General features: G+C 69.5%; 207 protein-coding genes, 4 tRNA genes and 1 pseudogene (1 of these 212 only partly in view). 114 read left to right on the top strand and 98 right to left on the bottom strand.

What is annotated here, in order from left to right; all coding sequences use genetic code 11:
- Positions 1-801: 801 nt before the first annotated feature.
- Both ACFQ6X_RS01990 and ACFQ6X_RS01985 read left to right on the top strand, forming a co-directional pair.
- Positions 802-1,575 carry a helix-hairpin-helix domain-containing protein gene (locus ACFQ6X_RS01990; RefSeq protein ID WP_383174419.1) on the top strand — a complete coding sequence of 258 codons (774 nt, stop codon included), beginning with the start codon at positions 802-804 and terminating at the stop codon, positions 1,573-1,575.
- Positions 1,572-4,121 (top strand): ComEC/Rec2 family competence protein, encoded by a 2,550-nt coding sequence (locus ACFQ6X_RS01985; RefSeq protein ID WP_383174416.1) that lies wholly within the window; start codon positions 1,572-1,574, stop codon positions 4,119-4,121. The genes ACFQ6X_RS01990 and ACFQ6X_RS01985 overlap by 4 nt, the downstream gene beginning before the upstream one ends.
- Positions 4,122-4,153: 32 nt before the next feature.
- On the opposite strand, the gene ACFQ6X_RS01980 is transcribed toward ACFQ6X_RS01985, so the two are convergent.
- On the bottom strand, positions 4,154-4,609 hold the full coding sequence (locus ACFQ6X_RS01980) for a pyridoxamine 5'-phosphate oxidase family protein (RefSeq protein WP_383174413.1): 456 nt from the start codon (positions 4,607-4,609) through the stop codon (positions 4,154-4,156).
- A gap of 100 nt (positions 4,610-4,709) precedes the next feature.
- Here ACFQ6X_RS01980 and ACFQ6X_RS01975 point away from each other — a divergent pair, with 100 nt between their 5' ends.
- Both ACFQ6X_RS01975 and ACFQ6X_RS01970 read left to right on the top strand, forming a co-directional pair.
- Complete coding sequence (locus ACFQ6X_RS01975; RefSeq protein ID WP_383174410.1) at positions 4,710-5,543, top strand: arylamine N-acetyltransferase; 834 nt, start codon at positions 4,710-4,712, stop codon at positions 5,541-5,543.
- Positions 5,544-5,740: 197 nt separating this feature from the next.
- Positions 5,741-6,625: a YceI family protein gene (locus ACFQ6X_RS01970; RefSeq protein ID WP_383174407.1), complete on the top strand. Its 885-nt coding sequence runs from the start codon at positions 5,741-5,743 to the stop codon at positions 6,623-6,625.
- Between the two features lie 88 nt (positions 6,626-6,713).
- On the opposite strand, the gene ACFQ6X_RS01965 is transcribed toward ACFQ6X_RS01970, so the two are convergent.
- Positions 6,714-6,959, bottom strand: a complete 246-nt coding sequence (locus ACFQ6X_RS01965; protein WP_383174404.1) for a hypothetical protein — start codon at positions 6,957-6,959, stop codon at positions 6,714-6,716.
- A 73-nt stretch (positions 6,960-7,032) separates the two neighbouring features.
- Here ACFQ6X_RS01965 and holA point away from each other — a divergent pair, with 73 nt between their 5' ends.
- Positions 7,033-8,019 carry a DNA polymerase III subunit delta gene (holA, locus tag ACFQ6X_RS01960; protein ID WP_383174401.1) on the top strand — a complete coding sequence of 329 codons (987 nt, stop codon included), beginning with the start codon at positions 7,033-7,035 and terminating at the stop codon, positions 8,017-8,019.
- A gap of 218 nt (positions 8,020-8,237) precedes the next feature.
- On the opposite strand, the gene rpsT is transcribed toward holA, so the two are convergent.
- The gene (gene rpsT / locus ACFQ6X_RS01955; protein ID WP_014156344.1) at positions 8,238-8,504 is read right to left on the bottom strand and encodes a 30S ribosomal protein S20; all 267 of its coding nucleotides are present in this window, start codon (positions 8,502-8,504) and stop codon (positions 8,238-8,240) included.
- Between the two features lie 215 nt (positions 8,505-8,719).
- Between rpsT and lepA the strand changes: the two genes are divergently transcribed.
- The 4 genes from lepA (at position 8,720) to hemW (ending at position 16,114) form a co-directional block, all read left to right on the top strand.
- Positions 8,720-10,594: a translation elongation factor 4 gene (gene lepA, locus ACFQ6X_RS01950; RefSeq protein WP_383174398.1), complete on the top strand. Its 1,875-nt coding sequence runs from the start codon at positions 8,720-8,722 to the stop codon at positions 10,592-10,594.
- Between the two features lie 283 nt (positions 10,595-10,877).
- Positions 10,878-12,767, top strand: coding sequence for an AMP-dependent synthetase/ligase (locus ACFQ6X_RS01945; protein WP_383174395.1), 1,890 nt, complete (start codon positions 10,878-10,880; stop codon positions 12,765-12,767).
- Between the two features lie 176 nt (positions 12,768-12,943).
- The gene (locus tag ACFQ6X_RS01940) at positions 12,944-14,833 is read left to right on the top strand and encodes a SpoIIE family protein phosphatase (protein ID WP_383174392.1); all 1,890 of its coding nucleotides are present in this window, start codon (positions 12,944-12,946) and stop codon (positions 14,831-14,833) included.
- A gap of 39 nt (positions 14,834-14,872) precedes the next feature.
- Positions 14,873-16,114, top strand: a complete 1,242-nt coding sequence (gene hemW, locus ACFQ6X_RS01935; RefSeq protein WP_329211197.1) for a radical SAM family heme chaperone HemW — start codon at positions 14,873-14,875, stop codon at positions 16,112-16,114.
- 15 nt (positions 16,115-16,129) lie between these two features.
- Here the strand turns inward: hemW and ACFQ6X_RS01930 are convergent, their stop codons facing one another.
- The 3 genes from ACFQ6X_RS01930 to ACFQ6X_RS01920 all read right to left on the bottom strand — a co-directional run bounded on the left by ACFQ6X_RS01930 (position 16,130) and on the right by ACFQ6X_RS01920 (position 20,756).
- Positions 16,130-19,042 (bottom strand): hypothetical protein, encoded by a 2,913-nt coding sequence (locus tag ACFQ6X_RS01930; protein ID WP_383174389.1) that lies wholly within the window; start codon positions 19,040-19,042, stop codon positions 16,130-16,132.
- A gap of 147 nt (positions 19,043-19,189) precedes the next feature.
- On the bottom strand, positions 19,190-20,008 hold the full coding sequence (locus tag ACFQ6X_RS01925; RefSeq protein WP_383174386.1) for a DUF3097 domain-containing protein: 819 nt from the start codon (positions 20,006-20,008) through the stop codon (positions 19,190-19,192).
- A gap of 25 nt (positions 20,009-20,033) precedes the next feature.
- Positions 20,034-20,756 carry an MBL fold metallo-hydrolase gene (locus tag ACFQ6X_RS01920; RefSeq protein ID WP_383174383.1) on the bottom strand — a complete coding sequence of 241 codons (723 nt, stop codon included), beginning with the start codon at positions 20,754-20,756 and terminating at the stop codon, positions 20,034-20,036.
- A 165-nt stretch (positions 20,757-20,921) separates the two neighbouring features.
- On the opposite strand from ACFQ6X_RS01920, the gene hrcA reads away from it, so the two are divergent.
- The 7 genes from hrcA to ACFQ6X_RS01885 all read left to right on the top strand — a co-directional run bounded on the left by hrcA (position 20,922) and on the right by ACFQ6X_RS01885 (position 27,446).
- Complete coding sequence (gene hrcA / locus ACFQ6X_RS01915; protein WP_351173319.1) at positions 20,922-21,938, top strand: heat-inducible transcriptional repressor HrcA; 1,017 nt, start codon at positions 20,922-20,924, stop codon at positions 21,936-21,938.
- Positions 21,939-23,075, top strand: a complete 1,137-nt coding sequence (dnaJ, locus tag ACFQ6X_RS01910) for a molecular chaperone DnaJ (protein WP_329211207.1) — start codon at positions 21,939-21,941, stop codon at positions 23,073-23,075.
- A gap of 131 nt (positions 23,076-23,206) precedes the next feature.
- The gene (locus ACFQ6X_RS01905; RefSeq protein ID WP_383174379.1) at positions 23,207-24,280 is read left to right on the top strand and encodes a nitronate monooxygenase; all 1,074 of its coding nucleotides are present in this window, start codon (positions 23,207-23,209) and stop codon (positions 24,278-24,280) included.
- Entirely contained in the window at positions 24,277-25,023 is a 747-nt protein-coding gene (locus ACFQ6X_RS01900) for a 16S rRNA (uracil(1498)-N(3))-methyltransferase (RefSeq protein WP_383174376.1), read from the top strand. Before ACFQ6X_RS01905 ends, ACFQ6X_RS01900 begins: the two co-directional genes overlap by 4 nt.
- A gap of 81 nt (positions 25,024-25,104) precedes the next feature.
- Entirely contained in the window at positions 25,105-25,464 is a 360-nt protein-coding gene (locus ACFQ6X_RS01895) for a histidine triad nucleotide-binding protein (RefSeq protein ID WP_383174373.1), read from the top strand.
- A gap of 70 nt (positions 25,465-25,534) precedes the next feature.
- Positions 25,535-26,443: a ribonuclease Z gene (locus tag ACFQ6X_RS01890; RefSeq protein ID WP_383174370.1), complete on the top strand. Its 909-nt coding sequence runs from the start codon at positions 25,535-25,537 to the stop codon at positions 26,441-26,443.
- A gap of 10 nt (positions 26,444-26,453) precedes the next feature.
- The gene (locus ACFQ6X_RS01885; protein WP_383174368.1) at positions 26,454-27,446 is read left to right on the top strand and encodes an adenosine deaminase; all 993 of its coding nucleotides are present in this window, start codon (positions 26,454-26,456) and stop codon (positions 27,444-27,446) included.
- Here ACFQ6X_RS01885 and ACFQ6X_RS01880 read toward each other — a convergent pair.
- Positions 27,410-28,768, bottom strand: coding sequence for an MFS transporter (locus ACFQ6X_RS01880; RefSeq protein WP_383174365.1), 1,359 nt, complete (start codon positions 28,766-28,768; stop codon positions 27,410-27,412). The genes ACFQ6X_RS01885 and ACFQ6X_RS01880 overlap by 37 nt on opposite strands.
- A gap of 357 nt (positions 28,769-29,125) precedes the next feature.
- Here ACFQ6X_RS01880 and ACFQ6X_RS01875 point away from each other — a divergent pair, with 357 nt between their 5' ends.
- The 5 genes from ACFQ6X_RS01875 (at position 29,126) to ACFQ6X_RS01855 (ending at position 33,516) form a co-directional block, all read left to right on the top strand.
- Complete coding sequence (locus ACFQ6X_RS01875; RefSeq protein WP_383174362.1) at positions 29,126-30,226, top strand: carbohydrate kinase family protein; 1,101 nt, start codon at positions 29,126-29,128, stop codon at positions 30,224-30,226.
- Positions 30,227-30,353: 127 nt separating this feature from the next.
- Complete coding sequence (locus tag ACFQ6X_RS01870) at positions 30,354-31,376, top strand: PhoH family protein (protein ID WP_356414735.1); 1,023 nt, start codon at positions 30,354-30,356, stop codon at positions 31,374-31,376.
- Positions 31,377-31,388: 12 nt separating this feature from the next.
- On the top strand, positions 31,389-31,886 hold the full coding sequence (gene ybeY, locus ACFQ6X_RS01865) for an rRNA maturation RNase YbeY (RefSeq protein ID WP_383174358.1): 498 nt from the start codon (positions 31,389-31,391) through the stop codon (positions 31,884-31,886).
- The gene (locus ACFQ6X_RS01860; RefSeq protein ID WP_383174355.1) at positions 31,883-33,166 is read left to right on the top strand and encodes a hemolysin family protein; all 1,284 of its coding nucleotides are present in this window, start codon (positions 31,883-31,885) and stop codon (positions 33,164-33,166) included. The genes ybeY and ACFQ6X_RS01860 overlap by 4 nt, the downstream gene beginning before the upstream one ends.
- The gene (locus tag ACFQ6X_RS01855) at positions 33,163-33,516 is read left to right on the top strand and encodes an MmcQ/YjbR family DNA-binding protein (RefSeq protein ID WP_383174352.1); all 354 of its coding nucleotides are present in this window, start codon (positions 33,163-33,165) and stop codon (positions 33,514-33,516) included. Before ACFQ6X_RS01860 ends, ACFQ6X_RS01855 begins: the two co-directional genes overlap by 4 nt.
- Before the next feature lie 8 nt (positions 33,517-33,524).
- Here ACFQ6X_RS01855 and ACFQ6X_RS01850 read toward each other — a convergent pair whose 3' ends face one another.
- Positions 33,525-34,940 (bottom strand): MFS transporter, encoded by a 1,416-nt coding sequence (locus tag ACFQ6X_RS01850; protein ID WP_383174350.1) that lies wholly within the window; start codon positions 34,938-34,940, stop codon positions 33,525-33,527.
- Between the two features lie 107 nt (positions 34,941-35,047).
- Between ACFQ6X_RS01850 and ACFQ6X_RS01845 the strand changes: the two genes are divergently transcribed.
- The 3 genes from ACFQ6X_RS01845 to era are packed head-to-tail and all read left to right on the top strand — an operon-like array spanning position 35,048 to position 37,385.
- Positions 35,048-35,956: a helix-turn-helix transcriptional regulator gene (locus ACFQ6X_RS01845; RefSeq protein WP_383174347.1), complete on the top strand. Its 909-nt coding sequence runs from the start codon at positions 35,048-35,050 to the stop codon at positions 35,954-35,956.
- A 49-nt stretch (positions 35,957-36,005) separates the two neighbouring features.
- The gene (locus tag ACFQ6X_RS01840; RefSeq protein ID WP_383174344.1) at positions 36,006-36,359 is read left to right on the top strand and encodes a cytidine deaminase; all 354 of its coding nucleotides are present in this window, start codon (positions 36,006-36,008) and stop codon (positions 36,357-36,359) included.
- 51 nt (positions 36,360-36,410) lie between these two features.
- A complete protein-coding gene (gene era / locus ACFQ6X_RS01835; protein WP_383174341.1) occupies positions 36,411-37,385 on the top strand; it encodes a GTPase Era in 975 nt (324 codons plus the stop codon).
- A 46-nt stretch (positions 37,386-37,431) separates the two neighbouring features.
- Here the strand turns inward: era and ACFQ6X_RS01830 are convergent, their stop codons facing one another.
- Both ACFQ6X_RS01830 and ACFQ6X_RS01825 read right to left on the bottom strand, forming a co-directional pair.
- On the bottom strand, positions 37,432-37,698 hold the full coding sequence (locus tag ACFQ6X_RS01830; RefSeq protein ID WP_383174338.1) for a protealysin inhibitor emfourin: 267 nt from the start codon (positions 37,696-37,698) through the stop codon (positions 37,432-37,434).
- Positions 37,699-37,762: 64 nt separating this feature from the next.
- Positions 37,763-38,839, bottom strand: coding sequence for a M4 family metallopeptidase (locus ACFQ6X_RS01825; RefSeq protein WP_383174336.1), 1,077 nt, complete (start codon positions 38,837-38,839; stop codon positions 37,763-37,765).
- A gap of 292 nt (positions 38,840-39,131) precedes the next feature.
- Here ACFQ6X_RS01825 and leuA point away from each other — a divergent pair, with 292 nt between their 5' ends.
- The 8 genes from leuA to ACFQ6X_RS01785 all read left to right on the top strand — a co-directional run bounded on the left by leuA (position 39,132) and on the right by ACFQ6X_RS01785 (position 48,331).
- Positions 39,132-40,943 carry a 2-isopropylmalate synthase gene (gene leuA / locus ACFQ6X_RS01820; protein WP_383174333.1) on the top strand — a complete coding sequence of 604 codons (1,812 nt, stop codon included), beginning with the start codon at positions 39,132-39,134 and terminating at the stop codon, positions 40,941-40,943.
- Between the two features lie 201 nt (positions 40,944-41,144).
- On the top strand, positions 41,145-41,849 hold the full coding sequence (locus ACFQ6X_RS01815; protein ID WP_383174330.1) for a TerB family tellurite resistance protein: 705 nt from the start codon (positions 41,145-41,147) through the stop codon (positions 41,847-41,849).
- A 170-nt stretch (positions 41,850-42,019) separates the two neighbouring features.
- Positions 42,020-44,110 carry an MMPL family transporter gene (locus tag ACFQ6X_RS01810; protein ID WP_383174607.1) on the top strand — a complete coding sequence of 697 codons (2,091 nt, stop codon included), beginning with the start codon at positions 42,020-42,022 and terminating at the stop codon, positions 44,108-44,110.
- 95 nt (positions 44,111-44,205) lie between these two features.
- On the top strand, positions 44,206-45,441 hold the full coding sequence (locus tag ACFQ6X_RS01805) for a sensor histidine kinase (protein WP_383174604.1): 1,236 nt from the start codon (positions 44,206-44,208) through the stop codon (positions 45,439-45,441).
- On the top strand, positions 45,438-46,112 hold the full coding sequence (locus ACFQ6X_RS01800) for a response regulator (protein WP_383174327.1): 675 nt from the start codon (positions 45,438-45,440) through the stop codon (positions 46,110-46,112). Before ACFQ6X_RS01805 ends, ACFQ6X_RS01800 begins: the two co-directional genes overlap by 4 nt.
- A 43-nt stretch (positions 46,113-46,155) precedes the next feature.
- Positions 46,156-46,902, top strand: coding sequence for a DNA repair protein RecO (gene recO, locus ACFQ6X_RS01795; RefSeq protein ID WP_329211245.1), 747 nt, complete (start codon positions 46,156-46,158; stop codon positions 46,900-46,902).
- Between the two features lie 21 nt (positions 46,903-46,923).
- On the top strand, positions 46,924-47,754 hold the full coding sequence (locus ACFQ6X_RS01790) for an isoprenyl transferase (RefSeq protein WP_383174324.1): 831 nt from the start codon (positions 46,924-46,926) through the stop codon (positions 47,752-47,754).
- 208 nt (positions 47,755-47,962) lie between these two features.
- Entirely contained in the window at positions 47,963-48,331 is a 369-nt protein-coding gene (locus ACFQ6X_RS01785) for a hypothetical protein (RefSeq protein ID WP_383174321.1), read from the top strand.
- Between the two features lie 39 nt (positions 48,332-48,370).
- Here ACFQ6X_RS01785 and ACFQ6X_RS01780 read toward each other — a convergent pair whose 3' ends face one another.
- The 4 genes from ACFQ6X_RS01780 to ACFQ6X_RS01765 all read right to left on the bottom strand — a co-directional run bounded on the left by ACFQ6X_RS01780 (position 48,371) and on the right by ACFQ6X_RS01765 (position 51,561).
- Entirely contained in the window at positions 48,371-48,805 is a 435-nt protein-coding gene (locus tag ACFQ6X_RS01780) for a Fur family transcriptional regulator (protein WP_383174318.1), read from the bottom strand.
- 73 nt (positions 48,806-48,878) lie between these two features.
- Positions 48,879-49,772: a metal ABC transporter permease gene (locus ACFQ6X_RS01775; protein WP_383174315.1), complete on the bottom strand. Its 894-nt coding sequence runs from the start codon at positions 49,770-49,772 to the stop codon at positions 48,879-48,881.
- 2 nt (positions 49,773-49,774) lie between these two features.
- Positions 49,775-50,551, bottom strand: coding sequence for a metal ABC transporter ATP-binding protein (locus tag ACFQ6X_RS01770; RefSeq protein ID WP_383174313.1), 777 nt, complete (start codon positions 50,549-50,551; stop codon positions 49,775-49,777).
- A gap of 38 nt (positions 50,552-50,589) precedes the next feature.
- Entirely contained in the window at positions 50,590-51,561 is a 972-nt protein-coding gene (locus ACFQ6X_RS01765) for a metal ABC transporter substrate-binding protein (RefSeq protein ID WP_383174309.1), read from the bottom strand.
- A 165-nt stretch (positions 51,562-51,726) separates the two neighbouring features.
- Between ACFQ6X_RS01765 and ACFQ6X_RS01760 the strand changes: the two genes are divergently transcribed.
- The 3 genes from ACFQ6X_RS01760 (at position 51,727) to ACFQ6X_RS01750 (ending at position 53,820) form a co-directional block, all read left to right on the top strand.
- The gene (locus ACFQ6X_RS01760) at positions 51,727-53,109 is read left to right on the top strand and encodes a glycine--tRNA ligase (RefSeq protein ID WP_351175296.1); all 1,383 of its coding nucleotides are present in this window, start codon (positions 51,727-51,729) and stop codon (positions 53,107-53,109) included.
- 92 nt (positions 53,110-53,201) lie between these two features.
- The gene (locus ACFQ6X_RS01755; RefSeq protein ID WP_329211258.1) at positions 53,202-53,405 is read left to right on the top strand and encodes a hypothetical protein; all 204 of its coding nucleotides are present in this window, start codon (positions 53,202-53,204) and stop codon (positions 53,403-53,405) included.
- Between the two features lie 193 nt (positions 53,406-53,598).
- Positions 53,599-53,820 (top strand): DUF6243 family protein, encoded by a 222-nt coding sequence (locus ACFQ6X_RS01750; RefSeq protein ID WP_383174305.1) that lies wholly within the window; start codon positions 53,599-53,601, stop codon positions 53,818-53,820.
- A gap of 57 nt (positions 53,821-53,877) precedes the next feature.
- Here the strand turns inward: ACFQ6X_RS01750 and ACFQ6X_RS01745 are convergent, their stop codons facing one another.
- Complete coding sequence (locus tag ACFQ6X_RS01745) at positions 53,878-55,350, bottom strand: MFS transporter (RefSeq protein WP_383174302.1); 1,473 nt, start codon at positions 55,348-55,350, stop codon at positions 53,878-53,880.
- A 101-nt stretch (positions 55,351-55,451) separates the two neighbouring features.
- Between ACFQ6X_RS01745 and ACFQ6X_RS01740 the strand changes: the two genes are divergently transcribed.
- The 5 genes from ACFQ6X_RS01740 to ACFQ6X_RS01720 all read left to right on the top strand — a co-directional run bounded on the left by ACFQ6X_RS01740 (position 55,452) and on the right by ACFQ6X_RS01720 (position 62,926).
- A complete protein-coding gene (locus ACFQ6X_RS01740) occupies positions 55,452-56,312 on the top strand; it encodes a helix-turn-helix transcriptional regulator (protein WP_383174299.1) in 861 nt (286 codons plus the stop codon).
- A 46-nt stretch (positions 56,313-56,358) separates the two neighbouring features.
- Complete coding sequence (dusB, locus tag ACFQ6X_RS01735; RefSeq protein WP_383174296.1) at positions 56,359-57,507, top strand: tRNA dihydrouridine synthase DusB; 1,149 nt, start codon at positions 56,359-56,361, stop codon at positions 57,505-57,507.
- Positions 57,508-58,076: 569 nt separating this feature from the next.
- Positions 58,077-60,788: a pyruvate, phosphate dikinase gene (gene ppdK / locus ACFQ6X_RS01730; protein ID WP_383174293.1), complete on the top strand. Its 2,712-nt coding sequence runs from the start codon at positions 58,077-58,079 to the stop codon at positions 60,786-60,788.
- Positions 60,789-61,287: 499 nt separating this feature from the next.
- Positions 61,288-62,304 (top strand): ArsR/SmtB family transcription factor, encoded by a 1,017-nt coding sequence (locus ACFQ6X_RS01725; RefSeq protein WP_383174290.1) that lies wholly within the window; start codon positions 61,288-61,290, stop codon positions 62,302-62,304.
- 199 nt (positions 62,305-62,503) lie between these two features.
- Positions 62,504-62,926, top strand: coding sequence for a VOC family protein (locus ACFQ6X_RS01720; RefSeq protein WP_383174288.1), 423 nt, complete (start codon positions 62,504-62,506; stop codon positions 62,924-62,926).
- Between the two features lie 57 nt (positions 62,927-62,983).
- Here ACFQ6X_RS01720 and ACFQ6X_RS01715 read toward each other — a convergent pair whose 3' ends face one another.
- The 4 genes from ACFQ6X_RS01715 to ACFQ6X_RS01700 all read right to left on the bottom strand — a co-directional run bounded on the left by ACFQ6X_RS01715 (position 62,984) and on the right by ACFQ6X_RS01700 (position 68,458).
- Positions 62,984-64,150 (bottom strand): alkaline phosphatase PhoX, encoded by a 1,167-nt coding sequence (locus tag ACFQ6X_RS01715; RefSeq protein ID WP_383174285.1) that lies wholly within the window; start codon positions 64,148-64,150, stop codon positions 62,984-62,986.
- Between the two features lie 116 nt (positions 64,151-64,266).
- The gene (gene nirD, locus ACFQ6X_RS01710; protein WP_383174282.1) at positions 64,267-64,626 is read right to left on the bottom strand and encodes a nitrite reductase small subunit NirD; all 360 of its coding nucleotides are present in this window, start codon (positions 64,624-64,626) and stop codon (positions 64,267-64,269) included.
- Positions 64,626-67,211, bottom strand: coding sequence for a nitrite reductase large subunit NirB (gene nirB, locus ACFQ6X_RS01705; protein WP_383174279.1), 2,586 nt, complete (start codon positions 67,209-67,211; stop codon positions 64,626-64,628). Before nirB ends, nirD begins: the two co-directional genes overlap by 1 nt.
- On the bottom strand, positions 67,211-68,458 hold the full coding sequence (locus ACFQ6X_RS01700) for an NAD(P)/FAD-dependent oxidoreductase (protein WP_383174276.1): 1,248 nt from the start codon (positions 68,456-68,458) through the stop codon (positions 67,211-67,213). Before ACFQ6X_RS01700 ends, nirB begins: the two co-directional genes overlap by 1 nt.
- Before the next feature lie 147 nt (positions 68,459-68,605).
- Here ACFQ6X_RS01700 and ACFQ6X_RS01695 point away from each other — a divergent pair, with 147 nt between their 5' ends.
- Entirely contained in the window at positions 68,606-69,397 is a 792-nt protein-coding gene (locus tag ACFQ6X_RS01695) for a sulfite exporter TauE/SafE family protein (protein ID WP_383174273.1), read from the top strand.
- A gap of 34 nt (positions 69,398-69,431) precedes the next feature.
- Here the strand turns inward: ACFQ6X_RS01695 and ACFQ6X_RS01690 are convergent, their stop codons facing one another.
- From ACFQ6X_RS01690 to ACFQ6X_RS01675, 4 genes are all read right to left on the bottom strand, one after another.
- Positions 69,432-70,064: a class F sortase gene (locus ACFQ6X_RS01690; protein WP_383174270.1), complete on the bottom strand. Its 633-nt coding sequence runs from the start codon at positions 70,062-70,064 to the stop codon at positions 69,432-69,434.
- 24 nt (positions 70,065-70,088) lie between these two features.
- Positions 70,089-70,676 carry a hypothetical protein gene (locus ACFQ6X_RS01685; RefSeq protein ID WP_383174268.1) on the bottom strand — a complete coding sequence of 196 codons (588 nt, stop codon included), beginning with the start codon at positions 70,674-70,676 and terminating at the stop codon, positions 70,089-70,091.
- A gap of 334 nt (positions 70,677-71,010) precedes the next feature.
- Complete coding sequence (locus ACFQ6X_RS01680) at positions 71,011-71,472, bottom strand: DUF5990 family protein (RefSeq protein WP_383174265.1); 462 nt, start codon at positions 71,470-71,472, stop codon at positions 71,011-71,013.
- Between the two features lie 54 nt (positions 71,473-71,526).
- Positions 71,527-72,321, bottom strand: coding sequence for an aminotransferase class IV family protein (locus ACFQ6X_RS01675; RefSeq protein ID WP_383174263.1), 795 nt, complete (start codon positions 72,319-72,321; stop codon positions 71,527-71,529).
- Positions 72,322-72,391: 70 nt separating this feature from the next.
- Between ACFQ6X_RS01675 and ACFQ6X_RS01670 the strand changes: the two genes are divergently transcribed.
- The 3 genes from ACFQ6X_RS01670 to ACFQ6X_RS01660 are packed head-to-tail and all read left to right on the top strand — an operon-like array spanning position 72,392 to position 73,826.
- On the top strand, positions 72,392-72,982 hold the full coding sequence (locus ACFQ6X_RS01670) for an NADPH-dependent FMN reductase (RefSeq protein ID WP_383174260.1): 591 nt from the start codon (positions 72,392-72,394) through the stop codon (positions 72,980-72,982).
- A gap of 59 nt (positions 72,983-73,041) precedes the next feature.
- Positions 73,042-73,380, top strand: coding sequence for a divalent-cation tolerance protein CutA (gene cutA / locus ACFQ6X_RS01665; RefSeq protein ID WP_383174257.1), 339 nt, complete (start codon positions 73,042-73,044; stop codon positions 73,378-73,380).
- Entirely contained in the window at positions 73,377-73,826 is a 450-nt protein-coding gene (locus tag ACFQ6X_RS01660; RefSeq protein WP_383174254.1) for a gamma-glutamylcyclotransferase family protein, read from the top strand. Before cutA ends, ACFQ6X_RS01660 begins: the two co-directional genes overlap by 4 nt.
- Here ACFQ6X_RS01660 and ACFQ6X_RS01655 read toward each other — a convergent pair.
- Together ACFQ6X_RS01655 and ACFQ6X_RS01650 are read right to left on the bottom strand one after the other, a co-directional pair.
- Positions 73,789-75,867, bottom strand: coding sequence for a molybdopterin oxidoreductase family protein (locus ACFQ6X_RS01655; protein ID WP_383174251.1), 2,079 nt, complete (start codon positions 75,865-75,867; stop codon positions 73,789-73,791). The two genes, ACFQ6X_RS01660 and ACFQ6X_RS01655, sit on opposite strands and share 38 nt — an antisense overlap.
- A gap of 67 nt (positions 75,868-75,934) precedes the next feature.
- Positions 75,935-76,675, bottom strand: coding sequence for a vancomycin high temperature exclusion protein (locus ACFQ6X_RS01650; protein WP_383174248.1), 741 nt, complete (start codon positions 76,673-76,675; stop codon positions 75,935-75,937).
- A 189-nt stretch (positions 76,676-76,864) separates the two neighbouring features.
- On the opposite strand from ACFQ6X_RS01650, the gene ACFQ6X_RS01645 reads away from it, so the two are divergent.
- From ACFQ6X_RS01645 to ACFQ6X_RS01625, 5 genes are all read left to right on the top strand, one after another.
- Complete coding sequence (locus ACFQ6X_RS01645) at positions 76,865-77,782, top strand: sirohydrochlorin chelatase (protein ID WP_383174245.1); 918 nt, start codon at positions 76,865-76,867, stop codon at positions 77,780-77,782.
- A gap of 36 nt (positions 77,783-77,818) precedes the next feature.
- The gene (locus ACFQ6X_RS01640) at positions 77,819-79,159 is read left to right on the top strand and encodes a deoxyguanosinetriphosphate triphosphohydrolase (protein ID WP_383174242.1); all 1,341 of its coding nucleotides are present in this window, start codon (positions 77,819-77,821) and stop codon (positions 79,157-79,159) included.
- Positions 79,160-79,264: 105 nt separating this feature from the next.
- Positions 79,265-80,524: an NAD(P)/FAD-dependent oxidoreductase gene (locus ACFQ6X_RS01635; RefSeq protein WP_383174239.1), complete on the top strand. Its 1,260-nt coding sequence runs from the start codon at positions 79,265-79,267 to the stop codon at positions 80,522-80,524.
- A gap of 92 nt (positions 80,525-80,616) precedes the next feature.
- Positions 80,617-82,530: a DNA primase gene (gene dnaG / locus ACFQ6X_RS01630; RefSeq protein ID WP_383174236.1), complete on the top strand. Its 1,914-nt coding sequence runs from the start codon at positions 80,617-80,619 to the stop codon at positions 82,528-82,530.
- A 199-nt stretch (positions 82,531-82,729) separates the two neighbouring features.
- A complete protein-coding gene (locus ACFQ6X_RS01625; RefSeq protein WP_383174233.1) occupies positions 82,730-83,818 on the top strand; it encodes an RNA polymerase sigma factor in 1,089 nt (362 codons plus the stop codon).
- Between the two features lie 77 nt (positions 83,819-83,895).
- Here ACFQ6X_RS01625 and ACFQ6X_RS01620 read toward each other — a convergent pair whose 3' ends face one another.
- The 4 genes from ACFQ6X_RS01620 to ACFQ6X_RS01605 form a co-directional block, all read right to left on the bottom strand.
- Positions 83,896-85,821, bottom strand: coding sequence for an ABC transporter ATP-binding protein (locus ACFQ6X_RS01620; protein ID WP_383174230.1), 1,926 nt, complete (start codon positions 85,819-85,821; stop codon positions 83,896-83,898).
- A complete protein-coding gene (locus tag ACFQ6X_RS01615) occupies positions 85,821-87,554 on the bottom strand; it encodes an ABC transporter ATP-binding protein (protein ID WP_383174227.1) in 1,734 nt (577 codons plus the stop codon). Before ACFQ6X_RS01615 ends, ACFQ6X_RS01620 begins: the two co-directional genes overlap by 1 nt.
- A 116-nt stretch (positions 87,555-87,670) precedes the next feature.
- Positions 87,671-89,116, bottom strand: coding sequence for an FGGY family carbohydrate kinase (locus ACFQ6X_RS01610; RefSeq protein WP_383174224.1), 1,446 nt, complete (start codon positions 89,114-89,116; stop codon positions 87,671-87,673).
- A 70-nt stretch (positions 89,117-89,186) separates the two neighbouring features.
- The gene (locus tag ACFQ6X_RS01605; protein WP_329211308.1) at positions 89,187-89,498 is read right to left on the bottom strand and encodes a YtxH domain-containing protein; all 312 of its coding nucleotides are present in this window, start codon (positions 89,496-89,498) and stop codon (positions 89,187-89,189) included.
- A gap of 181 nt (positions 89,499-89,679) precedes the next feature.
- Between ACFQ6X_RS01605 and ACFQ6X_RS01600 the strand changes: the two genes are divergently transcribed.
- The 4 genes from ACFQ6X_RS01600 to ACFQ6X_RS01585 all read left to right on the top strand — a co-directional run bounded on the left by ACFQ6X_RS01600 (position 89,680) and on the right by ACFQ6X_RS01585 (position 91,456).
- A tRNA-Asn gene (locus tag ACFQ6X_RS01600) sits at positions 89,680-89,752 on the top strand.
- A gap of 5 nt (positions 89,753-89,757) precedes the next feature.
- Positions 89,758-89,830: transfer RNA gene (locus ACFQ6X_RS01595), tRNA-Asn, on the top strand.
- A gap of 212 nt (positions 89,831-90,042) precedes the next feature.
- Positions 90,043-90,119, top strand: a tRNA-Ile gene (locus ACFQ6X_RS01590).
- A gap of 101 nt (positions 90,120-90,220) precedes the next feature.
- A complete protein-coding gene (locus tag ACFQ6X_RS01585) occupies positions 90,221-91,456 on the top strand; it encodes a tyrosine-type recombinase/integrase (RefSeq protein ID WP_383174221.1) in 1,236 nt (411 codons plus the stop codon).
- Positions 91,457-91,511: 55 nt separating this feature from the next.
- Here the strand turns inward: ACFQ6X_RS01585 and ACFQ6X_RS01580 are convergent, their stop codons facing one another.
- Positions 91,512-92,330: a hypothetical protein gene (locus tag ACFQ6X_RS01580; protein WP_383174218.1), complete on the bottom strand. Its 819-nt coding sequence runs from the start codon at positions 92,328-92,330 to the stop codon at positions 91,512-91,514.
- Between the two features lie 957 nt (positions 92,331-93,287).
- On the opposite strand from ACFQ6X_RS01580, the pseudogene ACFQ6X_RS01575 reads away from it, so the two are divergent.
- Positions 93,288-93,894: pseudogene (locus ACFQ6X_RS01575) on the top strand (IS5 family transposase); the annotation flags it as partial.
- Here the strand turns inward: ACFQ6X_RS01575 and ACFQ6X_RS01570 are convergent.
- Positions 93,810-94,091 carry a helix-turn-helix domain-containing protein gene (locus ACFQ6X_RS01570; RefSeq protein ID WP_383174215.1) on the bottom strand — a complete coding sequence of 94 codons (282 nt, stop codon included), beginning with the start codon at positions 94,089-94,091 and terminating at the stop codon, positions 93,810-93,812. The pseudogene ACFQ6X_RS01575 and the gene ACFQ6X_RS01570 overlap by 85 nt on opposite strands.
- Positions 94,092-94,165: 74 nt before the next feature.
- Here ACFQ6X_RS01570 and ACFQ6X_RS01565 point away from each other — a divergent pair, with 74 nt between their 5' ends.
- The 10 genes from ACFQ6X_RS01565 to ACFQ6X_RS01520 all read left to right on the top strand — a co-directional run bounded on the left by ACFQ6X_RS01565 (position 94,166) and on the right by ACFQ6X_RS01520 (position 105,724).
- On the top strand, positions 94,166-95,020 hold the full coding sequence (locus ACFQ6X_RS01565; protein ID WP_383174212.1) for a hypothetical protein: 855 nt from the start codon (positions 94,166-94,168) through the stop codon (positions 95,018-95,020).
- 108 nt (positions 95,021-95,128) lie between these two features.
- Complete coding sequence (locus tag ACFQ6X_RS01560) at positions 95,129-95,572, top strand: hypothetical protein (RefSeq protein ID WP_383174209.1); 444 nt, start codon at positions 95,129-95,131, stop codon at positions 95,570-95,572.
- A complete protein-coding gene (locus tag ACFQ6X_RS01555) occupies positions 95,569-95,763 on the top strand; it encodes a hypothetical protein (RefSeq protein WP_383174206.1) in 195 nt (64 codons plus the stop codon). Before ACFQ6X_RS01560 ends, ACFQ6X_RS01555 begins: the two co-directional genes overlap by 4 nt.
- 477 nt (positions 95,764-96,240) lie before the next feature.
- Positions 96,241-96,777 carry a hypothetical protein gene (locus ACFQ6X_RS01550; protein WP_383174203.1) on the top strand — a complete coding sequence of 179 codons (537 nt, stop codon included), beginning with the start codon at positions 96,241-96,243 and terminating at the stop codon, positions 96,775-96,777.
- Between the two features lie 153 nt (positions 96,778-96,930).
- Entirely contained in the window at positions 96,931-98,718 is a 1,788-nt protein-coding gene (locus ACFQ6X_RS01545) for an ATP-binding protein (RefSeq protein ID WP_383174200.1), read from the top strand.
- A 683-nt stretch (positions 98,719-99,401) separates the two neighbouring features.
- Entirely contained in the window at positions 99,402-100,862 is a 1,461-nt protein-coding gene (locus ACFQ6X_RS01540; protein ID WP_383174197.1) for a histone-like nucleoid-structuring protein Lsr2, read from the top strand.
- Between the two features lie 5 nt (positions 100,863-100,867).
- Entirely contained in the window at positions 100,868-103,006 is a 2,139-nt protein-coding gene (locus ACFQ6X_RS01535) for a DNA phosphorothioation system restriction enzyme (protein WP_383174194.1), read from the top strand.
- A 35-nt stretch (positions 103,007-103,041) separates the two neighbouring features.
- Positions 103,042-103,206 carry a hypothetical protein gene (locus ACFQ6X_RS01530; RefSeq protein WP_352261066.1) on the top strand — a complete coding sequence of 55 codons (165 nt, stop codon included), beginning with the start codon at positions 103,042-103,044 and terminating at the stop codon, positions 103,204-103,206.
- Complete coding sequence (locus ACFQ6X_RS01525) at positions 103,203-105,257, top strand: AAA family ATPase (RefSeq protein ID WP_383174190.1); 2,055 nt, start codon at positions 103,203-103,205, stop codon at positions 105,255-105,257. The genes ACFQ6X_RS01530 and ACFQ6X_RS01525 overlap by 4 nt, the downstream gene beginning before the upstream one ends.
- The gene (locus ACFQ6X_RS01520; protein ID WP_352261064.1) at positions 105,257-105,724 is read left to right on the top strand and encodes a DNA phosphorothioation-associated protein 4; all 468 of its coding nucleotides are present in this window, start codon (positions 105,257-105,259) and stop codon (positions 105,722-105,724) included. The genes ACFQ6X_RS01525 and ACFQ6X_RS01520 overlap by 1 nt, the downstream gene beginning before the upstream one ends.
- Positions 105,725-105,799: 75 nt before the next feature.
- Here ACFQ6X_RS01520 and dndE read toward each other — a convergent pair whose 3' ends face one another.
- From dndE to dndB, 4 genes are read right to left on the bottom strand one after another with little or no spacing between them, the layout of a single operon-like run.
- Entirely contained in the window at positions 105,800-106,180 is a 381-nt protein-coding gene (gene dndE / locus ACFQ6X_RS01515; RefSeq protein WP_383174187.1) for a DNA sulfur modification protein DndE, read from the bottom strand.
- Complete coding sequence (dndD, locus tag ACFQ6X_RS01510) at positions 106,170-108,197, bottom strand: DNA sulfur modification protein DndD (protein ID WP_383174184.1); 2,028 nt, start codon at positions 108,195-108,197, stop codon at positions 106,170-106,172. Before dndD ends, dndE begins: the two co-directional genes overlap by 11 nt.
- Complete coding sequence (gene dndC, locus ACFQ6X_RS01505; protein ID WP_383174181.1) at positions 108,184-109,782, bottom strand: DNA phosphorothioation system sulfurtransferase DndC; 1,599 nt, start codon at positions 109,780-109,782, stop codon at positions 108,184-108,186. The genes dndD and dndC overlap by 14 nt, the downstream gene beginning before the upstream one ends.
- Positions 109,779-110,918, bottom strand: a complete 1,140-nt coding sequence (dndB, locus tag ACFQ6X_RS01500; RefSeq protein ID WP_252884062.1) for a DNA sulfur modification protein DndB — start codon at positions 110,916-110,918, stop codon at positions 109,779-109,781. The genes dndC and dndB overlap by 4 nt, the downstream gene beginning before the upstream one ends.
- 238 nt (positions 110,919-111,156) lie before the next feature.
- Here dndB and dndA point away from each other — a divergent pair, with 238 nt between their 5' ends.
- Complete coding sequence (dndA, locus tag ACFQ6X_RS01495) at positions 111,157-112,335, top strand: cysteine desulfurase DndA (RefSeq protein ID WP_383174177.1); 1,179 nt, start codon at positions 111,157-111,159, stop codon at positions 112,333-112,335.
- Between the two features lie 25 nt (positions 112,336-112,360).
- Here dndA and ACFQ6X_RS01490 read toward each other — a convergent pair whose 3' ends face one another.
- Entirely contained in the window at positions 112,361-113,797 is a 1,437-nt protein-coding gene (locus ACFQ6X_RS01490; protein ID WP_383174174.1) for a DNA phosphorothioation-associated putative methyltransferase, read from the bottom strand.
- A gap of 220 nt (positions 113,798-114,017) precedes the next feature.
- On the opposite strand from ACFQ6X_RS01490, the gene ACFQ6X_RS01485 reads away from it, so the two are divergent.
- Genes ACFQ6X_RS01485 through ACFQ6X_RS01475 form a run of 3 tightly spaced genes read left to right on the top strand, consistent with a single transcriptional unit; the run spans position 114,018 to position 115,941 of the window.
- Positions 114,018-114,377: a hypothetical protein gene (locus tag ACFQ6X_RS01485; protein WP_383174172.1), complete on the top strand. Its 360-nt coding sequence runs from the start codon at positions 114,018-114,020 to the stop codon at positions 114,375-114,377.
- A 56-nt stretch (positions 114,378-114,433) separates the two neighbouring features.
- Positions 114,434-115,600: a hypothetical protein gene (locus tag ACFQ6X_RS01480; protein WP_383174169.1), complete on the top strand. Its 1,167-nt coding sequence runs from the start codon at positions 114,434-114,436 to the stop codon at positions 115,598-115,600.
- A complete protein-coding gene (locus ACFQ6X_RS01475; protein WP_382606014.1) occupies positions 115,597-115,941 on the top strand; it encodes a hypothetical protein in 345 nt (114 codons plus the stop codon). The genes ACFQ6X_RS01480 and ACFQ6X_RS01475 overlap by 4 nt, the downstream gene beginning before the upstream one ends.
- A 43-nt stretch (positions 115,942-115,984) precedes the next feature.
- Here the strand turns inward: ACFQ6X_RS01475 and ACFQ6X_RS01470 are convergent, their stop codons facing one another.
- Positions 115,985-116,584 carry a hypothetical protein gene (locus tag ACFQ6X_RS01470; protein WP_383174166.1) on the bottom strand — a complete coding sequence of 200 codons (600 nt, stop codon included), beginning with the start codon at positions 116,582-116,584 and terminating at the stop codon, positions 115,985-115,987.
- A gap of 334 nt (positions 116,585-116,918) precedes the next feature.
- Between ACFQ6X_RS01470 and ACFQ6X_RS01465 the strand changes: the two genes are divergently transcribed.
- Entirely contained in the window at positions 116,919-117,236 is a 318-nt protein-coding gene (locus ACFQ6X_RS01465) for a hypothetical protein (protein ID WP_383174163.1), read from the top strand.
- Positions 117,237-117,247: 11 nt separating this feature from the next.
- A complete protein-coding gene (locus ACFQ6X_RS01460) occupies positions 117,248-117,466 on the top strand; it encodes a hypothetical protein (RefSeq protein WP_383174160.1) in 219 nt (72 codons plus the stop codon).
- Between the two features lie 766 nt (positions 117,467-118,232).
- Here ACFQ6X_RS01460 and ACFQ6X_RS01455 read toward each other — a convergent pair.
- On the bottom strand, positions 118,233-118,976 hold the full coding sequence (locus ACFQ6X_RS01455; protein ID WP_383174157.1) for a TetR/AcrR family transcriptional regulator: 744 nt from the start codon (positions 118,974-118,976) through the stop codon (positions 118,233-118,235).
- Positions 118,977-119,104: 128 nt separating this feature from the next.
- On the opposite strand from ACFQ6X_RS01455, the gene ACFQ6X_RS01450 reads away from it, so the two are divergent.
- Positions 119,105-120,328, top strand: coding sequence for a saccharopine dehydrogenase family protein (locus tag ACFQ6X_RS01450; protein WP_383174154.1), 1,224 nt, complete (start codon positions 119,105-119,107; stop codon positions 120,326-120,328).
- A gap of 67 nt (positions 120,329-120,395) precedes the next feature.
- On the opposite strand, the gene ACFQ6X_RS01445 is transcribed toward ACFQ6X_RS01450, so the two are convergent.
- A complete protein-coding gene (locus ACFQ6X_RS01445; RefSeq protein WP_383174151.1) occupies positions 120,396-120,764 on the bottom strand; it encodes a cupin domain-containing protein in 369 nt (122 codons plus the stop codon).
- A 163-nt stretch (positions 120,765-120,927) separates the two neighbouring features.
- Between ACFQ6X_RS01445 and ACFQ6X_RS01440 the strand changes: the two genes are divergently transcribed.
- Complete coding sequence (locus ACFQ6X_RS01440; protein ID WP_383174148.1) at positions 120,928-122,196, top strand: MFS transporter; 1,269 nt, start codon at positions 120,928-120,930, stop codon at positions 122,194-122,196.
- 133 nt (positions 122,197-122,329) lie between these two features.
- Here the strand turns inward: ACFQ6X_RS01440 and ACFQ6X_RS01435 are convergent, their stop codons facing one another.
- The 3 genes from ACFQ6X_RS01435 to ACFQ6X_RS01425 form a co-directional block, all read right to left on the bottom strand.
- A complete protein-coding gene (locus tag ACFQ6X_RS01435; RefSeq protein WP_383174145.1) occupies positions 122,330-122,779 on the bottom strand; it encodes a DUF2690 domain-containing protein in 450 nt (149 codons plus the stop codon).
- A gap of 397 nt (positions 122,780-123,176) precedes the next feature.
- Positions 123,177-124,547: a carboxyl transferase domain-containing protein gene (locus ACFQ6X_RS01430; RefSeq protein ID WP_383174600.1), complete on the bottom strand. Its 1,371-nt coding sequence runs from the start codon at positions 124,545-124,547 to the stop codon at positions 123,177-123,179.
- Positions 124,548-124,566: 19 nt separating this feature from the next.
- The gene (locus ACFQ6X_RS01425) at positions 124,567-126,024 is read right to left on the bottom strand and encodes an acyl-CoA synthetase (protein ID WP_383174142.1); all 1,458 of its coding nucleotides are present in this window, start codon (positions 126,022-126,024) and stop codon (positions 124,567-124,569) included.
- Between the two features lie 328 nt (positions 126,025-126,352).
- Here ACFQ6X_RS01425 and ACFQ6X_RS01420 point away from each other — a divergent pair, with 328 nt between their 5' ends.
- Both ACFQ6X_RS01420 and ACFQ6X_RS01415 read left to right on the top strand, forming a co-directional pair.
- Complete coding sequence (locus ACFQ6X_RS01420; protein ID WP_383174139.1) at positions 126,353-128,803, top strand: PQQ-dependent sugar dehydrogenase; 2,451 nt, start codon at positions 126,353-126,355, stop codon at positions 128,801-128,803.
- Positions 128,800-130,980, top strand: a complete 2,181-nt coding sequence (locus tag ACFQ6X_RS01415; RefSeq protein WP_383174136.1) for a ThuA domain-containing protein — start codon at positions 128,800-128,802, stop codon at positions 130,978-130,980. Before ACFQ6X_RS01420 ends, ACFQ6X_RS01415 begins: the two co-directional genes overlap by 4 nt.
- 55 nt (positions 130,981-131,035) lie before the next feature.
- On the opposite strand, the gene ACFQ6X_RS01410 is transcribed toward ACFQ6X_RS01415, so the two are convergent.
- Positions 131,036-132,247 carry a nitrate/nitrite transporter gene (locus ACFQ6X_RS01410; protein WP_383174133.1) on the bottom strand — a complete coding sequence of 404 codons (1,212 nt, stop codon included), beginning with the start codon at positions 132,245-132,247 and terminating at the stop codon, positions 131,036-131,038.
- A 160-nt stretch (positions 132,248-132,407) separates the two neighbouring features.
- On the opposite strand from ACFQ6X_RS01410, the gene ACFQ6X_RS01405 reads away from it, so the two are divergent.
- Positions 132,408-132,839, top strand: coding sequence for an Lrp/AsnC family transcriptional regulator (locus ACFQ6X_RS01405; RefSeq protein ID WP_329211339.1), 432 nt, complete (start codon positions 132,408-132,410; stop codon positions 132,837-132,839).
- Here ACFQ6X_RS01405 and ACFQ6X_RS01400 read toward each other — a convergent pair.
- The 3 genes from ACFQ6X_RS01400 to ACFQ6X_RS01390 form a co-directional block, all read right to left on the bottom strand.
- Positions 132,817-134,322 (bottom strand): GAF domain-containing protein, encoded by a 1,506-nt coding sequence (locus ACFQ6X_RS01400; protein WP_383174130.1) that lies wholly within the window; start codon positions 134,320-134,322, stop codon positions 132,817-132,819. The two genes, ACFQ6X_RS01405 and ACFQ6X_RS01400, sit on opposite strands and share 23 nt — an antisense overlap.
- 18 nt (positions 134,323-134,340) lie before the next feature.
- Positions 134,341-135,378, bottom strand: coding sequence for a rod shape-determining protein (locus tag ACFQ6X_RS01395; protein WP_383174127.1), 1,038 nt, complete (start codon positions 135,376-135,378; stop codon positions 134,341-134,343).
- Between the two features lie 133 nt (positions 135,379-135,511).
- Positions 135,512-136,084 (bottom strand): hypothetical protein, encoded by a 573-nt coding sequence (locus tag ACFQ6X_RS01390; protein ID WP_351168245.1) that lies wholly within the window; start codon positions 136,082-136,084, stop codon positions 135,512-135,514.
- A gap of 123 nt (positions 136,085-136,207) precedes the next feature.
- On the opposite strand from ACFQ6X_RS01390, the gene ACFQ6X_RS01385 reads away from it, so the two are divergent.
- Entirely contained in the window at positions 136,208-136,912 is a 705-nt protein-coding gene (locus tag ACFQ6X_RS01385) for a hypothetical protein (protein WP_383174123.1), read from the top strand.
- A gap of 30 nt (positions 136,913-136,942) precedes the next feature.
- Here the strand turns inward: ACFQ6X_RS01385 and ACFQ6X_RS01380 are convergent, their stop codons facing one another.
- Complete coding sequence (locus ACFQ6X_RS01380) at positions 136,943-137,410, bottom strand: MarR family winged helix-turn-helix transcriptional regulator (protein ID WP_383174120.1); 468 nt, start codon at positions 137,408-137,410, stop codon at positions 136,943-136,945.
- A gap of 114 nt (positions 137,411-137,524) precedes the next feature.
- Between ACFQ6X_RS01380 and ACFQ6X_RS01375 the strand changes: the two genes are divergently transcribed.
- The 3 genes from ACFQ6X_RS01375 (at position 137,525) to ACFQ6X_RS01365 (ending at position 140,748) form a co-directional block, all read left to right on the top strand.
- Complete coding sequence (locus ACFQ6X_RS01375) at positions 137,525-138,553, top strand: NADP-dependent oxidoreductase (RefSeq protein ID WP_383174117.1); 1,029 nt, start codon at positions 137,525-137,527, stop codon at positions 138,551-138,553.
- 66 nt (positions 138,554-138,619) lie between these two features.
- Complete coding sequence (locus ACFQ6X_RS01370; RefSeq protein WP_383174114.1) at positions 138,620-139,048, top strand: organic hydroperoxide resistance protein; 429 nt, start codon at positions 138,620-138,622, stop codon at positions 139,046-139,048.
- 182 nt (positions 139,049-139,230) lie between these two features.
- A complete protein-coding gene (locus ACFQ6X_RS01365) occupies positions 139,231-140,748 on the top strand; it encodes an alpha-N-arabinofuranosidase (RefSeq protein WP_383174111.1) in 1,518 nt (505 codons plus the stop codon).
- Positions 140,749-140,796: 48 nt separating this feature from the next.
- Here ACFQ6X_RS01365 and ACFQ6X_RS01360 read toward each other — a convergent pair whose 3' ends face one another.
- From ACFQ6X_RS01360 to ACFQ6X_RS01330, 7 genes are all read right to left on the bottom strand, one after another.
- Positions 140,797-141,954, bottom strand: a complete 1,158-nt coding sequence (locus ACFQ6X_RS01360) for an aldose epimerase family protein (RefSeq protein WP_383174108.1) — start codon at positions 141,952-141,954, stop codon at positions 140,797-140,799.
- Positions 141,955-141,982: 28 nt separating this feature from the next.
- Positions 141,983-143,227: a multiple monosaccharide ABC transporter permease gene (mmsB, locus tag ACFQ6X_RS01355; protein WP_383174105.1), complete on the bottom strand. Its 1,245-nt coding sequence runs from the start codon at positions 143,225-143,227 to the stop codon at positions 141,983-141,985.
- Positions 143,224-144,774: a multiple monosaccharide ABC transporter ATP-binding protein gene (mmsA, locus tag ACFQ6X_RS01350; RefSeq protein ID WP_383174102.1), complete on the bottom strand. Its 1,551-nt coding sequence runs from the start codon at positions 144,772-144,774 to the stop codon at positions 143,224-143,226. The genes mmsB and mmsA overlap by 4 nt, the downstream gene beginning before the upstream one ends.
- Positions 144,775-144,805: 31 nt before the next feature.
- Positions 144,806-145,915: a multiple monosaccharide ABC transporter substrate-binding protein gene (gene chvE / locus ACFQ6X_RS01345; protein WP_383174099.1), complete on the bottom strand. Its 1,110-nt coding sequence runs from the start codon at positions 145,913-145,915 to the stop codon at positions 144,806-144,808.
- Between the two features lie 138 nt (positions 145,916-146,053).
- Complete coding sequence (locus ACFQ6X_RS01340; RefSeq protein WP_383174096.1) at positions 146,054-147,037, bottom strand: hypothetical protein; 984 nt, start codon at positions 147,035-147,037, stop codon at positions 146,054-146,056.
- A 93-nt stretch (positions 147,038-147,130) separates the two neighbouring features.
- The gene (locus ACFQ6X_RS01335) at positions 147,131-148,150 is read right to left on the bottom strand and encodes a zinc-binding dehydrogenase (protein WP_383174093.1); all 1,020 of its coding nucleotides are present in this window, start codon (positions 148,148-148,150) and stop codon (positions 147,131-147,133) included.
- The gene (locus ACFQ6X_RS01330; protein WP_383174090.1) at positions 148,147-149,301 is read right to left on the bottom strand and encodes a mandelate racemase/muconate lactonizing enzyme family protein; all 1,155 of its coding nucleotides are present in this window, start codon (positions 149,299-149,301) and stop codon (positions 148,147-148,149) included. Before ACFQ6X_RS01330 ends, ACFQ6X_RS01335 begins: the two co-directional genes overlap by 4 nt.
- Before the next feature lie 111 nt (positions 149,302-149,412).
- Between ACFQ6X_RS01330 and ACFQ6X_RS01325 the strand changes: the two genes are divergently transcribed.
- A complete protein-coding gene (locus ACFQ6X_RS01325) occupies positions 149,413-150,195 on the top strand; it encodes an EI24 domain-containing protein (RefSeq protein WP_383174087.1) in 783 nt (260 codons plus the stop codon).
- A gap of 12 nt (positions 150,196-150,207) precedes the next feature.
- On the top strand, positions 150,208-150,816 hold the full coding sequence (locus tag ACFQ6X_RS01320) for a LysE family translocator (RefSeq protein ID WP_383174084.1): 609 nt from the start codon (positions 150,208-150,210) through the stop codon (positions 150,814-150,816).
- Between the two features lie 81 nt (positions 150,817-150,897).
- Here the strand turns inward: ACFQ6X_RS01320 and ACFQ6X_RS01315 are convergent, their stop codons facing one another.
- Positions 150,898-151,890, bottom strand: a complete 993-nt coding sequence (locus ACFQ6X_RS01315) for an aldose epimerase family protein (protein ID WP_383174080.1) — start codon at positions 151,888-151,890, stop codon at positions 150,898-150,900.
- Between the two features lie 11 nt (positions 151,891-151,901).
- A complete protein-coding gene (locus ACFQ6X_RS01310) occupies positions 151,902-152,816 on the bottom strand; it encodes an SGNH/GDSL hydrolase family protein (protein ID WP_383174077.1) in 915 nt (304 codons plus the stop codon).
- Between the two features lie 363 nt (positions 152,817-153,179).
- Between ACFQ6X_RS01310 and ACFQ6X_RS01305 the strand changes: the two genes are divergently transcribed.
- On the top strand, positions 153,180-153,674 hold the full coding sequence (locus ACFQ6X_RS01305) for a DUF3145 domain-containing protein (protein ID WP_383174074.1): 495 nt from the start codon (positions 153,180-153,182) through the stop codon (positions 153,672-153,674).
- A gap of 150 nt (positions 153,675-153,824) precedes the next feature.
- Here the strand turns inward: ACFQ6X_RS01305 and fabF are convergent, their stop codons facing one another.
- The 5 genes from fabF to ACFQ6X_RS01280 all read right to left on the bottom strand — a co-directional run bounded on the left by fabF (position 153,825) and on the right by ACFQ6X_RS01280 (position 158,697).
- Positions 153,825-155,087, bottom strand: coding sequence for a beta-ketoacyl-ACP synthase II (gene fabF, locus ACFQ6X_RS01300; RefSeq protein ID WP_383174071.1), 1,263 nt, complete (start codon positions 155,085-155,087; stop codon positions 153,825-153,827).
- Positions 155,088-155,166: 79 nt separating this feature from the next.
- The gene (locus tag ACFQ6X_RS01295) at positions 155,167-155,415 is read right to left on the bottom strand and encodes an acyl carrier protein (protein WP_014045780.1); all 249 of its coding nucleotides are present in this window, start codon (positions 155,413-155,415) and stop codon (positions 155,167-155,169) included.
- Positions 155,416-155,478: 63 nt separating this feature from the next.
- Positions 155,479-156,480: a ketoacyl-ACP synthase III gene (locus ACFQ6X_RS01290; protein ID WP_383174067.1), complete on the bottom strand. Its 1,002-nt coding sequence runs from the start codon at positions 156,478-156,480 to the stop codon at positions 155,479-155,481.
- A 13-nt stretch (positions 156,481-156,493) separates the two neighbouring features.
- The gene (locus ACFQ6X_RS01285; protein ID WP_383174597.1) at positions 156,494-157,408 is read right to left on the bottom strand and encodes an ACP S-malonyltransferase; all 915 of its coding nucleotides are present in this window, start codon (positions 157,406-157,408) and stop codon (positions 156,494-156,496) included.
- An 89-nt stretch (positions 157,409-157,497) separates the two neighbouring features.
- On the bottom strand, positions 157,498-158,697 hold the full coding sequence (locus ACFQ6X_RS01280; RefSeq protein ID WP_351168282.1) for a helix-turn-helix domain-containing protein: 1,200 nt from the start codon (positions 158,695-158,697) through the stop codon (positions 157,498-157,500).
- An 81-nt stretch (positions 158,698-158,778) separates the two neighbouring features.
- On the opposite strand from ACFQ6X_RS01280, the gene ACFQ6X_RS01275 reads away from it, so the two are divergent.
- Positions 158,779-159,447, top strand: coding sequence for a pirin family protein (locus ACFQ6X_RS01275; protein WP_383174594.1), 669 nt, complete (start codon positions 158,779-158,781; stop codon positions 159,445-159,447).
- Positions 159,448-159,460: 13 nt separating this feature from the next.
- On the opposite strand, the gene ACFQ6X_RS01270 is transcribed toward ACFQ6X_RS01275, so the two are convergent.
- The 8 genes from ACFQ6X_RS01270 to ACFQ6X_RS01235 all read right to left on the bottom strand — a co-directional run bounded on the left by ACFQ6X_RS01270 (position 159,461) and on the right by ACFQ6X_RS01235 (position 166,369).
- Complete coding sequence (locus ACFQ6X_RS01270; RefSeq protein ID WP_383174063.1) at positions 159,461-160,117, bottom strand: response regulator; 657 nt, start codon at positions 160,115-160,117, stop codon at positions 159,461-159,463.
- 1 nt (position 160,118) lies between these two features.
- The gene (locus tag ACFQ6X_RS01265; RefSeq protein ID WP_383174060.1) at positions 160,119-161,303 is read right to left on the bottom strand and encodes a sensor histidine kinase; all 1,185 of its coding nucleotides are present in this window, start codon (positions 161,301-161,303) and stop codon (positions 160,119-160,121) included.
- Between the two features lie 4 nt (positions 161,304-161,307).
- On the bottom strand, positions 161,308-163,500 hold the full coding sequence (locus tag ACFQ6X_RS01260; protein ID WP_383174057.1) for an MMPL family transporter: 2,193 nt from the start codon (positions 163,498-163,500) through the stop codon (positions 161,308-161,310).
- Positions 163,501-163,611: 111 nt separating this feature from the next.
- The gene (locus ACFQ6X_RS01255; protein ID WP_383174054.1) at positions 163,612-164,016 is read right to left on the bottom strand and encodes a hypothetical protein; all 405 of its coding nucleotides are present in this window, start codon (positions 164,014-164,016) and stop codon (positions 163,612-163,614) included.
- 92 nt (positions 164,017-164,108) lie between these two features.
- Positions 164,109-164,405, bottom strand: a complete 297-nt coding sequence (locus ACFQ6X_RS01250; RefSeq protein WP_383174051.1) for a hypothetical protein — start codon at positions 164,403-164,405, stop codon at positions 164,109-164,111.
- 103 nt (positions 164,406-164,508) lie between these two features.
- On the bottom strand, positions 164,509-165,204 hold the full coding sequence (locus ACFQ6X_RS01245) for a 1,4-alpha-glucan branching protein (RefSeq protein ID WP_383174048.1): 696 nt from the start codon (positions 165,202-165,204) through the stop codon (positions 164,509-164,511).
- Between the two features lie 31 nt (positions 165,205-165,235).
- The gene (locus ACFQ6X_RS01240; protein WP_383174045.1) at positions 165,236-165,436 is read right to left on the bottom strand and encodes a DUF2191 domain-containing protein; all 201 of its coding nucleotides are present in this window, start codon (positions 165,434-165,436) and stop codon (positions 165,236-165,238) included.
- Between the two features lie 111 nt (positions 165,437-165,547).
- Positions 165,548-166,369, bottom strand: a complete 822-nt coding sequence (locus tag ACFQ6X_RS01235) for a serine hydrolase domain-containing protein (RefSeq protein ID WP_383174042.1) — start codon at positions 166,367-166,369, stop codon at positions 165,548-165,550.
- A 108-nt stretch (positions 166,370-166,477) separates the two neighbouring features.
- On the opposite strand from ACFQ6X_RS01235, the gene ACFQ6X_RS01230 reads away from it, so the two are divergent.
- Positions 166,478-166,933: a MerR family transcriptional regulator gene (locus ACFQ6X_RS01230; RefSeq protein ID WP_383174039.1), complete on the top strand. Its 456-nt coding sequence runs from the start codon at positions 166,478-166,480 to the stop codon at positions 166,931-166,933.
- A gap of 4 nt (positions 166,934-166,937) precedes the next feature.
- Positions 166,938-167,957, top strand: coding sequence for an aldo/keto reductase (locus ACFQ6X_RS01225; RefSeq protein ID WP_383174036.1), 1,020 nt, complete (start codon positions 166,938-166,940; stop codon positions 167,955-167,957).
- 46 nt (positions 167,958-168,003) lie between these two features.
- Here the strand turns inward: ACFQ6X_RS01225 and ACFQ6X_RS01220 are convergent, their stop codons facing one another.
- The 5 genes from ACFQ6X_RS01220 to ACFQ6X_RS01200 form a co-directional block, all read right to left on the bottom strand.
- A complete protein-coding gene (locus tag ACFQ6X_RS01220) occupies positions 168,004-168,693 on the bottom strand; it encodes a response regulator (RefSeq protein WP_383174033.1) in 690 nt (229 codons plus the stop codon).
- Positions 168,690-170,078, bottom strand: a complete 1,389-nt coding sequence (locus ACFQ6X_RS01215; protein ID WP_383174030.1) for a sensor histidine kinase — start codon at positions 170,076-170,078, stop codon at positions 168,690-168,692. The genes ACFQ6X_RS01220 and ACFQ6X_RS01215 overlap by 4 nt, the downstream gene beginning before the upstream one ends.
- A 117-nt stretch (positions 170,079-170,195) precedes the next feature.
- Complete coding sequence (locus ACFQ6X_RS01210; RefSeq protein WP_383174027.1) at positions 170,196-171,134, bottom strand: DUF4429 domain-containing protein; 939 nt, start codon at positions 171,132-171,134, stop codon at positions 170,196-170,198.
- Positions 171,135-171,220: 86 nt separating this feature from the next.
- Positions 171,221-172,432: an alpha/beta hydrolase gene (locus ACFQ6X_RS01205; RefSeq protein ID WP_383174024.1), complete on the bottom strand. Its 1,212-nt coding sequence runs from the start codon at positions 172,430-172,432 to the stop codon at positions 171,221-171,223.
- 224 nt (positions 172,433-172,656) lie between these two features.
- Positions 172,657-173,325, bottom strand: coding sequence for a TetR/AcrR family transcriptional regulator (locus tag ACFQ6X_RS01200; RefSeq protein WP_383174021.1), 669 nt, complete (start codon positions 173,323-173,325; stop codon positions 172,657-172,659).
- 114 nt (positions 173,326-173,439) lie between these two features.
- Here ACFQ6X_RS01200 and ACFQ6X_RS01195 point away from each other — a divergent pair, with 114 nt between their 5' ends.
- Together ACFQ6X_RS01195 and ACFQ6X_RS01190 are read left to right on the top strand one after the other, a co-directional pair.
- Positions 173,440-175,050 (top strand): MFS transporter, encoded by a 1,611-nt coding sequence (locus ACFQ6X_RS01195; protein WP_383174018.1) that lies wholly within the window; start codon positions 173,440-173,442, stop codon positions 175,048-175,050.
- A gap of 196 nt (positions 175,051-175,246) precedes the next feature.
- Entirely contained in the window at positions 175,247-175,672 is a 426-nt protein-coding gene (locus tag ACFQ6X_RS01190; protein WP_383174015.1) for a peptidase inhibitor family I36 protein, read from the top strand.
- Between the two features lie 58 nt (positions 175,673-175,730).
- Here ACFQ6X_RS01190 and aceE read toward each other — a convergent pair whose 3' ends face one another.
- Positions 175,731-178,472, bottom strand: coding sequence for a pyruvate dehydrogenase (acetyl-transferring), homodimeric type (aceE, locus tag ACFQ6X_RS01185; protein ID WP_383174012.1), 2,742 nt, complete (start codon positions 178,470-178,472; stop codon positions 175,731-175,733).
- 482 nt (positions 178,473-178,954) lie between these two features.
- Between aceE and ACFQ6X_RS01180 the strand changes: the two genes are divergently transcribed.
- The 6 genes from ACFQ6X_RS01180 (at position 178,955) to ACFQ6X_RS01155 (ending at position 183,541) form a co-directional block, all read left to right on the top strand.
- The gene (locus tag ACFQ6X_RS01180; RefSeq protein WP_329211418.1) at positions 178,955-179,395 is read left to right on the top strand and encodes a DUF3052 domain-containing protein; all 441 of its coding nucleotides are present in this window, start codon (positions 178,955-178,957) and stop codon (positions 179,393-179,395) included.
- A gap of 163 nt (positions 179,396-179,558) precedes the next feature.
- Positions 179,559-180,017, top strand: a complete 459-nt coding sequence (locus ACFQ6X_RS01175) for a peroxiredoxin (protein WP_383174008.1) — start codon at positions 179,559-179,561, stop codon at positions 180,015-180,017.
- Between the two features lie 139 nt (positions 180,018-180,156).
- Positions 180,157-180,732 carry a TerD family protein gene (locus ACFQ6X_RS01170; protein WP_351168324.1) on the top strand — a complete coding sequence of 192 codons (576 nt, stop codon included), beginning with the start codon at positions 180,157-180,159 and terminating at the stop codon, positions 180,730-180,732.
- A 130-nt stretch (positions 180,733-180,862) separates the two neighbouring features.
- The gene (locus tag ACFQ6X_RS01165; RefSeq protein WP_329211423.1) at positions 180,863-181,438 is read left to right on the top strand and encodes a TerD family protein; all 576 of its coding nucleotides are present in this window, start codon (positions 180,863-180,865) and stop codon (positions 181,436-181,438) included.
- Positions 181,439-181,507: 69 nt separating this feature from the next.
- Positions 181,508-182,656, top strand: coding sequence for a DUF475 domain-containing protein (locus tag ACFQ6X_RS01160; RefSeq protein ID WP_383174004.1), 1,149 nt, complete (start codon positions 181,508-181,510; stop codon positions 182,654-182,656).
- A 150-nt stretch (positions 182,657-182,806) separates the two neighbouring features.
- A complete protein-coding gene (locus ACFQ6X_RS01155; RefSeq protein ID WP_383174001.1) occupies positions 182,807-183,541 on the top strand; it encodes a Tellurium resistance in 735 nt (244 codons plus the stop codon).
- 33 nt (positions 183,542-183,574) lie between these two features.
- On the opposite strand, the gene ACFQ6X_RS01150 is transcribed toward ACFQ6X_RS01155, so the two are convergent.
- The gene (locus ACFQ6X_RS01150) at positions 183,575-184,435 is read right to left on the bottom strand and encodes a TerD family protein (RefSeq protein ID WP_383173998.1); all 861 of its coding nucleotides are present in this window, start codon (positions 184,433-184,435) and stop codon (positions 183,575-183,577) included.
- 219 nt (positions 184,436-184,654) lie between these two features.
- Here ACFQ6X_RS01150 and ACFQ6X_RS01145 point away from each other — a divergent pair, with 219 nt between their 5' ends.
- The 3 genes from ACFQ6X_RS01145 to ACFQ6X_RS01135 are packed head-to-tail and all read left to right on the top strand — an operon-like array spanning position 184,655 to position 189,135.
- Complete coding sequence (locus ACFQ6X_RS01145) at positions 184,655-185,815, top strand: HpcH/HpaI aldolase/citrate lyase family protein (protein WP_383173995.1); 1,161 nt, start codon at positions 184,655-184,657, stop codon at positions 185,813-185,815.
- Positions 185,816-185,821: 6 nt separating this feature from the next.
- Positions 185,822-188,311 (top strand): phosphoribosyltransferase, encoded by a 2,490-nt coding sequence (locus ACFQ6X_RS01140; protein ID WP_383173992.1) that lies wholly within the window; start codon positions 185,822-185,824, stop codon positions 188,309-188,311.
- Positions 188,312-188,328: 17 nt separating this feature from the next.
- Positions 188,329-189,135, top strand: a complete 807-nt coding sequence (locus ACFQ6X_RS01135; protein ID WP_383174591.1) for an HAD family hydrolase — start codon at positions 188,329-188,331, stop codon at positions 189,133-189,135.
- A gap of 180 nt (positions 189,136-189,315) precedes the next feature.
- On the opposite strand, the gene ACFQ6X_RS01130 is transcribed toward ACFQ6X_RS01135, so the two are convergent.
- The 4 genes from ACFQ6X_RS01130 to ACFQ6X_RS01115 form a co-directional block, all read right to left on the bottom strand.
- Positions 189,316-189,540 carry a zinc ribbon domain-containing protein gene (locus tag ACFQ6X_RS01130; RefSeq protein WP_329211433.1) on the bottom strand — a complete coding sequence of 75 codons (225 nt, stop codon included), beginning with the start codon at positions 189,538-189,540 and terminating at the stop codon, positions 189,316-189,318.
- Positions 189,541-189,549: 9 nt separating this feature from the next.
- Positions 189,550-190,119 carry a DUF4383 domain-containing protein gene (locus tag ACFQ6X_RS01125; protein ID WP_383173989.1) on the bottom strand — a complete coding sequence of 190 codons (570 nt, stop codon included), beginning with the start codon at positions 190,117-190,119 and terminating at the stop codon, positions 189,550-189,552.
- A gap of 320 nt (positions 190,120-190,439) precedes the next feature.
- Positions 190,440-191,807 (bottom strand): hypothetical protein, encoded by a 1,368-nt coding sequence (locus ACFQ6X_RS01120; RefSeq protein ID WP_383173986.1) that lies wholly within the window; start codon positions 191,805-191,807, stop codon positions 190,440-190,442.
- A 73-nt stretch (positions 191,808-191,880) separates the two neighbouring features.
- Positions 191,881-192,684 carry a DUF4097 family beta strand repeat-containing protein gene (locus ACFQ6X_RS01115; RefSeq protein ID WP_383173983.1) on the bottom strand — a complete coding sequence of 268 codons (804 nt, stop codon included), beginning with the start codon at positions 192,682-192,684 and terminating at the stop codon, positions 191,881-191,883.
- Positions 192,685-192,881: 197 nt separating this feature from the next.
- Between ACFQ6X_RS01115 and ACFQ6X_RS01110 the strand changes: the two genes are divergently transcribed.
- Positions 192,882-192,956: transfer RNA gene (locus tag ACFQ6X_RS01110), tRNA-Val, on the top strand.
- 265 nt (positions 192,957-193,221) lie between these two features.
- Here ACFQ6X_RS01110 and ACFQ6X_RS01105 read toward each other — a convergent pair.
- From ACFQ6X_RS01105 to ACFQ6X_RS01090, 4 genes are all read right to left on the bottom strand, one after another.
- Complete coding sequence (locus tag ACFQ6X_RS01105; RefSeq protein WP_383173980.1) at positions 193,222-194,193, bottom strand: antibiotic biosynthesis monooxygenase; 972 nt, start codon at positions 194,191-194,193, stop codon at positions 193,222-193,224.
- Positions 194,190-196,916 (bottom strand): molybdopterin-dependent oxidoreductase, encoded by a 2,727-nt coding sequence (locus ACFQ6X_RS01100; protein WP_383173977.1) that lies wholly within the window; start codon positions 196,914-196,916, stop codon positions 194,190-194,192. Before ACFQ6X_RS01100 ends, ACFQ6X_RS01105 begins: the two co-directional genes overlap by 4 nt.
- Positions 196,913-197,740 (bottom strand): FAD binding domain-containing protein, encoded by an 828-nt coding sequence (locus ACFQ6X_RS01095; RefSeq protein ID WP_383173975.1) that lies wholly within the window; start codon positions 197,738-197,740, stop codon positions 196,913-196,915. The genes ACFQ6X_RS01100 and ACFQ6X_RS01095 overlap by 4 nt, the downstream gene beginning before the upstream one ends.
- A 312-nt stretch (positions 197,741-198,052) precedes the next feature.
- The gene (locus ACFQ6X_RS01090) at positions 198,053-198,319 is read right to left on the bottom strand and encodes a DUF6959 family protein (RefSeq protein WP_383173972.1); all 267 of its coding nucleotides are present in this window, start codon (positions 198,317-198,319) and stop codon (positions 198,053-198,055) included.
- A gap of 455 nt (positions 198,320-198,774) precedes the next feature.
- Between ACFQ6X_RS01090 and ACFQ6X_RS01085 the strand changes: the two genes are divergently transcribed.
- On the top strand, positions 198,775-199,272 hold the full coding sequence (locus tag ACFQ6X_RS01085) for a DUF4265 domain-containing protein (protein WP_383173969.1): 498 nt from the start codon (positions 198,775-198,777) through the stop codon (positions 199,270-199,272).
- A gap of 253 nt (positions 199,273-199,525) precedes the next feature.
- Positions 199,526-199,738 carry a hypothetical protein gene (locus tag ACFQ6X_RS01080; protein ID WP_383173967.1) on the top strand — a complete coding sequence of 71 codons (213 nt, stop codon included), beginning with the start codon at positions 199,526-199,528 and terminating at the stop codon, positions 199,736-199,738.
- 51 nt (positions 199,739-199,789) lie between these two features.
- Here the strand turns inward: ACFQ6X_RS01080 and ACFQ6X_RS01075 are convergent, their stop codons facing one another.
- A complete protein-coding gene (locus ACFQ6X_RS01075; protein WP_383173964.1) occupies positions 199,790-200,086 on the bottom strand; it encodes a GYD domain-containing protein in 297 nt (98 codons plus the stop codon).
- Positions 200,087-201,570: 1,484 nt separating this feature from the next.
- Between ACFQ6X_RS01075 and ACFQ6X_RS01070 the strand changes: the two genes are divergently transcribed.
- Both ACFQ6X_RS01070 and ACFQ6X_RS01065 read left to right on the top strand, forming a co-directional pair.
- Positions 201,571-203,160: an ABC transporter substrate-binding protein gene (locus ACFQ6X_RS01070; RefSeq protein WP_383173961.1), complete on the top strand. Its 1,590-nt coding sequence runs from the start codon at positions 201,571-201,573 to the stop codon at positions 203,158-203,160.
- 355 nt (positions 203,161-203,515) lie between these two features.
- A complete protein-coding gene (locus ACFQ6X_RS01065) occupies positions 203,516-203,962 on the top strand; it encodes an SRPBCC family protein (RefSeq protein ID WP_383173958.1) in 447 nt (148 codons plus the stop codon).
- Positions 203,963-204,445: 483 nt separating this feature from the next.
- On the opposite strand, the gene ACFQ6X_RS01060 is transcribed toward ACFQ6X_RS01065, so the two are convergent.
- Complete coding sequence (locus ACFQ6X_RS01060) at positions 204,446-204,871, bottom strand: hypothetical protein (protein ID WP_383173955.1); 426 nt, start codon at positions 204,869-204,871, stop codon at positions 204,446-204,448.
- A 344-nt stretch (positions 204,872-205,215) separates the two neighbouring features.
- On the opposite strand from ACFQ6X_RS01060, the gene ACFQ6X_RS01055 reads away from it, so the two are divergent.
- The gene (locus ACFQ6X_RS01055; RefSeq protein ID WP_383173952.1) at positions 205,216-206,631 is read left to right on the top strand and encodes a S8 family serine peptidase; all 1,416 of its coding nucleotides are present in this window, start codon (positions 205,216-205,218) and stop codon (positions 206,629-206,631) included.
- Between the two features lie 65 nt (positions 206,632-206,696).
- Entirely contained in the window at positions 206,697-207,257 is a 561-nt protein-coding gene (locus ACFQ6X_RS01050) for a DinB family protein (RefSeq protein ID WP_383173949.1), read from the top strand.
- A 114-nt stretch (positions 207,258-207,371) separates the two neighbouring features.
- Here ACFQ6X_RS01050 and ACFQ6X_RS01045 read toward each other — a convergent pair whose 3' ends face one another.
- Both ACFQ6X_RS01045 and ACFQ6X_RS01040 read right to left on the bottom strand, forming a co-directional pair.
- A complete protein-coding gene (locus ACFQ6X_RS01045) occupies positions 207,372-208,064 on the bottom strand; it encodes a hypothetical protein (RefSeq protein WP_383173946.1) in 693 nt (230 codons plus the stop codon).
- Between the two features lie 4 nt (positions 208,065-208,068).
- On the bottom strand, positions 208,069-208,581 hold the full coding sequence (locus tag ACFQ6X_RS01040; protein WP_383173943.1) for a DinB family protein: 513 nt from the start codon (positions 208,579-208,581) through the stop codon (positions 208,069-208,071).
- 118 nt (positions 208,582-208,699) lie between these two features.
- On the opposite strand from ACFQ6X_RS01040, the gene ACFQ6X_RS01035 reads away from it, so the two are divergent.
- The 5 genes from ACFQ6X_RS01035 (at position 208,700) to ACFQ6X_RS01015 (ending at position 211,514) form a co-directional block, all read left to right on the top strand.
- A complete protein-coding gene (locus ACFQ6X_RS01035; RefSeq protein ID WP_351173285.1) occupies positions 208,700-208,915 on the top strand; it encodes a hypothetical protein in 216 nt (71 codons plus the stop codon).
- A gap of 5 nt (positions 208,916-208,920) precedes the next feature.
- Positions 208,921-209,265: a hypothetical protein gene (locus ACFQ6X_RS01030; RefSeq protein WP_383173940.1), complete on the top strand. Its 345-nt coding sequence runs from the start codon at positions 208,921-208,923 to the stop codon at positions 209,263-209,265.
- Positions 209,266-209,421: 156 nt separating this feature from the next.
- A complete protein-coding gene (locus ACFQ6X_RS01025) occupies positions 209,422-209,850 on the top strand; it encodes a hypothetical protein (protein WP_383173937.1) in 429 nt (142 codons plus the stop codon).
- A gap of 1 nt (position 209,851) precedes the next feature.
- Positions 209,852-211,237 (top strand): DUF1254 domain-containing protein, encoded by a 1,386-nt coding sequence (locus ACFQ6X_RS01020; protein ID WP_383173935.1) that lies wholly within the window; start codon positions 209,852-209,854, stop codon positions 211,235-211,237.
- Between the two features lie 52 nt (positions 211,238-211,289).
- The gene (locus ACFQ6X_RS01015) at positions 211,290-211,514 is read left to right on the top strand and encodes a DUF2277 domain-containing protein (protein WP_383173932.1); all 225 of its coding nucleotides are present in this window, start codon (positions 211,290-211,292) and stop codon (positions 211,512-211,514) included.
- A gap of 61 nt (positions 211,515-211,575) precedes the next feature.
- Here ACFQ6X_RS01015 and ACFQ6X_RS01010 read toward each other — a convergent pair whose 3' ends face one another.
- The 4 genes from ACFQ6X_RS01010 to ACFQ6X_RS00995 form a co-directional block, all read right to left on the bottom strand.
- Positions 211,576-212,232 (bottom strand): DedA family protein, encoded by a 657-nt coding sequence (locus ACFQ6X_RS01010; RefSeq protein ID WP_383173929.1) that lies wholly within the window; start codon positions 212,230-212,232, stop codon positions 211,576-211,578.
- 213 nt (positions 212,233-212,445) lie between these two features.
- Positions 212,446-212,904: a DoxX family protein gene (locus ACFQ6X_RS01005; RefSeq protein WP_383173926.1), complete on the bottom strand. Its 459-nt coding sequence runs from the start codon at positions 212,902-212,904 to the stop codon at positions 212,446-212,448.
- 120 nt (positions 212,905-213,024) lie between these two features.
- Positions 213,025-214,701: an alkaline phosphatase D family protein gene (locus ACFQ6X_RS01000; RefSeq protein WP_383173923.1), complete on the bottom strand. Its 1,677-nt coding sequence runs from the start codon at positions 214,699-214,701 to the stop codon at positions 213,025-213,027.
- A 167-nt stretch (positions 214,702-214,868) separates the two neighbouring features.
- Positions 214,869-215,513 carry an HNH endonuclease family protein gene (locus ACFQ6X_RS00995; RefSeq protein ID WP_383173920.1) on the bottom strand — a complete coding sequence of 215 codons (645 nt, stop codon included), beginning with the start codon at positions 215,511-215,513 and terminating at the stop codon, positions 214,869-214,871.
- Positions 215,514-215,792: 279 nt separating this feature from the next.
- Here ACFQ6X_RS00995 and ACFQ6X_RS00990 point away from each other — a divergent pair, with 279 nt between their 5' ends.
- Positions 215,793-216,527, top strand: coding sequence for an ABC transporter permease (locus tag ACFQ6X_RS00990; protein ID WP_383173917.1), 735 nt, complete (start codon positions 215,793-215,795; stop codon positions 216,525-216,527).
- Positions 216,528-216,582: 55 nt separating this feature from the next.
- On the opposite strand, the gene ACFQ6X_RS00985 is transcribed toward ACFQ6X_RS00990, so the two are convergent.
- Both ACFQ6X_RS00985 and ACFQ6X_RS00980 read right to left on the bottom strand, forming a co-directional pair.
- The gene (locus ACFQ6X_RS00985; protein ID WP_383173914.1) at positions 216,583-217,245 is read right to left on the bottom strand and encodes an HAD-IA family hydrolase; all 663 of its coding nucleotides are present in this window, start codon (positions 217,243-217,245) and stop codon (positions 216,583-216,585) included.
- Between the two features lie 229 nt (positions 217,246-217,474).
- Positions 217,475-218,524 carry a peptidoglycan-binding protein gene (locus ACFQ6X_RS00980; RefSeq protein ID WP_383173911.1) on the bottom strand — a complete coding sequence of 350 codons (1,050 nt, stop codon included), beginning with the start codon at positions 218,522-218,524 and terminating at the stop codon, positions 217,475-217,477.
- A 139-nt stretch (positions 218,525-218,663) separates the two neighbouring features.
- Between ACFQ6X_RS00980 and ACFQ6X_RS00975 the strand changes: the two genes are divergently transcribed.
- Positions 218,664-220,706, top strand: a complete 2,043-nt coding sequence (locus ACFQ6X_RS00975; protein ID WP_383173908.1) for a DHA2 family efflux MFS transporter permease subunit — start codon at positions 218,664-218,666, stop codon at positions 220,704-220,706.
- Positions 220,707-220,748: 42 nt separating this feature from the next.
- On the opposite strand, the gene ACFQ6X_RS00970 is transcribed toward ACFQ6X_RS00975, so the two are convergent.
- Complete coding sequence (locus ACFQ6X_RS00970; RefSeq protein WP_383173905.1) at positions 220,749-221,225, bottom strand: GNAT family N-acetyltransferase; 477 nt, start codon at positions 221,223-221,225, stop codon at positions 220,749-220,751.
- A 61-nt stretch (positions 221,226-221,286) separates the two neighbouring features.
- Between ACFQ6X_RS00970 and ACFQ6X_RS00965 the strand changes: the two genes are divergently transcribed.
- The 3 genes from ACFQ6X_RS00965 to ACFQ6X_RS00955 all read left to right on the top strand — a co-directional run bounded on the left by ACFQ6X_RS00965 (position 221,287) and on the right by ACFQ6X_RS00955 (position 225,523).
- Positions 221,287-222,393: a serpin family protein gene (locus tag ACFQ6X_RS00965; protein ID WP_383174588.1), complete on the top strand. Its 1,107-nt coding sequence runs from the start codon at positions 221,287-221,289 to the stop codon at positions 222,391-222,393.
- A 218-nt stretch (positions 222,394-222,611) separates the two neighbouring features.
- On the top strand, positions 222,612-224,639 hold the full coding sequence (locus ACFQ6X_RS00960; protein WP_383174585.1) for a bifunctional glycosyltransferase 87/phosphatase PAP2 family protein: 2,028 nt from the start codon (positions 222,612-222,614) through the stop codon (positions 224,637-224,639).
- Between the two features lie 104 nt (positions 224,640-224,743).
- Complete coding sequence (locus tag ACFQ6X_RS00955) at positions 224,744-225,523, top strand: hypothetical protein (protein WP_383173902.1); 780 nt, start codon at positions 224,744-224,746, stop codon at positions 225,521-225,523.
- A 38-nt stretch (positions 225,524-225,561) separates the two neighbouring features.
- On the opposite strand, the gene ACFQ6X_RS00950 is transcribed toward ACFQ6X_RS00955, so the two are convergent.
- A complete protein-coding gene (locus tag ACFQ6X_RS00950; RefSeq protein ID WP_383173899.1) occupies positions 225,562-226,542 on the bottom strand; it encodes an Lrp/AsnC family transcriptional regulator in 981 nt (326 codons plus the stop codon).
- 215 nt (positions 226,543-226,757) lie between these two features.
- Here ACFQ6X_RS00950 and ACFQ6X_RS00945 point away from each other — a divergent pair, with 215 nt between their 5' ends.
- The gene (locus tag ACFQ6X_RS00945; protein WP_383173896.1) at positions 226,758-227,291 is read left to right on the top strand and encodes a hypothetical protein; all 534 of its coding nucleotides are present in this window, start codon (positions 226,758-226,760) and stop codon (positions 227,289-227,291) included.
- Between the two features lie 132 nt (positions 227,292-227,423).
- On the opposite strand, the gene ACFQ6X_RS00940 is transcribed toward ACFQ6X_RS00945, so the two are convergent.
- Positions 227,424-228,392 carry an AEC family transporter gene (locus ACFQ6X_RS00940; RefSeq protein ID WP_383173893.1) on the bottom strand — a complete coding sequence of 323 codons (969 nt, stop codon included), beginning with the start codon at positions 228,390-228,392 and terminating at the stop codon, positions 227,424-227,426.
- 69 nt (positions 228,393-228,461) lie between these two features.
- A protein-coding gene (locus ACFQ6X_RS00935) for an MFS transporter (protein ID WP_383173890.1) crosses the window boundary here: on the bottom strand, positions 228,462-228,647 show its 3' end. It continues 1,176 nt past the right edge of the window; only the last 186 of its 1,362 coding nucleotides appear in the window; its start codon lies off the right edge, out of view — the gene reads right to left on this strand; its stop codon occupies positions 228,462-228,464.

The raw sequence follows: 228,647 nt of genomic DNA, 5'->3' as shown, positions 1-228,647 counted from the left end.
GAATATCCACAACCGGTGGGTTATCCACCGGAATTGAGGCCTCCGGACGGAATTCGCGGGAAGTGTCTAGCGTCGTGACACATGGCCCTCCGATCACTTCACGCAGCCAGCCGCGCAACCATCCGACCGACCAGCCGCGCCGCACACCGCGCCGCACACCGCGCCACGCGCGGGCCAGGACTTGGGGACGGGCACGTGCCCGGACCGGCTCCCGGACCAGCTCCCGGACCAGCTCCCGGACCAGCTCTGGGCCTTGCCGAAGATGCCCGGCACGGTCCGGGCGGTGCCGGCCCCCGTTCGGGCACTGGTCCCGGCGTCAGGCCCGGGGGAGGGGCGGGCACCGGACCCGGTGCCCGCCGTGGTCATCGGCGCAGGGCTGGGCGCGGACACGACGCTGAGGTCGCCAGGGCTTCACGTCGCCGCGCGGACGCGCTGATGGGGGCGTACGGAGGGGTCGGCGGCCGGCACGCGAGGGGAAGGGCCGCCCCCGCCGGGATTCCTGCCCCTTCTGAGGTCGTTGCTCCCGCTGGGCTCGTCGCCCCTGCTGGGGGCGTCGCTCCCGCCGCCTCCGGGACGACGATCCCCGTGACGGTCGCAGTCGGTGCTCCGGTGGTGTCCCCTTCACCCGCCGCATCCGCTCAGGCGCCCGCGCCTGCGCCCGCTCGCGTTCCCGGCCCCGCCTCCGCTCGTGTGCGGGGCGCCAGGACGGTTCCCTCCTGGGCGTCGGCCTCCATGCCGATGGCAAGCACTGTTGCCGCCCGGGCGACGACGGAGCCGGAGCAGGTTCGTGACGCACCGCCCGTGAGCGGAGGCACAACAGCGCTGTCGCGGCGGTGGCAGGCCGTCGGGCCCGCCCTGCGGGAGCGGTTACCGCTGTGGGTGCAGCTCCGGTGCGGTCTGGAACCAAAAGCGCTCGCAGCGCTCGCTGTTGTCCTGGCAGGGGCCGCGGCCCTCGCCGCCACGCACTTCTGGTCGGTGCGTCCCCAGCCCGTACACGCCCCCGAGCAGGTGAAGGAGGCCGCAGCGGCGCACGCGGCCGCGCCGGGATCCTTCGACTCCCAAGGCCCCGGTCTGATGCCCGGGCCGTCCGCCGTGCCGCCCCCGGCAGCCGCGGTGGGCGGGCAGATCGTCGTCGACGTCAGCGGCAAGGTGCGACGGCCTGGAATCCAGCGTCTGCCCGCGGGTTCACGGGTTGCCGACGCACTGCGCGCAGCGGGAGGCGTGCGCGAGGGCACGGATGTCACCGCGCTCAACCGGGCGCGGGTGCTGACGGACGGCGAGCAGGTCGTGGTGGGTGTGCCCTCGGTCCAGCCCGCCGCGGGCGGATCGGCGGGTGGAACGGCCGGTGGCGGAGGCGAGAGGGCAGGGCAGGCGGGACCGCCGGCGCCGGTCAGCCTGACGACCGCCACTGTCGAGCAGTTGGAGACACTTCCCGGCGTCGGACCGGTCCTCGCCCAGCACATCGTCGACTACCGCACCGAGCACGGGGGTTACCGGTCCGTCGACGAACTCCGCGAGGTGAACGGGATCGGTGACCGCCGATTCGCGGATCTCCGGCCGCTGGTCAGGCCATGACCGGCGCCGACGTCCATGCGGTCGCGGGTGGCCGACTGGGTGCCGCCGATCCGCGGCAGGAAGGTCCCATCGATCTCCGGCTCGTTCCGCCCGCCCTGGCGGCATGGGCGGCGGCCGCGGTCGCCCTCGTGGTGCCGGGGCGATGGACGGCCGTCGGGGCCGCCCTCTGCACCTGCATCGCCCTGGGGCTTCTGGTGGTGCCTCGGCTGTCTGCCCGGGCAGGACGCGCCGGGACCGGTGGGGGCGCCGGTGGTGACCCGCCCGCGGGGGAAGCAGCCGGGGCGTGGCGGCCCGGGTCCAGAGCGACAGCCGCTGCCGCGGCGCTGCTCTGTGCCGCCGCCGGGGCTGCTTCGGCGGGGCTCCACGCTGCGGATGTGCGGAGCGGCCCCGTCCCCGGCCTGGCGCGGGACCACACGCGGGTCGAGGTGGAGGTGACGGTCACGTCGGACCCGCGGCAGACCCGGCCGCGGGTCCGGGGCGACCACAGCACCCCCGTATCCCTGCTCCTCGACGCCGAGGTCGATCGGCTGAGGGCTCCCGGAGGTGCCGTCACCCGGCTCCGTACCCCCGTCCTCGTCATGGTCGCGCCCGGTGAAGCGGCAGCACAGTGGCGGCGGCTGCTGCCGTCGACCAGGCTCCGTCTGAGCGGACGGCTCGCACCACCGCGCCACGAAGGGGAGCGCCTTGCCGCGGTGCTGGGCACGGACGCCGACGAGGCGCCGCGGATCATCGGCCGGCCGACGCTCCTCCAACGCACGGCGGGAGAGCTGCGCGCCGGGCTGCGGGAGGCGACGGACGGGCTCCAACCCGATGCGCGGGCGCTCCTGCCCGGGCTGGTCGTCGGCGATACCTCCCGGGTCCCGCCCGAGCTGCACGAAGCCTTCAAGGCCACCGACCTCACCCACCTGCTCGCCGTCTCGGGCGCCAACCTGTCGATCCTGCTCTTCCTGCTCATCGGCCCACCCGGCACCGCCCTGCGCAGCGAACGCGGCGGTCTGGCACCCAGGCTGGGGATCTCCCTGCGGATGACGGCACTGGTCGGCGGTGGGATCGCACTCGCCTTCGTCCTCGTCTGCCGCCCCGAGCCGAGTGTTCTGCGTGCGGCGGCCTGCGGGTTGATCACACTGCTCGCCATCGGCACGGGCCGTCGCAGATCACTCCTTCCCGCGCTGGCGGCCGCTGTCCTGCTGTTGGTGCTCTACAACCCGTGGCTGGCCCGCAGTTACGGGTTCCTGCTGTCCGCGCTGGCCACCGGAGCTCTTCTGACGCTTGCGCCGCGTTGGAGCAGCGCCCTGCAACGGCATCGGGTTCCGCCGCGGCTCGCCGAGGCGCTGGCTGCCGCAGGCGCAGCTCAAGCGGTGTGTGCACCCGTGGTCGTGGTCCTCGCCTCACGGGTCAGCCTGGTGGCGATCCCCTGCAATCTGCTGGCCGAGTTCGCGGTGGCGCCCGCGACCGTCCTGGGCTTCGCCGCGCTGGCGGTCGCCCCCGTGGCCATGCCCGTGGCCGAACTGCTCGCCGGAGCCGCCGGCTGGCCGGTCGGGTGGATCGCGTCGGTGGCCCGCTACGGAGCAGGCCTCTCGGGAGCGGAGGTTGACTGGCCGGGAGGCTTGCCGGGGGCGGCACTCCTGGCAGGGCTCACCGTCGTCGTCGTGCTGTCCGCACGCCGCCTCGCCCGACATCCCTGGGTCTGTTCGGCCGCAGGCCTCCTTCTGGTCCTGGCCGTACTGAGACCCGTGCCGCTCACCCGGATCATGACCGGATGGCCGCCTCCGGGCTGGGCGTTCGCGATGTGCGACGTGGGGCAGGGAGACGCCATGGTCCTTGCCGCGGGCGAGGGCACGGGGGTGGTCGTCGACACCGGTCCCGATCCCCGCCTCGTCGACCGGTGCCTGCGCGACCTCGGCATCACCCGCGTGCCGCTCCTCGTGCTCACCCACTTCCACGCCGACCATGTGCGGGGCCTGCCGGGTGCGCTGCGCGGAAGGCGGGTCGGAGCGATCCAGACGACGAGCCTCGGCGAACCGGCGGACCAGGCCTCGTTCGTGAGGAGAACGGCGGCTGCGGCACACGTTCCCTTGGTGCCGGCCATTCCCGGAGAGCGCCGACGGCTCGGCCCGCTCGACTGGCGGGTTCTCTGGCCGGCAGCCGACTCGCGAGGTACGGCGCCCGCCTTCGTCACCGAGGAGCCGAACGACTCCAGCGTGACCCTCTTCGTACGGTCCGGCGGGCTGACCCTCCTGCTCCTGGGCGACCTCGAACCCCCAGCCCAGCAGGGGGTGTTGCGCAGCTACCCGGCGCTGCCCCGGGTGGACGTGCTCAAGGTGGCGCACCACGGCTCCGCGTACCAGGATCCCGCCCTCCTGCGCAGCGCTCGTCCGAGGCTCGCCCTCATCTCCTGCGGAGCCGACAATCCGTACGGGCACCCGGCGGCCCGTACGGTCGAGGCGCTCGGGGCAGCGGGAGCGAAGGTTCTGCGTACGGACACCGACGGTGCGATCGCGGTGACGGGCGCCGGGGCGGAACTGCGCGCGGCAGGTCGCTCATGAGCGCGCGGGCCGGGCGGTGTCGCGCCGACCTGTCAGATCAGCCAGTTCCCCTCGGTCATCAGCTCACGCCCGGCCAGCTCGTTCACTTCTCGCCACGCCTTGACGGTGTCCGGGGTGATGCGCAGGTACACCCATGCAGGTCGCCCTCGCGGGTCCCAGTGGAGCTTCGCGGTGAACGCGTCCCCGGACTCGGCGGGGAGCTCCGCCCCCTCCACGACCTCGGCCGTCCCCTCGATGAGCACCACGTCACGGGTGTGGCCCAGGGTGACCCTGGCCTGTCCGGACGGCGTCACGTTGACCGCTGTCGGATTGGTGCGCCGGGTGGCCAGCAGCAGCGTCCCCCGGTCCCACACGAACGACAGCGGCACCAGGCAGGGCACACCGTCCGCCGAGGCCGTGGCAACCCAGGCGTCGTCGTCCTTCTCCAGGTGCTCGAGCACGTCCTGTTTGCGCTGTTCCGGGCCGCGTGCCGGCTCTCGCTTCGTCATGGTCCACACGCTAGCCATCAGTTGTGTCCACTACCTCCGTCGGCGGTCCTAGGACTCGTGGCTGATGGCGCAGTACCGCGAACCGGGACAGACTTCCCACATGAACGAGGAATCCACGGAGCTCCGGGAGACCGCCGACGTCTCCAACCGCACATGGACCGATGCCTATCTGGAGCGCATCGGCGCCGCCCGCCCCGCTCGCTGCGACGCGGCGGCCCTGCGCGATCTGCAGCTCCACCACCTGATGACGGTGCCCTTCGAGAACCTCGCGATCCACGGCGGCGAGGACATCGTCCTGGAGGACGACCGGCTCATCGAGAAGATCGTGACGGACCGGCGAGGCGGTTTCTGCTACGAGTTGAACGGCGCGTTCGCCGCGCTGCTGAGTGCGCTCGGCTTCCGTGTCACGCTGCTCCAGGCGCGGATCTTCGGCGACGGCGGACGGCTCGGCATTCCGTACGACCACATGGCGTTGCGCGTGGAGACCGACGACGACACGGGCCCCTGGCTGGCCGACGTCGGGTTCGGCGACCACGCCGTGCAGCCGCTGTTGCTGGAGGACCGCACCGAACAGGACGACCCCATCGGCGTGTTCCGGTTCAGACCCGCTCCGCACGGGGACCTCGACCTGCTGCGCGGCGGCTCTCGGCAGTTCCGTCTCGATCTCCGCCCACGGGCGCTGGCGGACTTCCGGGCGGGGTGCTGGTACCACCGGACCTCGCCGGACTCCTACTTCACCGGTTCCCTCGTCTGCTCCCGGCGCACCGGCAACGGGCGCGTGACACTCAGCGGCCGCACCCTGATCACGACCGTCGGGGGTGAGCGGCACGAGACGGAGCTGGACACCGACGCGGAGGTGCTGGCCGCCTACCGGGACCACTTCGGGCTGCGCGTCACGGCCGTGCCCGAAGTGCGCCGGTTCCCGAATGCGTGACATGCGTGGCACACACAAACGGAGCGACCAATTCGGACCTTCGGTAACACCTCACCACAACCCCTTCCGAGCTCCTGCGTTTGCCTCGAACATCGCATCAGTGATCGAATGTTCCTTCGTCGGCGGGCCGCTGCTCCGACAACGACGTCCAGCTGTCAGGGGTCCGAGGTGAGAACCGCCCTGGGGAGTACGCGCGCATGTTCGGCCGTTGGCTAGGCAAGAAGACGAAGTCCGGCAGCACTTTCACCAGCGCTGTCGCCGGACTCACAGTCCCGCGCACCGCCGGTCTGCTCAGCTGCCGGGTGCTCGACCCCGTCAACGAACCCGTGCGCCACGCCGAGTTCGTCGTCACCGACACCACGGGCCGCAAGGCCGTCGGCGGGGAGACGGACCCCTTCGGAAGTCTTGTCGCCACCGTTCCCGCGGGTGACTACCGACTCGCTGTCACGGCCGAGGGGTTCACCCCGTTCCACGGCCCGGTCACGGTCGCGGAGAACGGGCACGCGGGCCTCGGCGACGTGACCCTCCAGGTGTCCGTGCCTCCGCAGCTTCCCGATCCGGGCGACTGGGACATCGAACCGACGCACTCCCAGATCGGTTTCACGGCACGTCATATCGGCATGGCCCGCATCCACGGCAGGTTCAACACCTTCGCCGGCGCCGTCCGGATCGCCGACCGCATGGAGGACTCCGCCATGCACGTCGTCATCGACGCCTCGTCCATCGACACGAACGTCCAGATGCGCGACGACCACCTGCGCTCCGGTGACTTCCTCGACGTCGGGCGCTACCCGACCCTCGAGTTCTACAGCGAGCGCTTCGTCCACCGCGGTGGCAGCCGCTGGGGCGTCAGCGGCGCGCTCACCCTGCACGGTGTGAGCCGCACCGTCACCCTGGACACCCAGTACCTCGGACTGGGCAACGGTCTCGAGGGTGAGACCCGCGCCGCCTGCCGGGCCACCACCGAACTGCACCGCGAGGACTTCACCCTCACCTGGCAGACGATGCTGGCCCGGGGCATCGCGGCGGTCGGCTCGAGCATCGAGATCGACATGGACATCCAGATCGTCCCCAAGAGCTGATCAGCCCTCGAGGCGCCCCCGGGAGCTGATCTGCCGCGGGTGCCGATCCACCCCCGGCAGCCCGCCCGCCCCGGGAGCCGGCACGCCGCTACGGCGCTTCCAGCCACCCCTCGTACTCCGCGGCGAACGCGTCCAGCGCCGCGGAGTCCAGCCGTCCGTCCGGATCCTCCACGACCACCAGCCACTGGGCGTCCTCGGCGTCGTCCTCGCCGGCCAGGGCGTCGCGTACGAGCTGGGGCTCCTCGGTGACGCCGAACCGGTCGGCGAGTTCCCCGGCCGCGTCCTCGGCCGCGTCCCGGTCGGGCAGCACCAGCACATGTCTCACATCGCTCACCCGGTCATTCTCCGGTACGCCCGGGCAGGCAGCCCCGCCGCCCTGTCACAGGGCCGTGGGATGCTGGACCGCGATGGCCACCAGAAGTAGTTCCACCGACAATCCGCTCGCCCCCGTGACGCTCGCCGTGGGCCAGGAGGACCTGCTCCTGGACCGTGCCGTGCAGCACGTGGTGGCGGCGGCCCGCGCCTCCGACGCCGACACGGACGTCCGCGACCTCTCCTCCGACCAGCTGCAGCCCGGCACGCTCGCCGAACTGACCAGCCCGTCACTCTTCGCTGAGCGCAAGGTCGTGATCGTCCGCAACGCGCACGATCTCTCCGCGGACACGGTCAAGGACGTCAAGGCGTACCTGGCCGCGCCCGCCGAGGAGATCACCCTCGTCCTCCTCCACGCCGGTGGCGCCAAGGGCAAGGGGCTGCTGGACGCGGTACGGAAGGCCGGGGCGCGCGAGGTCGCCTGTCCCAGGACGACCAAGCCTGCCGAGCGGCTCTCCTTCGTACGGTCGGAATTCCGTGCCCTGGGGCGCTCCGCGACCCCCGAGGCGTGCCAGGCACTGGTGGACTCCATCGGGAGCGACCTGCGGGAGCTGGCCGCGGCCGTCTCGCAGCTGACCGCGGACGTCGAGGGCACCATCGACGAGGCGATCGTCGCCCGCTACTACACGGGCCGGGCGGAGGCCTCCTCCTTCACCGTCGCCGACCGGGCGGTCGAGGGGAGGGCGGCGGAGGCGCTGGAGGCGCTGCGCTGGTCGCTCTCCACCGGGGTCGCCCCCGTCCTGATCACCAGCGCGCTCGCACAGGGCGTACGGGCGATCGGCAAGCTGTCGTCGGCCCGGGGCGGAAGGCCCGCGGACCTCGCCCGCGAGCTCGGTATGCCGCCGTGGAAGATCGACCGGGTGCGCCAGCAGATGCGTGGATGGACACCGGACGGAGTGGCGGCGGCCCTGATCGCGGTCGCAGCGGCCGATGCCGGGGTCAAGGGCGGCGGGGACGACCCTGCGTACGCACTGGAGAAGGCCGTGGTGGCTGTCGCCCGAGCGGCCCGCTCCGGGCGCTAGGGGAGCCAGGCCGGCCGACGTGCTCTCGACCACGGCACGAAGCGCACACACCGAAGGCCCCGGTCGCCGTCCTGGGGAGGACGGTGGCCGGGGCCTTCGGTTCACGCTTTGGTGTGCCGCACCCGCGTGGCGAACGCAGGTTCGGTGTGCGGCACGGAGTGCCGGTCAGGAGCGGGAGAGAGGGCCCGCGGAGTCCGTTCCGGCGATCACATCAGTGCTCAGCCCTGGAGGGCGGCAACCTTGAGCGCCAGCGCCGACTTCTTGTTGGCGGCGGCGTTCTTGTGGATGACACCCTTCGAGACAGCCTTGTCGAGCTGGCGGGAGGCGTCACGGACGGCCACAGTGGCCTTCTCGACGTCACCGGCAGCGGCAGCCTCACGGGCCTTGCGGATCGAGGTCTTGAGCGACGACTTGACGGCCTTGTTGCGCAGGCGCGCCTTCTCGTTCGTCTTGTTCCGCTTGATCTGGGACTTGATGTTCGCCACGAAAGAGCCTTTTCAGGTTCGTTGGATCTTCTATGTGCGCCACGCCGCTTCTGAGGGCCACGAGGCACAGCTGCCCACGGTACCAGTCGCCCACGGACCGGCCCAAACCGGTCCCAGCCCCGCAGGCGTGGGACGATGGAAGCTGCGTATAGATCCGTCCGACCCGACATCGACCCGAGACACGGCGTTCGGCGTCTCAAGAATCAGGACCCTGCGTGCCCGCGACTCCTACCAACGTGCCCGAGCCGAGCCGTACCGACCCGGCACTGATCCGCAACTTCTGCATCATCGCGCACATCGACCACGGCAAGTCGACGCTTGCCGACCGGATGCTCCAGCTGACGGGCGTGGTCGACGTGCGGCAGATGCGCGCTCAGTACCTCGACCGGATGGATATCGAGCGCGAGCGCGGCATCACGATCAAGTCCCAGGCGGTACGTCTGCCGTGGGCACCGACCACGGGCGGGGACACGGGCACCACCCATGTCCTCAACATGATCGACACCCCGGGGCACGTGGACTTCACCTACGAGGTCTCCCGCTCGCTCGCCGCCTGCGAGGGCACGGTTCTCCTGGTGGACGCGGCGCAGGGCATCGAGGCCCAGACGCTCGCCAACCTCTACCTCGCGATGGAGAACGACCTCACCATCGTGCCGGTGCTCAACAAGATCGACCTGCCGGCCGCGCAGCCGGAGAAGTTCTCCGAGGAGCTGGCCAACCTCATCGGCTGCCAGCCCGAGGACGTACTGAAGGTGTCCGCGAAGACCGGTGTCGGTGTGGACGCCCTGCTCGACCGGGTGGTCAGGGACGTCCCTGCCCCCGTCGGCCAGGCGGACGAGGCGGCCCGCGCGATGATCTTCGACTCGGTCTACGACCCCTACCGGGGTGTCGTCACCTATGTCCGTGTCATCGACGGTCAGCTCAACAAGCGCGAGCGCATCCGGATGATGTCCACGGGCGCCACGCACGAGCTGCTGGAGATCGGTGTCTCGTCCCCGGAGATGACCCCCGCCGACGGCATCGGTGTGGGCGAAGTGGGCTACATCATCACCGGGGTGAAGGACGTCCGGCAGTCCAAGGTCGGTGACACGATCACCTCCCTGCACAACGGGGCGACCGTGGCGCTGGGCGGCTACAAGGACCCCAAGCCGATGGTGTTCTCGGGTCTGTACCCGCTCGACGGTTCCGACTACCCGGACCTGCGCGAGGCCCTCGACAAGCTCCAGCTCAACGACGCCGCCCTGGTGTACGAGCCGGAGACCTCCGCCGCACTCGGCTTCGGCTTCCGTGTCGGCTTCCTCGGCCTGCTCCACCTCGACGTGGTCCGCGAGCGGCTCGAGCGCGAGTTCGGTCTGGAGCTCATCGCCACCGCCCCCAACGTGGTCTACCGCGTCGAGATGGAGGACGGCACCGAGCACACCGTCACCAACCCGAGCGAATTCCCCGAGGGCAAGATCGACAAGGTGCACGAGCCGGTCGTCCGGGCCACGGTCCTGGCGCCCAGCGAGTTCATCGGCGCGATCATGGAGCTGTGCCAGCAGCGCCGCGGCACCCTCCTCGGCATGGACTACCTCTCCGAGGACCGGGTCGAGATCCGCTACACCCTGCCGCTCGCCGAGATCGTCTTCGACTTCTTCGACCAGCTGAAGTCGAAGACCCGGGGCTATGCCTCCCTCGACTACGAGCCCACCGGCGAGCAGTCCGCCCAGCTCGTCAAGGTCGACATCCTGCTGCACGGCGACAAGGTGGACGCGTTCTCCGCGGTCACGCACAAGGACAAGGCGTACGCGTACGGCGTGCGGCTCGTCGCCAAGCTGCAGAAGCTCATTCCCCGGCAGAACTTCGAGGTGCCGATCCAGGCGGCCATCGGTTCCCGGGTCATCGCCCGTGAGACCGTCCGCGCCATCCGCAAGGACGTTCTCGCCAAGTGCTACGGCGGTGACATCTCCCGTAAGCGGAAGCTGCTGGAGAAGCAGAAGGAAGGCAAGAAGCGGATGAAGATGGTCGGCAATGTGGAGGTGCCGCAGGACGCGTTCATCTCCGTCCTGTCGACCGACGAGTCGGCCGGCGAGGGCAAGGCCAAGAAGTAGCGCCGCCCTCCGCTCCTGTTTTCTACCCGGGAGTAGACCGACGGGCCCCCGTGTCGCAGACGCCTGCGGCACGGGGGCCCGTTCGTTATGAAGCGGCGGCCTGTTGCCTCTTACGCCATGGACCCGCGCGCTCTACTCTGATCACCACCCGTTAGTTACTCACCAGTTAAACAAGCTGGTCGAGCGGGAACGAGAAGCAGGAACAGCAGGCAGCCGCCCCCCAGCACCCAGCACCATTACCCCAGCAGCCGGTCGTAGCAATGCCGCAGGCCCGGAGGACGTCGTGAGCGACACACAGACCTTGATCGATAACCGACCGCCCTCCGTGGCGACTCTCTTCATCGACCGCGTGGCGGCCACCCCGGACGGTGAGGCGTACCGCTACCCGGTGCCGTCGGCCTCCGGCCAGGGACCGGACGACTGGAAGTCGCTGACCTGGGCGCAGGCCGCGACCAGGGTCCACGCCATCGCAGCCGGTCTGATCTCCCTGGGTGTCCGCCCGGAGGAGCGCGTCGCACTCGCCTCCGCCACCCGTGTCGAGTGGATCCTCGCCGACCTCGGCGTGATGTGTGCCGGCGCCGCGACCACGACGATCTATCCGTCCACGAACACCGAGGAGTCCGCCTTCATCCTGGCCGACTCCGAGAGCCGTGTGCTGATCGCCGAGGACGCCGCCCAGCTGGCGAAGGCCCGGGAGAGCCGGGACGCGCTGCCCCACCTGGCCCATGTGGTCGTCGTCGACCCGGCCGGCGCGGAGCCCGTGGAGGGCGACCCCGAGGGCTGGATCCTCACGCTGGCCGAGCTCGAGGCCCGGGGCGCCGAGTACCTGGCGAAGAACCCGGACGCGGTCACGGACCGGGTCTCCGCGATCACCGCCGACCAGCTCGCGACCCTGATCTACACCTCGGGCACCACCGGCCGCCCCAAGGGCGTACGGCTGCCGCACGACAACTGGTCGTACATGGCCAAGGCCACCGTGGCGACCGGCCTGATCAACGCCGACGACGTCCAGTACCTCTGGCTGCCGCTCGCCCACGTCTTCGGCAAGGTCCTCACCTCCGGCCAGATCGAGGTCGGCCACGTCACGGCCGTCGACGGCCGCGTCGACAAGATCATCGAGAACCTTCCGGTCGTCCAGCCGACCTACATGGCAGCCGTCCCCCGGATCTTCGAGAAGGTCTACAACGGGGTCGCGGCCAAGGCACGGGCGGGCGGCGGCGCCAAGTACAAGATCTTCCAGTGGGCGGCCGGCGTGGGCCGCGAGTACGCGAAGGTGTCGCAGGACAACTTCCGCCGTACCGGCAAGGCCTCGGTACCGTTCGCGCTCGGCGCCAAGCACAAGGTCGCCGACACCCTCGTCTTCGCGAAGATCCGTGAGGCCTTCGGCGGCCGGCTCCGCGCCTGCGTCTCCGGCTCCGCCGCGCTCGCCCCGGACATCGGCTTCTTCTTCGCCGGCGCCGGGATCCATATCCTGGAGGGCTACGGCCTCACCGAGTCCAGCGCCGCCTCCTTCGTCAACCCGGGCGAGGCCTACCGCACCGGCACCGTCGGCAAGCCGCTCCCCGGCACCGAGGTCCGGATCGCCGACGACGGCGAGATCCTGCTGCGCGGCCCCGGCCTGATGGAGGGCTACCACCAGCTGCCCGAGAAGACCGCCGAGGTGCTGGAGTCCGACGGCTGGTTCCACACCGGCGACATCGGCGAGCTGTCCGAGGACGGCTACCTGCGGATCACCGACCGCAAGAAGGACCTGATCAAGACGTCCGGCGGCAAGTACATCGCCCCGGCCGAGGTCGAGGGACAGTTCAAGGCGGTGTGCCCGTTCGTCTCCAACATCCTGGTGCACGGCGCGGACCGTAACTTCTGCACCGCCCTCATCGCGCTCGACGAGCCGACCATCCTCGGCTGGGCGGAGGAGAACGGACTCGGCGGCAAGCCGTACGCCGACGTGGTGGCCTCCCCGCAGGCCGTGGAGCTCGTCGAGGGCTATGTGAAGAGGCTCAACGAGGGTCTGCAGCGCTGGCAGACCATCAAGCAGTTCCGGCTGCTGCCCCGTGACCTCGACATCGAGCACGGCGAGCTGACCCCCAGCCTCAAGCTGAAGCGGCCGGTCGTCGAGCGCGAGTACAAGCACCTCATCGACGACATGTACGCGGGCTCCCGCGAGGCGTAACAGCCGGGGAGCGGATCAGGGCGGGGCCGGTGGGTGACGGCTCCCCCGTCCCGCTGTCCAGCCTGTTTCTGTTCCGCACAGCCCACTTCGGTCACTCGGTGCTTATGGACACGGTCGGTCTGTCACTCTGTCGTACACGTCAGCGGTGTATCGCGAGAACTGTCAGGAGCCGCACCGTGGGGCCCATTCCCTTGCAGCGGGACATAGTCCACCGTCCCGGTACCGTCGTCGCCGGTCAGGGCGGCGACCCCCGCATGGTTGCCCGTACCAGCCTGCCCGGAATCCCGCTGGCCCCCTCGGCGGCCCGCAGGTTCGTCCGTGCCGCGCTCGCCGACTGGACGTCGCTCGGGCTGCCGGCCGCCGGGGGATTCAGCGACCGGGTCACCGACGACGCCGTGACCGTGGCCAACGAGCTCGTCACCAACGCGGTCGTGCACGCCGGTACGGCGGTCGAGCTGCTCTTCAGGCTGGAGGACGCCGTCGGGGCCGAGCCGGCCGGCCTGGTGCTGGAGATCACCGACCACCATCCCGCCCGCTCGGTGCGCGACGGCGAGACCGAGCGGCCCGATCCGTCCGAGTACGGGAGGGGACTGCAGCTGGTCGCCACCCTCGCCGAGTCCTGGGGCATCACCTACCGCACCGGCATCAAGACCGTCTGGGCGCGGCTGACCGCCGACGACTGGGAGGCGCTGCCCGAGCCCTCGTCGTCCGAGGGCGCCGCCCGCCGCCGGCAGCTGCGCGCCGGAGAGATCCTCGCCCCCGCGTCCCGGCGGGCCGAACGCGACGACGCGAGCTGGGCCGGACGCGGTGCGCTCTCCTTCCTCGCCGAGGCCTCCGACCTGCTCGCGGGCCAGCTCGACGAGGACCTCGTGGCGTCGACGGCGGGGCAGCTCATGGTGCCCAGGCTCGCCGACTGGTGCGCGATCTGGCTGGAGAGCGAGGGCGGCGGCCACACGGCCGTCCCACGGCTCGCCGGGGTCTGGCACAGCGACGAGGGCGGGACCGAGCTCCTGCGCCCGTTGCTGGAGAAGGAGCCCCTGCGGTTATCCGGCAGCGTCGGCACCGGCCCCGTACCCATCCCGTGGCCCGGCGACCCGGCGGGGGAGGGCGGGGCCGCGCTCGCCCACCGCATCACCGCGGGCGGCCGCACGCTCGGCGCCGTACTCGTGGGCCGGAAGGGCGTCGCGCAGGTACCCGACGAGGTCGCCGCGCTCATCGCTGACTTCGTACGCCGCGTCGGCCTCGCCGTGGGCGCCGCCCGCGCCTACACCCGGCAGGCCACCATCAGCCGCATCCTGCAGCGCGGCCTGCTGCCCAGCAAGGTCGCGGAGATACCCGGTGTCACCAGCGCGCTGGTCTACGAGCCCAGTGACGACGGCGTCGTCGGCGGCGACTTCTACGACCTCTTCCCCTGCCCCGGCGGCCGCTGGTGCTTCGTACTCGGGGACGTGCAGGGCAGCGGCCCCGAGGCCGCCGTCGTCACGGGTCTCGCCCGGCCCTGGCTGCGGCTGCTGTCCAGGGAGGGCTTCCGCGTCGGCGAGGTCCTCGACCGGCTCAACCGGCTCCTCCTCGACGACGCCATGGAGGCGGCCGAGGCGGCCGCCCTGATGGTCGCGGCGGCGGGCGGGCAGCAGATCCAGGACGGCACCCAGTCCCGCTTCCTCTCCCTGCTGTACGGCGACATCGTGCCCCTCCCGGACGGCGGCGTGCGCTGCACCGTGGCCAGCGCCGGCCATCCCCTCCCGCTGCTGCTCCGCCCGGACGGATCCGTCACCACGGCGGCCGAGTCGCAGGTCCTGCTCGGGGTCGTCGAGGATGTGGCGTACGAGAGCCAGAGCTTCGACCTGGAACCGGGTGACAGCCTCCTCTGCGTCACCGACGGGGTGACCGAGAGGCGTTCCGGGCGGCTGATGTTCGACGACGGCGACGGGCTCGCCCACGCCCTGGCCGACTGCGCCGGACTGTCGGCCGACGGGATCGCCGACCGGATAAAGCACGCCGTCCACGCCTTCGCCGAGCGTCCGCCCGACGACGACCTGGCCCTGCTCGTCCTCCAGGTCGGCTGAGAAGGAGCGTGGACGGGGAAGGTCCGGCGGCGAGCGACAATGGACGGTATGCCTTCCGTACTGCCCGATGGTGAGCCCGTGCCCGACGACGGAGCCCTGCCCCGTCATGCCCTGGAAGGCGCCGCCGACCGGCCGCTCGGCTTCTACCTGCATGTGCCCTACTGCGCCACCCGCTGCGGCTACTGCGACTTCAACACCTACACCGCGACCGAGCTGCGCGGCTCCGGAGGGGCACTGGCCTCCCGGGACAACTACGCGGCGCACCTGATCGAGGAGGTGCGCCAGGCCCGCAAGGTGCTCGGCGACGACCCCCGCCCGGTCCGTACGGTCTTCGTCGGCGGTGGTACGCCCACCCTGCTGCCCGCCGCGGACCTCGTCCGGATGCTGGGGGCGATCCGTGAGGAGTTCGGGCTCGCGGACGACGCCGAGATCACCACGGAGGCCAATCCGGAGTCCGTCGATCCGGCGTATCTGACGGCGCTCCGGGAAGGCGGCTTCAACCGCGTCTCCTTCGGGATGCAGAGCGCCCGGCAGCACGTCCTGAAGATCCTGGACCGCACCCACACGCCCGGCAGGCCCGAGGCCTGTGTCGCCGAGGCGCGCGAGGCCGGCTTCGAGCACGTGAACCTCGACCTCATCTACGGCACCCCGGGGGAGTCCGACGACGACTGGCGGGCGTCCCTCGACGCGGCGATCGGCGCGGGCCCCGACCATGTGTCGGCCTATGCGCTGATCGTCGAGGAGGGCACCCAGCTGGCCCGCCGGATCAAGCGCGGCGAGATCCCGATGACCGACGACGACGCCCACGCCGACCGCTACCTGATCGCCGACGAGGCGATGGCCGCGGCGGGCTTCTCCTGGTACGAGGTGTCGAACTGGTCCAGGACGCCCGAGGGCCGCTGCCTGCACAACGAGCTGTACTGGCGCGGCGCCGACTGGTGGGGCGCCGGACCCGGAGCGCACAGCCATGTGGGCGGGGTGCGCTGGTGGAACGTCAAGCATCCCGGGGCGTACGCGCAGGCCCTGGCCGAGGGCCGCTCGCCCGGTGCCGGGCGCGAGGTCCTGGCCGACGAGGACCGGCGGGTCGAGCGCATCCTGCTCGAGCTGAGGCTCGTCGAGGGATGCCCGCTGTCCCTGCTGGCGCCCGCCGGGCTCGCCGCGGCCGGCCGGGCCGTCACGGACGGGCTGCTGGAGCCCGCCCCGTACCGGGAGGGCCGGGCGGTCCTCACGCTGCGGGGGCGCCTGCTGGCGGACGCCGTGGTGCGGGACCTGGTGGACTGAGCCCCGCGCCCCCGGTCACCTCACCCGGCAGTCCTTGCGGGTGAGGACCACCGGGTCACCGGCTGCCCGGCCGCACACGATGCGGATCTCGGCATCCGGCCCCGGACGCGTGACCTTCACGATGTTCAGGCCGTGCACCTTCTGGGCGGCGTACGGAATCGTCCCGCGGAAGGTGACGGTCCCGGTCGGCATGTCGTGGAGGGCGACCGAGTAGAGCGTCGCCCACGTCTCCGCCGCGCTCCGCGGACTGTCGCTGCGGGCCGCGGCGGCGTAGAGGGCCGCTGTCGCCTGGTAGGAGATGACGGTCTGGCCGCTGGCGTACAGCTTGTCCTCGTACGGCGGGCGTCCCTTCGGCAGCGGTCCCAGCCGCTTCCCCTCGGGGAGCAGCGATTCGAGGGACCTGCGGGAGTCCTCGTAGAACGTCCGGCCGCCGCCCCGGCTCATGGGTGCCAGCGAGCCGTAGTAGAGCGTCACCTTCTCCGCGAGCTTCGTCGCGTCGTCGAAGCGCGCCTTGGTCAGGTCGTCCCCGGTGAAGACCGTGATGGCCTTCTCCGAGCAGCCGCTGGTCTGCCCGAGGCCGGACATCAGGGTGTTGACGTCCTCGACCCGGCCGGCGAAGTACAGGGCGTCGGGGACCCGGTCCCCGCCGCAGATGCGCTGCAGGGGGCCGTCGAGGTTCGCGGAGCCGCCGTCCTTGGAGAGGGAGTACTGGGTGCCGTCGTCGTCGCTGTCCGCCGGGAGCGTGAAGCCGGACGCCTCCAGCATCTCCTTGCCCACCCTGCGCTGCTCGGTCGTGTAGCGGTCCTTGTCCTCGTTGCCCACCCTTCGGGACAGGACGACGGCCTGCGGATCCCGCAGCTTGTCCGCCAGCTGGCCGGCGAGCAGGCCGAGCGCGTCCGCCTGCTCCTCGTCGGTCGCGGCGAGGCCGAAGTAGTTCGGGTACTCGCGGGCCAGATCACTGTCGGAGTTGGTGGTGTTCACCACAGGCAGGCCGGCGCGCTGCAGCAGCCCGGTGGCCGCCGCGCTCTCGGTGGTGTTGCGGCCCAGGCCGACCACGCCGACGACGGAACGGTCCCGCCGGGCGACCTCGACGATCTTCCGGGCGGCGGTCGTCTGCCGCAGCATGTCCTGGCCGCCGTTGGCCGTCAGGACCCGGAGCTTGACGGAACGGTCGGCCGTTTCGTTGACGAACCGCTGGTGGAGAAAGACCCCGGTCAGCTCCTCCAGGCCCTTGCGGGTGTCCTCCTTGTTCCTGTCCGTGCCGGTGAGAGGGCCCGCGTAGACGATGGTGACGTGCGGCTCGCCGGGCTTTATGTCGGCGTTCTGGTCCCGTATCGCCCGCTCGATCCGCTCGAAGGTGACGCCCTCGCCCACACCGCTCAGCTCCAGGCCGTTGCCCTCGGCGAAGAGCACCTCGGGAGCTGTCGCCACCCCGATGCACTCCTTGGCGCCCTCGGGACCCGGCAGTCTGACCGCGTCCGTGTTGCGGCCGACGAGCGGGCCGTAGCAGTACGTCTCCTTCCAGTGCTCGCTCCACAGGAAGGCCCCCAGCAGCGCGCCGACCAGGACGAGGGCGACGGTCGTCCGCGACATCACCCACCACGCCCAGGTCCGGCGCACGCGCTCGGTGACCAGCTGGGCGTGGGCGTGCTCGTGGGTCAGCTGGCCGGTGGACAGGGGCAGCCGCAGCACCCAGGCCAGTGTCACGGCCGCCGCGGGAGCCTGGCCCACGCTCAGGTCGTCGACCCAGCTCTCGTACCGTGCGCGGGCCCCCGACCTGGCGGCGCCGCTGTTCGCGGCGGGCTCGTGGGGCAGCGGCGGGGTGTGCCGCATGATCTGCGCGGCCGGCAGGGAGGCCAGGAGCAGCAGAGGGTCCACCTCGCTGCGCCGGGAGCGGACGTTGTTGATCGCGTTGATCAGCAGGACGCCGCCGTTGTCATGGGTGGCCGTCGGAAGGAACACCACCGGCGGGACGGTGCGCTTGCCTCGCCGCCAGTCCGGGGCGTGTGGCCGGTAGCTGTCGAGCAGGTCCTCCAGCAGTGCCTGGACCCGCAGCTCCAGATGGAACTGGCGCGCGTGCTCGACACCCGCCCCCGCGTCGGCCACCCGCTCGGCGACAGCGGCGGCCCTGGCCCGGATCACCCGCCACGATCGGCTCGGCGAGAACCACGACCAGCCGTCGGACGGATACGCGGTGCTGGACGCGGCCAGCGAGGAGGTGGTCGCCAGCCACCGGCTGGCCCGGCGCAGCCACAGCAGCGGTGGCGCCGCCGTGGTCACCAGCCGCACGACCGCCAGGCCGAGCAGGGCGGCGGCGGCGACCAGGGCGGTCAGCAGCCAGCCGATCTCGCCGAGCAGCACACTCAGTACGGCGATGAAGACGGCGCCGAGGAAGGTCTCCGGGCGGATCGACGCGCGCAGCGAGTCCCACCAGTTGTTCCGCCCCGACCGGCTCGCCCGCCAGCGCAGGCTGCCCAGCTGCTCCAGGATCCGTTCGTCGCGGTCACTGCGGGCGGGGACCCGTTCGGGCTGCCGTTCGAGGACCGTCGCGGTGGCCTGCTCGATGGCGTCCAGGAGACGGGAGCGGGGAAAGGCGAAGGGCTTGTACTGCGAGGTGCCCCGGGTCTCCCAGGGCCGCTCGGTCAGCGCGTGCACCATGGACAGCGCCGCCTCGTACGGGGTGGCGCCGTGGCCGTCCAGCAGCTTCACGGGGACGCGGCGCAGCTGGTTCGCCCGGTGGACCTGCCGGACGATCTGTTCGACCCTGCTGTCGATGTCGGGTCCCGCACCGGCGTCCTCGGCCTGCGCGACCACGAGGGGCATCACCGGGCGGTTGACCCGGTACTGGTCGATCAGCTGCTGCATCAGGTGGAAGACAGCGGAGGCCGCCTCGTTCTCCGCACTGTCCCGCCACACTTCGCGCGCCATCCGCCCCCGGCCTTCCCCTTTTGCCTGCTGGGCCCGGCCGGCATCACCGAACCGGCGGGCCCCTCACCTCTCAATAACCGATGGTGCGTGTGTGGCGCAGGCATTCATGGGGATCGGTACCGGATCCTCTTCAACGGCCCCGGGACATCAGGCAGGAAGGGTGACGAAGTCGATCAATTCCTCGACACGGCCCAGAAGTTGTGGTTCCAGGTCCTTGTAGGAGCGCACCTTGGAAAGAATGTGCTGCCAGGCGGCGCCCGTGTTCTCCGGCCACCCCAGCGAACGGCAGACGCCCGTCTTCCAGTCCTGGCCCCGCGGCACGACCGGCCACCCCGGGATCCCCACGGACGACGGCTTCACCGCCTCCCAGACATCGATGTACGGGTGCCCCACGACCAGCACGTTCCCGTCGGTGACCTCCGCGGCGATACGGGACTCCTTGGAGCCCGGCACCAGATGGTCGACCAGGACGCCGAGCCGGGCATCGGGGCCCGGGGCGAACCCGCGCACGATCGCGGGGAGGTCGTCGATGCCCTCCAGGTACTCCACGACCACGCCCTCGATGCGCAGGTCGTCCCCCCAGACCCGCTCGACCAGCTCGGCATCGTGCCGGCCCTCCACATAGATCCGGCCGGCCCGCGCCACCCGCGCCCGCGCCCCGGGGACCGCTACCGAGCCGGACGCCGTACGGGCCTGCCCGGCCGGCCCCGGGGCCGCCGGGCGTACGAGGGTGACGACCCGGCCCTCCAGCAGGAAGCCGCGCGGCCCCATCGGGAACACCCGGTGCTTGCCGAAGCGGTCCTCCAGAGTGACCGTCGGCCCCTGGGACGTCTTCTCGCACCGGATCACCGCACCGCAGAAACCGGTGGCCACCTCCTCCACGACCAGATCGGGCTCGGCGGGGACCTCGGGGACGGGAGCGGACCGCTTCCACGGCGGGGTCAGGTCCGGCTGGTAGCTGCGCATGGCACGACGATAGATCGCCGGCCCCTCAGGACACGCCGAACCGGGCGGCCAGACGATCGCGCTGCGCCCGTACGAACGCGGCGTCCACGACGGCCCCGTGCCCCGGTACGTACAGCGCCTCCTCGCCGCCCAGGGACAGCAGCCGGTCCAGCGCGGCAGGCCAGCGGGCCGGGACCGCGTCGGGGCCGGCCTGCGGTTCGCCGGACTCCTCGACCAGGTCGCCGCAGAGCACCACCACGGGAGATCCGGGCACCAGCACCGCGAGGTCGTGGCCGCTGTGGCCGGGCCCCACGTTGGCCAGCAGCACCTGGAGGCCGCCGCCCAGGTCGAGCGTCCGCTCACCGCTCACCTCGTGCCGGGGGGCCACCAGGACGTCCGTCGCCACGGTGGCGTCGTGCTCGGGCACCCCGTGACGCACCGCGTCCGCGCGAAGCTCCTCCGCGCAGCGCCCCAGCAAGTCCCTCGTGCCGACCGCCCCGTAGACCTCCGCCCCGGCGAAGGCCGCGGTGCCGAGCACATGGTCGAAGTGGGGGTGGCTCAGTGCGATATGCGTCACCCTCCGGCCGAGCACCCCCTCCGCCCGGGTCCGCAGCTCGGCGCCCTCCCGGAGCGTCGAGCCGGTGTCGTAGAGCAGCGCGCCCTCGGTCCCGGCCACCAGCGCGGCCGTCGCGTCCCAGACGGGAAGGCGGCGGCGCCCCGCAACGTTGCCCAACCGCTCCCAGCCGTACTCTTCCCAAGAGGCGTCCATGCAACGACGCTATCGGCAACGACCTGCACAGTCCCGCGGCGGCGTGGCCGGTCGCCCTTGCCCTCCGCCCACCCTGCCCCCGTACACTGACCGGGGGGATTGCTGGCACTCGAAAGCACAGAGTGCCAGGCAGACACCGAAGAACCACAGCTGGAGGTGTGCGCGATGCTCAGCGAACGCAGACTCGAAGTGCTGCGCGCCATCGTCCAGGACTATGTCGGCACCGAGGAGCCCGTCGGCTCCAAGGCGCTCACGGAGCGGCACAAGCTCGGGGTCTCCCCGGCAACCGTCCGCAACGACATGGCGGTGCTGGAGGACGAGGGCTTCATCGCCCAGCCGCACACGAGTGCGGGGCGTATCCCGACGGACAAGGGATACCGGCTCTTCGTCGACAAGCTCGCGGGCGTCAAGCCCCTGTCGTCGCCGGAGCGCCGGGCCATTCAGAACTTCCTCGCCGGCGCGGTCGACCTCGACGACGTCGTGGGCCGTACGGTGCGGCTGCTCGCGCAGCTGACCCGGCAGGTCGCCGTCGTGCAGTACCCCTCGCTGACCCGCTCGACGGTGCGGCACGTCGAACTGCTGTCGCTCGCCCCCGCCCGGCTGATGCTCGTACTGATCACGGACACCGGCCGGGTCGAACAGCGTATGATCGACTGTCCTGCTCCGTTCGGTGAGACCTCTCTCGCCGATCTGCGGGCCCGGCTCAACAGCCGGGTCGTCGGACGCCGCTTCGCGGACGTCCCGCAACTGGTGCAGGACCTGCCGGAGTCCTTCGAGAACGAGGACAGGGGGACCGTCTCGACGGTGCTCTCCGTTCTTCTCGAGACTCTGGTCGAAGAGACGGAGGAGCGGCTGATGATCGGCGGCACCTCCAACCTCACCCGCTTCGGGCACGACTTCCCCGTAATGATCCGGCCGGTGCTGGAGGCATTGGAGGAACAGGTCGTGCTGCTGAAGCTGCTCGGTGAGGCCAAGGACTCGGGCATGACCGTACGTATCGGGCACGAGAACGCCCACGAGGGCCTCAACTCCACGTCCGTCGTCGCGGTCGGCTACGGTTCGGGCGACGAGGCAGTCGCCAAACTCGGCGTGGTCGGACCGACCCGCATGGACTACCCCGGAACGATGGGAGCGGTACGCGCAGTGGCACGTTACGTCGGACAGATCCTGGCGGAGTCGTAAGTGGCCACGGACTACTACGCCGTACTCGGCGTGCGCCGCGACGCATCTCAGGACGAGATCAAGAAGGCATTCCGCAGGCTCGCCCGCGAGCTGCACCCGGATGTCAACCCGGATCCGAAGACCCAGGAGCGGTTCAAGGAGATCAACGCCGCTTACGAGGTGCTGTCGGACCCGCAGAAGAAGCAGGTCTACGACCTCGGCGGCGACCCGCTGTCCGCCTCCGGAGGCGGTGGCGCGGGCGGATTCGGACAGGGCGGCTTCGGCAACTTCTCCGACATCATGGACGCGTTCTTCGGCACGGCGTCGCAGCGCGGACCCCGTTCGCGCACCCGGCGCGGCCAGGACGCGATGATCCGGCTGGAGATCGACCTCTCCGAGGCGGCCTTCGGCACGACCAAGGACATCCAGGTCGACACGGCGGTCGTCTGTACGACCTGCAGTGGTGAGGGCGCAGCACCCGGCACCTCCGCCCAGACCTGTGACATGTGCCGCGGCCGTGGCGAGGTCTCCCAGGTCACCCGGTCCTTCCTCGGCCAGGTCATGACCTCGCGGCCCTGCCCCCAGTGCCAGGGCTTCGGCACGGTCGTGCCGACGCCGTGCCCCGAGTGCGCCGGTGACGGCCGCATCCGCTCGCGGCGCACCCTCACCGTGAAGATCCCGGCAGGTGTCGACAACGGCACTCGGATCCAGCTCGCGGGCGAGGGAGAGGTCGGCCCCGGCGGCGGTCCGGCCGGCGATCTGTACGTCGAGATCCACGAGCTGTCGCACGCGGTGTTCCAGCGGCGCGGCGACGACCTGCACTGCACGGTCACCATCCCGATGACGGCCGCGGCGCTCGGCACCCAGGTGCCGCTGGAGACACTGGACGGCCTGGAGGAGATCGACATCAGGCCGGGCACCCAGTCCGGCCAGTCGGTTCCGCTGCACGGGCGCGGCATCACGCATCTGCGCGGTGGCGGGCGCGGCGACCTGATCGTGCACGTCGAGGTCATGACCCCGACGAAGATGGACCCCGAGCAGGAGCGCCTCCTGCGGGAGCTGTCGAAGCTGCGCGGCGAGGAGCGGCCCACCGGCCAGTTCCAGCCAGGGCAGCAGGGGCTGTTCTCCCGGCTGAAGGACGCCTTCAACGGCCGCTGAGCCGGATTCCGAGCGTCACCCGCACCGCCCGCCGGTTCTCCGGCGGGCGGTGCGGCGTTCGGCGGCAGCCCGTACGCCCGGCTGGAAAAGGCTGATTCGGCACGCCGCACGGGACGTGGCACGATGCCGTCATGTCCTTGGCGCTGACCGATCTCTGCCGGTATCCGATCGTGCAGGCCCCGATGGCGGGCGGCGTCTCCTGTCCGCAGCTCGTCGGGGCCGTCGCCGAGGCCGGGGGGCTCGGCTTCCTCGCCGCCGGCTACAAGACGGCGGACGGGATGTACAACGAGATCAAACAGCTGCGGGGGCTGACCGGACAGCCGTTCGGCGTCAACCTCTTCATGCCGCAGGCGGCACTCGCCGACCCGAGCGCCGTCGAGGTGTACCGCCACCAGCTCGCGGGTGAGGCCGCCTGGTACGGGACTCCGCTCGGCGACCCGGACTCCAGCGGCGACGACGGCTACGAGGCCAAGGTCGCGATACTGCTGGAGGATCCGGTACCCGTCGTCTCCTTCACGTTCGGCTGCCCCGCCCGCGAAACCCTCGACGCGTTCGCCGGCGCAGGCACGTTCACCGTCGTGACGGTCACCTCCCCGCAGGAGGCGCGGAACGCGCAGTGGGCGGGTGCCGACGCCGTCTGCGTGCAGGGCGTCGAGGCGGGCGGCCACCAGTCCACGCACCATGACGACGCGCAGGCGGGTCTCACCGGCACCGGACTGCTCTCCCTGGTCGCCCAGGTCCGCGAGACCGTACAGCTGCCGATCGTCGCGGCCGGCGGGCTGATGCGCGGCTCCCAGATCGCGGCGGTGCTCGCCGCCGGCGCCGACGCGGCGCAGCTCGGCACGGCGTTCCTGGCCTGCCCCGAGTCGGGGGCGCACCTGCTGCACAAACAGGCCCTGACCAACCCGCTGTTCGTCACGACGGCTCTCACCCGGGCGTTCTCCGGCCGCCCCGCACGGGGGCTGGCCAACCGTTTCGTCCGGGAGCACGGCCCCTACGCCCCCGCCGCCTACCCGCAGGTGCACCACCTGACCAGCGGGCTGCGCAAGGCCGCCGCCAAGGCAGGCGACGCCCAGGGCATGGCCCTGTGGGCGGGCCAGGGCCACCGGATGGCACGCGAGCTGCCTGCCGGTGAACTCGTGGAACTGCTCGCCACCGAGACGGACGCCGCATGGGCGGCAGTGAGTGGGAGGGGTGCACAGTGACGGCACCGGTCTTCGTTGTCGAACACATGCCCAGCGGGCCGGAGTTCGTCCTGGAAGGGTCCGAGGGACGGCACGCCGTGTCCGTGAAGCGGTTGCACGCCGGGGAGGACGTCGTCCTGACCGACGGGCGCGGCCGCTGGGCGGAAGGCGTCGTGCGGGCGGCCGAGGGCAAGGACCGGCTCGTCGTCACGGACCTCGCCACGGTGCACGAGGAGCCCGCACCCGCGCCCCGCATCACCGTCGTCCAGGCACTCCCCAAGGGCGACCGCGGTGAGGTCGCCGTCGAGACGATGACGGAGACGGGAGTCGACGCGATCGTGCCGTGGCAGGCCTCGCGCTGCATCACGCAGTGGAAGGGCGAGCGCGGCCTCAAGTCCCTGGCCAAGTGGCGCAACACGGCCAGGGAGGCGGGGAAGCAGTCCCGTCGGGTGCTGTTCCCCGAGGTCGCCGAGGTGATGACGACCAAGCAGGTCGCCGCGCTGCTGGCCGGCGCGGACTTCGCGGGGGTCCTGCACGAGGACCGGGAGAGCGGCAGCGAGCCGCTCGCCACCGCGCAACTCCCCGCCGGCGGCTCGATCGTGCTCGTCGTGGGGCCGGAGGGCGGAGTCTCCCCCGAGGAGCTCGCCGCCTTCGCCGCCGCGGGAGCGCCGCCGTACCGGCTCGGGCCCAGCGTGCTGCGTACCTCGACCGCCGGGACGGCCGCTGCCGCCCTGCTGATGGGACGCACCGGGCGCTGGAGCTGAGCTCCGGCCGTCCGACAGGTCCGGACGGATAGCATGCCGGTGTACCGATCACGATCACCAAGCGACCGAGGAGGCCGGGCCATGGCGGGAGAGCCGCAGACCGACTGCCTGTTCTGCAAGATCGTTACGGGGGACATCCCGGCGACCATCATCCGTGAGAGCGACACGACCGTCGCCTTCCGTGACATAAACCCCCAGGCCCCCACGCACGTTCTGGTCATCCCCAAGGCGCACTACCCGGACGCCGCCGCGCTCGCCGCGGCCGAGCCGGGGATCGCCGCGGACGTGCTGCGCGAGGCCGGGCTGGTCGCCGCCGACGAGAAGATCGCCGAGACCGGCTACCGCATCGTGCTCAACACAGGTGCCGGTGCGGGACAGACCGTCTTCCACGCGCACGCCCACGTCCTGGGCGGACGCGGGATGCAGTGGCCCCCCGGCTAGGGTCCTTCGCGCGTGCAGGGCCCCGCGTGCCCGGCATGATCCGAACGAGAGGCCCTAGGAGCCGCACACCGTGTCCGTACGAGAGCTCGTGGTCCTCGGCACCGCAAGCCAGGTCCCGACGCGTCACCGCAACCACAACGGCTACCTGCTGCGCTGGGACGGCGAGGGCATCCTCTTCGATCCGGGCGAGGGCACCCAGCGCCAGATGCTGCGGGCCGGCGTCGCCGCGCACGACATCAACCGGATCTGCGTGACGCACTTCCACGGCGACCACTCGCTGGGCCTGGCCGGGGTGATCCAGCGGATCAACCTGGACCAGGTCCCGCACCCCGTCACTGCCCACTTCCCGGCGAGCGGACAGCACTTCTTCGACCGGCTGCGGTACGCGACCGCCTACCGCCAGTCCGTCGAACTCACCGAGGTACCGGTCGCCGCCGACGGGGTCCTCGCGACCACGGACGCGTACACGCTGGACAGCCACCGGCTCTCGCACCCGGTCGAGTCCTACGGCTACCGCCTGACCGAACCCGACGGGCGGCGCATGCTGCCCGGGAAGCTCGCCGAGCACGGCATCGGCGGGCCGGACGTCGGACGGATCCAGCGCGACGGCGTCCTGCGCGGCATCCCGCTCGACGAGGTCTCCGAGCAGCGGCGCGGCCAGCGGTTCGCGTTCATCATGGACACGCGGCTCTGCGACGGCGTGCACGCCCTCGCCGAGGGCTGCGACATGCTGGTCATCGAGTCGACCTTCCTCGACGAGGACAGCCGCCTCGCCGCCGACCACGGCCACCTCACCGCCGGACAGGCCGGCCGGGCTGCGCAGGAAGCAGGCGTACGGCACCTCGTGCTGACCCACTTCTCGCAGCGCTACAACGACTCCGAGGCCTTCGAGCACCAGGCCAGGGCAGCCGGCTTCGAAGGTGAACTGACCATCGCCCAGGACCTGATCAGGGTCCCCGTACCCACCCGCCACCAGTAACGAGAACACTGTGCACCTCCCCAAAGCCGAACTCCACCTCCACATCGAAGGGACCCTCGAACCCGAGCTGGCCTTCGCGCTCGCCGCACGCAACGGGGTGGACCTGCCCTTCGCGGACACCGAAGAGCTGCGCACCGCCTACCTCTTCGAGGACCTGCAGAGCTTCCTCGACCTCTACTACGCGCTCATGGCGGTGCTGCGCACCGAGGACGACTTCGCCGAACTGGCCGACGCCTACCTCGCCCGCGCCGCCGCCCAGGGTGTCCGCCACGCGGAGATCTTCTTCGACCCGCAGGCCCACACCGACCGCGGTGTCCCGATCGGCACCGTCATCGAAGGGCTCGGCAGGGCGCTGGAGCGCAGCGAGGAGACGCACGGCATCTCCACCCAGCTGATCATGTGCTTCCTGCGCGACCTGTCCGCGGAATCGGCGCTGGAGACCCTGGAGGCCGCCAAGCCGTACCTCCACCGCATCAGCGCCGTCGGACTCGACTCCGCGGAGGCCGGCCACCCGCCCGCGAAGTTCCGCGAGGTGTACGCGGCGGCCACGGCCCTCGGCCTGCGCAAGGTCGCCCACGCCGGCGAGGAAGGCCCGCCGGAGTACATCCGCGAGGCCCTGGACGTCCTGGGCGTCGAGCGCATCGACCACGGGCTGCGCTGCATGGAGGACCCGGAGCTGGTGGACCGGCTGGTCTCCGAGCGGATCCCGCTCACGCTCTGCCCGCTGTCCAACGTCAGGCTGCGCGCCGTCGACACCCTGGAGGACCACCCGCTGCCGGCCATGATGGCCGCCGGGCTGCTCTGCACGGTGAACTCCGACGACCCCGCCTACTTCGGCGGATACGTCGGAGACACCTTCCGCGCCGTCCACGAGGCGCTCGGCCTGGACCGCGAGCAGCTGCGCACGCTGGCCCGCAACTCCTTCGAGGCGGCCTTCCTCGACCACGACGAGGAGCGCAGGGCGCGCTACCTCTGCGAGGTCGAGGCGTACGCGTTCGACTGACCGGACCCGCCCGCGGGGCCGGCCGTCCGGAACGCGCTCCTGACCAGCCGCCTCCGGCGCAGGGCGGGAACGCTGATCTCCGTGACGGCCTGCTCCGGCGCGCCCAGCTTGGGCACCGCGCCGGACAGGCTGCCGGTCGTCGCGGCGAGGAGCGCGGCCGGGGCGCCGCCCCTGCGCCGTACCGAACCCGGTACCAGCGGGCGCCCGCCGGTGTGCAGCGCGACAGCGGTGACGGGGGCCGCGACCAGCAGCGTGGCCGCCCCCAGGATCAGGCCCATCACCGCGTAGCCGGCCTCCTCGGAGAGCACACTGCCGAGGACGGGCCCGCAGGCCACACCGACGGACGACGCCGAGCCCGCGAGGACCGCCCAGCGGCCGCGCACGTCGAGCGAGGCGGCCAGACCGATCAGATACGACAGGACCACCGGGTAGAAGGTGTTCCACATGATCTCGCCGGTGGCGAAGGACCCGAGGTCCTGGGCCGACGAGCTGAGCACGATGCTCGCAGCGATGATCATCGTCCCGAGGCCGATCGGCACGGCGCGGCCGAGCCGGGCCCCCAGCATCCCGGCGCCCATGACACCGAGCAGTCCGGCTCCCAGCGCGGCGGCGAACACCGCGCCGACGGTCACCTCGGAGAGCCCGACCTGGACGACACCGATCCGGCTGCTCACGCCCCACAGCGCGTTCTGCGCCATGGACCAGACGAGCATTCCGCCCGCGAGCACGAGACCCGAGCGCCGGTGCGGCAGCCGTCCGGAGGCCTGGGCGCCGCCGCCCGCGGGCACGGAGCCGCCCAGCCTGGAGGTGGCGGGCCAGACGAGGAGCGCGACCAGGGCGATCGAGGCGAAGGGGAGCCGGTGCCCGCCGCCGAGGTGAGGGATCGTCAGGTAGAGCGCACCGGCCGTCGCCGAGACACTGAGCAGCCCCAGGGACGAGGTCCGGTGCGGATCGCGCTGGGCGGCGATGCCGGACGCGGCGACCGCGGTCGCCGCGCCCGATCCGAAGCCGCCGACGACGACGCCCGCGACCACGAGCGGCACGGAGCCCGTCAGTGCCGCGCAGCCGTAGCCCAGCACGGCCAGCACGAGCCCGATGCGCGCCGGTCTCCGTGCCCCGTATCTGTCGACGCGACCCGCCAGGGTGAAACCGGCGGAGGCCGAGCTCAGCAGGAGGGCGCTGCCGACCAGTCCGGCCTGGGCGGAGCTCAGCCCCAGATAGGCGCTGAGGCGGCCGACGATGGTGGGGAGCAGATAGGCGGCGAGGTAACCGGCGGTGAACACGGCGACCAGGGGCCACGCGGCGCGAGGGCGCGAGGACATGGGCGTTCCTGAAGACATGCCAGAGGAGGCAGAAGAAGGCAGGGGAGGGCAATGCGAGGAGTGGCGCAGGGGAGGGCAAAGCGATAAAAAGCGGGAGATGCGACACTCGTCGTCAACTGTCGTGAACGGTGCTCGCGGGCCAATTTGTATCAAGCGCGCACAGCGGACGGAAAGTCGTCACGATGTGATCTGGGTCACTTTCGGGTTTATTCACTTCTTGACCGGGTAGCAGCGCATGTTTATGCAGGTCAGGGTCGGTATGTGCAAGACGGCGCGGACTCCCGGACTGCGGGAGCGGATCGGGCAAACTGGCCGGATCTCGCACTGTTCAGATCTGCCACGGCCGGGGAGCGCACGGTGAGCACAGGTAATCCAGGCATCGACCCGCTGCTCGGGCTGCGCGCCCCGCAGGACCCGCCCTGCGACGTCTTCCTGACGGGCACGGTCTTCCTGGACATCATCTTCACCGGCCTGGACAGCGCACCGGTGCGCGGTACCGAGTCCTGGGCCAGGGGGATGGGCTCCAGCCCCGGCGGTGTCGCCAACATGGCCACCGCGCTCGCCAGGCTCGGGCTGCGCACCTCACTGGCCGCCGCGTTCGGCGACGACCACTACGGGGAGTACTGCTGGGACGCCCTCGAACAGGGCGAACACATCGACCTGTCGATGTCGCGCACGGTTCCCGGCTGGCACTCACCGGTCACCGTCTCCATGGCGTACGAGGGCGAGCGCACGATGGTCTCCCACGGCCACGAGGCGCCGGCCCCCGACACCCCCGTACCCGGCCGGACGTTCCCGCACTGCCCGCCGCGCGCCCGCGCGGCCATCGCCTCGCTCACCCCCGGCCGCAGCGAGCCGTGGGTGGCCGGGGCGGCCCGTAACGGCGCTCTGGTCTTCGCCGACGTCGGCTGGGACGAGACGGGCCGCTGGGACCTGGACGCCCTCCCCGACCTGCGGCACTGCCTGGCCTTCCTGCCCAACGCCGAGGAGGCCATGCGCTACACCCGCACCGACTGCCCGCGGGCGGCCGCACACGCCCTGACCGAGCGGGTACCCCTCGCCGTGGTCACCCTGGGCGCGGAAGGGGCGTACGCGGTGGACCGGGAGAGCGGCACCGCCGCGGAGGTGCCCGCCATCGAGGTGGAGGCCCTGGACCCCACCGGGGCGGGCGATGTGTTCGTCGCCGGGTTCGTCACCGGCACCCTGGCCGGCTGGCCCCTCGCCGACCGCCTCGCCTTCGCCGGACTGACCGCCGCCCTCTCGGTGCAGGAGTTCGGCGGATCGCTGTCCGCGCCCGGCTGGGCGGAGATCGCCGCATGGTGGCAGCAGGTGCGCGCCTGCGCCGACCAGGACCCGGCGGCCCTGGAGCGGTACGCGTTCCTCCAGGAGCTGCTGCCCGCCGCCAGCCGGGCGTGGCCGCTGCGCCGTGCCGTCCCGACCATCGGCTTCCGGCAGTGAAGGGCTGATGATCGCGCGGTAAAACCTCTCGGTGTTGTCAGTACGGAGTCGTACGCTGGTACTCCAGAGGCCGTCGAGCAGCGACTGCCCTGCAACGGGAGGTATGTGCAGGCCCGAGGGCCGGCCCATGACTCAGTCACCTACACAGCCGCAGGCGCGTGCCCAGATCAGGATTCCGGCCGCACACCCCATGGTGATGCTCCTGGGATCGGGTGACTCGCTGCTGCGCGTGATCGAAACGGCGTTCCCGGCTGCCGACATCCATGTCCGGGGCAATGAGATAAGCGCGACTGGAAGCGCGGCGGACGTCGCTCTGATCCAGCGCCTGTTCGACGAGATGGTGCTGGTGCTCCGCACCGGGCTGCCGATGACGGAGGACGCTGTGGAACGCTCGATCGCCATGCTCAGGGCGAGCGGGAACGGCAACGGGGACGGTGTGGAGACCCCCGCCGAGGTGCTCACCCAGAACATCCTCTCCAGCCGTGGCCGCACGATCCGCCCCAAGACGCTCAACCAGAAGCGGTACGTCGACGCCATCGACAAGCACACCATCGTCTTCGGTATCGGCCCGGCAGGCACCGGCAAGACCTATCTCGCGATGGCCAAGGCGGTCCAGGCCCTGCAGTCCAAGCAGGTCAGCCGGATCATCCTGACCAGGCCGGCCGTCGAGGCGGGCGAGCGGCTCGGCTTCCTGCCGGGCACGCTGTTCGACAAGATCGACCCGTATCTGCGCCCGCTGTACGACGCACTGCACGACATGCTCGACCCCGACTCGATCCCGCGGCTGATGGCGGCGGGCACGATCGAGGTGGCGCCTCTGGCGTACATGCGCGGCCGTACGCTCAACGACGCGTTCATCATCCTCGACGAGGCGCAGAACACCAGCGCCGAGCAGATGAAGATGTTCCTGACCCGGCTGGGCTTCGACTCGAAGATCGTCGTCACGGGTGACGTCACCCAGGTCGACCTCCCGACCGGGACGAAGAGCGGTCTGCGCCAGGTGCAGGAGATCCTGGAGGGTGTCCCGGACGTGCACTTCTCCCGGCTCACGTCGCAGGATGTCGTCCGGCACAAGCTGGTCGGCCGTATCGTCGACGCGTACGAGAAGTACGACAACGCAGAGGGCCGAGACGGCCGCAACGGGAAGTAGTCGCACCGCACCATGTCGATCGACGTCAACAACGAGTCCGGAACCGAGGTCGACGAGCAGGCGATCCTCGACATCGCCCGCTACGCGCTCGCCCGGATGCGGATCCACCCGCTGTCCGAACTCTCGGTGATCGTGGTCGACACCGCGGCCATGGAGCAGCTCCACATCCAGTGGATGGACCTCCCGGGACCGACGGATGTCATGTCCTTCCCGATGGACGAGCTCCGTCCGCCGGCCAAGGACGACGAGGAGCCCCCGCAGGGGCTCCTCGGTGACATCGTGCTCTGCCCCGAGGTCGCGAAGAAGCAGGGCGAAGAGGCGGACACCGGGCACTCCATGGACGAGGAACTGCAGCTCCTCACCGTCCACGGAGTGCTGCACCTCCTCGGATACGACCACGAGGAGCAGAACGAGAAGGCCGAGATGTTCGGCCTGCAGGCGGCGATCGTCGACGGCTGGCGCGGTGAGCGCGGGCTGACCGGGCCGTCGCCCGCCCCCACCGTCTCGTGAGCGTCCCCCTCGTCACGGGCGTCGTCCTGCTGCTCGTCGTCGGCTGGCTGGCGGCCTGTGCCGAGGCCGGGATAGCCCGGACGTCGAGCTTCCGGGCAGCGGGCGCCGTCCGGGCCGGCCGGCGCGGCAGCGACAAGCTGTCGCAGGTCGCCGCCGACCCCACCCGCTATCTCAACGTGGCGCTGCTCGTGCGGGTCGCCTGCGAGATGTCGGCCGGGGTGCTCGTCACGTACGCCTGCCTGAGCGAGTTCCCGGAGACCTGGGAGGCGCTGGCCGTCGCCATGGGCGTGATGGTCCTCGTCAGTTACGTCGCCATCGGGGTCTCGCCGCGCACCATCGGCCGCCAGCACCCGCTGAACACGGCCACGGCAGCGGCGTACGTCCTGCTGCCGCTGGCCAGGATCATGGGCCCGATCCCGCAGCTGCTGATCCTCATCGGCAACGCGCTGACCCCGGGCAAGGGCTTCCGCAAGGGCCCCTTCGCCAGCGAGGCCGAGCTGCGCGCGATGGTCGACCTCGCCGAGCAGGAGTCGCTCATCGAGGACGAGGAACGCCGCATGGTGCACTCGGTCTTCGAGCTCGGCGACACCCTCGTGCGCGAGGTGATGGTGCCCCGCACCGACCTGGTCTGCATAGAGCGCTACAAGACGGTCCGCCAGGCGCTGACCCTCGCCCTGCGCTCCGGCTTCTCGCGGATCCCGGTCACCGGGGAGAACGAGGACGACATCGTCGGCGTCGTCTACCTCAAGGACCTGGTCCGCAAGACGCACATCAACAGGGACGCGGAGTCCGACCTGGTCTCCACGGCGATGCGCCCCGCAGCGTTCGTACCCGACACGAAGAACGCCGGTGACCTGCTGCGCGAGATGCAGCAGGACCGCAGCCACGTCGCGGTCGTCATCGACGAGTACGGCGGCACGGCGGGCATCGTCACCATCGAGGACATCCTCGAGGAGATCGTCGGCGAGATCACCGACGAGTACGACCGCGAACTCCCGCCGGTCCAGGAGCTGGAGAACGGCTGCTACCGGGTGACCGCGCGCCTCGACATCGGCGACCTCGGGGACCTCTTCGGCCTCGACGAATACGACGACGAGGATGTGGAGACGGTCGGCGGCCTGCTGGCGAAGGCGCTCGGGCGGGTCCCGATCGCCGGAGCCTCCTCGGCGGTCGACCTCCCCGACGGCCGCAGGCTCCGGCTCACCGCGGAGTCCCCGGCGGGCCGCCGGAACAAGATCGTCACCGTGCTGGTGGAACCGGAGGGAACGGAATCGGGATGACTCCCCAGGAGTTGCGGGCGTTCTGCCTGGAGTTCAACGCGAGTGCCGAGGAATTTCCCTTCGGCCCCGAGACCTCGGTCTTCAAGGTCCTCGGGAAGATGTTCGCCCTCAGCGCGCTGGACGCCCGGCCGCTGACGGTCAACCTCAAGTGCGACCCGGACGACGCGGTACGCCTCCGGGAGGACCACGCCGCGATCGTGCCCGGCTGGCACATGAACAAGCGGCACTGGAACACGGTGACGGTCTCCGGGCTCCCGGGCCGGATGGTCCGGGAGCTCATCGAGGACAGTTACGACCTGGTGGTGGCCGGCCTCCCCAAGGCGGAACGCCTCAGGCTGGACCGGCCGTAGGGCGGCGCTCAGCCCGCCCGCCGCAGACCGGCGCCCGCCGCCAGGCCCGCCGCCACCAGGATCACCGCTGCGGCCGCCACCACCAGCCGCACGCCGCCGAACAGCGTGCCCTGCGTCGTGGCGAGCACGCCCAGCAGCGGGATGCCCACCGTGATCCCCACCTGCTGGGTCGTGGTGACCAGACCGGTCGCCAGGCCCTGCTCCTCGTCGGGGACACCGGACGTCACCGTCACCCCGTACGAGATGATCGCGCCCAGGTGGAACATGCTGGCCAGCGAGACGGCCACCGTCGCGAGCAGGACACCCGAGTCCTCGCCCAGAGCGAGCAGCGCCCCGATGAACAGGCCCTGACCGAGGAGCGAGACGACCAGGGTCGGGCGGGCGCCGAAGCGGCCGATGACCCGCGACGCGTACATCCCCGCCGCCACCGAGGCGATGCCCTGCACGCCGAAGACCAGCCCCGTCCCGAAGGCGGAGAGCCCCAGCACCTCCTGGAGGTACAGGGTCAGGACGAAGACGACGGTGCTCATCATCGAGAAGGTCGCCAGACCCCCCAGGTTGCCGAACGCCACCGTGCGGCGGCGCAGCATCGGAAGAGAGACCAGCGGGGCCGCCGAACGGGACTCGACGATCCCGAAGGCCGCCAGGAGCGCCACCCCCACGACGAGCGTGACGAGGACGTCCGCGTCGCCGAAGCCGCGCTGGGCCGCCGTCGACAGCGAGTAGATCAGCGCGAGCAGACCGCCGGTGACGGTCACGGCACCCGGCACGTCCAGCTTCGGCCGGTCCGGTGTACGCGATTCGGCGAGCACCTTCGGCGCCAGCACGAGCACGGTCACCGAGGCGAGGGCCAGGAGACCCATGGTGGAGCGCCAGCCGAGCGTGTCGGTGAGCACACCGCCCGCCACCATGCCGACGGTGAAGCCCAGCGAGAGCAGCGTGCCGCTGATGCCCAGGGCCCGGTCCCGCAGCGGCCCCTCCGGGAACGTCGTGGTCAGCAGCGACATCCCGGTCGGCACGATCACGGCCGCGCCGAGTCCCTGCAGCGCACGTCCCGCGAGGAACGACGCGGGGTCCCAGGCCAGCGTCGCCAGGAGTGAGGACGCCCCGAACAGGGCGAGGCCGGTGAGGAACAGCCTGCGCCTGCCGTAGAGGTCGGCGATCCGGCCGAAGAGCAGCAGGAAGCCGCCGGACGGCAGGGCGAACGCGGTGACGGCCCACTGGAGCCCCGACGTGCTGAGCCCCAGATCCTTGCCGAGGACGGGCAGTGCCACATTCAGTACGGAGAAGTCGAGCGCCACCATGAACTGGGCGGCGCACAGCACGAAGAGCACAAGACGGGCCCGGCCCGAGAGCCGGGCCGGTGCGGGGTTCACGGGGTCAGCGGTGCCGACGGGTGCGGTGGTTGGGGTTTCGATCGCCATGTGCGACAGCCTGGAGCCGAAGGAATATCCGTGGGGAGCGGGAACTTATCCTGTTGGCCGCACCACCAGGCAGGCGCACGCACGGACACGGACACCAGGGGGAGTACGTGGCCTCACCGGCCCAGAACAGCACCACGGCCCGCAGCATCGCCGGCGACAAGGCGCACCGCCTCGCCGAACTGCGGGAGTTCCTGATGAGCCGAAGGGCCAGGGTCACCCCGGCCGAGGCCGGACTGCCGGACGGCGGGGCACGCAGACGTACCCCCGGGCTGCGCCGCGAGGAGGTCGCCGTCCTCGCGGGCGTCGGCGTCTCCTGGTACCAGTGGCTGGAGCAGGGCCGCGACATCACCGTGTCGCCCCAGGTCCTGGACTCCGTGGCCCGGGTGCTGCGGCTCAACAGCGCGGAACGCCGCCATCTCTACGTCCTGGCCGGCCTCAACCCGCCCGCGCCCGAGGTCGATCCGGCCGACCGCGACATGTGCGCCGGCCTCACCCGGCTCATCGACGCCTGGATGCCCTTCCCGGCCCACATCATGGACCGGTACTGGAACACCGTGCTCTACAACGACGCGGCTTCGGCGGTGCTCGGCATGCGTCCCGGCATCGTGCAGAACTGCATGATCGCCTTCTTCACCGACCCGGTGTACCGGGCCAGGTCGACACAGTGGGAGCTGATCGCGTCCCAGGTCGTCGCGCAGTTCCGGGCCGCCTGCTCGGACCACCCCGAGGACGACGGGTTCCGGGCCGTCGTCGCCGAGGCGAGGAGGCTCAGCACCGAGTTCGCCGCGCTCTGGGACCAGCGCGACGTCGCCCCCGGCGGCCAGGTCCGCAAGGAACTGCAGCACCCGCTCGTCGGCACACTCAGCGTGGAGTCCACCCAGCTGCGGGTCCCGGCCCGCCCGGACCTGGTGATCGTGCTGCACACCCCGCTGCCCGACACGGGTACGGAGGCCAAGCTCCAGTGGCTGGACTCGCCCGAGGGGCGCCGCGGCTCGATGTACCCCGTGCCCGGGTGACCGGACCCCGTTGCGGGGCGGGTGCCCTCCCGCTTCGTATGCTCAGCACATGACCGACAGCACCGACCTCGGACCCGAGGACCGCAAGATCGTCACGCTGGCCCGCAGCGTCCGCGCCCGCAACGGAGTGCCGGAGGGCGCCGCCGTACGGGACGAGACGGGACGTACGTACGCCGCGGGCACCGTCGCCCTGGACTCGCTGAAGCTCAGTGCGCTGCAGACCGCCGTCGCGATGGCGGTGGCCGGCGGTGCCACATCCCTGGAGGCCGCCGCGGTCGTCTCCCAGGCCGAGGCCCCCTCGGCCGAGGACCGGGCCGCCGTCCGTGACCTGGGCGGACCCGACACGCCCGTGCTGCTCGCCGGGCCGGACGGGACGCTGCGGACCACGGTCACCGCGGGCTGAACAGGGGCGGATGCGCCCTGCTGTGCAACACCGCCGCCGGGATCGGGGAGAATGGGCGCCATGAGCGCTCGACCGAACACAGAAGCTGCTGCGCAGCAGGCTGAGAACAACGCCCCCCACCGGGCCGGCTTCGCCTGCTTCGTGGGCCGCCCCAACGCGGGCAAGTCCACCCTCACGAACGCTCTGGTCGGTCAGAAGGTGGCGATCACTTCCAACCGCCCCCAGACCACCCGGCACACGGTGCGAGGCATCGTGCACCGTGCCGACGCGCAGCTGATCCTGGTGGACACGCCGGGTCTCCACAAGCCGCGCACACTGCTCGGGGAGCGGCTCAACGACGTCGTGCGGACGACCTGGGCCGAGGTCGACGTCATCGGCTTCTGCCTGCCCGCCGACCAGAAGCTCGGCCCCGGCGACAAGTACATCATCAAGGAACTCGCCGGGATCAGGAAGACCCCGAAGATCGCGATCATCACCAAGACCGACCTGGTCGAGTCCAAGGCGCTCGCCGAGCAGCTGCTGGCCGTCTCCCGCGCGGGCGAGGAGTACGGCTTCGAGTGGGCGGAGATCATCCCGGTCTCCGCGGTCAAGGACCAGCAGGTCGGCCTGCTGGCCGACCTGATCGCCCCGCTGCTCCCCGAGAGCCCCCCGCTCTACCCGGAGGGCGACCTCACCGACGAGCCCGAGATGGTCATGGTCGCGGAGCTGATCCGGGAGGCCGCGCTCGAAGGCGTACGGGACGAACTTCCGCACTCCATCGCGGTCGTCGTCGAGGAGATGCTGCCCCGCGAGGACCGCCCCGCGGACAAGCCGCTGCTCGACATCCACGCGAACGTCTACATCGAGCGCCCCAGCCAGAAGGGCATCATCATCGGCCCCAAGGGCCAGCGGCTGAAGGACGTCGGCACGAAGTCGCGCAAGCACATCGAGGCGCTGCTGGGCACGCCGGTCTACCTGGACCTGCATGTGAAGGTCGCCAAGGACTGGCAGCGGGACCCCAAGCAGCTGCGCAAGCTGGGTTTCTGAGCGGCACCGGCACCACGCCGACCGGGCGCCCTCCGGGCCGCCCGGCCTACGCGCCCTCCTGGAGGATCCGCGCGATCAGCGTGCGCTGCGCCTCGGTCAGGCGGGGGTCCGCGCAGTGGACGGTCCGGTCGCCGACCGTGATCCGGTAGCGGAAGCCGTCCGGCACGCCCGCGGGCGGATCGTCCCGGCCCGCGGCGAGCGCCGCCCGGGCGAGGGCCTCCCACTCCGCGGCGTCGGGCCGCCCCGAGGTGTCGACCTCGCCCCGGCGTGCGATGCCGGCGAACCCGCCGGTCCGGCTCACCTGAATCCGCATTGCGCACCGGCTCCTGTCTGATCCGCCCGGACGGCCCCGCTCGTACCTGCCGGTTCCTACCCGCTCATCTGGTCGGAACGCCGACCTCCGACCACGCCTTGAGCACCGCCTCCGCCTCGTCGCCCTCCCCGAAGCGGCTCCGCGCCGCTGCGACCGTCAGCCGGGCGAAGTCCGCGAACTCCGCGTCCTGGGCCAGAGCGCCCCCGGTCAGGACGTCGAACCAGATCTGGCCGGCCCGCTCCCACGCGTTGCCGCCGAGCGCCGTGGCCAGCAGGTAGAACGCGCGGTTGGGGATGCCGGAGTTGAGATGCACCCCGCCGTTGTCCTCGTCCGTCTCGATGTAGTCGTCCATCGACGCGGGCTGCGGGTCCTTGCCGAGGACATCGTCGTCGTACGCCGTGCCCGGAGCCTTCATCGAGCGCAGCGCGACCCCGCTGACACGGGGCGCGAGCAGTCCCGCGCCGATCAGCCAGTCACCCTGTTCCGCGCTCTGGCCGAGCGAGTACTGCTTGACCAGGGAGCCGAAGACGTCGGACACCGATTCGTTGAGCGCGCCCGACTGGCCCTGGTACGCCAGGTTGGCCGTGTACTGGGTCAGCCCGTGCGCCAGCTCGTGGGCGATCACGTCGATGGCGACGGTGAAGTCGAGGAAGATCTCGCCGTCCCCGTCGCCGAAGACCATCTGCTCGCCGTCGAAGAACGCGTTGTTGTACTTCTCGTCGTAGTGCACGGAGCCGATCAGCGGCAGCCCCTTGCCGTCGATCGAGCTGCGGCCGTACGCCGTGAGCAGCAGCTCGAAGGTGGCGCCGAGTCCCGCGTACGCACGGTTGACGCTGGCGTCCTGAGTGGCCTCGTCGCCCTCGTCACGGACTTTGTGGCCCGGCAGGTCCGTGCCGTGGCGGCAGTCGTACAGGGTCCGGTGGGGCTTGGAGGGGACCGGGTCCGAGGTGCTGGGGACCTCCGGTGTGTAGGCCAGCGCGGTCATCCGGCGACGGTCGCGCCGGGCCGCGTCCGCCCGCAGGGTGCGGCGTGCGGGGCCGGCCAGGCGCGGGTCGTCGGCCTGGGACAGCTTGTCGAGGAGATGGGGCGGCACGATGGTGCAGAAGACGGGGTGGAACCCGTTGTTCGGTCGAGGCTGCATGCAAATGACTGTGGCACTCCGTGACCGGACTGTCACTGGTTGCGATGGTGATTGACGAAATAGAGTGATGAGTCACCGTTTTGCCCTCACGGTGATCCGATCCCGCATACTGATACGGACCCACGTATCAGGCGCCTCTCGGTTAGTCTTGCCGCATCATGCGTTTCGGGCTGCTCCTTCTTAGCTGCCGCGGCGAGGGCCTGTAGTCGTAGGCCGGCTCCCTCCCCGCGGAGTTCGCTGTTGCAGCGACACAGTCGGCCGCCCCTGCTGGACCTCCGAGGAGCCCTACGCCATGACTGCCGTAAATCCCGCTGCGAACGCTGCTGAATCCGTGAACGCCGACGACGCAGCCGCCCCCGTCAACGGGCCCACTCCGGTCACCAACGCGACGCAGCTCCAGAAGCCGTCCGGGATGCCGGTCCACAAGTACCGCGGGTACGAGGCGGTGGACATCTCCGACCGCACGTGGCCGGACAACCGGGTCACCCGGGCGCCCCGCTGGCTGTCCACCGATCTGCGCGACGGCAACCAGGCACTGATCGACCCGATGTCCCCGGCCCGCAAGCGCGAGATGTTCGACCTGCTCGTACGCATGGGCTACAAGGAGATCGAGGTCGGCTTCCCGTCCTCCGGCGAGACCGACTTCGCGTTCGTGCGCTCCATCATCGAAGAGGGCGCGATCCCCGAGGACGTGACGATCTCCGTCCTGACGCAGGCCCGCGAGGAACTGATCGAGCGGACCGTCGAGTCGCTGGTCGGCGCCCGCCGCGCCACCGTCCACCTGTACAACGCCACCGCACCCACCTTCCGCCGTGTGGTCTTCCGCGGCTCGAAGGAGGAGGTCAAGCAGATCGCGGTGGACGGCACCCGGCTGGTCATGGAGTACGCGGACAAGATCCTGGGCGACGAGACGATCTTCGGCTACCAGTACAGCCCGGAGATCTTCACCGACACCGAGCTGGACTTCGCCCTGGAGGTCTGCGAGGCCGTCTGCGACGTCTGGCAGCCGGAGGAGGGCCGCGAGATCATTCTGAACCTGCCCGCCACCGTGGAGCGTTCGACGCCGTCCACGCACGCGGACCGGTTCGAGTGGATGTCCCGCAACCTGAGCCGCCGCGAGTACGTCTGCCTGTCGGTCCACCCGCACAACGACCGCGGCACCGCAGTCGCCGCCGCCGAACTGGCGATCATGGCGGGCGCCGACCGCATCGAGGGCTGCCTGTTCGGCCAGGGCGAGCGCACCGGGAACGTCGACCTGGTCACGCTGGGCATGAACCTGTTCTCCCAGGGTGTCGACCCGCAGATCGACTTCTCGCAGATCGACGAGATCCGCCGCACGTCCGAGTACTGCAACCAGATGGAGGTCCACCCGCGCCACCCCTACGCGGGCGACCTGGTCTACACCGCCTTCTCCGGCTCCCACCAGGACGCCATCAAGAAGGGCTTCGACGCCATGGAGGCCGACGCCGCCTCCCAGGGGAAGACCGTCGACGACATCGAGTGGGCGGTGCCGTACCTGCCGATCGACCCGAAGGACGTCGGCCGCTCGTACGAGGCCGTCATCCGGGTCAACTCGCAGTCCGGCAAGGGCGGAATCGCCTACGTCCTGAAGAACGACCACAAGCTGGACCTGCCGCGCCGGATGCAGATCGAGTTCTCCCGGATCATTCAGGCCAAGACCGACGCCGAGGGCGGCGAGGTCACGCCGAACCAGATCTGGTCGACGTTCCAGGACGAGTACCTGCCCAACCCGGAGAACGCCTGGGGACGCGTACAGATCCGCTCCGGCCAGACGACGACCGACACGGACGGCAAGGACACGCTCACCGTCCAGGCGACCGTCGACGGCTCGGACACCGTGCTGACCGGTACCGGCAACGGTCCGATCTCCGCGTTCTTCGAAGCGCTGCAGGCCATCGGCATCGACGCGCGTCTGCTGGACTACACCGAGCACACGATGAGCGAGGGCGCGAGCGCCCAGGCCGCCTCCTACATCGAGTGCGCGATCGACGGCAAGGTGCTGTGGGGCATCGGCATCGACGCCAACACCACGCGCGCCTCGCTCAAGGCGGTCGTCTCCGCGGTCAACCGCGCGACGCGCTGACGGCTCCGCCGACCCTTCGGAGATACGTCCGAGAAGTCGCGGAACCACCCGGTTCAGGAGCCCCGTCCACCCGCCGAGGGTGGGCGGGGTTCGGCCATCTCCGGGTGTTGTGACATCCGGGATACTGACGCCACATCACGCATGTGGCTAACATCACGTCCAACGCGGCAATGTTGCCGGAGCGTTACGGAGGTGTGCGACGTGCGGTCAGCCAAAGGACAACGCGCCATAAGACTGCGTATCTGCGGCATCCGCACCGTATGGGACACCACGGGCGACGGCGAGTTCTTCTGCCCCGGATGCGGAGGCGACCGCAACTACCGGCGTCTCACCGGACGCAACCGCTTCACCGTGCTCGGCCTGCCGCTGCTGCGGCGCGGCGGCACCGGCCCCGTGATCGAATGCGCGGCCTGCCGGGCCCACTTCCCGACCGACACCCTCGAGCACCCCACCACCACCCGGTTCTCCGCCATGCTCCGGGAAGCCGTGCACACCGTCACCCTCGCCGTGCTCGCCGCGGGCGGAACCACCTCCCGTACGGTCCTGGAGGCCGCGGCGGCCACCGTCCGCGACGCCGGACTCGACGACTGCACCCAGGAACAGCTCTTCACCATCGTCGAGGTGCTCGCGGCGGACACCGGGCACGGCGATGGCACCGACCCCGCGGCCGAGGCCTGCGGCGCCGCCCTGGCCATCGAACTGCACGAGGTGCTGAAGCCGCTCGCCCCGCACCTGGCCGTGGCCGGACGCGAGACGGTCCTGCTGCAGGGCGCCAGGATCGCGCTCGCCGACGGCCCGTACAGCCCTGCCGAACGCGAGGTGCTGACGACGGTGGGCGGCGCGCTCCAGCTCTGCCCCGGCGACACCGCCGAACTGCTCGCGGCAGCCGCCCGCACGCCGTCGTAGGCCCCGGAGCCGCCGTACTCCCCAGGGAGTAACGGACGCCGTGGGCCACCCCCGGCAGTAGCGGTGATGTCCCTCCCGCGTGCGACGAATCGGCCTTCCCCGGACGGGAGTCTGGACTGGACCGACACCGTCCAGGAGGGGAGGGCCCCGTCATGAGGGCCGAAACGGAAATGAGCGACGGGCGACCGCAGCCCGGGCCCAGGTCACGGCTGCGCCAGGCGGTGCCCTGGGTGATCGTCGCCTTCTGGGTCGCGCTGATGGCCGTCGTGGGGCCGTTCGCGGGCAGTCTCGGCGACGTACAGCGCGACCGTGCCGTCGACTATCTGCCGGCGGGCGCCGACTCCACCCAGGTCGCGAAGATCCAGGACACGCTGCCCGGCGGCGAGTCCACCGACCTCGTCCTCGTCTACCACCGGGACGGCGGACTGACCGCGGCCGACCGGGCCACGGCCGGCGAACAGACCGCCGCGGTCGCACGCGACCACACACTCGTCTCCACCCCTCGGGGCATTGTGTCCGAGGACGGCACGACCCTGATGTTCCCGGTCTCCTCGACCGAGCCGGGCCAGGACGAGGAAGCCAGGGCCGCGTTCGTCGACGAGGTGCGAGGGACCGCCGAGGGAAGCGGTGGGCTGAGCGTCGAGGTCGGCGGCCCCGGGGCGCTGATGACCGACGCCCAGGAGGTCTACGGGTCCCTGGACGGTCCGCTGCTCTACACGACCGTCGCCGTGGTCGCGATCCTGCTGATCCTGATCTACCGCAGCCCGTTCCTGTGGCTGGTGCCCCTGATCGTCGCCGGGCTCGCCGACTTCCTGTCGATGGCGGTGGTGTACGGGCTCAACCAGGGCTTCGACATCACCGTCAGCGGTCAGAGCTCGGGCGTGATGACGATCCTGGTCTTCGGCGCGGGCACCGACTACGCCCTGCTCCTCGTGGCCCGCTACCGCGAGGAACTGGGCCGCCGGGCACTGCCCCGCGACGCCATGGCCGCCGCCCTGCGCGGCTGCGGGCCCGCTGTCGTCGCCTCCTCGGGCACCGTCGCGGCCGGGCTCCTGTGCCTGCTCGCCGCCGACCTCAACAGCAGCCGGGGCATGGGCCCCATCGCGGCCGTCGGTGTGCTGTGCGCCCTCTTCGCCATGATGACCCTGCTGCCGGCGCTCCTCGTGCTCATGGGCCGCCGCGTCTTCTGGCCGCTCGTTCCCGCGTACGGCAGCACGCCCAGGCAGCGCCGGTCGCTCTTCGCCGCCATGGGCAGCTCCGCCGGACGCAGGCCGGTCGCCGTGCTCGTCTCCGGAGGGGTACTGCTCGGCGCACTCGCGCTCGGCGTGTTCAGCATGCCGGGCGACCTCAAACAGGAGGACTCCTTCACCACCAAGCCCGAGTCGATCACCGCGATGGAGACCCTCTCCAGCGCCTACCCCGAGCGCTCCACCCAGCCGATCACCGTGATCACCCCCACCGGCCGGGCGGACGACACGCTGGCCGCGGCCCGTACGACCGACGGCGTCGCCGCCGCCGAGCGCGGCCGCAGCGGCGGCGGCTGGACCGAGCTGTCCGTCACCGCCCAGGACCCGCCCGAGTCGGCAGGGGAGCAGGCCACCATCGAGGCCCTGCGCAGCGTTCTGGAGGGCAGTCACGTGGGCGGGCCCAGCGCCCAGCAGATGGACCTGGAGAAGACCAGCGCCCGCGACCTGAAGCTCGTCGTGCCGCTCGTCATCCTCTCCGTCCTGCTGATCCTGGTCGTGCTGCTGCGGAGCCTCGTCGCCCCGCTGCTGCTCGTCGCCGCCGTCGTCGCGGTCTGGGGGGCCTCGCTCGGTATCGCGGGACTCGTCTTCGAGCCGCTCCTCGGCCTCGAGGGCACCGACCCCGGACTCCCCCTGCTGTCCTTCGTCTTCCTGGTGGCGCTCGGCGTCGACTACGGGATCTTCCTCCTGCACCGGATGAGGGAGGAATGCCTCTCCGGAGCCGAACAGACGGCCGCCGCGCTCACCGCCCTGCGCACCACAGGCGGGGTCATCGCCTCGGCGGGGCTGGTGCTCGCCGCCACCTTCGGCGTGCTCACGAGCATGCCGATGACGGCCCTGGTCGAGATGGGCTTCGTCATCGCCGTCGGTGTGCTCCTGGACACCTTCCTGGTCCGCACCTACCTGGTGACCTCGGCGAGTGTGGCTCTGGGGCACCGGGTGTGGTGGCCGGGAGCACTCGGCCGCAGGCCGGCCGCGGACCGCCCCCGCACACCGGAACTCACAGCGACCCGCTGACGGGAACCGCGCAACTGACCGAGGATGGCAGCGTGTCCGCAACCCGAACCACGCGCCGCGGCGAGCGCGTCCTGGCCGTCGTCAACCGCGACCCCATGGACGCGCCGCACAAGCTGCGCACCGACGCCCTCATCGCGGGGGGCGCCGGTGCGCTGTCCGTCGTGCTCGGGCTCGTCACCGACGACGGAAGGGCCCCCGACGCGGTCGGCTGGGCCCTGCTCCTGGCCAGTGCCGTGCCGCTGGTGTGGCGACGCAGCAACCCCGTCGTCGTCCTGCTCGCGATGATCCCGGTCCTCATGGCGTACCACGGGATGGACAACGCCCACACGGCACCGATGCCGCAGACCTTCATCGTGCTCTACACCGTGGCGGTGACCGGCCGTCCCCTGCGCACCCTGATCACCGGCGGCGTCGTGCTCGGCGCGATGGTGTCCGTCGTGTCGGCCATCGACGCCCACCAGGGGCTCGAACTGCTGCGGATCTCCGGCTGGATCATCGCCGTGCTGTTCTTCGGCGTGGACGTGCGGTTCTACCGCCGGTACGTCGCCTCCGTGGTGGAGCGCGCCGAACGGGCCGAGCGCACCAGGGAGGAGGAGGCCAGGCGCAGAGTCACCGAGGAGCGGCTGCGGATCGCACGCGACCTGCACGACCTCCTGGCCCACAGCATCACCGTCATCGGGGTGCAGACCTCCGTGGCCTCACACATCCTGACCGTCGACCCGGAGCGCCTGGACCGCGAAGCCGTCGCGCGGGCCCTCGACGACATCGCCGGGACCTGCAGGGAGGCCCGCGCGGAGCTGCGCACCACCCTCCAGGTCCTGCGCGCGGACTCCCACGAGAACGACGGGCCGCTTCCCGGCCTGGTCGCCCTGCCCGGTCTCGTACGGGCCGCCGAGGCGGCGGGAGCGACGGTGGAGCTCTCCGTACGGGACCCGGCGGAGGGGATCGCCCCGGCGACCGGTGCCGCCACGTACCGGATCGTGCAGGAGTCGCTGACGAACGCCGTGCGGCACGCGGGGCCGGGGGTACGGATCCGGGTCGCCGTGGGACCGGATCCCGGCAGTGGCGCCCTGCGGGTCACGGTCACCGACGACGGCGCGGGGCGGGAAAGCTCCGGGACGGGCGGCTCCGGGCCCGGATTCGGCATCGTGGGGATGCGGGAACGGGCACGCAGTTCGGGCGGCACACTGGCCGTGGGACCCCTTCCCGGGGGCGGCTTCGAAGTCGCGGCGGTGCTGCCGCTGCCCGGGCCCCGGGACGGCTCGCCGTCCGGACCGCACGACGCGGAGCGTGCGGCCGTCACCACCGACACAGGGGAGACCGCGCGATGATCCGGGTCCTGCTCGCCGACGACCAGACCCTCGTCAGGGCCGCCTTCGCGATGCTCGTCGGGTCCGACCCGGACATGACCGTCGTCGCCGAGGCCGGCACCGGCCTGGAGGCGGTCGAGAAGGCCCGCTCGGCACGGGCCGACCTCGTCGTCATGGACATCCGCATGCCCGAGCTCGACGGCATCGAGGCCACCCGCCGCATCGCCGCCGACGAGGACCTCGCCGGGGTCAAGGTGCTCGTGCTGACGACGTACGACACCGACGACCACGTCGTGGAGGCACTGCGAGCGGGCGCGTCCGGCTTCCTGGTCAAGGACACCCGGCCCGCCGAGCTCCTCGCCGCCATCAGGACGGTGGCCGCGGGCGAGGCGCTGCTCTCCCCGGGCCCGACCGCGCGGCTCATCGCCCGGGTGCTCAGCGCTCCCCGGCCGCCGGTCACCGCGGCGACCGGCGGCCCGGACCGTCTCTCGGACCGCGAGCGGCAGGTTCTCGGCCTCGTCGCGCGCGGACTGAACAACACGGAGATCGCCGAGACCCTGGGGCTCAGCCCGCTCACCGCCAAGACGCATGTGAGCAGGATCATGGGCAGGCTGGGCGCCCGGGACCGGGCACAACTCGTGATCATCGCCTACGAGTCGGGCCTCGTCGTACCCGCGGGCCACCAGGAATGAGGACCGCCGACGGACCGCCGTCCCGGTGGGCGACAATGGGCGCATGAGCTTGTTCCGGGACGACGGCGTCGTGCTGCGTACGCAGAAGCTGGGCGAGGCCGACCGGATCATCACGATCCTGACCCGCGGCCACGGGCGGGTGCGTGCCGTCGCGCGCGGGGTGCGGCGCACCAAGTCCAAGTTCGGGGCGCGGCTCGAACCCTTCTCCCACGTGGACGTGCAGTTCTTCGCACGCGGCAGCGAACTGATCGGCCGCGGTCTTCCCCTGTGCACCCAGAGCGAGACGATCGCCCCGTACGGCGGCGGCATCGTCTCCGACTACGGCCGCTACACCGCGGGCACCGCGATGCTGGAGACCGCCGAGCGCTTCACCGACCACGAGGGCGAGCCCGCGGTCCAGCAGTACCTGCTGCTGGTGGGCGGGCTGCGCACCCTCTCGCGGGCCGAGCACGCGCCGAACCTCATCCTCGACGCGTTCCTGCTGCGTTCCCTCGCCGTCAACGGCTACGCACCCAGCTTCGACGACTGCGCCAAGTGCGGAATGCCCGGTCCGAACCGGTTCTTCTCCGTCGCGGCGGGCGGCGTCATATGCGGCGACTGCCGGGTACCCGGCAGCGTCGTACCCTCAGCGGAGGCCCTCGAGCTGCTGAGCGCACTGCTCACCGGCGACTGGGAGACGGCGGACGCGTCCGAGGCGCGTCATGTCAGGGAGGGCAGCGGGCTGGTGTCCGCCTACCTGCACTGGCATCTGGAGCGCGGGCTGCGCTCGCTGCGGTACGTAGAGAAGTGACACAGGGAGACGAGAGAGCTCATGGCAGTACGCGGGATTCTCGGTGGCCGTAGCCGGCGCGAGTACAAGACCCCCGAGCCGCACCCCTCCGGCGCCACCCCGCCGAAGATCCCCGGCGACCTGGTCCCCAAGCACGTCGCGGTCGTGATGGACGGCAACGGCCGCTGGGCCAAGGAGCGGGGCCTCCCGCGCACCGAGGGCCACAAGGTCGGCGAGGGCGTCGTCATGGACGTCCTCAAGGGCTGCATCGAGATGGGCGTCAAGAACCTCTCGCTGTACGCCTTCTCCACCGAGAACTGGAAGCGCTCGCCGGACGAGGTGAAGTTCCTGATGAACTTCAACCGCGACGTCATCCGCCGCCGGCGCGACGAGATGGACGAGCTCGGCATCCGGATCCGCTGGGTCGGCCGCATGCCGAAGCTGTGGAAGTCCGTCGTCCAGGAGCTCCAGGTCGCCCAGGAGCAGACGAAGGACAACGACAGGATGACGCTGTACTTCTGCGTCAACTACGGCGGCCGGGCCGAGATCGCCGACGCCGCGCAGCGCATCGCGCAGGACGTCGCGGCAGGGAAGCTCGACCCGTCGAAGGTCAACGAGAAGACGTTCGCGAAGTACATCTACTACCCGGACATGCCGGACGTCGACCTCTTCGTGCGCCCCAGCGGCGAGCAGCGCACGTCCAACTACCTGATCTGGCAGAGCGCGTACGCCGAGATGGTCTTCCAGGACGTCCTGTGGCCGGACTTCGACCGCCGTGACCTGTGGCGCGCCTGCCTGGAGTTCGCCCGGCGCGACCGCCGTTTCGGCGGGGCCGAGGAAGAGGCGGCGACCGGACAGGGCCCGGCCGTCTGACCGGTCTGTACGATCATGGCCCGTCGAGCAGGGGGAGGGGCCGTGCCGCAGGAACCGGACGTCGTGGAGCGGGGGGCGGTCGAGCTGAGATTCCGGCTGACCGCCCGGGACTGCACGAGCGCGCTGCGCGCCCGCGGCAGGGTCAGCGCGGAGGGCCAGACGTCACCGGCTGCTCGGATGGCTGCTGCTGGCGCTGGCGGCCCTGCTGGTGGCACTGGAGGCGGGCCTCGGCGTCGACTTCCCGCTGCCGATGTACGCGCTGGCGGGCATCACCGGCCCGCTGATGTTCCTGGCTCCATGGCTGACGGCCCGTCAGGTGTGGGGTTATGTCAAGCGGCAGGGCGAGTCCCGCGTCCGGGTGGACGAGGACGGCCTGACCGTGACCATGGACCACTCCAGCGGCTCCGTCGGCTGGGCCGCGCAGCCGCGGTACCTGGAGACCGACGAGCTCTTCGTCCTGCTCAGTGACGACCGCAACGCCACCGCGGTGACCCTGATCGCCAAACGCGGGGCCGACGGCCCGGCAGCGGTCGACCGGCTGCGCGGGATACTCGACCGCCACCTGACGAGGGTCTGAGTCCTCCGGGAGCCCCGGTAGACCTCCGGGGCGGACGGCCTACTCGGCGGGTGACGCGCACTCCGCGCAGGTGCCGAAGATCTCCACCGTGTGGGCCACGTTCACATAGCCGTGTTGCGAGGCGATCGTCTCGGCCCACTGCTCCACGGCAGGTCCCTCGACCTCGACGGCCTTGCCGCAGATCCGGCACACCAGATGGTGGTGGTGGTCCCCCGTCGAACAGCGCCGGTAGACGGCCTCGCCGTCCGTCGTCCGCAGGACGTCGACCTCGCCCGCGTCGGCGAGGGACTGCAGGGTGCGGTAGACCGTCGTCAGCCCGACCGAGTCGCCCCGGTGCTTGAGCACATCGTGCAGGTCCTGGGCGCTGCGGAACTCGTCCACCTCGTCCAGCGCCGCGGCGACCGCCGCCCGCTGCTTGGTGGACCGGCCGCGTACCGGGGCCGCGTTCGTGCCACTGATCGGCGCCGTGGCCACAGGTGCCTCCTCATGTCGCCCGTACGTATGTCGGGCCATTGTGCCAGCCCGTACCGGCGGCACGGTCGACACATCAGACATGGACGTCGTCCGTGGCCGTGCGGGCCTTCGGTACCTCCAGGGTGCACTCGGACCCGTCCGCTCCGCGTTCACGGGCGCGTCTGCGGGCCAGCGGTGCGGCGAGCGCGGTGAGCGCGATGAACACGGCGATGGCCAGCAGCACGATCGTCGCGCCGGGCGGCACGTCCTGGTAGTACGAGGTCACCGTGCCGGTCAGGGTCACGGCCGTACCGATGACGACGGCCAGGACGAACGTCACCTTGAAGGACTTCGAGATCTGCTGCGCCGCCGCGACCGGGACCACCATCAGCGCGCTGACCAGCAGCAGACCGACGACCCGCATCGCCACGGTGACCGTCACCGCCGCCGTCACGGCGACCAGCAGGTTGAGCGCCCGCACCGGAAGACCGGTGACCCGGGCGAACTCCTCGTCCTGGCTGACCGCGAACAGCTGCCGCCGCAGCCCCACCGTCACCAGCACCACGAAGGCGGCCAGCACGACGATCGCGCGGACGTCCTCCTCGGAGACCGTCGACAGGGAGCCGAAGAGGAACGAGGTGAGGTTGGCGTTGGAGCCGGTGTCGGACAGGTTGATCAGCATCACCCCGCCCGCCATGCCGCCGTAGAACAGCATGGCCAGGGCGATGTCGCCGCGGGTGCGTCCGTACCAGCGGATCAGCTCCATGACGACCGAGCCCGCGACGGCGACGAGCGTGGCCATCCAGATGGGGCTGGCGGAGAGCAGGAAGCCGAGACCGACACCGGTCATCGCGATGTGCCCGATGCCGTCGCCCATCAGGGCCTGGCGGCGCTGGACCAGGAAGATGCCGATGGCGGGGGCGGTGATCCCGACCAGGACGGCCGCGATCAGGGCCCGCTGCATGAAGGGGGGTGTGAGGAATTCCATGATCAGGTCAGCAGTCCCGTCCGGACGGGCTCGGAGGCCGCGTGGGGGTGTACGTGGTCGTGGCCGGGCAGCGCGTGCTGGCCCAGGGCCTCGGGGGGCGGTCCGTCGTGCGTCACGCAGCCGTCGCGCAGCACGATCGCCCGGTCGATCAGCGGCTCCAGCGCGCCGAGCTCGTGCAGGACGAGCAGCACCGTCGTACCGGCGGCGACCTGCTCGCGCAGCGTCGCGGCGAGGATCTCCTGGCTGGCCAGATCGACGCCTGCCATCGGTTCGTCCATGATCAGCAGTTCCGGCTCGGCGGCCAGCGCGCGGGCGATCAGGACCCGCTGGTGCTGCCCGCCGGAGAGGGCGTTCACGGAGTCCTTGGCCCGGTCGGCGAGTCCGACGAGCTCGATGGCACGGTCGACGGCCGCCCGGTCCGCCTTGCCCGGCAGCCTCAGCTTCGTACGCGACAGGCGCCCGGAGGAGACGACCTCGCGGACCGTGGCGGGGACGCCGCCGGCCGCCGTGGTGCGCTGCGGTACGTAGCCGACGCGGGACCACGCGCGGAAGCGGCGCAGCGGGGTGCCGAACAGTTCGACGGTGCCGCCGGTGAGCGGGACCTGGCCGATGACGGAGCGCACGGCCGTGGACTTGCCCGATCCGTTGGCGCCGAGCAGCGCGGCGACCTCACCGCGCTGAACGGTGAGATCGACGCCGCGCAGCACGGGGCGCGCACCGAGCGTCGCCGTGGCTCCGCGCATGCTGATCACGGGTTCGGGCTTGCTGGGCTCGGGCATGAGCGCCTCCGATGCGACTGGTACGGGCGGGGTGGGGGTCACTTCGCGCCGAGAGCCTTCTGCAGCGCGGCCAGGTTGGACTTCATGACCTCGAGGTAGTCAGCGCCCTTGGAGGAGTCGGTGATTCCCTCCAGCGGGTCCAGGACGTCGGTCTTCAGTCCGAGGTCCTTCGCCAGCGTCTTGGCGGTCTTGTCGCTGGCGAGCGTCTCGAAGAACACGGTGGTGGCCTTGTTCTTCGACGCGACGGAGTGGATCTCGTTGATCCGGGCGGGGCTGGGCTCGGCCTCGGGGTCGATGCCGGCGATGCCCTCCTGGGTGAGGCCGTAGCGCTCGGCGAGGTATCCGAAGGCGGAGTGGGTGGTGATGAAGGTCTTGGTCGCCGTGTTCTTCAGCCCGGTTTCGTAGGCCGTGTTCAGCGCGTTCAACTCGGTGACCAGGGCGTCCGTGTTCTTGCGGTAGTCCGCGGCGTGGCCGGGGTCCGCCTTCTCCAGGGACGTGCCGACACCCTTGGCGACCTCCGCGTACTTCACCGGGTCCAGCCAGATGTGCGGGTCGGCGCCCGCCTCCTCGCCCTCGTGAGCGTGCTCCTCGCCCTCCTCGTCGCCGTGGTCGTGACCCTCGACCTCGGCGCCGTGGTTCTCGAGCGTGGTGAGCTCCGCCGCGTCCACGGTGTTCTCGACGCCGGCCTGGCCGACCGCGTCGTCGACGGCCGGCTGGACGCCCTTGAGGAACAGGATGTAGTCGGCGTCGCTCAGTCCGCCGATCTGGCGCGGGGTGAGGTCCAGGTCGTGCGGCTCGACGCCCGGCTTCGTCAGCTGGGTGACCGAGACGTGCGTTCCACCGATCCTCTCGGCCAGGAACTGCATCGGGTAGAAGGACGCCACCACGTTCAGCTTGTCGCCGCTCGCATGGTCGGCCGCGTCGGAGGAGGAGCATGCGGAGAGCGCGGTGAGGCCGAGGGCGACTGCTCCGGCGACGGCGGTCGTGGGTATGAGGCGGCGTACGTTCATGACAGTCATTTTCAACAAAAGTGGAAACGATTGTCAACAAGGCCGATGAGATGCCCGGATCACAGTCCGGATCCCGTTAACCCCCTGCCGATTTGATCCAAGGGGTGCGCCCGCCGGTAATCTGAAGCATTCGCCATCCCTCGCCGTCGCAATGAAGAGAGCACCGTGGCCGCCGACAAGATCGACACCATCGTCAGCCTGAGCAAGCGCCGTGGCTTCGTCTACCCCTGCAGTGAGATCTACGGGGGCCAGAAGGCCGCCTGGGACTACGGGCCGCTGGGCGTCGAGCTGAAGGAGAACCTCAAGCGCCAGTGGTGGCGCTACATGGTCACTTCGCGCGAGGACGTGGTCGGCATTGACTCCTCGGTCATCCTGGCCCCCGAGGTCTGGGTCGCCTCCGGCCATGTCGCCACCTTCTCCGACCCGCTCACCGAGTGCACCTCCTGTCACAAGCGCTACCGCGCCGACCACCTGGAGGAGGCGTACGAGGAGAAGCACGGCAAGCCGCCCGTCAACGGCCTGGCCGACCTCAACTGCCCCAACTGCGGCAACAAGGGCACGTTCACCGAGCCCAAGCAGTTCTCGGGCCTCCTCTCCACGCACCTCGGCCCGACCCAGGACTCCGGCTCCGTCGCCTACCTGCGTCCCGAGACCGCCCAGGGCATCTTCACCAACTTCGGTCAGGTGCAGCAGACTTCGCGCAAGAAGCCGCCGTTCGGCATCGCGCAGATGGGCAAGTCCTTCCGGAACGAGATCACTCCGGGCAACTTCATCTTCCGCACGCGCGAGTTCGAGCAGATGGAGATGGAGTTCTTCGTCAAGCCGGGCGAGGACGAGCAGTGGCAGGAGTACTGGATGGAGCAGCGCTGGAACTGGTACACCGGCCTGGGCATGCGCGAGGAGAACATGCGGTGGTTCGAGCACCCGCAGGAGAAGCTCTCCCACTACTCCAAGCGCACCGCTGACATCGAGTACCGCTTCCGCTTCGGCGGCAGCGAGTGGGGCGAGCTCGAGGGCGTCGCCAACCGCACGGACTTCGACCTGAAGGCGCACTCCAAGGCCTCCGGTACGGACCTGTCCTACTTCGACCAGGAGAAGGGCGAGCGCTACACGCCGTACGTCATCGAGCCGGCGGCCGGTGTCGGCCGTTCGCTGCTGGCCTTCCTCCTCGACGCCTACAACGAGGACGAGGCCCCCAACGCCAAGGGCGTCATGGAGAAGCGCGCCGTGATGCGTCTCGACCCGCGCCTGGCGCCGGTCAAGGTCGCGGTCCTGCCGCTGTCCCGCAACCCGCAGCTGTCGCCCAAGGCCAAGGGCCTCGCCGCGGACCTGCGGAAGAACTGGAACATCGAGTTCGACGACGCGGGCGCCATCGGCCGCCGCTACCGGCGTCAGGACGAGATCGGTACGCCGTTCTGCGTCACCGTCGACTTCGACACCCTCGACGACAACGCGGTGACCGTGCGCGAGCGCGACACCATGAAGCAGGAGCGCGTCTCCCTGGACCAGATCCAGGGCTACCTCGGCTCCCGCCTGCTGGGCTGCTGAGCGCGCGCAGCTTCATAACGAAGCCCCCGGTTCCCGCGCAGGGAGCCGGGGGCTTCGTGCACACTGGGCGCACTCGTCCACAGGAGGCCAGGATGCCGTCCATGACCACGAGCAAGGTCAGCAGATGGGACCAGCACGGACGTGAACACGTGGTCCACGTCCGGAAGTCGGGGATGCAGAGGCAGCTGACCTGCGACACCTGCGGGTGGCGCAAGGGCGCGCAGTTCCTGCCGTGGCTGAAGGCCGAGGAGCACCTCGCCGAGTCCCACCAGGCGACGGTCGACCCGAGCGCCTGATCCGGGTCCCGCCCCGCGGCCGAAAATCGGGTGATGAGTCGCTCCGGGCCGGGGTACCTTTTTCGGTATGTCTTCGTTCTTCCAGATCTACGAGTGAGAGCGCGACGGGCCCGCGGGCCCGTCGCCCACCGAATCGATCCCTGAGATCGCTGATCTCTTCAGACTCACTTCTCACCACGAATGGGAGAACCCCGTGGCCAAGAGCCGCAACAACCTCCTCGGTGTGGGCGGACAGCGCAAGAAGCTGTCCCGCGCCGAGCAGCAGGGCGCGGGCCCCGCGCGCAACGCCGACCGCCGGACCGCGGCCGAACAGAAGCAGGAGCTGGTGCGCAAGATGCGTGAGCGCGCCGAGGGCTCCGGCTCCGCCCAGGCCGACGCCTCCCCGGAGCAGGACGGCCAGTCGGCACAGAGCTGACACACCGGTACGACAGTGGGCCCGGATCACCACGGTGATCCGGGCCCACCTCGTTCCTCACCCGACGGCACGGGGCAGCCGCAGGCTCAGCAGGGTCGTCAGCACGACCGCCGCCAGCTGCACCAGCAGCGTCGCCACGAGCGCGTCGCGCATCCCCGCACCCGGCGCCAGCGCGAGGAACAGCGTCCCGAGCGTCGCCACCCCCAGCGCCAGTGCGGCCTGCTGCGTCGTCGTCATCACTCCGCCGCCCACCCCGGCCCGCTCGGCGGGTACGTCGGACAGCACGATGCGGAACAGGACGGGCAGCTGCAGCCCCTGCCCCAGCCCGGCGGTCGCGACACCCGGCAGCAGCCCCAGCAGTCCGAGGTCCGGCCAGCCCCGCCACACGGCGAGCGCCAGCACCACGACGCCCACGCCCTGGATGATCCCGCCGGCCGTCACGACCCGGCTGCCGAACCGGCGTACCAGCCGGGGACCGGCCAGCGAGGCCGCGAAGAAGGCCGCGGCCATGGGCGCCAGCGACAGCCCCGCCGCCGCCGGGCCCATCCTCAGCCCCTGCTGGAGGGCCACCGCGATGACGAACATGAAGCCGCCGAAGCCGATCGAGAACGGCACCACCAGAGTCAGACCGCGCCGCAGCGACTCCAGCCGCAGCAGGCTCGGCGGCACCAGCGGGATCTGCCCGCGCGCGTCGGCCCGCTGCTCCACGCGGTAGAAGGCGAACGCGGTGAAGGGGAACAGCGCCAGCGAGACCCAGGTCCACAGCGGCCAGCCCGCCGCACGCCCCTCGGTCAGCGGGGCCAGCAGCGTCACCAGCGACAGGGCCAGGAGCAGCGTGCCCGGTACGTCGACGGGGGCGGGCCGTTCCGAGCGGGTCTCCGGCACGGAGCGGGCGGCCAGGACCAGACCCACCACGGCCACCGGCACGTTCACCAGGAACACCGACCGCCAGCCCGCGCTCTCGCCGAACACCGACGACAGCGGGGCGGCGGAGACGAGGACGCCGCCGAGGATCTGGCCCGCGACCATCGACAGGCCGGCCGTCGCCCCGTACAGGCTCATGGCCCGGGCCCGGCGGTGTCCCGCGGTGGCCGCCTGGATGGTGGCGAGCACCTGCGGCAGCATCAGCGCCGCGGCGGCACCCTGCGCGACCCTGGCCCCGACGAGCGTCCAGGCGTCCGGAGCCAGCCCGCAGGCGAGCGAGGTGAGCCCGAAGGCCGCCATTCCGATGAGGAAGAGCCTGCGCCGCCCCGCCATGTCGCCCAGTCGCCCGCCGAGGACGAGCAGCACGGCGTACGAGAGCCCGTACCCGGCGACGACCAGTTCCAGCAGGGCGGGGCCCGCGGCCAGGTCGTGGTCGATGGTGGGCAGGGCGACGTTGACGATGAAGAAGTCGATGAGGGGCAGCGCCGCGCCGAGCAGCACCGTGAACAGACCGAGCCGGCCGAGCACGGGCGTGGTGTGGTCGTGCCGCCCCACGGGTGTGCCGGTGGCGGCGGGTGTCTTGGTCAGTACAGGGGATTCACTCACGTCAACGACGATGGACCTGATCCCAGCCTGGTACCAGAGTGTCTTTATCCTGGTAGAAGCAGCACCTGGCAGACCGCCGGGCCGTTCGGCACGCTGGGGGTATGACGATGGTGACCGAGGCTCCCGAGACCGACATCAGGCGGCACGAACTCGCGGGGTTCCTGCGCAGCCGCCGTGAGCGGATCACCCCCGAGCAGGCGGGCCTGCCCCGCGGCCCCCGCAGGCGCACCCCCGGCCTGCGCCGCGAGGAGGTGGCACAGCTCTCCGCCGTCGGGGTCACCTGGTACACGTGGCTGGAGCAGGCCCGCGACATCCATGTGTCCCCGCAGGTCCTCGACGCGCTGGCCCGCGCACTGCTGCTGGACCCCAGCGAGCGCTCCCACCTCTTCGCCCTCGCCGGAGCCGTCGACCCCGCGCCGGGCTCCCGCTGCGCCGGAGTCACCCCGGCGCTCGAAGCACTGCTCACGCAGCTGGAGCCGTACCCGGCCTGCATCCAGAACAGCAGGTACGACATCCTCGCCTACAACCGCACCTACGGGCGGCTGCTGTGCGACCTGGACGCCGTCGCTCCCGAGGACCGCAACTGCATGCTCCTCGCCTACACCAACGAGGACTGGCGCGCCTCCGTGGTCGACCTGGCGGAGATGCGCCGGGTGATGGCGGCCAAGTTCCGCGGTGCCATGGCGGAGCACCTGGCCGAGCCGGCCTGGAAGACGCTGCTGAGCCGCCTGGAGGCCGCCTCCCCGGAGTTCGGCGAGATCTGGGCCCGGCACGAGGTCGTGGGCCCCGGAGGGCGGACCAAGCTGTTCCGCAACGCCCGGGTGGGGCTCCTCCGCCTCGACCACACCGACCTCTGGCTCGGCCCGTCGGCGGGCCCCCGCCTCGTGACGTACGTCCCCGCGGACGAGGAGTCCCGGCAGGGGCTCGAACGCCTGCTGGCCCTGTCTCCGGCGGCAGTCTGAACCGACGGCATCCCGAGCCCCGTCCCGCGTACGCGACAATGGATGGATGACCACGCTCGCCCCTGCCCTCCCGCTGCTCAGGATCGGCCCGCACACCGTGCAGCCGCCGGTCGTGCTCGCCCCCATGGCCGGCATCACCAACGCCCCGTTCCGCACCCTGTGCCGTGAGTTCTCCGGCGGCAAGGGGCTGTTCGTCAGCGAGATGATCACCACCCGGGCGCTGGTCGAACGCAACGAGAAGACCATGCAGCTCATCCACTTCGACGCGAGCGAGACCCCGCGCTCCATCCAGCTGTACGGAGTGGACCCGGTGACCGTCGGCAAGGCGGTCCGCATGATCGTCGAGGAGGACCTCGCCGACCACATCGACCTCAACTTCGGCTGCCCCGTCCCCAAGGTCACCCGCAAGGGCGGCGGCTCGGCGCTCCCGTACAAGCGGCCCCTGCTGCGGGCGATCCTCCGCGAGGCCGTGGCCGGCGCGGGCGATCTGCCGGTCACCATCAAGATGCGCAAAGGCATCGACGAGGACCACATGACCTACCTCGACGCGGGGCGTATCGCCGTCGAGGAGGGCATCACCGCCGTCGCCCTGCACGGCAGGACCACCGCCCAGCACTACGGCGGCACGGCGGACTGGGACGCGATCGCGCGCCTCAAGGAGCACGTCCCCGAGATCCCCGTCCTCGGCAACGGGGACATCTGGTGCGCGGACGACGCCCTGCGGATGATGCGCGAGACGGGCTGCGACGGCGTGGTCGTCGGCCGAGGCTGCCTCGGGCGGCCCTGGCTCTTCGGCGACCTCGTCAGCGCCTTCGAGGGGACGGAGACCAGGCAGGCGCCGGCCCTGCGCGCGGTCGCGGACGTCATGCTGCGCCACGCGACGCTGCTGGGGGAGTGGATCGGCGACGAGACCCGGGGCGTGATCGACTTCCGTAAGCACGTGGCCTGGTACCTCAAGGGCTTCGCGGTCGGCTCGGAGATGCGCAGGAAGCTGGCGGTCACCTCCTCCCTGGAGGAGCTCGGCGGCCAGCTGCAGGAGCTGGAGCTGGACCAGCCGTGGCCGGACGGCGCGGACGGCCCTCGCGGGCGTACGTCCGGCAACAACCGCGTGGCGCTGCCCGACGGCTGGCTCAAGGACCCCTACGACTGCGCGGGTGTGAGCGCCGACGCGGAGCTGGACACCTCCGGGGGCTGAGCACCGCAGCAAGGGGCACGGAGTGCCCAGCTTTCTGGCCCGCTCGTATGAGCGGGCTTTTGAGTGTGATCCGGCGAGATTCGACGCGTGGTGAGCGTGCGCGTGGCGTGCGAGCGGTCCTTCGACGGCCCAGGTTCACGCTCTGCGATAGCAAGATGATCGCTGGGTGACGGTTCGCCGTCTCTTCGGCGTCCGGATCATGACATCTGAGCGGGCTCGGGGGCGTGATTCTCGCCACCCTTGAGGATCGAGTGGCTCAGATGAGCACTCTTTCGCATGCTGTACTTCTCAAAGGATGGCACTGGGTGCCAGGCGACTTTACTTTGATCGATCGACACAACCGCTACTCTCTGTCGCCGAATGAGCAATTCTTGAGCGCTCTGGGTAGTGATTGGTTCAAGAGGTGAACGAGGACACCCGTCCGGCTGACCTCCCGCATCACTTTCGATCTGCTGGCGGACGGGTGGTTGAGACCTCATGACGCGCAAGTGGACGTACCGAGACACCTTCGATCTGGGTATGTTCCTCGCCGTCAGGGCAGCCACCGCGTCCTCGAGGAGTCGAGACCCGTGTCGGAAAACAAAGATCCCCAGAAGTTCGTCTACGACTTCACCGAGGGCAACAAGGAGCTCAAGGACCTTCTGGGCGGCAAGGGTGCAAACCTCGCCGAGATGACCAATCTCGGGCTGCCGGTCCCTCCCGGCTTCACCATCACCACCGAGGCGTGCAAGGTCTACCTCGACAGCGGTGACGAGCCGGCCGAGCTGCGCGACGAGGTCAGTGCGCACCTCACGGCGCTCGAGCAGCGGATGGGCAAGAAGCTCGGCCAGGCCGACGACCCGCTGCTGGTCTCGGTCCGCTCCGGCGCCAAGTTCTCGATGCCGGGCATGATGGACACGGTCCTCAACATCGGCCTCTCCGACGCCTCGGTCGTCGGGCTCACCGCCCAGTCGGGCGACGAGCGCTTCGCCTGGGACTCGTACCGCCGCCTCATCCAGATGTTCGGCAAGACGGTCCTCGGGGTCGACGGCGACCTCTTCGAGGAGGCGCTGGAGGCGGCGAAGGAGGCCAAGGGCGTCACCGTCGACGTGGACCTCGACGCGGGCGACCTCAAGAAGCTGGTCAAGCAGTTCAAGAAGATCGTCAACCGGGATGCCGGACGCGACTTCCCGCAGGACCCGCGCGAGCAGATGGACCTGGCCATAAAGGCCGTCTTCGACTCGTGGAACACGGACCGGGCGAAGCTGTACCGCCGCCAGGAGCGCATCCCCGGCGACCTCGGCACGGCCGTCAACATCTGCTCCATGGTCTTCGGCAACCTGGGTCCCGACTCGGGTACGGGCGTCGCCTTCACCCGTGACCCGGCCAGCGGCCACCAGGGCGTGTACGGCGACTACCTGCAGAACGCGCAGGGCGAGGACGTCGTGGCGGGCATCCGCAACACGGTTCCGCTCGCCGATCTGGAGTCGATCGACAAGGCGTCGTACGACCAGCTGATGAAGATCATGGAGACGCTGGAGACCCACTACAAGGATCTCTGCGACATCGAGTTCACCATCGAGCGCGGTCAGCTCTGGATGCTCCAGACCCGGGTCGGCAAGCGCACCGCCGGTGCCGCCTTCCGGATCGCCACCCAGCTCGTGGACCAGGGCCTCATCGACGAGGCCGAGGCGCTCCAGCGCGTCAACGGCGCCCAGCTCGCGCAGCTGATGTTCCCGCGCTTCGACGACGCGGCCAGCACCGTGCTCCTGGGCCGCGGCATCGCCGCGTCGCCGGGTGCGGCCGTCGGAAAGGCCGTCTTCGACTCGTACACCGCGGTCAAGTGGTCGCGGTCCGGCGAGAAGGTCATCCTCATCCGCCGGGAGACCAACCCCGACGACCTCGACGGCATGATCGCCGCCGAAGGCATCCTCACCTCGCGCGGCGGCAAGACCTCGCACGCCGCCGTCGTCGCACGCGGCATGGGCAAGACCTGTGTCTGCGGCGCCGAGGAGATCGAGGTCGACACCAAGCGCCGCAGGCTCACCGTCGGCGACACGGTCGTCGAGGAGGGCGACCTCGTCTCGGTCGACGGCTCCACCGGCAAGGTCTACCTCGGTGAGGTCCCCGTCGTGCCGTCCCCGGTCGTCGAGTACTTCGAGGGCCGCATGCACGCGGGCGCCGACGATGCCGACGAGCTCGTCGCCGCCGTGCACCGGATCATGGCGTACGCCGACCGGGTACGCCGTCTGCGGGTACGGGCGAACGCGGACAACGCCGAGGACGCCTCGCGGGCCCGTCGCTTCGGCGCCCAGGGCATCGGCCTGTGCCGCACCGAGCACATGTTCCTCGGCGAGCGCCGCGAGATGGTCGAGAAGCTGATCCTCGCGGACACCGACGACGAGCGAGAGGACGCCCTGGCCGCGCTCCTGCCGCTCCAGAAGGCCGACTTCATCGAGCTGTTCGAGTCGATGGACGGGCTGCCCGTCACCGTCCGGCTGCTCGACCCGCCGCTGCACGAGTTCCTGCCCGACATCACGGAGCTCTCCGTACGGGTCGCGCTCGCCGAGTCCCGCAAGGACGCCAACGAGAACGACCTGCGCCTTCTGCAGGCCGTGCACAAGCTGCACGAGCAGAACCCGATGCTGGGTCTGCGCGGGGTCCGTCTCGGCCTGGTCATCCCGGGTCTGTTCGCGATGCAGGTCCGCGCGATCGCCGAAGCGGCGGCGCAGCGCAAGAACGCGAAGGGCGACCCGCGCGCCGAGATCATGATTCCGCTCGTCGGCACGGTCCAGGAGCTGGAGATCGTCCGCGAGGAGGCCGACCAGGTGATCGCCGAGGTCGAGGCGGCCACCGGTACCGAGCTGAAGCTGACCATCGGCACGATGATCGAGCTGCCCCGCGCCGCGCTGACCGCCGGTCAGATCGCCGAGGCCGCGCAGTTCTTCTCCTTCGGTACGAACGACCTCACCCAGACGGTGTGGGGCTTCTCCCGCGACGACGTGGAGGCCTCGTTCTTCACCGCGTACCTGGAGAAGGGCATCTTCGGGGTGTCGCCGTTCGAGACGATCGACAAGGACGGCGTCGGCGCGCTCGTGCGCAGCGCCGTGGAGGCCGGCCTGGCCACCCGGCCGGACCTCAAGCTCGGTGTCTGCGGTGAGCACGGCGGCGACCCGGAGTCCGTGCACTTCTTCCACGAGGTGGGCCTGGACTACGTCTCCTGCTCGCCGTTCCGTATCCCGGTGGCGAGGCTCGAGGCGGGCCGCGCCGCTGCCGGTTCGAAGGGCAGCGACAGCCGCTGAGCGCACCACCGGCCGGCTGACACCTGCGACCACGACTCCGTGGCCGCCGGCGGATCATCCGTACCCTCACCGATCCGACGGCGGCTCCGGAAAACCCGGAAGCGGCGGCACCCTGTGCGGGGGTGCCGCCGCTTCGTCATTTGAATTACGTACCACTGAAGGTTGTTGAGGGTTGTTGCTTTTCTTCGTTCGGTGAGCAAATCCCTACCGAACGGACCGGGGTGCGGTCCATGGATCCCCACCCATGGACCGCACCCGGCTTACCCCCGTCGGGTACGGAGCCGCACCGTCGCACACCGCCGCCGAACAGGCAAAGCCCCCCACGGCCCTCACCCGCTCTTTCGGTGGCGCCGGATGCGTACCCGACGTCGTACAGCTTTTCGGTTGACGAGGATGCGGGCGAGACGTTTCAACTGTGGCCGAAACCCCGTGGTGACGTCCTGTGACGATATGCATACCCTTCGATGGGGGCGATTGCGGTTGCAACAGTGGGGGTTCGGTGCTTCGTATCCATGTGTCCGGAGAGGACCTTTCCCGAGTGCGGATGGCCGCCAGGCCGGACGCAATGTGGGAAACCATTCTCAGTTTTCACCGGTTGAGGGACAGGAGGGGTTCGTCGGTCTTCGGGAAATGGCGCAGTGAATCCCGGACCCGGTTGAACGGTGAAACGCGTCTGCTCTCCGCGGTCGTTCCGCCCCGCGGCTATTTCCCCGACTTCCTGACGCCGACCCTGGAAGTCGCCGAGCCATTCGGTCTGGACGCGGGAATGGAGGCAATGCGTGACACCCCGGTGGAACGCCTCCATGGCGAACTGGCCCTGCTGGCCGGAAACCGCCCCCGCCCGCAGCGGTCACCCGGCGGCGGCAGAACCCCCGCGGCCCTGCTGGACGCGCTCGCCGAGGGGCGTACGGAACCGCTGGGGCGCCTCATAACCGCCCTGCGCAGCTACCACCGCGCCGCAGTCGAGCCGTACTGGCAGCACGTCCGGGCGAGCGTCGAGGCCGACCGGGCCATCCGGGGCCGCGCCCTGCTGGACGGCGGCACGGACGAGCTCCTGTCCACCCTGCCGCCCATGATCCGCTGGCGGGAGCCCGTGCTCGAGGCGGACTACCCCGTGGACCGCGAGCTGCACCTGGACGGGCGGGGCCTGCTCCTGCAGCCCTCGTTCTTCTGCCGGGGCACCCCGGTCGTCTACCGGGACCCGAACCTCCCGCCGGTCCTCGTCTACCCGGTCACCCACCGGGCCGCTCCGGCCTTCGCCGAGCCGGGCCCCTGGCTCGGGCGGCTCGTCGGGCACACCCGCTCCGCCGTCCTGCGGGCCATAGGCAACGGCTGCACGACGAGCGAGCTGGCACGCAGGACAGGGGTGTCCCTGGCCTCGGCGAGCCAGCACGCCTGTGTGCTGCGCGAGGCCGGCCTGGTCCTGACCCTGCGCCACGGCAGCTCGGTCCTGCACACCCTCACCCCGCTGGGCGACTCACTGCTCAGGGGCGGTGCCCCGCTCGCGATGTCCTGACGGGCCCGACGTCCACGGAGCCGTCGCGGACCGGGCGGGCCGGCGTCCACGGAGCCGTCGCGGACCGGGGCGGGCCGCCGTCCCGGGAAGAAGACCGCCGCGAGCGATGAGTTCTGGCGGGCGCTGCCGTCTACCTCTCGAAAGCGCGCGAAACAGCGCCACGGAGCACGCGAAGTGCAGGGACGGAAGAGTGGAAATCATGCCTCAGCCTCAGATGATCTTCGTGAACCTGCCGGTCAAGGACCTGGAGACGACGAAGAACTTCTTCGGGAAGCTCGGCTTCGGCTTCAACCCGCAGTTCAGCGACGAGACGACGGCCTGTCTGGTCATCAGCGACACGATCTTCGCCATGCTCATCAGCGAGCCTCGCTTCAAGGACTTCACCAAGAAGGAGATCGCCGACGCGTCGAAGACGACGGAGGTCCTCATCGCCCTGAGCGCGGACAGCAGAGCCAAGGTCGACGAGATGGCGGACGCCGCGCTCGCCGCGGGCGGGTCGCCGGCCAACGAGCCCATGGACATGGGCTTCATGTACGGCCGTTCCTTCCAGGACCCGGACCACCACATCTGGGAGGTCGTGTGGATGGACCCGGCGGCGGCCGAGAGCGGCGGCCAGGCCTGATGGCCGGGGAGAACAGCCCCACGGCGCCGGAACGGCGACGTGGGGCCGGGGTCCTGCTCAGCCGCGGAACGGCCCCGTGACCTCGTACGTGATGCCGCCGGAGGAGCTCCCGCTCGTCCCGCGCTGCGAGGAGAAGTAGAGCCGCCTGCCGTCCGGGGAGAACGCGGGGCCGGTGATCTCCGAGCCGGACTGGCCGCTGACCCGCAGGAACGGTGCGACGGTGTCGTCCGGGGTGATCAGGCAGATCTCCAGGTTCCCGCCGTCCTCGGCGACGTACAGGTCGCCCGAGACGGACCGGGTGACGTTGTCCACGCCGGTCAGCGGGGCGCTGCCGCCGGTGACGAGCGAGTCGTCGTAGGCGAGCGAGATGCTGGACGCGTCGGCGTCGTACGCCCACACCCGGTTGTCGCCCTTGGTGGTGAACCAGCAGGTGCCCGCCGCGTAGAAGCAGCCCTCGCCGCCGTTGAACACCTTCGCGCCGGAGACCTGGTAGCGGGTCAGGGTCGGCGAGCCGTCCGGGTCGGGGACCGTCGTCCAGGTCACCGGGCCCGAGGTGCCGGAGCCCGCCACGAGGACCTGCAGGGTGCCGGCGGACAGATTGCCCCAGGTGGTCGGGCGGAAGCGGTAGAAACGGCCGTCCGTCTCGTCCTCGGTGAGGTAGATGTACCCGTGGTCGGGGTCGGCGGCAGCCGCCTCGTGCTTGAAACGGCCCAGGGCGGGCCGCTGGACGGCGGCGTTCACACCCCAGGGATCCGTCTCGTAGACGAATCCGCGGCTGACCTCCTCGCAGGACAGCCAGGTGTTCCACGGGGTCCGGCCGCCCGCGCAGTTGTTGTTCGTGCCGGACAGGATCCGGTAGGCGCCGGTGACGGTCCCGGAGGAGTTGAAGCGCACCGCGCTCGCCCCGCCGCCGCTGCCCGAGGAGACCTCGGCGTTGGAGACGTAGATCCAGCCGCTGCCGTCGGTGAACGTCGCACCGCCGTCGGGTGCGCTGTGCCAGGCGTACGAGGTGCCGGGGACGGTCTGCCCCGAACGGGCGATGATTCTGCTGGTGAAGCCGCTCGGCAGCAGGATGCCGTTGCTGTTGGCGGCCTGCAGCGCGCCGTAGGGGCCTGCGGCCGGCTGGGCGGGGTCCGCGAAGGCGGCACCCCGCCACAGGGTGCCGCCGAAGGCCGCCGCCGACGTACCGATCACCGCTGTGCGCAAGAAGGTCCGACGTTCCACGATCACTCCACGGGTGACGTGAGGGCCCGCCGGTCCGGTCGGCCCGGCGGGGCGAACGTCAGGACAGTAGAGGGACGCAGTTGACGGAGCGTCAACAGGCGGTGAACGGACCGGGATCAGTCCGCGCGGACCGCGAAGACCGACACGGTGATCTCGTCGTCGTCCAGGCAGGCGCCCGTCTCCAGGTCGAAGCGCTGCTTCAGCAGCGGCGACGCGACGAACGGCCGTCCGGCCGCGGAGCCGACCAGGCCCCGGGACAGGACGTACGCCCCGGTGAACGGGTCGCGGTTGTCGATCGCGTACGCGCGTCCCGCCCGGTCCACGAACAGGGCGACCTGCCGGCCGTCCGGGAGGAGGGCCGCCACACCGCGCCCCGGGGTCAGCAGGTCGCGGTCGCAGACCGTGAGCCAGCCGTCCCCGTCCGCGAGCTGGATCGTCCGGGTGTCCTGCGCCGTTTCCAGTGTCTGGGTCGTCATCAGGAGGGAGTCCCTTCGAGAGTACGGATGGCGAGTACGGGGCCCGCGAGGATGTCCAGGTCGGGCTTGACCTGGTCGCGCTCGGGGACGAACTTCACCGAGGGGTCGGGTGCGTCGGGGGCGTTGACGAAGGTCACGAAGCGTCGCAGCCGCTCCGGGTCGTTGATGGTCTCGGCCCACTCGTCGCGGTAGCCGCGGACGTGGTCGGCCATCAGCCGCTCCAGCTCGTCGCACAGCCCCAGCGAGTCGTGGACGACGACGTCCCGCACGTGGTCCAGGCCGCCCTCGATTCGGTCCAGCCAGGTCGATGTGCGCTCCAGCCGGTCCGCCGTACGGATGTAGAACATCAGGAACCGGTCGATGAGGCGGACCAGTTCGGCGTCGGACAGGTCCTGGGCCAGCAGGTCCGCGTGGCGCGGTGTGGCGCCGCCGTTGCCGCCGACGTAGAGGTTCCAGCCCTGTGCCGTGGCGATGATCCCGAAGTCCTTGCCGCGGGCCTCCGCGCACTCGCGGGCGCAGCCGGAGACCGCCGACTTCAGCTTGTGCGGCGAACGCAGGCCCCGGTAGCGCAGCTCCAGGTCGATGGCCATCTTCACCGAGTCCTGCACGCCGTAGCGGCACCAGGTCTGCCCCACACAGGACTTCACCGTGCGCAGCGACTTCCCGTACGCGTGCCCCGACTCGAAACCGGCGTCCACCAGGCGGGTCCAGATCAGTGGGAGCTGGTCGACGCGGGCGCCGAACAGGTCGATCCGCTGGCCACCGGTGATCTTCGTGTAGAGGCCGAAGTCCCTGGCCACCTCGCCGATCACGATCAGCTTCTCCGGGGTGATCTCACCGCCCGGGATGCGCGGCACGATCGAGTAGGAGCCGTTGCGCTGGAGGTTGGCGAGGAAGTGGTCGTTGGTGTCCTGGAGGGCCGCCTGCTCGCCGTCCAGGACGTAGCCGCTCGCACCCACCGTCGGAGCCAGCGAGGCGATGATCGAACCGACCGTCGGCTTGCAGACCTCGCAGCCGTCACCGCCCTTGGCCGCGTCGCGGCCGTGCGAGTCCAGCAGCCCGGCGTACGTCGTGACACCGAGGGTGCGGACGATCTCGTACAGCTCGCTGCGGGTGTACGCGAAGCAGCCGCACAGGCCCTGGTCCTCGGGCTGCGGCAGCAGTTGTCCGATGACCTTGACGCAGCTCCCGCAGCCCGTACCCGCCTTGGTGCACTTCTTCACCTCGGGCAGCGTGGTGTGCTCGCAGATCGCGCCCTTGGTCACGTTGTGGCAGGAGCAGATCACGGCCTCGTCGGGCAGCGAGGACGGGCCGAGCGTGACCGGGCCGCCCGCGCCTGCCGGCAGCACCAGCTGCTCCGGGGCGACCGGCAGGACCGTGCCGGTCATCGGCCGCAGCGTGCCGTACTGGTCGGCGTCCCCGACCAGGACCCCGCCGAGCAGCGTGCCGTCCCGGCCGATCACCAGCTTCTTGTAGACGCCCGAACGGGAGTCTGAATAGACCACGTCGAGGCAGCCCTCGGCCGCGCCGTGCGCGTCACCGAACGAGGCGACGTCCACACCGAGCAGCTTCAGCTTCGTCGACAGGTCGGCGCCGGTGAACGAGGCCGCGTTGCCCGCGATCACCTCGGCGACCGCCAGCGCCATCTCGTAGCCCGGCGCCACCAGCCCGTACACCCGGCCGTCCGAGGCCAGCGCGCACTCACCGATCGCGAACACGGAGCTGTCCGAGGTGCGGCACTCCTCGTCGACGATGATGCCGCCGCGCGGGCCGACCGCCAGGCCGCAGTCGCGGGCCAGCTGGTCCCGGGGGCGTACACCGGCCGAGAAGACGACGAGGTCGGTGGCGAGGGAGGAGCCGTCGGAGAGCGACATGCCGTTGACCCGGCCGTCCTCGCCCGCGGTGACCTCCTGGGTGCCGACGCCCGTGTGGACGGAGAGGCCCATGTCCTCGATCGTGCGCAGGAGTGCGGCGCCGCCGCCGTCGTCGACCTGGACCGGCATCAGCCGGGGCGCGAACTCCACGACGTGCGTGCTGAGTCCGAGGCCCTTCAGGGCGCCCGCGGCCTCCAGGCCGAGCAGCCCGCCGCCGACCACCGCTCCGGTCGTCGCGGTCTTCGCGTACTCCTCGATCGCGAGGAGGTCCTCGATGGTGCGGTAGACGAAGCAGCCCTCGGTGTCCTTGCCGGGAACAGGCGGCACGAAGGGGTACGAGCCGGTGGCCAGCACCAGCGTGTCGTACGAGAAGGTCTGCCCGGAGCGCGCGGTGACCGTGCGCGCCTCGCGGTCGACGCTCTCCGCCGGGTCGCCCACGTGCAGCTCTATTCCGTGCCGGGCCATGAAGTCCGGCTCGACGAGCGAGAGGTCCTCCGGCGTCTTCCCGGAGAAGTACGAGGTCAGCTGCACCCGGTCGTAGGCGGGGCGGGGCTCCTCGCAGAGGACGACGACCCGGGCGGTTCCCGCGGCGGCCGTCAGCCCGCGGTCGGCGAGCGCTTCCAGGAACCGCTGGCCGACCATGCCGTGCCCGACGACCACGATCGTCGGCACGCCTGCGGTGGGGGCGGTCGGGGGAGTGGACACCGGCATCAGAAGCCTCCGTCGTTGGTGAGCAGGTGGAGCAGGGACATGTCGGCGGGGAGGGGCACGTCGTCCTGCCAGGTCCGGGCGAGGGTGCCGACCGCGGCGAGGTCGCCGAACAGCACCCCGCCGGCCAGCCGGTCGCCCCGGACGACGACCGTGCGGTACGCGCCCCGGGTGGCGTCGGCCAGCCGGATCACGTCGTCGCCGGGCATCGGACGGGAGTCGCCGAAGGCCGCCAGGTCGAGACCGCCCGGAGCACCGGCGACACCGGCGGCGACAGGGACGGCGGCGGGGGAGCGCAGGGTGAGCCGGGTCAGGGCCCTGGTGCCCTCGTAGCGGGCGGAGCCGCCCGCCAGCACCCCGGCGAGCACATCCGCCTGTTCCAGCGCGGCTCCCGCCAGCCCGTACACGGTGCCGCGGTGCTCGGCACAGTCGCCGACGGCGTGGATGTACGGGTCCGAGGTGCGCAGTTCGTCGTCGACGACGACGCCCTTGCGGACGTCGAGCCCGGCCGCCTGTGCCAGACCCGTCCTCGGGCGGACCCCGCAGGCCAGCACCGTGATCTCGGCCTCCAGCTCGTAGCCGTCGGCGAGCTCCACGGCGCGTACCGCGGGGGTGGCACCGTCGGTGCAGCGCAGACCGCGCACCCGGCACTCGGTGTGAACCTCGACGCCGAGGGCCTCCAGATGGCGCCGCAGCAGTCCGGCCGACTCGGCGTCCAGCTGCCGCTCCATGAGGTGCTCGCCCTGCTGGGCCAGCACCACCTGGGCGCCGCACTCGGCCAGCGCACGGGCCGCGGAGACTCCGAGGAGCCCGCCGCCGATGACGACGGCGCGTACCCCGGGGCGTACGGCGGCGCGCAGGGCCAGGCAGTCGTCGAGGGTGCGGAAGGGATGCACCCCGTCCGGCAGCATGTGGCCGAGGCCCCGCAGCGGCGGAAGCACCGGGTTGGAGCCGGTGGCAAGCACCAGGCGCCCGTACCCGATCACGCTGCCGTCGTCGCAGTGCACCAGCCGGTCCTCCCGGTCGATCCGCACGACCCGCACCCCGCGCCGCACCTCGGCGGGCGGCAGCGCGATGACGTCGGGCTCGTACCGTCCGGCGAGCACCTCGGCGAGCAGCACCCTGTTGTACGGTGCGTGCTCCTCCTCACCGATGACGGTGACACCGGGGACCCGGGCGGCGAGCCGTGCGCCCGCCATCCCGGCGCCGATCACCACCACACGCGCCGTGTTCCCGCTCTGTGTCCTCATGACAAAGAGACTGCGGGGCCGGTGTTACCCGACCGCATCCCTCCTGTTTCCCGGGAGGAACCTTGCGCTCAGCGCGCACGGCCCCCCTCTGTGAGGGCCGGGCAACTGGTTGGACTGGGCACCTATCGCTTGCCTAAGGTCACGGACATGCCCGAGATAACCCTGACCACCCTCGTCCTCCTCTGCCTGGCCGCCGCCGTGGCGGGCTGGATCGATGCGGTGGTCGGCGGCGGGGGGCTCCTCCTCCTGCCCGCGCTGCTGCTGGGCCTGCCGAACGTTCCCGCCGCGCACATCCTCGGCACCAACAAGGCGGTGGCCATCGTCGGCACCTCGGGGGCCGCGGTGACGTACGTACGCAAGGCGCCGGTGCAGGTGGGGACCGCCGTACGGATCGGGCTGATGGCCCTCGCCGGGTCGATGACCGGAGCCTTCTTCGCCGCGGGGATCAGCAGCGACGTGCTGCGCCCGGTGATCATGGTGGTGCTGCTCGGTGTCGCGGCCTTCGTCATGCTGCGGCCGTCCTTCGGCAGTGCCGCGGCCGGCGACGGCACCGGCAGGAAGGTCACCCGGGCCCGTACCGTCACCGCGATCGTGCTGGTCGGCGGCGGTATCGGCTTCTACGACGGGCTGTTCGGACCGGGCACGGGAACCTTCCTGGTGCTGGCCCTGACGGCCGTACTCCACCTCGACCTGGTGACGGCGTCCGCCACCGCCAAGATCGTGAACGTCTGCACCAACGCCGGTGCGCTGGCGATGTTCGCCTACCAGGGCACCGTGCTGTGGCAGCTGGCCGCGCTGATGGCCGTATTCAATCTGGCGGGCGGCATGTTCGGAGCGCGCATGGCGCTCAGGAAGGGCAGCGACTTCGTCCGCGGGGTCCTGCTCGTCGTGGTGTTCTCGCTGGTCGCCAAGCTCGGCTTCGACCAGTGGTCGGCCTGATCACCTGGCAGGCCCGATCGCCGGATTGGCCCGGTCACCGCACTTCGGTGAGATGGGCGTACGCCACCACATTGCCCAGGTAGCCGGTCTGCGGCGAGAAGCCGCCGCCGCAGGTGATCAGCCGCAGGGACGCGTGCGGCGAGGCGCCGTAGACCCGCTGGTCGGGGAAGTCCTCGTTGTCGTACACCTCGATCGCGTCGACCGAGAAGACGGCGGTGCGGCCGTCCTTGCGGTCGATCTCGACCACGGTCCCCTTCTTCAGCGACCCGAGCGCGTAGAAGACCGACGGCCCCTGGGCGTTGTCGACATGACCGGCGACGATCGCGGTGCCCTTCGCGCCGGGCGGGGCGCCGCCCTTGAACCAGCCCGCGATGTTGCGGTTCCCGGCCGGCGGTACGTCGAGGCTGCCGTCCCGGCCTAGGCCCAGGCGCATCATGGGCGCGTCCACACCGATGCCGGGGATGCGGATGCGGACCGGTTCGGAGGGGCGCAGCGGTTCGGCGACCGCCGATCCCGGCCGGAGTTCGGGGCCCGCGGCGAAGGCTTCGGCCGTGGAAGGCTGGGGCGCGACGGTCCGGGTGGCCGCGCCGTTCTGGACGAGCCAGATGCCGCACAGCGCGGCGATGCCCACCAGCCATGCCCTGGACCTCAGGGTCGCCTTGTCCACGTCGTCGTCCTCGCGGTGTCGCCGTCAGCCGTCCTGCGCGCCGTCCGTGCGGCGCCGGCGCAGGAGCCAGACACCGCCGACGGCCGCGGCGCCGAGGACTCCGGCGCCCAGGGCGAGCTGGACGGTGTCGGGTCCGGCACTGCCGCCGACACCGGTGCTGACGTGCCCGGAGGGACGCTCGGGCCAGGTCCCGGGCGGGGACGCGGGCGGCTTGACGGGCGAGGGCTTCGTCCCGGGCGGCGGCTTGACGGGCTCGGGCCGCGGGCTCGTTCCGGGCCGCACGACCGTCCCCAGTTCGGTCTCCGTCAGTTCGGTCTCCGTCAGTTCCGTCTCGGTGAGATCGGTCTCCGCGAGCTCGGTCCCTGTCAGGTCCGTCTCCGTACCCGGGTCGGTGTCCGCCCCGAGTTCCGTCTGCGCCTTCGGGTCGGTCCCCTCTCCGGAGCCGGTCTCGGTCTCCGTCCCCGGATTCGTCCGGGGCGCCGGCCAGGCGGGCGACTCCGGCCTCGCCACCACGCTTTCGGCGTGCGCGGACGGGGCGGTGGCGAGGCCGAGCGCGACGGCGGTGAGGGCCGCGGCGGCGGTACCGGTCACGAGGCGGGCAGGGCTGCGCATGGGAATCCTCCGGGCAGGCGGGTGTGTCCCTCCGAGACAACGGGCGGCGCCCGCCCTCCGCCAGCTGACGCATGGTCAGTTTTCACTCGTACGGACCCGTCGGCCGCACCCGGCTGTCCGGCCCGGTGCAGGTCGTGGCGGTGATGCCGGCTACTGGGGCCTCCGGGTGCCGATCGAGTGACGCCGCGAACCGTGACATGTGACGCACATCACATGTATGGTCCTGGAAGACCCGGGCACAAGGTTCACACCCCCCACGGGACGGCGCCCCCCGCCGCCCCCACGGCAACCGCCCTCACCGGCCCAATCCCCCCTGGGACCGGTGGGGGCGGTGTCATGCCCCGTCCGTGGCGGACCAGGTGATGTCCGGAGGGCGTACGCGGGCGCACCGCGGCTGCCCCTTGGCGTCGGTCAGCCGCAGTCGCGCGGTGAGGTGCCCGGTCCGGGCGGCGGCTTCCAGGACGCTCACGTCGACATCGGCGATCATCAGTTTGGCGCGCCGGAACATACTGAAGACGCCGGACTCGTCCACGGTGCCCCAGGACAGGTAGACGAAGCGCCCGCCGAGCCGGTTCTGGATGTACGGCCCCGTGATCTCGATCCCGTCGGCGGTCCGGGTGGCGGTGCAGTCCAGTGTCCAGGTGGCGGAGTGGGCGTCGCCGGGATGCAGTCCCAGCAGCTCGTCGGGCCTGTCCTTGCGCTGCACGCCTACGTGGATGTTGTCGAAACCGGCGAAGTCGGTGCCCGGGCGGCAGGTGCGGCCGGGGAGTTCTGAGGCTTCGATGTGGATCTGCATGTCCCCATGCTCCTGCACCTGCCCGCCGGCGGTGCACGGATCGCCCCTCACGGTTCAGACGGTGGCCCGGGGGGCGTCCTCGTAGACCTGCCCCAGCTGCTTCATCAGCTCCTCGTCGACCGTGAAGGACATCTCGTCGATCCGGTGGACCGGCGCGATGCCCTGCGAGTTGGTGACGAAGGCCGCCCGGTAGGCACCCAGGCCCTCCAGCGTCACCGGGCGCCGTTCCGACGGCCTGCCGGCCTGCGCGAGGCCGCTCTCCAGGAGGGCCATGGTGATGCCGGTCAGTGCGGGAGCGTCCGGCCAGACCACCGAAGTGCCGTCCCAGAAGCCGATGTTGGTGATCGACCCCTCGGTCACCACGCTGCCCGGTGCGGTCAGCAACGCCTGGTCGAAGCCTTTCCGCTCGGCCAGCAGTCCGTAGTAGGTCTGGCCGAAGTCGCTCGTGCGCTTGATGTGGGGCGCGGTGCGCGCGTACGGCACGGACATCAGGCCCTGCGGTGCGGCCGACATCTGTGCGGGCGGCCGCACCGTCACCATCGGGGTCGTCGCCGTATCGCCCGGCGGGAGGAAGCCGTGCACCCGCACCGACGCGTCCCGTACCCCGGCGCCTTCGAGTGCGTGCCGGATCAGCCCGCGCACGTGTTCCCCGGCCAGGGGGAGGCCGAACAGTTCGCGGCTCGCCGAGTCCAGCCGGTCCAGGTGCAGGGCGAGCCCCCGCACCTTCCCGTCCCTGACCTGCATCGCTGTGAAATGGCCGTAGCCGGCGAACGCCGGGATCCGAAGGTCTTCCTCGGTGGCCCGGTGGCCGTTGATCTCGACGTACGGCACGGGTGCGGGAGTTGTCATGCGCTCCACCGTAGGCCGTGGCGTGCCGCGACTTGACCTCAATCATGGTTGAGGTGTGAGTCTGCGGTGCATGGACATCGACACGCCTGTTCCCACCGCGTCCGCCGCCCCGCTGAAGGTGGCCGTCATCCTCGGCAGCAACCGCGAGGGCCGCTTCGGTCCCGTCGTCGCCGGGTGGTTCCTCGACCGGGCCGCAGGCCACCCGGACATCGAGACCGACTTCATCGACGTCGCCGAATCGGAGGCCCCCTCCCCCCACCCCGGTGCCCGACTCGCGGACGTCGCACCCCGGTTGGCGCAGGCCGACGCCTTCGTCGTCCTCACCCCCGAGTACAACCACTCCTACCCGGCCCCGCTGAAGAACCTCATCGACCGGCACTACGCCGAATGGCAGGCCAAACCCGTGGCCTTCGTCAGCTACGGAGGAATCTCCGGCGGCCTGAGGGCCGTTGAGCACCTCCGCCAGGTCTTCGCCGAGCTCCACGCCGTCTCCGTACGCGACACCGTCTCCTTCCACAACGCGGGTGCGCTCTTCGACGACCGGGGCAGGCCCAAGGACCCGGCACCCTCCGACGCCGCGGCCAAGACGATGCTCGACCAGCTGGTCTGGTGGGGCCGCGCCCTGCGCGAGGCCAGGGAACGGCATCCGTACGGCGCCTGACCCGTCCGGGGACGACAATCGAGGGGCCCGTACGCCGTCGAGACCGAGGAGCACCGGGGATGACCGAGCCGGCATGGCTGACCGTACTGACCACGACGGACAGCGAGGAGAAGGCCCAGCTCCTGGCCCGGGGCGCCGTGGAGGCACGCCTCGCCGCCTGTGCCCAGATCTCCGCGCCCGTCACCTCCGTCTACCGGTGGCAGAACGCCATCGAGACCACCGAGGAATGGCAGGTGCTGTTCAAGACGAAGGCCGAGCGGTACGACGAGCTGGAGGCGCACCTCGTCGCGGCGCACGACTACGACACCCCGGAGGTCATCGCGACGCCCGTGGTGCGCGGCAACGCCCGCTACCTCGCCTGGGTGACGGCGGAGACGGCATCCGCGGCGGCCCTGTGACCGACGCGGTACTGCCGTTCTTCGTGTACGGCACGCTGCTCCCCGGCGAGCGCAACCACGACCTGTTCCTGCGGGGCCGCACGAGTGCGGAACAGCCGGCCCTGCTGCCGGGAGCCCTCCTCTACGAAGGCCCCGGATACCCGTACGCCATCGAGGGGCACGGCACGGTCCACGGCGCACTCGTGACCGCCGCGCCCGGATCGTACGGGGAACTGCTCGGGCTCCTGGACCACCTGGAGGAGTACCTGGGCCCGGACCACCCGCGCAACCTGTACGAACGGGTGGTCCGGCAGGTGGTCCCCGGGCCGGGACCGGCCGAGCCGGTCCGTGCCTGGGTCTACTTCGCCGCCACCGCCGTCACCCGCACCCTGCGCACGGGCGGGACGCCCATCCCCTCCGGGGCCTGGCTCACCCGGCGGCCTCCACCCGCACCGCGCACACCTTGAACTCCGGCATGCGCGACACCGGGTCCAGGGCCGGGTTCGTCAGGGTGTTGGCCCGGCCCTCGCCGGGCCAATGGAACGGAATGAACACGGTGTCCTGCCGGATCCCCACCGTGATCCGGGCGGGCGCGACCGCCCGCCCGCGCCGTGAGGTGACCGCGACCCGATCGCCCTCGGCCACCCCGATCCGCTCGGCGAGCCGCGGATGCAGCTCCACGAAGGGGCCCGGCGCGGCCGCGTTCAGCTCGTCCACCCGGCGGGTCTGCGCCCCCGACTGGTACTGGGACACGACCCGCCCCGTGGTCAGCACGACCGGGTAGGCGGCATCCGTCTCCTCCGCGGCCGGCCGGTGGGTGACCGCCACGAACCGGGCCCGCCCGTCGTCCGTCGCGAACCGTTCGAGGAACAGCCGCGGCGTACCGGCGTGCTCCTCGTCCGGACAGGGCCAGAACACCCCGTCCTCCGCCGCGATCCTGGCGTAGGTGATGCCCGCGTAGTCGGCGGGTCCGCCCGCCGAAGCCCGCCGCAGCTCGTCGAAGACCTCCTCCGGATCGGCAGGGAAGCCCTTCCCGTGCCCCAGGAGCCCGGCCAGGGCGTTCAGCACCTCCAGATCGCTGCGCACCCCCGGCGGCGCCGTGACCGCCCGCTGCCGCAGCAGCACCCTGCCCTCCAGATTGGTCGTGGTGCCGCTCTCCTCCGCCCACTGCGTCACCGGCAGCACCACATCGGCCAGCGCCGCCGTCTCCGACAGCACCACGTCCGCGACCGCCAGGAAGTCCAGGGACCGCAGCCGCTCCTCGATGTGCCCGGCGCGCGGGGCGGAGACGACCGGGTTGGAACCCATCACCAGCAAGGACCTCACGTCCTGCCCCAGCGCGTCCAGCAGCTCGTACGCGCTGCGCCCCGGCCCCGGCAGCGAGTCGGGGTCGACGCCCCAGACCCCGGCCACATGGCGGCGCGCGGCCGGATCGGTGAGCTTGCGGTAGCCCGGCAGCTGATCGGCCTTCTGGCCGTGCTCCCGGCCGCCCTGGCCGTTGCCCTGGCCGGTCAGGCAGCCGTACCCGGACAGCGGACGCCCCGCCCTGCCGGTGGCCAGGCAGAAGTTGATCCACGCGCCGACCGTGTCCGTCCCCTTCGACTGCTGCTCGGGGCCGCGCGCGGTGAGCACCATCCCGGTCTCCGCACCGCAGAACATCTCCACGGCCTCGCGCAGTTGCGGCACGGGCACCCCGGTGATGCGCTCCACCAGCTCCGGCCAGTGCGCCATCGCGCCCGCCCTGGCCTCGTCCCAGCCGTTCGTGCGGGTGCGGACGAACTCCTCGTCCACCCGCCCCTCCGCAACGACCAGATGCAGCATCCCGAGCGCGAGCGCCAGGTCCGTGCCCGGCCGGGGCGTCAGATGCAGATCGGCCTGCTCGGCGGTCCTCGTGCGGCGCGGATCGATGACGATCAGCCGGCCGCCGTTCTCCCGCAGCTCGGTCAGATAGCGCAGCGCGGGCGGCATCGTCTCCGCGAGGTTCGAGCCGACCAGGATCACGCACCCGGTCCGCGGAATGTCCTCCAGGGGGAACGGCAGCCCCCGGTCGAGCCCGAACGCCCGCTGGTGCGCCGCGGCAGCCGACGACATGCAGAAGCGCCCGTTGTAGTCGATCTGGGACGTGCCGAGGACGACCCGGGCGAACTTCCCCAGCGCGTACGCCTTCTCGTTGGTGAGCCCGCCACCGCCGAAGACACCCACCGAGTCCGCCCCGTGCGTGGCCCGTGTCCCGCGCAGCGCACCGGCGATCCGGTCCAGGGCCTCGTCCCAGCCGGCCGGCTCCAGCTCGCCGCTCACCTCGTCGCGCACGAGGGGCTCGGTCAGCCGTACACCGGCGGCGAGCACGGCGGGGGCGGTGCGCCCCTTGCCGCACAGGGCACCCCGGTTGACGGGGAAACCGGTGTGCTCCACGACCTCGGGCACGGCGCCATCGGTACCCGGTCGCAGTTTCATCCCGCACTGCAGTGCGCAGTACGGGCAATGGGTGGACGTCTCGGTGCGGGCCATACGCCCAGCGTGCGAGCCGGGTATTACGGACGCCGGTGCGTCCGGTTACGCCCCCGGTACACGCACCTCAGCCCCGGCCGCCCCCGGCGGTGAGGTCGGCGGCGAGCGCCTCCGTCACTCCGGGCTCGCGCGGCCCCAGGAAGTGCGGATCCGGTTCGAACACGGCGTCCAGGGCGGCCTTGCCCGCCGCGAACACCTCCCGCGTCCCGCCGTAGTACCAGGTCGCATCGTGTACGGCGTCGACCCCCACCCCGTACGCGTCGATTCCGGCGGTCCGGCACAGGGCGATCGCCCGGCGGATGTGGAAGCCCTGGCTCACCAGGACCGCCCGGTCGACCCCGAAGATCTTCTTGGCCCGGACACAGGAGTCCCAGGTGTCGAACCCGGCGTAGTCGCTGACGATCTGCCCGTCCGGCACCCCGCGCCCGGTGAGGTACGTGCGCATGGCATCCGGCTCGTCGTACTCCACCCGGCTGTTGTCCCCGGTGACGAGCACGACCTTCACCTTGCCGCTCCGGTAGAGCTCGGCCGCGGCATCCAGTCTGTGCGCGAGATACGGCGTCGGCCTGCCCTCCCACAGCCCGGCCCCGAACACCACGGCGACCTGCTGCGAAGGGGCGTCGGCCGTGGTCCGCACCCGGGCGTCCGCCGTGGCGTGCAGCCAGGTCGCGGGCGCCAGGGCCACCACGCAGAAGGTCATCAGCCCCTGCACCAGCCGCCGCTGCCCGCGCCGTGAGCGCGGCAGCCGCGGCCGCGCCGCCGCGAGCCACGCCGGAGCCGCCGGCCGCCTCAGTGACCTCAGCCGCATGAATCCCCCTGTCCGGTACCTGTTTTCTCATGTAACGGGACGAACAGGAGCGGCAAAGGGTTCGCCGAACGGGCCGACTGATGCGAAACGCCGGTGCTGACAGCGACCGCGCCCGGCCCGTGAGGCAGCGGAAAACCCCCGTCACCGGTGCGAAACGGCCCGGCAACGTCCGCCCGGCACCATCAGTCCATGACGGAGACGGCACAGGAACACCCTCGTGAGCCCCTGCCCCTCGACAGCACGGCGCAACTCCTGACCCGCATCACCTCACAGCTCGGAACCCAGCTCAGCCTCGTCTCCCTGAACGGAACCCGCAGGCCCATGCACCGCACCCGGAACGACGCCCACCGCGGCAACGAGCGCCCCCCGGCCCCCACCCTGGTCGCCGTCGCGCACGGCAGCCGGGACCCGCAGGCACTGCACACCGTCCAGGAGCTCCTGCAACGGGTACGGGACCTGCGCCCCGGCCTCGACGTACGGCTCGGGCACATCGAGCTGAACGAACCGCTGCTCCCGGCGACGCTGGACGGCATCCCGGCGGGCGATGCCGTCCTCGTACCGCTGCTGCTCGGCCGCGGTCACCACGTCCGGCACGACCTGCCGCTGGCCGCATCGGCGGCGGGCCACCTGCGCACCCGGATCGCCGCACCCCTCGGGCCGCACCCGATGCTGGTCGAGACGCTCTACGAACGGCTCGTCGACGCGGGCTGGCAGGACGAGGACGGCAGGAGCCGCAACGCCGCCGTCGTGCTCGCAGCGGCCGGATCGCGTGACCCGGACTCCGCCGTCGACACCCGCCGCACCGCACGCATGCTCAGCGACCGCCTCGGCGGAGTGCCCGTCGTACCCGCGTACGCGTCGGCTGCCACGCCCACCGTCCCGGTCGCCCTGCGCGCCCTCGCCGCACGCGGCCGGCACCGGGTCGCCGTCGCCTCGTACTTCACCGCACCCGGACGCTTCGCCACGGCGGCAGCCGCCGCGGCACCCTGGATCGCCTCCGCACCGCTGGGCGCGCACCCGTCCATGGCACGGCTGCTGCTGCACCGGTACGACCGGGTGACGGCCGAAGCATCCCTGGCGGGTGAGCGACTGCTGGCCTCGGCCTGAGCCCTCCTGTCGGCCCGGCCGTTTACTGTCGAGGTCATGGACGGTACGCACGACATCCGGGACACACAGGAGTACACCGCCACGCCCTACGGCACGGCCGACACCGAGCGCTGGGACACCGAGCCCGACAAACGGCCGGGCCGCACCGCCTTCCAGCGCGACCGCGCCCGGGTACTGCACTCCGCCGCCCTGCGCAGGCTCGCCGGGAAGACCCAGGTGGTCACCCCCGGCACCCGGGGCCACGCCTGGGACGCCAGCCCCCGGACCCGGCTCACGCACTCCCTCGAATGCGCCCAGGTCGGCCGCGAGCTGGGCGCCGCGCTCGGCTGCGATCCCGATCTCGTCGAGACGGCCTGCCTCGCGCACGACATGGGCCACCCGCCCTTCGGCCACAACGGCGAACAGGCGCTCAACGACTTCGCGTCGGACTGCGGCGGCTTCGAGGGCAACGCCCAGTCGCTGCGCCTGCTGACCCGGCTGGAGCCCAAACGGTTCGTCCGCGACACCCGCAGCGGCGAGCTCGTCAGCGTCGGACTCAACCTGAGCCGTGCCGCCCTGGACGCCGCCACCAAGTACCCCTGGCCCCGCGGCGGGCACCCGACCGACCCCGGCTCACCGAAATTCGGGGTGTACGAGGACGACCTGCCTGTCTTCGAGTGGGTCCGCAAGGGCGCACCGCAGGACCGCAAGTGCTTCGAGGCCCAGGTCATGGACTGGTCCGACGACGTCGCGTACTCCGTGCACGACTTCGAGGACGGACTCCACGCCGGGCACATCGACCCCAGTTGCCTCTTCGCCGAACCGGAGCGCAGGGACATCTGGGAGGTCGCCATCGGCCGATATGTTCCCGCGGACACCGACCCGCAGGAGCTCGCCGACGCCCTCGACCGGCTCGTCGCCCAGGACTGGTGGCCGCACGGCTACGACGGATCCGCCGTCGCCCAGGCCCGGCTCAAGGACGCGACGAGCCAGCTGATCGGGCGGTTCTGCCTCGCCGCCGAGTCCGCCACCCACGGCGCGTACGGACCGGGACGGCTCGGCAGGTACGGCGCCGAACTCGTCGTCCCGCCCGAGGTCCGCAACGAGTGCGCGGTCCTCAAGGCCGTCGCCGACCGCTACGTCATGCAGCGCGCCGAGCAGGAGGCCATCCGCGCCGACCAGCGGATCGTCATCGCCGAGCTCGCCGCCGCGCTCACCGCCCGCGCCCCCGAGGGCCTCGAACCACAGTTCCGTGCCCTGTACGGGGCGGCGCCCGACGACCGTGCCCGCAAGCGCGTCCTCGTCGACCAGATCGCCGCCCTCACGGACGCCTCGGCGCGCTCCTTGCACGTGACTCTCACCGGGGTTCGGCAGACTGGTCCACGACAGGGCACATGACACCTGGATGTGACCGATCGGGGTACACCCTCTTTCGCCATCACGCTGCGTGCGGGACGCTCGCAGGTGGCGGCGCCGCGCAGCACAGCACCGAGGAGGCATCAAGTGGTCGACGCAAACCGGACGTTCGTCATCGTCGGCGGAGGACTTGCAGGAGCCAAGGCGGCCGAGACACTCCGGGCGGAGGGCTTCACCGGCCGGGTGATCCTGATCGGCGATGAGCGCGACCATCCGTACGAACGGCCGCCCCTGTCCAAGGGGTATCTGGCCGGGAAGGAGGACCGGGACAGCGTCTTCGTCCACGAGACGGCCTGGTACGCCCGGGCGGACATCGAGCTCCACCTGGGCCAGGTCGTCACGTCCATCGACCGGGACGGCCGCTCCGTACAGCTCGGCGACAACACCGTCGTCCACTACGACAAGCTGCTGCTCGCCACCGGCGCCGAACCGCGCCGCCTCGACATCCCGGGCACCGACCTGGTCGGCGTCCACCACCTGCGCCGCCTCGCCCACTCCGACCGGCTGCGCAACGTGCTCGCCGCCCTCGGCCGGGACAACGGCCACCTGGTCATCGCGGGGGGAGGCTGGATCGGTCTGGAGGTCGCTGCGGCCGCCCGGGGCTACGGTGCGGAGGTCACCGTCGTCGAACCCTCCGCGACCCCTCTCCACCACGTCATCGGCCCGGAGGTGGGCCAGATCTTCACCGATCTGCACACCGAGCACGGCGTCCGCTTCCACTTCGGCGCCCGCCTCACCGAGATCACCGGGCAGGACGGACTGGTCCTCGCCGCCCGCACCGACGACGGTGAGGAGCACCCCGCCCACGACGTGCTCGCCGCGATCGGCGCGGCACCGCGCACCGCGCTCGCCGAGGCGGCCGGGCTGGACATGGCCGACCGTGCGCACGGCGGCGGTGTCGCCGTGGACGCCTCCCTGCGCACCTCGGACCCGCACATCTTCGCCGCCGGGGACATCGCGGCCGTGGACCACCCGCTGCTCGGCACCCGGCTGCGGGTGGAGCACTGGGCGAACGCGCTGAACAGCGGCCCGGCCGCCGCCCGCGCCATGCTCGGCCAGGAGGTGTCCTACGACCGGGTCCCGTACTTCTTCTCCGACCAGTACGACCTCGGGCTGGAGTACTCGGGCTGGGCCCCGCCGGGATCGTACGACCAGGTCGTCATCCGCGGGGACGCGGGCAAGCGGGAGTTCATCGCCTTCTGGCTCAAGGACCGCAGGGTGCTCGCCGGGATGAACGTCAATGTGTGGGATGTCACCGAAAGCATCCAGGAGCTGATCCGGGCCGGGCAGCAGACCGACCCGGACGCCCTGGGCGACCCGTCGGTGCCGCTGGCGTCCCTGCTCTGACCCGGCGGACATCCGGGACGGCCGGCGGCCCGCGCCCCCGGCCCCGCCGCCGGCCGGTCCCGGATGTCCGACCCCACCCGTAGACTTCCCTCGTGGCAGGCAGGATCAATGACGACGACGTGAAGGCGGTCCGGGACGCGGTCCCGATCGACGCCGTCGTCTCGGAGTACCTCCAACTGCGCAACGCGGGCGGCGGAAACCTCAAGGGCCTGTGCCCCTTCCACGACGAGAAGTCCCCCTCCTTCCAGGTGAGCCCGAGCAAGGGTCTCTTCCACTGCTTCGGCTGCCAGGAGGGCGGCGACACGATCGCCTTCGTGATGAAGATCGACCACCTCACCTTCTCCGAGACGGTCGAGCGCCTCGCCGCCAAGGCGGGCATCACCCTGCGGTACGAGGAGGGCGGCTACAACCCCTCCCACCAGCGCGGCGAACGCATCCGGCTGGTCGAGGCGCACAAGATCGCCGCCGATTTCTACCGGGAGCAGCTGAACGGCCCCGAGGCGGAGATCGGCCGCACGTTCCTCGCCGGGCGCGGCTTCGACCAGGATGCCGCGGCCCACTTCGGCGTCGGATACAGCCCCGCCGGCTGGGACCACCTCACCCGCTATCTGCGCGGCAAGGGCTTCAGCGACAAGGAGCTCATCAGCTCAGGCCTCTCCCAGGACGGCCGCCGCGGCCCCATCGACCGCTTCCGCGGCCGGCTCATGTGGCCGATCAGCGACACCTCCGGAGAGATCGTCGGCTTCGGCGCCCGCAAGCTCCGCGACGACGACAACGGCCCGAAGTACCTCAACACCCCCGAGACCTCGATCTACAAGAAGTCCCAGGTGCTGTACGGCATCGACCTGGCCAAGAAGGACATCGCCAAGGTCAGCCGGGCCGTCGTCGTCGAGGGCTACACCGACGTCATGGCCTGCCACCTCGCCGGGATCACCACCGCCATCGCCACCTGCGGCACATCGTTCGGCAACGACCACATCAAGATTCTCCGACGGCTCCTGATGGACAACGGCAGCGCCCGCGTCATCTTCACCTTCGACGGGGACGCCGCCGGCCAGAAGGCGGCCCTCCGCGCCTTCGAGGACGACCAGAAGTTCGCCGCCGAGACGTACATCGCGATCGCCCCGGACAACATGGACCCGTGCGACCTGCGGCTGGCCAAGGGCGACGACGCCGTCCGTGACCTGGTCGAACCCCGCACCCCGCTCTTCGAGTTCGCGCTGCGCCAGATCGTCGGGCGCTACGACCTGGAGACCCCGGCCGGCCGCGCGGCCGCGCTCGACGAGGCGGCTCCCGTCGTCGCCCGGATCAAGAACAGCTCCTCGCAGCACGAGGTAGCCGTCCAGCTGGCCGGTCTGCTCGGCATCCTCGACACCCAGTTCGTGGTCAAGCGCGTCGGCCAGATCGCCCGCTGGGCCCGTGACCGGGGCGGCGACCGCGGCCCCGCACAGGGCGGCGGCCCCTCCCGCGGCGGCACCCCGCAGCAGCAGGTCCAGGCCCCCTCGGCACCCTCCGGCCCCGCGCTCAACCTCCGCAGCCCCGCCCACCGCACCGAGCGCGAACTGCTCAAGCTCGCCCTGCAGAAGCCCGCCCTGGTCTCCCCGGCCTTCGACGCCTACGGCATCGACGAGTTCACCGCCCCGCCCTACGCGGCGGTGCGCCAGTGCATCGCGGAGGCGGGCGGCGCCGAGCAGGGGCTGGCCGAGACCCGCGACTACCTGGTCAACGTCCTGGACGTGGCGCCCAACGACACCGTGCGCAACCTCGTCACCGAGCTCGCCGTCGAGGTGTTCCACGGCAAGTCCATCGACGAGACGTACGCGGGCATGCAACTCGTCCAGGTCCGCCTGCGCGCGGTCGACCGCAGGATCGACGACGTCCAGGGCAGCCTCGCCCGCCTGGGAAGCAACGTGGCCCCCGACCACCTGGCCGCCGCGCAGAACGAGGTCTGGGTCCTCCAGCAGTACGCCCAGTCGCTGCGGAGCAACGGCGCCGACGCGCTCTGATCCGTACAGCTTCCGGCCCCGTCCGGTAATCACCCGGTCACGGACCGGACTCAGAAAGTCACCGCACGCCCCTCGTGGCGGCGATGTGTCGTACCCCACACTGGGTGCCGGTGCCTGAGTCATCGGAGCGCGGACGGTCCACCGAAGGCGCGGACCCCCATCCCCGCGATCCGGCAGCGATCACCTGGAGGTCGCCCCCGTGCAGACCCGGACCGTGACGACCACGACCGAGCATGTCCCGGCGATTCCCGCGCAGAACCGGGCCACGCGTCATCCCGAGGCGGCAGGTCCGCCCCAGGGTGCACCCGACCCGGTGATGGAGGAACCGGTGGAGGTTCCCGAACCCCCGGAGCCACGGAGCCGCACGGAAGCCGGCGGTCCGTCGTCCGATCTCTTCCGCCAGTACCTGCGGGAGATCGGACGGATACCGCTGCTCACCGCCGCCGAGGAGGTGGAACTGGCGCGCCGCGTAGAAGCGGGACTGTTCGCCGAGGAACGCCTCGCCGGCACCCCTGACCCGGACACGCGGCTCGCGGTCGACCTGGACCGGCTCGTGGTGATGGGACGCATGGCGAAGCGGCGGCTCATCGAAGCCAACCTCCGCCTCGTCGTCTCCGTCGCCAAGCGCTACGTCGGCCGCGGACTGACCATGCTCGATCTGGTCCAGGAGGGAAACCTCGGGCTGATCAGGGCCGTCGAGAAGTTCGACTACGCCCGGGGCTACAAGTTCTCCACGTACGCGACCTGGTGGATCCGCCAGGCGATGTCCCGTGCCCTCGCCGACCAGGCCCGGACCATAAGGGTCCCGGTGCATGTCGTCGAGCTGATCAACCGGGTCGTACGCGTCCAGCGCCGGCTGCTCCAGGAGCGCGGCTACGAGCCGACCGCCGAAGAGGTGGCCGCCCAGCTCGACCTGACGCCCGAACGGGTCGGCGAAGTCCTGCGTCTCGCCCAGGAACCGGTCTCGCTCCACGCCCCCGTCGGCGAGGAGGACGACGTCGCCTTCGGTGACCTCATCGAGGACGGTGACGCCACGTCCCCCGTCGAGTCCGCCGCGTTCCTCCTGCTGCGCGAACACCTGGAGGCGGTGCTCTCCACCCTCGGCGAGCGGGAGAGGAAGGTGGTCCAGCTCCGCTACGGGCTGGACGACGGGCGGCCCCGCACCCTCGAGGAGATAGGCCGGATCTTCGGCGTGACACGCGAACGCATCCGCCAGATCGAGTCCAAGACCCTGAACAAGCTGCGGGACCACGCCTTCGCCGACCAGCTCCGCGGCTACCTGGACTGACATGGCCGCCCGACCGGCGGCAGACATGCCGACGGGCCGCCCGGCAGGCAGCCGGACGGCCCGTCAGCACGCTTCCGCTAGTCCACCTCGGCCAGCGCCTGCGCGAACTGCGCCGCGTACAGCCGGGCGTAGGCGCCCTTGGCCGCCAGCAGCTCGTCGTGCGTGCCCTGTTCGACGATCGAGCCGTTCTCCATCACCAGGATCACGTCGGCATCCCGGATCGTCGAGAGCCGGTGCGCGATCACGAAGCTCGTCCGGCCGTGCGCGAGACGGGCCATCGCCTTCTGGATCAGTACCTCGGTACGCGTGTCCACCGAGCTGGTGGCCTCGTCCAGCACCAGGATCACCGGGTCCGACAGGAACGCCCGCGCGATGGTGATCAGCTGCTTCTCGCCCGCGCTTACCCCGGAGCCCTCGTCGTCGATCACCGTGTCGTAGCCGTCCGGCAGGGTACGGACGAAGCGGTCGGCATGGGCCGCCCGCGCCGCCTCCTCGATCTCCTCCCGGGTGACCTCGCGCGAAGCGCCGTACGCGATGTTCTCCGCGATCGTGCCGCCGAACAGCCACGTGTCCTGGAGCACCATCCCTATGCCCGACCGCAGTTCGTCGCGCGACATCCTCGCCACATCGACGCCGTCGAGCGTGATCCGGCCGCCCGTCACGTCGTAGAACCGCATCAGCAGATTGACCAGCGTCGTCTTTCCGGCGCCGGTCGGACCGACGATCGCGACGGTGTGACCGGGCTCCACACTCAGCGAGAGATCCTCGATGAGCGGCTTCTCCGGGTCGTACCTGAATGACACGTTCTCCAGCGCGACGTTGCCGCGCAGCTCCCCGGGCCGCACGGCCCCCTCCGGGTCGGGATCCTGCTCCTCGGCGTCCAGCAGCTCGAATATCCGCTCGGCCGAGGCGACACCCGACTGCACCAGGTTCGCCATGGAGGCGACCTGGGTCAGCGGCATCGAGAACTGGCGCGAGTACTGGATGAACGCCTGCACGTCACCGATCGACAGCGCACCCGACGCCACCCGCAGCCCGCCGACGACGGCGACCAGCACGTAGTTCAGGTTCGAGACGAACATCATCAGCGGCTGCATGATCCCGCTGTTGAACTGGGCCCTGAAGCCCGCCTCGTACAGGGCGTCGTTCTGCTCGGCGAAGTCCCTCGCGGACTCGTTCTGCCGCCCGAAGACCTTCACCAGGGTGTGCCCGGTGTACATCTCCTCGATGTGGGCGTTGAGCTTGCCCGTCACCTTCCACTGCGCCACGAACTGCGGCTGCGACCGCTTGCCGACCCGGGCCGCGACGAACACCGACAGCGGGATCGTCACGAGCGCCACCAGGGCGAGCAGCGGCGAGATCCAGAACATCATGATCAGGACGCCCACGATGGTCAGCAGGGAGTTGATGAGCTGGCCCATCGTCTGCTGCATCGTCTGCGAGATGTTGTCGATGTCGTTCGTCGCCCGGCTCAGCACCTCGCCGCGCTTCTGCCGGTCGAAGTAGGACAGCGGCAGCCGCGCCAGCTTCGTCTGCAGGTCCTCGCGGAGCTGGAACACGACCCGGTTGATCACCCGGATCGACAGCCGGGTCGACACGAGCATCAGCAGGCCCGCGCCGACGTAGATCACCAGAGCCACCAGCAGGACGTTCCCCACCGCGCTGAAGTCGATGCCCTCACCAGGGGTGAAGTCCACTCCCGACAGCATGTCGGCGAGCCCGTCGCTGCCCTTCTCCCGCAGGCCGTCGACGGCCTGCTCCTTCGTCGTGCCCTCCGGCATCTGCCGGCCGACGACCCCCGCGAAGATGAGGTCCGTGGCCCCACCGAGGATCTTCGGTCCGACCACCGAGAGCGCCACGCTCAGCGTGCAGGCGCCCAGCATCAGATACAGCGAGGCCTTCTCCCTGCTGAACCTGCTGAGCAGCCGCTTCCCGGACCCCTTGAAGTCCATGGACCGCTCGGTGGGCCCTCCGGCCATCATCCGCCCGCCCGGCCCTGCCATCAGGCGGCCTCCGCTTCCGTCAGCTGGGAGAGCACGATCTCCCGGTAGGTTTCATTGCCGTCCATCAGCTCGTGATGGCTGCCCGTCCCGACGACCCGGCCCTCGTCCAGGACGAGGATCCGGTCGGCGTCACGGATGGTGGACACCCGCTGTGCCACGATCACGACGGTCGCTCCCGCCGTCTCCTGGGACAGTGCCCGGCGCAGCGCGGCGTCCGTCGCGTAGTCCAGCGCCGAGAAGGAGTCGTCGAAGAGGTATATCTCCGGCTGCTGCACCAGCGTCCTGGCGATCGCCAGGCGCTGCCGCTGACCACCGGAGACATTGGTGCCGCCCTGCGCGATCGGCGCGTCCAGACCGTGTTCCAGCTGCTCCACGAACTCCTTGGCCTGGGCCACCTCCAGCGCGTGCCACAGCTCCTCGTCGGTCGCGTCGGGGTTTCCGTACCGCAGGTTCGTCGCGACCGTGCCCGAGAAGAGATACGGCTTCTGCGGGACGAGGCTCACGGTCTTCGCCAGCAGGACCGGATCCAGTGTCCGCACGTCCGTGCCGTCGACCAGCACGGAGCCGTCCGTCACGTCGAACAGCCGCGGTACGAGCCCGAGGAGCGTCGACTTCCCGCTGCCCGTCGACCCGATGATCGCGGTCGTCTCGCCGGGCTTCGCCACGAGGTCGACCGAGCGCAGGACGGGCTCCTCGGCCCCGGGGTAGCGGAACTCCGCACCCCGCACCTCCAGATGGCCGTGCTTGCGCAGCTCCGTGACCGGGGCCGTCGGCGGCACCACACTCGAGTCGGTCTCCAGGACCTCCTGGATGCGCTCGGCACAGACCTCGGCACGGGGCACCATCATGAACATGAACGTGGCCATCATCACGGACATGACGATCTGCATCAGGTACGCGAGGAACGCGGTCAGCGCACCGATCTGCATGCCGCCGCTGTCGATGCGGTGCGCACCGAACCAGACCACGGCGATGGACGACAGGTTCACCACCGTCATGACGACCGGGAACATCAGTGCCATCAGCCGGCCCGTGGACACGGCCACATCCGTCAGCTCGGTGTTGGCGCCGCGGAAGCGCCGCTCCTCGTAGCCGTCACGGACGAAGGCGCGGATCACACGGTTACCGGTGATCTGCTCGCGCAGCACCCGGTTCACCGTGTCCAGCCGCTCCTGCATCATGCGGAACAGCGGCCGCATCTTCCTCACGATGAGGCTCACCGAGACACCGAGGACCGGGACCACGGCCAGCAGCACGGCCGACAGCGGGACGTCCTGCCCGAGCGCCATGATGACGCCGCCGACGCACATGATGGGCGCCGAGACCATCAGTGTGAACGCCATCAGGACGAGCATCTGGACCTGCTGCACGTCATTGGTCGTGCGGGTGATCAGCGAAGGAGCGCCGAAGCGCCCCAACTCGCGTGCGGAGAACGACTGCACCCGGTCGAAGACGGAGGCCCGCACGTCCCGCCCGAGCGCGGACGCGGTCCGCGCCCCGTAGTAGACAGCGCCGATGTTGCAGAGGACCTGGGCGATGCTGACGGCGATCATCACGCCGCCGAACTCCAGGATGTAACCCGTGTCTCCCGCGACGACACCGTTGTCAATGATGTCCGCGTTGAGGCTGGGCAGATAGAGAGTGGCGCAGGTCTGCAGGAGCTGGAGCAGCACCAGCAGCACGATGGGGGTTCTGTACGGGCGCAGGTAGGCCCGCAGGAGTTTTATGAGCACGCGTGTCTCTCGGAGTCGGCGAACGGCAAAGGCCGGTCCATCCTGCGGTACGCCGCCCCACAACTTCCAACACTTTTGCTCAAGCCCAGGTCAAATCAGGCCGGCTCCCGTGCGCCTCAGACGGCGCCGCCGAACGCCCCCGGATGCACCTGGTCCCGGGTCGCCCGGTACTGCTGGCGCACGGCCCGGCCGACCGCCAGCTCCTCGCCCGGCTCCAGCACCTGCGCCGCCGCACCCTGCCAGGCCGGGGGAGTACGAGGGTCGAGGGACCCCTGGGAGGCCCCGAGCGCCCACGCCGCCTGCCGGGCGGCACCCAGCGCCGCATACTGGGCGGGCTGCGGTACGACGACCTGCGTACCGAAGACCGCGGGGGCCAGCGCCTGCACGGCCGGCAGCTCCGCCGCCGCACCCAGCAGGAACACGCGCCGCACCTCCACGCCCCGGCCGCGCAGCACATCCAGCGCGTCGGCCAGGGAGCACAGCATCCCCTCGAAGGACGCCCGCGCCAGATGCTCCGGCTTCATCGACTCGCGCCGCAGCCCGCTCAGCGTTCCCGCGGTGTGCGGCAGCTGCGGGGTGCGCTCGCCCTCCAGGTACGGGAGCAGCACGAGCCCCGAGGAACCCGGTGTCGACTTCAGGGCCAGCGCCGACAGCTCGTCCAGATCGTCCAGGCCCAGCATCTCGGCCGTGCCGCGCAGCACGCGTACCGCGTTCGACGTGTGGACCACCGGCAGGTGCATGCCGGTCGCGTCGGCGAAGGAGGTGATCATCCCGCTCGGATCGGCCAGCGCCTCGTGGTGCACGGCCATCACCGAACCCGAGGCGCCCAGCGACACCACGGCGTCACCCGCCGCGACCCCGAGCCCGAACGCGGCGCCCATCGTCTCGCCGGTGCCCGCCGAGATCAGCAGCCCCTCGGGTGTCGTACCTGCGGCGTCCGACGGGCCGAGCACCTCGGGCAGCGCGGCCTGGTGGCCGAGCGCAAGCTCCACGAGATCGGGCCGGTAGGAGCCGGAGCCCGCCGACCAGTAGCCCGTGCCGGACGCGGCACCGCGGTCGGTGGTCCGGCGATTGGGGCGGCCGAGCAGCTGCCACACCAGCCAGTCGTGCGGCTGCATCACGGCGGCGACGCGCTGGGCGTTCTCCGGCTCGGTCCGGGCCAGCCAGCGCAGCTTCGCCACGGGCTGCGCGGCCTGCGGGACGGACCCGACGGCCTCGGCCCAGGCCTGCCGGCCGCCCAGTCCGTCGATCAGATCGGCCGCGGCGACCTGCGCCCGCCGGTCGTTCCCGAGCAGCGCCGGACGCACGAGATTGCCCTGCCGGTCCAGCGGCACCAGCCCGTGCTGCTGCGCGCACACGCCGATGGCCTGCACGCCTTCGAGCAGACCGCCGGAAGCCGCCTCACCGAGTGAGAGCAGCCATGCCTGCGGATCCACCTCGGAGGCCTTGGCCTCGATGGGGTGCGCGGCATACCCCTGCCGCAGCACCGCACCCGAGTCCGCGTCGCAGACGACGATGTGAGTGAAGGCGGATGAACTGTCCAAGCCGGCGACTATGCCCATACACAGATTCTGCCGCACCGGCGGAGCTTTGCCGTACCGGGCGCCGACCGGCACCCGGCAGCGGGCCCGGTCAGGTGTTCGTCGTGCCCCAGTCGTCGCTGCCGCTGTGACCGTTGTGGCCACTGCGCTCCCGCAGCGAACGCACCCGGTCGGAGACGGAGACCGGCACCTTGTCCCCCACCTTCTCGCTCACCGAGTGGTAGGCCTTGCCCGCGAACTCCCGGCCGCCGGTCGCGGCGGACTCCGCCGCGTTGCGCACGGCGGGGTTCTCGGCGAACCGCTGTGCGGACTTCTTCAACTGCTCGTAGCGCTCGCGCCCGGCTCGCGTGCCGAGCACGTAACCGAGGGCCACTCCGGCGATGAACGTGAGCCGGTACCGCATGGCTGCCACCCTTCCTTCGCTCTGTGGGACGTGTGCTGGCCGCCTACCCGCGCGCACCCGAGATCACCCCGGGCCATACCGATTGGCGGAGCACCCCCCTGCTTGCGCTAATGTATGTGTCGCAGCGAACGCGCGCCGCTCGGCAGCCGCCAGGTAGGTACGATTCGATGCAACGCAGCAATCCCCTGTAGCTCAATTGGCAGAGCAGCCGGCTGTTAACCGGCAGGTTACTGGTTCGAGTCCAGTCGGGGGAGCGCGATCCCCTGTAGCTCAATTGGCAGAGCATTCGGCTGTTAACCGGAGGGTTACTGGTTCGAGTCCAGTCGGGGGAGCGGTAAGGAAGAGGACCCCTCGGGGTCCTCTTTCGTATGCCCGCCGAAGCCCTGCCGACGACTCTTTCGGGGCGATTTCGCACCGGCCGGAACCGGGCAGCACGCAGCGCGGTCTTCATGGTCATGCGAAGCCGACCATCCGCAGCAGGAGATCGTATGACCGGCTATGCTGCGGCAGACGGTGCGCACACGTGTACGCGCCACGCCGTAACGGGGCGGTAGCTCAGCCGGTTAGAGCAGCGGACTCATAATCCGTCGGCCGTGGGTTCGAGTCCCACCCGCCCCACCACTGCAGAAACGTCGCGACCTGCGGAAACGCCGTTTCAAGGCTAGTCGGGCCCCGCCGTTCGCTGCACGAACGCTGCACCGACTCGCCGTAGGCTCCTTCGTATGGCTTACGTCAGGACCAATGAACGCCTGAGCGGCGACCCCTCATGCACCGTGATGTGGCGGACTGGTGGCTCCCGAACGGGGCAGACCCAGCGCGAGACCTTCGACGACGAAGGGGCGGCGAAACGTTTCCGCGACCTGGTGAATGGTCACGGACAGCAATGGCCGCCGGAGTGGGTCAAGGGCGAGGGTTTCGTCAAGCCGGGCGAGCCTGAGATGCCGGACTCGGAGAAGTTCTCTGTCTACGCGCACGCCTATGTGGGGCTGCTGACGGACATATCAGAACATATGAGAACTAACTACACCAGATTCATCGATAACCACATGATCCCGTGGTTCGGCGAGCTGTCAGTCTCGGACCGGGGGAGCAGGCTCACCCGAGATCACATCAGTCTGTGGATTCTGGACCTTCAGCACGGGAGGCCTGGCCCCCTGCACCCTGCGGGCACGAAGCGCCGGGCGTATGCGCCGAAGACGATCGCCAATCTTCACGGCTTGCTCTACAGCATCTTCCAGTCCGCCGTGAGCGCCGATCCCGCCCTGCGCGACTCGAACCCCTGCGCCCACACGCGGTTGCCCAAGGGGAACGACACCGAGGATGACAAGGTCTTCCTCGAACCCGAGGAGTACGCCCTCCTCAGGAGGCACGTGCGTGCCGACGCTGTCGACATCGTCGACGCGCTGGTGAGTACCGGCCTCCGGTGGGGCGAGGTGACGGCGCTGCAACCTCGGGACTTCACCTTCGCGTCGAAGCGGCCGACGCTCCGCGTGCAGCGCGCCTGGCAGCGGCGTGGAGAGGGCGGGACGTTCCTCGGCGCCCCCAAGACCAAGAAGTCGAGACGGACTCTCGTGCTCACCCCGGAGCAGGTGAAGCTGTTCAAGCGGCGCTGCTTGGGGAAGAAGCCGACCGACCTGGTCTTCACTGCGCCAGAAGGTGCGGCCTGGCACTCCGGTGTGTTCCATGCACACCGTTGGAAGCCTGCCCTGGACGCGGCCAACGCCGCCGGCCTCACCAAGCGGCCGCGTGTTCACGACCTCCGCCACACGCACGCTTCCTGGCTCATCGCCGGCAAGGTCCCTCTGCCGGTGATACAGGCCCGCCTCGGGCACGAGTCGATCACGACGACGGTCGACCGGTACGGACACCTGCTGGAGGCATCGGACGACGAGGTCGTGGCTGCCGTCGAGTGGGCGATGGGTGCCACAATTCCGGGCGTCATGTCAAAAGCGGCTTAGTGCTCCAGCCGCCCGCCGAAACCCACAGGTCAGACGGGGGAATTATGCTGGAGTACTAGTCCAGCTGGAAACGAAGGCGAACGCCGTCTGCCCGAAGCCCGGTGTCGGCGTCGCTCTCCTGCCACCGTCCTTCGTCCCAGATCAGCGTCCGCGGCCCGAGCAGGACTCGTGGGAACAGGGACCGGCTCGGCACCCGGGGAAGCACCTCGATGGTGTCCACGCGGAAGGCGGGCACCTTGAATCCGCACAGATCACCATCATGGAACAGCACGGATCCGTGGCCGGAGAACCAGGCGACGAGGCTGGAGTGGGCCAGGTTGCAGACAACTGGGACGTTAATGGTCCCAGACGCGGTGTCGCAGTCCTTCTCCTCCACCTCCGGCGCCGCCAAGAGGAGTCCCCGGGGGATCGGCTGGGTCTGCGGGTCGGCTGCCGAGCCGAGGAACACAAGGGAGTTTCGGGATTCCGGGCTGGCCATGTCTTTGACCATGACAGGCACCGCGTCCCAGCCGTCCAGGCTATAGGCATCGCGGTAGGCCGCCGCGCACCGGGCCAGATCGCCCAAGCTATCGAAGTCCGTCACATCGAGAGTCAGTCCGTCGCCGTTGTCGAAACAGAAGACCGACTCGGGGTGGCAGGTGGTGAGGAAGTCAAGCAGGACCGGATGGTCGGCAAGGAGAGCGTCGCTGTCCGGGTCGGCGAGCGCTTGCATCAGGTGGACGTACTGACCGTCCTTCTCGACTCGGGCGGAAACGGTCAGGGCGAAGCCCGCAGGGTAGACGTAACCGAAGTGGTGCTCGTTGGCGGTGCGCAGCACCGGCAGTTCCGCGGACACGGGAGTGGTCTGGACGCACACCGTGGTGGGATGGTCCATGACGAAACCGGCCAGCACATACGGCTGGGGCAGGTGCGCCAGCCCCCCCCATGACCTTGCCGCTCAGCGCGAGTTCGCGCATCCTCTGGTCACGTCGCGCCGGTTCACCGAAGGTCGCCAGGTAGAGCGCCTCCTGCTCAGCGGGTGTTCCTTGCTCGAACCACGCGTACAGGTCCAAGGATGTGATGAGGGTTGCCTGGCTGTCGGCATCGCGGTGGATCTGGATCTGGACTGGTCCGGTGATCGGTTCGGCAATCCTCCGGGCAGCGTCGGTACGCACCTGCTCAAGGTAGCCGGGGGCGCCGACCTCCCCGATCGCGTCCCGGATCTCCGCCACGGGCCGCATGTCCTCAGGGGTGAAGTGCTTAGCCTTTTTGGCAGACGCCAGAAAATGGGACAGCTCCACGATGAAGGCGGCGTCCATCATCCGGAAATAGACGGCCGCGGACTTCGGCCCGTTTAGCTTTACCAGGGCGAGACCGGTCGGGAACTGGGCCGCCAGGAGGCACTCGGCATCTGCCCGGTTCAGCCTGATCCGCCCGTCGTCCCGATTCGTCGCGCGGACGCTGAAGCCGACGAAAACTCCGGATACCGGTCCGGTCCGGCCGAAACTCGCGGCCAGGTCCGGCTGGCACAGGAAGTCGAACCCGAAGTCGTGTTCGACCTTGTTGGGGATGATGAAGTTCTCCTGGCAGGAGAGCCGGAACCGGTCCTCTCCGATCGCCCCGATGCGTTGGGCGGCGTTGCGTTTCTTTGGCACGGTCCCCCGGATCGCATGTTCCTGTCAGGCGGGCCGGGTGCGTCTGCTGCTCCCCCGGCCGCATCTGCTGCTCGTTCCTCATTGTCGCAGCCGCACCGGATCGCCCGCACAGATATCTGGTCACCGCGCAGCGGCACTCGCGGGAATCCTCATCCAGGCCAGCGGCAGGCTCGTTCCGGTCAGGGCCGCTGTTGGACTGGTGGGCGAGAGTACCGGGGTGCCAGCTGTTGGAGCATGTCCAGGTCCGCGACGATGGGGTCGGCGCAGTGGAGTGGACCGTCTCGGTCGACTCCACCACCAACCGGGCGCACCAGCATGCCGCCGACGCCCGCAAGAGGGGGCGGATGCCGGGACGGACTGGAAGATCCGGAACACTGGCAGACTCGCCAGGCGCTGGGGTGGTCCCGCGGGGGTCTGACCAATAAGGTGCATCTCGCTGGCGACGGCCGCGGACTGCCCCTGGCCATGATCCTGACACCCGGGAACATCAAAAACTCCACTGTCTTCGAGTCCGTGATGAACGCCGTCCGCGTTCCCGGTTGGCCCAGGACCCGGCCCGACCAGGTCTTGGCCGACCATGCGTACTCCAGCCGCGCGATCCGCACTGGACTGCGCGGGCGGGGAATCCGGGCCGTCATCCCCGAACGCGCCGACTAGATCGCCAACCGGAAGCGGCGCGGTTCCGTCGGCGAGCGGCCACCCGCTTTCGACACCGAAGGCTATAAGGCCCGCAACTTCGTCGAACGCTGCCTCTGCCGCCTCAAGCAATTCCGTGCCGTCGCCACCCGGTTCGACAAACTAGCCGACAGCGCCTTGGCCAGGGCCAGAATGAGCGAGGGGGACGCCTTGCGCACCCCGGACTCGAGCTTCTGGACGTAGCTGGGGGAGATCGCGACTTTCTGTGCCAGTTGGGCTGCGGACAGCTTCCGCGTCTTGCGTGCGATACGGAGGCGGTCTCCCAGCGTCAGGTTTTCGGGCTGCGAGGGGTGTGCTCGTGCCACGTCTGAGACGCCATCCCTGACTCTGCGTTCCTGGGCCGGTCGCCGCGCTGCGCCGCGACGGACGGTACGCGCCGATGGGCCCTCTACTCCCGGCCGTCATCACCGAGCTCACCCACCTCGCCCTGAACGGTCGCAACGGCGAGCGGGAGAAGGCGTACTGGCAACTCGCCCGCGCGTACCGCGCGGCGAACTCCCTGGCGCACAAGATGGGCCACCACGATCTGTCCGGCACCGCCCTGGAACGCGTCCGCTGGGCCGCCGATCGATCCGGCGACCCGCTGATGCAGTTCACCGCCGGCTACCTCGTCGTCGGCGCGATGCTCCGCCAGGGCGCCTACGCCCAGGCCCGCACCAAACTCCACGCCCTGCGGCGCGAACTCGAACGCCTCCAGCCCGAGCACTCCTACACCCAGCACGCGTTGGCCGTCGACGGGGCCATGCTGCTCAAACTCGCCGTCCTGGAAGCCCGGCAAAACAACGCCGAGGAATCCGAGACCTATCTCCGCGAGGCCGAGGCCGTCGCCCAGCTCGGCGGGAACAAGGACTCCCTCGCCTACGAGATGTCCTTCGGCCCAACCAACATCCGCATCCACGAGGTCCACACCCTGATCGACATGGGCGACACCGAGCACGCGCTCGCCCTTCTCGCCCAGTGGTCCGACACCCCCGGCCGCGACTGGGCGCCCCCGGCCACCACGGTCGGCGAACGCTCCAGCCACCACTTCATCGACGTCGCCTCGGCCAAACTCGGCGTCGGCGACCGCGCCGGCGCCTTCGCTGACCTGCGCAGAGCCCGCAAGGTCGCCCCCAACCACACCCGCTTCCACCCCTCAGCCCGCGAGACCTCCGCCGCGCTGCTGCGCATGGACACCCACCCCTCCCACGAACTCGCCTCGTTCGGCCGGTGGGCCGGAGTTACCACAACTTGAGCAATCTGTAAGGGGGTTCACCCTGAACAGGCGCGGACAGTCTGTCCGTGCGCGGCGCGGTAGGCGTGGAATGGTCTTCTCACCGACGATCGTGAGGAGGCCATTTCTATGCCGCAGGACCACCCCCGCGTCCCAGCGCTCCCGCCACGCTGGATGCCCATCGGTGACGACCCCGAACTCTGCTCCGTCGGCCAATGGTGGGACGTCATACGCGTCGACGAGACCATCGGCCTCCACGCCATCGATCTACTGCGCGCCGATGACGAGCCCGTCGGACCGGTGATCCTCGGCGAGGAGGGCACCACCCTGCGCCTGTGCTTCCTGGTCCCCAAGGGCACGGCCGCCACCTGGCAGGAACCCGGCACCGTCCCCCTCGGTCAGCGCTGCCATCTCGTCGTGCCACCCGCGACCGCCACCAACCCGCCGGGCCTGCACTGGCATGTCCCGCCCCAGGGGCCGCGGCTGCTCACTCGTCCCGCGGCCCTGGGGAGCGCGATCGGCAGGGCGCGCCGGATCGGCCGGCGACCGACAGGGGAGGTGCAGGCGCGATGACGCTCAGCGTTTCCCTCTTCGTGCTGACCGGCATCGTGGTGGTGGTGCTCATCCGGAGCGGGGTATTGAAGCCCGGTCCCGCCGTGGCGAGCGCGTTGTTCGGGTTCTTCCTCGCCAGTACCTCCATGGCGCCCGAGCTCACGCGGTTCGTTTCCGGGGTGACCGCGATGATCGGGGACATCAAGTTCTGACGCGGCGCCGCTCACGCGCACCTCCGCTGGAGGAACCGTGAGGGGAGGGTGCTGCGCAAGGCCGCCCCCGACGGGCTCGCCACCGCTGCCGTGCACGTCGAAACTTTGGAGAGGCAACTGGCCTTGCTGGAGCAAGGGGAGAGCGCTTCCGGCCTCTGGTTCCAACTCTGCTGGTCAGGCGCTCTGCACGCCGAAGTGGGCTGACTCCGAGGCCGGTGACACCCTTACGTGACGTGGTCCTGGTGCGTGCGTAGGTGCATGGGGCACCAGTCAAGTTCCGCTCCTTGTGAGGGAGTTCGGTCACCTGCTGTCCCATATGTAGGGAGGCCGTTCCACGGACGATCGTCAGTGGGATGGGCTACCTTTCAGGTACTTGCTGATGCCCGAGTCGACCAGATGGCGACGAGGGCCAAAGGGACAGCAGGTCACACCAACATGGGCCCACCGTATAGTCGGCGGGTACCAAGAGGGAGAGCTGTGAAGCTCCAGCTGTGTCACGTGCGGATCGACGCGATGTGCCGCCTGTATGAGATGTACGAGCACGGGCCGCGGACCACCGCCTTCATGGATCAGATCGACACCGCACTCAACTTGGCCCTCGGAGAGAAGCGGGCCGCAGACAACCCGAACTTCCTCTGCCGCAGTCTCCTGCGTGACGCACGCCGGACCAACCGCCGCTCCAGGGACAACTCCCGCGCAGCAGCAGCGGGCCGGCCCCTGGCCGATGCACGCCACCGTCGCCTGGTGTCGTACGCATCTGACGGTGCCGTAAACGCCGAACTGGTTTCCTACATCACTCCGGAAGAGAGCGTCCTCGCGGACGAGATCATCCAGGAACTGAACGACTACGCACTTACGCTCGGCGCACACGGCACCGAATGCCTCCGGGGGTTGATTCAAGGGGAGCCTGCCGCTGTTACGGCAGAGCGGGCAGGGGTATCGGTGGCAACGATTGACCGCGCACGTCGTTCGCTGCGTGAGTTCACCGAGAAGCTGATCGTTCCCCAGTCATAGTGGGCTGCCCCGGATAGCCCCGTTGTTCCACAACGGTCGGCTGCCACCCACTTGAGTTGGTGGGGTGACCAGGCAGACAGCAGGAGGTCACCCCACCCTCATCACCCCCCACCTTTTCCGAAGTGCCTGATAACTCCAAAACATCCAAGTGACGTGCTGTACAAGTCGAACGACACAGTGCAAGGCGCTGTGAGGAGGAAATCCGTGATTGACGTCCAAGGCAAAGCCATCCCAGTTGTTCTCTCCGGCCAGGCCCTTATGAGCCTGAGGGAGTCCGGCTTCAACTTCCCATCCGCTGTGGGCGAGGTAGTCGACAACAGCATTGAAGCCAACGCCAACCATATTCAGATCGTGACCGAAGAGGGTCAGCTGAACCGAAAGAAGGTAATCAGGCAGATCGCCTTCATCGATGATGGGAAGGGCATGGAGGAGGCGACGCTTCATCACTACCTTCAGCTCGGCTTCTCTACGCGCTTCATGTCGAACGACACCATTGGCAAGTTCGGAGTAGGGGCGAAGCTCGCGGGTCTCAGCGTGGCGATGCGCATGGAGGCGTGGTCGCGGGTTGAGGGAAGCGATCATATTCAGCACGTCCGCTTCGACCTGGGCGAAGCTGTGAGGGATGAGAAGAACGGGCGCGAGGTTGGTATTGAGCCGCCGGATGAAGAGCCCATCCCGCCTCACCTTCTTGCGTACTTCCCGGAGGGATCAGGCACTCTGGTGCTGTGGTCCGAGATTGACCGAGTGTCGGATGGGCAGGGTAGGAGCACCCCTGACCATGTACGCAATGAGCTCAACAAGGAACTCTCCCGGGCATTCCGGGAGTTCCTCAGCGGCGGTATTCGAATCACGGTTGATGGACTTGACCTTCGGCCGCACGATCCCACGTTTCGCAGGCAGGGGACTTGGGCGGACTACGTGCTGACGGAGGAACTCCGTCGGAGCTCGAAACTTCCCAACCAAACTGGGAACTACCACTTCGAACCACAGGTCTTCTTCGATGAGGAGGTCCCTGTCGAAGGAACGAGCCACAAGATCCACGTATCGATCACCCTCGCACCGCCCGAGGCCCTTCGTCACAAGGGATCCGGCGGCGACGCAATGGCGAAGCAACTGCGTCTGCCCGAGAACGAAGGAGCAATCAGCTTCCTCCGCCATGACCGTGAGATCAGTTACACGATGGTTCCTCGCCTGTACCCCGGGGGCGTGCAGACTCCAGATCGGTTCATTGGGTTCGAGGTCCGCTTCACTCCCGAGTTGGATCGACTCATGGGAGTCCGCAACGTGAAGAGGGGGGCTGTCCCCTCCGATGAGCTGCGGAAAACGCTGCGTGACATCGCCAAGAAGATCATTCCCGGCGTCCGTGCGGAGCTGCAAAGGATCTGGGGGCAGCAGGACAGGGAGCGCGCTGAGAATTCGGGAGAGCATGCGCCTATTGCTGAGGCTGTGAAAAAAGCAGACCGGACGATGCCGAAGTCCAGGATCAAGTCCATGCCCACACCCATGGAGAAGGCGCGGGCATATGAGGACATGGCAAAGGATGCTGGCAAGGCCCACACGGTGGAACAGAAGGACGCCTACGTCCAGGGGATTGCAGATCTGCCGTTCGTGATTGAAACGGTCGACTTCCCGGGCGATCAGATGTTCGAGATCACCCATCTTGGTGAGCAGACCTTCATCCGCCTAAATGAACGGCATGTCTTCTACCGCGAGATGTACCAGCCGCTTCGAGAACTCGCTGGAGGTTCGAACGGAGATGGCGCCGGCAGTAGCGTCTCGTCGACAGCCAAGCGTGCCATGGAGGCAATCATGCTTCTCATCGTGGCGTACGCCAAGTCGGAGACGCAGCACGGGACGCCCGACGAGCAGTACGGGGAGCTGCGGAAGCATTGGGGCAGTTTCACTCAGCTGTACTTGAATAAGATCAAGGATGTTCTTTAGGTCAATCGCAGTGGGCGAGTCTCCGCGCGAGTGGATCTTTTGATTGGTGACTAGTGGTGGGTGGGAACGAAGAAATGTCATCAGAGGGAACGGGGCGAAAGGCTGCTACGTGGATTCATCACTTTCCGTGGGTGGAGTACCTAGGTGCGCAAGAGCTCCTCAAGCTTCAGCGACTCGGTGGGCCTGTTGAATGGTGGGCCAAAGAAAGCCCTGCGGAAACAGGGGCGAGGCGCCCCTCAATGGACGATGTGTTCGAAATGTTTGGTTCCTTCATCTTGTCTCGGCGAGACTCCTTGGACGAGCGAATCGGCCTATTGATTCCATCGGTTCCAGACGGAATGGCGCTAGAAGGCCTACTTGGACCGGAAGGTATCAGAGATGGGGCACTGACTGAGCTCAGGATTCGGAGTATCAGTGACTTCCGAAAAATGACACCGCGAAACCTAATTATGGAGTTGCCGAGGCTCTCGAGGCGGGAAATTGCGAAGATCTTGGGAGAGTGTATGCGCGCTGCGTGTCTGGGTGCGAGTGCTCCTCCTGCCCCCTCAGTAGACGATCCTCTGGTTGCATGGATTGCTGATCTGGATCATGAGAAGAGACGAATTCTCCTTCGTGAACTTTGCGCAGGCGAACCACAACAAGTCGTCACTTGTGACGCAGTGCAAAGTTCGATGCCAGGGCGCATGCAGGAACTCTCGGAGGTTATAGGGCAACTATTTGAAAATGCTGTAGCAGAGTCGAGCGAATTGGCTGCAGTGACGGAAATCTTCGATCATGCAGTGGCAGCCCCAGTTCCTCATGGCTCGCTCCTGAATCGGCTTCCCTGGCTAGAGAAGGTGGTTCCTGGTAGTGAGGTGAATTCTCTCTCCGTGCTTTCGATCTTGCGGAGGGTTAGTATCGATGGGGAATGGATTTACCGAGGAGACCTACACCAGGAGCGGAGATTGACTCTGGAGGCCCTCGGCATTGAACCTGATGAGGTTATGTCTGTAGACGTTTCCAGAAAGATTCTTAGCCGGCAGGGATGGGACGGATCCGATCTGGATTCATGGCTGGACTATTGTGGGCTCGCGAACGTTAATGGGCAGTTGAGTCTTCGTAAATCCGAGGTTGCCGATCGAGCCAGTGGGGATAGGTCGCCCGCAGGTACTTCCCTAGAGAGCAATTGCGAATCTTCTGCGCGGGAACCTGATTTTAATGCATTTGTTGGGGAAGTGCGAGCTTCTACTGAAGTAAATGTAAAGGCGGCGCATGGGCGGCTTCCTGATATTCGAACATGGGCGCGCCAAAGTGGCTACGAGATTGCAGATCGAGGACGCATTCCACAGGTAATCCGAGAGGCTTATGATGCTGCGGTGGATGCTTCTGGGTCGTCGGCGCCTCAGGAAGCTTTGGTGGCGACTTCCGCTGCGATCCGGGGGGGTCACAGAACTCTCTTGAGCGAGCTTGATTCCTTGGCTTCAACGTTGAGTCAAGATGATTCGGGTGTGACCCTCGGGTCGCTATTGGAGGGCAGGGAGCAGCTGTCGGCTCATGTGCAAGAGATCGTGTATCGAATCTTCGGCGCCAAGCTCAGCGGCAACAGTTGGGTAGTGGATGCAACTTCGGCGATCGAAATCAAGACTATTGAGGGCGAAGATGGCGAAGCACGTTGCGAGAATCCTAGGCGTGGGACACTAAAGGGTCGAGCATGGGACATCCTGAAGGAGGCGAACCATCCGCTATCGCTCGCCCTCCTCGTGTCACGAATGGGGGGTGTGGTCAATGAGAGTTCCTTGAGAGTCCAATTGGGTCCCGATCCCAGGTTTACGCGGAGTGATATTGACTCGTGGGCCCTTGTGGAATGGAATCTACGTCCGTATACCAGCGTGAGAGAGCTCGTTGAGGAGGAAATCGATAAGGCTGGTGGAAGTGTTTCCAGTGAGCAGTTGGTCCATGACTTGATGCAGGCTTTTTCCATTAAGGAATCGACTGTGCGTCAGGTTATATCGTCTCCTCCGTTCACTGCTCGCGGCGGAAGTGTCCGACGTTTGAGTGACTCGGTACAGGGCGAGGATCAATATGGAGCGTCAGACCAGCAGGAAAAGGTTGTTGGCGAAAGCGTTGGCGGAGAACTCGCACGGGATCTTGGATTGGACTTCTAGTGGGTATGTCTGGATCTCTTCGGCTCACTGATTTTTCTGAAGACTATCGCAGCGACCGAGGCAGCGTCGTCGACGAGTTCTATGTGCCAGCCTTGAGTGTTTCCAATTCCTATGACCGCGCCGTAGGATATTTCACTGCTTCGATTCTGGCGATAATCGGCGAGGGGATTGAGGGGCTTGTTCGGCGCGGCGGCAATATGCGAATTGTGGCATCGCCATACCTGCTCCCTGAGGATGTCGCTGAAATTGAAGACGGTTACGAGTTGCGAGCCGTGATGGAGAGGGCCGCTATTCGTGACATGGAGCGCGCCATTGAGGAGCCCAGCGCCGCCCGAGGGCTTGGGAAGCTGGGTGCGCTTGTTGCCGAAGGGCGCCTTGACATAAAGCTCGCCTATGTCACCTCGGCGAATCGGGTTGGCATGTACCACGAAAAGATCGGCGTATTCCGCGACGAGCGGGATCTCGTGGCATTTAAGGGGAGCGCGAACGAAACCCTGTCGGGCCTGATCGGAAACTTCGAGTCTATTGAGGTCTTTCGCAGTTGGGACGATCGTGATCGCGAACGGGCGCTGCGCATTAGCAGGCACTTCGATGACCTGTGGGAGGACCGGACCGCCAGGCTTCGTGTTATTCCATTCACCGAGGCAGCCAAAAAGCTCATTGAGCGCAGTGGTCAGATGGCAGCTGGCATTGGGGGACCTGAGGACATCGACCACGACGGTGCTCCCATCACTGTCACGCCTGAGATCAACTTCGGCATGCTGACGATCCCGCCGGAGCTTCAGGTTCGCGAATACCAGAAACGGGCGGTGGGGAACTGGTTCGCTGAGCAGGGCCGGGGCATTCTCCGGATGGCGACTGGTACTGGGAAGACGCTTACTGCTCTGTCCGCGGGGGCCCAGGTGGCCAAGATCTTGCACAAAGCCGGCGAGCCGCTGCTCACCGTTGTTGTCGCCCCGTACCAACACCTTGTTGACCAATGGGCGAAGGACGTTGAGTGGTTCGGCGTGTCCCCTATCCGGGCCTACGAGTCGACGGCGTCCTGGTTCGGCAGCGCTTCGCACCTCTTGGATGCTATGGCGCTGGGCGCCAGCCACGGTGGCGTGATCATCACGACGAACAAGACCTTCGGTGATGTTGCGTTCCAGAAGATCCTCAGTCGATTCCGCGGACGTCTGCTCCTCATTGCGGATGAAGCTCACAACCTCGGTGCCCGGCACATCAGCTCGAAGCTTCCGGACAGTGCTGAGTTTCGGCTTGGTCTGTCAGCCACCCCGGAACGCTGGTTCGACGACGAAGGAACGGCCGCCCTCACGGACTACTTCGGGGATGTGGTCTTCGAGATGGGGATCGGTGAGGCCATCAAGGCCGGAGCGTTGTGCCGGTACACGTACATGCCTGTGATCGTTGAGCTCGACGAGGAAGAAACCGAGCTGTACGTGGAGATCACCGAGAAGATTGCAAGGATCTTCGCGGCGCAAGAGGGATCGGAACGGGCGGATGAGGACACCGTTCTGGGTGCGCTGCTGCGCAAGCGGTCCAACCTTTTGGGACACGCCCGCGCCAAACTTCCAGCTCTTAAAAGGGAGATCGAGAAGCGTGGGGACGACTGGTACCAGCTGCTCTACTGTGCGGAAGGAAGGCACCCACTTTCATACGAGGATGGGGCGCCCGAAGAACTTGCACAGATCGACCTAGTGCTGGATCTCGTTGGCAACCGGTTGCGCATGCCGGCGGCGCGGTACACAGCGGAGACGAAGCGTCCGGAGCGGCGTCAGGTGTTGCAGCGCTTTGCTGATCGCGAACTACAAGTCGTCGCCTCGATGCGGTGCCTGGACGAGGGCGTCGATGTGCCCGCAGCCCGCACCGCCTATCTACTTGCCAGCTCGACTAACCCACGCCAGTTCATTCAGAGGCGTGGGCGTGTGCTTCGGCAGGCGCCTGGTAAGGACATGGCCGACATCGTTGACTTCATCGTTGTTCCGCCAGAGGGCGTAGCGATGATCCGGGACACCACTGAGCGCAGCATGGTGGCGCGTGAGCTTGCCCGGGTCACCGAGTTTGCCCACCTTGCAGAAAACGAGGCAGAGACGCTCGACATTCTCAGGCCGCTGCGTATGCGCTACGGCTTGCTCGACATCTGAACATCATCACATTTGCATCGAACTGAGGAGTTGGCGTGAGCGAGAAGAGTACTGCGCAAGACGTGTTGGGCAAGCTGTCTCCCGATGGGGTGAAGCTCGCGAAGCGTGTGATCGAGCTTGAGCGAGAGTACCTGCACATCAGGAACTCGAATGCCGTCGTCAACGAGCTAGTTGCCGCCGTGAAGGGACTCATTAAGTGAAGCTCCTCAAGCTGACGCTCAACAACTTCCGTGCGTTCTACGGCCATCAAACCCTTGACCTCAGTGTCGAGGAGGGAAAGCCGGCGGTACTCATCTTCGGTAACAACGGTGCAGGAAAGACGACGCTCCTCAATGCGTTCGCCTGGACGCTGTACGGCAAGTTCTCCGACGATGTAGAACAGCAGCATCGAGTCATCCATGACCAAAAGTGGACGGAAACTCCTATCGGGAGTCCGGTGAGTGCTTCAGTAGAGCTCAAGTTCGAGCACGCCGGAGTCGTCTTCTCAGCTTTGCGTGAGGTAACTGCGGTCAAGGACTCTGAAGAGCAGACCGCGACACCGGCCTCGCTTGCCCTGACCGAGGTTAAGAACGGCGAGAGTAAGCCGGTTCCGAACGGTCAGGACCGTATCGAGAAGATCCTCCCTGAGGGACTGCGTCGATTCTTCTTCTTCAACGGTGAGCGTATGGAGAAGATGTTCACCGGCGAGGAGAGTAACGACGAGGTCAAGCAGGCCATCAAAACGCTGATGGATCTGGAGCCGATGGAGCGCGCGATCTCCGAGCACCTGCCGGCAGCTGCCCGCCGCCTAGGTAGAGAGATCGGGAAGGGAAGCGACACTCGCCTTCAGCAGCTCCAGGCACAACAGGAGAGCCTCGAGCAGCAGCAGCTTGATGCCCGTAAGCGCGCGCTTTCGGTCTCGAAGGAGATCAGCAGTTACGAGCGCGAAGTCAACGAGATGGAGCGCGCACTGCGTAGCCACGCGGAGTCGAAGCCGTTGCAGAACGCGCGCAAGAAGCTTGAGTGGAAGATTGGGGAGGCGAACAGTCAGCTTGTGGCTAGGCAGGCGCGCAAGCGCGAGGTCCTATCCAAGGGAGGATTCCTTGCCTTCACGTCCGGCGTGGACGAGAAGGTTATTGGTCTTGCGGATTCCATGAGGGAGCGCCGCGAACTCCCAGCTGGTATCCAGCGCGACTTCATTGATGGGCTGATCGAAGACGGGGCGTGCATGTGTGGCACGCCCGTACCGCATGGGAGTTTGGCCTACGCAGAGTTGGACAAGCGCCGCTACAACGCGGGACTTCAGGACGTTGAGGCGCGCTGGATGTTTGTCAGTGGCCAGATGAAGCACCTTAGCGAGGCGCGGCAAACGTTGCTCGGTGATCTTCGGCTGGCGGCTGTCGAGATCCAGACCTGCCAGGACGATATCAAGCGCCTCGAGGAGGAGAAGAGCGAGATCGACCGCCAGCTTCAAGGTGTGAACATCCAGGACGTTCAGCGTCTTGAGCAGAAGCGTAAGGAGTACGACGAGAAGCGCATCGACGGGATCTCCGAGCACCGTCGTCTCGAAGAGAAGGCTGCTGAATTCGACTCGGAGATCGAGAAAGTGAAGCGACAATTCCGGTCTGCCACGGCCGAAGATGAAGCTTCGAGGAAGGTGCAGCGGCAGGTCAATCTCGTGAACGAGGTGTTGGAAACCTTCAAGGAGGCGCTTGAGCTGAAGACAGAGGAAGTTCGGGAGCAGCTCGACGCCAAGGTCAAGGAAGTCTTCTCCCGAATCTTCATCAAGTCCTACGAGCCTGAGCTCACTGACTCCTTTGAACTGCTATTGAAGTCTAAGGCCGGAATTGCGATCCGGAGTACTGGTGAGAATCAGGTGCTTGGCCTGTCCTTCGTCGGTGCGGTCTCGGAAATCGCAAAGCAGATCCATCAGCGTAAGGCTAAGGGCGGCGATGACATCTTGGGTGATGGAGGAATCTACCCCGTCGTCATGGACGCTCCTTTCGGCAGCCTTGACTTGACCTATCAGAAAGAGATCTCGCAGGCATTGCCCAAGCTCACCTCGCAGATCGTCACCCTGATCTCGAACTCCCAGGCGCGCGGGGAAGTGTTGGAGAACCTTCAGGGGGCGGCCACGCGTATGTACGTCCTTCGCTCGGTGACCCCCAACACCGGTGCTGAGCAGGAGACGATTGAGATCAACAGCCGCGCAGTTCCGTACGTCTCGCATGGCGAGTTTGAGCACACGGTTTTGGAAGAGGTGACTGTCTGATGGCGTACGAGGATCGTTTCCGGAGGCCGACTGCCCACGAGGACCTGATCGGTGCCCTGGCCGGCAAGGACGGGCCGTTCAGCGCGATGGTCGACGTGCTCATGTTCGCCGCAGTACTTGGGCGCCACAAGGGGAAGCGTGAACGTTTCGACAAGGCAGGCGAACCGATTCGTCTGTCGGTCATGGAAGGACGTCAATACGGCGACGTGCTCATGGACATGATTGCTGTGGTTGAAGATCCAGACGATCCGAAAATCCTTGCTGATGAGCGTCAGCCGGAGCGAGTGCGGATCTTCGAGGAGTACGCGAACGGTGGGCTGAACTTCATCCAGGGCGAAGTCAACGCGAGCGGGGGAAGGGATTACGTATCGATCATCAGCACGCTGGTGATGGACACCCTGACAGCCCCCGATGAGCGTCAGAGCGACGTCTCGGAGCTGATGAAGGCAGCTTCCCTGGACTGGTAGGTGCGGTCTCCTGCAGAAGCGGGGAGGGAGCAGGAATCAGCTGCCCCCTCCCCACCCCAGGGCGCGGGAGTGGGCTCAATGAGCTACGACGGAACGAAGTAGCCCGTCGACCGTACTCATCTCCTTGTGCCCACCGAGATAGCCGATGCCGCGGTGCAAGTGCACAGTCAGGGCTTTGGCTACATTCTCGTCAGTCGGGTCATCGCCGTCGGAGACACAGCGCTGCTTGAGGAGCGCCAGGTAGATGTCGCGGTGTTGGCCGGCGAAGGTCTTCCATGTCATCTCGACGTTGGAGTCCGCGACGATCTCCTTGACGAGGGGCGTTGACGGGTCCTTGAGGGACAGAGCGAGAGCCCAGCGGCACAACACGTTCCACTGAGTAATGCCCGTGGTGCGCTTCAGCCGTACCAGTCGGTCCTTGGCAGGCTGGGAGAGGCGGACGTTATCAAGCGACATGGGAGGCTCCTGCGTTCCACCAGTATCCCTCGACGGCGGTGGTCGTGAAATTCGTGTCGTCGTGGACCAGGGTGTAGGTGTGGGCGACGGACTTCTGCAAGCGGCCCAGCAGGTACTCGTCAATCTCCTCGTCGGTGGAGAGCAGCAGAACCTGGTCGCTGGCGTACGGGAAGTAGCGGTCGACAAGGTGTTCGCGGTGGCGGCTGTCCAGGCGGCCGAGAGGGGTGTCGATGACGCTGGGCAGGCGGTTGCCTGCGACCTTCATCAACCCCCAGAGAAGGGAAACCGCGAGGATCTGGCGCTCGCCAGCACTGAGGCGTCCCGGGTCGACCGGTTCGCCAGTGGAGTCGGACAGCGAGAGCGTGAACTTGTCGGTGTCGATGCGCAGGTCCTGGACCAGACCCTGTTTTCTCATGAGCTCCTTGAAGCTCTGCAGTACGGCGACCTCGAGGCTGCTGATGTGGCGGTGGAGCAGGACTTCACCGAAGCGCTCCAGAGTGGCACGAGCCTTCTCCGAGTACCGGATGATGCGTTCGACTTCTTCGGCCTTGACCTTGGTCCGCACGAAATTGTTGTGGGCTCGGTCGAGGGCCGCGGTGACGTATTCGCGACGCCGCTTCAGTTCCGTGATCAGTTCCTCGGTGCGAGCGATTCCAGCCTGGATACGAGAGAACTCCTGGAGCTGCTCCTCCCGTGCTTCCTGAAGGGCTTCCACCTTGCTCTGCTCCGGGACACCCGCCAACTGGCGATCCAGCTGATCCACTTCCTCAGCGGCAGACGTAGTCAGCGCCAAGAGCTCGGCGGCCCGGTCCTTGTCGCGCCCGAGGAGTTCGTCCAGTACGGAGAGCTGAGCCAAAGCATCGTGGGGGAGTTCGAGGTCTACCTTCAGCGTGGTCGATTTTGACCGCTTGGCCCGGTCTTCCTCGAGCTTCCTTATGACTTCGCTCTTGGCATCCTCGGGCAGCATGTTGAGCAGCCACTTGTCCCGCTCTACCAGGACATCGAGGACCTGACCGGCCTCTGCGGCCGACTGTTCTCGCTTGGCCTGCTTACGTACGTCCTTCAGCTGCGGACCCATCAAGAGCAGAGGAAGCGGTCCAGCAGCGATCTGGACCAGCGAGGAACGTAGGTCCGCGAGGTGCTCGGCAGCCCGCTTCTGTTCCTGCTCAAGTTCCACACGACGTTCGAAGAGGCCGCCGCCTGCGCTCTTGAATGCTTGCTCCAAGGACTCGAGCTCGCGTTTAGCTCGGCCCAGTACAATCTCGCGCTGCTTCAAGTCCTGGGAGGCTACATCGAGTTGAGTCTGTACGGACTCCTGCTCCTCCTCTTGCTCATGGATGCTGTCTATCAGGTGCTGTTCCTCGTCGGACAGCTTCTGACGACGTTGCAGCGCAAGCAGGTCAGTACGGAGCTGCTGAACGGTACTCACGCCGAGGAGCGAGTGGACAGCAGATTCGATGACCGAGGCGGCACGTTCTGGGTCCGCGAGGGACTCGATCTTCTCGCCATCGAAGAAGGACAGTGAAGCGACCTCAAGAGGGAGGAGGTCTTCGATGTGATCCGCCCATCCCTCACTGAGCAGCCGGCTGTACTTGGTGTCGGGCTGGGCGAGGCGGCCAGGCTTGGTCTGGTCGCCGTAGTCCTCGTCCACGAGGACACTGAGGAACTCCTTGAGCGACTTCCCGCTGGTGTACCAGTTGCGGACGACCTTGTAGTAGTGCTCCTTGCCGCCCACCGCGACGGTGAACTCCAAGGTGACCGACGAGCCGCGGGTGGGGTCGTGCTGGCGGTTGATGCTCTCACGGAGGAATGTCTCATACGGCTTGTTACCGCGACCGCTGCATCTGGCGCGGGGGCCGTACAGGGCCAGCTGGATAGCGTCGAGCAAGGTCGTCTTGCCGCAACCGTTGAGGCCGCCGATCAGGATGATCGGCTTGTTCTTCTTCACGGTGAGGTCAAGCGACTGCTTACCCCGATAGGCCCCGAACTCTTCTAGGGTGATTTTACGCAGGAGCATCGATGTCGGTCTCTTCGTCGAGAGTCGGGTTGGTTGCCACGTCCGAGCGCCACTTCTTCTTGCGCTGAGCGAAGGCGTACGCGTCGTCACGGTCCTCGTAGAAGCCCTTTTGAACGGCTCCCTCGAGTGCCTGGAAGAGGCCGGAACGCCTAGACATCGTGCGGTACTTGCGCTCTACGGAGAGCAGCTCGCGCACCATGTCGTAATGCAGTTCGTCGCCATCACAGACTTCCTTGAGAAGGTCCATCTCGTCTGCGCCCATGACGAGTTGCTCATCGAGCGGACCGCCGGGGAAGTCCTCACCAGTGGTCTGCTTGTAGATCTTCGGTACGGAGTCCTCGACCTCGTGCTTGTCGAAGACCCAGATGCGCCGGATTTCGTGAAGTTCGGCGAGGGTGATCAGCTCGATGTTACTGACGTGCTCCGGGGCGTGGGCCCGGATCCAGGTCTGCGCGGTCAGTAGGTCTGTGAGCCACTTCTCCCGGTACTCCTGGAGATAAGGGCCATGGATGACAACGTCCTCGCCGTCGCTACGGCGCTCAAAGATATTCACTTGGCCGTTCATACGGCGGAAGTCACGAGCCGGCTTGTCGGGGCGAGGGTGAGGGAGCTTCTTTCCTGGCTGGTAGTCAGGGTCCTCCTTGTCCTCTACGAACCCGAAGGGAGAGTCCAGTTTGTCTCGTAGCTCCAGGAGCGGGGTCATCCACTCCTTCTCGTCGTCGTTTCGGATCATCGCCGTCATGGACTTGTCTTGCTCGACCAGAGTGCAAGTCCAGCAGCCGAAGCGGCTGGAACCGCAGGAGGGGGTGGTCGAGTCGACGACGAGCGGGCATTCGCCATCCTCTGAGGCGCCCTGATACATGCTGAGCAGGTCGTGGTTGTTGTATCCCCAGGGGTTGGGCTTCTGCATCAGGAATTCCCACACGTCATCGTTGGTCCAGTCTTCGACCGGGCTGTAGACGAGCGAGTTGGGGAGGTTCGCGTTAGGGGATAGGCGGTCGCGTACGCGCCGCTTCTCGTGCTTTTCCATCGCACGCGCACGGGCCTGGCTCTCGGTCTTCCGGATGCCGAGGACCATGATGGCCTCGCCGTGGGCAGCCACGACGTTGCGGATGAACGAGTTCGAAGGCTTGATCTTCAGTCGCTCGGTGCACCAGCGGAACTTCGGGCGGGGCGCAGGGTAGCCACGACCGATGAGGTTGACCCAGAAGGTGTCCTTGACTTCGGGGGTCAGGCGATGCGGTTCGATGGGCAGACCCTGAGCCGTGGCGGCCTTCTCCATCGCCTCCAGGGACGTGGTGACCCAGGCGGCCACCACAGGGTTCTCGACCAGGGTATCCGTGCTGATCACGTGAACCGTCTTGGTGAGCTTCTCTACCGGCAGATCCTTGAGCGCCGTCCAGACCAGCTGGAGGACGGCGGTGGAGTCCTTGCCACCGCTGTAGCCGATGACCCAGGGGACCTCGTCCGCGGTGTACAACTCGCGGATCTCGTCAGTCAGAGCGGTTTCGACCTCGCCGAGTGAGCGGCCATCGAACGCCAGCCGCCGGACAGTTGGGATGCCAAGAGGTAGAGGGGTGTTCATGCTTCGCCTCGCAGGTAAGCGTCTTCCACCCGCTGTTCCTCAGGGCTGAGCTCGAGCCCAAGGTGCTTACGCAGGTAGGTGACGGTAAGGGTCACATTCTGGTGGCTCTTGGACACACGGCCACCGACGATGGCGCGCCCTTCCCAGTCGCTGTTCGACCGGGTCCAGTCCACGTTCTTGAGGGGAGAGAGCTGCTTCCTCCACTTGGAAGGCGCAGTGGAATCCCGGAACAGGGAGTTGCCGATGCGTCCGAGAGCATGGAGCGCGATGCCATGACTGTGGATGAAGTCTCGGCGCATCTCCTTGGCGGAGAGCTCACGGTTGCGAACCATGGCCCACTCCGGGGTGGCTTCATCGATCGTTTCCCAATAGGACTGGGCGAGATCGGTAGCAGCCTCAGGCTCGAGGTTAAGCCCTTGGAGGAGAGCCTGGGTGCCGTAGTAGAGCGCGCTCAGGGTGAACATCATCCGGGAGCCTGCCGAGAGGTTGCTCTTCTCCATCTCGATGTAGCCCTTGAAGATGGTCGACCGTCCAGCCATGACGCGTACGACTTGGGCGGAAAGATCCCGGTGGTCGTAGAGGACACCGATGGAGCGTGCGGGGCGGACCGCGTGCCGATTGAGGTCAGCGAACATCTGCTGCGACCGAGCTAGACCGTCGTCATGAAAGAAGACGACGGCGATCGTTTCCTCGCCGAGGTCGGGGTTCTCCTTGAGCGCGAGCTCGATAGCGGCGCGACGGTGTTGCCCGTCGTTGATCAAGAAACGGGAGTCCATGGGGATGTGGAGGTGACCGGTTCGGAAGCCGGCGCCATCAGTGCTGTGACTTTCGAAGTCCATGTTGCCGTCTACGGAGGCAGTGAGTGCGCTGAAGACGTAGTCGCCCGGGTTGTCCAGGATGTACTTGGACAGGGCGGGGAGGCGCCCCTTGTTGAGGACGCGCTGAGCCCTTAGTTCAGGGGGGAGTTCGTCCTCATCGAAGATGAAGATCTTGGGGATCAGGCGCAGAGGGCACATCGAGACGTAGAACTCTCGACCAGCCTGGATCCCGCGGATCGCGGGGAAGGTGTACTCGAACCCCGCGGACGTACGTGGGGCGACGACTCGGGTCGCAGGTGCCACAGCTTCGTTCTCCACTTCGGCAACTTTAACGCACTCGGGCTGACCGCTGACCCTCGGTTGACGTACCGAGGTGTCCTCCCGTGTGTGCAGGTCGCTGGGGAGGTAGCGCACGCGATCGACGAGGTGCGCGTACGGGCTTTTGCTTACTGCCACGCGTGGGGATGACGAGCGGCGAGTCTGGTGTTGATGTACGCGAGGTGTCTTGCTGTGCGCTGACACCTCCGACGTGTACGTTAACCGATTGACGTAAGCGATGGCAGGAAAAACGTCCTGGAAGTGGGTAGCTGTTGTGGTGGCGTATCTCGATGTGGCGGCGACGACACGGGTCGACCCCCGAGTCGCTGACGTGGTCCTCCACTGGATGACCGAAGATTTCGGGAACGCCGGCAGTCGTACTCACGAGTACGGGACTCGCGCCAAGAAGGCGGTGCAGGAAGCGCGGACTTTCCTGGCGGGGACGGTCGGAGCTAAGACGGAAGAGGTCATCTTCACGAGCGGAGCGACTGAGTCGAACAACATCGCCCTGCTCGGGATGGCGCCGTACGGGGAGAAGAACCAACGGCGGCACATCATCACCTCCGCCATCGAGCACAAAGCGGTCATCGAACCCCTCGTGCACCTGCAGAGCAAGGGCTTCGAGGTGGACTTCCTCGAGCCGGGGCTGTCAGGGCGGATCGCCACGGAGGCCGTGCTCGAGAAGTTGCGCCCGGACACACTCCTGGTCTCCCTCATGCACGTGAACAATGAGACCGGCGTGATCCAGCCCGTCGCTGAGCTTGCTGAGGAGCTGCGGGGGACGCCGACCTACTTCCATGTTGATGCCGCGCAGGGGTACGGGAAGCTTCCAGAGGACCTCAAGGCGCCCATCGACATGATCAGCATCAGCGGCCACAAGGTGGGGGCACCGAAGGGTGTGGGTGCGCTTGTCACCCGCCGCCGGGGATGGGACAAGACTCCGCTGGAGCCGATCATGTTCGGCGGGGGACAGGAGAGGAAACTCCGGCCCGGGACGCTAGCAGTGCCGCTCATCATGGGGCTCTATGAGGCAGCCAAGGTCTTCCAGGAGGGGCAGCCGCGCTGGGAGCGAGAGGCTCTCGCAATGCGGGAGCGCATGCTCGCCGCTCTCGGTAAGACGCGCTTCCACATCAACGGAGACGCGGATCACTCCGTACCGCACATCCTGAACGTGACTTTCGATGGCCTGAACGCCGAAGCACTGATCGTCCGGGTTAAGGATCAGGTCGCGGTCGCTACTGGGTCGGCGTGCACCAGCGCCTCCTACACACCCAGCCATGTCCTGACCGCAATGGGGCTACCGGACGGTGTAGCCAATAATGGGCTGCGGTTCTCCTGGTTCCCGAGCCAGGTAGCGGACTTTGACCCGGAGGAGTTCGCGGCGACAGTCGTGCGGATGCAGCCCGACGCTCCCTGAGGGGTGCCGGACACGAGGCGGGAAATCAGTCATTTGCGCGACGCACCAGACGGTGCCCGCGCAGGTCACGTCCGCAGCGGACCAGCTCGGCTTCCCACCCATTCTCGGTGCCGATGAGGTGCGGGTGTTCGTACAGGCCGGCTCTCAGCTCTGCCTGCGTCAGACGCTCGTATTTTGGGGCGTCCGGGTCGCCTGGCGCCAGGAACTCATGCTTGCGGTGGAGCAGCGGGCGGTTGGCGGAGTTGGCATAGGAGATGTGCGAGGTCTCCAGGGATCTCAGGTCTACGAGGTACGAAGACGAGATCCGCGGATGCGGGTCGGCATCGAACTCTGGGTAATCGAGCCAGCTCACTGCTCGTCCCTGGTGCTTCAGCTTGGCGATGGTCCATTCCTGGGGGCGTCCGGCGGCGATCGATGCACAGTGCTCGTACAGGCGGAGGACGGTCGGCATCTGATCGATTGCGCGATGATGCACGTAGAGAGAGGTCGGGGTGAGCTTGCCGACGGCGGATGCGTGCATCGCGCCGCGGACATATGCGTCGTCCCGGAGCTTGAGGAGCAGGCGGTCGGAGCGCTGGCACGCCTCCTTGTACGACGAGAAGAACGACCGAACGTCAAGCTGCACGCTGAAGGGCAAGCTGCCGAAGGGGCCGCGGCCACTGAAGAGCTCGACGGCCAAGAACAGGAGCGTGTTCAGCGTGGTGCGTTTCCCGCCGTCCTTGACCTTGTCGCCGTCGACGGAGTCGCGGATGAGGCGCCGGAGCTCGCCGGATTTGAGACGAGACAGCTGCTCGGCCATGGGGCGCGGCATTTCCTCGACGCGCGGTGGGCGACCGCGGCGCTCGACGTAGTCGGCTAGCGAGGCGATGGCCGAATTGGTGTCTTCGGAGGCCAGCCACTCGGCATCAGGGACGATGCGATGCGCGAGGTATCCGAGGCGTGCAGCATCGTCCTTGAATGCATAGACGATGCCCGGGGCGGCGGAGACGCAACGGGTGCCAGTGACCTCCTCGATGTAGTTCCGGAGTTCGCTGGAGCCAAAGAGGCGCTGGAACGTTTGCCGGCTGGTGAGCAGGCCGTCGCCGAACTCCTGGCCTCGCACCTTGGCCTTCTCCCACGTCAGGCGCGCTGAGACGATTAGAACCGTAGTGGCGAGTTCCCAGGCTTGCTTCAGGGTCTGGCGGCGTTCGGCGGCGTCCTCAATGACGTTGAGGACGTATGTGAGCAGTACGACGTCGGATGGGACGAGCGGGACTTCCGGGCTGTAGTACGGATCCCATCCGGTGATGCGGCAGTCGAGGCGTTCCAAGGACCTGACGTCTCCGCCGCGCCCGCAGCCGTAGTCGAGGACAGTGCGGTCGGGGGTGAGTTGGCGATCGGCCAGAGCTTGGCGGGCGGGTACTGAGAGCGCGTTGCGGCCAATTGCGGTGCGGCGGCGGTCGCTGTTCCAGGACTGCTGCATGTCGTCCTCGTTGGTCCAGGAAGGTGACGGACGCAGCATAGCCAGCGCGTGATGCTCATGGAGCTAACCTCGATTCTTCAGTGGAGTGCGGTAGTTGACCTGCTCGGCAGGTCGCCCGTAACGACCTCGGGTCGTTCGAGGCGCGCTGGCGCGTGTCGCCGCGGGTGGGATGGGTTCCACGGGCCCGGAGTGCTGCCGGTCTTCTCCTCGCATCGGACGCGTGCTGCCGCAGGCCTCTGTGGAGCGCGTCGACGAGCAGCTCGTCTCGCTTGCCGACATCGCCGCGCGGGCCGGCCTGAGCCATGAAGCTGTGTGCCTGTGGGCAGCAGGGAAGAGGCGTACCCAGGGTGAACCGTTCCCGGCTCCCCGTGCCCAGGTGGGTCAGGGGCGGACCGCCACCAAGATCTGGAGCGGGCCGGAAGTTCTCGTGTGGTTCGAGGCCCACTACTGCCTCGACCTCGAGCCCGACACGGTCTATCTCATGCCGCAGCAAGTGGCACGTCTCAACGCTCTTCTTCAGGGGAGTGGGGAGGGGTGCTGGCGACCTTTGGCAACGGCCAGCGGCACACGCACGCTCTGAATTCCCCTGCAGTCACGGTCTTCACGCTGCGAGGGGAACCTCAGTATGCTCCTCATATGCAAGTAAAGAAAGCAGCGCTGGAGCAGCACATTGCAGTGTTCGGCGAGAGCGGCAGCGGGAAGACCGTCATGCTCTCCTCCTTCTATGGAGCCACGCAGGAGCCTCAGTACCTGCAGAAGAGTCTGTTCCATGTCGTGGCGGACGAAATGGGACAGGGCACTCGGCTGCATCGAAACTACCTTGGCATGAGGGAGTCGGCGCGACTGCCCGCAACCAACCGTTTCTCCGCCACGTCCTATTCTTTCTCGGTCAGGCTGAAGGACGGGTCCGAAGCCAAGGCCAATAAGGCCAGGCCTTTCGACGCCCTGCGCCTTGTCTGGCACGATTACCCGGGTGAGTGGTTCGAGGAGGACGTGAGCGGGCCGGAGGAGGCCCAACGCAGAGTCGACACGTTCATGTCCTTGCTGGGCTCTGATGTCGCTCTCCTGCTGGTGGACGGTCAGCGGTTGCTGGACAACGCCGGACAGGAAGAGCGGTACCTGAAGTCGCTGCTGACCAATTTCCGTAACGGACTGCTGTCGATCAAGAGTGATCTGCTGAAGGACGGCAAGCCGCTCGTCGAATTTCCGCGTATCTGGATCATGGCACTGTCAAAGTCCGATCTGCTGCCGAAGCTGGACGTGTTCAAGTTCAGGGATCTCCTTGTGGAGAAGGCCGGCGATGACATAGTCGAATTGCGTGATGTGATCGCTGGGCTGGTGGAGGCCAGCGACGCGTTGTCCGTGGGTGAGGACTTCGTGCTGCTTTCGTCAGCGAAGTTCGGTGCAGAAAAGATTGAGGTGACCAAGCGCGTCGGTCTGGAGTTGATCCTCCCGCTGGCCGCCATGCTTCCATTCGAGCGCCACGTCCGATGGGCCCAGTTGAAACAAGTCCCTGTGAAGGTGGCGGAGAGTCTGCTGGGCGGGGCGGGAGCTTTGGCCGCTGCGCTGGTCGGTAGCAAGGTCAAGCTGCCTGGTGCGGTAGGTCTTTTGCGTAACGTCGTTGGCCTCGTGCTCTCGAAGGAAGTCTTGAACGAGGCGGCCAAGGTGGCAGGGGATAAACTCAAAAACATCAACTCAGAAGCGATGGCCAAACAGAACTACCTCACCGCCACGTTGACCCGCTTCCGGATGGACCTGGACAGGGGAGAAGAGGAGCAGGTGTTTCTGAGGAGCGTCAAGTGAGCCTCATCTGGGCCACGCGTGGGCGGACCTGGGGTTTCCGGTTTCTCCGTGACGGGGGATTCGGGGATCCACTCCAGGTCTACGACGACGCCTTCTCGGGTGTCGGGGACGAGCCGGAAGTCTGGCGGCGCGTCGCCGAGAAGGGGGCGCTGCGTTTCCCGGATCCCTTGGGACGCAAGGACAGGGCTGGCAGAATCATCCCCCACGAGTTCGTTGTCCTCGGGCCCTTGGCCAATGAGGTCGACTCGGTCGAGGATGCTCGTCAGCTGGTCTGGCCCCAGGTTGCCGACGTATTCAGCCGCATCTGGGAAATGCCCGAGCCGCCCTCGCCCGGCGAATGACTTCAGCGACACAATTGCCGCTGCCGCCGGGCGGTGAGTCGCGTCACGCTCGCTGCCTGCGTGCAAGGCGGTAGACGCCGTAGGTGATGCCCAAAATGATGTCCACGGCTACCCAGAGAGCGATGATGAGGCCTACTCCGATCGCGGTGCCGACGTCGCCTGCGTTCTGACACGTGGTAAGTGCGTCGCCGACCATTCCCTCGCAGGAAGCGTGATCGTTGCTGTTGGCACCGGTAATGATCCAGACCAGGAAGAGCGCCTGTACGGCCAGGAAGACCCAGAGGAAGATCCGGTGGTGCTTCTTCCTGACGTCGGTGCTCGGCGGATGTTCTTCTTCGGGGGGTCCCCAAGCGGGGGTCGGAGCGGTACTCATCAGCAGACGCCTCCTCAGCAGGCGCACGCCCCGAGGCTTTGGTTGGGAGTCAACGCTACGCCGATTTCGGTCGGTCCGCCCATGAGGGGATCCGGCCGCACGCGTGCCGAGGTCGCCTTCCAGGACGCGGCGGCCCGGTTCGCAGCGGCCATGGTCGGCATGCCGGACGAGCGGGACGACGTGCGGTCCGGCGGAGGCAGACGGCACACACGGGTCACGGCTGCTCGGCGCGTAAGAAGTCATCTCATTGGCTCGGTAGCTGTTGTCCATGGTGTGGATTGTTGAGCGTTTGGTGCGGGAGGAGCTGTGGGAGCTGTTTCGGCGAGTGGTGCCGGAGGCGCCGTCGCGGCCTCAGGGTGGCGGTCGGCGTCGTCACGCAGTTCGGCACTTCCATGCTGATGGCGGCGGTCGTAGTTGAGGTACAAGAAGTAGCGCCCAGCCTTGATTGGCGGTCGCCCCCGGCTTCGCGGGGGCCCAGGTTCGGCGCTCATGGTTCAAGGGCGTTCTCGATGTGAGCAGTTGCTGTTCCGATACAAGTAACTCTTGGGATTAATCCTTGAGTTGAACCCTTGTGATCAATGCAAGGGTTGGGCATGCTTGACCCATGACAGAGAAGAAGCTCCGCCTCATCCCCACCGGTACGTGCTGGTGCGGCTGCGAGAAGGAAGTCGGCCTCGGTAAGTTCTTCGCCCCTGGCCACGACAAGGTCGCCGAAGCCGCCGTCATCGCCATCAAGTACGGCTCTTCCGTGCCCGAGTTCCTCCACACCCACGGCTATGGCCCCCATCACTCCGTCAGCCGCGCTGCGGTCGATGCCGGCGTCTGGGAGGAGTGCCGCGAGTGCTCCAGCGAGCCCGGCTATCGAGGAACGGCGGAGAGCATCGCCAACCACAAGCGCAAGTATCACCGCGCCGAGCAGTAAGGATCACGGCCGTGACCATCGCGCAGATCTTGGAGAAGCCCATCCGAGCCCTCGGCGGCACCTGGGACACCCGGCGCACCGTGACCGCGCTCCGCGACGCCGGTCACGGCGACGGCGACCAGCGGCAGCAGGAGAAGCGAGCCCGCAAAGCCCTCCGCGATCTTGCCGCAACAGGCGTCATCGTGAAGATCGACCCGGACAGCGCCATCTACCGACTTGCCGAGCAGTGAGCACGCCCAAGGGCCGGACGACGCCGTGCTTGGGGCAGGCACGGCCGAACTTTCGAGAAGCGTATTCCCTGGTCCGCAAAGGCGCCTGACCGCGACGCCCCACAGCTCCGTCGCTCTCGCGATCGGCTGGGAATGGTCATGTGAGTCCGAGGGTCGCCGGCGGCCGGGTCATCTCCCGTCCGTGATGGCGTAGGCCCTCGGTGATGTTGTTCCGCCCTGCCAGGCGGAGCACACCGACGGCGAGCCGATGCAGGGAGGACATCGGCCGCGACGCACTGCTGGTCCGCACCTGCGCGGCATTCTTCCGAACGTTGCACCCCTGGCGACATCACGACCCAATACTTTCGCCGTCGGCCCGTTCGCTGCGGAACGTAGCCGCGCCCTGGGTTGGTAAGGGTGTCAGGGGGCTCACGAAACTCGCTGCAGCCCGGGGTGACTCGTCGTCCCCTCGAATGTGGCTCCGCCCTACGCCTCGGGGGCCGTGGTCGCGTTGAAGTGAAGAAGGACTGGTGCAGCGAACGCTGCACGGTCCCCCGTTCCAGCCGGATCGAGGGGGATGCAGCCGGACGGAAACAGGCCGATATGCCCGGCTCTCTGAGAAAACTGCAGGTGAGACGCGTCACCGTTTTGGGTTCGAGTCCCACCCGCCCCACCGAGCCCTTGGCAGAATCGTTCTGAACAGGGGAAACGTACTTTTCGGGGGCATTTGCGTCAGGCGGACGCCTCGCGGTCCGGTCGTGTGCGGGCGGACCGCGCTCCGATTCCGTCAGTGCCGCGGTTCGTCCGCGGCGCGGGGGTTGCCCCGGGTGCGTGTCCGGGCGAGCTGATCCGCCGCGCTGTCCAGCAGCGTCTCGAGGACCACGGGGTAGGCGCTGTGCGTCATCCGCCCGGCCAGGAGCCGCGCGGTGGCGGCGATGTGCGGGTGGGTGTCGGCCGACAGTTCGGCGTAGGTGGATTCCCACATCTCCTCGTCCGCCGCGCGGGCCTCGTCCGTCAGCGCCAGTGACCCGGCGTCCAGAGCGGCGAACGCCAGGCTCAGGTCGATGAACGCGTGGTAGACGACGACCGCGTCCGCGTCCGGGAAGCCCGCGCCGCGCAGGATCCCGAGGATCGTCTCGTCCACCGCGATCTCCCGCGGACGGCCCGTGACCCGGCTGGCGGTCAGTACGGCGGCCTGGGGGTGGGCGAGGTAGGAGGCGTGGATGGCCCGGCCGAGGGACCGCAGGTCGGACCGCCAGTCCCCGGTGGCCGTCCAGGTGTCCAGCGCCTGCCCCATCAGCTCCTCGCCGATGGCCCTGGTCAGATCGTCCAGGCCGGCGAAGTACCGGTAGAGGGTGCTGGGGTCGGCACCCAGGGCCGTGCCCAGTCTGCGTGCCGTCAGTCCGGTGCTTCCGTGCTCGCGCAGCATCCGCAGCGCGGTCCGCACGATGACCTTCTCGGACAGCACCGTGCCCTGCCGCGTCGGCCTGCGCCGGCGCCGTTCCGCCTCCGGAACCACCTGCTTCGCCATGCCGACTCTCCCTGCTCGCCGCACCCCGGGACCCTTATGCCAACGCCGTTGACCTTACCCCCGGCTGTCCCGTTGCATCGTGCCCAGCGCCGGAGGCATCTGTTTCCGGCAACCGAAAGGTGTGTGAGATGCGAGTACTTCTCGTGGGAGCGGGCGGCGTGGGCACGGCCGTCACCCGGATCGCGGCCCGCCGCGACTTCCTGACCCACATGGTCGTCGCGGACTACGACCTCGCACGTGCGGAGGCGGCCGTCGGCGCGCTCCGGGAACACGGCGACCGGTTCAGCGCGAGGCGTCTGGACGCCTCCGACGAGGACGCGGTACGGCAGGTGCTCGCCGAGGAGAACTGCGACGCCCTGCTCAACGCGACCGACCCGAGGTTCGTGATGCCGCTGTTCAACGCGGCGCGCGCGGCCGGCACGCACTACCTCGACATGGCGATGTCCCTGTCCGCACCGCACGTGACCCGTCCGTACGAGATGTGCGGTGTGAAGCTCGGCGACGCACAGTTCGAACAGGCCGACGCCTGGGAGCGTTCCGGACGGCTGGCCCTGGTCGGCATGGGCGTGGAGCCGGGTCTCTCGGACGTCTTCGCCCGCTACGCGGCGGACGAACTCTTCGACGACATCGAGGAGATCGGCGTCCGCGACGGAGCCGACCTGGCGGTCGAGGGCTACGACTTCGCCCCGTCCTTCAGCATCTGGACGACCATCGAGGAGTGCCTCAATCCGCCGGTGGTCTACGAGAAGGACCGCGGCTGGTTCACCACCGCCCCCTTCAGCGAACCGGAGGTGTTCGACTTCCCCGAGGGCATCGGCCCGGTGGAGTGCGTGAACGTCGAGCACGAGGAGGTCCTGCTCATCCCGCGCTGGATCGACGCCCGCCGGGTCACGTTCAAGTACGGCCTCGGCGACGACTTCATCGCCAAACTGAAGACTCTGCACGAACTGGGCCTGGACTCCACCGAGAAGGTCACCGTCCCCTCTGCGACCGGGCCCGTGGAGGTCTCCCCGCGTGACGTGGTCGCGGCCTGCCTGCCCGACCCGGCCACCCTGGGCGACCGCATGACCGGCAAGACCTGCGCGGGCACCTGGGTCAAGGGAACCAAGGACGGTTCGCCGCGCGAGGTCTACCTCTACCACGTCGTCGACAACCAGTGGTCGATGCGCGAGTACGGATCCCAGGCCGTGGTGTGGCAGACGGCGGTCAACCCCGTCGTCGCTCTGGAACTCGTCGCGAGCGGAGCCTGGTCGGGCAGCGGCATCCTCGGCCCCGAAGCCCTGCCGCCCCGTCCCTTCCTCGACCTGCTCACCGCGTACGGCTCGCCGTGGGGCCTGCGCGAGGAGGGCTGACCGTCGTCCGCGGCCGACCGGGCGAGGGCGTGCCCGGCCGGCCGCACCCTCCGTTCACGCAATGCCCTCAGGCCGACGGCGTCGCGTCCTCCCCGAGATCGATCGCGTACGCCTTGCGCAGCGTCTCGTGCACCGTCCAGGTCGTGCGGTCGCCCTTGTGCAGTACGGCGAGGTCTCCCGGGCCGACCGTCAGTGTCGGCCCGCCCTCCACCTCGATGGTGGCCGAGCCGCTGAGTACGACGAACATCTCGTCCTCCTCGGTGTCGGTGACGATCCCCGGAGTGATCTGCCAGACGCCCCGCAACCGGCGGCCGTCCACCGACTCCCAGACGACCTTGCCCGTCACCTCCGGCGTGCCGGAGAGTATCTGCGCGGGGGAGAGCGGCTCGGGTTCGAGCTCGGTGCCGGGAACGTGGACGACGAGGCTGTGAGTCATGCGGTGACGCTAGCCGGGGCGCACGGTGCTCCGGGGGTGACATGGTGTGGCGTTTTCCGCGGGGCGCCCGGACACTTCGTCGCGCTTGCGGCCCGCAGCGCGCTCCGGCCGGTCCGGGCCCTGCCCGTGACACACCGGGACAGGCCGGTCGCTACCATCCCTTGTGACCGAAACGGCCGAACAACCTGTACCCCGCACGCGCATACTCGCCGACCTGACGCCCCTGCGGAGCTCACCGGACTACCGGCGGCTGTGGTTCGGGAACACCGTCTCCTGGATCGGGCAGGGCATGACGGCGCTGGCTGTCTCGCTCCAGGTCTACGACATCACCGGGTCCGCGTTCTCCGTCGGACTCATCGGCCTGTGCTCACTCGTCCCGCTGGTGCTGCTCGGGCTGTACAGCGGGGCGGTCGCGGACACCGTCGACCGGCGCAAGCTGGGCCTGTTCAGCGCGGCCGGGTCGTTCGTGCTCTCCGTCGGACTGGCCGCCGTGACCTTTGCCGGAGTGGAACACGTAGGGCTGCTCTACGCGGTGGTCGCCCTCCAGTCCGTGTGCTTCGCGCTCAACTCCCCGGCCCGCAGCTCCATGATCGCCCGGCTGCTGCCGGCCGAGCAGCTGCCCTCCGCCAACGCGCTCAACGCCATGACCTCCACCACGGGCGGCCTGGTCGGGCCGATGCTCGGCGGCCTCATCGTCGGCTGGTGGGGCTACCGCGCCGCGTACACCATCGACGCGGTCACGTTCACGGCCTCGCTGTACGCGATGTGGCGCCTGCCGTCGATGCTTCCCGACCGGGCGGAAGGCGACAGGGGCGCCAAGCGGGCGTCCGTCGTGGACGGGCTCCGCTTCCTCGGTACCCGGCCCAATCTGCGGATGACCTTCTTCACCGACCTGAGCGCCATGGTGCTCGCCCAACCGCGCGCCCTGTTCCCGGTGGTCGCCGTGGTCTGGTTCGGCGGCGACGCGAAGACCACCGGCCTGCTGGTCGCCGCCCCGGCGCTGGGGGCACTCCTGGGCAGTGTGTTCTCCGGGTGGCTGGGGCAGATCCGCCGGCACGGGCTGGCGGTGCTCGTCTCCGTGGCCTGCTGGGGCATGGCCATCGCCGTGTTCGGGCTGACCCGGCAGCTCTGGCTCGGGCTGATCCTCCTGGCCCTCGCCGGGTGTGCGGACTCCGTCTCGATGGTCTTCCGCAACACCATGCTCCAGGCGGCGGTGCCCGACGAGATGCGGGGACGGCTGCAGGGCGTGTTCATCGTGGTCGTGGCGGGCGGGCCACGACTCGGCGACCTGATGGCCGGCTCCGTCGCCGACCTGACCTCACCGGCCCTGGCGGTGACCGGGGGCGGGATCGCGTGCGTGCTGGTGGTCTGCCTGCTCGGGCTGCGCTGGCGCGCCTTCGCGAGGTACGACGCCCGAGACCCGCAGCCCTAGTTTCCTCCGCCGCCGGCGAGTTCGCCGGACGGCAGAGGAAAGGGAGGTACACGCTCTTCCCGGACGGACCGGGTGTCACGGTGCGCGTGAGACGGCCTGACCGGGGGCATTCACCGGCAGGCCGGGTTGCCGGTCAGAACTTGGTGCTGCAGGTCATCGGGTACTCGTTGCCCTGGAACTTGACGCAGACGCGGTAGTAGTAGCTGGAACCGCCGAGCATGTTGGACCAGTCGCTGCCACCGTGCGGGATCTCGACGTTCAGCGAGCGGATGAGCTTGCCGGCCGAGTCGTACTTCTCGATGTAGCCGAACGAGTTGTAGATGGAGTTGCTCGAGTTGTCGGTGACCCGGACCCACGCGGCCTGGCAGCCGAACGACCAGCGCAGTTCGGCCTTGCGGCTGTTGTTGGTGATGGTGCGCTGGGTGGCCACGTCGGCCGTCTCGCACGCTGTCGCTCTGGGGCCCTGGTTGTCGCAGCCGGCGCCGCTACAACTGGCCGCGTACGAGGTGCCTGCCAGCGGAATGAGGCCGAGGGCCACGGTGGCTGCGGACACGGTGGCGAAACGGGTTACTGCGGTCTTCACGTACTTCTCCTGAAAGGCGAGCCGGCCCCGTGCACTGCGCCAACAGGGCCCCGGACCGGCGGTGAGCGGACCAGCCGTCGCGGGAGCCGGCCCTGCCCCACCGGTGCGGTGGGGCACGGAGCATGCCCTCCCGCCGCGCCGGCCCGCCGTTGGCGCGCACCTCGCGTCGGGCGGCGGTGCTCCGCACGTCGCCTTCCCCCGTGAACCGCCCCAGGGGCGGCGGACGCCCGTGATCCCCCCGGCGTCCGCGGATGACACTAGCGCCATGTTCATGACGCAACTAGTGAGAATATTTAGGGTATTTGATCTCTCATCAGGGCGAGGATGGGCCGATCGCTCACAGAATTTGCGCAGTAGTGACAATTCAATGACCGAATTTGATCGGCCGTCACATCGGTCAACGGTTCCCGCTCCCCGGCGCCGAACGTGACTCAGCCCCCGCCGGTCCGGCCGGGCCCACGACCGAGCGGGCGATGCCCAGCTCCACCAGGTCCTGCGGGCGCAGCCGGAGCTGGTCGGCGGTGGAACGTACCTGGTCCGGGCCGCGCTTCAGGATCGCCGCCGCCAGCTCCGGCGCGATCACCGAGAAGTAGCTGTCCGTGGTGACATGGGTGTTGCCCGGCGCGGCCAGCGCGAGCGCACCGCCCGAGCCGCCCTCGCCGATCACGAGAGTCGTCACCGGGACCCGGGCGGAGGCGATCGCCGCGAACGTGTCGGCGATGGCCGCGCCGGCGCCCGTCCGCTCCGCCTCGGCGTCGTTGGCCGCGCCGGGGGTGTCGATCAGCGTCAGTACGGGAAGGCCGAGCCGGTCGGCGAGCCGGATCACCCGCGCCGCCGCGCGGTAGCCGGCCGGCCGGGTCGCGGTGCCGCACTGGGCGACGTACGCCACGGGCTGCCCGCCGCGGAGCCCCACGCCGCTGAGCAGCCCCGGATCCGTACCGCCGCAGCGGTCGCCGTTCAGCGGCAGCCGGTGGTCGAAGTACGCGTCCAGATACGCCTCGGCCCGCGGCCGCGCCGCCGAGCGGGCCTGCTCCACCGCGTCCCAGCCGGTCTCCGGCAGCCCCGTGGCCGAGAGCGCGGCCGGTACCGGAGCCGCCTGCGCCGGACCGGGGACCGTCAGCGCCCGCAGCCAGAGGCTCAGGGTCCGGGGCAGTTCTCCGGGGGGCACGATCGCGTCGATCTGGCCCGCGGCCAGCTGGCCCTCGGCGCTGTACGCGTACGGATCGGCGCCGGCCGGCCGGACCCGGGACCCGGCGAAACCGACCTGCGCGCCGGGCAGCGCAAGCACCACATCGGCGCCCGCACCCACCGTCGCCCAGCCGCCTCCGGTCGTCGGATCGCGCAGGACCGCGATCTGCGGCAGTCCTCCCGCCCGCAGCAGAGCCGAGGCGGCGGCCACCCGCTGGAGCTGGACCAGGGCGATCATGCCCTCCTGCATCCGGCTGCCGCCGGTCGCGACGAGCGAGACGAGCGGCAGCCGCTGTTCACGGGCCAGCGCGTACGCGGCCTCCAGCCGGTCGCCGGTGCGTGCGCCCAAGGAGCCGCCCAGGAAACCGAATTCGAAGGAGACCAGGACACAGGAGAGGCCGTCGACGACAGCCACCCCGTGGAGCACCGACTCCTCCTCGCCGGTCCGGTCCGTGGCGCGGGCCCGGGAGTCCGCGTAACCGGTCCAGCCGAGCGGGCCGTCCGAAGGGGCCGGGTCCATCGGCAGGTGGTGCTCGGTGAAGCTCGCGGTCACGGCGGCGATGGCTTGCCGCGCCGACATACGGCCGCCGCCGTGGGCGCTAGGCACCGAGCGACCTCTTCATGATCTTGCCCAGCTCGTTGCGGGGCAGGACGTCCAGGTAGCGGACGACGCGCGGGCGCTTGTGCGGGGCGAGCAGGTCCGCCACATGGTCGGCCAGCTCCTTTGCGCCGGGCGGTGATTCCGGGTCGGCCGGTACGACCCAGGCGACGATCCGCTCGCCGAGGTCGTCGTCCGGCTCACCCGTGACGGCCGCCTCGCGCACACCTGGGTGGTCCAGCAGGGCGTTCTCGATCTCGCCGGCGCCGATCTTGTAGCCGCCGCTCTTGATCAGATCGGTGGCCTTGCGGCCGACGATCCGCACATAGCCGTCGGCGTCGATCGTGGCCATGTCGCCCGTACGGAACCAGCCGTCCTCGGTGAAGGCCCCGGCCGTCGCCTCGGGCCGGTTGAGATAGCCGGTGAAGAGATTCGGTCCGCGTACCTGGATCTCGCCGATCGAGACGGTGTCGTCGAGCACGGTGCCGTCCTCCTCGACGAGCCTGAGGTCCACGCCCGACAGGGGCGGCCCGACCGTTCCGGGGCGCGGCTCACCGTCGGCGCGCACCCCCGTGTTCATCAGGGTCTCCGTCATTCCGTACCGCTCGATGACCCGGCGGCCGGTCGCGGCGGCGATCCGCTCCTGGTCGTGGACCGGCAGCGCCGCAGAGCCCGAAACCAGCAGACGGGCGCCCGCGAGGGCCTTGGTCAGGCCCTCGGAGCCGGCAGGATCGCCCAGAGCCCCGGCCAGCCGGTGGTACATGGTGGGGACGCCGAACAGCATCGTGCCCCCCGAGGCGAGTTCCCCGGCCACCCCCTCGGTGGTGAACCGGCCGAGGTGGCGCACCGAACCGCCCCGGCGCAGCGGGCCGAGGACGCCCAGGATCAGTCCGTGCACATGGAACAGCGGCAGGGCGTGCACGAGGACGTCGTCAGCGGTCCACTGCCAGGCGTCCTCCAGCGCGTCCAGCGACGCGGCGATCGCCCTGCGGGGCAGGATGGCGCCCTTGGGCGGGCCCGTCGTGCCGGAGGTGTAGACGATCAGGGCGGGCGATTCGGGGGAGGGTTCGGGCGGAGGCGGGTCCGTGGCCGCCGCGGCCGTGTCGACGTCCAGCCGCTCCAGGCCGCCCAGCGAGGGCGGAAGCGTGTCGGCCGCCCCGGCGAGCACCACCGAGGGCGCGCTGTCGGCGACGATGTGCGCCAGTTCCCGCTCGCCCGTCTTCGGGTTGAGCGGTACGGCGGGCACGCCCGCCAGCAACGCCGCCACCACCGCGACCACCGTCTCCGGGGTGGACGTGGCCCAGACGGCGACCCGCCCCGCGCCCGCGATCCGGCCCGCGAGGGAGGTGGACGCGCCGGCCAGCTGTGCGTAGGTCAGGACGTGTTCGCCGAACCGGACGGCTTCCCGGGAAGCCGTGGGGCCGGATGTCTCGTGCAGCGCAGGCAGAAGAGAGATCACGTTCCGAGCCTAGGGGCAACCGCCTCCGGTGCCGGGGGAATCGGGCTGGAGATGGCTGCACGGGGCACGCGCGTGGGATTTTGACACGACCTTGACAAATTAATTTTGCGTTGCCAGCATGCAAAAAGCTCACGCAGAAGAGACGTTGTGGTGCGTCGGAACAGAAAAAAACTGGCCGTTCGCCCCACGCGCGGCACACGCACACAGCACGCCACGCACGCAGAACCGCACGCAGCACAGCGCACCGCCCCGCACGCACCGCCCCGCACTCGCTCAGCAGGACAGCGCCATGCCTGACAACCCCACGCACCGTCAGGAAGGAAGCTTCATGCCCTTGCGTCCCCCCATATGGTCCAGAGTGGCCACCTCGCTCGCCCTGATGCTGACAGGCGGCCTCGCCGCCGGCACCGCCACGGCGGCGCCCGCCGCAGACCCTCCCGCCGCCGACTACCAGCAGGTCCAACTCGCCCTCGGCGGCGCCGAGCTGGGCGAGGCGATGTCCCTCGCGGTGCTCCCCGACCGGTCCGTCGTCCACACGGCCCGCGACGGCACGGTCCGCCTCACCGACGCCTCCGGTGCGACACGGACCGCGGGAAAACTCAACGTCTACACGCACGACGAGGAAGGGCTGCAGGGCGTGGCCGCCGACCCCGGATTCGCGGTCAACCGCTACCTCTACCTCTACTACTCGCCCGCCCTGAACACCCCGCCGGGTGACGCCCCCGTCACCGGATCCGCCGCCGACTTCGAGGCCTGGAAGGGCCACCTCAACCTGTCCAGGTTCACCCTGAAGTCCGACGGCACCCTGGACACCGCCAGCGAGAAGGTCGTCCTCGAAGTCCCCAACGACCGGGGCCAGTGCTGCCACGTGGGCGGGGACATCGACTTCGACGCCGCCGGCAACCTCTATCTGACCACCGGAGACGACACCAACCCGTTCGAGTCGAGCGGATACTCCCCGATCGACGAACGCGCCGACCGCAACCCGCAGTTCGACGCCCAGCGCTCCTCCGGCAACACCAACGACCTGCGGGGCAAGCTCCTGCGGATCAAGCCGACGGCCGACGGCGGCTACACCGTCCCGGCCGGAAACCTCTTCGCCCCCGGCACGGCGAAGACCCGTCCGGAGATCTACGCGATGGGCTTCCGCAACCCCTTCCGGATGTCCGTCGACAAGCCGACCGGCGCCGTCTACATCGGTGACTACGGCCCCGACTCCGGCACCACCGACCCGAACCGGGGCCCCAGCGGACAGGTCGAGTTCGACCGGATCACGAGCCCCGGCAACTTCGGCTGGCCCTACTGCACGGGGACGAACACCGCCTCGGAGACGTACAACGAGTACGCGTTCCCCGCCGGCCCCGCTGCCGGAAAGTACGACTGCGCGAGCGGACCTGCGAACAACTCCTTCCGCAACACCGGCCTCCCCACTCTTCCGGCCGCCCGGGCGGCCTGGATCAGGTACGCCGGTGACGCGGGATCCCCGCCCGAGTTCGGCGGCGGCTCCGAATCGCCGATGGCGGGACCCGTATACGACTTCGACGCGAACCTCGACTCGGCGGTGAAGTTCCCGCAGTCGCTCGACGGCCGCTTCTTCGCCACCGAGTACGGCCGCAAGTGGATCAAGCCCGTGGAGGTGAAGGCCGACGGCTCACCGGGGGGCATCGAGACCTTCCCGTGGACCGGGACACAGGTCATGGACTCCGCGTTCGGCCCGGACGGCGCGCTGTACGTACTCGACTACGGCACCGGATCCGGCAACCAGGCCCTCTACCGCGTCGAACACATCGGCGGCAGCAACCGCAACCCCGTCGCCGAGGCCACCGCCGACCGGACCTCGGGACCCACTCCGCTCACCGTCGCCTTCTCCTCGGCGGGCAGCACCGACCCGGAGGGCGGGGCGCTCAGCTACGCATGGGACTTCGGTGACGGTGCGACGTCCACCGCCGCCGACCCCAGCCACACCTACACCGCGGCGGGCACCTACCGCCCGACCCTCACCGTCAAGGACCCCGAGGGGCTGACCGGCACCGCGAGCCTCGTCGTGACGGCCGGCAACTCCGCCCCCACCGTCACCCTGACCGCACCCGCCGACGGCGAACTGTTCTCCTTCGGCGACACCGTGCCGTTCGCCGTGACCGTCTCGGACCCCGAGGACGGCGCCGTCGACTGCTCCAAGGTCAAGGTCACCTATCTGCTGGGCCACGACGCCCACCGCCACCAGATCACGTCGAAGAACGGCTGCACCGGCACCATCGACGTCCCCGTCGACGGTGAGCACGACAGCGCGGCCAACATCTACGGGGTCTTCGACGCCGAGTACACCGACGCGGGCGGACTCACCTCGCACAGCGACAGCATCCTGCAGCCCCGGCACCGGCAGGGCGAGCACTTCGACGCCCAGTCCGGCATCGAGGTCGCGGGCCACGGCACCGCGGAGGGCGGGGCCACGGTCGGCTTCACCGACAACGGCGACTGGATCTCCTTCGAGCCGTACACCCTGGACAACGCCACCCGCGTCTCGGCACGGGTCTCCTCCGCGGGCCCCGGCGGAACGATCGAACTGCGGGCGGGATCCACCACCGGCACGCTGCTCTCCACCCTCACCGTCGCCCCGACCGGCGGCTGGGAGAACTTCGTGGACGTCTCGGCCGATGTGGCCGGCGCCCCGGCCGGACCCACCGAACTGTTCCTCGTCCTCAAGGGGCCCACGGGCCGGGGGAACCTCTTCGATATCGACGCCTTCACCTTCGACACGGAAGGAACGGTCAGCCGATGAGACGTCGACTCGCCCGCCACGTACGCCAGATCGCCTGCGCCGCGGCCCTCGCACTCGGGGCGGCGCTCCTCGCCTCCGGTGTGCAGAGCGCCGCCGCAGCGGAGCCCTACCAGGTCCTCGTCTTCTCCAAGACGGCAGGATTCCGGCACGACTCCATCCCCGCCGGGATCACCGGAATCCAACAGCTCGGCGCAGCACACGACTTCACCGTCACAGCCACCGAGGACGCGGGCGCCTTCACCCCGCAGAACCTCGCCGGATACGCGGCCGTGGTCTTCCTGAGCACCACGGGCGATGTCCTGGACACCGCACAGCAGGACGCGCTCAAGGGGTACGTCGACGGCGGCGGCGGGTTCGTCGGGATCCACGCCGCCGCCGACACCGAGTACGGCTGGCCGGAGTACGAGCACCTCGTCGGCGCCTGGTTCAAGAGCCACCCGGCGATCCAGCAGGCAAACGTCACCACCGAGGACCACACCCACCCCGCGACGGCGCATCTGGACGACACCTGGACCCGTACCGACGAGTGGTACAACTACCGCACCAATCCGCGTGACGACGTCCACGTACTGCAGTCCCTGGACGAAAGCAGCTACAGCGGCGGCGAGATGAGCGGCGACCACCCCATCACCTGGTGCCATCCGCAGGAGCAGGGGCGGTCCTTCTACACCGGTCTCGGCCACACCGCCGAGTCGTACTCCGACCCGGCGTTCCGGCAACTGCTGCTCGGCGGCATCCAGTACGCGGCCGGCGCGGTCGGCGCCGACTGCGGTGCCGACGACCCGGGCACCGGGGACGATCCCGTCGAGGCGGAGTCCTTCACCTCCGGCTCGGGCGTGCAGGCCGCCGGTCACGCGGGAGCCGGCGGCGGCGCCACGCTCGGCTACATCGACAACGGTGACTGGGCGGGCTACGCGGGCACCGAGACGGCCGGGGCCACCTCCTTCACGGCCAGGGTCTCCTCGGCCGGGGCGGGCGGCACCGTCGAGATCCGGGCGGGGTCGGCCACGGGCACCCTCCTCGGCTCCGTGGACATCACCCCGACCGGCGGCTGGGACACCTTCGCCGAGGTGTCCACGGCCCTCACGGCCACCGGATCGGGACCGCTGTTCCTCCGCTTCACCGGTGGAGCGGGCGCCCTCTTCGATATCGACAGCTTCACCCTGTCCCACGATCCGGACCCGGTCGCCGAGGGCTCGTCCGACGTCCACCTCTTCTACTACCCCTGGTACGGCACCCCCGCCACGTCCGGCAGCTGGCGCCACTGGCAGCAGGGCGGCCGCACCCCGCCCGACGACATCGGCGCCGACCTCTACCCGAAGCTCGGCCCGTACGACTCCGGTGACATCGCCGGAGCCGTCGACCAGCACATGAAGTGGGTCCAGCGGTCCGGCGCGGGCGTCATCGTCTACAGCTGGTGGGGACAGGGCGGCTACGAGGACTCCATCGCAGCGGACGTCCTGGATTCCGCCGCCCGCCACGGCATACGGGTCGCCTGGCACATCGAACCGTACGGCGACCGGACCGCGGCCTCCGTCGTCGACGACATCGCCTACCTGGAAGGGAAGTTCGGGAACCACCCGGCCTACTACCGGGACGCCGGGCACGGCAACCGGCCCGCGTTCTACATCTTCGAGAGCCTGAAGATCCAGGACTGGTCGGCGCTGGACGCCGTACGGGACAGCGCCATCGTTCTCGCGCAGACCACCGACACCAGCAAGGTCGCCCACTTCGGAGGCATCTACACCTACGACGGCATCGCCGGAGCCACCGCCCCCGGCTGGAAGCAGGCCGGCGACTACGCCAGGGCCAACGGCCTGGTCTGGGCGCCCTCCGTGGCCCCCGGATACATCGACGACCGGGCCGTCCCCGGCAACACCACTCCCACCCTGGGCCGGCAGGACGGAGCCTCCTACGACCTGGAGTGGAACAACGCCCTCGACCCGGCCATCGGCGGATCGCCCTCCTGGGTCTCCGTCACCTCGTTCAACGAGTGGCACGAGGGCAGTTCGATCGAGCCCGCATCGAGCACCCCGCCCGCCGGACACGGCTACCAGACGTTCTCGGGGGCCTACGGAAGGACCGGGGCCGCCGCCGAGACGGCGTACCTGGACCGGACGGCGTACTGGGTGGGCGAGTTCGGGAAACGGCGCGCGGCCGCGGCAGCCGCACGCTGAGCGGAGGAGGGACGGCGGCGTCCGGGCGGGGCCGCCGCCGTCCTTCCCCGCGCGCTCAGCTCGACGGCCGCAGGGTCCGCATCCGCCCGTACGCGTACACACAGCCGGCCAGTGCCAGGTCGGACAGCAGCATGAAGCCGATCGAGTACGAGTCCTTGGCGCTGTAGATCGCGCCCATCACCAGCGGCGGTACGAAGCCGCCGAGACCGCCCATCGCGCCGACGATGCCCGTCACACTGCCCACCTTGGCCTGCGGTGTCACCTGCGAGACGAGGGCGAAGACACTGCCGCTCGCCGTACCGAGCCCCGCCGCCATGCAGAGCAGCGCGATCGTGCCGACCGGATCCAGAGCGGGGTCGAAGGCCTGGACGATCGCCATGAGTGCCGCGACCAGCAGCGCCGCCGACGTGACCAGGGCCGGGTGGATCCGGTCGGAGAGCCAGCCGCCGGCCGGCCGGAAGACCACCGTGACCAGGGCGAAGCCGGCCGCCTTGGTGCCGGCCTCGGTCGGCGACATCTCGTACCAGGTCTTCAGGTACGTCGGCAGGTAGACGCCGAACGCGACGATGCCGCCGAAGCCGATCGCGTACAGGGCGGACAGCTCCCACGTGACCCGCAGCCGGCCCGCCTGCCCCAGCCGGTGACCGAGTGAGTCGGTCGGCACCTGCCGGTCCGGGCGGTCCGTGATCAGGACGGCCGCGAGCAGCGAGTACACCACCAGCGCCCCGGCGACGATCAGGAACGGCAGGTTGTCACCGTGCTTCGCGATGCGCGGCGTGAAGTAGCCGGACAGCGCGACGCCGCCCATGCCCATCCCGAACACACCCAGGGCGAGCCCCCGCTTCGCAGGCGGGAACCACGAGTTGACCAGCGGGATGCCGATCGCGAACGTCGTACCGCCCAGACCGAGCAGGAAGCCGACAGCGAGCATCGCCCCGTAGGAGTCCTTCGCCGGGATCAGCAGCAGTACGGGGACGATCGTCAGCGCCGACACCACGGGGAACATCAGCCGGGCACCGAACTTGTCGGTCAGCGCGCCCACCGGGATCCGGCCCAGCGAGCCGACGAGCACCGGCACCGCGACGAGGAGCGACTGCTGGAACGAATCGAGCCCGAGCCGTTCCTTGTAGTCCCCGGACATGGGTGCGATCAGGTTCCACGCCCAGAAGGTCAGGGTGAAGCCGACGGTGGCCACGATCAGGTTGCGGTACGCGGCAGCGGACTGTTTCCGGTCCGGGGCGGGGGCCTGCTCGGAAGCTGTATCCACACGGCAAGTCAACTGTCCGCGGGCGGGCAGGGCCCGTGGGACTGCTCCATACGGGGAAGGCTTCTCCCCGTAGGCGCCCCATGGCGCAGCGGCACTCCCGGGGCCCCGCCGGGCACCGCTCGCCCGCCGCTTCCGGGCCGGAACTGCGACAATCGCTGGTATGGACCGGCTGGACAGAGAGATCCTCGGCATTCTCCAGGAGGACGCCCGGATCTCGTACCGCGATCTGGGTGTACGCGTCGGGCTCAGCGCCAACGCTGCGGGCGACCGCGTACGCCACATGCGCCGTGACGGGGTGATCCGCGGCTTCACCGTCATCGTCGACCCGGCCGCCGACACCCGTTCGGGCCTCGTCGTCTTCATCGACGTGACGCTGCGCCTCGACACGACGAACGAGGAGTTCGAACGCTCCGTGCTCATGCTGCCCGGCATCACCGAGGTGGTGCACGTGACGGGCAGCCACGACTACCTCGTACGGGCCACGGCCGCCGACCCCGGCTCCCTGGACGCGCTGCTGCGCCGGCTCAAACGGGACGCGGGTGTCGCCCACTCCAACACCCGGATCGCACTCAGAGCGGCGCCTGCCAAATGACGGTCGGCGACCGCGTGCCGTCCTCGGCACGCCCGTCGTCGGCCACCACGAGGCGCACCGCCGCGCGCCCGTCGGGCTCCCGCGCCGTCGCGTCCACCTCGACCTCGATGGCCGACACCCCCGCGCGCCGGTGCGCGGTGGCCAGCGCCCCTCGCAGCACGGTGAGCAGCTGCTCGTCCACCGGTTCCGGCACCAGGGCGTCCACCGCACCCGCGAAGCGCACCGACGGCTGGAAGCCCAGCACCGCCGCCGCGCCGCCGGTCTCGCGCAGCACCTTGCCCCGAAAGGTGGTGGGGGCGTCGGCCGGCGGCTGCTGGAGCGCGAAGATCGCGGTCCTGACCTCCTGGATGGTGGAGTCCAGCTCGTCGACGGCCCTGCCGAGCAGCTCACCGGTCTCCGTGTCCCCCGACACGTCCTTGCGACGGGTCGACTCCAGCATCATCTCCGTCGCGAACAGCCGTTGCACGACCAGGTCGTGGAGATCGCGGGCGATCCGGTCCCGGTCCTCGTAGACCGCGAGCTGCTCCCGGTAGTGCTGGGCGTCCGCCATCACCAGGGCCAGGGCGGCCTGGGAGGCGAATTGCGACGCCAGCAGCCGGTCCACCGCCGTGTACGGGCGGTCGCCGCGCCGCCGGGGGAGGGCCAGCGTGCCGATCAGCCGGCCGCCGCTCTGCAGCGGCAGCATCATGCTGGGTCCGAAGCGGGAGCGCACGTGCGTCGTCATCCGCGGGTCGGTGGCCGAGTCCTCGATGAAGACCTCCTCACCGCCCAGCAGCTGGACGAGGACGGGGGAGCCGGGCTCGATGACCGTGCCGACGAGACCGGCCGGATCGTCGAGCGTGGAGGCCGCGACGATCTCCATCCCGCCGTCCCCGGTCGGCTGGAGGATCACCCCGGCCGATGCCCCGGCCAGCATCCTGGCCCGTTCGGCGACCGTCATCAGGGCGTCCGTCGTGGCCGTTCCGGTCAGCAGCGCCCGGGTGACCGCGGCGGTCCCTTCGATCCACCGCTCCCGCTGCCGCGCCGACTCGTACAGATGGGCCCCGTCGATCGCCGCACCGGCCTGGGAGGCGAGCAGCCTCAGCAGCGCCAGATCGGTGTCGGTGAAGCGCCCTGAGCACCGTTCGGTGACGACGAGACTGCCGAGCACCTCGGAGTGCACCCGGACGGGGGCCCCGAGGAGGGAGCGCATCGGAGGATGTCCGGGCGGCAGGCCCGAGGAGCGCGGATCGGCCGTCAGATCGTCCAGGCGCAGCGGCTGCGGGTCGTCGACGAGTACACCCAGGATTCCCGTGTGGCCGTCCGGAAGACGGCCGATCCGCAGGCGCTCGGCGTCGGTCAGGCCGGTGGTGAACAGGTCGGTGACACGACGGTGTTCCGGTTCGAGGATGCTCAGGGCGCCGTAACGTGCCCCGGTCAGTGCCGTGGCGGTGTCCACGATGTGCTGGAGCGTGGTGCGCAGTTCGAGATCTGCCTCGGCCATACGGTACCCCGCCGGCGCTCAGCCGACGAGCGGGCTGAGGACCAGCGGCTGGACCTTGCCGTCCAGCATGGCGCCGAGACCGAGCACGGAACACACATCGGGCCGCTCGGCGATGTGCACGGGCACCCCGGTGGCGTCGCGCAGCATCTGGTCGAGTCCCGGAAGCAGGGCGCTGCCGCCGACCATCATGATCCCGGAGTCCGCGATGTCCGCCACGAGGTCGGGCGGGCAGTCGCGCAGCACCTTGCCCAGGCCGTCGAGCACGGCGGTGAGCGGGGCGTGGATCGCCTTCCGTACGGCCGCGGTGTCGACCTGCACCGAGCGGGCCAGGCCGGTGGCCACGTCACGGCCGTGGATCTCCGTCGTCGCCGGACCGTTCAGGGTCAGGCCGTTGCCGCTGAGCGCCAGCTGCAGGGGCCGCACGGACTGGCTGGGCAGCATCAGCTCGTGGTACTGGCGCAGGTGCTGGATCACCGCGTGGTCGATGGCCTCGCCGCCGATCGGGATGCGTACCGCCGTCACGATCGAGCCGAGCGAGAGCACCGCGATCTGGGTGGTCGCCGCCCCGCACACCATGATCATGGTGGCGGTGGGCTGCTCCACCGGCAGTCCGCAGCCGACGGCTGCCGCGATCAGGGTGTCGACCAGCTCCACCCGGCGCGCACCGAGCCCGACGAGGGTCTCGACGGCCGCCCGCTGGGCCAGCGGATCGGCGTCGTGCGGGGTGCAGGCGGCGGCGCGCAGCCGCGGCTTGCGGCGCAACTGGCGGCGCAGCTTCTCGCCGAGGAGGTGGCGCAGCATGCGCTGGGCCATCTCGATGTCGACGACGGTCCCGCCGGAGACCGGGCGGACCACCCGGATGTACGCGGGCGTACGGCCGGTCATCTGTTCGGCGAGGGCGCCGACGGCGATGAGGGATCCGGTACGGGTGTTCACGGCGGCGACACTGGGCTCATCGACGACGAGTCCCACTCCCTTGATGTACACGCGGGTCCTCGCGGCCCCGAGGTCGACGGCGACATGGCAACGGCGCAACTGCTCAAGACTGACGGTCACGGCAGGTTCTCCCGAGAGCGCTGACGGGGGGTACCGGCGGCAGCCGGCTCTCCTGGCATCGTCGCGCCGGGGAGGGCGCCGCGCGCGCTGGGTGAGCCGTAGGAGGGACCCGGTGCTGACGGGGCGCCAGATCTCAGGCGAGGCCGGGGAGCAGCCGCTGGAACAGGCCCCAGGTGAACTCGGCGACGTACGGCCGGTGGTCGACAGGGTCGGTGACGGCCAGCGCCCACCGGGTCGGTGCGCTGCCCTCCATCGGACGGACCGGAGCGAAGGCGCGGGCCACCTCGTCCACGGTGCACGACCAGGGGCGCAGGTCCCCGGTCGTGCGCAGCTCGGGGCCGGCCGCCCCAGGGGCCCGGACCAGCCATTCGTTCCACACGGCCCCGCCGGGACCGGCCATCACCTCGAACCGCAGATCGGGCCAGAGGGGCAGTGGCCAGAACAGCGCGTCGCACTCCAGGTCGCCGACCTTGCGGCGCACCGAGCTCTCGGGCTCGCCGAGCACCGAGCGGTAGCGGCGCAGCGCGCCCCGGCCCCGGGGGGCGCGGAGCATGGCCTGCCAGCGCCGGTTCGCCTCCCGCATCTCGGCGAGCGAGGCGCTCAGCTCATGGCGGGCGTCCTCCACCAGATCCGGCTGGTGATCGGCCATCCGGCGCAGCAGGACGAGCTGGAACTGGAGCGGCCCGAACGGGGCGGGAGCGGTCATGGCGCCCATCCTGCCGCGTCTCACGCGTATCGGGCGGCGCGCTTCGGAATCAGCGCTTCCACACAGGATCCTCACCTGAGCGGCTTCCTCCGTTGTTCCTCGCGCGTCTAGTCTGCGGGCGCCATGGATTACTGCCACCCGTGCCGACGGCACCTCAACGGCGCCCTGGCCTGCGCCGGTTGCGGAACACCCGCCGACGCGCTGGCCCCCTACGCCGACCCGCTGTACCCCGGTCACGAGCCGGAGCAGCCGGGCGAAACCCTCGAGACCTCCGGGTCCGGAGGGCACCGCCGTCGTGCCCGGGTCGCAGCCGCCGCCCAAGGGCGTGGGCGTGGCCGTCGTAAACGCCGCCGCCGCGGCCGCGGGATCCTGCTGACGGGGATCGGCGTCGTGCTCGCCGTCGGCGCGCTGAGCCTGGCCGAGCTGGCCATCGAACCGGACGGCGACGACGGCGCCGCCGACTACGTGAGCGAGTCGACGAACGCCGCGGTGGAACCGGTCCCGGAACTCTCGTCGAGCGAGGAGCCGGGCGACCCGGCGCCGGTGGACGGTTCCCCCGTGGTCCCGGCCAGCGACTCCCACAGCGAAGAAGCCGGTGACGGGCCGAGCGGCTCCCCCTCGCCGGAGAAGTCCGCGCCTGCCTCCGCTCCGGCGGACAGCCCGAGCTCCTCGTCGCCCTCGGATCCGGACGACACCGAGGCGCCGGCCGATCCGTCGAGTCCCGGGAAGCCCACGCCCGGCCCGACGCAGCCGGAGCCCACGAAGGAACCCACCCCCACCCCGTCACCGAGCGAGACGTGCACCCGCTGGCTGTGGTTCTGCACCTGAGGCCCCGCAGGCCTCTCGCCCGGACCGGACCTAGGCCGCGGCCTCGGAGTCCCCGGTCGTCGCCGGATCCGTGTCCGCCCCGAGCATCCGGCGCAGCAGGTCCCGCAGCACCGACCGCTCCGCGTCCGACAGCTCGGCGAGCGGCTCCCTGGCGAAGTCGAGCGCGTCCCGCAGCTGCCTCGCCGTCCGCATGCCGTCCTCGGTCGGGGCGGCCAGCTTCACCCGCCGGTCGGACGGGTCGGGGCGGCGCTCCACCAGGCCGCGGAGCTCCAGACGGTCGACGATGCCCGTGATGTTCGACGGTTCGCACTTGAGCTTCTGGGCGATCCTGCGCATGGGCATCGGCTGGAGCGAGAGCAGCCCGAGGACCCTGGCCTGCGCGCCGGTCAGCGTGTGCGTCGCCGCGGCCCTGTCGTACTCCTCGTGGTAGCGCGCCACGACGCCACCGATGAGTTCGATGACTTCGAGGGTCAGAGGGTCCGTACGTGAGGTGGCCATGACGTTCAGGATACCCAATTACTTGACAAGGTGAAATATCTGGGAGCATGGTTGTTTCATGTCATGAAGCATTTTCTGCTTCCCGTCCCGTGAGCGCCGAGGAGAACCCGAGCCATGTCTGCAGCACTTCCCACGTCCAGTCGTGAATGGCACCTTGTCGCCCGCCCGCACGGCTGGCCCGAGGCCAAGGACTTCGCGCTGCGCGAGGCGCCGGTGACTGCTCCCGGTGAGGGCCGCGTCCTCGTCCGCAACCTGCACTTCTCGGTCGACCCGTACATGCGGGGCCGGATGAACGACGTGAAGTCGTACACCCCGCCGTTCCAGCTCGACCACCCGATGGACGGCGGCGCGGTCGGCGAGGTCATCGCCTCCGAGGCCGAGGGCTTCGCGGTCGGCGACCACGTCCTGCACGGCCTCGGCTGGCGCGAGTACGCCTCGGTCCCGGCCAGGCACGCGGTGAAGGTCGACGCCTCGCTCGCCCCGCTCTCGGCCTACCTCGGCGTGCTCGGCATGCCGGGGCTCACCGCCTACGCGGGCCTGTTCGAGGTCGCCTCCTTCAAGGAGGGCGACGCCGTGTTCGTCTCCGGCGCCGCCGGTGCGGTCGGCAGCCAGGTCGGCCAGATGGCGAAGATCAAGGGCGCCTCGCGGGTCATCGGCTCGGCCGGCTCCGACGAGAAGGTCAAGCTCCTGGTCGAGGAGTACGGCTTCGACGCGGCCTTCAACTACAAGAACGGCCCCGTCAAGGACCAGCTCCGCGAGGCCGCCCCGGACGGCATCGACGTCTACTTCGACAACGTCGGCGGCGAGCACCTGGAGGCCGCGCTCTCCTCGTTCAACGTGCACGGCCGCGCCACCATCTGCGGAATGATCGCGCAGTACAACGCCACCGAGCCCACCCCCGCCCCGCGCAACCTCGCGCTCGTCATCGGCAAGCGGCTGCGCCTGCAGGGCATCCTTGTCGGCGATCACGCCGCGCTCCAGCCGCAGTTCGTCCAGGAGGTCGCCGGCTGGCTCGCCTCCGGCGAGCTCAAGTACAACGAGACGAAGGTCGAGGGCATCGAGAACGGCTTCGACGCGTTCCTCGGCCTCCTGCGCGGCGAGAACACCGGCAAGATGATCGTCTCGCTCGACACCACCCGTTAGGCTCGGTGCAGGCCGCCGCGATCCGTGGGCGCGAGTCGCGGCGCATCAGCAGGAGGATTTCCCCGTATGACCATTGAGCACATAGACGTGGCCTACACCGCTGTCGCCACCGCTGAGAACGGCCGTGACGGCCGCGTCTCCTCCGACGACGGCAACCTCGACGTCGTCGTCAACCCGCCGAAGGCGATGGGCGGCAGCGGCGCGGGCACCAACCCCGAGCAGCTCTTCGCGGCCGGCTACAGCGCCTGCTTCCAGGGCGCGCTCGGTGTGGTCGCCCGCAAGGAGAAGGCCGACATCACCGGCTCGACGGTGACCGCGTCGGTCTCCATCGGCAAGACCGGAGCGGGCGGCTTCGGCCTGGAGGTGGCGATCACCGCCTCCATCCCGAACGTCGACCGGGCCACCGCCCAGTCGCTCATCGAGAAGGCGCACCAGGTGTGCCCGTACTCGAACGCCACCCGCGGCAACATCAAGGTCGAGCTGTCCGTCGCCTGACCAGGGCACCGCGCGTACGACCGAGGGCCGCATCCCGTGACAGGGGTGCGGCCCTCGGCCGTGTCCGGCCGTGAAAACGCGCAAGGGCATTGACCTTCGCGGAGCTTGGACCCTACGGTCCGTTCGAAGTTACGAGCAGCATTCGATATATCGAACATGACCGGTCGACCCGTGAGGAAGTCATGACCCGCACCGCGCGCTTCACCCTCGACCCCGCCTTCACCGTCGGCGAGGTCGACCCCCGGCTCTTCGGATCCTTCGTCGAACACCTCGGCCGCTGCGTCTACGACGGCATCCACGAACCGGGCCACCCGTCCGCGGACGAGGCCGGGCTGCGCACCGACGTCCTGGACCTCGTCCGCGAGCTCGGCGTCACCGCCATCCGGTACCCGGGCGGCAACTTCGTGTCCGGCTACCGCTGGGAGGACAGCGTCGGCCCCGTCGACGAGCGTCCCCGCCGCCTCGACCTGGCCTGGCGCTCCACCGAGACGAACCGCTTCGGCCTCTCCGAGTACATCGGCTTCCTCCGGAAGATAGGCCCGCAGGCCGAGCCGATGCTCGCCGTCAACCTCGGCACCCGCGGCGTCCAGGAAGCCATCCAGCTCCAGGAGTACGCCAACCACCCGGCCGGCACCGAACTGTCCGACCGCCGCATCGCGCACGGCGACAAGGACCCCTTCGGGATCAAGCTGTGGTGCCTGGGCAACGAGATGGACGGCCCCTGGCAGACCGGCCACAAGACCGCGGAGGAGTACGGGCGCCTCGCCGCCGAGACGGCCCGCGCGATGCGCCAGATCGACCCGTCCGTCGAACTCGTCGCCTGCGGCTCCTCCAGCCGCTCCATGCCGACGTTCGCCGCATGGGAGGCGACGGTGCTCGCCGAGACGTACGACCTCGTCGACTACGTCTCCCTGCACGCCTACTACGAGGAGACCGACGGCGACCGCGGCTCCTTCCTCGCCTCGGCCGTGGACATGGAGTCCTTCATCGAGAGCGTCGTCGCCACCTGCGACCACGTCGGCGCCCGCCTCAAGTCGACGAAGAAGATCAACCTCTCCTTCGACGAGTGGAACGTCTGGTACATGGCCCGCTTCCAGCAGGACGCGGCGGACAACCCGCTCGACTGGCCCGAGGCCCCACGGCTGCTGGAGGACAACTACAGCGTCACGGACGCCGTCGTCTTCGGCAGCCTCCTCATCGCGCTGCTGCGCCACGCCGACCGGGTCACCGTCGCCTGCCTCGCCCAGCTGGTCAACGTGATCGCTCCGATCATGACCGAGCCCGGCGGTCCCGCCTGGCGCCAGACGACCTTCTTCCCCTTCGCCCAGGCCGCGCGGTACGGGCGGGGCCAGGTCCTGGACGTACGGGTCGACTCACCCACGTACGCGACGGCGAAGTACGGCGAGGCGGATCTGCTGCACGCCACCGCCGTGCGCGACCCCGGCTCCGGGTCGGTCACCGTCTTCGCGGTCAACCGCAGCCAGGACACCGCCCTGCCCCTCGAAGTGGCCCTGGCGGGACTGGACCTGGAGCAGGTCGACGAGCACCTGGTCGTCGCCGACGCGGACCCGGAGGCCCGCAACACCCTCGCCGAGCCCGAGCGGGTCGCCCCGCACGCCGCCGAGGGCACCGTGCTCGCAGACGGCACGCTCCGGGCCACCCTGGAACCGATGTCCTGGAACATGATCCGGCTGGCCTGACAGCGAGGAGCGGCGCCCCGCCGGGGGCGCCGCTCCAGGGGGCCGTGCTCAGCGCGTCGAGAACGCGTGGACCGTCGTCGAACGGTAGGTGTCACCGGGACGCAGCACCGTCGAGGGGAACGACGGCTGGTTGGGGGAGTCCGGGAAGTGCTGGGACTCCAGGCAGAACGCGTCGCCCTGGCGGTAGACCCGTCCCGAGGTCCCGGTCAGCGTGCCGTCGAGGAAGTTGCCGGTGTAGAACTGCATGCCCGGCTCCGTCGTGTACATCTTCATCACCCGGCCCGAGCCCGGTTCGGTGACCGTCAGCGCGTACTCGGGGCGGCTCGTGAGCCCCTTGTCCAGTACGTAGTTGTGGTCGATGCCCTGTCCGTATCCGATCTGCTCGTGCGGCGTGCGTACGGCCTCGCCGATCACCCCGGCCCGCCGGAAGTCGAAGGGCGTACGGGCGACCTTCGCGAGTTCGCCGGTCGGGATGAGGGTCGCGCCCACCGGGGTGTAGCGCGAGGCGGCCAGCTCCAGGACGTGGCCGTCGATGCTTCCGCTGCCCTCGCCCGCCAGATTGAAGTAGGTGTGGCTGGTGAGGTTGAGGACGGTGGCCCGGTCGGTGGTGGCGGAGTAGTCGATCCGCCACTCCCCGCGCGCCGTCAGGGTGTAGACGACACGGACGGAGAGCGTCCCCGGGTAGCCCGCCTCGCCGTCCGGGCTGGTCCGGCTCAGGACCAGGCCGACCTCACCGTGCGCGGTGAACGGCTCGACGTCCCAGACCCGCTTGTCGAAGCCCCGGTCGCCGCCGTGCAGGCTGTTCGGCCCGTCGTTGACGGGCAGTTGGTGCGTCACACCGTCGAGGGTGAACCGGCCCTCCGCGATGCGGTTGCCGTACCGCCCGATCAGACCGCCGAAGTACGGGGACTTCGCCGCGTAGTCCGCGAGGTTGTCGAAGCCGAGCGAGACGTTCGCCGTACGGCCCCGCCGGTCGGGGACCTCGAGCGACTGGACGACCCCTCCGTACGAAAGGACCCTCAGCCGGGTCCCTCCGTTGGAGAGCGTCCAGCGGTACACCTTCGTACCGTCGGCGAGCGTGCCGAACGGTTCCCTGGTCGGGGTGCGTCCGGCCGTCGTGGCGTGGGCGGCGGGGGCGCCCGCCGCCACGGCCAGCCCGGCAGCGGCCGTGGCCGCGAGGACGGTGCGTCTGCTGGTTCCGGTCATTGAACAACTCCTGTTATCAGAAGGGGTGTTACGAACCGACCTTGCGCTTGTTCCAGACGTCGAAGCCGACCGCGGCCAGCAGGACGAAGCCCTTGATGACCTGCTGGTAGTCGGTGCCGATACCGACGAGGTTCATGCCGTTGTTCAGCACACCCAGGACCACGCCACCGATGATCGCGCCGAGGACCGTGCCGACGCCGCCACTCATCGACGCGCCGCCGATGAACGAGGCGGCGATGGCCTCCAGCTCGAAGTTGAGGCCCGCCTTGGGCGAGGCCGCGTTGAAGCGGGCGGCGAAGACCAGACCCGCCAGGGCCGCGAGCATGCCCATGTTCAGGAAGACCAGGAAGGTGACCTTCTTGTCCCTCACGCCCGACAGCTTGGCCGCGGGCAGGTTGCCGCCGATGGCGTAGATGTGGCGGCCGATGATCGCGTTGCGCATCAGGTAGCCGAACCCGACGACCAGCCCGCCGAGGATGAGCAGCACGACGGGGGCGCCCTTGTAGCTGGCGAGCAGCAGCGTGACAGTGAGGACGGCCGAGACCAGGGCGACCAGTTTCAGCAGGAACAGCTTGGCCGGCGGCACGTCGAGGGCGAACTCCTGCTGGCGCTTGCGGTCGCGGACCTCCTGGAACACCACGAAGACGATCAGGGCGAGGCCCAGCAGCAGGGTGAGGTTGTGATAGTTGGTGGTGGGGCCGACCTCGGGCAGGAACCCGTTGGCGATCTTCTGCATGCCCTTCGGGAAGGGGCCGAGGGTCTGGCCCTTCAGGAAGATCTCCGTCAGACCGCGGAAGAGCAGCATGCCCGCGAGGGTCACGATGAACGACGGTATGCCGAGGTAGGCGATGAAGAACCCCTGCACCGCGCCCGCTACGGCTCCGATGGCCAGGCACAGCACCACCGCGAGTGGCCAGGGGAGATGGTGTTCGACCATCAGTACGGCGGCCATCGCGCCGATGAAGGCGGTCAGTGAGCCGACCGAGAGGTCGATGTGGCCCGCGATGATGACGAGCATCATGCCGATCGCGAGGATCAGGATGTAGCTGTTCTGCAGTACCAGGTTGGAGACGTTGCGCGGCAGCAGCAGGTCGCCGTTCGACCACACCGCGAACAGCACCACGATCAGGCCGAGAGCCATCAGCATGCCGTACTGGCGCATGTTGCGGCGCATGCCGCCGAGTATCAGCTGCAGCAGACTGTCGTCGGAGGCCGAACCGCCTCTGCCGGGCGGCGCGGGGGCCGGGGTCCTGGCGGTCACGTCCGTGCTCATCGGGTTACCTCTTTGTCCTTCGTCATCTGACGCATCAGCGCTTCCTGCGAGGCCTCGGCTCGCGAGAACTCACCCGTCAGCCGTCCCGCGGCCATCGTGTAGATGCGGTCGCACATGCCGAGCAGCTCCGGCAGTTCGGAGGATATGAAGATGACCGCCTTGCCCTGGGCGGCCAGCCGGTCGATGACCGTGTAGATCTCGTACTTGGCGCCCACGTCGATGCCGCGAGTGGGCTCGTCCAGGATCAGCACCTCGGGACCCGCGAAGATCCACTTGCTGAGGACGACCTTCTGCTGGTTGCCGCCGGACAGCTTGCCCACCGGCTCGAAGACGGTCGGCGCCTTGATGTTCATGGACTTGCGGAAGCCCTCGGCCACCTGCCGTTCCCCGTGCTCGTCGACCACACCCCGCTTGGCGACCTTGCCCAGTGCGGTCAGCGAGATGTTCCGGTTGATGGTGTCGATGAGGTTGAGGCCGTAGTGCTTGCGGTCCTCGGTGGCGTACGCGATGCCGTGCTTGACCGCCTCTGGGACGGACTTCGTGCGGATCTCGGTGCCGTCCCTGAGGACGGTGCCGCCCGCGTACCGGCCGTAGGAGCGGCCGAAGACGCTCATCGCCAGCTCGGTGCGGCCGGCGCCCATGAGCCCGGCAATACCGACTATCTCGCCGCGCCGCACGTCGATCGAGACGTCGTCGACGACCTTCCGGTGCTGGTCGATGGGGTGGTGCACGGTCCAGTTGCGGATCTCCAGGGCGGGAGCGGTCCCCTCCTCCGGGTGGTGCGGGGTCCGCTCCGGGAAGCGGTTCTCCAGCTCGCGGCCGACCATCCCGCTGATGATCCGGTCCTCGGTCGTCTCCGCAGCCTTCACGTCGAGCGTCTCGATGGAGCGCCCGTCGCGGATGATCGTGACCGAGTCGGCGACCCGGCGGATCTCGTTCAGCTTGTGCGAGATGATGATCGAGGTCATGCCCTGTTCCTTCAGCTGGAGGATCAGGTCGAGGAGTTTGCCGCTGTCCTCGTCGTTGAGCGCCGCCGTCGGCTCGTCGAGGATGAGCAGCTTCACCTTCTTCGACAGTGCCTTGGCTATCTCCACCAGTTGCTGCTTGCCGACGCCGATGTCGGCGACACGGGTTTCCGGGTGCTCGTCGAGACCGACCCGGCGCAGCAGTTCGCCAGCATGCCTGAGGGTGTCGTTCCAGTTGATCAGTCCGCGCTTGGCGTGCTCGTTGCCGAGGAAGATGTTCTCCGCGATGGAGAGGTACGGCACCAGCGCCAGCTCCTGGTGGATGATCACGATGCCGTGCTGTTCGCTCGCCCGGATGTCCTTGAACCGGCAGGTCTCGCTCTCGAAGAGGACGTCCCCTTCGTAGCTGCCGTGCGGATGGACACCGGAGAGCACCTTCATCAGGGTCGACTTGCCGGCGCCGTTCTCTCCGCAGATGGCGTGGACCTCGCCCTGACGGACAGTCAGCGTGACGTCCGAGAGCGCTTTGACACCGGGAAAGGTCTTGACGATCGAGCGCATGTCCAGGACGGGTCCCGCCATGGTCTTGTCTTCCAATCCTTGAGGGGCCCGGTTACTTGAGGTCGTTCTCGGTGTAGTAGCCGTCGTCTATGAGGGCTTCCTTGTAGTTGGACTTGTCGACGCTGACCGGCTGCAGCAGGAAGGCGGGGACGACCTTGACGCCGTTGTCGTAGGACTTGGTGTCGTTGGTCTCGGGCTTCTTGTCGTTCAGGGCGGCGTCGACCATGGCCGAGGCGACCTTGGCGAGCTTGCGCAGGTCCTTGTAGACGGTCTGGGTCTGTTCACCCGCGATGATCGACTTCACGGAGGCGAGTTCCGCGTCCTGACCCGTGACCACCGGCACGGGCTTGGCCTTGGTGCCGTAGCCGTCCGACTTCAGGGCGGAGAGGATGCCGACGGAGATGCCGTCGTACGGCGAGAGCACCGCGTCGATCCGGGCGCTGCGGTAGCCGGACGTCAGCAGGTCGTCCATGCGCTTCTGGGCGGTGCCGCCGTCCCAGCGCAGGGTGGTCACCTGGTTGAGGGCGGTCTGCTTGGACTGGACGACCAGCTCGCCCTTGTCCATGTACGGCTTGAGGACCTTCATCGCGCCGTTGAAGAAGTACTTGGTGTTGTTGTCGTCGTTGGAGCCGGCGAACAGCTCGATGTTGAAGGGGCCCTTCTTGCCGTCCTTCAGACCGAGCTTGTCCACGATGTACGTGCCCTGCAGCTCGCCGACCTTCTCGTTGTCGAACGAGGCGTAGTAGTCGACGTTCTCCGTGCCGAGGATCAGCCGGTCGTAGGAGATCACCGGGATGTCGGCGTCTTTGGCCTGCTGCAGCACGTTGCCGAGGGACTTGTTGTCGATCGCGGCGATGATCAGGGCGTCCACGCCCTGCGTGATCATGTTCTCGATCTGCGAGACCTGCTGGTCCGGGTCGTCCTCGCCGTAGACGAGCTTGGTCTTGTAGCCCTTGGCCTTCAGCTCCTTCTCGACGTTGGCGCCGTCGGAGATCCAGCGCTCGGAAGACTTGGTCGGCATGGCGACGCCGATGGTGGCGCCGTCGGAGCCACTCTTGTCCTCCTTGCTGCCGCCGTCGCCGCCCTGGCCGCAGGCGGTCAGAGTGAGGGCGAGGGAGGCAGCGGAGGCTATGGCGGCGAGTGCGGCTCTGCGGTTGCGCATAGTCATCATCCTTGATGTGGGTCCGGGCTCGGTCCGGTGGTGCCGGTACGCCCAGCAAGCTGAGGGCAAAGGGACCGAGAATTGATGTGTGGGATTGTGTGTGGCCGTGTCTTCTTTTGTGGAAAATTCTCCGGAACGTTACGACGAGATGCCGAACCGGTTGAGCGGGCCCGGCATCCGGGTGCCGAGCGGAGCCATGTCCCCGTCCGCCCCGTGCCGCGCGAGCAGGTCCAGTGCGAGCCGACCGCGCCGCACCCGCTCCTTGGCGGTGGCCAGCGCCAGCTCCCGCAGGTGCTGGCCGTACGGGTAGATCCCGGGCGACTTCGAGAGGCCGAACTTCAGGTACAGGGGCGCGCCGCGCCGGATCAGTTCGGCGACCTCGTACATCCGCACGTAGCCGCCGAGGTCGTCCGGCGCCTCGATGTAGAGGTCCATCGGGGCCCGGGAGACCCGGCGGATCTCGGTGAACTGGGCGAGCGAGAGATCGGACGGGATGTTGATCGAGTCGGCGCCGAGCTGCTCGAACACGGAGTACGAGGCGGGATTCACCGGTCCGATCAGTGCCGACACCTTGAAGGTGGTACCGGCCGGCAGGAGGCCCTGCTCGCGCATCCGGTGCAGGGTCCACAGGACCCCCTCGTCGGCCACGAGCAGGCAGGTGACGCCCAGCGCGGTGGCGCGCAGGGCATCCTCGACACAGCCGGCGAGGGCGTCGTGGCCACGGGAGCGCAGCCCTGCGCCACCGGAGTCGGTGCGGACCGAGGCGCCGGTGTCCCAGGTGCCGCGCGGGCCGGTGAACAGGCAGAGCTCGATGTCGCGTTCGGCGCAGCCCTCCACCATCTCGGTGATCTCCGCGTCCGTCAGCATCCAGATGCCGCTGCCCTGGCTGATGCGGTGCACAGGGACGTCGAGACGGGCGGACTCCTTCAGGACGACACCGAGGGCCTCCGGACCCTCGACGGACGGCACCTCGGTGCGCCAGCTCCCGCCGTCGGGGAAGGAGTGCGGGGAGGCGTCGGCGGGGGACAGGGGCGCGGCGCCGAGTCCGAGCGCGGTGAGTACGGCGTCGCCGGGACGGCGGGGGCCGATGGCACCAGGGGAAGAGACTGAGACGTCGTTCACGACTGGTCCTTCATGTTCGGTATTTCGGACGAAGTTCGGATCATGGGGTGTGCGCCGGTACGCACGGGTGCGGAGCAACTCAGGGCGGACCCGTCACGGGCGCAGCAGCACCTTCCCGGTCTCCGGGCCCCCGGCGCCGACCAGCGCCACCGCCTCGGCGAACCGCTCCAGCGGGAACTCATGGGTGATCAGCGGCGCCGGATCGAGCAGCCCGGCGGTGAACGCCCGCACCGCGTACGACCAGGCGGACGACGGCGCCCCGAAGACACTGCGCACGGTGAGCTGGCTCAGCGACAGGTGCACCGGATCGATGCCCACGGCTCCGGGGGTGAACATCCCGGTGAGCACCACCCGCCCGCCACGCCGTGCGAGCAGACACGCGTCGGCCGCGGTGGACGGGGCGCCGGCGGTCTCCACGACCAGGTCGTAGCGGCCCCGTATCTCCATCGCCTCCTTCGGGGTACGGGCCTCGCCCGCCCCGAAGTCCAGTGCCAGGGAGGCCCGTCCCTCCCGCGGGTCGATCACGGTCAGCTCCGAGGGCGACACCGCCGCCAGCAGCTGGACCGCGAGCAGCCCCAGCGTCCCCGCCCCCAGCACCGCGATCCGCTCACCGGGCTCCGGAGCTCCGGCCCGCACCCCCGCCGCGATCACCGCGGCGGGCTCCAGCAGGGCCGCGGCCCGCAGGTCGGCGTCGTCGGAGAGCAGGTGCAGCAGCCGGGCCGGGACCACCACGTGGTCGGCGAAGGCGCCGGGCCGGGTGAACCCCGTCTCGTCGTACCCGGCCGTGCACAGGGAGGTCTCCCCGTACCGGCACCGCTCGCAGCGCCCGCAGGCCCGGAAGCCCTCGGCGACCGTGCGCCGCCCGAGCAGCGCGGGATCGGCACCCTCGCCCACGGCGTCGACGGTCCCCGACCATTCGTGACCGGGCACCAGCGGATAGCGCACATAGGCCGGGTCCCGGTGGCCGTCGTACACCTCGCGGTCGCTCATGCAGATTCCGGCAGCGGCCACCCGCACCCGGACCTCGCCGGGACCCGGCTCCGGGAGCGGCCCCTCGGAGAGCCGGTGGCTGCCGGGCCGCTCGATGGTCAACGAACGCGAGAGCGAGGTCACTTGGGCTGCCTCTTCTCCCAGCCGTCGGCCCACAGGTCGAACCGCGCCTGCTGCTGCGGGAACTCGGCGGCGGCGTCCACATCCAGCTCCACGCCGAGTCCCGGGGCGTGGGAGAGTTCGAAACAGCCGGTGGCGGGATCGACGTGCGGTGCGCCCTTGACGACCTTCTTGATGTCGGCGTCCGCGAAGTCGTTGAAGTGCTCGAGGATCTTGAAGTTGGGCGTGCAGCCCGCCAGCTGGAGACTGGCCGCCGTCAGCACGGAGCCGCCCACGTTGTGCGGGGCGATCAGCGTGTAGTGGGTCTCGGCGGTCGCGGCGAGCTTGCGGGCCTCCAGGATGCCGCCGATGTGGCCGACGTCCGGCTGGATGATGTCGGCGGCCTGCGACTCGAAGAGCTCACGGAACTCGATCCGGTCGTGGATGCGTTCACCGGTCGCGATCGGCAGGTCGACCTTCTCCGCCACCTTGCTGAGCGCCTTGAGGTTCTCCGGCGGTACAGGCTCCTCCAGCCAGGCAGGCTTAAAGGGCGCCATCTCGTGGGCGATCCGCACCGCCGTCGACGGGCTGAACCGCCCGTGCATCTCCAGCATCAGTTCGGTGTCGGGCCCGATGGCGTCCCGTACGGCCTCGATGAGGGACACCGCGTACCGGGTCTCCTCCTGGCCGAGCTCGAAGTGCCCCGTACCGAAGGGGTCGATCTTCAGGGCCCGGTAGCCGCGCTCCACGACCGCCTGCGCCGCCTTGTGGTACGCCTCGGGGGTGCGCTCGGTGGTGTACCAGCCGTTCGCGTACGCCTTGACCCGGTCGGTGACCTTACCGCCGAGCAGCTGCCAGACCGGGACCCCGAGGGCCTTGCCCTTGATGTCCCAGCAGGCCATCTCGACGACCGCGATGCCGGACATCACGATCTCGCCGGCCCGCCCGTAGTCGCCGTACTTCATGCGGCGCACGAGGTCCTCCACCGCGAACGGGTCGGACCCCGTGATGTGATTGGCCGAGGCCTCGTGCAGATAGCCGACCAGCGCATCCGTGCGCCCCAGCATCCGCGTCTCCCCGACCCCGGTGAGGCCCTCGTCGGTGTGGACCTGGACATAGGTGAGGTTGCGCCAGGGCGTGCCGACGACATGCGTGCTGATTCCGGTGATACGCACGGCTGTTACCTCTCGACTGTTCGATATTTCGTCACTCGTTCGAAATGCTGGCGTGACGGTAATGACGGGCCCGGGGCAGTGTCAATGGTTCGCGCAAGTACGCTGACGCATATGAGTGATCTCGGGGCGGGTTTCGGCTACTTGATAAAGGGACAACGCTGGGCCTTCGGGCACGGCCGGTGGTTCGGATTCGGTCTCCTGCCCGGCCTCGTCACCCTCGTCGTGTACGTGGGCGCACTCATCGGACTCGGTTACGGCGCCGACGACTTCGTCGCCTGGGCCACGCCCTTCGCCGACGACTGGTCCTCGCCGTGGCTGGGGCTGCTGCGGAACACCCTGGTCGTCCTGGTCTTCGTCCTCGGGCTGTTCCTGGCGGTCATCACCTTCACCGCGGTGACCCTCCTGGTCGGCCAGCCGTTCTACGAGTCGCTCTCCGAAGAGGTCGACCGCAGCGAGGGCGGCGAGGTGCCCGAGTCCGGGCTGCCGCTCTGGCGAGAGCTGTGGATCTCCGCCGGCGACTCCGTACGCATCCTGCTGCGCGTCGCGCTGTACGGGGTGCTGCTCTTCGCCCTCGGATTCATTCCGGTCGTCGGGCAGACGGTGGTCCCCGCCCTGGGGTTCTGCGTCACCGGCTACTTCCTCGCCCAGGAGCTCACCGCCGTGGCACTCCAGCGCCGGGGCATGGTCCTGAAGGACCGGCTCACGATGCTGCGCGGGCGCCGCATGCTGGTGCTCGGCTTCGGTGTCCCGCTCGCCCTGTCCTTCCTGGTCCCGTTCGTCGCCGTCCTCCTGATGCCCGGAGCCGTCGCCGGGGCCACGATGCTGGCCCGCGACCTCACGGCGCCCCCTGCCCAGGACCCCGCCCCGTCGCCGTACACCCTTCACAAGGACTGAGGAGCGCCTGCCATGGCCGAGATGCTTGCCGTCGCCCTCATCACCCTGCTCGCGGTCATCAGCCCGGGCGCGGACTTCGCGATGGTCGTCCGCAACAGCTACCTCTACGGCCGTCCCACCGGCCTGCTCGCGGCCACCGGAGTCGCCGCGGGCGTCCTGGTCCACGTCACGTACACCATGCTCGGCGTCGGCCTGCTGATCGCCTCGTCCACCGCCCTGTTCACCGCGATCAAGCTGGCAGGCGCCGCCTACCTCGTCTACATCGGCGTACGCACCTTCCTCGACCGCGGCGACCTCACCGTCGACCTGGGCGAGAAGCGGAGCCTGAGCGGACTCGGGGCCCTGCGCACCGGCTTCCTCACCAACGTGCTGAACCCCAAGACCACGCTCTTCGTCGTGTCCACCTTCACCCAGGTCGTAGGGCCGGACACGGCCCTGTGGCAGCAGGCGGGCTACGGGCTGTTCATGTCGCTCGCCCACCTCGGGTGGTTCGGCCTGGTGGCCCTGTTCTTCTCCCACTCACACCTGCGCACCGCGATGCTGCGCCGCCAGAAGGCCCTCAACCGCACGATCGGCTCGGTCCTGGTCGGCCTCGGCGTCACCCTGGGCCTGGCACGCTGAGCCGCTCCCGGCGGCGTCGGCGGAAGAGCTCGGTGTGCCTGAACCGGTGTTGACGCAGGTGCCGTCGCGGTGGAGTCGGTGTCAGCGCACAGAGAAGCCGTACACCGTCGTGGACTCGAACACCTCGCCCGGCCGCAGCACCGTGCTCGGGAACTCAGGACGGTTGGGGGAGTCGGGGAAGTGCTGCGTCTCCAGCGCGATCCCGGCGCACGGCACGAACGGCCGCCCCTCGAAGTGGTCGGCCGTGTACAGCTGGAGACCCGGCTCCGTCGTACGGACCGTCAGCAGACGCCCCGAGGCGGCGTCGTACAGCTCGGCGACCGGCTCCTCACCGGTCTCGTCGAGCACGTAGTTGGTGTCGTACTCCGGGCCGACCGGCTTCGGCTCCCGGAAGTCGTACCGGGTCCCGTCCACCGGAGCGAACTCGCCCGTCGGAATGGACTCGGCGTCCGACGGCGTGATCCGCGCGGCCGCGAGCCGCAGCTCGTGCCCGAGAGCGCTCCCGCTGTCCGCGCCGGCCAGATTCCAGTACGTGTGATTCGTCAGGTTCACCACGGTCGGCGCGTCCGTCGTCGCCCGGTAGGCGATCCGCAGCGCCCCGCCCTCGTCCAGGGTGTACGTCACCGAGACCGCCAGCCGGCCCGGGAAGCCCTCCTCGCCGTCCTCCGCGACCAGGGAGAGCCGCACACCGTCCGGTACCTCCTCGGCGTCCCACACCCGCTTGTCGAAGCCGCACGTCCCGCCGTGGACATGGTTGCGGCCCTCGTTCGGCGTCACCCGGTGCGACTGCCCGTCGAGTACGAAGGAGGCGCCCCCGATCCGGTTCGCGTACCGCCCGACCAGGGCGCCGAAGTAGGGACTGGTGTACTTCTCGTAGTCCGCGACGTCCGGCAGCCCGAGGGCCACCCCGGCCCGGGTGCCGTCCCGGCCGGGCACCTCCACCGACTGCACGACGGCGCCGTACGTCAGCACACGCACCCGCGTGCCGTCCCGCTCCAGGGTCCAGCGCCGGACGGCGGTGCCGTCCGCGAGGGTGGAGAAGTCTTCGCCGTGTGCCGCTGTACCCGTCGTCATGATCACGGACTTTACGCGGGGGGTCCGACCGCCGTGACATTGCGGTAAGCGATCTCGGCCAGCCTGGCCTGGCCGTCACGGCCGGGGTGGAACCAGTCCCACTGGCTGAGCTGCTTGCCGGTGAACCGGTAGTCGAACACCGCCCCGCCGTCGTACCGGCAGCGCAGATCCTTGGCACAGACGTCCCTCAGGACCTCGTTGTACGCGACGACCCGCTCCTGCACCGCGTCGCGCCGCGCGACGGCCGCCGTGCCCATGTCGTCCGCGTCGCCCAGCATCGACCGGCAGATCCCGAGCTTCCAGATCTGCTTGCCCAGCGCGTTGCCGCGCCCGGTCGACCAGAGCCGCTTGAGGTCCGGCACGCTCGACACGTACACCTGGGACTTCGGCGCCGCACCCCGCAACTGCCGCATCGACGCCTCGAACGAGGCCCGGAAGTCCGCCACCGGAGTCATGAGCCGCACCGAGTCCCGGCAGGCGTCATTGGCGCCGATCATCACCGTCACCAGGTCCGGCTTCTCCACGGCGGCCAGCGCCATCTGCTCCGGCAGCTGGGCCATCCGGGCTCCCGACACGGCATGGTTCCAGCTGTGCGAGGGCGCCTTCGACGCGCCGAGCAGCCGTACCGCGAGACTGTTGACCCCGTCGTCGGTGCCGGTCGCCCACGACACCTCCGGGCAGTCGGCGAACACCGAGCACGCGTCGAAGCCCCGGGTGATGGAGTCCCCCACGGCGGCGATGGACGCCGGGCTCACATCCCACACCCGGACCGGCGAGGGAGACGGGCTCTGCGGCCTGGCCGCGCCCTTCGTGGTCGCGGACGAACCACCGGTGCAGCCCGTCAGCGCGGCGGCGCCGAGGAACGAAAGAGCCGTCAGCGCGGCGGTGACACCGCGGACACGACGGCGTGACGAACACTCAGGCATCCCAGTTTCCCCTCCGGTCACACAGGTGATTGTGCCCCTGGCACAACCCGACAGCCCCAGGTGGTGGGCCCGCGCGCCCTCGCGGGTGAATGCTGGGGGAATCATGGGCCCAGGACCGACGGTACGTCACACGCCCGGCCCCGGCGCACGGTAGCTTTTCCCCGTCGAACCAGTGACGCCTTGCCGCCCGGCATCCGAAACGGGCAGCTCCGGTAAGTTACCTCACGTCACATACTGTCCCTTTTCAGGAGATTCACTCCCGATGCTGTTTACTGTTGACAACCTCGGGAGCCGACCGGGAAGAGGCGGTACGGGCGCGAGGCCGCTGGGGAAGGCGAACCTCGTCCCACACTGGAGGTCCCGGTGACGACACGTGGAGTCCTGTACGTTCACTCCGCACCGCGCGCGCTGTGCCCGCACATCGAATGGGCAGTGGCGGGCGTACTCGGTGTGCGGGTCCAGCTCGACTGGATCAGACAGCCGGCCGCCCCCGGTACCTGGCGGTCCGAATTCTCCTGGAAGGGCAGAGCCGGCACCGCGTCCCAGCTCGCCTCGGCACTCCGTGGCTGGGACCTGCTGCGCTTCGAGGTGACGGCGGAGCCGTGCCCCACGGCGGAGGGCGAACGCTACAGCTCCACGCCCGGCCTCGGCATCTTCCACGCGGTCACCGGCATGAACGGCGACATCCTGATCCCCGAGGACCGGCTGCGGGCAGCCCTGGCCCGGTCCGTGAGCGGCGAGACGGATCTGGAGGCGGAGGTCGCCAAGCTCCTGGGCAAGCCCTGGGACGACGAGCTGGAGTCCTTCCGCCACGCCGGCGAGGGCGCGCCCGTCCGCTGGCTCCACCAGGTGGTGTAACCGGCACCTCGGCCCCGGCTGCCCCGGGACAGGCCGGGCTGAAACGTTTGTCCTCCATGCCTGCACGGCACGGCGCAGCCCCGGGCACGGCCCGCACCATGCAGGAGGCCCGCCTCCCGGGTGGGAAGCGGGCCTCGCGGCAGTGACGGGTCAGACGGAGCGGAACGCCAGGACGACGTTGTGGCCGCCGAAGCCGAACGAGTTGTTGATCGCGGCGATCGAACCCTCAGGCAGTGCCCGCGGCTCACCGCGGACGATGTCCGCCTCGATCGCCTCGTCGAGGTTGTCGACGTTGATGGTCGGCGGGGCCAGCCGGTGGTGCAGCGCCAGGACCGTCGCGACGGTCTCGATGCCGCCCGCGCCACCCAGCAGGTGACCGGTCATCGACTTCGTCGCGGAGATGGCGACATGGTCCAGGTCGTCGCCCAGCACCGCACGCAGCGCCTTGATCTCCGCGATGTCACCCTGCGGCGTGGACGTGGCGTGCGCGTTCAGGTGCACGACCTCCGACGGCTTCAGGTCCGTGGCGTCCAGCAGGTTCTGCATCGCGGCGGCGATGCCCCGGCCGGTCGGCTCGGGCTGCGCGATGTGGTGGGCGTCCGCGGACAGGCCCTGCCCCAGGACCTCGCAGTAGACCTTCGCGCCGCGCGCGGCGGCGTGCTCCGCGGACTCCAGGATCACGACGCCCGCGCCCTCGCCGAGGACGAAGCCGTCACGGCCCGTGTCGTACGGGCGCGAGGCCTTCTCGGGCTCGTCGTTGCTCTTGGACATCGCCATCATGTTGGCGAACGCGGCGATCGGCAGCGGGTGGATCGCCGCCTCGGTGCCGCCGGCGACGACCACATCGGCACGGCCGGTGCGGATCATCTCGACGGCGTACCCGATGGCCTCGGCACCCGACGCGCAGGCGGAGACCGGGGTGTGGACACCGGCCTGGGCGTTGACCTCGAGGCCGACGTTGGCCGCCGGGCCGTTGGGCATGAGCATGGGAACGGTGTGCGGGGAGACGCGGCGTACGCCCTTCTCCTTCAGCACGTCGTACTGGTCGAGCAGGGTGATCACGCCGCCGATACCGGAGGCGATGACCGAGCCCAGACGCTCGGGCTGGATCTTCTCGTCCTCACCGGCCTTGCCGGTGAAGCCGGCGTCCGCCCAGGCCTCACGGGCCGCGATCAGCGCGAACTGCGCCGAGCGGTCCAGCTTGCGGGCGAGCGGGCGGGGCAGGACGTCGCCCGGGTCGACAGCCGCGAGGGCGGCGATCCGGACAGGCAGTTCGGCGAAACGTTCGCCCTCGAGGGGCTTGACGCCGGAACGACCGGCCATCAGACCTTCCCAGGTCGATGCGGAGTCGCCACCCAGCGGAGTGGTTGCGCCGATACCGGTGACGACCACGGTGCGATTGGTCGGGCTCACTGGAAAATCTTCTCCACGTGTAGAGGGTCGTGAATCAGCGGCGCCACCGCCGGGTGGCGACACACGGGACGGGCTGGGATCAGCCCTGGTGCTTCAGGATGTAGTCGGCAGCGTCGCCGACCGTCTTGAGGTTCTTGACGTCCTCGTCGGGGATCTTGACGTCGAAGCGCTCCTCGGCGGCGACGACGACCTCGACCATGGACAGCGAGTCGACGTCCAGGTCGTCGGTGAAGGACTTGTCCAGCTGGACGTCCTCGACCGGGATACCGGCGATCTCGTTGACGATCTCGGCGAGACCGGTGACGATCTCTTCCTGAGTGGCGGCCATTTTGGCGCTCCTTCGATGTGTTTCTGCGGGGTTCGGGCGTACGGGCCGAAAGGTCCGGTGTGCCTAGGGGAGGGTAACGACCGTCGCGGCGTAGACGAGACCCGCCCCGAAGCCGATGACGAGCGCCGTGTCGCCGCTCTTGGCCTGACCGGTCGCCAGGAGCCGCTCCATTGCGAGCGGAATCGAGGCGGCCGACGTATTGCCGGTGGTTTCCACGTCACGCGCGACCGTGACGTGCTCCGGCAGCTTGAGAGTCTTCACCATCGAGTCGATGATCCGCATGTTGGCCTGGTGCGGAATGAAGACGTCCAGGTCTTCCGGGGTGATCCCGGCCGCCTCCAGCGCCTGCTGGGCGACCTTGGCCATCTCGAAGACGGCCCAGCGGAAGACCGCCTGACCCTCCTGCGTGATCGCCGGGAACTTCTCCGGACGGTCGGCGTGGAAGACGTCCCACGCCACGGTCTGCTTGATCGTTCCCGACTTGTCGCCCTCGGAGCCCCAGACCGTGGGGCCTATGGCCGGCTCCTTGGCGGGGCCGACGACGACGGCACCCGCGCCGTCGCCGAACAGGAAGGCCGTCGCGCGGTCCTCCAGGTCGGTGAGGTCGCTGAGGCGCTCGACACCGATGACGAGGACGTACTCCGCGGAACCCTCGACGATCATGCCCTTGGCGAGCGTGAGGCCGTAGCCGAAGCCCGCGCAGCCGGCGGAGATGTCGAAGGCGGCGGGCTTGCCCGCGCCGATCTTGTGGGCGATGTCGGTCGCGATCGCCGGGGTCTGCTGGAAGTGCGAGACGGTGGAGACGACCACGGCGCCGATCTGCTCGGGAGCGATCCCGGCGTCGGCGATCGCCTTGCCGGCGGCCTCCACGGACATGGCCGACACGGTCTCCTCGGGGGAGGCCCAGTGGCGGGTGGCGATACCGGAGCGGGAGCGGATCCACTCGTCGGACGAGTCGATCGTCTCGAGGATCACCTCGTTCGGCACGACACGGGTCGGGCGGTAGCCGCCGACACCCATGATCCGTGCGTACGGGGCGCCCTTGCTGGGCTTGATCTTCGACATGCTCTCGGGCTCCTTAGGCGCCTGCGTGCTCGGAGATGAGCGCGCGGGCCGCGTCGAGGTCGTCGGGGGTCTTGAGCGCGAGGGTCTTCACGCCGGGCAGCGCGCGCTTGGCGAGGCCGACGAGGGTGCCTCCGGGGGCGGCCTCGATGATGGCCGTGACCCCGAGCTCCTTGAAGGTCTCCATGCACAGGTCCCAGCGGACCGGGTTGGCGACCTGGCCGACGAGCCGCGAGATGACCTCGGCGCCGTCGGCGACCGTCTTCCCGTCGGCGTTCGACACGTACGTGACCTTCGGGTCGGCGACCTTCAGGGCACCGGCGGCGGCACGCAGCTTCTCCACGGCCGGAGCCATGTGGTGCGTGTGGAAGGCGCCGGCCACCTTGAGCGCGACCACGCGGCGCACACCCTCGGGCATGTCCTCGGTCAGCGCGGCGATCTGTGCCGCGGTGCCCGCTGCGACGATCTGTCCGCCACCGTTGACGTTGGCCGGGGTGAGCCCCAGCTTCTCCAGGTGAGGGACCGTTACGGCAGGGTCGCCGCCGAGCAGCGCGGCCATGCCCGTCTCGGTGACCGCGGCGGCCTCGGCCATGCCGAGCCCCCGGGTCCGTACGAAACGGAGCGCGGCCTCGTCGTCGATGACGCCGGCGAGCGCTGCGGCGGTGATCTCACCGACGCTGTGGCCGGCGACGGCGCCGGGCGAGGCGTCGAGGGCGGCGGCCGACAGGAGACCCGCGGCGACCAGCAGCGGCTGTGCCACCGCCGTGTCGCGGATCTCGTCCGCGTCGGCCTTCGTGCCGTAGTGGGCAAGGTCGAGCCCGATGGCGTCGGACCAGGCCGCGATGCGGTCGGTGGCACCGGGGAGTTCGAGCCAGGGAGTCAGGAAGCCGGGCGTCTGAGCGCCTTGGCCGGGAGCGACGAGTACGAGCACACTCACACTCTCTCTTGTGGACGGCTCCTCACGCCCGTGGGGACAGGGACGAAGAACCGTCAGGGGAATTGTTGAAGTCCGACAAAAGTCTAGGACTGAGGATCTCCGGCGGCCAAGCGCCCCAGGATGAGGGCGATCCGCAGCGTGAAAGCGGAGCGGACGTCGGACGGGGACCAGCCGGTGACGTCGGTCACACGTCGTAGCCGGTAGCGCACGGTATTGGGGTGCACGAACAGCATCCTGGCGGCGCCCTCAAGGCTGCTCGCCTGCTCCAGATAGACACTCAGCGTCTCCAGTAGCGCCGAACCGGCCTCTTCGAGCGGTCTGTAGATCTCCTCCACCAACTGATCCCGCGCGGCGGGGTCGCCCGCCATCGCACGCTCCGGAAGGAGATCGTCGGACAGGACGGGCCTCGGCGCGTCCTGCCACGCCGAGCACGCCTTGAGTCCGGCGGCGGCGGCCTGCGCGGACCGGGTGGCGGCGAGCAGGTCGGGCACCACGGGTCCGGCGACGACGGGACCGGCCGCATACGGGCCGATCAGCGACTTCGCGACGTTCAGCGGGTTGTCGCTGCCGCCCGCGATGACGACCAGGCGGTTGCCAAGCACGCCGGTCAGGACCTGGAGCTTCGCGTGCCGGGCCGCCCGCCGGATCGCCTCCACGGTGAGCTCGCTGTCCCCGTCCGGAGCGGTGCCGAGGAGGACGCAGACGTGTTCGGGGGAGTTCCAGCCGAGGGCCGCGGCCCGCGACACGGCACCCTCGTCGGCCTCACCGGACAGCACCGCGTTCACCACGAGGGACTCCAGCCGGGCGTCCCACGCGCCGCGCGCCTCGGCGGCCTGCGCGTACACCTGGGCGGTCGCGAAGGCGATCTCCCGGGCGTAGACGAGAAGCGCCTCGCGCAGCACCGACTCGTCGCCGGGAGCCGCCACCTCCTCGATCGCGGTCTCCATCACCTCGATCGTCGTCCGCACCATCTCGACGGTCTGCCGCAGCGTGATCGCCCGGGTCAGCTCGCGCGGAGCCGTACCGAACACATCGGTCGAGATGGCCTGCGGCGCCTCCGGGTGCCGGAACCACTCGGTGAACGCGGCGATCCCGGCCTGGGCGACCAGACCGATCCAGGAGCGGTTCTCCGGTGGCATCGCCCGGTACCACGGCAGCGTCTCGTCCATGCGGGCGATGGCGTTGGCGGAAAGCCGGCCGGAGGCCTGCTCGAGCCGCTTCAGGGTCGCGGCATGGAGATGGGCGGCGTTCGCGGCGGGCTGCTCAGGATCGGGTCGGGGCACGGACACAAGACTGCCTTATCGGGGCAGCGGTGCGGAGGGGCGGGGCCGCGGGTCGCCCCGCAGGGCTACCGTGGAGCCGTGATGGACGTACGCCGCTCCGGCGACCGCTTCCGCGGTGGGGACCCGGCCCCGGGTGTCTCCGTGGGCATCGAGACGCTGCACGCATTCTCCTTCGGGCGCTTCTACGACCCCGACAACCTGCGCTTCGGGCCGGTACTGGCCTGCAACGAGGAGCGTCTCGCCCCGGGGGCCGGCTTCGACGAGCATCCGCACAGCCACACCGAGATCGTCACCTGGGTGGTCGAGGGCGAGCTCACCCACCGCGACTCGGCCGGCCACGCCACCGTCGTACGGGCCGGTGACGTCCAGCACCTCAGCTCGGCCGGCGGGGTGCGTCACATCGAACGCAACGACGGGGAGCACCCGCTGACGTTCGTTCAGATGTGGCTGTCCCCGCTCGCACCGGGCGGGGAGCCCTCGTACACACATGTCGCCGGGATCGCCGACTCCACCCCGTACGCCCTCCCGGAGGCGCGCGCGATGCTGCACGTCCGCAGGCAGGCCGAGGGCGAGCGCACCGCCGTGCCCGATGCGGCGGGCGTCTACGTCCACGTCGTACGGGGCGAGGTGCGCCTCGACGGCGAGGAGCTGGCGGCGGGCGACTCGGCGCGGATCACGGAGTCCCGGGGGCTGGAACTGCTGGCCCTGACGGCCGCCGAGGTGCTGATGTGGGAGCTCGGGCAGGTGTGAGGGCGCGGCGGATTCACCGGCGTCCGTCCAGCAGCCCACGCTCAAGGGCTTTGACCACCGCGTGTGTACGGTCGCTGACGTCGAGCTTGGCGAAGACCCGCAGCAGATGCGTCTTCACCGTCGCCTCCGAGATGACGAGCCGCCGACCGATCTCCACATTGGACAGTCCGTCGGCGACCGCGCCCAGCACATCCACCTCCCGCCTGGTCAGAGTCACCGGGGCGGGCCTGCGCATACGTGCGACCAGGCGCGCCGCGACCCGCGGGGCCAGAACGGTCTCGCCCCGGGACGCGGAATGGATGGCGTCCACCAGCTGCTCACGCGTGGTGTCCTTCAGCAGGTAGCCGACCGCGCCGGCCTCGACCGCGCGCTCGATCTCCGCGTCGGTGTCGTACGTGGTCAGGATCAGCACCCGGGTCCGGAAGCGGCCGGCGACGATCTCCGCGGTGGCACTCGTCCCGTCGAGGACAGGCATCCGCAGATCGACCAGCGCGACATCCGGCTCCAGGCGCCGGACGAGTTCCACGGCAGCCCGGCCGTCGTCGGCCTCGCCGACGATGTCGATGGTGGGCTCGTCGGCGAGCAGGGCCACCACCCCGGCCCGCATCACCGTGTGGTCGTCCACCACCACGACGCGGAGCCCCCTCCCGGGCACTGCACCTGTTGCCATGTCAGACCTGCCCGTTCGTGGGAATCATGGCGAGGACGCGGGTGCCGTCGCCGACCGAGCTGGTGACGGTGAGCTCACCGCCCAGTTCGGCCAGGCGTTTGCGCATGCCGTTGAGCCCGAAGCCGTGGGAGTTCTCGGTCACGAAGCCACGGCCGTCGTCGGTGATCTCCAGCTCCACGCCGTACGGCTGCGCCGTGAGCACCACCTCCACGGTGGAGGCCGCCGCGTGCTTGCGGATGTTGGCGAGGGACTCCTGCGTGCAGCGCAGGAGGGCGATCCGGGTCTGCTGGTCGCATGCGACGTCCGGCAGTTCCGGGGCGAGGGCGATCCCGGTGTCCTCCGTGAACCGGTCCAGGGTCCGGCGAAGGGCGTCCGCCACGGAGCCTGCGGCGACACCGCTCTGCGGCGCCGCACCGACGAGGACGCGCGCCTCGGCGAGGTTCTCGCGTGCGGTGTTCTCGATCGCGAGCAGCTGCTGCGCGCTCCTGGCGGGATCGGTTTCCAGGCCGGACCGGGCCGCCTCCGCGAGCACGACGATGGAAGCGAAGCCCTGGGCGAGGGTGTCGTGGATCTCCCGGGCGAGCCGTTCGCGCTCGTCCGCCGCACCCTGGCGTTTGTGTGCCTCGACCAGCCGGAGACGGGCGCCCTCCAGCTCAGCGCTCAGCCGACGGGCACGCGCGTCACCGTCCTCGGCGATACGGCGCAGACCTAGCCCGATCAGCACGCCCGCCGCGTAGCCGATCAACGTGAAGACGACGTTCCCGGTGAAGAACTCCCCGTCCCAGCCCTGCCGTACGACGTTGCCGGCCACCACTCCCGCGCACGCGAGGCCACTGACGGCGATCGCGGCCCGCGTGCTCGTGGCGTAGATCCAGAAGTGCGGCAACGTCACGACGAAGAGCGCCGCGCCACCGTCGAGCAGGTACGACATCGCGCCGAGGCCCACCACGAGTACGTACAGGTAAGGAAGCGGGCGCAGGACGGGGTTGCCCGGGAACAGCCCCACCGCTCCGTAACACAGCGCGAGCACGGCCAGCAGCGCCAGCGTCGGGTACCTCGTCGTCCCGGGTGCGTCCGCGACCGCGATGGCCGGAGGCACCACCCCCAGCAGCACCCACAGGACGGCGTTCCACCGGTGCAGTGACGGTACGGGCAACTCGTCCTCGGGCTCCGGCCGTTGATCCATCGCGTCAGCCTACTTTTTCCAGCGGCGCGGCGTCGGGGAACCCCTCCCGTGCACCGCGCGCGGGGCGGGCCGGCCACCAGGCGCGCTCGCCGAGGAGCAGCAGGACCGACGGCAGGACCATGAGCCGGATGACCACGGCGTCCAGGAGGACTGCCACAGCCAGACAGAATCCCATCTGCTTCATTTCGGTCAGGTGCAGGGCCACGAACGCACCGAACACCGTCACCATCACGATCGCCGCACTCGTCACCACCTTGGCCGAACGGTTGATGCCCTCCAGCACCGCCTCGCGGGCGGACATGCCGTTCTGCCTGGCCTCCTGGATCCGGCTGACCACGAACACCTGGTAGTCCATCGACAGGCCGAAGAGGATGACGACGAGGAACAGCGGCACCCTGGAAGCGATCGCGCCGAGCGAGTCGAAGGCCAGAAGGCCCTCCGCCCACGTCCCCTGGAAGAACAGGACCAGCATGCCGAGCGAGGCACCGGCGGACAGCAGGTTGAGCACGACGCCGACGAGGCCGATGACCACCGAGCGGAACGCCCATACCGTCATCAGGAAGGTCATCAGCAGCAGGAACCCGATGACCAGCGGCAGTTTGGCACTCTCGTGAGCCACGTAGTCGCGGCCCCGGGCCACGTCGCCGCTCACCCCCGTCTCCACGTCGGGCAGTTGGCCGACCGTCGCGGGGATGTGGTCCTGGCGGAGGTGGACGAGTGACTCGATCGCCTCGGCGGAGGGCGCGGGGAACGGGACCGCGAGTTCCAGCACACTGATCCTGCCGTCGGCCGATGTCCGCACCGCCGGCTCGGTGCCCCCGGCGAACAGCGGGTCGGCCTGGGCGCGGCGGCCGAGGTCCACCAAGGCCCGCTCGGCCTGGGCGGCTCGCTTCGGGGTCGAGCGGACAACTACCTCGTGCTTGACGAAGAGTTCGGGGAAACTCCCGGTCAGCCGGTCGTAGACCTGCATGGCCGGGATGTCGCGGGAGAAGGTGTCCTTGCCCGGGTCGACGAGCTTCAGCCCGAGCGCGGGAGCGGCCAGGCCGAGCATGAAGAGGACCGACAGGCACAGGGTGAGGGCGGGGCGGGTCCGGGCGGGCCGCAGGAGGGCGCCGAACATCCGCCCGGTCTCCGGCTTCGCGGTGGGGGCCGGCCTCCCGCGCTTCGCCCGGCGGGTGGCGAGGCGTTCGGTCCGGTGGCCGATCTTGACCAGCAGTGCGGGGAGCACCGTGAGGGAGCTGGCCACGGCGACCGCCACGACGAGGATGGTGCCGGTCGCCAACGAGGAGAAGATGACGTCGGTGGCCAGATACAGGGTGGCCGTGGAGACGATCACGGCGAGGCCCGAGATCACGATGGCCCGGCCCGCGGTCGCCGCAGCCAGCTCGACGAGGGCTTCCGAACTCAGCCGGCCACCTGCGCGCGCCCGTTCCTCACGTTCACGCTTGAGGTAGAAGAGCGTGTAATCGACACCCACCGCCAGGCCGATGAGCAGGATGAGGTTCATTCCGACCCCGGCGTCGGGGAGGAGGTGCGAGGCGACCATCGACAGCCCGATGGCTGCGGCGATCGAGGAGAGAGCCAGAAGAAGCGGCACACCAGCCATGATCACCGAGCCGAACACGGCCAGCAGGGTGATGACGGTGACGGGCAGGCTGATGCGTTCGGAGAGGGCGAGATCCTCCCCGCGCTGGTCGTTGACGCCCTTGCTGATGGCGGGGGACCCGGTCTCCTCCACGACCAGGTCCGGGTGGCTCGCGCCAACCGCCGCCGTCTGCTCCAGGAGCGGCACGACGTTCTTCCTGCCCTCCAGCTCGGGGCCGTTCAGGACCACCGAGACCAGCAGGACCTTGCCGTCCTTCGAGCGGACGGGAGCCGCCACGCTCTCCACCTCGGGCAGGTCGCGCATCCGCTCGGTCACGTCCTGGGCCGCCGAACCGGCCGCGGCCATGTCCAGCGGTCCGGACCTGGCCCGGATCATGATCCGCTCGGTGGGCGAGCGCTCCAGGCCGCCTTCGGTCGCCATCGCCTCCGCGCGTCCCGCCTCACCGACCCAGAAGTCCTCGGTGGTCGCTTCGTTGCTGCCGACCGCGATGCCGGCTCCGAGGCACAGGACGACGAACGCGAACCAGCCGGCGATCGCCCGCCATGCGTGCCGGGCGCTCCATCGGGCCATGCGTACAGGTAGTTGTCTCATGCCGGAAATCCTGGCCGCAGGGGTACCGCGCCCGGCACGTCCTGCCGGTTGAACCTCTTGTCCACCGGCCGGTGGACAACGGGGCTGGGGCCACCCCTACCCGTAGGGAACCTAAGCCTTCGTGTCCCTGAGCCTGTCCAGCTCACGCATCGCCTCGCCGTGGGCGCTCATCCGGCGCGTCACCGTGCCCGTGGTGAAGAGCGCCGCGCCGACGACCGACACCGGCAGGGACAGGCCGAGCAGGGCGACGGCCTCCGGCCAGTCGCGTTCGTCCGCGCAGTGATCCCCGCGGAACACGCCCTCGTTGGCGGTGCCGCGGTCGGTGAACAGCCGCGATTCGCACTCCTGGGGGTACTTGTCGTCGGGTGTCTCGTCGACCGCGTACGGCGTGAGCAGCAACACGGCACACCACACCCACAGCAGGGCGGCCAAGGACAGCAGGGCCAAGCCCCAACTGCGTATGCGCGTGGCCCGGTCGCGGAAATCCTGGTCGTACTCGTGTGATCGTGATCGCATAGCGGCCGAATCTAGCGGAGCCCGTCCACGAAGGTCCGCCGCGGTGGTTGCCGAGCGGTGGGAAGGGTCCCCGGTCGGCGGTTCGCACGCGGTCAGCACCGGCGATGCCACCACGCCGACTCCGCGTCCGCCGCGGGCTCGTGGTGGGTCCGCCGGAGCAGCACGTCGTCCAGGCGCGCGACCTGCGCCCGGAGTTCCGCCGAGGCCCTCGGCGGCAACAGGGACAGGGCCTCCTGCAGCGTGTCCCGGGCCCAGCCGCCGCCGCAGCACGGGCAGGTGAACTCGGCCTCCCACGGCCTCCACCGGCGTTCGGTTCCGTGGACGCGGGCGGACCACACGCTCATGGCGACCGACACGACGCCCGGAGTCAGCCGCTCCCGTTCGAGCACGCGGACGGCTGCGTTCGCCGCTCCCGATAGGCCGGGAACATCGCGGTAGCGCACCCAGGGAGAGCTCCAGCGGCGTTCCCGCTGTCGAAGTGATGCCGGTCTTCTACGAGGCACGGCCCCTTCGCGCATCGCTCTGCGCCCCGGAGCCGGTGTGCAGGACGGCGAACAGTCCCCGGGCCCGTACGCCGTCCACCGTGCTCCAGGAAGCGGAGACGTGGCCGGCCGCTCCCTGCGGGAGCAACGGCGTACCGTCCTGGGCGGGCCGCAGGACCCGGTGCAGGCGGATGGTCGCGCCGGGCGCGACAGCCAGGGCGGTGCCTTCCCGGTCGTCCGTGGCCGTGGTGGTGAAGTCCGTCGGGATCAGTCCCTCACCGGCGCAGGAGCGGGTGACATCCCGGTCGGGGGTGTTGCTGGTGTTCTGGTCCTGGGCCTGCACCCGGCCCTCGATCAGGGCAGCGAACTGGGCGACCAGCACCGGGTCGTGGCAGCCGTCGTAGGCCCAGCGCCGTCCCAGCACCCCGTGCTCCATGGTGCCGACGAGAGCGTGCTCCGCCCCGTCGAGCGGGGCACCGCGATAGGTGAGCGGCACCAGGTAGGCGGTGGGGTGGGGGCCGGAGGTGTCGGTGACCACGATGAACTCGATCCCCACCTCCCCCTGCGGGTCGTCCAGCCGGAAGCCGCCGGACCTGGCCGGCTCCGGTTCGCCCGCGCCGCCGCGGTACCACGGGCGGGAGGGCAGCCAGGAGGTGAGCAGTTCCAGCTTCGTCGGTGCGAGGGCGGTGCGGTGGATGACGGCCATGGCGGTAGTTCTTCCCCTTGAATCGCGGTGGTCAGCCTTGAGGATCCTGCGGCTTGACCTCGACCTCGCGCAGGCTCTGCTCTCTGAGCTCGGTGCGCGCCTCGGTGCGGTGTCCCCGGGCGATGTAGTCACGCACGACCGCCTCGACTGCGTCCTGGGGCGAGCCGACCCCGGCCAGGACCATCACTTCCACCACCAGTTCGGCATCAAGACTGATGCTGACCTTGGCCACGGGCGACCCCCTTCGTCGGTCGGGGACTCCAACAGCCGCACAGCAGCGACTCGTTCCCGCCGCCGTGCGTGGCACAGGACGGCAACGGCTTGCACACCGCCCGGTACAGCACTAGCTACCGGCCCCCAGCTCCTGGAGCACCGCGTCGGTGAACGGGGTCCAGACCTCGGCTGCCCACGGGCCGAAGGCCCGGTCGGTCAGGGCGATGCACCCCGCCTCCGCCGCCGGGTCGATCCACAGGAACGTGCCGGACTGGCCGAAGTGGCCGAAGGTCGCCGGGGAGGACGAAAGGCCCGTCCAGTGCGGCGACTTGGAGTCGCGGATCTCGAAGCCGAGCCCCCAGTCGTTGGGGTTCTGGTGGCCGTAGCCGGGGAGCACGCCCTTGAGGCCCGGGTGCACGACCGTCTGGGCCTCGAGCACCGTACGCGGGTCCAGGAGCCGGGGAGCCTGCACCTCGGCGGCGAAGCGGACCAGGTCGTCGACGGTGGAGACGCCGTCCCTGGCGGGCGAGCCGTCCAGCGTCGTGGCCGTCATGCCCAGCGGTTCCAGGACCGCCTGGCGTACGTACTCGGGGAAAGGGATCTCGGTGGCCTTCGCGATGTGGTCGCCGAGCACCTCGAAACCCGCGTTGGAGTACAGCCGGCGGTTGCCGGGAGGGGCGGTGACGCGGTGCTCGTCGAACGCGAGGCCGCTGGTGTGCGCGAGGAGGTGGCGGACGGTGGAGCCCTCGGGGCCGGCCGGCTCGTCCAGCTCGACCGCGCCCTCCTCGTACGCCACCAGTGCCGCGTACGCCGCGAGCGGTTTGGTGACGGACGCGAGCGGAAAGCGGTGCGCGGTCGGGCCGTGCGCACCGGCGAGGGTGCCGTCCGCTCGTACGACAGCCGCCGCCGCGGTGGGGACGGGCCAGTTCTCGATCATCGCCAGGCTCTGCATGCATATGAGCCTAAGGCCGGCCGCCCCTCGTGTACCGGTCGGCCCAAACCGAAGAACGCAGCCGAATCCGCTTGCTTGGAGTGCACTCCAAGGTTCTAGCGTGGAGGCATGACGGTGATGGCAAGCTCTTCCGCACGGACCGACACCTGCGCCTCGGCCCCCAAAGCCCATCCGCGCCCCGAGGGCCGGGACCGCTACACCATCAGTGAGGTCGTCGCCTTCACGGGGCTCACCGCGCACACCCTGCGCTGGTACGAGCGGATCGGGCTGATGCCGCACGTCGACCGTTCGAACACGGGCCAGCGCCGCTTCACCAACCGTGACCTGGACTGGCTGGCGTTCGTCGGCAAGCTCAGGCTGACCGGGATGCCGGTCGCCGACATGGTCAGGTACGCGGAACTGCTGCGCGAGGGCGAGCACACGTTCGAGGAGCGGCAGGAACTCCTGGAGGCGACCCGACGCGACGTGAAGACGCGGATCGCGGAGCTCCAGGACACCCTCGCCGTGCTCGACTTCAAGATCGACTTTTATGCGGGCGCCCGTGCGGCGTCGGAAAGGCCCTGACGACATGAGCGACAACAGCACCGGCCGGATCGCGACCGTGGAGCTCGGCGGCGGCCCCCGGGTCGGCGTCCAGGGGCTCGGCTGCATGGGGATCAGCGAGTTCTACGGCGACACCGACGAGGCGGCCGCCCGGGACACCCTGGAGGCGGCGCTGGAGGCGGGTGTCACCCTCTTCGACACCGCGGACGTCTACGGGCGCGGCGCCAACGAGACGTTCCTCGCGCCCTTCGTCGCCGCGCACCGCGACGAGATCACGCTGGCAACGAAGTTCGCCATCGAGCGGACCGACGACCCGCACTACCGCGGGGTGCGCAACGATCCCGCGTACATCAGGCGGGCCGTCGAGGACAGCCTGCGCCGGCTCGGCACCGACGTCATCGACCTGTACTACATGCACCGCCGAGACCCGCTCGTCCCGCTCGCCGAATCGGTCGGGGCGATGGCCGAACTGGTGCGGCAGGGCAAGGTCAAGCAGCTCGGGCTGAGCGAGGTGACCGGGGCCGAGCTCCGCGAGGCGCACGCCGTGCACCCGATCGCCGCCCTGCAGTCCGAGTGGTCGCTCTTCAGCCGGGACGTGGAGCGCAGCGCCGTGGGGGCCGCAGTCGAGCTCGGAGTGACCCTCGTGCCGTACTCGCCGCTCGGCCGCGGCTTTTTGACCGGGGCGTTCGCCGACGCGGGCAAGGAGCTGGCACAGGGCGACTTCCGCAAGTACCAGCCCCGCTTCAGCGGCGAGAACGCCAAGACGAACGCGGCCCTGCTGGAGCCCGTCCACAAGATCGCGGCGGCGCACGGCGCGACGGCCGCGCAGGTCGCCCTCGCGTGGGTGCAGCAGCGCGCCGAGGTGCACGGACTGACAGTGGTGCCGATTCCCGGAACTCGTAAGCGCAGCCGTCTGCTGGAGAACACCGGGGCGACCCGGCTGACCCTGACCGGGCAGGAGCTGGAGCAGCTGGAGCCCATCGCGGGCCAGGTCGCGGGGGACCGCTACCCGGACATGAGCAACACCTCGGCAGCACGCGAGTAGCCACCGCACAGGGGCGCGGCCGGGGCCCAGCACGCACGTGCCCCGGTCACGCCTCCGCGGACCCCGGCGTCACCAGCCCCGACTCGTACGCGAAGATCACCGCCTGGGCCCGGTCCCGCAGATCGGCCTTGGCGAGTATCCGTGAGACGTGTGTCTTCACCGTCTGCTCCGCGACCACCAGCCGACCGGCTATCTCCTGGTTGGACAGGCCACGGGCCACCAGCTCGAGTACCTCCGTCTCGCGCGGCGTCAGCCCCCGCAGGCGCAGGGCGGGGCCGCTCCGGAAGGCTCCGGACGGCCGCTGGCGTGCGAAGTCAGCGATCAGCCGACGGGTCACGGACGGTGCGAGCAGCGCGTCCCCGGCGGCCACGACACGGACCGCCGAGATCAGGTCGGCCGGGGGCGCGTCCTTCAGCAGGAAGCCCGATGCCCCGACGCGCAGCGCCTCGTACACGTAGTCGTCCACGTCGAAGGTGGTCAGCATCAGCACCTTCGGCCGGTGGGACTCCCCGGCGGACGGGGACAGCAGTTCGCGGGTCGCGGCAAGCCCGTCCATCTCCGGCATCCGGACGTCCATCAGGACCACATCCGGGCACAGGCTGCGGCTGGCCTCGACGCCGCGCAGGCCGTCCGGCGCCTCGCCCACCACATCGATGTCGCTCTGCGCCGACAGCAGCGCCGCGAACCCCGCCCTGACCATGGCCTGGTCGTCAACGATGATCACGCGGATGCTCAAGAGTCCTCCGAGGCCGGGGAATTCGACGCGACCGGACGGCCGGACAGCGGAAGCCGCGCGGCGACACGGAAGCCCCCGTCGGGCAGCGGGCCGGTGTCCAGCGTGCCGCCGGTCAACCGTACGCGTTCACGCATCCCGACCAGCCCGTGCCCCGTTCCGGCCGTCTCCAGCGGTGAACCGGGGCGCTGCGCACGGTCGTTGACGACCAGGACCGTCACATGCCCGTCGGCTGTCGTGACCGAGACCCGGGTGCGCGCCCCCGGCGCGTGCCGGACCGCATTGGCCAGCGCCTCCTGCACGATGCGGTACGCGGACAGGTCGACGGCCGGGGACAGGCCGTCCCCCACCTCCTTCGGCACCTGCGCCCCCATCGAGAGCTCCACGGGAAGCCCCGACCGCACCGTGGCCTCCACCAGCTGCTGTATCCGGTCGATCCCCGGCTGGGGGGCCCGCTCCCCGTCCGTACCGTCGCTGCGCAGCACCGAGAGCAGCCGCCGCATCTCCGTCAGCGACTCGCGCGCACTCGCCGCGATCGCCTCGAACTCCGCGCGCGCCTCCTCGGGCAGCCCGCCGATCCGGTACGGGGCCGAGTCGGCCTGCACCGTGATCACGGACATGTGGTGCGCGACCACGTCGTGGAGCTCGCGGGCTATCCGGGTCCGCTCCTGCAGGAGCGTCCGCCCGGCACGTTCGGCCTCACTGATCGTCTCCTGCTCGGCGAGCCTGCGCTGCGCGTCGCCCCGTTCCCGCAGCGCCGCCGCGACGACCAGCACCACCGCGCCGAGGACGAGCAGCAGCACGGCGCTGCCGTTGCTGCGGTCGGGCGCGATCATGTGCAGCAGCAGGCCCGCCGCGCCCGTCATCAGCCAGACGGCCGCCAGGGTCCTCCGGGGCTCGCGCAGGCCCAGCGCGAACAGTACGAAGAGGTAGCCGATGATCACCGGGGGCGTCCAGGGCCAGATGGTGTCCACCGGGTCCGTGACCGCGGCCGGCAGCGGCCGGACGGCGAACTCCGCGGCCGTGGGCCGCAGCAGGACCAGGGCGCCGACGACGTCCGCGCCGAAGACGATCCACCAGGCCTGCAGCGGCCGGTGCGCCAGCATCAGCAGCGGTGCGGCCTGAGCGACGGCGAGCGCCCCCGCCGTACCACCCCCCAGGCCGTAGTCCGAGATCAGGACGTTGTACGTGACGGGGACGAACAGGAGGGTGAGGAGGGCGACGGCCACGTACGGCACGAGCCGCTGCCTGCGCTTCGCGGCGTCCGCGAGGAGAGGGACGGGCGGATGGGAGGGGTGGGACAGCGCGTGGGCGAACCCGCGCAGATGACGGCCGGCGGCGCTCAGCAGGCCGTCGGCGGGCTCGGGGTGACCGGAGGAGGAGGACATCGCCCGCTCAGCCTAGGGAGCGTGCCGGTTCGTGGCGTCATACCCCGGTGCTGTTGTGCGACCGGCCTCCCCGTACCGGGGTAGGGGCTCCGCCCGCAGGCCGGGACCGGCCCGCCCCTACAGCTCCGCGAGCAGCTGCGCCTTCTTCGCGCTGTACTCGTCGTCCGTCACGAGACCGGCCTGGTGCAGTTCCCCCAGGTGCCGGATCCGCTCGGCGATGTCCGCCGGATCACGCCGCCCGCCGCCCACCACGGCGGGGGCTGCCGCGACGGGCACCGACTGGGTCCTGCGCACGGATTCCAGCACGGCCGCGGCGAAGGGCAGCGACTCGTGCACCGGCCCGTAGCCGAGGCCGAAGACGACAGCGGCCGGATCCTGGTCCACCGGTATGTGCGGGACGGCCGGATGCGGGGCGCCCTGCGCCGTGTCCGGCCCGAGAGTGTGCACCGGACCGCCCTCGTCCGCGTCACCGCCCGCGCCGCGCGTCACCAGCCGCAGATAGCCCTCGAGCGCCTCCGGCGACCGCCACTGCACGCCGCTGAGATCGGCCACCGGGAAGGTCTGGTCGCCCGCCTTCCACTTGGCGCTGGAGGCGCCCGTCCAGGACCACCGGAAGGAGACCCGGACCCCGTCGAAGCCGGCCCGACCGTCGTACGCCTTGAAGTTCATCGGAGCCTCGGGAGCCGTGACCAGGAAGCGGTCGGCGTGCTTCGCCGCGTCCGGTCCGAGCAGGGCCCGCAGCTCGTCGGCGTAGTACTCGGCGAGCGTTTCGCGTTCGGCGGGCAGCACCAGCCGGTAGGGGTCGCAGCCGTCCTTCAGCTGCCCCGCCGCAGCCTCCAGCAGCGGATCGGCGCCCGGTCTCGGCACCGCGTGCAGGACCACCGTCCCCCGCCTGCCCGGGGTCAGTGTCACCGACGACAGCGCCGCATACGGAATGCGGCGCTCACGCAGACTCTGGAAGAGCCTCGGCGTGCGGATCCCCCGTTCGAAGCGGATGAGCAGGGAGTCGGTATCGAACTCCCAGGTGGCATGAATTCCGGCCAGCACATCACCCATGTGCCTCATCGTATGCGGCACAGGCTCGCACGTCCCCCCTCGGTACAGGCAATCCCCGCAAGGCCTTTCACGGTTCTCTACGCGCGTCAGGCGTCCGGATCACCGGAAATCTCACGGTGGCACGCCTGATCGGTGCTCGCGCAGCTGACCGAGTCGTAGGCCCCGACCCCGATGGCGGCGAAGTTGCTGAGGCTGTCCGTGCCCGGCTCGAAATAGCCGCTGTGCCCGACCGCGCCGTTCGCCGACACGATGCGCGCGCCGAACTCCGGGTCGACCGGGTCGGCACCGTGTCCGAGCCCGCCCACGGCCATGTTCGGCACGTCCTGGATCCAGTCGTCGCCGTCCCGCATCGCCCACACCCTGGCCCCGGTGTCCAGCCCCTCGGCACTGTCCGCACGCATGCCCGGACTGCCGGCGACCGCGATGTCGGACACCCTGGAGGGCAGCTCGCCCGCGGCGACCCCGCACAGCACGGAGCCGTAGCTGTGGCAGAACAGCGAGACGGCCGAGGTGCCGGGCAGCGCCTCCACGAGCGCGTTCAGCCGCACCGCCCCGTCCGCCGCGAGTCCGCCCAGGGCGGCGTCCATGCCGATACCGGCGGGTGCGGTGTAGTCCGCCCACGCGATGACGGCCGTAGGGGTCCCGGGACGGGCCGCGCGCTCGGCGCCGTACAGCTGCTGCGCCATGCCGACCGGTGCGGCGTTCTTCTTGCGGCCGGTGCGTTCCAGGGTCAGCAGGTTCGTATCGACGCCCGGAACGATCACGGAGATCCGCTTCGCCCGGTCGAGGTCGCCGAACACCTCCGCGGCGTGGCCCCTGCCCGACGGGTCGAAGGCGAGGATCTGCCGGTCCCCGGCGAGCATCGACCGGAAGCGGGCAAGCCGGAGCACCGCCTGGTGGCGGCCGTCGGGCGAGAGTCTCGTGTCCTGCGTCCGCTGCTGCTCCACGGTCTCGGCCAGGGCCAGCGCATGCCGGTTGGCGCGGTAGCGAAGGGTGACCGGTGCGCCGTTCAGATTCCCCACCACGAGCGGGTACTTGTCGGCGAGAGCGACCTGCTGGCCCGCGGTGAGCGTGGCGAAGAAGTGAGCCAGCCGGTACGGCGGCGCGTCGGTGTCCGGGAGGGCGTGACCGGCTATCCGGTCACGGGCCCAGGAAGCGAGCGCGATCTCGCGTGGCGCTTCGGAGTGTTGATGACGCACGGCGGTCCACCCGGTGGTCGCCAGCATCACGAACACCACCGCGACGGCGAGCAGAGCGCGCCAGGCGGTGAGCGTGGGGGAGGAGTCGAAGGAAGTCACTGAGCCCCACCCTAGGAGACGCGTACAGGCCCTCGTGATGGGGGTGACGCACATCACCCGGCTGCGAGGAATTCGGCGGCGCGACCTCACCCTCCGTGTGCGCGGAGCCCACGCTCCGGCGCGCCGGGAGCCCGTTCGGGACCCCGAAAGCGTAAGGGGGCCGGGGCATTGTGAGTTGGGACATGCCGCGGTGGTGAGGCGTGCGGCACAGATGTTCGGTACGCCTAAGAGGTGCGCCAGTCTCCGGCAAGTGCTGGTCCGAGCCGGTCCAGGTGCATCTCGGTCAGTGCCCGGAGCGTGTCCACGCTCGCGTCCTGCCGTTGTCCCCACAGCTGTCCGGTCAGCCGCATCACCCCGGAGAACGCGGCGACGGCCACCCGGGGCCGTGGGTCTGTCTCCGGGTCCAGTCCCTCACGCTCCGCAATCAGCAGAGCCACCTGGTGCTCCAGATCGACGCTGCGCCGCATGAGGGCGGCGAGCAGGACAGGGGTCGATTCGATCATCTGGTAGGTGCGCATGTGGAGTTCGACGGTGACGTCGTCCTGGAGGGCGTCGGCGATGCTGTCCCAGGCGTTCAAGGTGGCCCGGCGCATTGCCTCGAAAGGGGCTTCCGCGGCGGGACGTTGACGCAGTTCCGCGAGAAAGTGCGACTCCCCCATCTCCTGGACGGCGAAGGCCACCGCCTCCTTGTTCGCGAAGTAGCGGAAGAAGGTGCGCTGGGAGACCTCGACCGCGTCGACGATCTCGTCGACGGTGGTCCGGTCGTACCCCTGGGTGGTGAAGAGTTCCAGGGCGGCGTGCAGCAGGGCCTCACGGGTGCGCTGTTTCTTGCGTTCGCGCAATCCGACCGGAGCCGCGAATGCGGGGGCCCCGGATGTCTGCCTGCGTGTCACGTAGAGGTCCTCTTTCTGTCACTTTGACCTGATCAGCCTACCTGTGAGCTACGTGACAGTTACTGACTTGTGAATTGGTTTGTCAACTGTCAGCCGCTGACATAATCTCCCCGCATGACTAGTCAGACCACAGTCGAGAAGGCGCCGCGGGAGCCCGAAGACACCCTTGTTCCCGCACCGGCGAAAGGACTGCGCGGCCACCCCTGGCTGACGCTCTTCGCCGTCGCCATCGGCGTGATGATGGTTGCGCTCGACGGCACGATCGTCGCGATCGCCAACCCCGCCATCCAGCAGGACCTCGGCGCCTCGCTCGCCGACGTCCAGTGGATCACCAACGGCTACATGCTCGCACTCGCGGTCTCCCTGATCACCGCGGGCAAGCTCGGTGACCGCTTCGGCCATCGCCAGACCTTCCTGATAGGCATCGCCGGATTCGCCGCCGCCTCGGCGGCCATCGGCCTCGCCGACAGCGTGACGGCCGTGATCGTCTTCCGTGTGCTCCAGGGCCTCTTCGGCGCCCTGCTGATGCCCGCGGCGCTCGGCCTGCTGCGCGCCACCTTCCCCGCCGAGAAGCTGAACATGGCGATCGGCATCTGGGGCATGGTGATCGGCGCCTCGACCGCGGGCGGTCCCATCCTCGGCGGTGTGCTCGTGGAGCACGTCAGCTGGCAGTCCGTCTTCTTCATCAATGTGCCGGTCGGCGTGCTCGCGCTGGTCTTCGGTCTGGTGATCCTCAAGGACCACCGCGCCGAGAATGCGGCCAAGTCCTTCGACATCGGCGGCATCGTGCTGCTGTCGCAGGCGATGTTCTGCCTGATCTGGTCGCTCATCAAGGGTTCCGAATGGGGCTGGGGCGACGCCAAGACGCTCGGCTTCCTCGGCGCCGCCGTGGTCCTGTTCTTCGTGTTCGCGCTCTCCCAGAAGAACGTCCGCGAGCCGCTCATCCCGCTGGCCATGTTCCGCTCCGTGCCGCTCTCGGCCGGTGTCGTCCTGATGGTGCTGATGGCCTTCGCCTTCATGGGCGGGCTGTTCTTCGTCACCTTCTACCTGCAGAACGTCCACGGCATGAGCCCGGTCGACAGCGGTCTGCACCTGCTGCCGCTGACCGGAATGATGATCGTCGGCTCGCCGCTCGCCGGCGCGGCCATCACCCGTTTCGGCCCGCGCGTGCCGCTCGTCGGCGGCATGGTGTCCGTCGCGATCGCCATGTTCGGCATGTCGCAGCTGACGATCGGCACCGGCACCCTGACCATGTCGCTCTGGTTCGCACTGCTCGGCTTCGGCCTCGCACCCGTCATGGTCGGCGCCACCGAGGTCATCGTGGGCAACGCCCCGCTGGAGCTCTCCGGTGTCGCGGGCGGACTGCAGCAGGCCGCGATGCAGGTCGGCGGCAGCCTCGGTACGGCAGTCCTGGGCGCCGTCATGGCCTCCCAGGTCGACGCGAAGCTCGGTGACAACTGGAAGGCCGCCGAACTCCCGCCGGTGAATGCCGCCCAGCTGGAGCAGGCGTCCTCGGCCATCAAGGTCGGTATGCCGCCCGTGGCACCCGGCACCCCGCCGGAGACCGCCGCGAAGATCGCGGGCGTCGCCCATGACACGTTCGTGTCGGGCATGAGCTCCGCGTTCATGGTCGCCGGCATCGTCGCCGTGGTCGCCGCACTGGTCGCCATGCTCACCAAGCGCGGTGCGAATGCCGACGCGTCCGCGGGAGCCGGCCACATCTGATCCCGCACAGCCCCGGCGCACTCGCTGCGCCGAGGCGTCAACACAGCGCACCCGACAGCCCCGCCGGACTCCTCCGGCGGGGCTGTCGCCTATCAGGGTGGTCCAGGGCCCCACCCCTTCCCGGCGCGCTGCCCCGCAGGTCAGAGTGCGGACACCGGGCCACTTCGGCTCGCTCGACCACGGGGGTTGATCCACCATGCGTACGACCGTTCTCGCCGCCACCCTGGCGGCCACCGCACTCGTCCCGGCCACGGCTCTGGCCGGCACAGCACCCGCCGCCCACCACGGGCCCGATACCCAGGGGCGCTCACGGAGCGCCCCGCAGGCCGCACCGGTGGGGCTCGCACCGTGCGGGGCCGGGCAGCTCTGCCTCTGGGCGAAACCCGACTTCACCGTCCCCAGGCAGACCCATGAACTGTCCACGGTCGACATCGAGAGCTGCGTCCCCCTGCCGGCGGGCGGCCACGCCCAGGCCCTCGTCAACCGCACCGGGCGCCCCGTCACCACCTACCAGTCGGCCGAGTGCGAGGAGACCGGCGAGTTCGAGACCTACCCAGGCGGTGGCACCTGGGTGCCCCGCTCCCCGTACACGGTGAGGGCCTTCAAGATCTGGGAGAACTGAACGCGGAAGGGCGGCGGGACCGTGAGTCCCGCCGCCCTTCACACCATGCTCCGCGCCGTTACGCGTCGCCGCCGGCGGGACCCGGGTCGGCCGCCGCCACATCCAGGAGCGCGTACCGGTCGACCGCCGTCTTCAGCGCCGAACGGTCGATCCTGCCCTCCTTCGCCAGCTCCGTGAGCACCGCGAGCACGATCGACTGCGCGTCGATGTGGAAGAAGCGGCGAGCCGCCCCACGGGTGTCGGCGAAGCCGAAGCCGTCGGCGCCCAGCGACTGGTACGCACCGGGCACCCAGCGCGAGATCTGGTCGGGCACCGAACGCATCCAGTCCGAGACCGCCACGAACGGGCCCTCGGAGCCGGAGAGCTTCTGCGTCACGTACGGGACGCGCTGCTCCTCCTCGGGGTGGAGCAGGTTGTACCGCTCCACGTCCACGGCCTCGCGGCGCAGCTCGTTCCAGGAGGTCGCCGACCAGACGTCCGCCTTCACGTTCCACTCGTCGGCGAGGATCTGCTGCGCCTCGACCGCCCACGGGACCGCCACACCGGACGCCATGATCTGGGCCGGGATCTGGCCCTTCTCGCCGCTCCTGTAGCGGTACACGCCCTTGAGGATGCCGTCGACGTCCACATCGGCGGGCTCGGCCGGATGCTGGATCGGCTCGTTGTACACCGTGAGGTAGTAGAAGACGTCCTCGTTCTCCTCGGGGGTGCCGCCGTACATCCTGCGCAGACCGTCCTGGACGATGTGCGCGATCTCGTACCCGAACGCCGGGTCGTACGCGACACAGCCCGGGTTCGTCGAGGCGAGCAGCTGCGAGTGTCCGTCCGCGTGCTGCAGACCCTCACCGGTCAGCGTCGTCCGGCCGGCGGTCGCGCCCAGCACGAAGCCGCGCGCGAGCTGGTCGGCCATCTGCCAGAACTGGTCGCCGGTCCGCTGGAAGCCGAACATCGAGTAGAAGACGTACACCGGGATCAGCGGCTCGCCGTGCGTGGCGTACGCGGAACCGGCGGCGATCAGCGAGGCCGTGCAGCCCGCCTCGGAGATGCCGTCGTGCAGCATCTGGCCGGTCGGCGACTCCTTGTAGGCGAGGAGGAGGTCACGGTCCACCGCCTCGTACTGCTGCCCGAGCGGGTTGTAGATCTTCGCACTCGGGAAGAAGGCGTCCATGCCGAAGGTGCGGTACTCGTCGGGCGCGATCAGCACGAAACGCTTGCCGATCTCCTTGTCCCGCATGAGGTCCTTCAGGACGCGGACGAACGCCATGGTGGTGGCGATCGACTGCTGGCCCGAACCCTTCTTCGCAGTCGCGTAGGCCTTGTCGTCCGGCAGCGGGAGCGGCTTGGCACGCACCACACGGGTCGGGACGTAGCCGCCCAGGCCCTGGCGGCGGTCGTGCATGTACTGGATCTCTTCCGAGTCGCGGCCCGGGTGGTAGTAGGGCGGGTAGCCCTCGTCCAGCTGCTTGTCCGTGATCGGGATGTGCAGCCGGTCGCGGAAGCGCTTGAGGTCCTCGACCGTGAGCTTCTTCATCTGGTGGGTCGCGTTGCGGCCCTCGAAGTTCGGTCCGAGCGTCCAGCCCTTGACCGTCTGCGCCAGGATCACCGTCGGCTGGCCCTTGTGGGCCTTGGCAGCCGCGTACGCCGCGTAGACCTTCCGGTGGTCGTGGCCGCCGCGCCCCAGGTGCAGGATCTGGTGGTCGGACATGTCCTTGACCATGTCGCGCAGCCGCGGGTCGTCACCGAAGAAGTGGTCGCGGATGTACGCGCCCGTCTCGGTGGCGTACGTCTGGAACTGGCCGTCCGGCGTGGTGTTCAGCTTGTTGACCAGGATGCCCGTGCGGTCCTGCGCGAGCAGCGGGTCCCAGGTGCGGTCCCAGACCAGCTTGATGACGTTCCAGCCGGCACCGCGGAACTGCGACTCCAGCTCCTGGATGATCTTCCCGTTGCCGCGCACCGGGCCGTCGAGGCGCTGCAGGTTGCAGTTGACCACGAAGGTGAGGTTGTCCAGACCCTCGCGGGCGGCGATGGAGAGCTGGCCGAGCGACTCGGGCTCGTCCATCTCGCCGTCACCGAGATAGGCCCACACATGCGACTTGGAGGTGTCGGCGATGCCGCGCGCCTCCATGTAGCGGTTCATCCGGGCCTGGTAGATCGCGCCGAGCGGGCCGAGGCCCATCGAGACGGTCGGGAACTCCCAGAAGTCCGGCATCAGCCGCGGGTGCGGGTAGCTGGACAGCCCGTGCGGCGCCTTCGACTTCTCCTGGCGGAACGCGTCGAGCTGCGTCTCGCTCAGCCGGTCGAGCAGGAAGGCGCGGGCGTAGATGCCGGGGGAGGCGTGCCCCTGGAAGAAGATCTGGTCGCCGCCGTCGCCCTGGTCCTTGCCGCGGAAGAAGTGGTTGAAGCCCACGTCGTAGAGCGAGGCGGAGGAGGCGAAGGTGGCGATGTGGCCGCCGACGCCGATCCCCGGGCGCTGGGCGCGGGAGACCATCACCGCGGCGTTCCACCGGGTCGCGTTGAGTACCTTGCGCTCGATCTCCTCGTCGCCGGGGAAGAACGGCTCGTCCTTCGTGGCGATCGTGTTCACGTAGTCCGTGCTGCGCATCTCCGGCACGGCGACGCGCTTCTCCCGCGCGCGCTCGATGAGCCGGAGCATCAGGTAGCGGGCCCGCTCACGGCCTCGCTCGTCGACGGCGGCGTCGAGGGAGTCGAGCCATTCCTGGGTCTCTTCTGGATCGAAGTCCGGGACCTGGCTCGGAAGGCCGCCAATGATGATCGGATTGCGATCGGATCCGGAAGCCACGCTGTTCCTTCGCTGTTCGGTGGTGCTCTTCGGGGCCTGGTTGCGGGGGAACGTACCCCCGGGGCGTCTGCTGTACGCCGACTCCATCGTGTACCGCGAGGGCGTAAACGTCATCTCTACTGTGGGGTAACACAGGGTTCCCGGACGCCGGGTCCGGGCACGAGTATCGGCGGCACGAGGGCGCTCCGGCCCAAACCGCAACCATACGCCCAACCCGGCCATGTGTTCCCAAAGGCTGTTCGACTCCGAATGGCGGACCGAAACGGCATAAGCTGAGTAAGGACGTAAAGGGTCCGGACACCATCGCCGGCCCCGCAGGAGACATGCCGGAAGTTGCGGCGACGTGGCAGGGAACGTCACCGTTTAGGCGGTCTCGGACGCCGGGTACTTGCGCGATTCGCCGAGCCCGTGTGGACTACGGCCAATGCCCCGCGCACGCGCGTGGCTGAAGCATTTTCCGAAACATGATCAGGAGGCAACCCGTGAGCGCGACCGCGGACCACGCGGAGGAACGGACCAACACGGCCGCAAGGCTTGGGTTCGAGCCCGGACAGGTGGTCCAGGAGATCGGCTACGACGACGACGTCGAGCAGGAGCTCCGTGAGGGCATTGAGGCCACAATCGGCCAGGAACTTGTCGACGAGGACTACGACGACGTCGCTGACGTCGTCCTGCTCTGGTTCCGCGACGAGGACGGCGACCTTACGGACGCGCTGGTGGATGCCATTGGTCTGATCGAGGACGGTGGGGCGGTCTGGCTGCTGACGCCCAAGACCGGCCGCGACGGATACGTCGAACCGAGCGACATCAACGAGGCTGCCCAGACAGCTGGTCTCGCCCAGACCAAGAGCATCAGCGCGGGCAAGGACTGGACGGGCAGCCGTCTGGTGACCCCCAAGGGGGCCAAGGCCAAGCAGCGCTGAGCGTTCTTTCCATCATCGAGGCCCCCGACGGCACTGCGCCGCCGGGGGCCTTCGTACGCGCCCGTCCTGGCCTGCTCGGGTCCGGCGGGGAGCCCTGCGTAGGGTGTGAATCACCCGGACGGACCAGTCCGGGCAGTGGTGACGTTGCGAAGGGATGCGTTTCATGGCGATCGAGATCGACACGCCTGCTCCGGATTTCGAACTGAAGGACAACCACGGGCGGACGGTGAAGCTCTCCGACTTCCGCGGTGAGAAGAACGTGGTCCTCCTCTTCTATCCGTTCGCGTTCACCGGCGTCTGCACGGGCGAGCTCTGCGCGCTCCGCGACGAACTGCCGAATTTCGAGAACGACGACGTGCAGCTGCTCGCCGTCTCGAACGACTCGATCCACACCCTGCGTGTCTTCGCCGAGCAGGAGGGTCTGGAGTACCCGCTGCTCTCCGACTTCTGGCCGCACGGCGCGACCTCCCGGGCGTACGGCGTCTTCGACGAGGAGAAGGGCTGCGCGGTGCGCGGCACCTTCATCATCGACAAGGAGGGCGTGGTCCGCTGGACCGTCGTCAACGGCCTGCCCGACGCGCGTGACCTGAACGACTACATCAAGGCGCTGGACTCGCTCTGATCCCGGATCTCCTGGGGGCGCCCGGCCAAAAGCCTGTTTTGGCCGGGAACCGGTCACTAGGATCCAATCGTTGATCCGATGCCAACGCACGACGGGGGCGCTGGTGTCTGCCGGCCCTCTCAACACTTTTGGAGGACTCGTGGGAGTCAGCCTCAGCAAGGGCGGCAACGTCTCGCTGACCAAGGCCGCGCCGAACCTGACCGCGGTCATCGTCGGTCTGGGCTGGGATGCCCGTACCACCACCGGTGGTGACTTCGACCTCGACGCCAGCGCTCTGCTGACGAACACCGAGGGCAAGGTCGGCAACGACGGAAATTTCGTCTTCTTCAACAACCTCAAGAGCCCCGACGGCTCGGTCGAGCACACCGGTGACAACCTCACCGGTGAGGGCGAGGGCGACGACGAGGTCATCAAGGTGAACCTCGCCGGTGTCCCGGCCGACGTCGACAAGATCGTCTTCCCGGTCTCCATCTACGAGGCCGAGAGCCGCCAGCAGAGCTTCGGCCAGGTGCGCAACGCGTACATCCGCGTGGTCAACCAGGCGGACAACAGCGAGCTCGCGCGCTACGACCTGAGCGAGGACGCGTCGACGGAGACCGCCATGGTCTTCGGCGAGCTCTACCGCAACGGCGCGGAGTGGAAGTTCCGTGCCATCGGCCAGGGGTATGCCTCGGGTCTGCGCGGTATCGCGCAGGACTTCGGCGTCAACGTCTGAGCCGACTCAGCTCCACCACGTCCGGCGCCGCACGATGTGCGGCGCCGGACGCAGCTCGGCAGAGCGCCGCGCCCCTCCCACGGGCGCCGTGCGTTCGAAAGACCGTCCATCGACTCGGGGAGGACACAGCATGGGCGTCACGCTTGCCAAGGGAGGCAATGTCTCCCTCTCCAAGGCCGCACCCAATCTCACCCAGGTGCTGATCGGGCTCGGCTGGGACGCACGATCCACGACCGGAGCCGACTTCGACCTCGACGCCAGCGCGCTGCTGTGCCAGTCGGGCCGGGTGCTCGGTGACGAGTGGTTCGTGTTCTACAACAATCTCACCAGCCCCGACGGCTCCGTCGAGCACACCGGCGACAACCTCACGGGTGAGGGCGAGGGCGACGACGAGTCGGTCATCGTGAACCTCACCCAGGTTCCCGCCCACTGCGACAAGATTCTTTTCCCGGTCTCGATTCATGAGGCCGACAATCGCGGTCAGACGTTCGGGCAGGTCAGCAATGCCTTCATCCGCGTGGTCAACCAGGCGGACGGCCAGGAGCTGGCGCGCTACGACCTCAGTGAGGACGCCTCCACCGAGACGGCGATGATCTTCGGTGAGCTCTACCGATACGGCGGGGAGTGGAAATTCCGTGCAGTGGGGCAGGGGTACGCGTCGGGGCTGCGGGGCATCGCTCTAGACTTCGGGGTCAACGTTTCGTAAAGCCGCGCACGGCGCGGGGGAGCCCCGTACTCAGTCGGGGGAGACCCGTACAACATGATGGGGTAGCCAGTGGTCCTGAAAACCTTCGGCTGGTCGTTCGCGGTCACCGCGCTCGGCCTGGTCGCAGCGGTGATCTACGGGGGGTGGCAGGCCTTCGGAATCGTCGCGATCCTGTCCGTTCTCGAGATCTCGCTGTCCTTCGACAACGCGGTGATCAACGCCGGAATCCTGAAGAAGATGAGTGCCTTCTGGCAGAAGATCTTCCTCACCGTCGGTGTGCTCATCGCGGTCTTCGGTATGCGGCTGGTCTTCCCCGTCGTGATCGTTGCCATCAGCGCAAACCTCGGGCCCATCGAGGCCATTGATCTTTCCTTCAATGACCCCGACCGCTACAAGGAACTGGTGACGGACGCGCATCCGTCCATCGCCGCCTTCGGTGGTATGTTCCTGCTGATGATCTTCCTCGACTTCATTTTCGAGGACCGGGACATCCAGTGGCTGCGCTGGATCGAGCGTCCGCTCGCCAAGCTCGGCAAGGTCGACATGCTGTCGGTCTGTGTCGCGCTGATCATCCTGATGATCTCCGCCATGACGTTCGCGACCCACGCGCACCAGCACGGTGGCGGGCACGCGGACAAGGCGGAGACCGTGATGCTCTCCGGCATCGCCGGTCTGATCACCTACCTCGTCGTCGGCGGTCTCTCCGGATTCTTCGAGAACAAGCTCGAGGAGGAGGAGGAGCGCGAGCACGAGGCCGAGGAAGAGGCCAGGAAGGCCGGCAAGCCGGTCTCCGCGGTCGTCCTCGCGGGCAAGGCCGCGTTCTTCATGTTCCTCTACCTCGAGGTGCTCGACGCGTCCTTCTCGTTCGACGGTGTCATCGGCGCCTTCGCCATCACCAACGAGATCGTGCTGATGGCCCTCGGCCTCGGTATCGGTGCCATGTACGTCCGTTCGCTCACCGTGTACCTGGTCCGCCAGGGCACGCTGGACGACTACGTCTACCTGGAGCACGGCGCGCACTACGCGATCGGCGCGCTGTCCATCATCCTGCTCGTCACCATCCAGTACCAGATCAACGAGCTCATCACCGGGCTCGTCGGTGTCGTGCTGATCGGCTGGTCCTTCTGGTCCTCGGTGCGGCGCAACAAGGCGCTCGAGGCAGCCGGCGGCGACGGCGGCGGCTCCGATTCCAAGGCGGAAGTCTCCTCCGGGGTGTGACCCGGTAGGGATTGAGGAACGCTCTCTCTGCGGGGCGGCCCACAGCGGCGGGTCTCCGGGAACACCCGGACCCGGCCCGGTGGCCGCCCCGCAGTGACGTTCGGGGCGTGTGCGGGGTCGGGCTCTACCGATACACATGTGGGGGTTGGGATGGCCTTCTGGGACAGCCTGTGGCCGGGGCGGGAAAACCAGTTCGAGTCGGGCAATGCCGCGACGAACTCGATCGTGCTGTCCAGGCGGCACGCCACGGTCTCGCTGAACAAGCAGGGCGCCCTGTCGGGGAATCTGCGCGTCAACCTCTCCTGGCGGATGCGCACCTCGGACATCGAGGGCAGGTCGCGGCAGAGCGGCAGACTGCTCCGCCCGCTGAAGCTCTTCACCCCCGATGTGGTCCAGGCGCACACCCAGGGTGTCGTCAACGTCGACCTGGACCTGGGCTGCATGTACGAGCTGATGGACGGCACCAAGGGTGTGGTGCAGCCGCTGGGCAATCTGATCGGCGATCTGAACGCCCCGCCGTACATCCGGCTCAGCGGCGACGACCGCTTCGGCGCACCGTCGGGCGAGACGGTCTACGTGAACCTCGACAAGCGGGACGAGATCAAACGGCTGCTGTTCTTCGTGTACATCTACGACCAGACCCCGGCCTTCGACCGCACGCACGCCAAGGTGACGCTCTATCCGGGCAACGGCCCGCGGATCGAGATCGAGCTGGACGAACGGGCACCGCAGGCCCGCTCCTGCGCCGTCTTCACGGTGGAGAACGTCAAGGGCGAGCTGATCGTGCGCCGCGAGGTGAAATTCGTATACGGCTTCCAGTCGGAGCTGGACCGGCTGTACGGCTTCGGCATGCAGTGGGGACGCGGCTACAAGACGCGGGCCTGAGTGAGCACCGTGAAGGGCGACCGCGCCGCCGGCTCAGGGCCGGATGAACTGCGGGCCCTGCGGGGGAAGCACGAACGCCGGATCGGGAGCGTGCGCCGCCGCGGCCGCGGGCTGCGGGTAACCGTAGGCGGGCGGTGCGGAGGCGGGCTGCGGGTAGCCGTAGGCAGGCGCGGAGGTCGGCTGCGGGTAGCCGTAGGCCGGCTGGGGCTGCGCAGCGGGCTGCGGGTAGCCGTACGCGGGCTGCTGGTGCTGGACCGTGGCCTGCGAGTCGGGGGCGGACACGGCCGCCGAGGGCGCGGACGTGGTGGTTTCGGGTACGGGCGGGGTCGGGTCCGGCTCCGCGGCCGCCTCTGCCTCGTCGACCGAGATCCCGAAGGCGGTGGCCAGTCCGACCAGGCCCGTCGGGTATCCCTGGCCCACCGCGCGGAACTTCCAGCCGTCGCCGCGCCGGTAGAGCTCGCCGCAGATGATGGCGGTCTCCTCGCCGGTCTCCGCGCGCACATCGAAGACGGCGAGAGGATCGCCGTCCGCGGACGCGGAGTCGTACAGCGATATCCGCAGGTCACGCACCTGTTCGAAGGCCGCTTCGTCGCAGGACGCCGCGATGACCACCTGGTCCACGGACGGGTCGAGCGCGGAGAGGTCCGCCTCGATGGTGTCCGTCAGTCCGCCGGCGGCACTGCGCTTGGGCAGCCGTCGCACCAGGCCCGAGGGATGCCGGGGCTGGTTGTAGAAGACGAAGTCCTCGTCCGAACGCACACGGCCCGAGGCACCGAGCAGCAGCGCGGAGGCGTCCACGTCCGGGACGCCGGCGCCCGGGGTCCAGCGCAGCACAGCCCGTACGGCCATGGCGTCGAGAGGGACGTTCGAGCCCTTCAGCATCGCGTGCGTCATGCCGGTCATCCTGCCTGCTCGTGGGCCTCCCGGACAACGCGGGGGTCCGAACACGCGGGAGGGAGGTGTCGGCAGGCGGAGCAGGGACGCTCCGCGAAGAGTGTGAGAAATGGCCGGGTTACCCGAAGTTCATACTCTTGGGGAACTGTCGACACCTCTCCGTACGTACTATTACCGGCCATACGTTGTCCGGCCTGTCAGGCAGTACGGGGGAATCACATGCGTCATTTCGGGCACATCTCGCCCACTGCCCGAGAGGGCCTGTTCTTCCGGGAGCCGTGCGAATTCAATGCACGCTCCTCCGCCCGCATGCTGTCGGTGGCCCTCGGCGCCACCCTCTACAGCCCGGCGACCCGGCCGCAGCTGGCCGAGGACGTGATCAAGCAGGCCAGGCGCGGTGTCGTCTCGATGGTGCTCTGCCTGGAGGATTCGATCGACGACGCCGAAGTCGTCGGCGCCGAGGCGAACCTGGTCAGACAGTTCGCCGATCTTGATGCGCGGGGTGTCGAACTGCCGCTGCTCTTCATCAGGGTCCGCGAGCCGGAACAGATTTCCGACCTCGTGGAGCGCCTCGGCACCTCGGTCCGATTGTTGTCCGGATTTGTACTTCCCAAATTCACGGAGGAGCGGGGAGAGCTGTTCCTGGAGGCTCTCACCGCGGCAGAAGCCGCCGGCGGGTGCCGGCTGTTCGCGATGCCGGTCCTCGAATCGCCCGAGCTGCTGCACCTGGAGACCAGGGGCGACACCCTCCGCGGAATCGCCCGCACCGTCGACAAGTACCGGGACCGGGTCCTCGCGCTGCGCCTCGGCGTCACCGACTTCTGCTCCGCGTACGGTCTGCGCCGGGCCCCCGACATGACGGCGTACGACGTCCAGATCGTCGGCGCGGTCATCGGTGACGTCGTCAACGTGCTGGGCCGGGCCGACGGCACCGGCTTCACCATCACCGGGCCGGTGTGGGAGTACTTCCGCCTCCAGGAGCGCATGTTCAAACCGCAGCTGCGCCGCAGCCCCTTCATGGGGCGCGCCGAGGAGCTGCGCACCGCCCTCATCGAGCACGACCTCGACGGACTGCTGCGCGAGATCGAGCTCGACCGGGCCAACGGGCTGCTCGGCAAGACCTGCATCCACCCGTCCCACGTCCTGCCGGTGCACGCACTGTCGGTCGTGAGCCACGAGGAGTTCAGTGACGCGCAGGACATCCTGCGGCCGGAGCGAGGCGGCGGCGGGGTGCTGCGCTCGGCGTATACGAACAAGATGAACGAAGTGAAACCCCACCGCGCCTGGGCCGAGCGGACCCTTCAGCGGGCCGAGGTCTTCGGAGTGGCCAAGGAGGACGTCGGCTTCGTCGAACTCCTGGCCGCGGGTCTGGCGGACTGAGTGGCCATGGGCGAGCACGTAACGGGAGAAGAGGCAGTGGACGTGAAGTGGTCGGGTGACTGGGTCGCCGAGCGGCTCGGGGTCGAACTCGTCGGTGACGGGGAGCTCCGGGAGCTGCTGGGCCTCGCCCTGCGCCGCAACCCGAAGCGGGCCCACCTGCTCGTGTCGAACGTGCTGGGCAAGCATGTGCCGCAGCGGCCGTCGCTCGTGTACGGGGCGGGGTTCGAGCTCGGTGAACGGGTGCGGGACCTGCTGGGCGAGGCCGAGGCCCGGCGGGCCGTCGTCCTCGGGTACGCGGAAACGGCGACCGGCCTCGGCCACGCCGTCGCGGACGGGCTCGGGGTGGCCACGTACCTCCATTCGACCCGCCGCCCCGTCGCGGGCGTCGCACCGGCGGGTGGCTTCGAGGAGGCGCACTCGCACGCGACGTCCCATCTGCTGCTCCCCGAGGACCCGGACCTGCTGACGGGCGCGGCGACCGAGGACTCCCCGAGCACACCGCTGGTCCTGGTCGACGACGAGTTCTCCACCGGCAACACCGTGCTCAACACCATCCGCGACCTCCACGTGCGCTACCCCCGGGAGCGGTACGTCGTCGTCGCCCTCGTGGACATGCGGTCCGAGGCCGACCAGGGGCGGCTCGCCGAGTTCGCCGAGGAGATCGGCGCCCGCGTCGACCTGGTCGCCCGCGCCCGCGGCACCGTACGGCTGCCCGAAGGCGTCCTGGAGAAGGGCCGCGCACTCGTCGCCGCCCACGAGAAGGACTCCTCGGGCGGGGCGGCCGCCCCGGGCGGTGCCCGCCCCGCCCCCGTACGGGTCGGGCTGGGCTGGCCGGCCGGGCTCCCCGACGGCGGACGCCACGGCTTCACCCCCGTGCACCGCGCAGCGCTTGAGGCCGCCCTGCCGGACATGGCCGCCCGGATCGCCGACGCGCTGGGCGACGCCCGCAGAGTGCTCGTCCTCGGCTTCGAGGAGCTGATGTACGCGCCGCTGCGGCTGGGCACCGCCCTGGAGGAAGCCACCACCGCCGACGTGCGGTACTCCACCACCACCCGCTCGCCCGTCCTCGCCGTCGACGACCCCGGCTACGCGATTCGCACCCGCCTGGTCTTCCCGGCCCACGACGACCCCGCGGACGGTCCCGGCGACCGGTACGCGTACAACGTCGCGGGAGCCGGCTTCGACGCCGTCGTCGTCGTGGTCGACTCCACCGCCGACACCGCCGCGCTGCACGCCCCCGACGGGCTGCTCGCCCGGCTCGCCGCGCACACGGACCAGGTCCTGCTCGCGGTCGTCCCCTCGTACGCCCCGTCGCCCGCTCTCCCGTCCGCCCTCGAAAGGCAGGAAGCCTCCATGCTGCCCGAACCCCTCCGGGGCCCCGCCTTCTCCTCCTACGCGGCGGACGACGTCGGCTGGCTGCTCCAGGACCTCTCGGACACCGTGCTGGAGGCACCCACGGAGGAACGCGAGGAGGCGATACAGAGCGGTGGCGCGCACTACGCCGAATCGCTGCCCGTCGAGTACCAGCCCACCCCGCAGTACCAGGAGCTGTTCAAGGCCGCCCTGGACACCTCGGCCGCCCGTATCGCCCGGGCCGTCGGAACGGTCACCGAGACGGTGCTCGCCGAACGCGGCCCCCGCCCCGTGCTGGTCTCGCTCGCCCGCGCCGGCACCCCCGTCGGGGTCCTCATGCGCCGCTGGGCCCAGCACCGGCACGGACTCGACCTGCCGCACTACGCCGTCTCCATCGTCCGGGGCCGGGGCATCGACGCCAACGCCCTGCGCTGGCTGGCCGCCCATCACGACCCGGCGGACGTCGTCTTCGTCGACGGCTGGACGGGCAAGGGCGCCATCACCCGCGAACTGGCCGCCGCACTCGAGGAGTTCGACGGCTTCAACCCGGAGATCGCGGTACTGGCCGACCCGGGCGGCTGCGTCGGCACGTACGGAACACGCGAGGACTTCCTCATCCCGTCCGCCTGCCTCAACTCCACGGTCTCCGGACTGATCTCCCGTACGGTCCTGCGTTCCGACCTCGTCGGCCCCGACGACTTCCACGGAGCGAAGTTCTACCGGGAACTCGCGGACTCCGATGTGTCCGGCTTCTTCCTCGACACGGTCGCCGCCCGCTTCGACGAGGTCGCCGAAGCCGTGGACGCCGACGCCAAGGAAATGCTTGCCGCGGACCGCGCCCCCACCTGGGAGGGCTGGGCCGCCGTCGAACGGATCAGCGAGGAGTACGGCATCCACGACGTGAACCTCGTCAAGCCCGGCGTCGGCGAGACGACCCGGGTGCTGCTGCGCCGCGTGCCGTGGAAGATCCTCGCCAAGCGTGGCGCCGGCAGCGACCTCGACCACGTACGGCTGCTCGCCGAACAGCGCGGCGTCCCCGTCGAGGAGGTCGGCGAACTCCCGTACACCTGCGTCGGACTGATCCACCCGAAGTACACCCGGGGCGCGACGGGCGCGGACGGCAAGGCGGTGGCGGGACAGTGAGCGCGCCCGTGACGCTGGTGGCCAGCGACCTCGACCGCACCCTCATCTACTCGGCGGCCGCCCTCCAGCTGTCCATGCCGGACGCGGAGGCCCCACGGCTGCTCTGCGTCGAGGTCTACGGACACAAACCGCTCTCCTACATGACGGAGAAGGCTGCCGCGCTGCTCGACGAACTGGCCCGCAGCACGGTCTTCGTACCGACCACCACCCGGACGCGCGAGCAGTACGGGCGCATCCACCTTCCCGGCCCCGCGCCCCGGTACGCCATATGCGCCAACGGTGGACACATCCTGGTCGACGGAGTCTCCGACCCGGACTGGCAGGCGCAGGTCGCCCGCCGGCTCGCCGACGAATGCGCCACGCTCGCCGAGGTCCGCGCCCACCTGATCGCCACGGCCGATCCCGCCTGGCTGCTCAAGGAACGGGTCGCCGAGGACGTCTTCGCGTATCTCGTGGTCGAACGCTCGCTCCTCCCCGACGGCTGGGTGAAGGAGCTGGCGGCCTGGGCGGACCCCCGTGGCTGGACGGTCTCCCTCCAGGGGCGGAAGATCTACGCCGTCCCCAAGCCGCTCACCAAGAGCGCCGCGATGAACGAGGTCGCCGCCCGCTGCGGCGCCACGACGACGCTCGCAGCCGGTGACTCACTCCTCGACGCGGACCTGCTGCTCGCCGCCGACCACGCCTGGCGCCCGGGGCACGGCGAACTCGCGGACAGCGGCTGGAGGGCACCGAACGTCCAGGTGCTGCGGGAGCGGGGCGTTGCGGCGGGGGAGCAGATCCTGATCCAGTTGCTGCGCGCGTCGGCGCGACGGGAGGGCCGCTGAGCGGCCGGCCGGCCGCCGACGGATCACGCTTTTGCGGCGACCCCGCTGGAATTACCCTGCTTGCGGGGACCCCGCCGGGATCACCCTGTTTGCGGGGCTGGATCACCTTTCGCCGGGGCCCCGCTGGGGTCACCCTTTACGGGGCCCGCTGGCGGCACCCCTTTACGGGGCCCGCTGGGGTCACCCGCAGCAGCCGCCCCCGCAGCAGCCACCGCCACCGCCGGACGGCGCGGGAGCGGAGGCCGCCGCACCCGCGGACGATCCGCCGACAGCCACGGTGGAGAGCAGCTTCACGGTGTCCTCGTGCCCTGCGGGGCAGGAGGCCGGGTCGGAGGACTCCGCCATGGGACGGCTGACTTCGAACGTCTCGCCGCAGGGGCGGCAACGGAACTCGTAACGAGGCATGGCCCCAGATTACGGCCTCTTCTTCGCGACCTCCGGCATCGGGACGCGGCTGCGGCGCTCCTCGAGCATGACCTGCTCCGGATGACGGGACCGCCAGTACGGATTGTCGTGCGGCAGACCGCCGCTGACCCTCCCGTACATGCCGAACATCATCAGCAGCAACCCGATCACGAAGCTGAACAGCACGTTCTGCATCTCGAAGGCGAGGAAGTTGAGGCCCGTGTCCAGCAGGGCCAGATTCACGAAGCCGCTGAGGATGAAGGCGATGCCCAGGACCATGTTCAGGGTCGAGGCGAAGTTCCCGCCGATCACCATCCCGACGAAGAGCAGCAGCCCCACACAGATGGACAGGACGCTGAGCGCACCGTTGGTGTTCAGGCCCGCCACCGTGTCGCCGCCGGTGTCGAAGAAGCCGATGCGGTCGATCAGTCCCAGGATGCCGAAGGCGAGGAGGAACAGCCCGGCAAGTCCGGCTCCCACCCGGTAGACCTGGCTGAGCCGGTGGTCCACCGGCAGATGCTCGTCGAGCCGGGTGGCCTTGCGGCGCCGGCCCGTCGGGTGCAGGACATGAGTGGCCATGACGGCCTCCTTCGGCCCGTGCGGCCAGAACCGGCCCGTGCGGCCAGAACACACCAGCGTGAACCGCGGCGTATCTCCAGGATCGGCCCACCGGCCGCCATGGACAAATCGGACCGGTGGCGGAGCTCGCCGGGCGGGTACGGACGTACGCGACGGGGCGTCGTCCCAGCCCGGGCGTACGCGACGGGGCGTCGTCCCAGCCCGGACTTACGCGACAGGGTGTCGTCCCAGCCCGGACTACGCGACGTGGACCCGACGGGGGCTCCGGGCGGGTCCACGTCGCGTAGTCCGGGCGGGTTCAGGCGGGTCCGGGCGGGTCCCTAGGCGCCGCTGCCGCGCTCCTCGCGGATCGCGGAGACCACGCGGGCCGTCGTCTGCCGTACGGCCTCGGTCTCGGTCAGGAAGTGCCAGTAGTCGGGGTGACGCCCCTCGAGCCCGGCGACGGCCCGCTCGAGCCGGGCCACGGCATCGTCCAGCGGACGGGCATGGAGCGGATCGGGGGTGTGGCGTCCGGCCATGGCGAGGCGCTGCGCGTCACGGATCGCGAACCGGGTCCGGTCGATCTCCACCTGCGGATCCTTGGCCACGGCGTCCAGACGCTGCAGCCGGTCGCCGGCGGCGGACACCGCTTCGTCGGTCGCGTTGAGCAGGGCCCGGACCGTACTCAGCCGGGCGGTCGCATCGGCCCAGCTCTGCTCGTCGCGAGCCGTAGCGGCCTCCGCCAGCTTCTCCTCCGCCTGCCGGATATTGACCGCGGCCTGGTCGGGAACGGGCTGCAGGTCCTGCCAGCAGGCCGCCGAGAAGCGCCGCCGCAGCTCGCTGAGCACCGGCTCGACCTGCCCGGCGCGCGTCGTCAGCGCCTGCGCCCGCGTACGCAGCGACACGAGCCTGCGGTCGATCTCGGCAGCACGCTCCGGAAGCCGCTCCGCCTCCGCCCGCATCGCTTCGGCATCGCGCAGCACCTGGTCGGCACGCTGAAGCGTCTCGGCCACGCCGTGCCGCCCGGCACCCTGATTCAGCTTGGTCAGTTCCGGAGCCAGAGCCGCCAGCCGTGCGGCGAGATCATCGGCACGCAGACCGGACGCCCGTACGGCGTCGAGCGCGTTGCTTGCGCCGAGGAGCGCCTGCCGGGCCCGCTCCACGGCGGGAGCGAGCCGGGCGAGCTGCGTCTCCGCACTCCCGAGCAGCGATCCGAGTCCGGCGGCGAAGCGGTCGAGCTCGCCCTTCACCCGCACCAGATCGTCCTTGGCCCGCGTCAGCTGGGTCCTGGCACCGGCCGCGGCGGCGGGCTCGAGATCGTCGCGGTCGAGGTCATGCGCGTCGACCGCGGTGATGTACCCGTGGCTGACCTCGTCGATCCGCCTGCCCAGAGCGGCGAAGTCCTCCGCCGCCTTGCGGGCACGGGACGAACTGTCGACCGCGGTGATCGTCTCGATGGAGATCTGCAGATCCCGCTGGGCGGTGTCCAGCTCGTAGAACGCGGCAGCGGCCGCGTCCTTCGCCGCCTGGGCCTCGGCCCTCTGGTTCTCACCACGCCCACCGAACCAGCGCCGTGTGCCCCCGCCCGCGAAGGTTGCCGGCAGTGCGGCGGCGATCAGGGGCACCGGGAGCAGCAACAGCACCAGGACGTCCTTGACGGCGGAACTTCCACTCGCTTTCGCCTGCGGCCGCGCGTGTGTCGCCGTCACATCCCTCTCCCGTGCCGATTCGCCCTGTCCCCGGTACATTCTCCCACCCGGTAAGGACGAACACACGGGTCCGTTAGTTCGCGCTTCGGACGGTGACTTCCCCGTTGTCGCTGCGCGCCTTCACCACATGCGGGCTGCTGTCGCTGCGCGGTACGTCCACGGAGACGTCGCCGTTGTCCGCCTGGGCGGTCACGGCGTACGTCCCGCCGCCCTTCGGGAGGTCGATGGTGATGCCCCCGTTGTCACTGATGGTGTCCACCAGGTCCGGTACCCGGGTGACCCCGAGCCTGATCGACCCGTTGTCCGAACGGGCGACCACCGACGAACCGGAGAAGTCCTCGGCCACGACAGACCCGTTGTTGCTCTGGAGCCGGAGCGGCCCGCTCGAGTCGCGTACGACGACCCCGCCGTTGTCGGAGTCGAGTACGAGCCGGGTGTCGAACCCGGACGCGGTGACCCTGCCGTTGTCCGCGTTCACGCTCAGCGCCACTCCGCGGGGCACCTTGACCCGGTGATGCGAGGCGCAGTCACTGATCATCGCTTCGCACTTCACCCTCAACGTCAGCTTGTCGCCCTCCAGCTTCCAGCTGGCATCCGGACCGTTGCCCAGCACGACCCACCCGTCGACACGTCGGGTCACCTCGACTTCCTTCACATCGGCGGGCACGAGGTCCAGCGAGGAGTTCCCGGCGTCGATGGTGAGGGTCTTCCCACTGAAGGCGAACGACTTGTGCTCGGCGGGCGCGCCTTCCACATCCGTACTGCCGCAGCCGCTGAGGGCCACGACGAGAAGAACGGTTCCACCGGCGGCCGCGACGAGCGTCCCGGTACGTGAGCGGGTGTGGGCGCGAGTACGGGTACGGGTACGGAAAGTCATGGCGATCGGATCCCCCTGAGAGCGCTGCCGGTGTGCCCCCACCGTATGTACGACGCACCGCGCGAACGATCCGGACGGCTACCCTCTCCGGGGTGGGGTTACCCCCCGCATGCCATCCCACCGACTCCCTGCCGGTCCGGCACACAACCGGATTGCCGGGCGGGGGCGTGAGCCATGTAATCTGTTCCCTCATCCACGGGTGCGTAGCTCAGGGGTAGAGCGCTGCTCTTACAAAGCAGATGTCGGCGGTTCGAAACCGTCCGCGCCCACCAGTGTAAATGCCCCCAACCGATCATGGTTGGGGGCATTTGACATCCACTTCTGACGTCAACGGGTGTGGTCACCCACGGGCGGGACCTGCCGCTTCAGCATGCGGTCCAGGTGCGAGGCGTCTCGAATCACGAACTCAAGGGTCTAGCGCGGCATCGCCACCCAGTACGACAAAACCCCGGACAGTTGCCCCGACGACCTCCTGAAGGTCGCCGACTGATTACGACGTCACACAGGCCCCAGCTCCGTGAACGGGAAGGCGGCGGGTCAGGGCAGAGTCCAGAACTGCTGTGTTACGAGGTAGAAGACGACGACCCAGAACACGGTCACCGTGGCGACGATGCCGAGGCCGAAGAGGTTGCTCCTCGCCGCCGGTTCGCCCGGTGCGGGCCGCAGCCACCGCTTGAGCAGTCGGTTGACGTAGTAGGGCATCGTGAAGAAGCTCATGATGAAGCTCGACAGCAGATTGCCCACGAGCAGCCCGAGCCAGAGCGGCCATTTCAGCGGTGACAGGGCGAGCGTCAGCAGTACGACCGTCGGGTACAGGCCGACCCAGACCGCGATGGCGGTCTTGGTTTCCGAGGGTGGCCGCGCTTCCTTGCCGTTCTCCTCGAAGGCGAACCAGCTGCCGAACGAGTTGTCGATGGTGCGCAGTTTGAAGTCGTTGAACTTCTTCCCTTCGGCGAGGACCTCCTGCCGCTTCGCCGACGTCAACCATGCGTCGAGGTGTTCGGCGTTGTCATAGCGGTACAGGGTGGTCCACTCGTCCTGAAGCCCCTCGATCGGGCGGAAGATCTCCGTGCCGCGGAACCCCTCGAACTTGCTCTCCTCCTGGCTCATGCGGCGCTGCCATTCGAGGAAGTCGTCGACCTGGCCCGGGTGGACGCGGTGGGTCACCACGACGGTCACGAGCGGGTCCGTCGGCTGCTTGCCGCCGCTGATCACCTGCTGGGTCGCGGGACCGTCGAAGTACTTCGCGCCGACGTCGAGGAGGCTCTGCCGGGTCGCGCCGTTCATCCACGCCTGCAGATGGGCCACCGAGTCGAACCGGTAGACGATGACCCACTCGGGCTGCAGGTCGGTCGGCGGGGACACCTCGGCGCCGAGGTGTCCGGCGTATTCGGCGGCAGCGGCGTTGACGCCCTCCTGCCACTTCTCGTACTCCCGCTCCATGCCGGGCCGGACCTTCCGGCTGAGGATGACCGTCGCGGCTGCGTCCGCCTTGCGTTCGGTGGTCATCGGCTCGGCCCCGTCCGCGCCGACTGGCTCTCACCCAGCCGGCTGTAGATCCGTTCCGGGGTCAGGGGCAGCTCGCGGTAGCGGACGCCCGTTGCGTCGCGGAGCGCGTTCGCCAGCGCGGGGGCCACCGGGTTGATGCAGCATTCCGCCATCCCCTTCGCCCGCATGGGCCCGACCGAGTCCGACGAGGCCACCAGGAGCAGCTCGGTGCGGGGGAGATCGGCGTAGGTGGGGAGCCGGTAGTTGCGGAGGTTCGGGTTGACCATGGCACCGTCCGCGTCTACCTGGAAGTTCTCGGTGAGCGCGAATCCGATGCCCTGGGCGACGCCGCCGTCCACCTGCCCCCGGACCTGCTCGGGGTTGATGAGCACACCGGCATCGGCCGCGTGGACACTGTGCAGGATGCGTATCTCGCCCGTCATCCGGTGGACGGCGATACGGAAGCCCTGGGTGTTGGAGGTGACGCTGCGGGGGGAGCCGTAGGCCTTGCGGGCGGCGGTGAACCGGATCCCGCGTGCCCGGGCCAGGGCGACGAGCGTGGCCAGCGGGACGCGCTCGTCCCCGCAGACGACGTGCTCGTCGTCCATGGAACACATCACGAGGTGGACGCCGCTGTGCGCGGCGGCGAACTCCAGGATGCGGTCGCGCACCGCGTTGGCCGCCTTGAGCACCGCGTTGCCCGCCACGAAGAGGCCTGCGCTCGCGAAGGCGCCGGTGTCGAATCCCGTGCGGTCGGTGTCGGACTGCACCAGACGGATCCGCGACGGGGTCGTACCCAGCTGGTTGGCCGCGATCTGCACGTGCGCGGTCGAGGTTCCCTCCCCGAATTCGACGGTGCCGACGGCCAGTTCGTACACGAGGTCGTCGCCGAGCGTGATCCAGACCTCGGAGATGTGGTCGGTCGGGGGCGCGGTCTCGTGCAGGGAGCTGGCGACGCCGACCCCGACGAGCCACCCGGGGCCGGGGGAGGGCTGATCGGCCGTACGGGCCAGGGCTCCGGCCACGAGGTCGATGCATTTGGCGAGCCCGTCCTCGTTGAACATCACGTCGTCGGGGCCGTCGTGCATCGCGACGAGCGCATCGCCGGGGCGCACGATGTTGCGGCGGCGCAGTGCGAGCGGATCCATGTGCAGAGCGAGGGCCAGCTCGTCCATCGCGCACTCCACGGCGAAGGCCGGCTGGGTCATGCCGTAGCCGCGCAGCGCGCCGCTGGGAACGGTGTTCGTGTAGACGGAGAAGGCGTCGTACTTCTTGTTGGGGCAGCGGTAGATCATGACGGCGGCGCCGCCCGCGTACAGCGTCTCGCCGCCGTGGTTGCCGTAGGCGCCCGTGTTGGAAACGTTGCGGACCTGGATGGCCGTGAGTGTGCCGTCGGCCTTCGCTCCGAGCTTGACCGTCAGCTTCATCGGGTGCCGGGGCGAGGCGGTGGTGAACTCCTCCTCGCGTGTGTACTCGAGGCAGACGGGCCGCCGGGTGTCCAGGGTCGCGAGCGCGACCAGGTCCTCCGAGATGACCTCCTGCTTGCCGCCGAAACCACCGCCTACGCGCTTGCAGAACACGCGGAGCTGGTCCGGGCGCAGCGCGAACAGGTAGGCCAGTTTGACCTTCGCGATCGACGGGGACTGCGAACTCGTACGGACGTTCAGCCGGCCGTCCTCCATCCAGGCGATCGAGCCGTGGGTCTCCAGGTGCGCGTGCTGCACGCGCGGTGAGACGTACGTGCCCTCGTGGATCACGTCGGCCCCGGCGAAGCCCGCGTCGACATCGCCGATGTGCGAATGGGTCTCCAGGAGCAGGTTGTGGACGGAATCGCGGACGAACGGGTCCTCCGAGCCGTGCAGTTGGGGCGCCCCCTCGGCCATGGCCTCCTCGGGGCAGAAGACCGCCGGCAGGACCTCGTACTCGACGGCCAGCTTCCGGCAGCCTTCCTCCGCCGCCCCGACCGTGTCGGCGAGGACGACGGCGACGCGCTGGCCGACGAAGCGGACCGTGTCGTCGAGGATGTAGGTGTCGTCAGGATCGACCAAGTGGTCGGTGTGGATCGCGGTGGTGAAGCGTTTGCGCGGCACGTCCTGCCAGGTGTAGACGCGGTGCACGCCGGGGACCGCGAGCGCGGCGGTCTTGTCGATCGAGAGGATCCGGGCGTGCGCGTGGGGCGAGTGCAGCACTTTGAGGTGCAGCATGCCCTCCATGCGGGTGTCCATCGTGAACTCGGCCCGACCGGTGACCACGTCCTCGGCCGCCGGCGCGCCGACGCTCGCTCCGACGGCCTTGCCCGGCGCGGCCGTCTGCACGGCGGCCTTGCCGTTCACGGCGTCCTCGATCGACCGGTAGCCGGTGCAACGACACAAATTGCCCTTCAACGCCCGTGGCAGGTCCGCCTTCTGGGCGTCGCTGAACGCAGCCGAGGTCATGATCATCCCGGCGGTGCAGAAACCGCATTGGAACCCCGGGGCATCGCGGAATTGCCGCTGCACCGGATGCAGGTCGCCGGGTGTGCCGAGACCCTCGATGGTGGTCACCTCACGGCCGTTCGCCCGGAAGGCGGGGGTGATGCAGCTGTGCACCGGAGTGCCGTCCAGCCACACCGTGCACGCGCCGCAGTCGCCCGCGTCGCACCCCTTCTTGACTCCGAAGTGACCGAGTGCGCGCAGGAAGGTGCGCAGGCACTGGCCGGGGGCCGGTTCTTCGTCGAAGCTCCGTTCGTTCACCCGGTAGGTCATGCCGGGCCCCCGGCGATGAGTTCGCCGCGGATTTCCTCGGCGAAGTGCTGTGTCAGGTGGCGACGGTGATCGGGGGTCCCGTTGGGGTCGGCGAACCAGACGTCCGCGGGGATGGCGTCGATGCTCTGCCGCAGGGTGTGAGCATCGGGCACGGAGTCGAAGGCGAACCGTATCGGCCGCGTGGTGCCGGCGGTGACGGTGAGCAGTAGATCGCTCGTTCCAGGAGTGTGCGTACCGATGAGGAACACGGTCGAGCGGCCGAGGTGGGTCAGTGTGAATCGGCGGTGCGCGGCGCGTTTGCGCAGGGCATGCGCCGGAATGTCGATGCGGCGCAGGATCTCTCCGGGCGCGAGTACGTTGCGGTTGTTCCCGGTCACGAAATCGAGCGCGTCGACGGTGCGCACGGACCCGTCGCGGGCCCACAGCTCGTACCGGGCCTCCAGCGCGACCGTCAGCGTGACCATGGGGCCGGCGGGCAGGGACATGCAGATGTTTCCGCCGACGGTCGCCGCGTTCCAGACCTTGAACGAGGACAGGAACGCCTCGCACGCCGTCCGGATGAGGCCGGCCGCGACCCAGTCGTTCGGCGGCGCGAAGGCGTACAGGTCGCGAATGGTGCACGTGGCACCGATCTCCAGGCCGGCGTCGCTCGGGACGAGAGGGTCCCAGTGCAGCGAGGTCAGGTCGACCAGGCGGCGCAGGCTCGGCTGTTCGACGGAGAACAGCCATGTGCCACCCGCGAGCCAGGCGTCTCCTTCGCGCCAGTCCACACCCGGCCGGTCGGCCGGGAGGCGGACGACTTCGGTGATGGTGTTGAGGTCCATGGGAATTGTTCTCCCTCACGAGGACGATCGTGAACTGCTCGAGGGAGGCCGACCCGGCGCGGAGATTCCTTTCCAGCGTACCGAGAACGGGCCGGCCCCGCTCGGCCAGGGCCGGCCCGGCGCGCATCGGCTGCCAGGGCCTGTGTTGAGTCCGTGCGGGAAGCCCCAGAGCGCCCGCTCACCTTCGGGTGCGCCCGCAACCGGCGACTCTTTGGCTGTAGCCTTCTGACCGCCACAGCCAAGGGTTTTCACAGGTCAAACGGCCTACGGGGTACCCAGGCGCCATAGATTCCCAAGCTCAGAGCCTGGCGATCAGTACGGCCGCGGGATCTTGTGGGTATCGAGTGCAGCGGTGTAGCGCGCCTGCAGGGCATCGAGGTCGGCCAGCAGAAAGCCGGCAGTTTCCCGCGCCCCGGCGAGGTCGCCCTGGTCGCAGGCCTCAACGACTTCGGCAACTTCCCTGCGGATGATGGAGAGAGAGTCGCCCTGAATCAAGACGCCGGGGAACCGGCGGGGTGGCAGGCGCACCACAGCGTTGTTCCCACCGCCCGTGAACGGCTGAGCTTCGACGTGCTCCATGAAGGCATCCAAATCTGACATCACCGTCTGACATCAACGACGGCGTACAGCAGCAGCATCGGGCGGTTGTCCCCAGCGCCATCGCTGAGAGGGTGGCTCCATGTGACGGCCGTCCGGCCGAACTTGCAAAGCAGATGTCGGCGGTTCGAAACCGTCAGCGCCCACCAGCAGCAAGCACGACGAAGGCCCAGGTCACCGGTACAGAACCGGGAACCTGGGCCTTGTTCGTTCCTCAGCCGCGGGGGCGAGGCGTCGTGCCAGTCGCGTGCCAGAAGCATCGCCGGGATCTGCCGGCCGGACCCTTCCGATCTGGTCGTCGACGTGCGCGGCGATCGCGGGGTCACGGTCGTTCATCAGGTGCTGATGGTGGGGCGGTCGCGCAGTGCAGGTAGTCGGACGGACTACGAAGTCGGTGGGGTTCCCCACCTCGGAACGGCCTACGCGAGGATGCTGAAATGAACATCGACAGCCCCGCATCCTCCAACCACTGCCATGTGGCACTCCGCGCTGGCTTTGCCAGTTCCGGGAAGCCAGTGTTCGAGTCGCTTCCTGCCAGGGCTGTCGGTTCCGGCAGCTATGAACTGACGGGTAGCCCCGGCATGGTCGAGGGTTGCGCGGCCGGGGACTTGCTGAAGATCGACGCCGATGGTCTGTTCCAGGTTGAGCGACGAGGCCCGAACCTTTGCATCCAAGCATTCGGCCAGCCGCCCTTCGACGCCGAGTCGCTGGAATCCCTGACTAGCGCCTTCGTTCCCCTGGGCGGCCTGGTGGAGGCGCCCGACGACCGGCGGTTCATCGTCGTGACGGTGCCGGCCGCTGCCGGATTCCCCGCGGTCGAGGCCGCGATGGGAATGTGGGCAGCAGGCGTGAGCGTGCTGGTCGAGTGGGGCTTCAGCAACGTGTTCGGACCGGACGGAGAGCTGCTGAACTGGTGGCAAGCGACCGAGGCGTGACCGGTGTGGTGGCTGTGCCGGGGCTGCATGCAGTGGATGACATCAGCAGCCGACACCAACAGGCGCGTACGTCGGCGGTCGGAGCCGAACACGAGCGGACGATCAGCCGAGACTCAGCACGGTTGACCGGCGTCACCGAAACCCCGTGTTCGGCCTGACAAGGATGAGGCCACAGCACAAGGCCCATCGTCGGCCACGACCGAGACCTCAGCGGCTACGATCTCGCCCACACCAATGGGGAGGGAAGATCGTCGTGGCTATGGGACTCGCGGGACTGCCTGGCAGAGAGTGGATGATCCGGGACTCGAAGGGCCGGAAGTACAGCTACGACTCGGAAGAAGAAGCGTTCGAGGAGCTCCCCGAGCACGGGGGAGGGGCTTCGGTGTGGACCCGCGAGGTCTACCGTGTGCTGTTCGTCACCAGGTCGGTCGACGGCTGGCAGCAGGTTCTCACCCCGCGCGGCTAGCGCGCCCCTGGGGTGCCCGGTGCAGGGGTAACGAGTGGGGACCGTGGGTCGTCAGCCGGCCGCCTTGGCGAGGATGCGCTCCATCTCCTCCGGGTCGAAGGCCCGCAGACTCGTGGAACGGACATTGCCCACCCCGCCGAGTTGCAGGAGTGCTGCCGTGGCGGTTTCGTCGTCGGGTGCCTCGACGATGGCCACGAGGTCGTACGGACCGACGGTCCAGTAGATGCTCAGGAGTTTCGCGCCGAGCTTCTGCACCGCTGACCCGAAGGCCTCGGAGCGCTTTGCGGTGTCCTTGTAGTTCCGGATCCCTTGATCGGTCCAGCTCAGCAACGTGACGTACGTTGGCATGTTCTTCCACCTTCACCAGGAGACACATCGTGAGGCCAAGCGTGAACATTTGAGCTTGAACCTGCACGAAATGCGCATCCGAACGAGCAATGCGAGCGACCACAGGCACCGTGCTCACGGCCGGAGTGCCGCTTGAGCGTGCGATTCATATGGCTCACTCCCCCGCGCCGGGTGTCCGGGACGACGGGGGCGTAGATATTCGTCGTGACGGCGATCTGGCTGCGCCCGAGGATCTCCGTCATGGCGAGGGGAGCGACCTCGGTAGCGGTCAGTCGCGCTCGTCGGCTTCTGGGCTATCTACCGCGCAACGCAGCTACGGATCAGGTGAGGCCCACGAGAGCGATGGTGCGCGGTCGGCTCTGGCAGGTCGTCTGCTGGCCATCGACGAAGCCCGACCGTCGGTTAGGTCCCGGACGATTCTCCGGGCCGCCCCCAGACAGGCCGGGGATGCAACCATTCACTCCAGAGCTGGAACCCCCGGAAGCCGACCGCGCGCTTGAGACTCTAAAGGCCGGCACTGACAACGGTCTTGTAGGTGATTGGCGTTGAGCGGTGAGTGTCCAAATGCGTGACGGCTCCGACGAATAGCGGCGGACGAGCGCGAACGCCTGCGGACCATCAGGCGCAGGTGAGAGCACGCCAGCCCAAGGGGAGTCCCCACCCAAGTCGCTTCGGGCGAAGTGGTCGAGTGGCTGAGCACCCCCGGGGGCTTCGCCCCTCTCTCGGGACGACTTGGCCGTCAGCGAAGCACTGGTTCGTCAGCACCCTCCACTCAACGGGGTCGATCTCGCCGCCCTGGTAGACGATCCGATCCGGCCGCTGGCCTTCCCCACCACGAACGGAGTTTTTCCGCGCAGGCAGTCGCCCCGGCCGCCGTGTACACCCGTCCAAGTGGGAGCCAAGCTCAGATGGTCCTCAAGACTTGCCGCTTTGGGTTCCACAGGCGGGGGACCGGCTGCCATGTTGATCTCCACGCGGAACACGATCGTGTGTCGCGGGCTACTGCCACCAGGCAGCGAAGGAGACGCAGATGTTCGGATTGTTGGGGCCTGGAGACGTCATCGGTGTAGTCGTCGCGGTCGTCGTTGCCATCGCAGGTGTCGCCACAGTGGCTGGCAGATGGTTCAGGACTCGGGCGCGGTAGATCGAGGCTCGGCGGCCACCGATGTCGGTTGCACCGCGCACGCTGCGCAAGCGGTGGCCGAACGGAACCACGACGCGGGCCACCCCTCCAGCCGACCGGCCGCACCCCTGCGGTCGCCTCCGACGCCGCCCCCGCGCCACCGGCAGTCGAAGATCAGCTGGCCAAGGCGCTGGGGGCAGACGAGGGGCTTCCCCCTCACCCTTATGATCAGGGCAAAGGTGCTCACCTCCCCGGTCCGGATTTGCGGAGCCTCCGCATGCCTGGAGGGGACCGCGGACCGAGGCTAGGAGCAGCGACTACTGCCCCCCGCGCGGCCGCCAGAAAAACAAGAGGCAGTTCTGTGAACGTACTCAAACGGCGGACAATCGCTCCCATCGGGGCCGGTCTCGCGGTGGCTCTGCTGGGCGGCTGCGGCACCCAGACGGACGGAGGCGCCGCCGAACACGGCGACTCGGTCGTCGTGGGCATGTCGGACGACGTCCTGTCCGCGGACCCGGCTTCGGGCTACGACCCGGGGTCCTGGCTGCTGTTCAACAATGTCTTCCAGTCGCTGCTCAGCTTTCCCCGAGGTGGCTCGATACCCGAGCCGGAAGCGGCGAAGTCCTGCGCGTTCGAGGACGGCAACAAGGTCTACCGGTGCACGCTCCGTGACGGCCTGACCTTCAGCAACGGCAACAGCCTCACCTCCGAGGACGTCAAGTACTCCTTCGAGCGGGCGATCAGGATCGACGACCCCGCCGGCCCCGCGCCGCTGCTCTCCACCATCGGGAAGATCACCGCTCCGGACCCGCGTACGGTCGTCTTCCGGCTCAAGGTTCCCGACGCCACCTTCCCCAGCAAGATCGCCTCGGGCGCCGGCTCCATCGTGGACCACAGCGAGTACCCGGCGAACAGCCTCCGCGAGGACGGCAAGGCCGTCGGCTCCGGGCCCTACACACTGAAGTCCCTCGACAAGTCGCAGGCCGTCTTCTCGGTCAACTCCCGCTACGAGGGCACAGCGCGGGTGAAGAACTCAGGCATCACCCTCAAGTTGTTCCGGGGCGACCAGAAGAAGCTGGCCTCGGCGCTGCAGAAGGGTGACGTCGACGTCGCCTACCGTGGTCTGGCCGCGCAGGACATTGCCCAGCTGGAGGAATCCAGCGCCGCGGCCGACAAGGGCATCGACATCGTCGAAGGCACCAGCGCGGAAGTGCAGCACCTGGTCTTCAACATGAAGGACCCGGTGGTCGGGAAGCTCCCCGTGCGCAAGGCCATCGCGTACCTGGTGAATCGTGATGCCCTCGTCAGCGAGGTCTACCACTCCACGGCCACCCCGCTGTACTCGATCGTCCCGGCCGGTATCACCGCCCACAACACCGCGTTCTTCGACAAGTACGGCGGGAGCCCGCAGCCGGCCAAGGCCGAGCAGGTGCTGCGCTCCGCGGGCATCACCGACAAGGTGAAGCTCACGCTGTGGTCCACGCCGACCCGTTACGGCCCCGCCACCGACAACGAGTTCCGGGCGATCGCCAAGCAGCTCAACGCGAGCGGACTGTTCGACGCGCAGGTCAAGTCCCTCCCCATCAAGCAGTACGAGGAGCGGATCGCGGCCGGCGAGCTCGGGGTCTACGTGAAGGGCTGGGTCCCGGACTACCCCGACCCCGACAACTTCACCCAGCCGTTCTTCGGCAAGGACAACGTCCTGCAGAACGGCTACGAGAACAACGACATCACAGGCCGGATCATCCCCGAAACCTCCGCCCAGGCCGACCGGGGCGCCACCCAGAACGCCTTCGACGAGCTCCAGGACACGGTGGCGAAGGACCTGCCGATCCTGCCGCTGTGGCAGGGCAAGCAGTACGCGGTGGCGTACGACAACGTCTCCGGTCTGGAATGGACCCTGGACGCGTCGACCGTCTTCCGCTTCTGGGAGATCAGCAAGTTCTCGTAGAGCCGTGTCAGCTTGATCAAGCTTGGTCTTCCGCTGAGAACACCTTGAAGCCACCGCTCCGGTTGCCATGTGGCCGTGACGTGTTGGGTGTCCTTCAGGAACTGCGACAAAGGCCCAGGCCCCCGGTATCGAACCGCGAGCCTGGGCCTTCCTCGTTTCCCTTCGATTCCGTCGGCCGAGGGGACCGGCCCCGTCCGCCTGTGGAGTGAGAGAGGGCACGTCGACCCACCCGTCTGGACCTGTCGGACTGTGCATGTGGTGCGGTCGCACGAGGCTGGAGGCCAAGCCCATGGGCGGCCGGACGTGACCGGCGGCGCCTTCCATGTCCGCAGCCTCCAGAAGGAGCGTGATCAGCGTGGCCCGGAACCGCCGTCTGATCCTGAGCTCGCCGTCCGAGGTATGGCGCCTGCTGTCCGACGGCCACCGCTACGGGGAGTGGGTGACAGGAACCCAGCAGGTCCTTGCCGTGGACCCGCAGTGGCCAGAGGTAGGAGCCCGGCTGAATGTCCGGGTCGGCGCCGGCGCCCTGAACCTCGACGACACCTGCGTCGTCCGCATCTGTGAGCCCCAGCACCGCCTGGAACTGGAAGCGAAGGCTGAACCCTTCGGTGCGGCCCGCATCGCCATGACCTTGATTCCCTGGGGCGAGAACACTCTCCTCACCCTCGACTGGCATCCCCTCCGGGGCCCCGGCACCCGGATGCACGGACTCCCCGTGGACTACCTCGTTGCGGTCCGCAACGGAATGATGCTGACGAAGCTCGCCCGGATCGCGACGCGCGAACATGACGGAAGTGCGTGAGGCACCTTCACCCGAGAGGGACGAGCGCTCGTCCGATCCGCAAGGAACGGGGTCGACCAGTGCCCCGCGCTCCCTTGCATCGCCATCGGAGGACTACACCGACGGTGCGGCGATGAGCGCTGTGCGCGTCGGGGCTCCCAGGTAGGAGCACACTGATCGTATGGCCCTACCCGAAACGCATCATTGCTCGGCATGCTCGGACAGCGCCGCGCAGGACTCAGTCCTTCACGAAGACCTCGTCGTCGGAGCGCCTCTGTCCATGGAGGATCTCACCGACGCGCAGCGCCACGACCGGTTCGCTCTCAAGTACGCCCACGACGGTTGCCAGGTCAGAGAGGTACGGCGAGTTCCGCACGACAGTTTGAGCGGCTACGCCTGGTCAGTCCGCTTCACCGAGAGTTCCTGATGGGTTGATCACCGGGCAGCGCAGGGACGTTGCCCGAGAGGAAGCAGCCGAACCGACGGCACCATCGGGTGCGCAGGTCACTCGTCCCAGTCCAGCGTGTACTGGCCGGTGGTGCTGTCGCGGATGGCGTTGCAGCGGCGGGGCGCCAGAGACCACTCCGATTCCGCCCATCCTGCGATCGCCGGAGCGAGAGCCACCTCTGCGTAGTCGGCCTCGACGATCTCCAGCGCTCGGACTGCGATCAGGATGCAAGGGCTGCTCTCGACGAGTTCTATGGCGCCGGAGACTTTGCCCAGACCGACCTGCAGCGAGGCAACTTCGGACTCGGTGAGTGTCAGCCGACTCCCGTAGTAGGCGTTGTGGACCTCGGAAGCGTCCAGCCAGACCCGGTTGCTGACGGAGGTGCCGTCGGCCGGCAAGGCAGACAGCCTGATGGCCTCGGCTGCGATCCCGAGAAACAGTCCGAAGCCACCCTTCTGCACCTTGTAGCGATGGGTTCGCATATGACCTCTCTCAATCTGGGGCGGGGCCGTGCGGCGAACCCTCGCCGTCACCCGCATTTCAGGGACGGACCCGATGGTCCGCCCACGTGAGAACCCATCGAGTCATGACACTGCGGCGCCTCATCGACGCGCACACGTAGCCCTGCCTCCAGTTCATCGAGGCGCCCAGCTCTGCTCCGCAGGGCGCGCCTCCGACGGCGGCGTCCGACCCGAGGCAGGCCGATCGTCCTCTCGACCCGCCCACGTCCGTCCGGGTGAGGATATGGCCGAGTGCGCTGACTGCGGGTACCCATGCCCATGCCCGGCATCCACCTGCCTGGGGCCGACTCGAGGAAGGCCGTCCGGTGAACCGTCGTCGTCCATTTGCCGCAGTTGTGGGTGCTGCTGTCCTGGCACTGCTGAGCCTTGCCGGCACGGCGGCTTCCGACGCGACGGCTGCCGAGGAGGACCGTGGCTACATCGTCGTACTCAAGGACTCGGTGCGAAGCCCGTCCGTGGTTGCCGGCCAGCAGCTGAAAAGGGTCGGTGGGACCCGCACCGCCGTGTACACGCGCGCCGTCAAGGGATATGCGGCCACCATGACGCCGACCCAGGCCACCGCCCTGGCCGGGGACCCGCAGGTACGTTTCGTCTCCCCGCAGCGCACCTACAGGGCTTCCCCGCCCCGGCTGCCGGCGCCCAGCCCCGACTGTCGGCCCTCGCCTTCCGACCGGCAGTGCCAGCCGGTGTTCGTGGACCGGATCCACGCCGACCGCTCCTCCACCCGGTCCGGCGACGGTTCGGGATCGGTCGACGTCAATGTGGCGGTCCTCGATGACGGAATCGCCGCCGACGTGCCCGATCTCAACGTCCGCGGCGGGGTGGACTGCCTGAGCGGGAGCCCGGTGGTGCCGGGCCTCAGCCTGGTGGGTGCCGGCGGACACGGCACCCTGGTCGCCGGCATCATCGGCGCACGTGACGACGAGCAGGGCCTGGTCGGCGTTTCGCCCGGCACGCCGCTGTGGGCAGTCAGAGTGGCGACCGACGACGAGGGCCTCATCACGGACGCAGCCCTCATGTGCGGATTCGACTGGTTGCTTGCCACACGCAGCGATGCTGACCCCGGCAACGACATCGCCGTCGCCAACATGAGTTTCGGGAGCATCCAGCCCTTCCCCCCTGCGGATGTGGACGACCGTCGGTGCGGGACGTCCAACCAGGACGCCATTCACCTGGCCGTCTGCAATCTGACGGCCGCCGGCGTCACAGCCGTGGCTTCGGCGGGCAACGACGCCAACGACCTGGCGCTCAGTGGACCTGCGGCATACGACGAGGTCATCGCCGTGACGGCGATGGCCGACTTCGACGGGAAGCCGGGCGCCAAGGTCGCCCCCGTGTGCTACGGGCGGGACTACGGCCTCTACGGATACGTGGACGACCAAACGAGCCTGGAGTTCAGCAACTTCGCCCGCTCGGCCACCGACCGCCGTCACACGCTCGCCGCCCCCGGCGTCTGCGTGGAGAGCAACTCCCCCCTTCCCGCCCACCACGCCGTCGGTGACGGCACCAGCTTTGCCGCACCCGCTGTCTCCGGAGTGCTCGCCCTGTGTATCCACACCCACCGGTGCGGAGAATCCACTCCCGTCCGCAACCTGAGGACCCTCGTCCACGACGCCCTCGCCTACAACCGGAAACACCCGCAGTACGGCTACTTCGGCGACCCCCGGCGCCCGTTGCCCCAGCGGTACTACGGAGCCCTCATCGCGGCAGACCGCTACTGAAACGGCCGCCAGCCCGGGCAGTAAAGAGGTAGCGGCCCCGGGTTCTCGCGGACGAGCATGGGCGCATGAATGACCAACCCGCACGATGGACCCAGGCAACCACCTACCCCGACATGTGGGCCGACCCGGACGAGGATCCCCGCAACAGCGAAGGTGCCGGTTCGGAGGGCGAGCTTGCGACGCTGCAGGACTTCCTGGCGGACTACCGCCTGACCCTGCGGATGAAGTGCGAGGGACTGGACGCGGAGCAGCTGGCCCGGCGGTCGGTTCCGCCGTCGACCATGTCGCTGCTCGGGCTGCTCCGCCACCTCGTCGAGGTGGAACGGGACTGGCAGAACTGGATCGGTGACGGTGATCCGCTGCCGAAGCTGTACGGGGTGAGGGACGCCGACTTCGACGGAGCTGTCGCCGACCAGGCCGTGGTCGACGCTGCGTACTCCGATCTGGAGCGTGAACAGGCCGCGACCGATGCCGCGCTGGCCCGGCACCCTGATCTGGGCGAGCGCCTGGGGAAGGACGGGATCGCCGTACGGGAGCTGATGGTGCACAGGATCGAGGAGTACGCCCGTCACTGCGGGCACGCCGATCTGTTGCGCGAGTGCGTCGACGGCCGGGTGGGCCAGTGATGGGGGCGGTGGGCGCCGCTTGTTGTCCTGCGGCCTGAGGCAGCACGCCCACGGATCATGTCAACGGCGTTGTTCGGTATGGCGGTTGGGTGATCGTCCGCGGTGGCGGGGGCCTCATCCCCCGGCTTCCGCCGCAAGCCACTTCTGCCGGACATGGATCGTGTTGGGCACCTCGGGGCGCTCGAGCAGCCAGAGCACATAGCCTGCGTGCCGCCTCGCCCACGGAGTGTCGGACCGGGCCGCCGTCTCCAGCCGGCGGCGCAGATCCTCGGTGTCGACGGCTCGGGCCACGCGCACGTACTCGCGGTCCTTGCAGCGGTAGGGCCTCCGTACGACGGTCTCGACCAGGTCGGTGAGCTTCGTCCGGACCGTGTCGCCGTGGCCGGGGACCGCCACGGCGCGCAGGAGCAACTGCTTCGTGCCCCACTTCTTGGCATGCCTGGTCCACTCCTGCGGGAACCTTGCCTCCCACTCCAGGAAGAGCAGTGCGTACGGCAGGCCCGGCCATGTCCTGATGTCTCCGGGCGGGCGGTTCCACAGGGCGTCGGGCAGCGCGTGCCTCCCGGCCTCGCGGTACGCCTCGTGGGCGCGCAGGAAGGCCGGATCCTGCCACAGGTCCTTGCCCGCCGGCGGCAGGTTCAGCGACCACAGTTCGTTGTACCGGCCCAGGGCCGCCCGCACGATTCCCCGGGCATCGGCGAGGGAGTCCAGCGCCGCAGCCCGTTCGGCCGGGTCCTCCGCCGTCAGCCCGAACGCCCAGCCCAGTCGTGCGTCCCAGGCATCGGCGTCATCAGTGGCTGTGTCCATGGTGTCAGTAGTGTCCGGTCTCTCCGTCGAGGAGCTCGCGGATCGTGTCGAGGTGGCCGACGTGGCGGGCCGTCTCCTCGATCATGTGGAACAGGATCCAGCGCAGTGATGCCGAACCGGCCTCGTACGCGCGGTTCCGGCCGATGTCGTCCGGCGCGTGCGCGGCGATGATCTCGTTGGATGCGGCGCACTGGCGGTCGTACTCGGCGAGGAGCTGGGGGAGCGGGATGCCCTCGGCCGTGAAGTCGGCGTCCTCGACCCCCGAGAACTGGGGGTTGCCCGCTGCCGGGTGGTCCAGGAACAGCACCTGGAACCAGCAGTGCTCCGCCCAGCGCAGATGCGAGACGATCCCGGCCACGGTCATCAAGGGGGACTCGGGGAGGACGGACCGGCGGGCGTCCCCGTCCGAGAGGCCCTCGCACTTCCACTGGACGATCGAACGCTGGAGGTCGAGCCAGCCCACGAGCTGGCCGCGTTCGTCCGCGGTGAAATCAGGGCGGGTACGAGGACGTGGCATGGGCGCGAGGCTAGCCGGGGCGGGGGACCGGGCGCACCGGGTTTTCACGGCGGACGAACGCAGCCGCTGAAGTGCCTCCCGGGATGCGGTCCGGCGGGGGGCGGGGGACCGTGGAGGCATGTCCGGACATCCACCTGTGATCGTGTATCCGCCCTCGCCGACCGGCGGGCGGCGGGTGACCGTGCGGGGGCAGATCGTCGGGCTGGCGCACGGGCGCGGGGATGTGGCCTCCTTTCTGCGGCAGGCCGGACTCGCCGTGGGGGTGGAGGAGATCGACCTGGACCAACCCGAGCTGATCGAGTGGCGAGGCGGAGACCTCGATACCTGGAGGTGAGCCCCATGAAGTTTCGTGGAGCGCGCCGGGCCGAGGCGTCCCTCGAACCTCCTCCCGGGTATTACGGCGCGGGCGGGGCGGCGCCCGACGTCATACAGCGGGGGCTGATCCTCGACTGGGTGGTGAGCCAGCGGATCGCCGGCGGCTGGCGTGTGGAGTCCCGGTCGGGGACTCAGGCCGTCCTCCTGCGCGGGCAGCCGGTCAACCATGTGCTGCACGCCTTTCTGACGGTCTTCTCCTGCTTCGTGTGGGGCGCCGTATGGATCGCTCTCGCGCTGACGAACAAGGTCGAGCGGGTCGCAGTCACCGTCGACGCCCAGGGGCATGTCGTGAGCGTCGGCGGCCCCTGAGCGCGGACTCCGCACGGGCGCAGGGCCGGGACCGCACCGCGGCGTGGCCCTCACCCGAACAGATGCGTCCGGGTAGTCGCGGGCGGTCGTGTCACGCAGCGTCGGATCTGCCCGCGGCCGCGCCGGCGGGGGCATCCGACGACCGAAGGAGTTCCCATGGCCCAGTCAGCACCCGCACCGGGCACCTCCCCGAGCCCCGGATCCGGCAGCGCGTGGGCGTCCGGGGGCGTGCTGTTCGCCGGTGTCCTGCTGCTCGTCGACGGTGTCCTGGCCGTGATCAAGGGGATCGCGGGCATCGCGTCCGACGACGTGTACGCCCGCATCAACGACTACACATTCAAGTTCAACGTGACGTCCTGGGGCTGGATCCACCTGGTCCTCGGCATCGTCCTCGTCATCGTCGGCGTGGGCATCCTGAAGGGCGCGCTCTGGGCCCGCGGCGTGGGCGTCGGGCTGGCCGCGCTCAGCCTGATCGCCAACTTCATGTGGCTGCCGTACCAGCCGGTGTGGGCGATCGTCTCGATCGCCATCGACGCCTTCGTGATCTGGGCCCTGTGCACGGACCGGACGAAGGCGGCCTTCTGACGTGAGTGCCGGGCGCGGTGGCCGGGAGCGGGACGGTACGGCTGCCCTGGCCGCCGAGGCGTACGTCTACGGCTTCCCGCTGGTCCGTGCCCTGTCGGCGGTCGAAGCGTGCCTGCAGGAAGGCTTCGGGGTACTGGCGCCGACACCCTTCAACACCTTCGCCCACGCCGCCCGGCCCGCCGTTCCCGCCGACAATGTCGCGAACGCGGCGGTCGACACCGTCGACGCGATCGCGCAGCTCGACCTGTCCGGCGGCCCGGTCAGACTTCATGTGCCGGACACCGGCGGCGCTTACTACGTGCTGCAGTTCGTGGACGCGTGGAGCGGCACCTTCGCCTACGTCGGGCGGCGGGCGACCGGTACGGGCGAGGGCGACTGGCTGATCGTGCCGCCCGGCTGGTCCGGCACCGTCCCCGACGTGGTGACGGGGGTGATCGACGCGCCCACCTCCGTCGTCTCCCTCGTCGGCCGCATCGCCTGCGACGGGCCCGACGACATGCCCCGTGTCCGGGCGCTCCAGCAGGAGCTCACCCTCACGCACCTGGGAGCCCACGCCCACCGGACCGGTCTGCCCGCGCCCGACTCCGACGTACCCGAGGCCCTTCGGTTCTTCGAACGGCTCCGCGTGTGGATGGCCGACTTCCCGCCCGCCGCCGCCGACCGCGCCTACCAGGACCGGTTCCAGTCCCTGGGGCTCCTGGAGGAGGGCGTCTCGCCGTACGTGTCGGCCGGGCCCGGTCTCCTGCGGGCACTGACACAGGGGCTCGCGTTGGGCAGGGCGCGGGTGGCGGAGGCGTGCCGTTACCAGGACGACGCCCGGGAGGGCGCGGACACGGCGCCGGGTGCGTGGGAGATGAACCCCCACCTCTTCGACCACAACCTCGACCACTTCGGCGTCGGCACGATCAGCTCGCCGGAGTGGAGGATCCCGGAGCGCGAGGCGTCGTACCTGGTCAGGGCGGTGGCGGCACGGCAGGCGCTCTGGGGGCCGCACGGGTACGAAGCGGTGTGCGCGCACACCCGCAGCGACTCCCGGGGACGCCTGCTCAGCGGGGCCCACAGCTATGCGCTGCGCATGGGCCGGCCGCCTCCCGTCGAGGGGTTCTGGTCCGTGACCGTGTACGAGGTCCCGGGCGACCACCTGGTCGAGAATCCGGCGGAACGGTACGCGATCGGTGACCGTACCCCCGGTGTCGTGTACGCGGCCGACGGGTCGCTGACGCTGTACCTGTCCCGGCAGCGGCCGACGGACCCCGGCCAGGCTGCGAACTGGCTGCCCGCGCCCGCCGGTGACTTCCGGGCCGTGATGCGGCTCCACGCCCCTGAGCAGGCCGTTCTCGACGGGAGCTATCTGATCCCGGCCATCGGGCGGCTCGACGACCGGTAGGCGGCGGGCCTTCGTCGGTGCCGCTGTCGGTGCCGCGGTACACACTGGAGACATGTGCCGCAGTATCAAGACGCTTCGTCCGCCAGCCATCCCCGAAGAGGCCACCGAGGAGGAGATGGCAGCCGCCGCCCTGCAGTACGTACGCAAGGTGTCGGGCTTCCGTGCGCCCGCCGCGCACAACCAGGAGGTCTTCGACCGTGCCGTCGCCGAGATCGCGGAGGCGACCCACCGGCTGCTCGACGGCCTGGAGATCCGGGGCAGCGCCGCCCGGGTGTGAGCCCGGAGCCACGACAACCTGACCGTCGGACGGTCGGGCGGTATCAGCTGCCTGCCGGGGCTCAGCTGCCTGCCGGGGCTCCGGTGACGACCGGTGCTCGCCGGGTGTGTGTGGGCCGCCGGACGACGAGTGCTGCCAGGGCGCCGGCGAGGAACAGGGCCAGGACCGATACGGCCGTGCCCAGCCAGGTCGCGCCCAGCCACTGGCCGCCGAAGTATCCGAGGCTCACGCTGTAGCCCGCCCAGGCCACCCCGGCCAGCGCCGACCAGGGCAGGAACTCCCGCACCTTGCGGTGGGCGGCGCCCGCGCCCAGGGACACGACCGAGCGGCCTGCCGGGGCGAAGCGGGCGATGACGACGAGGGCGCCGCCGCCGCGGCTCAGCGCCGCGCCGAGGCGCTCCTGTGCGGTGGTGAGACGGCGGGAGCGGGCGATGGCCCGGTCCAGGCGGTCGCCGCCGCGCCATGCGAGGCGGTACGCGACGAGGTCGCCGAGCACCGAGGCCGTGGCCGCGCTCAGGGTCAGAACCAGCAGTGAAGGCACCTGTTGTGTGGCCTCGCCGGCGGTGACCGTCGTCGAGCTCGCCGCGGCAGCCGTCGCCGCAGTGATCACCAGCACACCGCTGGGCAGGACGGGCAGGAAGACGTCCAGAAGTACCGAGAGGGCGACCACTGCGTAGATCCATGGGCTGCCGGTCAGCGCACCCACACTCTCGAGCACCTTCTACTCCCCGTCCGTTTCCCCATGTCACCGTGTCAACGCCGCGACGTCGCAGGGGAGCGGCAGGAGCGGCAGGGTCAGCGGTTCAGAGTACGCCTGCCGTTTCCCCGGAGTTCGCCGTGGGGCGGGTGATGTTGTGCAGGTCACGTACGCCCCGGCCCCCCATGACGACGGGGTCCGGGGCGTACGCGACCTGGGTCGGCGGCCGGTCCGTCAGACCGGGACGACCGGTGAGGTCTCGCGGGACGGCTGGTCCTCGCGGGCGGCGCCCGTGCGGGAGGAGAAGAGCCGGTCCACGGCCACGGCGCCGGGGCCCGTGAAGACCAGCAGCAGGAAGGCCCAGCAGAAGACGGCCGACGCTTCGCCGCCGTTCTGGAGGGGGAACAGCGATTCCGGCTGGTGAACCTTGAAGTACGCGTACGCCATGGATCCGGAGGCGACGAGGGCGGCTGTGCGGGTACCGAGGCCGAGCGCGACCAGGGTGCCGCCGACGAGCTGGATCACGGCTGCGTACCAGCCCGGCCAGGTGCCGGAAGGCACGGTGCCGCCGCCCATCGCGCCGCCGAGGACGCCGAAGAGCGAGGCGGCGCCGTGGCAGGCGAAGAGGAAACCGATGACGGCGCGGAAGAGTCCGAGTGCGTAGGGCTGTGCCCTGTTCAGACGTGCGGACATGGGGGGTTGGCTCCTTCGGTCTGGGGACGTGAAACCGATCGGGGCCCTTCAGGTTAGGTAGACCTCATTATTACTTGCAAGTTCAACATATTCGCAACTGGCTGAAAGGGATCACCTGTTCTACGTCAGCGGGCGCTCCAGGACCGTCTCCAACTGCGCGCCTGTGGGTCGTTGCCTGGCCTGAACCAATGTCAGCGCAGCTTTCCGGCCATGCAGGGTCAGGGTCATCAGCTGATTGCCGAACCATGGTCCGCCCGTCCTGCGCCAGCGCATCGGCGGCGCTCCCGTCCTGCCGTGGAGCGCCAGCGCGCGTCCCAGCCACCGGCCGGGCGTGCTCCAGCCGAAACGGAATCCGGCTCTTATCGTGGCGGGGATCGAGTTGTGCACGGGGGAGCAGGTCAGCTGCAGTATGCGTGCGCCGGGAGTGGCGCCCGGTGCGGGATCTGGCCAGTGGGGTTCGGCGATGTACGCATGGTGCACATCGCCCGAGAGCACGCATACCGTGGCAGGAGCGTCCGGCCCACCGGCGACCTCCCGCAACAGCTCCGTCAACTCGTTGAAGGACTCGGGGAAGGCCGCCCAATGTTCCAGGTCAGAGGCGCGGCGCACCTTCTCCCCGAAGCGTGCCCAGCGCCCGTCGGGGCCGCCGCGCTCGCCCCGGCACAGCGCGGCGTTCCAGCTCTCCGCGTCATGGATGAGCGGCGGCAGCAGCCACGGCAGTGAGGTGCCGATCAGGAGATGGTCGTACGCATCCGGGTCGGCGAGGGCCTCGTCGCGCATCCAGCGGGCCTCTTCGGTGTCGAGCATCGACCGTTGCTGCTCGCCGAGAACCCGGGCCGCCCGGGTGTCCACCATCAGCAGCCGTACTCGGCCGAAAACACGCCGGTAGCTCCACCGGGTGTGTGTGGGATCGGCGTCCGCCCGGGCGGCGTGGTCCCGCAGTACCTCTGTGGCGTCCGGGGCGGCGCGTACCGCCGCGTACAGCGGGTCGGCCGCCAGGGCCTCGGGGGAGAGATTGCCGAGGTGCTGGTACACCCAGTACGACATCAGGCCACTGACGATCCGTTCGTGCCACCACGGCGTGCGCCGCATGTCCTGGAGCCAGGCGGCGCTGGTGTTCCAGTCGTCGATGACGTCGTGGTCGTCGAAGATCATGCAGCTGGGAACCGTGGAGAGCAGCCAGCGCACCTCCGGGTCTCGCCAGGACTCGTCGTAGAGAAGGGTGTACTCCTCGTAGTCCGCGACCTCCGCGCCGGGCGGCTCGTTCAGGTCGCGGCGTGCGGAGAGCCGGCGCCGGGTGGCCTTCGACGTCTCGTCCGCATAGACCTGATCGCCGAGCAGGAGGAGCACGTCGGGGCGTACGGCCGTCGGGTCGGCGGCGAGCTCGACTGCCAGGGTGTCGAGGGCGTCCGGGCCGATGGGGTCGTGCTCCCGCTCGGGTGCGGCCGCCCAGCGGCAGGAACCGAAGGCGATCCGGACCGGTCCGGTCTCCTCGGGCCGCGGAACGGCGGGGGTGGTGATGGTGCTCGCGGGGAAGGGGGACTCCTCGGGCGGCCAGACGCGGCGGCCGTCGAGGAGCACCTCGTAATCCGTGGTCGAGCCGGGCGTCAGCCCCGTGACCACCACCAGCGCGTAGTGATGCCCCTGCACCGCGAAGGTCGGGGTGGAACCCGACGCACCGTCCGCGCAGCGGACCTCGGCCGTGCAGGGCCGGCTCGCCTCGACCCAGACCGTCGCCCGGGAGCCGGACTCCCAGTCGACGTACCGCAGCAGTGGTCCCAGGCGTAGCCCGGCCATGTGTGCCCTCCTCGCGTCGCCGTGACCGATGGCTCCGTACGGTACGGGTCGCCGTGGCCGATGGCTCCGTACGGTACGGAACGACGGAGGAGGGCGGGTCGGTTCCGCTCCGTGGGTCCGGGCCTGGGCGGCAGCCGGTCAAGGAGCGGCTCCGCGGCCGTTCGGTGTCAGCAGCCGTTCAGCACGGACTGCAGCGCGCTCTTCTCGGTCGAGTCGACGCTCATGCCGTAGTAGTGCTTCACGTGCACCCAGGCGCGTGCGTAGGTGCAGCGGTACGCGGTGCGCGACGGCAGCCACTCGCCCGGGTCCTGGTCGCTCTTGGACTGGTTGACGTTGTCCGTGACCGCGATGAGCTGGGGGCGGGTCAGGTCGTTGGCGAAGGCCTGGCGCTGGGCCGTGGTCCAGCTGCTCGCGCCGGAGCGCCACGCCTCGGCCAGCGGGACCATGTGGTCGATGTCCAGGTCGGCGGCGGCGGTCCAGGTGGCGCCGTCGTACTGCGAGTACCAACTGCCGCTGGTCGCGGCACAGGCGGAGTCCTGGACGACGTTCGTACCGTCGCGCTTCAGGACGACTTCGCGCGTGTTGCAGGCGCCCGACTGGGTGATCCAGTGCGGGAACTTGTCGCGGCTGTAGCCGGTCGAGGAGCCCTCCGCGGAGACGGTGAGCTGGCCGAGGTAGGTGCGGGCGGTCGACGCGCTGACCGGTGTGGGCATGGCGGCCTGGGCGGCCGGGGCGGAGAGGAGCCCGGTGGTGGCGGCGAGTGCGGCGGAGGCGGCGACGACGGCTATGCGACGCGCGTAGATACCGGACATAAGAACTCCCTTGATGTGGGGGGAACTTGGGCGGGCGACCTGTGGGCCCGGCCATCGTGGCGGCGCCGGGTTTCCAGGGGATGGTCGTCAGGTAACAGAGTGGCGACATGCGCACGTCACATCAAGAGGTAGGGCGGCTCGGTCTGACGTCCGGTCCGAAGTCTGTTCGAGGGCGGGATCTGACAGCGGGACGGCTCGGCCGGGCGTGCGCGATCCCGTTCCGGGTGGTTCGTAGCGGTGTGAGCAGGCGGGGGCTCCCAAAACACCTAGGGTGGCCGCGTGTTGCTTCCGGTCACGCCCACGCTCGGTGTCGCTCTCGCCGTACTCCTGGTGTTCGCCGCCACTGTCGCCGCGGGAGCCTCGCTCGGGCGCGCGCGGGAGATCGTCGTCGCCGGGCTGCGGGCCGCGGTGCAACTCACCGTCGTCTCCCTGCTCATCGGCTGGGTGGTGCGCTACGCGGGACCGCTTCTCGCCTTCCTGGTGCTGATGTTCGCGGTGGCGGTGTGGACCGCCGGTCGCCGGATCACCACCAACCGCACCTGGTGGTGGGCGGCGCTGCCGATCGGTGCCGGAGTCTTCCCTGTCGTCGGTGCGCTGCTGCTCACCGGGCTCGTCCCGGTGCGGGGCATCGCGCTGATCCCGGTCACGGGCATTCTCATCGGGGGCGCGCTCACCGCGACCGTGCTCGGCGGGCGGCGCGCGCTGGACGAGCTCGGGACCCGGTGGGGTGAGGTCGAGGCCGGGATGGCGCTCGGCCTGCTCGACCGGGACGCCCGGCTGGAGATCGCCCGCCCGGCGGCGTCGGACGCGCTCCTGCCTGGGCTGGACCAGACCCGGACCGTGGGGCTCGTCACGCTCCCCGGCGCTTTCGTGGGCATGCTGCTGGGCGGCGCCTCACCCGTGGAGGCGGGCGCCGTGCAGCTGTTCGTCCTGGTGGCACTGATGGCGGTGCAGGCGGTTGCCGTCGCGCTGGTGCTGGAACTGGTGGCGCGGGGACGCCTGCACCGCGGATGAGGCGGGCGCGGGCGGGGCGCGTGAGGCGCGCGAGCGATGCGGGTGGGGGTGAGGGCTAGCGGGCGTCGATGTGCAGACGGATCGAACCGTCGCCGACCGCTTCCACCCGGAGCTGCGTCAGGTCCTCGACGTGGGCGTCCGGGGAGAGCGCCGCCGCGCGCGGGCCGACGCCCACGATCCGCATACCGGCCGCCCGGCCGGCGGCGATGCCCGCCTCGGAGTCCTCGAAGACGATGCAGTCCGCCGGGGCGAAGCCCAGCTCGGCCGCACCCTTGAGGAAGCCCTCGGGGTCCGGCTTGCTGGCGCCGACCAGCTCGGCGGTGACCCGGATCTCCGGCATCGGCAGGGCCGCGGCCGTCATCCTGGCCCGGGCGAGCGCCGCGTCGGCCGAGGTCACGAGCGCGTGCGGGAGGCCGGCGAGGGACGCCATGAAGGCGGCGGCGCCGCCGATGGGCACCACGCCGTCGATGTCGGCGGTCTCCTCGGCGAGCATGACGCGGTTCTCCGCGTGGTTCTGCTCCATGGGGCGGTCCGGCAGCAGGGCGGCCATCGTGGCGTACCCCTGGCGTCCGTGGACCACCTTGAGCGCCGCCTCGGGGTCGAGGCCCTGCTTCAGGGCCCAGCGCCGCCAGCAGCGCTCCACCACCGCGTCGGAGTTCACGAGGGTGCCGTCCATGTCCAACAGGAGGGCGCGGGCTTCGAGGACGGTGGCCGACATCGGCAGGCTCCAGAGCGCGGGGAAGTGCGACCGGCACGGGGCAGGTCAAGAGAACAAGCAGCCCCGCCCGCCGGTCAGGGGAAACGGGCGGAGGCTACTTTGTTCCATCACGATACAAAAACCGTCGCCGGAACGCCAATCCCGCAGGCCGGGCATCCTTCCCGCAGGCTCTGCCCGCCCCTTCCCGCAGGGCCGGGCCGCCCTTCCCGTACGCCCGCGCATCCGCTCGTCAGGACCGCCGCCCGTTGCCGGTCGTCTGCGCCTCCAGCGCGCGACGGGTCTCCGGTCCGTACACGCCCGGCGGATCGTTCTGGACCGACACCCAGGTCTGGAACTCGCGGACAGCCCGTTCCACACGCTCCGAGTACTCCCCGTTGTCCGGCTCGCGGTAGACCCAGATCTCCTGCAGCCGGCGCTGGAGCTCGGCGACCTCCGCGCCCTCGTCACCGCGCCGCAGGGTGGGCCCGGCGATCTGGGCGGGCGGCGCCGCTGTCGCCTCCGGGGACTGCGTGGCGGTCGCCGAGGGCGACGGCGTCCTGGACGCAGTGGCCGAAGGGGAGGCCGACGGGCTCTTCGACGCGGACGCCGAGGGCGACGACGACGGTGACGCGGAGGCGGACCGGGAGGGTGTCGACGAAGGGGAAGCGGACGGGGACTCCGACACGGAGTCCGCGGGTCCGTCGCTCGCGTCCGGGACGCTCGTCGCGACCTCGGGCAGGGCCTCCTCCCGGCTGTCGTCCCTGTCGAACAGGCCGCCCGCGAAGGCGGCCGTCCCCACCACCGCGGCCACAGCCGCCCCCGCGGCGAGGACGGCGAACGGCCGCCGACGGCGCGGCTGAACGGGTTCGGGGCCACCGCCCGCGTAGGCGGCGGCGGTACGCCGACGGCTCTCGTCCACCGGGTCGGCGTCGGGGAACGGGCCCGCGGCACCTCCCGCCGCACCGGCTCCCGCGCCGCCGGCACCCGCCGCACCGGCACCCGCCGCACCGGCACCCGCCGCACCGCCCATGAAGATCGGCATCGTCGTGGCCGCCGCGGGTGCGGCGTGCTCCTGCCCCGCGTCGCTCGACAGCGTCACGTACGGCCGGATCCGGAGCGGATCGAAGTCCTCGGCCGCGGCCATCTCGGCCGAGCGGGCGGCCCGGTGCTCCTCACCCGGCAGCTGGGCCGTACGGGTCCCGCAGGCACACGGGCGCCCTGTGCTCCCGGGGCCCGCACCCCCGGGTCCCGGTCTCGCACTCTGCTCGCCGCCGCACTCCGGGCATATATGTCCGGTCATCGTGGGTTCCCCTCCCCTTTGAACTGCCTGCGATTATGCAGGCCGCCGCCGGGAAGCCCAACGCCCGCACCGCTGCTCGGCAGGCCATAACGGGACACAGCGGCCAGGATGGGGGAGAAGCGGACCCGAGGAGACGTTCATGGCCCAGCAGCTGAGCCCGCCGCCCCTTGCACCGGGCGAGGGCAGGACCCGGCGGAGTGTCCTGGTGGCCATCGGCGCACTGCTCCTCGGCATGCTGCTCGCCGCACTCGATCAGACCATCGTCTCCACCGCACTGCCGACGATCGTCAGCGAGCTGGGCGGCCTGGACCATCTGTCCTGGGTGGTCACCGCCTACATGCTGGCCGCGACGGCGGCAACCCCGCTCTGGGGCAAGCTCGGCGACCAGTACGGCCGCAAGAAGCTCTTCCAGACGGCCATCGTCATCTTCCTCATCGGCTCGGCCCTCTGCGGCATGGCCCAGAACATGCCGCAGCTGATCGGCTTCCGCGCGCTCCAGGGACTCGGCGGCGGCGGGCTGATGGTGCTGTCCATGGCCATCGTCGGAGACATCGTCGCGCCGCGCGAACGCGGCAAGTACCAGGGACTGTTCGGTGCGGTCTTCGGCGTGACCAGTGTCCTGGGACCGCTGTTGGGCGGCTTCTTCACCCAACACCTCAGCTGGCGCTGGGTCTTCTACATCAACCTGCCCATCGGGGTCGTCGCACTGCTCGTCATCGCGGCGGTGCTGCACATCCCGGTCCGCCGCACCAAGCACACCATCGACTACCTGGGCACCTTCCTCATCGCCTCCGTCGCCACCTGCCTGGTCCTCGTCGCCTCGCTCGGAGGCACCACCTGGGACTGGGACTCCGTCCAGATCGTCGCCCTCGCGGTCCTCGCCGTGGTGCTCCTCGTGGCGTTCATCGGCGTCGAGCGCCGGGCGGCCGAACCCGTGCTGCCACTGAAGCTGTTCCGGATCAGGACCTTCAGCCTCGTCGCCGTCATCAGCTTCATCATCGGCTTCGCGATGTTCGGCGCGATGACCTATCTGCCGACCTTCCTCCAGGTGGTGCACGGCATCACGCCGACGATGTCCGGTGTGCACATGCTGCCGATGGTCTTCGGCATGCTGATCACCTCGACCGCCTCCGGGCAGATCGTCAGCCGGACGGGCCGCTGGAAGGTCTTCCCGCTCGTCGGGACAGCCCTCACCGCCGCCGGTCTGATGCTGCTCCACCAGCTCTCGGAGACCAGCTCCACCTGGCAGATGAGCATCTGCTTCTTCGTCTTCGGCGCCGGGCTCGGCCTGGTCATGCAGGTGCTGGTCCTGGTCGCGCAGAACGCCGTCAGCTACAAGGACCTCGGCGTCGCCACGTCCGGAGCGACCTTCTTCCGGTCCATCGGGGCCTCGTTCGGTGTGGCTGTCTTCGGCACCATCTTCACCACCCGGCTCACCGGCAAACTCGGTGACGCGCTCGCCGGGCGGTCCCTGCCGCCCGGAGTCGACGCCGAGGCCCTTGCCGCCGACCCACGGGCCATCAGCCGGCTCCCCGCCGACCTGCGCCCCTCGGTCCTCAGCGCGTACTCGACCTCGATCACCGACGTCTTCCTCTACGCGGCCCCCGTCGTCGTGGTCGCCTTCGTCGTCGCCTGGTTCCTCAGGGAGGACCCGCTGCGCGGTTCGGTGACGGCCCCCGACACCAGCGAGACCCTGGCGTCGAACCCGGTCCAGCGTTCCTCGTACGACGAGTGCGCCCGCGCCCTTTCGGTGCTCGCCACGCGGGAGGGGCGCCGGGAGATCTACGAGAAGATCACCGCAAGGGCCGGATACGACCTTCTGCCCGCGTCCAGCTGGCTGTTGCTGCGGATCAAGCGGCACGGCACCGTCGAACCCGCCAGGCTCGCGGAGGCCGCCCCCGTACCGCTGCGCGTGATCACCGAGGCGTCCCGCCAGGTGGAGGGGCGCGGCCTGGTCCGGCGCGAGGGCCTGCAGATGGTGCTGACCGACCTGGGCGCCGAGGCCGTGGTCAAGCTGTCGAAGGCCCGTGAGGAGTCCCTGGCCGAGATGCTGGGGGACTGGTGGGGTCCGGAGCGGCCCACCGATCTGGTGCGTCTCGTGGAGGAGCTGACCGCCGAGGTCAGCGGGTCGAGCAAGGAACGGCCGCACATGCCCGAACCGCCCCGCGACCACTTGGCCTGACCGGCCCGCGTACCCCGTGTGCTCGGGATACGCGGCCACGGGTCACAGCTCCTTGGCGAACCAGTGCTCCGCGTACGGCCCTTGGTTGAACGCCGGAACCTCACGGTAGCCGTGCTTCGCGTACAGCCCGCGCGCCTCGACCAGGTCGTTGCGGGTGTCCAGCCGGATCTGCCGCACTCCCAAGGAGCGCGCCGCACTCTCGATCGCCGCCAGCAGCAGCCCGCCGCCCCCGGTGGAGCGGAATCCGGGGCGTACGTACACCCGGGTCAGCTCCGCGGTCCCCGCGTCGGCCAGCCGCAGTCCCGCGCAACTGGCCGCCTTGCCGCCGTACCGGCCGACGACGAACTCGCCGGTGGGCCGGGCGAGGAGTTCGACGCCGTCGCCGGTCAGCCCCTCGTCGATCTCCCCGGTGGTCGCCGGCCGTCCCCAGTACCGGCTCGCCACCTCGTCGTAGTAGTCCCTGCGCAGGAGTTCCGCGTCGGGCGTACCGAAGTGCTCGGGGGCAACGATCCAGGTCATTGGTCCATTCTGACTTCGGTACGACCGGATGACGAACCATTAATACGTGCAGGGGGCAGCGATGGTGCAGGACTCCGACCCGGCGGCCCGGGCGGCAGCGGTGCAGCGGCTCGGCGAGCAGTGGATACGGGAGCTGGCGGGGCCCGGCCCGGAAGGCGGCTTCGTCTGCTCGCCGGCCGGGCTGTGGCTGGCGATGGCCGCCGTCGCCGCCGGAGCCCGCGGGGCGACGGCCGGCGAACTCCGCTCGGTGCTCGGGACGGCGGAGGAGGAGGCGGCCGCCGTCGTGACGGAGGCGGCGCGGGAGTGGGGACGTACCGAGGCGCTGCGGGTGGCGACCGGGGTGTGGAGCAGGGTGCCTGTCCGTCAGGAGTACATGGACGCGCTGCCGGACATCGGGTTCGGGCCGCTGGACACGGACGAGATCGACGCCTGGGTGCGCGAGAGGACCGGCGGTCTGATCGAACAGCTGCCGTTGCAGCTCGACGGTGTCGCTCTCGCGCTGGTCAACGCGCTGGCTCTGAAGGCGCTCTGGGAGACCCCGTTCGACATGAACCGCACCCGTGAGGTCCCGTTCACCGACGCGGCGGGCAGGACCCGCCCGGCAGTGACGATGCACGCGGCGGTGCCGCTGCGGGACGCGTGGGCGGTGGCGGGCGCGTACGTCGTGGAGCTCCGCTGCCGAACGGAGCCGGGCGGGGCGGCTCCGGCACGCGTCAGGCTCGTCCTCGGGGAGCCCGGCGCGGGGGCGGCGCAGGTCCTGCCTCTCGCGTGGGCGCCCCGGGAGGAGAGTGCCCCGCTGCATGCCGACCAGGTGACCATCGGGGTCCCTCGATTCACCCTGCGTACGAACGTCCAGGTCACCGAACAACTGCCCGCGCTCGGCGTGCGGCTCGCGACCAGTGCGGCCGAAGCGGACTTCTCGGGGCTGTCGCCCCAGCGCCTCCATGTCTCGGAGGTGGTCCAGGAGGCCGTGCTGAAGATCGCCGAGGAGGGGGTGGAGGCCGCGGCGGTCACGGTCGTGGCGATGCGCCGCGCGGCCGCGCCCCGGCCCCAGGTGGTGCGACACCTCGCGTTCGACCGCCCGTTCGGGATCGTCGTCCTGGACGGCTCCGCCGACGTGCCCCTGTTCGCGGGCTGGCAGGCGGACGCCCCCGTCCACGAGGGCTGACGAGCAACCGGACCGACAGATTCCGGCCGCGGCTCAGGGACGGCTTTCATGTTCTGAGCATTCTTTCGGGCAAAAGCGTGGTGACAGTCAGGCGAAGAGGGGGTTGATTGTGTCTTCCTGATGGGGCAATGCGAGGCTTCATCCGCACATACCCGGCTCGAGGGGACGGTGCACGAACGGTGGGAGGGGCGGCGCGCGTGGCAGAAGCGGAGCGCAGTGTGCGGGGGAACGCGACGGCGGAACCGGGGACGAGGACCGGGGCGGCCCGGACAGTCCTCTGGCTGCTCGTGGCCGTCCTGGCAGTACGGCAGATGGCGGTGGTGCTGCGGCAGCCGCCCGGCGAACGCCTCACCGACCTGGAGACCTGGATCGGTGAGAACGGGGTCCTGCACGTCGCGGGATCCGTGTACGACGCCGGCCGGTTCACCGGCACCCCCTTCGCGGGACTGGTGCTGAAACCCCTGACGGCCTCGGCCGAGCAGACCCTCGGCGTCGTGTGGACCTTCGGGTCCCTGCTGCTCGTCGCGGCGCTCGGCCTGGTCGCCGCCCGCGCCCTGCCCACCCCCGTGAGCCGCCGCACCACGTTCCTCGCGGCGCCCGTCGCGATCGCCCTGCTCATGCTGTCGCTGCCCGTGCGCAACGCCCTGTACCTGGGACAGACCAGCATCCTGCCCGTCCTGCTGGTGCTCGTCGCCTGCTTCGCCGCACGCGGCGAACGCCTCCCCGGTGTGCTCATCGGCATCGCCGCGGCCCTCCAGCCCGCCGTCCTGCTCTTCGCCGGGCTGCTCTGGCTCACCGGCCGGCGGCAGGCCGCCGTGACCGGCGGCGCCGCGTTCGCCGCCTGCACCGCGCTGGCCGCGGCGGCGATGCCACGCGACTCCTGGACCTACTGGGTGCACCATGTCGCGGGTGCCGGACTCGGTGACAGCCCGGACAGCCTGGCCAACCAGACCCTGCACGGCGCGCTGCTCCGCCTCGGCTTCGAAGGCCCCCTGGAGATCGCGCTCCTCCTCGCCCTGGCCGCCGGTGTCACCTTCCTCGGGCTGCGGCGCGCGGTGCGCTACGCCCAGGACGGACAGCTGCTCCTCGCCGTCGCCGTCACCGGGTGTGTGGCCGTCGCCGTCTCGCCGACCGCCTGGCAGCACCAGCTGCTCTGGGTGCTCCTCGCCGTCGTGGGACGGGTCGGCACCCGGGCCTCGGACCGGCTGGTCTGGCCGGCCGTCGTGGTGCTCGTCCTCACGCTGCCCGGGAAGATGCTGCTGCCGAACATCGGAGTGCTCCTTCCCGTACGCGACAACGTGCTGCTCATCGCCGCGCTCGGGGCGGCCTGCGTGGCGCCGTTCCTGTCGCGCACCTCGCCGCACTGGCAGCGGCCGATCCCCACGGACCACGCCGAACCCGTCGCCTCGCGCTTCAGACATGTGCCGCTGCTGCCGTTCTGGCGGAGGGTGCTCAGCCGGCCGAACCTGCTGCTGGAACTCCTGCTGATCCGGGTCGTCTACTCCGCGTACGCGAAGGTGCGGCTGGCGGCGACCGCCGGCCGCCCCACGGCCGAGGAGCACGGCCGGCAGATCCACTCCATCGAGCAGTGGCTGCACATCGACATAGAGCACTGGGCCAACCACGCGGTCGTGGAGGTCACCTGGCTGCGGGACTTCTTCGACTACTACTACTCGACGTTCCACTTCATCGTGCCGCTCGCGATTCTCGGTGTGCTGTACGTACGGCGGCCCACGGACTACCGCTGGGCCCGCAGCTCCATCGGCTTCGCCACGGTCCTCGCCCTGATCGGCTTCTGGCTCTACCCGCTGGCCCCGCCGCGGCTGATGCCGGGCCTCGGCTTCATCGACACCGTCCACGGCGTACAGGACTTCGCGAAGCCGGACTACGGGACGCTGACGTCGATGACCAACCAGTACGCGGCGATGCCGTCGCTGCACTTCGGCTGGTCGCTGTGGTGCGGTGTGGTGATCGTGATGCTCGCGCCGAAGGCATGGATGAAGGCGCTCGGCCTGCTGCACCCGCTCTTCACGGTGTCCGCCATCGTCGCCACGGGCAATCACTGGGTGCTGGACGCGGTCGGCGGCGCGGCCGTCGTGGGCATGGGATTCGGCCTGACGTACGTCCTGTCCGGGCCCCGGACGCTCCGGCGCAAGCCCGTTGCGGCGGCGGGTCCCGCGGCCGAGGCCGGACCTGCGGAGGATGCCGGGAACCCGGTGGGTGAGCCGGTGGGCAGCAAACGCTGAGTCACCCCGGACGGCCGCGAGGCAGCGTCACCCCGGACGGCCGCGAGGCAGCCCTCCCCGGCGTGGGCCTCTGACAACTCCGACAGCAGGGAGCGCTTCCTCCGATGGCCGCACAGCCCACACGTCCTGAGCACGGCGATCACGAGACCGCCCCGGTCATGGATGTCTCGCCGTTCAAGCCTTCTCTCGTCAAAGCGGTGTTCAGGGACGTGACCCCGATGCACGTCTCTCGGTCGGCCGCGTGGGCCGCCGCGTCGGTGACGCGGACCGTGCTGACGGAGATCATCGACGGCGCGCGGAGAGCGGCGGCGGAGGGTGCCCGGAAGAAGCTGGTTCCCGGGGACCTCGTCTCGGCGATCGACCGGAACGTCGAGCTCGAGGTGGGGGGCACATGGTACGACCACAGCCCGACGTTCAAAGGCCTGACCGGTGTCCTGTACGACGCCGAGGGCGTCGTCGTGCCTTCTCGTCAGCGCGGCAGGTCGCCCAGACCGAGTGCTGTGGCCGGCGCCCACAGGTTCGAGGCCGGGGTCAGGAAGCTGCTGTGGAGTCAGGGGGTGACGGCCGTCCCGGCGATGGTCCGCGACCTGGACGGAATCGCGAGCGTGTTCCTGACGGACCTCGCCCGGGCGGCGGCCATGGTCGTCCGCGAGGGCGGGGGCGAACGTTTCGGCACGGTCACCCTGGTGATGTCGGGCGAACCGGCCCCACCCCCGTTCCTGACGGATCCCCTCCGGGCCCGGTCCGCCCGCAGGGGGGACCGGCGGACCATCGGCAGGGACGACATCCTGGCCGCCACCACGATTCAGTTGTTCGGCGGCAACCTCAGGCAGCGAGCCCTCACCGAAGCACGCGAGGCGACACAGAACACTTCTGCCGGCTGAGCGGGTTCGACCGGCATCGCAGCCCGCACCCTCATCTGCTACCGCAGACCCGCCACATGGGATGGTCTCTCAGGCGCCGGGGCGGTTCGTTTGGCGTAGCTGGTGATCAGCACGGTTTCCATGCGGTCGACGCCGTCGAGTGAGCCGATGCGGTCGGTGAGATAGGTGTGGAGTGCGGCGGCGTCCCGGCAGACGGCGATGGCGAACAGGTTGTGGGGGCCGGTCGTGCTGCCGACGAACGCCGCTTCGGGATCGCCTGCCAGGGCCCGTGCGACGCCTGCGGTCCGGGCGGGCGTGACGGTCAGCCAGAGCAGGCACTGCACGGAGAAGCCGAAGAGGCGCGGGTCGATCTCGACATCGAACCGGAGAACGCCCGACCGGCGGAGTTCCTCCAGACGGCGGCGGACGGCGGACTCCGACCAGCCGACCTGCCGGGCGAGATCCGGGTAGGCGGCACGGCCGTCCGCGGCGAGGGCGGGGAGCAGCCGGCGGTCGAGGCCGGTGAGGGGGACCGGAGAGGTGCCGGCGGTCGGGGCCGGTCTCAGCGCGGCGATCTGCTCCTCGGTGAGCGCCGAGGTCCGGCCGGTCCAGCGGTGGTCCATCGCCGGGCGCAGCAGCCGTTGCGCGTCGATCTGCGTGCCCTGCGGAAGGCGGCCCAGCGCGCCCAGGGGCGCCGGTCCCTCTTCGGCGACGTGGAAGACGCAGATGATCCCGGTTCCGCTGGAGGCGACGGTCACCCAGGCGGTGTCGGGGCGACGGGCCAGCGTGCGGGCGAGCTGGACGATGCCGGAGGGCGGGACGCGCAGGCGCACCAGCCATTCGGCATGGCCGGTGCGGTGGCTGTTCGTCACCCCGGCCACGCGGGCGATCCCGGTGGTACGGAGCCGGCCGAAGCGGCGGGCCACGGTGCGGTCGGAGACATCGAGGACGTCGGCGATCCTGCTGAAGGCGGCGCGCCCGTCGAGTTGGAGGGCGTGCAGGAGCCGTAGATCGAGTGCGTCCAGCGTGACCGAATCCACCGGACCAGTGTAGGGCGGTGTCGGATTGCGGCGTGGGGACGGGAGTTGGGGATCCGGAGCTCGCGGCCGATGCAGCATCGAGCCCATGGCGGTGCTGTTCGACCGGTGCGACGGTAACGACGGCCGCCACGACCGAAGTTCACGCCGCGGGAGCGCTGAGCCGTTCCTGCGGGGCCCTGTTCGCCCTGCGTATTCCGTCTCTGTCGGAGGACACCGTGTTCGGAACCCTCATGCTCCTCGCCGGCCCGACGCTGGGTTTCCGCCTCCTCGGTCTGCTGGGTGTCGGGCGGTTCGCGAGCTGGCGAACCAGTGCGGCACACGGTCTGGCCGTCATGCTCGTGGCCACCGCGACCGCGCACTTCGCCCCCCGGGGCATGGGCATGATGCCCGGCCACGACGACATGGCAGCCATGGTGCCGCCGTTCGTCCCGTTTCCCCGCGTGATGGTCTACCTGACCGGGGTACTGGAACTCGCCGGCGCTGTCGGCCTCGTCCGGACCGCGACACGTACGGCGGCCGGGACCGGCCTGGCGGTGCTCTTCGTGCTGATGTTCCCGGCCAATGTCTACGCCGCCGTCGAGGACATCCCGTTCGACGGCGATCCGGCCACGCCGCTGTGGTTCAGGATTCCCGAGCAGCTGGTCTTCATCGCCGTTGCCCTGTGGGCGGCCACAGCCCGTGACACCGATCGACCGTGGCCGGGTGTGATCCGGCGCGGCACCGACGACACCGCCGTGGCCCGCCGATGACGGGGGCGGAGCTCCGGGGGCCGTGGCCGAAGGGGTACCGGGGAGACTTCCGCCTCCCCGGTACCCCTTCGGCCGGGATCGCCGCGTCTGACCAGCATCCGCCCGAAACCGCGGGGCCGCCACTCGAACGGCTCAGCCGTGCGACGGTCCCAGCGCCCAGGCCGCCAACGACAGCGTGGCCATCGACACGACCGTGGACGTCACGACCGCATTGCGGGCGAGCGTGGTGTCCAGCCCGTACTGCCCGGCGTAGATGAAGGCGTTCTGGGCGGTCGGCAGCGCGGAGCACAGGACGACAGCGAGGAGCTGGGGGCCGGCGAGGTCCAGGAGCAGGGGGCCGCCGACGGCAAAGGCGATCAGGGGCTGTACGAGTGTCTTGAGAGCCACCACCGTCCCCAGTTCCGCCCGGCTGACCGGGGCCGCGCATGCCGCCGGTTCCGGGCGGGTGTGCAGCGACAGGCCGAGCGTGATCAGGGCCGTGGGAACGGCTGCGGACCCCAGCAGATCGCAGGAGTGGGTGAACGCCTCCGGCAGCCGCAGGCCGGTGGCCGACACGCAGACGCCGAGCAGTGAGGCCATGATGACCGGGTTGCGGACCGGCATGGTCAGCATGCGGCGCAGACCCGCACGCCAGTGGGTGTTCCCCCGGTCCGTGCCGGAGTCCAGCAGTGTCAGGATCACCGGCGACACCACCAGCACCTGGAACAGGATGACCTGGGCGACGAACGACGCGTCGCCCAGCACCTGGACGGCCACCGGAATTCCGAGGTTGGCCGAGTTCACGTAGCCCGATGCCATCCCGCTGATCGCACCGTCGGCCGTCTTGCGGCCGAAGAAGCGCCGGGCCACCAGCAGGCCGAGACCGGAGACGAGCACCGTGCCCGCGGCGAAGGCGATCACCGTGGTGTTCACGAACGAACCCAGGTGCGCGTCCGAGACCATCATGAACAACGCCGCGGGCATGGCCACATGGAAGACGAAGCGGCCGAGTACCGCCTCGGCCTGCTCCCCGAGCAGTCGCCCCCGCCCGGCCGCGTAACCGATGGCGGTCAGCGTCCAGATGGGGGCGAAGGCGGAGAGCAGGTCATGCATGCGGCTCATGATCCCTGCGTGCCGTGGCCCGGCCGTACGGGGGGCCGGGCCACAGCAGGATGCGGGGCGGGGGCCGGGTCAGACCCCGACCGACATCCCGGCCTTCGCGGCGACGTCGCCGCTCCGCTCCCCGAGGTGCTCCGTCTCCACATGGGCGGTCTCACGGGCGGTGAGCGCCGAGATGACGGGCGGCAGGCAGAGTGCGGCCGCGAAGAGCGCGACGCCTGCCCAGTTGTCCCCGTCCGGGCCGGCGATCTGCGAGGC

Source organism: Streptomyces sp. NPDC056452 (assembly GCF_042796085.1).
GTDB lineage: Bacteria > Actinomycetota > Actinomycetes > Streptomycetales > Streptomycetaceae > Streptomyces.
This window is presented reverse-complemented; position numbering and strand designations above follow the sequence as displayed.

Coding starts and splice junctions, on each gene's coding strand:
- ACFQ6X_RS01930 (WP_383174389.1), bottom strand. CDS start 19,042: ATGGCGCGCGAAGTGTGGCGGGACAGTGCGGAGAACGAGGCGGCCTCC.
- ACFQ6X_RS01385 (WP_383174123.1), top strand. CDS start 136,208: ATGGATTACTGCCACCCGTGCCGACGGCACCTCAACGGCGCCCTGGCC.
- ACFQ6X_RS01360 (WP_383174108.1), bottom strand. CDS start 141,954: ATGACCGGAACCAGCAGACGCACCGTCCTCGCGGCCACGGCCGCTGCC.
- hemW (WP_329211197.1), top strand. CDS start 14,873: ATGGACGGTATGCCTTCCGTACTGCCCGATGGTGAGCCCGTGCCCGAC.
- ACFQ6X_RS01255 (WP_383174054.1), bottom strand. CDS start 164,016: ATGCGATCACGATCACACGAGTACGACCAGGATTTCCGCGACCGGGCC.
- ACFQ6X_RS01140 (WP_383173992.1), top strand. CDS start 185,822: ATGGGCGAGCACGTAACGGGAGAAGAGGCAGTGGACGTGAAGTGGTCG.
- ACFQ6X_RS01455 (WP_383174157.1), bottom strand. CDS start 118,976: ATGGCGAAGCAGGTGGTTCCGGAGGCGGAACGGCGCCGGCGCAGGCCG.
- ACFQ6X_RS01325 (WP_383174087.1), top strand. CDS start 149,413: ATGAGTGATCTCGGGGCGGGTTTCGGCTACTTGATAAAGGGACAACGC.
- nirD (WP_383174282.1), bottom strand. CDS start 64,626: ATGACGACCCAGACACTGGAAACGGCGCAGGACACCCGGACGATCCAG.
- ACFQ6X_RS01970 (WP_383174407.1), top strand. CDS start 5,741: ATGTTCGGCCGTTGGCTAGGCAAGAAGACGAAGTCCGGCAGCACTTTC.
- ACFQ6X_RS01415 (WP_383174136.1), top strand. CDS start 128,800: ATGAGACGTCGACTCGCCCGCCACGTACGCCAGATCGCCTGCGCCGCG.
- ACFQ6X_RS01130 (WP_329211433.1), bottom strand. CDS start 189,540: ATGCCTCGTTACGAGTTCCGTTGCCGCCCCTGCGGCGAGACGTTCGAA.
- ACFQ6X_RS01650 (WP_383174248.1), bottom strand. CDS start 76,675: ATGCGGCTGAGGTCACTGAGGCGGCCGGCGGCTCCGGCGTGGCTCGCG.
- ACFQ6X_RS01075 (WP_383173964.1), bottom strand. CDS start 200,086: ATGCCAACGTACGTCACGTTGCTGAGCTGGACCGATCAAGGGATCCGG.
- ACFQ6X_RS01230 (WP_383174039.1), top strand. CDS start 166,478: ATGACGGTGATGGCAAGCTCTTCCGCACGGACCGACACCTGCGCCTCG.
- ACFQ6X_RS01855 (WP_383174352.1), top strand. CDS start 33,163: ATGACTCCCCAGGAGTTGCGGGCGTTCTGCCTGGAGTTCAACGCGAGT.
- ACFQ6X_RS01225 (WP_383174036.1), top strand. CDS start 166,938: ATGAGCGACAACAGCACCGGCCGGATCGCGACCGTGGAGCTCGGCGGC.
- ACFQ6X_RS01060 (WP_383173955.1), bottom strand. CDS start 204,871: ATGCGAACCCATCGCTACAAGGTGCAGAAGGGTGGCTTCGGACTGTTT.
- era (WP_383174341.1), top strand. CDS start 36,411: ATGGGCGCCATGAGCGCTCGACCGAACACAGAAGCTGCTGCGCAGCAG.
- ACFQ6X_RS01565 (WP_383174212.1), top strand. CDS start 94,166: ATGGGCCCTCTACTCCCGGCCGTCATCACCGAGCTCACCCACCTCGCC.
- ACFQ6X_RS01670 (WP_383174260.1), top strand. CDS start 72,392: ATGGACATCGACACGCCTGTTCCCACCGCGTCCGCCGCCCCGCTGAAG.
- ACFQ6X_RS01365 (WP_383174111.1), top strand. CDS start 139,231: ATGACCCGCACCGCGCGCTTCACCCTCGACCCCGCCTTCACCGTCGGC.
- ACFQ6X_RS01215 (WP_383174030.1), bottom strand. CDS start 170,078: ATGTCCTCCTCCTCCGGTCACCCCGAGCCCGCCGACGGCCTGCTGAGC.
- ACFQ6X_RS00980 (WP_383173911.1), bottom strand. CDS start 218,524: ATGACCGGACATATATGCCCGGAGTGCGGCGGCGAGCAGAGTGCGAGA.
- ACFQ6X_RS00985 (WP_383173914.1), bottom strand. CDS start 217,245: ATGTCGGCCACCGTCCTCGAAGCCCGCGCCCTCCTGTTGGACATGGAC.
- ACFQ6X_RS00975 (WP_383173908.1), top strand. CDS start 218,664: ATGGCCCAGCAGCTGAGCCCGCCGCCCCTTGCACCGGGCGAGGGCAGG.
- dndC (WP_383174181.1), bottom strand. CDS start 109,782: ATGAACACCCCTCTACCTCTTGGCATCCCAACTGTCCGGCGGCTGGCG.
- ACFQ6X_RS01805 (WP_383174604.1), top strand. CDS start 44,206: ATGGACGCGCCGCACAAGCTGCGCACCGACGCCCTCATCGCGGGGGGC.
- ACFQ6X_RS01150 (WP_383173998.1), bottom strand. CDS start 184,435: ATGACGCACGCGATGCTGAAGGGCTCGAACGTCCCTCTCGACGCCATG.
- ACFQ6X_RS01260 (WP_383174057.1), bottom strand. CDS start 163,500: ATGAGACAACTACCTGTACGCATGGCCCGATGGAGCGCCCGGCACGCA.
- ACFQ6X_RS01450 (WP_383174154.1), top strand. CDS start 119,105: ATGCGAGTACTTCTCGTGGGAGCGGGCGGCGTGGGCACGGCCGTCACC.
- ACFQ6X_RS01015 (WP_383173932.1), top strand. CDS start 211,290: ATGTGCCGCAGTATCAAGACGCTTCGTCCGCCAGCCATCCCCGAAGAG.
- ACFQ6X_RS01155 (WP_383174001.1), top strand. CDS start 182,807: ATGGCCTTCTGGGACAGCCTGTGGCCGGGGCGGGAAAACCAGTTCGAG.
- ACFQ6X_RS01400 (WP_383174130.1), bottom strand. CDS start 134,322: ATGGCCGAGGCAGATCTCGAACTGCGCACCACGCTCCAGCACATCGTG.
- ACFQ6X_RS01895 (WP_383174373.1), top strand. CDS start 25,105: ATGGCGGGAGAGCCGCAGACCGACTGCCTGTTCTGCAAGATCGTTACG.
- ACFQ6X_RS01295 (WP_014045780.1), bottom strand. CDS start 155,415: ATGGCCGCCACTCAGGAAGAGATCGTCACCGGTCTCGCCGAGATCGTC.
- ACFQ6X_RS01390 (WP_351168245.1), bottom strand. CDS start 136,084: ATGACCGCTCCCGCCCCGTTCGGGCCGCTCCAGTTCCAGCTCGTCCTG.
- ACFQ6X_RS01560 (WP_383174209.1), top strand. CDS start 95,129: ATGCCGCAGGACCACCCCCGCGTCCCAGCGCTCCCGCCACGCTGGATG.
- ACFQ6X_RS01765 (WP_383174309.1), bottom strand. CDS start 51,561: ATGAACGTACGCCGCCTCATACCCACGACCGCCGTCGCCGGAGCAGTC.
- ACFQ6X_RS01040 (WP_383173943.1), bottom strand. CDS start 208,581: ATGCCACGTCCTCGTACCCGCCCTGATTTCACCGCGGACGAACGCGGC.
- ACFQ6X_RS01125 (WP_383173989.1), bottom strand. CDS start 190,119: ATGGCCACTCATGTCCTGCACCCGACGGGCCGGCGCCGCAAGGCCACC.
- ACFQ6X_RS01100 (WP_383173977.1), bottom strand. CDS start 196,916: ATGACCTACCGGGTGAACGAACGGAGCTTCGACGAAGAACCGGCCCCC.
- ACFQ6X_RS00970 (WP_383173905.1), bottom strand. CDS start 221,225: ATGACCTGGATCGTTGCCCCCGAGCACTTCGGTACGCCCGACGCGGAA.
- dusB (WP_383174296.1), top strand. CDS start 56,359: ATGACCACGCTCGCCCCTGCCCTCCCGCTGCTCAGGATCGGCCCGCAC.
- ACFQ6X_RS01840 (WP_383174344.1), top strand. CDS start 36,006: ATGACCGACAGCACCGACCTCGGACCCGAGGACCGCAAGATCGTCACG.
- ACFQ6X_RS01430 (WP_383174600.1), bottom strand. CDS start 124,547: ATGTCGGCGCGGCAAGCCATCGCCGCCGTGACCGCGAGCTTCACCGAG.
- ACFQ6X_RS01905 (WP_383174379.1), top strand. CDS start 23,207: ATGTCCTTGGCGCTGACCGATCTCTGCCGGTATCCGATCGTGCAGGCC.
- ACFQ6X_RS01315 (WP_383174080.1), bottom strand. CDS start 151,890: ATGACGACGGGTACAGCGGCACACGGCGAAGACTTCTCCACCCTCGCG.
- ACFQ6X_RS01695 (WP_383174273.1), top strand. CDS start 68,606: ATGCCCGAGATAACCCTGACCACCCTCGTCCTCCTCTGCCTGGCCGCC.
- dndD (WP_383174184.1), bottom strand. CDS start 108,197: ATGCTCCTGCGTAAAATCACCCTAGAAGAGTTCGGGGCCTATCGGGGT.
- ACFQ6X_RS01265 (WP_383174060.1), bottom strand. CDS start 161,303: ATGGATCAACGGCCGGAGCCCGAGGACGAGTTGCCCGTACCGTCACTG.
- recO (WP_329211245.1), top strand. CDS start 46,156: ATGAGCTTGTTCCGGGACGACGGCGTCGTGCTGCGTACGCAGAAGCTG.
- ACFQ6X_RS01580 (WP_383174218.1), bottom strand. CDS start 92,330: ATGGACCATCCCACCACGGTGTGCGTCCAGACCACTCCCGTGTCCGCG.
- ACFQ6X_RS01790 (WP_383174324.1), top strand. CDS start 46,924: ATGGCAGTACGCGGGATTCTCGGTGGCCGTAGCCGGCGCGAGTACAAG.
- ybeY (WP_383174358.1), top strand. CDS start 31,389: ATGTCGATCGACGTCAACAACGAGTCCGGAACCGAGGTCGACGAGCAG.
- ACFQ6X_RS01800 (WP_383174327.1), top strand. CDS start 45,438: ATGATCCGGGTCCTGCTCGCCGACGACCAGACCCTCGTCAGGGCCGCC.
- ACFQ6X_RS01000 (WP_383173923.1), bottom strand. CDS start 214,701: ATGGCCGGGCTACGCCTGGGACCACTGCTGCGGTACGTCGACTGGGAG.
- ACFQ6X_RS01035 (WP_351173285.1), top strand. CDS start 208,700: ATGTCCGGACATCCACCTGTGATCGTGTATCCGCCCTCGCCGACCGGC.
- ACFQ6X_RS01755 (WP_329211258.1), top strand. CDS start 53,202: ATGCCGTCCATGACCACGAGCAAGGTCAGCAGATGGGACCAGCACGGA.
- ACFQ6X_RS01115 (WP_383173983.1), bottom strand. CDS start 192,684: ATGACTTTCCGTACCCGTACCCGTACTCGCGCCCACACCCGCTCACGT.
- ACFQ6X_RS01085 (WP_383173969.1), top strand. CDS start 198,775: ATGAACATCGACAGCCCCGCATCCTCCAACCACTGCCATGTGGCACTC.
- ACFQ6X_RS01165 (WP_329211423.1), top strand. CDS start 180,863: ATGGGCGTCACGCTTGCCAAGGGAGGCAATGTCTCCCTCTCCAAGGCC.
- ACFQ6X_RS00965 (WP_383174588.1), top strand. CDS start 221,287: ATGGTGCAGGACTCCGACCCGGCGGCCCGGGCGGCAGCGGTGCAGCGG.
- ACFQ6X_RS01270 (WP_383174063.1), bottom strand. CDS start 160,117: ATGGCAACAGGTGCAGTGCCCGGGAGGGGGCTCCGCGTCGTGGTGGTG.
- mmsA (WP_383174102.1), bottom strand. CDS start 144,774: ATGGCGGGACCCGTCCTGGACATGCGCTCGATCGTCAAGACCTTTCCC.
- ACFQ6X_RS01985 (WP_383174416.1), top strand. CDS start 1,572: ATGACCGGCGCCGACGTCCATGCGGTCGCGGGTGGCCGACTGGGTGCC.
- ACFQ6X_RS01190 (WP_383174015.1), top strand. CDS start 175,247: ATGCGTACGACCGTTCTCGCCGCCACCCTGGCGGCCACCGCACTCGTC.
- ACFQ6X_RS01870 (WP_356414735.1), top strand. CDS start 30,354: ATGACTCAGTCACCTACACAGCCGCAGGCGCGTGCCCAGATCAGGATT.
- ACFQ6X_RS01235 (WP_383174042.1), bottom strand. CDS start 166,369: ATGCAGAGCCTGGCGATGATCGAGAACTGGCCCGTCCCCACCGCGGCG.
- ACFQ6X_RS01310 (WP_383174077.1), bottom strand. CDS start 152,816: ATGCCTGAGTGTTCGTCACGCCGTCGTGTCCGCGGTGTCACCGCCGCG.
- ACFQ6X_RS01620 (WP_383174230.1), bottom strand. CDS start 85,821: ATGGCAGGGCCGGGCGGGCGGATGATGGCCGGAGGGCCCACCGAGCGG.
- ACFQ6X_RS01175 (WP_383174008.1), top strand. CDS start 179,559: ATGGCGATCGAGATCGACACGCCTGCTCCGGATTTCGAACTGAAGGAC.
- ACFQ6X_RS01090 (WP_383173972.1), bottom strand. CDS start 198,319: ATGGAGCACGTCGAAGCTCAGCCGTTCACGGGCGGTGGGAACAACGCT.
- ACFQ6X_RS00995 (WP_383173920.1), bottom strand. CDS start 215,513: ATGTCCGGTATCTACGCGCGTCGCATAGCCGTCGTCGCCGCCTCCGCC.
- ACFQ6X_RS01585 (WP_383174221.1), top strand. CDS start 90,221: ATGGCTTACGTCAGGACCAATGAACGCCTGAGCGGCGACCCCTCATGC.
- ACFQ6X_RS01775 (WP_383174315.1), bottom strand. CDS start 49,772: ATGGAATTCCTCACACCCCCCTTCATGCAGCGGGCCCTGATCGCGGCC.
- ACFQ6X_RS01245 (WP_383174048.1), bottom strand. CDS start 165,204: ATGGCCGTCATCCACCGCACCGCCCTCGCACCGACGAAGCTGGAACTG.
- ACFQ6X_RS01555 (WP_383174206.1), top strand. CDS start 95,569: ATGACGCTCAGCGTTTCCCTCTTCGTGCTGACCGGCATCGTGGTGGTG.
- holA (WP_383174401.1), top strand. CDS start 7,033: ATGGCCACCAGAAGTAGTTCCACCGACAATCCGCTCGCCCCCGTGACG.
- ACFQ6X_RS01535 (WP_383174194.1), top strand. CDS start 100,868: ATGTCTGGATCTCTTCGGCTCACTGATTTTTCTGAAGACTATCGCAGC.
- ACFQ6X_RS01700 (WP_383174276.1), bottom strand. CDS start 68,458: ATGAGGACACAGAGCGGGAACACGGCGCGTGTGGTGGTGATCGGCGCC.
- ACFQ6X_RS00955 (WP_383173902.1), top strand. CDS start 224,744: ATGGCCGCACAGCCCACACGTCCTGAGCACGGCGATCACGAGACCGCC.
- ACFQ6X_RS01655 (WP_383174251.1), bottom strand. CDS start 75,867: ATGGCCCGCACCGAGACGTCCACCCATTGCCCGTACTGCGCACTGCAG.
- ACFQ6X_RS01640 (WP_383174242.1), top strand. CDS start 77,819: ATGGACGGTACGCACGACATCCGGGACACACAGGAGTACACCGCCACG.
- ACFQ6X_RS01210 (WP_383174027.1), bottom strand. CDS start 171,134: ATGGGTGATGTGCTGGCCGGAATTCATGCCACCTGGGAGTTCGATACC.
- ACFQ6X_RS01980 (WP_383174413.1), bottom strand. CDS start 4,609: ATGACGAAGCGAGAGCCGGCACGCGGCCCGGAACAGCGCAAACAGGAC.
- ACFQ6X_RS01645 (WP_383174245.1), top strand. CDS start 76,865: ATGACGGAGACGGCACAGGAACACCCTCGTGAGCCCCTGCCCCTCGAC.
- ACFQ6X_RS01610 (WP_383174224.1), bottom strand. CDS start 89,116: ATGGGCATAGTCGCCGGCTTGGACAGTTCATCCGCCTTCACTCACATC.
- nirB (WP_383174279.1), bottom strand. CDS start 67,211: ATGCCGGTGTCCACTCCCCCGACCGCCCCCACCGCAGGCGTGCCGACG.
- dndA (WP_383174177.1), top strand. CDS start 111,157: ATGGCAGGAAAAACGTCCTGGAAGTGGGTAGCTGTTGTGGTGGCGTAT.
- ACFQ6X_RS01605 (WP_329211308.1), bottom strand. CDS start 89,498: ATGCGGTACCGGCTCACGTTCATCGCCGGAGTGGCCCTCGGTTACGTG.
- ACFQ6X_RS01470 (WP_383174166.1), bottom strand. CDS start 116,584: ATGGACAACAGCTACCGAGCCAATGAGATGACTTCTTACGCGCCGAGC.
- ACFQ6X_RS01810 (WP_383174607.1), top strand. CDS start 42,020: ATGAGCGACGGGCGACCGCAGCCCGGGCCCAGGTCACGGCTGCGCCAG.
- chvE (WP_383174099.1), bottom strand. CDS start 145,915: ATGCGCAACCGCAGAGCCGCACTCGCCGCCATAGCCTCCGCTGCCTCC.
- ACFQ6X_RS01720 (WP_383174288.1), top strand. CDS start 62,504: ATGCCTCAGCCTCAGATGATCTTCGTGAACCTGCCGGTCAAGGACCTG.
- ACFQ6X_RS01685 (WP_383174268.1), bottom strand. CDS start 70,676: ATGCGCAGCCCTGCCCGCCTCGTGACCGGTACCGCCGCCGCGGCCCTC.
- ACFQ6X_RS01195 (WP_383174018.1), top strand. CDS start 173,440: ATGACTAGTCAGACCACAGTCGAGAAGGCGCCGCGGGAGCCCGAAGAC.
- cutA (WP_383174257.1), top strand. CDS start 73,042: ATGACCGAGCCGGCATGGCTGACCGTACTGACCACGACGGACAGCGAG.
- ACFQ6X_RS01030 (WP_383173940.1), top strand. CDS start 208,921: ATGAAGTTTCGTGGAGCGCGCCGGGCCGAGGCGTCCCTCGAACCTCCT.
- ACFQ6X_RS01445 (WP_383174151.1), bottom strand. CDS start 120,764: ATGACTCACAGCCTCGTCGTCCACGTTCCCGGCACCGAGCTCGAACCC.
- ACFQ6X_RS01045 (WP_383173946.1), bottom strand. CDS start 208,064: ATGGACACAGCCACTGATGACGCCGATGCCTGGGACGCACGACTGGGC.
- ACFQ6X_RS01480 (WP_383174169.1), top strand. CDS start 114,434: ATGCAAGTAAAGAAAGCAGCGCTGGAGCAGCACATTGCAGTGTTCGGC.
- mmsB (WP_383174105.1), bottom strand. CDS start 143,227: ATGAGCACGGACGTGACCGCCAGGACCCCGGCCCCCGCGCCGCCCGGC.
- ACFQ6X_RS01975 (WP_383174410.1), top strand. CDS start 4,710: ATGAACGAGGAATCCACGGAGCTCCGGGAGACCGCCGACGTCTCCAAC.
- ACFQ6X_RS01830 (WP_383174338.1), bottom strand. CDS start 37,698: ATGCGGATTCAGGTGAGCCGGACCGGCGGGTTCGCCGGCATCGCACGC.
- hrcA (WP_351173319.1), top strand. CDS start 20,922: ATGCTCAGCGAACGCAGACTCGAAGTGCTGCGCGCCATCGTCCAGGAC.
- ACFQ6X_RS01405 (WP_329211339.1), top strand. CDS start 132,408: ATGGACCGGCTGGACAGAGAGATCCTCGGCATTCTCCAGGAGGACGCC.
- ACFQ6X_RS01145 (WP_383173995.1), top strand. CDS start 184,655: ATGCGTCATTTCGGGCACATCTCGCCCACTGCCCGAGAGGGCCTGTTC.
- ACFQ6X_RS01465 (WP_383174163.1), top strand. CDS start 116,919: ATGACAGAGAAGAAGCTCCGCCTCATCCCCACCGGTACGTGCTGGTGC.
- ACFQ6X_RS01770 (WP_383174313.1), bottom strand. CDS start 50,551: ATGCCCGAGCCCAGCAAGCCCGAACCCGTGATCAGCATGCGCGGAGCC.
- ACFQ6X_RS01490 (WP_383174174.1), bottom strand. CDS start 113,797: ATGCAGCAGTCCTGGAACAGCGACCGCCGCCGCACCGCAATTGGCCGC.
- ACFQ6X_RS01320 (WP_383174084.1), top strand. CDS start 150,208: ATGGCCGAGATGCTTGCCGTCGCCCTCATCACCCTGCTCGCGGTCATC.
- ACFQ6X_RS01025 (WP_383173937.1), top strand. CDS start 209,422: ATGGCCCAGTCAGCACCCGCACCGGGCACCTCCCCGAGCCCCGGATCC.
- ACFQ6X_RS01005 (WP_383173926.1), bottom strand. CDS start 212,904: ATGTCCGCACGTCTGAACAGGGCACAGCCCTACGCACTCGGACTCTTC.
- ACFQ6X_RS01680 (WP_383174265.1), bottom strand. CDS start 71,472: ATGCAGATCCACATCGAAGCCTCAGAACTCCCCGGCCGCACCTGCCGC.
- ACFQ6X_RS01540 (WP_383174197.1), top strand. CDS start 99,402: ATGCAGGAACTCTCGGAGGTTATAGGGCAACTATTTGAAAATGCTGTA.
- ACFQ6X_RS01520 (WP_352261064.1), top strand. CDS start 105,257: ATGGCGTACGAGGATCGTTTCCGGAGGCCGACTGCCCACGAGGACCTG.
- ACFQ6X_RS00940 (WP_383173893.1), bottom strand. CDS start 228,392: ATGAGCCGCATGCATGACCTGCTCTCCGCCTTCGCCCCCATCTGGACG.
- ACFQ6X_RS01675 (WP_383174263.1), bottom strand. CDS start 72,321: ATGACAACTCCCGCACCCGTGCCGTACGTCGAGATCAACGGCCACCGG.
- ACFQ6X_RS01275 (WP_383174594.1), top strand. CDS start 158,779: ATGGACGTACGCCGCTCCGGCGACCGCTTCCGCGGTGGGGACCCGGCC.
- dndE (WP_383174187.1), bottom strand. CDS start 106,180: ATGTCGCTTGATAACGTCCGCCTCTCCCAGCCTGCCAAGGACCGACTG.
- ACFQ6X_RS01740 (WP_383174299.1), top strand. CDS start 55,452: ATGACGATGGTGACCGAGGCTCCCGAGACCGACATCAGGCGGCACGAA.
- ACFQ6X_RS01050 (WP_383173949.1), top strand. CDS start 206,697: ATGAATGACCAACCCGCACGATGGACCCAGGCAACCACCTACCCCGAC.
- ACFQ6X_RS01925 (WP_383174386.1), bottom strand. CDS start 20,008: ATGCGCAGCTACCAGCCGGACCTGACCCCGCCGTGGAAGCGGTCCGCT.
- ACFQ6X_RS01370 (WP_383174114.1), top strand. CDS start 138,620: ATGACCATTGAGCACATAGACGTGGCCTACACCGCTGTCGCCACCGCT.
- ACFQ6X_RS01920 (WP_383174383.1), bottom strand. CDS start 20,756: ATGGACGCCTCTTGGGAAGAGTACGGCTGGGAGCGGTTGGGCAACGTT.
- ACFQ6X_RS01850 (WP_383174350.1), bottom strand. CDS start 34,940: ATGGCGATCGAAACCCCAACCACCGCACCCGTCGGCACCGCTGACCCC.
- ACFQ6X_RS01825 (WP_383174336.1), bottom strand. CDS start 38,839: ATGCAGCCTCGACCGAACAACGGGTTCCACCCCGTCTTCTGCACCATC.
- ACFQ6X_RS01380 (WP_383174120.1), bottom strand. CDS start 137,410: ATGGCCACCTCACGTACGGACCCTCTGACCCTCGAAGTCATCGAACTC.
- ACFQ6X_RS01375 (WP_383174117.1), top strand. CDS start 137,525: ATGTCTGCAGCACTTCCCACGTCCAGTCGTGAATGGCACCTTGTCGCC.
- leuA (WP_383174333.1), top strand. CDS start 39,132: ATGACTGCCGTAAATCCCGCTGCGAACGCTGCTGAATCCGTGAACGCC.
- ACFQ6X_RS01290 (WP_383174067.1), bottom strand. CDS start 156,480: ATGTCGAAGATCAAGCCCAGCAAGGGCGCCCCGTACGCACGGATCATG.
- ACFQ6X_RS01420 (WP_383174139.1), top strand. CDS start 126,353: ATGCCCTTGCGTCCCCCCATATGGTCCAGAGTGGCCACCTCGCTCGCC.
- ACFQ6X_RS01095 (WP_383173975.1), bottom strand. CDS start 197,740: ATGGACCTCAACACCATCACCGAAGTCGTCCGCCTCCCGGCCGACCGG.
- ACFQ6X_RS01105 (WP_383173980.1), bottom strand. CDS start 194,193: ATGACCACCGAACGCAAGGCGGACGCAGCCGCGACGGTCATCCTCAGC.
- ACFQ6X_RS01880 (WP_383174365.1), bottom strand. CDS start 28,768: ATGTCCTCGCGCCCTCGCGCCGCGTGGCCCCTGGTCGCCGTGTTCACC.